This is a genomic window from uncultured Bacillus sp. (assembly GCF_958411575.1).
Lineage (GTDB): Bacteria > Bacillota > Bacilli > Bacillales > Bacillaceae > Bacillus > Bacillus spizizenii.
The window spans coordinates 401,381-632,066 of sequence record NZ_CATYRA010000001.1; the positions used below are offsets into that span (position 1 = coordinate 401,381).

The following is a 230,686-nucleotide window of genomic DNA, read 5'->3' on the forward strand; positions in this document are numbered from 1 at the left end:
GCATCCGTTTCATCAGCTCAACCATCGCTTCATATCCTTTGTCTATATCGATGCCTTTCTTTTCGTCCTCGAATATGAGAGAAATATTTAAAACGCCTTCATCCAAAACGACGGCAAGACCGCCGGAATTGCGTACAATCACACGGTATCCTTCATTTTCCAGGAAGGTGATACCGTCCTGCAAAAACGGGAGGCGCGTATCCTGTATTCCAAGGACAATTGTATCGTGGTGAACCCATGAGCGCGCTGTCGCCGGCGACACGCCTTTTCCGACGGACATGCACAGCGTATCATCCATTGCGAAGGACTGCTTCGCATCAAATAAAGGGCCGAGACTGGATTGGTCAATGACTCTCCATGTCGGCTGCATCAGTAAATCAATCGGTTGGTTTGCCATCTATGTAAAACCCTTTCATGTTAGGCTTATGAACGAAAACTATTATATCATTTCAGCCGCTGTGATTGATAATTGCTTTTCAGCATCGTAATAAAAATTTCTTTGTTTTTTGTATTCTCCATGAGAGGAGAATGAATGTAAGACAGCTTGCGCTTTAACGAGAAATCTTTTATATGAAGAATAGAAATTTCACGGTGAATCAAATCCTTATGCAGCACGCTTCTGGATAGAACCGACAGCCCCATGCCGCTGATCACCGCTTCTTTTACTCCTTGATTGCTGCTGATGGTGAACATCGACTTCGGCCGCAGCCCGTTTGAGCTGAGCACATGATCGAGATATTCTCTCGTCCCGGAGCCTTTCTCTCTTGTTACCCATGCTTCGTTTTGCAAATCGCTGATCGAAATATCTCTTCGTCCTGCCAGCGGATGCTGATTCGGCGCGGCAATGCACATTTCATCTTCCATGAACGGCTCAATTTCCAGCTCGTTTTCGTTTGTATGTCCTTCAATCAGCCCGATATCAGCCTGAAGCATCCGCACACGCTCGCTGACCTCCTCCGTATTGCCAATCATGACATCGAGGTTCAGCTCTGGATACAGCTTTTGCAGCTGGGCTAAGAGCGGCGGAAGAATATACTCTCCGATCGTAAAGCTGGCAGCAATTTTCAATTCGCCCTTCACATAGTGATGATGGGCATAGATTTCAGCCTTTGCTTGCTCGTAGAGAAATACCATTTGCTTTGCTCTTTGATACAAAATGTCTCCTGTCGGCGTTGTCGTAAAGTGTTTTGGCGACCGGTTCAAGAGAGCCGTTTGAAATTCTTTCTCAAGATTTTTGATATGGAGACTGACGCTGGGCTGGGAGATCATCAGCTTTTCCGCCGCTTTTGTGAAGTTTTTTTCTTCTACTACCGCTATAAACGTTTTCAGCACGTCGTAATACAAAAACCCCACCCCTGTCATTAATAAAATATATGATTATGATCAGTTTTCTTTATTGTACTCATATCATCTGTCTTGGTAAAGAAGGCTATACGGAGACGCAAAAAAGGCAGCCCTCCGGAAGAGAGCTGCCATCGTCTTCATTTTTCTTACAGTGCTTGCACCGCTGTAATTAATGCGAGATTGTAAACATCTTCAGCGTTACATCCTCTTGAAAGGTCGTTTACAGGCATATTCAAACCTTGCAGGATTGGTCCTACCGCTTCAAAGTTGCCCAAACGCTGAGCGATTTTATAGCCGATGTTTCCTGCTTCAAGGCTTGGGAATACGAATACGTTAGCATCCCCTTTGATTTCGGAATCCGGCGCTTTTTTCTCAGCTACAGATGGAACAAATGCAGCATCGAATTGGAATTCGCCGTCAAGTGTCAGTTCAGGTGCTTTTTCTTTCGCAATTTTCACCGCATCCGCAACTTTTTCTGTTTCATCAGATTTTGCTGAGCCCTTTGTAGAGAAGCTGAGCATTGCCACGCGAGGCTCAATGTCGAACATTTTTGCCGTATTGGCACTTTCGATCGCAATCTCGGCAAGATCTTGGCTATCAGGCGCAATGTTGATCGCGCAATCCGCGAATACATATTGCTCTTCTCCACGAGCCATGATGAACACGCCGGAAGTCTTTTTCACGCCTTCTTTTGTTTTGATGATTTGAAGAGCCGGGCGGACTGTGTCGGCTGTTGAATGAGCCGCTCCGCTTACAAGTCCGTGTGCAAGGCCTTTGTACACCAGCATTGTACCGAAGTAGTTCTCATCTAATAACGCTTTTCGAGCCTGTTCTTCTGTTGCTTTGCCTTTACGGCGTTCTACGAATGCTTGTACAAGGTCTTCCATGCCTTCATATGTATGAGGATCATAAATCTCAACGCCGTCTAGCGTCAGGTTCAGTTCTTTTGCTTTTGTTTGGATCTCATTTTCATTGCCGATCACAATCGGATTCAGCACTTTGTTTCCTGCAAGCTTGCTGACCGCTTCTAAAATACGCTCGTCTAAGCCTTCAGGAAATACAATTTTAACGTCTTTTCCAGCTACTTTTTCTTGCACTGTTGAAAATAAATCTGCCACAATAAAACCTCCTCAAAATGTTACAAAAACGCTTTCTTTTACTAGCATACTCTTCTTCCAGTCAAATTCAAACAGCCAACTTTCATTATAGCGCTTTCATAAAAAAATCTTATTTTTCTAATTAATTTAAGTGACTCATTCTTTCCTTATAGCTTCTCTTATTTTTATGGAGTTATACGAAAGGGATGTTCAAGGTTTCTCCACAGTAGAATCGGATAAACTATGATATAGTGAAGGCAATCATGAAAAGATAATAGGAGTGAAGATAAATGAGTGAACAGCAAATGACGAATGAAGCGGCAAAAACGCTTGACGGCTGGTATGCGCTTCATGATTTCCGGACAATGGACTGGACTTCCTGGAAGCTGCTGTCCAGTGATGAGCGCCAATCTATCATACATGAATTCACAGGATTGCTTGAAAAGTGGGGTATAGCCCAAAAAGAAGGAAAAGGATCACAGACCCTTTACAGCATCGTCGGCCAAAAAGCTGACTTTATGCTGATGATTCTTCGCCCTACAATGGAAGAATTAAATCAACTTGAGCTCGAATTCAACAAATCAAGACTTGCTGAGTTCACCATTCCGGCATACTCCTACGTATCAGTGGTAGAGCTGAGCAACTACTTGGCAAGCGGCGACGGCGATCCTTACGAAAATCCGCACGTGCGTGCGCGCCTTTACCCTGAACTGCCTGAGTCAAAATATATATGCTTCTATCCAATGGATAAAAGAAGATCCGGCAATGACAACTGGTACATGCTTTCAATGGAAGAACGCAGAAACTTGATGAGAAGCCATGGCTTAATCGGCCGCAGCTATGCAGGCAAAGTCAAACAGATCATCACCGGCTCAGTCGGCTTTGACGATTACGAATGGGGCGTTACATTATTCAGTGATGATGTGCTTCAATTCAAAAAGCTTGTGTATGAAATGCGTTTCGACGAAGTCAGCGCCCGCTACGGCGAATTCGGTTCATTCTTTGTCGGCAACCGCCTTTCGCTTGATACACTTCCTCAATTCCTATATGTATAATATCTCCTCCCGCCCTAACCGGCGGGAGTTTTTCGGTCCCTTATTATCAGAATTTAAATAAAATTTGCTAATTTCTCCGTTTTTTCTTACGATATAGATAATAATCCAATTTTTTCAAAGGGGTGCTGTTATTTGTCAAAACGAACCGCATTTATTATGGGAGCCAGTCAAGGGATCGGAAAAGCAATTGCTCTAAAGCTAGCAGACCAGCATTTTTCTGTCGTCATTAATTCGCGAAACTTGGACAATATTGAACATGTCAAAAAAGACATTTTGGCCAAGCATCCTGAAGCGAGTGTCATTGTCCTTGCGGGTGATATGTCTGACCAGCATACGAGAGCCGACATTTTTCAAAAAATCGAATCTCAATGCGGACGGCTTGATGTTCTGATTAATAATATCCCGGGCGGCGCGCCTGACACATTTGATAATTGTAATATAGAGGATATGACGGCTACATTTACACAGAAAACCGTCGCCTATATTGACGCTATCAAGCGTGCCGCCTCACTGATGAAACAAAATGAGTTTGGCAGAATCATCAACATTGTCGGAAATCTGTGGAAAGAACCCGGCGCCAATATGTTTACAAACAGTATGATGAATGCCGCTTTAATTAACGCCAGTAAAAATATTTCCATCCAGCTTGCTCCTCACAACATTACTGTCAACTGCCTGAATCCTGGTTTTATCGCTACAGACCGTTACCATCAATTTGTGGAAAATGTGATGAAAAAAAACAGCATTTCCATACAAGAAGCAGAAGAACAGATTGCTTCCGGAATTCCGATGAAGCGTGTCGGATCAGCTGAAGAAACCGCAGCACTCGCCGCGTTTCTCGCCTCTGAGGAAGCCTCCTATATCACCGGACAGCAAATTTCCGCTGATGGCGGCAGCATGAAAAGCATATAAAAAAATCCCGCTTTTTAGCGGGATACTTCTTGTAATGATGAAAACGGCAGGTTCAGCTTTTGAATCCGCATGACAAATTCCCGCAAATCCTCCTGCTTCGACACCATCGATATTCTGACATGCCTTTTTCCGTTGCCTCCGAATATTTCGCCCGGCGTGACAACGACATGGGCATGCTCCAGCAAGTAATCTGAGAATTGGTGAGATGTCTCAAACGTTTTCGGAATTTCAGCCCATACGTAAAACGTTCCTTTTGGCTTTTCCATCTTCCAGCCCAGTTCCTTTTCACACAGCTCCGTAAAAAAGCCAATTCGTTCCTCGTAGATTCGTTTCAAGGATTCCGTTTGCTCCGGATCTCCTGAAAGAGCGGCACTCGCCGCCTGCTGCAATCCGCCGAACATGCCGACAAATACATGATCCTGAAATTCATTGACGGCCTGAATGATCTTTTCATTCCCGACGGCAAACGCCATTCTCCAGCCGGCCATGTTAAATGTTTTTGAAAACGAATAAAGCTCTGCCCCGACAACTTTGGCATCCTCTGCCCCAAGAAAGCTGGCCGGCTTTTTATCAAATTCAAACGCGCCGTACGCGAAATCATGAATCAAGTGGATGTTGTGCTCTTTCGCAAAAGCAGCCGCTTTTGCATAAAAAGCCGCATCGGCCACAGCTCCCGTCGGGTTATTCGGATAGTTCAAAAACATGAGCTTTGCTTTTTCCAGCACAGCGGGATCGATCTTTTCAAAATCCGGCAGATAGCCATTTTCTTCATACAGCGGCATTTCGTGCAGCTCAGCTCGCGCCATCGTAATTCCTGACAAGTATTCAGGGTAGCCTGGATTCGGGACCAAAGCGATGTCTCCCGGATTGAGCAGGCATTGTGTCAGCACATACAAGCCGGCTTTTCCGCCGCCAAAGAGCGCAACTTCCGTTTCAGGATTGATTGACACCCCGTATTCTCTTTTATAGAAAGCAGCGATCGCTTCCTTCAAAAAAGGATAGCCTCTGAATGGGCCGTATCCGTGAAATGAAGGATTCAGAGACGCCTCCCGCAAAGCCTCCACAATATGCGGCGGAGTCGGAAGGTCAGGGTTTCCCTGTCCGAGATTAATGATATGGGCCCCCGTTTTTTCCAATTCCTTCACCTTTTGAAAAACGAGTGAAAACTCTTGCTTTGGAAGTGTCTTGATGACGTCGGACGGTGTTATTTCCATCTAAAAGACTCCTTTTTGCTCCGTTTTGTTATCCCGTTCCAAAAATGATTTGTTGACGAGCTTCGTATGCAAAAACAATCCGCTTACGATCACAACAATCAGCCCCATAATGACCGGAGCGTTTAAGACGTTGATTAACATCGAACCAACAGAAATGCATAATCCGATCGACGCTTCCGCCACCGAAAAAATACGCCCTTGAATCTGGTTCGCCGCATTTTCCTGAACCTTCACCTTTGCAAGCACTTCTCCGTATTCCATCGCGATGAAAAAGAGGATTGCGGCGATGACAGAGACAGCGAAAATCGGAGTGAATAAAAACAGCGCCAGCGAGACAATGGATAAAACGGCAAAGTACGTCAGGCCTCTATTGTTGTTAAAGCCCCATTTGCTGACAAGCACCGCTCCGATGAAGCCGCCGAAGCCGATGCAGAACGTGAGAATAAAGTTGCCGATTTCCCCGTCACCCAAAAAGCGGCTGACAATTGGAAAATAGCTGTACACAATTCCCCACAGCAAAGCCATCGTAATCATCGTAAACATGGCGTTTAATACGAAAGCATTCGTTTTGATTTCCTTGAGTCCTTCTTTAAAAGACTGAAAGGCCTCTTTTATGTTTTCAGATTGAATCGGCACGAATTGCAGCTTAATGCGACTGATAAAAATGGCCGAAATCAAGTATGTCACACCGTTAAAGGCAACAGCCAGCTCTACAGAACCGCCTAACAGAAAAAGCCCTCCGGCAGCTGCCCCGACGATAATAGAGATGGTGGTCGCTTTTGCAAATAACGTATTGATGCTTTTAATATCTGATTCCAATGATGACATGACAGCGAGACGGGCCGGATTAAAAAACACGCCGCTTCCATAAGAAATAAACAGCAAGGCCAGAAAAATTAGCGGATACTCGCCTTTTGGAAGAAATGTGAGCCCTAAAAAGATGATGCCCCTGATGATATCCGTCCACAGCATGATCTTAATTCTGTCTAACCGGTCGACCAGAACCCCCAAAAATGGCTGGAACACCATCGGAATGCTTCTGACCACGATGACCCCCGACGTCACCCAATAATCGTGATAATATGTAGACAAAATGAGCAGGGCAGGGAGAACACAATAGTCTCCCATAAACGATAGCGCCTGCCCGTAAAGCAAGTATTTAGAGTTGGGTTTTAACTGTTTCATACTGGCAGCACATACTTTGCCGTCAGCTTCGCATGCTGCTGAATTTGTCTGATTGATTCAGCCACATCCTGTGAATTGCTGCCTTTCAGTTCAAATGCAGCAATGGAGTTGAAGGCTTCAAACAGTGTCAAATCAACTGATGTTCCTGGTGCCGCAGCCGAAAAAGTAACGATTTCTGTATCACCCTTCAAAAGCCCATCCGGAATATCGATCGCTTCGATTACCAAATCCTCGGCAGTTTCAGGGATCTGGCCATTTTGTTTGAAATGCTGAGGGTACAGATGGCAGTCAGCAACATAGTAAGGCTCTTGATCCAATAACCCGTCCGGCAGATCAGCATCTTTTCCGAAACAGAGAACATCTAATAATAATTGCGCCATATCAAGGCCGAAAACCTTTTTAATGTTAGGAATCATATTCCAGCCTGCGAATCTGGCAGCCGACTCTATTAAACCCGGTTCTCTGTTTTTCATTAGCTTGATTTCTGTATGTGTTGCGCAATTTTGCAGTCCAAGCCCTTCATTTGCCTTTTTAGCCGCTTCGACAATTTTCTTTTTCGCCTCTTCATCCAGAATGGATGGCGTAATATGTGATGTCTCTGTAAATCCAATTTGCGGCGTTTTGTCATGAATGGCGATCGGAAAATACTCACCATCTGCCATAATGCCTTCTATGCTGATATAGTCGGAGTACCCTTCTGTTTGATACCAGTCTCCGTACTCACCCTGTAAAAATTCCTCAGCAATAAACGGTGCTTCAAATGTGACCGCCTTCGGCACGTTAATCGATTTCAGGTAGTCATTGACTCTGTTAAATTCATCTTCTGCCGTCTCCGTGTCGGTAATCAGCGTTACGCCGATTGAACTCGCTAAGTATGTAGGCTTTAAGATTAGAGGTGTGCCGATCTCTTCAAGTGCAGCACGAAAATCCTCAAGAGTTGTGACTCGTTTGTTTTTGATCGATTTGACTCCCGCCTTATTAAAAGCGTCCCTCATTTTATTTTTATCTCTGGCATTTTCCGCTGCCTGCACTCCGGCGCCCCTCAGGCCAAGGCGTTCACAGGCTTTCGCCATCGGGGCAATGAATAATTCATTGTTTGTTGTGATGGCGTCCGCCTCAAACATTTGGGCAACCTTGACGATTTGCTCGACAACCTCTTCTTCAGGCTTGTCATGATCCTCATGCGCCCAATAAATTGAATCGGGATGCTCAAAATCAGCTAAGCTCTGAAAATAGTCTTTATCTTTTATGACCGCGACCGAGTATTTTTCAATCAGTGCTGCATGGGAGGCTGTTATTGCAAAAGGTCTCGGAATAAAGCTAACCAGGTTATATTTTTCAGCAGCGCTTTTATAAAACATGTGCGGCGGGCAGCCTCCAAGATCAGCGATGACCAATACTGTTTTTCTCTCCATATGTAAAACACTCCTTCTCTATTGTGCGGTGTATCCTCCGTCTGCGGTGATGGTGCTTCCGGTCATATAGCTTGATAAATCTGAGGCTAAAAACAGCATCACGTTTGCAATTTCTTCGGGTTTTCCGAGCCTCAGCAGCGGATTTACCTTTGCCTTTTCTTTTTTGATCTCTTCAAGTGTGCCTTCATTATTTTCAAGGAATGATTTTTCATTTAACGGTGTGTCGATAATTCCCGGGCATACGCAGTTGACGCGAATTTGATGTTTCGCATAATCAACGGCCATTGACCGCGTCAGCTGCAAAACGCCTCCTTTGCTGGCGTTATAAGCAGGGATATCAGGCCATGCCACGAGTCCGCCGACTGAGCACGTATTAATGATGTTGCCCTTGCCGGCAGCCAGCATATGCTTGAGTGCGTACTTGCTCATTAAAAACGTGCCGGTCAAATTGACTTGCAGCACCTTGTTCCAATCGCTGAGCTCCATCTCGTGAATGGGAGCCACGATTTCGATGCCCGCGTTATTAATTAATACATCTAACCCTCCAAATGTATCTACCGCCGATTGAACAGCGTACTGACAGGCACCTTCGTCTGTAATGTCCGTTTGCACAAAGTGCAGCCTGTCATTATTTTCTTTCCGGATCATTGCTTCTCCCTGCGCCTCATCAATATCCGCGACAACCACATTGGCCTGCTGGTTCAAAAAAGCCTGAACCGCCGCATAACCAATGCCTGATGCACCTCCTGTTATGAGGACAGTTTTATCGATAAGGTTCATGATCACTCATCCGCCTTTATTTTTTTTGCTTTTGCTCTGTTGTAGCGCGGCGGGAAGAAGATGTTAATTGATTTTGATTCTTTTTCGGAACGGTTGATGGCGCCGTGATCCTCCCGAGGCTCGCAGAAATAGGCTGTGCCGAATTTCATTTCCACCGTGCAGCCTTCGACCGTCATGTCGTAACCGCCGCCGATGCAGATGCCGATTTGTTCATTCCGATGTTTATGGAAAGGCATCTCCCCGCCGTTTCCAGGGATTTTGGCCAGCATGATTTCCACCCAGTCCTCAACAAAGAACGTGACTTCCATGCCAGGCAATAGGTCCCTTGTTTTAAAAATATTCAAAAAATAGTCCTCAGGACTTGTATATGTTTCATCCGCTTTCAGCCGCTTGATATCGATGGCAATGACTTCTTGGTCTGTATCGTTTCTTGCCCCGTGAGGCACATGAGGCGGCGCAATATAGGCAGATTCCAAGGCCGTCATTTTTCTCGTCACATCTCCGACAGTCATCATCAGTTCACCAGAAATCACCATGCCGATTTGGACTTCTTTATGCTGATGAGGTTCAACGTTGGTATGCGGCGGAACGTAAGACATTAATACCTCAGTGTCGCCGCGCACGGTTGAATACTGTCTCACCCCGTTTTCCCATTCTATTAATTTCGGTGTCGGGAAATAAAGCTCCTGCATATCTTCTTTAGTTTTCATAATCAACGTCTCCTTTTCCGAATAATGACCAGCTCATAGGAATGCTTTTAAATGTTTTCACAAATGTAAGCCCGTACTTTTGCCGTGCAAGCTCATTGGTTAAGGCAATGTCATATAAGCCTTCTTTTACTTTTCTTGCAGCTTGACTGGTCGAATTGACCAGTTTGAAACGTACATCTTTGCGGGTAAAATATTTGATTAAATTAATGGGTGAAGGATGTGAAACGATAACAGATGAATCAAGCATATCGTCGCTGAATTCAAAATCAGGACGAACAGCCAGGCCGTACATCGGTGTATCGCACCTGAAGATCTGCAATAGCTGCAAATCCGGCCTCATATAGAAATGCTTAATGCCGTCATAAGCGTGTGGGACGATAGTATATTCCAGCGGGCTTTGAAGGGTCCTTTCGATACATGATTCAAATGTATCATGCAAGGACAATTTACTGTTCAGCCCTTGTTGAAGAGTAAAATTGGAGATGAAATGTTTTGCTGCGTACTCACTGCTTGTCCCCTCAGGGCCGAGCGTGTTGACTGTAATGAGTTTGGATATTGAATCAGTTCTTTTTTTTGTCTGAATGCTATTATCCAATATAATCATGAGCACCAACCAATCTTTTAAAATTTTAAGTAAATTTTATCCAGCTCCGATTGAACTGTCAACATTTTTTGAAAATATTGATAATTATTCCCATACAAACACAAAAAACCCTTAAGAAAGGGTTTTTTATTATAGGAATTTAGAAACTTTGTTTATTGGGATAAGGAATGATCGGTTTTCTGCTCATACTTGCCGTACTTTTTATACGCGAATACACTAAGCACAAATCCGAGCACTGTGATGGCGGCGCAAATCAATCCGACGGCTGCATACCCGTATCCTACATATACAGGCCCCATCAAAGCAGATCCTAATGTCACAGCCAGATTCGAGGCGAGGCTGTAAAACACCATGATTTTTCCGCGATGATGCTCTGAGCAGTCACTCAAAATGGTGCTAAGCAGTGTCACCGTCAAGCTTTGCATTAATCCCCAAATAAACAGGCTGACAATTAACAGAATCATTGATGCCGGCGCATAGGCTAAACATGCCAGCAGCACGCTGATGACCCCCAGTGCAATAAAAAGGGAGCGCATTTTTCCGATGCGGTCGGCAACCTTTCCTGTAATGATACTCATGGAAAACCCGATGCCGTAAATCATGATAAATAAGCCCGCAGCTGTATTTCCTCCGGTAAAAACGTCCTGGAGATAGGAGCCTAAAAATGAATACATACCGTAAAAACCAATCATATTACAAAAGGTTATCGTGATATAAACGGGAACTCGCGGGACTTTCAGCGCATCCCGGAATGTTCCAGCCGGCTCTTCTTTTTCTTCCTTGCCGCTGTTTTTATGTTCGGCATGACGGCGCATTTCAAGCAGGATCAGCAGAACAACCAGAACGCCCATCAAGGCAAAGATCCAAAATGTCCATCTCCAATGCAGGGCGCCTCCGATAAATGATCCGATCGGCACACCGAAGATAAGTGCCAACGACCAGCTTGAAACAATCAGTCCCATCACCTTGCCCCGGTATGTATAAGGAACTCGATCTCCTACAACTGCATAAGCGGTCGGCACAAACGCTCCCGCAGCCAACCCCGACAGCGCACGGCCTAAAAAGAAGAAAAAGATATTTTGAGCCAAAGCGCATATCACTGTTCCTATAATAAAGATCATAAGCCCCGCCATTAAACTTAGTTCTCTGGAGTATTTATCACCTAAAGGAACCAGTAGCGGCGCACCGATAAAAATCATAACGCCGTAAATACTGATAGATAACGCAAGGACACTGACATCTGAATTGAAGGCTTTTGCCAAATCCGGCAGCAGCGGTGAGATCACAAGCTCTTCAGACCCGGCAGCAAATACCCCCATCGTTAAAGCCAGTGCTAACAATAGCGGAAAATGATGTTTTGTTTTGATGTCATTGTTTTGTTTGCTGTTCATTCTCCCTCAAACACCTCTTCCATAATCTTCTTATCATAAAAGTTAAATTATAGTTTAGCATTGTTTTTTTACAATTCACAATTTGAACGAAAACTTTATTCATTTTATTATTTTCATTTAAATATCAATAAGGATTTATATATTTCATTTAAAAAAATCTGTTTTTTTGTCAGACGCAATACGTAAAAAAGCTCTCCGGTTTTCCGGAGAGCTTTTCTATTGCACCTCTGCCTGTTCTTTTTCTATCGGTTCATGATTTATGCGTTTTTTGATGCTCAGATGGTAGTACGCATAGCAGAAAATAATGATCGGCACGCCACAGTACAAGCCGATTCTTTGATCCGGAATGAAAATAAGGCTGATCAATACACAGGCGTATAAACCAAATCCGAGAATTGGGACTAGCGGATAAAGAGGCGTTCTGAACTCCAGGTCATTCACGTTTCCGCCTTCAGCGAGGAAACGTCTGCGAAAGAAAAATTGCGACGCACAAATGGACATCCATGCGACAACTGTCACCATACCGGAGATTGAGATACACCATAAATACACCGTTTCTGCAGCCATGACACTTGTCAAAAGCGAACAGCCCGAAATGCCAAGTGTAATCAGCAAGGCATTCATCGGCACGCCTTTTTTTGTCAGCCTGGTGAGAAAGGAAGGGCCCATTTTATTTGATGAAAGTGACCACATCATGCGCGACGCCGCATACAATCCTGAATTGGCAACAGACAAAATCGCCGTTAAGATGACAAAGTTCATAATATCAGCTGCAAATGGGATGCCGATTTGATCGAGCACCGCCACAAACGGGCTTTCAATGACCCCCGCCGTTTTGTAAGGAAGAATGGCAACCAGGATGAACATCGCGAGCACAAAGAAAAACAGTGTGCGCCAAATGACATTTCGAATGGACTTTGGCAGTGTTTTTTCTGGGTTTTCACTTTCCCCTGCCGCAATGCCGACAAGCTCCGTCCCCTGAAAGGAGAAATTCACCATGACCAGCGTAAACATCACGGCCAGCACCCCATTAGGGAAAAGCCCTCTATCAGTCATAAAGTTAGAGAAAAATGGCGTTTCCTGTCCGCCTTTAAAGTCAATCAAGCCAAACACGGCGGCTCCGCCGATCACGATAAATAATACGATCGCTGCCACTTTGATGCTTGAAAACCAAAACTCCATTTCGGCAAAGCTTCTGACAGACAGCGCATTAATCAAAAAGATGACGATGCCAAACACGAGACACCATACCCAGATCGGAACGGAGGGCAGCCACCTTTGCATCAAAATGCCTGCTGACGTCAGCTCCAAGCCTACTGTATTCGCCCAGCTGAACCAATACAGCCAGCCGATCATAAAGCCTGTCGACGGTCCCAGAAATTTAGTGGCGTAGGCCTGAAACGATCCGGCCACCGGCATGGCAACTGCCAGTTCTCCTAAACAAAGCATGACAAGGTACATTAAAAATCCGCCGATGATATACGCGGCAATGGCACCAAGCGGTCCCGCCTGGCTGATGGTAAAGCCGGAGCCTAAAAACAGCCCGGTTCCAATCACCCCTCCCAAGGCAATCATAAACAAATGCCTGCTTTTCATGCTGCGCTGCAATTCATTATTACGATCCTGCATCATCCTTCCCCCTTCGGTTCTTTTGCCGTGATGGTCATCCGGTAGCTTTGCAAAAGGTGAACAGTGGTTTGCTGAATGAGGTGAGGCAATACGTGAAATGTGTACGGTTTATAGACTCGTTCTGTCCATTTATGTCCATCTTTTCCGTATACGCCCATGTTGATAGATGGAATATTCAGTTGGCGTATATCTTTGAACGGGATGGTTCCAATCATATTCCACCCAGGGAAGTTTCTGATAAAGGAATCAATTTCGCCATCGGTTTCGTGCAACGATAAGAAACTGCCGTCTGCCAAGAAGGGGAAAAACTTTTTGAAGACAAATATTTCGCCTGTCGATTCAGCGGTTTTGTCAGCCGCTTCTTTAATCACATGCTGCAAAAGCTGATCTCTTGCGCTGTCTTCTTTCAAATAGTTATGCGGCAGGTAAGGAGGTGCGTAAAATAGAATGACTTTTGCGCCTTGATCGGGGTCAAGCTTTTGAAGCTCTTCGATTGCCTGAAAGCATCTCATACGAAGTTCAAGGTGCTCATTGGCTTTGAATGCCTGCTCGATACATTGCTCGGGATCTACGCCGCGGCTTCTCAGCTTTTCTAAGTATTGCTCCAGACTGTACACTTGAATGTCCCATGTTAAATGTTTCTTCGGCAGATTGGTTCTCTTTGCATATTCTTCATAATAGTCTGATAATTTTTGTTCTATATCCCCGCATGCTTCCTCAGTAACTTCGATAAGCAGATCCATAATTTCCTTTGCTGTTCTTTCATAAATAAAATAATTGAAATACAAGCAGCTGCTGACAGCTGTTTGCACATTATAGGATTCCTTATTATCGCGCTGATACAAACAGGATGGGGGCAGTACCAACTCTCCTTCGATCCTTTCTGCCAGCTGAATGTTATTGTGAAGACGGCGTGTGATTTCTGATGAAATTAAATTTGGATCAATGCCTGCCAGCGTATCGCCAACATGTACTTCTCGCCCGTAGATGTAAAAGCAAGGCAGCAGTTTTCCCGCGGCTCCGGTGTAGATATACCTTGTCTTATCACCATCGTAAAGCGGCGTAATAAAATCCGTATTAATGGCAGCCAGATAATGAAGCTGTTTTTCTTTTTTTAGCCTGTTCAGCTCTGAAATGCTGGCGAGAACGCCGGAATGCTGACTCTCCTCATCCGGATTTGCCATAAACAATAGATTTCCCGGCAGTGTATCGAGGTTCTCTGAAAAGTGCAGTAGATTGGCTAAATGAACAGCGATGCCGCTTTGCATATCGACAGATCCTCTTCCGAACATCCACTCACCCGATTTGGCATCCCGCTGAACATCTTGATCGAATTCATAACGGCTGAAGTAATCGGCCAATTTCTCGCAATCAAAAGCAATATCCTTTAAAGGTCCGAAATCTTCTATTCCGACTGTATCCAGATGGGCATGGTAAATGACAGTAGTTCGGCTTTCACCATGTCCTTCAATAAATGCAAAAATATTTTTACGATTGTATGGGTCGTTCGGAATGACCTGTTCCCACACATGTCCAGGATTTTCCTGAAAATAAGGATAGCTCATGATTACTTCTTTGATAAAATTCGCTTTTGTCCCTTCTCCGACAGTGCCGTTTACACTGCTGAGACTGACCAGAGACGTTGTCAGCGCCTCCACTCTTTCAGCCGTCTTCATGTGACTGATTTTTGTATATAGCATAAATTGTCCTCCTGATCAAAAGTTGAAATCGTGCGATCCGCTCAAGAATCGCACGATTTTATTTCTCTCAAATCAAAAAGCTTCGGACGTTGTTTTGGCCTGCATGTGAAGAATTAAATAATCCGGGCCGCCTGCTTTTGAGTCTGTTCCGGACATATTAAAACCGCCGAACGGCTGATAGCCTACAATCGCCCCGGTACAGCCTCTGTTGAAGTATAGGTTCCCGACATGGAAATCCTCACGCGCCCGTTCAATGTGCGCACGATTTTTCGTCAGCAGAGCGCCTGTTAATCCGTATTCCGTGTTATTTGCAATCTCCAGCATATGATCGAAATCACGCGCTTTGCAGATCGCCACAACCGGGCCAAAAATTTCTTCTTGCATCAAGCGCGCGTTTTCATCAACATCTGCAAAAATCGTCGGCTGAATAAAGTAGCCTTTTGAATCATCGCCTTCACCGCCGGTCAACAGCTTGCCTTCAGATTTGCCGATTTCAATATATGACATGACTTTATTGTAGGACGCTTCATGGATCACGGGACCCATATACGTATTAGGATCTTCCGGATTGCCGACAGCCAGCGATTTCGTCAGCGCCACAGCTTTTTCCACCACTTCATCATAAACATCCTGATGGATGACTGCGCGGGAGCCTGCTGAACACTTCTGTCCTGAATATCCAAACGCTGAATACACGATAGAAGATGCAGCAAGGTCAAGATCAGCGTCCTTGTCGACAAGCACCGTGTCTTTTCCGCCCATCTCAGCAATCACCCGCTTCAGCCATTTTTGGCCAGGCTGCACTTTGGCGGCATGCTCATAAATCCGGCAGCCGACTGCACGGGAACCTGTAAATGAGACAAACCGTGTTTTCGGATGCTCCACTAAGAAATCACCGATCTCCGCTCCATCTCCAGGGATGTAATTGAGAACGCCGTTTGGCAAGCCCGCTTCCTCCATGACCTCGACAAATTTTGCAGCTACTACGGGCGCTGCGTCAGCCGGTTTTAAGAGAATCGTATTCCCTGTCACTATTGCAGCAGCCGCTGTACCTGCCATAATCGCAAGCGGGAAATTAAATGGAGAAATGACGATGCCGACGCCAAGCGCTTCGTAGTTGTATTGATTGAACTCGCCTGCACGGCTCTTCACCGGAGCCCCTTCCTTGAGGCTTAACATTTGCCGCGCGTAGAACTCTAAAAAGTCTATCGCTTCAGCCGTATCCGCATCAGCTTCCTTCCACGGTTTTCCTGCTTCCTTTACAAGATAGCTTGAAAATTCATGCTTTCTTTTCCGCAAAATAGCCGCTGCTTTAAAGAGGATATTCGCGCGATGCTCCGGTCTTTGTTTTTTCCAAGATTCAAATGCCTGCAATGCGGCTTGCATCGCTTTTTCAGCAAGCTCTTGATCCGCTGTAGACGCGTACCCAATGACCTCTTCTTTATTTGCCGGGTTAATGGAAACAATTTTGCGGTCCGTTTCTATTTGTTCTCCATTTATGATTAGCGGATAATGCTTGCCGAGCTGAGTGTTTACAAATGCCAATGACTCTTGAAATGCTGTTTTATTCTTTGCTTCCGTAAAATCAGTAAATGGTTCGTGCGCGTATGAAACTGTCATATGTAATCCCCCTCATGTCATGAAAAATGTTTTCTTATTATAAAAATGCAAGAACCATGCCGCTTTTTTGTCTTTTGCTGAAAAAACTTGTTGAATCGAACGGAAATTTGTCTAATAGCCGACACCTTTCTCTTTCTCCGATGTTGAAGCGCAAATTTTATTTGCAGGTCTCACTCTTCCTGCAAAGGATAAGCGCAAATTTTTTTTGCGTCAGAAGAGGATATCTCCCCTTCCGAATTTAAACCCACCCTCGGAATCGTGATGCTTCTGCCGATTTTCTGATGCCTGTCATGTAAGCCGCCAAGCGCATATCGACTTTATGTGTTGCTGCTGTCTGATAAATGGTTTCGAATGAATTGACCATGACGTTCCTCAGTTTTTCTGCGACCTCTTCTTCTGGCCAATAATATCCTTGGTTGTTTTGCACCCATTCAAAATAAGAAACCGTGACGCCGCCGGCACTCGCCAGGATATCAGGCACGAGGAGCACGCCTCTTTCATTCAGGATCTTAGTGGCATCAATGGTTGTCGGGCCATTCGCTGCTTCGACGACGATTGACGCTTGAATGTTATGTGCGTTTTTGGCTGTGATTTGATTGGCGATTGCCGCAGGCACTAAAATATCGCAATCCTTTTCAAGCAGCTCCTCATTCGTGATGACGTCTGTAAATAAGTTGGTAACCATGCCGAAGCTGTCCCGCTTATCGAGCAAATAAGGGATATCAAGACCGTCCGGGTTGTAGAGCCCGCCATGGGCATCCGAGATCCCGACCACCTTCGCGCCCGCATCGTGCATGAATTTGGCCAGAAAGCTTCCCGCGTTTCCAAAACCCTGTATGATGATCCGCGCGTTTTGCAGCTTGATCCCTTTTTTCTTAACCGCCTCTTCAATACAAATCGTGACGCCCTGTGCCGTTGCCGTTTCCCGGCCTTGCGATCCGCCTAAAACGAGCGGTTTTCCCGTGATAAAGCCCGGAGAATCGAATTCCCGCAGCCGGCTGTACTCATCCATCATCCACGCCATAATTTGCGAGTTGGTGTACACATCGGGAGCCGGAATATCCTTTGTCGGGCCGACGATCTGGCTGATGGCACGGACATATCCCCTGCTCAGCCTTTCCAGTTCTCCAAATGACATTGTGCGCGGATCACAAATAATACCGCCCTTTCCGCCGCCGTAAGGAAGATTGGCAATCCCGCACTTGAGCGTCATCCAAATGGATAATGCCTTGACTTCCTCTTCATTGACTTCAGGATGGAAACGCACGCCTCCCTTTGTCGGGCCGACCGCATCATTGTGCTGCGATCGGTAGCCTGTGAACACTTTGACGCTGCCGTTATCCATTTTTACCGGGATGCGGACAGTGAGCATTCTCTGCGGCTCTTTCATAAGTTCATACATATCGCCCGGATAGCCCAGCTTCCGAAGGGCTTCCTTAATGATCGTTTGGGTAGACAGAAATAAGTTAAGAGCCTCTTTTTCCTCATCTTTCTTGACTTGCTTTGCTGACATCTTTTTTCACCTCATTGTTTTTTTGACCAGCCATAAATGTAAGCGCTTTAAAAAATTGGCCGGCCAATTCCTTTCTGCATTGGATTCACCCTTATTATCATGCAAGATCCGTACCAGTTTTTTAATCAACAAAAAAAAGAGACTGAAAAGATCTCAGTCTCTGATCACATTTATTAACGAGGGTCAATCACCAGCTGCGTTTCAGCATAAAAACTGCCGATTCCTAAACCATTTACAACATCGCCTTTAATTGTATAAGTGCCTGCGCGCGGAAGGGTTTTACGCACCATGACGAGGTCAAATTCAGTTGCGCCTAACAAATCAAGCGTAAGCGGGAGTCTGACTGTTTTTCCATCGTTTAATATCTGTGTTTCTTTCAGTGTTCTTCCATTCACTGAATCTCTTGTCGTTGCATGAAACCCGTCAGGAAAACGAAATTCTACTGCTCCGAGAGAAAGCACCGCATTTGGTTTATATGTTACTTCGATATCAGAAGTGGTCCACTCTTTTGTGCTGTTGATCGTTTTAGCCTCAATTGATGCAGACTGCGCATGAGCTTGGCCTGAAGGAAGCAAGATTGATAGTAAGACAGCTGAACTGATGAATAATGAAGATACAAATGACGTTCTTTTTAACATGACTTTTCCCCCTCAATTAATTGTCGGAATTGGCCAGAGCGTCCTCTGCTGAAAAAGTGTTTTGCCGTAATTCGCGAATTATCTTACTTTTTCTTAAAAATTAATCTATCATCATTTTCCATGGAAGTAAATGCTTTTTCAGGAATATTAACACTTAGAGTTTTTTCAGAATTCCATCCTGTTTATACAAGGTTCAAAAGGATGGTTTTCTCTCTTTTTTCTAGTCACATCCACCTGTTGATTCCTGCCTTTTATCCTATTTTTGAAAAAAGGACAAAAAAAGGCGAAGATGCCTCCGCTCTTCGATTGATCGCGTTCCTATCTTTATCTAAATTCGGTATTCCAGTTAAAACCGATCGTCTCATCATTCCACGGAATTCTTTTTTCATCAGGCTGATCCGGATTATACGACATGGTGGTGAAGTAGATAATCGTCAGCGGTGTTTCTCCCAGCACTCTGTACCCGTGAGCGACCCCTTTTGGGATCAATAACAGCATCGGGTTGTCTTCGCCCATATAATAGACGTCAGTTTCTCCTTTTGTCTTTGAGTCCTCGCGCAGATCGTAAAGGACAACCTGAGCGTGGCCGGTTGGGAAAAACCAGAGATCATCCTGCTTCTCATGATAATGAAATGCTTTAATTACACCCGGATAGCTTTTCGACCAAGAGGCCTGCCCGAAATGCTCAAGAAGATTCTCATCATCCCGAACCAGCTCAGCAAAAAAGCCTCTGTCGTCACTATGCTTCGTCAATTTTTTCACCTTGACTCCATCAATCACGCGCACTGCTCCTCTCCTGCAAATACTCCCGTAGCGCTTCCCGCCAATGGCGAGGGCGAATGCCGGCTTCTTCAATGGCCCGATGGCTCAGCACAGAGTAAGCCGGACGGGGCGTTTTGTTTCCGTATTCTTCAGTCGTGACAGGCAAAATGACTGTGGCCAGTCCGCTATCTTCCATAATGGCCTTCGCGAATTCATACCAGCTGCATATGCCTGAATTGCTGACATGATAGATGCCCGGCGGATGGCTGAACAGCTTGATAACCGCTTCTGCTAAATCCTTCGTATAAGTCGGAGAACCAATTTGATCGCTTACAACCCTCAGCTCTTGTTTCGTTTCAGCAAGCCTCAGCATGGTCTGAACGAAATTGCTGCCGCCATGTCCGTACACCCACGACGTTCTGATAATCGTGCTGTCTTTTGTTGCTAATCGAATCAGTTCTTCTCCGAGCTTTTTGCTTTTGCCGTAGATGGTGTTCGGATCGAGGGGGTCATCTTCCCTGTATGGCTGGGTTCCTCTCCCGTCAAATACATAGTCCGTGCTGATATGAATATATTGAGCGCCGATACGGGTTGCCTCCATCGCTGTATAATAAGCGCCGATTCCATTAATCGAGTACGCTTTATCAAGTTCTGTCTCGCATTTATCAACTGACGTAAACGCGGCTGTGTTGACCACGATATCCGGCTGATAATGGCCAAACGAATACCGCACTGAGCGCTGATCGGCAATGTTCATCATCTTCTTTGTTAACGCAATGACCTCATACCCGGCTTGCTTCAGCTGGCGGCACAGTTCCAGGCCAAGCTGTCCTCCCGCACCAGTCACCAATACCTTTGTCAATCGGATCACCTTCTCATCGGTCATTGTCTGTATACCAGCGAATCGTACGCGCAATGCCTTCTTCAAATGGAACTTCCTGCCGCCAGCCCAGTTCGTTTTTCAGCTTCGATGCATTGATCGCATAGCGCCGGTCATGCCCTTTTCGGTCTTCCACGTGGGCGAACAATTCCTCACAGCCCAGATGCTTCATGATGATGCTCGCCAGCTCTTTATTTGTGCGTTCATTTCCGCCGCCGATGTTATACACCTCTCCGTCGGTTCCTTTTTCTAAAATCAGCTTGATGGCGCGGCAATGGTCCTCCGCAAACAGCCAGTCTCGGATCTGAAGCCCATCGCCGTACAGCGGAACCGGTAGACCTTGCTTCGCATGTCGGATAATCGTCGGAATCATTTTTTCGCTGTGCTGGTAGGGGCCGTAATTGTTGCTGCATCTTGTAATAATGGCCGGAAGCTTGTGGGTTTTTACATACGCTAACACGAGCAAATCAGAGCTTGCTTTGCTGGCTGAGTATGGGTTATTAGGAGAAAGCGGCGTTGTTTCAGTAAATGCGGGATCATCCGCTTCTAAATCTCCGTAAACCTCATCTGTTGAAATATGAATCAGCTTTTTGGCTTTTCCCTGCAAGACCGCTTCCGCCAATCGGTATGTCCCCATGACATTTGTGGTGATAAACGGCTCCGCTTGGGAAATGCTTCTGTCCACATGCGATTCCGCAGCAAAGTGAATCACGCCGTCATAGGTCTCATCAAATGCCCGATCGATATCCTCCTGAACGCTGATATCCCCTTTTACAAAGCGAAATCGGCTGTTTTCCTTTAGTTTTTCCATTTCCTCCGGGTGGCTGGCGTACGTTAGTTTATCTAAAACGGTAATGCGCGCATCCGTTTCCTTCAGCATGAGCTTTGTAAACGTGAGCCCGATGAAGCCGGCCCCGCCCGTAATTAAATATGATTTTGCCATCACTTATTGTCCTGTCCTTTCTGTAAAGCCTGATGTACAAGCTGAGAGGCGAGATGAAGCGATTCGTGAGTTCCGGCATCGACCCACCAGCCTGATAACACATCATACGTAAGCTGGCTGTTTTCGATGTATAGATTATTCACATCGGTAATTTCCAGCTCGCCGCGCTTCGACGGTGATATTTGTTCAATATACGAAAATACCTCCGCATCATACATATAAATACCGGTTACACAAAGGTTGGTCGGCGGATGTGCGGGCTTCTCGATAATAGAACGTATCCGCTTGTTTTTCTCATCAATCTCAGCAATCCCGAAGCGTTCCGGATCATCAACTTCTTTCAGCAGCACCTTTGCTCCTTTTCCCTGCTGTTCAAAACGCTCCGTAAAAGGCTTTAATGAATCTTCGAATATATTATCACCTAATAATAAAATGAAAGGCTCTTTTTTCGTAAAGCGTTTTGCATAAGACAGCCCATCTGAAATGCCTGATGCGGCTGGCTGAACCTGATAAGTGATTGTGACGCCAAGCTCTTCCCCGTTCCCAAGCAGTTTGAAAAATTGCGGCATATGCTCTTTTTGGCTGATGAGTAAAATGTCTTTTATTCCGGCTTCCTCCAGCTTCATAATCGACCAGTAAATCATCGGATACGGGCCTACAGGAAGCAAATGCTTGTTGACGGCTTTCGTTAAGGGCATAAGGCGTGAGCCGTTTCCTCCGGCTAAAATAACACCTTTCACATTAACACTTCCTTACATGCATATTTATATCTTTTGATCATACAAATCTTGAAGAATCGCTGATACCCGCTTGATGCCTTTGCCATCCACGAGCGGCCTTCCTCCCTTGTGCAAAGAAAGGCGAAGAGGATAGCTGCTGATGATTCGTGACATCTGATAGATAAGCGTTTCATCCGATACAAGCTCTCCCAAGCCAAGATCAAGAGCGGCGCCTAGCTCAGCGAATGTTTTGGCCGTTGCCGTTTGGTGTTCAACCTGAGAAAGAACAAGGCACGGCACGCCGATGCAAATGGCTTCGTACAGGGAGATGCCGCCGCCGACAATGGCTGTATCCGCTTGTTTCATCATACCCGCCATATCATTTGTTTGCCCGATCACCGTGTACTGCGGCTTCTTTTGAATCTGCCTTCGAAGCGCCTCTTGATGCGGTGAAGCGCTCCCCATCACAAACATCATGTTTTTGTCTTTCATGGCGGGGACTTGGTCGGCTGCAGCCAACACTTTAAAAACAAGCTGCTTCGGATCACTTCCTCCTAATGCAACAACGATATTGCGGCATTTTTTCTTAAGTGTGTAATCATTTCTTGCAGTTTGGAAGGCAGGGTGAAGAATAAGATAATCCGGCCCTTCATAGATGCGGGTGTTTCCCTGATCGTACACCTTGCTTCTGATATCGCCGTAAATTCCGTTGATGACTGCGTCGCTTTGATGAATCGCTTTGGCGTTTTTCTCTTCAAAAAGTACAATTTTCGCATCTGTCTCCGCCTTTATTTTCGTTAACAGCTCAACAGGTGCGCCGAGAATATCAAACAAAAGCAGATCAAGTTTCTTGCTTTTTATTTCCCGGAGAATAAATTCATGCTGCTGCAACTCCGGCTTTACGATGACATGCCAATGCTCTTCATGAAGAAATGGTTCAGACTCCTGATTTGTGTAAAACGTAATCAAGCAGCATTGTTTGAGTTCATCCGCAAGTCTCTTCATCCGGACAACATGGCCCATTCCCTTTTCATAACCCCCGTCTGCGACAATCCCAATATGCATGGCTATTCAGCCTCTCGTTCGTTTGCCGCATCAGGGTACCGGTTCAGGAGGCTGATGAGCTCTGAGGCGGATACATCAGGGCGCTCGCCTGCTTTTTGATAAAGGGCCTTTATCGATTCATAGTCTTCCTTTGTGTCAATGGTCAGCCGGTATTGAGGGCCGCGAAATTGTTCCGGCGCCTCTAAAAACTGAACGTGATAAAGATCTGGATGATCCCTTACATATAAGGTGACATGCTCCTGATATTGATCCTCCAACGCCTGAATGCGGCTGATGTCTGTTAACAGCTTGGCGCTGACCGCTTCGCCGCAAATCCCTAACGGGGTATTCAGGATATACGTATAATCCGCTCCTTGATCAAGATGCGCCTGAATCATCATATCGAGCAGCTCCGGATCAACAAACGGATTTTCACCTGTTAACCGGATGACAACTGTCGGTTTGACAGCCTCAATGACCTTCACAAACCTGTCGAGAACACGTTCCTCGCTGCCGCGAAAAACGCGAAAGCCATGTTTAACACAGTGCGCTTCTAATATGTCGTCAGTTTCTTTATCGGACGTGGCGATGACAAGATTATCCCGATCCTTTTGATAAAACGCGCTTTGCCGGACGCGGTGAACGATCATATCGAGTAAGCGATTGGATCCAAGCCGACGCAGCACTTTTCCCGGAAGCCGTGTTGAACCCATTCTGGCTTGAATGATAAAGAGGATATCATTCATGAAACGGGCTGTCCTTCATTAAAACGTCATCCCAGACAATGCCTGTGTCGGCCGGAATGTCTCTTACAGCCCGTACGCCGCCGGTCAGCAGCTCAAAAAATCTCGGGTGCAGCCCCTGCGGCTTTTGCCCGGGGCGAAGCACTGCGATATTGTCTTCACTAAATGCTTCACCTTTTTGAATCAGAGCCGTTGTAAAAATCCCTCTGTATGCAAAATTTCGGATTTCTCCTTCGATGGCGGTCGTTGTTTTGTATGAACTGCCAAGCAGTTTTTCAGAGACCGGCTTCCTGATTCCTTGTTTCATCTCGGCCTCGGTTTTCCTGATGCTTTCGACCATTTCTTTCAATTCGTCCGGATTTAACGCAAACGAGTGGTCGGCGCCCGGCAGGTTTTTATCGATCGTAAAATGTTTTTCTATCAGTCTTGCTCCGAGCCGAACCGCGGCACACGGCGCTTCTGTCGGATGCTCGCTATGATCAGAGAAGCCGATTACCGCCTCAGGATAAGCGGCGGCAAGCATCGGAATGACGCTGAGGTTGCTGTACTCCGGCGGCGCAGGGTATTTCGCCACACAATGCATAATGGCAATTTGATCGTTGCCCTCTGCCCTGATGGTGCTCCAAGCTTCGTGAATATCAGAAATTTCCGCTCCGGCTGTCGAGAATATCATCGGCCTGTTCATACGAGCGACATATTTGAGCAGCGGAAGATGGTTAATTTCATAGGATGCGATTTTAAAAGCGCTCGGCGAGGTGGACTGAAGCAGGTCGGCTGACCCTTCGTCACATACTGTGCTTAAAAAAATCACCTGCTTTTCACGGCAGTAATCCAATAGCGGAGAAATCCACTCAGCTGGCATTTCCATTGATTGAACTAAAGAAAAAATAGAGACGTCCTTACCCGCCGCTGTTTTGTACAAACCAGGATCTTTCTGATACATCTTATCAGCCTGGAACATTTGAAATTTCACGGCATCCGCTCCAGCTTCTGCAGCTGCATCAATCAGCGCAAAGGCCTGATCAAGCTTTCCGTCATGATTAATTCCTGCCTCGGCAATAATAAATACAGGCGCGTCTTTGCCTACAGTCTTATTTGCGATCTGAAACCCTGCCATTATTTCTCCCCCTTGCCCGGCCAAATATGATAATAATAATATGATTGTTCAGCGGTGAAGCCCATTCTTTCATAAAGGCGGATCGCCCTTACATTGTGAAGCTGTGTCCCCGCTGTTACCGTTTTATGCTTCTGGGTCTCTGGTTGTTCTATGAGATTCGCCAATAAATGAAACGCGATACGTTTTCCTTCAAATCCCGGCTTCACAGCCATCAAATCGAGAATACATTCATCGTCTCTTGATAAGCCCTGAAGATAGCCGATGACCTCGCCATTATGCTTAGCGGCAATGTTTATAGCCGCCCTTCCATTCAGATTGTTTCGTGTCCACTCCTGAAAAATTTTGTTTGCTGCTTCACGGCTGAGATGAGGATCTTGAAAATATCTGCTTTTTGTAAACGAGTCTCGGGCCAGCTCACATATCGCTTCTGTGTCTCCAGGCTCAGGGGGGACCAGTTCAAAAAACGGCGCTGTTTTGTCATAAAAAGACGGGGGCTTCGCCAGCTTCAGCAGACTGCCGACAAAGTAAGAGGATGGCTGCTGCTGTATCACATGCGCGGCTCCGATATCTTCAGCCGGAACACGAACAAAGATAAAATCCGTTTCATCCATTTGGCGTACAGAATAAAAAGCTTCAAACAGCCTCTTCAGCTGCCCGGCGCTGTTTGCCGCAAGAAGTTTGACGTTCATGACTTTCTTCTGAAGCATCTGGCTTTCCCACAGAGAATCTTCGTAAAGCAAGACGCCTTGGAGCCTGCTGTTTTCAAAAAGGCCGAGGGAAAATTGATACGGAACGTCCAGTGTAAGCTGCCTGCTTTGGAGAAAATTCTCAATCGCCTCTTTGGTGACATTTTCTTTTACCGTGTACACTTAACCAGCCCCTTTTACGATATCCCGCACAGCTTCAATGACATCATCTACATCCTCGTCGGACATTGATGGATAGAGCGGGAGCGACAGGGTTCGTTTATAGTAATTCATGGCAATCGGGAAGTCCGCTTCCTTAAATCCGAATTGCTTTTGATAATACGGATGAATGTGTACCGGAATAAAATGAACGCTTGTGCCGATATTGTATTCATCCTTTAATGCCGTAATCATTTCGTTGCGCGTGACACCGGCCTGTTTTTCATCAACTTGCAGAACATATAAATGCCATGCGTGCCTGCCGTCATCATGAACAAACGGCGTGATCAGCCCCGGAATCTGCTGAAAAGCGGCTTGGTAGCGGCCGGCAAGCTCTTCTCTCCGTTCCTGCATATCATCCAGCCGTTTTAGCTGATGAAGACCGAGAGCCGCCTGCAAATCAAACATGTTCATCTTATAGCCGGGCGATTCAACTTCATAATACCAGCTGCCATTTGAAGAATAACGGTTCCATGCGGCTTTGCTCATGCCGTGAAGGCTCAGCACCCGGATGTTATCGGCAAGCTCCTCATCGTCTGTCGTCAGCATGCCGCCTTCCCCTGTCGCCAGGTTTTTAGTGGCATAAAAGCTAAATGCCGTCGCGTCCCCGATAGAACCGATCATTCTTTGCTTATAAGTCGTATACACAGCATGTGCCGCATCCTCCAGCACGAATAAGCCATTCTTTTGGGCAATTGCCAATATTGCATCCATATCACAGGACTGCCCGCCGAAGTGGACGGGTACAACTGCTTTCGTACGCGGTGTGACGGCCGCCTCAAGCTTTACCGGGTCAATATTGAGCGTGTTTTCGTCAATGTCCGCAAATACAGGCGTCGCTCCTGTATGAATAATCGTATTGGCGGTCGAGCTGAACGTAAGCGGAGAGGTAATGACCTCGTCACCCGGCCCGATCCCTTTTGCTTTCAAAGTCAAAAATAGAGCAGCGGTACATGAATTCAGCGCCACGGCGTGCTTCGCCCCGACAAACGCGGCAAATTCTTTTTCAAACTGCTGAACCTTCGGGCCTTTGGAGAGCCATCCCGATTCAAGCGTTTCTGTGACCTCCTGAATTTCTTCCTTACCGATTAACGGCAATGAGTAAGGAAGAAAATGATTTCTCTTTTGCACCATTTCTTTGCGCTCCTATCATTTTATTCAGTGTCTTCCCGCCTGTAATCAACCCCTGTTTTGGCTTTCAGTACTGAAAATAAAGCGTTTGTTGATTCTGCTACCGGATAATTGGCTGCTGTGAATGCCATGCGCGCCTCTTCTGCTTTTTGATGCACGGCGGGACTTCGAAGAACCTCAATCAAGGTGCGCGCCAGTTCATCCGGCTGATCAAACATAAAATCGCCAAGTGACTCATAATACGGATACGAGCGGTTTCCGGATGATTTCCCGATCAGCACAGGCTTCTGAAACAGCATGGCTTCAAGTCCGACTGTTGAGGTTTGCGTCACTGCCGCGTCAGCATACGGCAGCAAATCATACAGATCTAGCTCCTTTTTGATGACTCTGCATGCGTTATGTTTTTTCGCCGCAGCGTGATACAGATCAAGCTTGTTTTTTCCGATTTCCCAAGGATGAGGTTTAATGATAATTTGCAGCTGTTTCTGATCAGAAAGCCCTTCAAGCACACCGGAATAAAAATCTTCCGAAAAGGGCTGGGTCGCAATGAGCACGATTTTTTTAGATGGATGAAAAGCAAGTTTTCGATAGAATGTGGACATGTCCATAGGGGTTCTGTTAAAAATCTGATCGAAGCGCGGATGTCCCGTTACGAGAATCTGCTCAGGTTTACAGCCTTTTCGTATGAACCACTCCGCTTCATACGCACCAAAAACAGCTTGATAGGTTGTAAAAACAGGAATGAAGGCTTCATCTCCCATCAATGCGCCATGCTGAAGACAGATGCTGATGGCCCCTCTCCTTTGACACATGAGAGCGAGCACCCTGCTGTAAATATCTTCTGCCGTTCCGACGACAACGGCAGAAATCTTCTCCTGCTCAAACAGCGTATCAACCGTATCAATGGCTTCCATAAATAAAGGAATATCTTTATAAAGCCGGTCGCGAAATGCTTGATCACCGAATGCTGGATGGTCATCAAAAGGGGTGAGAATCGAACAGGCTGTTTCGAGATACGGCTTCGGATCGCCTTTTTGGCATGATTCCGCAATCTCACGCTTGCTAATCACAGGCAGATCACAATAATGCGGTAAACTCCATCTGGCCAAAACAGCCGTTTTTTCAGGGTCAAATTGATAGTAATTTTCATTTGAAAAACGCAGGTAATCAAAGTGCAAAATGACTTTCCCCTTACCAGGTTTTTCATTTGATTTGACTATATTTTGTATCTTTTCTTCAAAAAACGGCTGAATCTGCCCTTCATCGATATGCTGATCCACCGATCCGAATAACTCCGGGTTTTCTTCCATCATTACTCTAAGCTCAGGACTGATGTATTGATAAAAATTACTGATAAGCCCAAGCGGAATCCCCTTATAGCGAAGTCTGTCAAAAAGCTCAACATACTTCCGGTACAACACCCAATAATTGCTTAAATAGGCCGACAAGCTCTCACCCCATTCCAAGCTTTTTTAATGATTCACGCAGCTCGCGGCAATTGCGCTGCGGAGGAAGGTTCCTGACGAATTCATTTTTTTCTGATTCAAACAGTTGAAAGTGAATCGATTGGTCGGTAATATAATTCAGATCCAGCTCCTCAGCCAGCGGGTAAAACGGATAAAAATGGTTGACTCTCCAAAAGAACCGGGCATCCCCGATTCGGTAAAACGCCGGGCTTTCATCCCAATAGGAGCCAAACTTCTCCTTTACCTTCTCAAGCACAGAAAACCTATGCATCACCGAGCAATGGTCGATGGCACACGGCGCGTTCCATGTCACTTGAGTGGCAGGCCTGGCAGTTTCTTTCACAATGTCGCCATTCTCGTTTAAATGATAGGTTTTGGAGGCTGAGTAAATCACAGCCTTTTCAGGATGGACATCGAGCTCCCGCACCATTTTCAGGAGCCGGTCCGGCATATAGATGTTGTCATCCGTTGCATAGGTGATATATTCACCTTCCGCCATCTCAATCGCCTGATTGATCAACGCCGCGTACCTCGTTTTTTCTGTTCTTTCCTTTACTCCAGATACATCACTTTGATAAAAATGCACTCGGTTATCATTCAAAAAAGGACGGATTACATTCAGCGTCTCTTCATTGGAGTTGTCATCCATAATAAACAATTCAAAATCTGAAAACGTTTGTGAGAGTATGCTAGAAATGGACTTTGCCACATAATCGCTTTTGTTATAGCTCGTCATAATGACTGATACTTTCGGCAAATCCTACACCTCCTTCTTGAAACTTCACACCTGAAACTAACGTTATCTTATGTTGCTTATGCGCAAATTGCGCTAGGGATACAAACCAATATGAGAAAAGTTTGTGTATGTCTATGAAAAACAGCGGCTGCCCAGATTGAAATCTATGCCGTCTGCTGCTCTTTTTCCGCATATTCCAAGCATCAGCCTCATAAGGTGAAAGAGATAAAAATCGCACCAGCGACTAAAATCGTTTTCCATCGGAGGTGAGTCATCGCGGAGCGTTCATCTATACATCCGGAACATGTTTTGATTGGTTTTCATAAAAAGGAGGAACGATATGAAACCGAAAAAAAATCAATATCAACAAATGCAGGGATTTGATAATATGCAGGGGTATCAGCCTCAGTACGGCGCCAATCCGTACCCGCAGCAAGGCCAAGGCGGACAAATGCAGATGATGGGGATGCAGCCAATGATGCCAATGCAGCAGGGGCAGCAAGGACAGCAAGGACAGCAGGGCTTCGGCTTCCCGGGCCAGCAGCAGGGCGGCGGGTTTCAAATCCCATCGGGCCCGACACCGTCAGCGCCGGGCCAAAACGTTCCCGGCATGCTGCCTGTTGAGGAATCTTACATTGAGAATATTTTACGCCTGAACCGGGGAAAAACAGCCACCATTTATATGACATTTGAAAACAGCAAAGAATGGGGCTCGAAGATCTTTCGCGGCGTCATCGAGGCTGCGGGCCGGGATCACATTATTCTCAGCGACCCGAAATCAGGAACACGCTACCTGCTCCTGACAATCTACCTCGATTACATTACATTTGATGAAGAAATTGCGTATACGTATCCATACTCCATGTCGTCCTATTCGCCAAGATAAAGAAAAAGCCAATCACTCATATCATGAGGATTGGCTTTTTTGTTTATAGATATTTGACGGCTGCGACAACGATCATAATCCAAGAAATAATAAACGCCACACCGCCGAGCGGGGTAATAGCCCCAAGAATGGAGACTTGCGTCACACTGAGAATATATAAGCTTCCGGAAAACAGCACAATTCCCGCGAACATCAGCCAGCCAGCTGTCGTGACACTGCCGATGCCGGATAATTTATCGGCGAGAAACGCGACAACAAAAAGCCCAAGGGCATGATACATATGATACTGCACGCCTGTGTGCCAAACCTGAAGATATTTATCAGGAATTTTCCCTTCTAATCCGTGAGCGCCAAATGCCCCGAGTCCCACAGCAAGCAGAGCGTTAATGGCCCCTAGTATGATAAAAACTTTCATCTATCTCTCCCGCCTTTTCGTTAAACTCATATCATTTATCTTATCGCACCTGTACCAAAATTCAACGTTTGTTCTCCGATGACACGAGATTGTCGGATTTTTTCCTGCGCCAAAGCTGAAACTGGTCTGCTGCTATTGCAGCAAGCGTCCCTAATACGAGCCCGTTGCTTAACAAAGAAATAAATACCGGATGCAATCCCTTTAATGCAGTTTCAGGAACAAACATGATACCGACCCCTGTCAGCAGCGAGATGCCGATGACAGACCGCACCCTTTTCAGTTCTGCTTTCTCATATGAATCAAATTCTGCGAAGGCCAGACCTCCCATTGCGGAGAACACAACAAAGTTTACCGCAAATCCAACGGGTGACGGGAGGCTCGCAAACGCATTCATAAAAAACGGGATCACACTGATCACGACAACCAAAATACTGCCGATCATAAACGGTTTTTTAGAAGACATTTTAGTCGTCTCAATAAAACCTGCGGCTCCCGAAATCGGAACCGGGGCAATGGCTCCTGTCAAACCGCTCAGCAGATGGCTGAATGAGGCGGCAAAACCGGCATGTCGTTCATGATGCTGTTCATCCGGCTGTTTGCCGAATTTCTTCACAGCGATGTCCACAACCTTCATGCTCGCCAGCATATTTACGATCAGCAAGATGGTAATAAAAATTGAGGTGATGATCAGGCCGCTGTTAAATAACGGGGCGCCAAAAGGAAACAAGGAAGGCAGCTGAAACAGCCGATCCGGCATTTCCATCGGCTTTGCCGCTCCGGCAGCCGCAAACAGCACCCACCCGCCGAACAGGGCCAATAAAATAGAATATTGCTTAAAAAACATGATGTTCGAATTTGTCATCATAAAGGCGGCAGCGATAACAACAAGCGCCAGGCCAAATACAAGACCGTCCACACCGTCCTTACGATAGCCGATTCCGAGAATTCCTTTTATGATGGGCTGACTCAGCTGCATCACAAGCAGCAATAAATAGACGCCCGTTACAACCGGGGTAAACAAGGCGGCAAGCCGGTCAATGACCTTGAAGACACTTAACAAAAAGAAACATACAGCGCTTACAAGAAGAGCTCCCTGCAAACCGCGCAGTGTGTCCCCATATGTAGCAAACACAGTTCCCGTCAGCCCGGCGTAGATCGTATACACTCCCCACCACAAGCCCGCGGGGCTTTCATTGATCGGCAGTCTGTGGCCTTTCAAACACTGAATGACGGCGGCAATTCCCAGCACAAAAAAGGTGCTTTGGATCAATCTCGCAGAATCTGAGTGATCCAAATGAAACGACTGGGCAATCGCCACCGGAACAACAATCGCCGCAGCAATAATAAACGCTGTCCATTGCAGCGCACCAAGAACCAATTTCACATAGCTCAACCTTTCTCATTAAAAATCAAATAAAGACTCTCCGTTTCCGTCCTCTTCCTGCTTCTCTTTCTCCTGCTTTCGATATTTGTTTAATCCCGCGCTTCCCATCATTTTTTCCATCATCAGCTGGTCTGTCGATGGCGGTGCGGCAGGACTCGGCGTGCTGCTCGGCTGTATGCGGGGCGCGCTCGCGGTCTCCGGCTGATCCAGCACGACGTCACACAAAGAACGGACAACCGCTACGCAACGCTTCAGTTCCTCATCCCGTTCAGCTGTCTTTGCTTTTTTCAGCTCCTCTTCCATCTTTTGAATCAAAGCAGATATATGAATGTTCATCAAGAACCCTCCAAAAAATAAATGTCGTCTTCCTGCATTTTATCAAATTCCTGCCCCAAACGCAGATAAGAGTTTGTTATTTTTTCTGACAAACCTTGCGCATTTGACAAGCAGAAGAGATTTTTCACATAATAAATCACCATACTTTACAAAAAAGGAGCGACGGAATGAATAGCATCCCCTCTATCGTCAGCAAGCAAAAAGCCTATTTTGCCGCAGGACATACGAGACCGCTTGAATCGAGACTGGATATTTTGCAGAAGCTGAAACAAGCGATTAAAACACATGAAGCCGATTTAACAGCCGCTCTCTATCAGGATCTCCACAAATCTGAACAGGAGGCGTATACGACAGAAATCGGAATTGTGTTGGAGGAAATCAGCTTTGTGATGAAACGGCTGGGGAAATGGATCAAGCCGAAACGAGTCAAAACGCCACTGACTCATCTAGGCTCCAAGAGCATCATCATCCCTGAGCCGTATGGAACCGTTTTGGTGATTGCGCCTTGGAACTATCCCCTGCAGCTGGCGCTTTCTCCCTTGATTGGAGCTATTGCCGCGGGGAACACGGTCGTTCTCAAACCGTCAGAGTATACGCCGGCTGTTTCCGCTGTTCTTTCCAAACTCATCAGCAGCGTTTTTCCGAATGATTATGTCGCTATGGCGGAAGGTGGGCCCGACGTCAGCACAGCATTATTACAGCAGCCCTTTGACTATATTTTCTTTACCGGCAGCGTTGCCGTGGGAAAAATCGTCATGGAGGCTGCCGCCAAACAATTAATCCCCGTTACCTTGGAGCTCGGCGGCAAAAGCCCCTGCATTGTCCATAAGGATGCTGACATACAGCTTGCCGCCAAACGCATTATCTTCGGGAAATTCACGAATGCGGGACAAACCTGCATCGCACCGGATTATTTATTTATCCACGAAGACGTCAAAATGAAGCTCATAGAAGAAATGGAGCGTGCGATTAGTGATTTTTACGGCCCTCAGCCCGAACGTAATCCGCAGTACGGCAAAATCGTCAGTGAGCGCCACTATCAGCGGCTGCTCAGCTTTCTGAATGATGGTGTTCCGCTCACAGGCGGACAGTCTGATCCTGATCACCACAAAATAGCCCCGACGATTCTTGAGCAAGTGAAGGATGACTCTCCAGTGATGCAGGAGGAGATTTTCGGGCCGATTCTTCCGCTCTTTACATACAGCGATATCGGCGAAGTCATTGAGAAAGTCCAATCGCGTCCAAAGCCGCTCGCTCTGTATGTCTTCACCACAAATAAAGAAGTCGAGCGGGCATTTTTAGAGAACCTGTCGTTTGGCGGGGGCTGTGTCAATGATACATTAATGCACGTCGCGACACCGTATTTGCCATTCGGCGGGGTCGGAGAAAGCGGCATCGGCAGCTATCACGGATTTGACAGTTTCAATACATTTACGCACAAAAAAAGCGTCGTCAAACAAACGAACCGCTTCGACTTCGCATTTCGTTATCCTTCCTCCAAAAACGGGCTGCGAATGATTCGGAAAATACTTAAATAAAAAGCGCAGAATATCTGCGCTTTTTTTACAAATCCGGTATACACCAGTCAATCGGGGCCTCTCCCATTTTCTCCAAGCACGCATTCGCCCGGGAAAACGGCCTGCTCCCGAAAAATCCGTTTCTTGCAGAGAACGGGCTGGGATGCGTGGATTCAATGATAAAATGTTTGGAGGTGTCGATCCGTTCTTTTTTCATTTGAGCATGCCGCCCCCACAAAATAAAGACAACCGGCCGTTCTCTTTCATTCAGAACGTCAATAACCCTGTCCGTCAGATGCTCCCAGCCTTTTCCCTTATGGGAATTCGCCTGTCCGCGCCTTACTGTCAGCACAGTGTTCAGCAATAGAACCCCTTGCTTTGCCCAGCTGACAAGCGATCCGTGATTCGGGATGCTGCACCCGATGTCCTGCTGCAGCTCAAGAAAGATATTTTTTAATGAAGGCGGCTGCTTCACACCCGGCTTTACGGAGAAGCTTAAACCTTGAGCCTGTCCTGGCCCGTGATACGGATCCTGCCCCAGAATAACGACCTTGACATCATCGTACGGGGTATAATGCAGCGCATTAAAAATATCCCGGCTGTCCGGATAAATCGTTTGCTCCGCGTATTCCCTCTTCAGCATTTCTCTAAGCTCTTGATAATATGGTTTTTCAAACTCTTCCTTCAGCTGATTCCACCAGCTGTCCTGTAAAAGCTGTTTCAAGATTCAGGCCTCCTTACGAACGATGAAGCCTGGAATAGACAGGTTTGCCATCCCAAACGATCTCACTTTGTGCTTCCCGTCTTTTCATCTCAGGCTCTTCAAGCAGGACGGCAAAGTTTTTCGTCGGCAGTTCCCCGAGTCCGTGCTTTTCACTTAAACGATCCAAATATTGTTTCCGCTTGGCGCCAAGGTCCGCGGACTGATTGTCTCCCGCGTCACTGAAGGCATAAATCACACTCGCGCAAGGGACACGCTTCACCCGGTACTCCTTCGCCGCGCGCAAATAAAAATCCCAATCCCAATAATTGTGCACATCAGCATCGAAATACCCGATTTCATCATGCAGAAAACGTCTGTACATACTGCCCGACGGAACGTATGTAGAGAACACTCTCATATCCTCGTAGTCAGCGGTATAAGCAAACAGCTTCCGCGAAACTGGATATCTTGTTCCGTTTTTCTCGTCAAACGAGACGATTTCCGCATCAGAATGAACAAAATCTGCCGTTTCTATTTCCTTCGCCATTCTCTCCACATGCCCCGGTGTAAAGAAATCATCGTCATCACAAAGCATAATGCAATCGCCAGACGCCTCTTTTACACCGGCATTTCTCGCAGCCACATGCCCCGAGTTCTTTTCTAAATTGATGACGGCAATGGGCAGCTCCGGATACAGTGCTTTGACTGGCACGACCGATTCCCCGGCATCATTCACAATAATAATTTCATACGGCTTCAAGGTCTGCTGCGAAATCGACTCCAGAAGCTCACACAAAGCCGGAATCCGATTATAGGTCACAATTACAATAGAAATCTTCATGATGCTCTCCTTCTCATTTTCATAGTCATGTACTATTAAAACATATATTGGACAGGAGATCAGTGGGAATATCCTACCGAAACGGCAAACTAAAATGATCGAAACAGTAAAGTGGCTCCGATCAGAAGCATCAAGATCAGTACCAGATCTCCCAATACATGAAAGAGATCTTTCAGGCGGACGCCATTCGGGAGGATCAGATGCCACAGCTTAGATTGATAGACCGGCAGCAGCACCAGCGCATAAGTAAAGCATAAGAATGAAAAAGCCGGCGGAACAAAAGCACAGCCTGCATCGTCCCAATTCCTGACTATGTCTGTCATACTTGATCCATCTAGTAAATACAAAGATACCATGAAAGCCAGCAACACAAAGGACCCTAATTGAACATCAAACAGGCGCATTTTCTGATTATATGCAAACCGGACCGCTAAAAACCAGACGTAAGCATAGGAACCTAACAGAAAAAGAATAGCACCGGCTGTAAATACGACATCAGGCAGCCGATCAAACAGAAAAACAATAGGCAAGCTGGCTGCCATAGCCAAGAGCATACAGCCGCCAGTAAGTAAAAATACTGCTCCATGAGCTACAAAACCATACAAACAAGAGCTAAGCTTCACGACATACACCTTCCTTACATAGTAATTCTATGTATATACCTAAAAAATTAGGCAAGCTGACGCCTGCCAATATAACAGCCCATTCGGCCGAATAACGGAAATAATAGCGTTGCACAAGCACAAGTTCCGACAAATCCAGGTGTCAGCAAGGATTGAAACAGTGCAGCAGGAATTACATTGAACAGAAAAAAAAGCATAAAAATGACGTTTGGCACCATTGAAATCAGAATCGTATGTAACACAAGCTGTTCTCCGCGTTTTCCAAACTCCCTCACTCCTTGATACCCAATCAGCACCCAGTAGATGATATATATAGCTAAGATCAGCCACACAGAAACAGAAATGCCTTTCCATACCGCATGCACAATCGGTGATTCAAGCCAGACATACATCATTGTAATGATGATACCGACAGCGAATAGTGCGCTGTTACAGAAAAGATGGAACATCAAAAACGAACGGAACGTTACAGGCTGTTCTTTTTTAAACGAAGAAACAATGTCAGCAGGCGTTCCGAATACCTGTAATAAAATCTGCATAGCTTCCGCCTCACTCTTCCCTTCCTGAAAAGAGTGGAACAAATGATGTTCAATATGGCTCTCAATCTCTTCTATCACTGCCTCGCCTTCAGGGAGCTCCTTAAGCCCGTTTTTGATTTCAGATAAATACGTTTCTTTATCCATTCTGCCCGCCCCGTTTCAGCATTCGGTCCATCATAGCCGAAAATACGCTCCATTCCTTCGTACGTTCCACCAGTACCTCTTGGCCTTCATCTGTAATCCGGTAATATTTGCGGTCCGGCCCTTTCTCCTGCTTCTCCCAATATGAAGAAATAAACCCTTGGCGTTCAAGCTTGTGGAGAGAAGGATACAAGGTCCCTTCTTTCATCTGCAGCTCATTTCCGCTGCGGCTTCCCATTTCTTTTACAAGCTCATAGCCGTACATCGGCCGCTCGTTCAGAAGCGACAATACCAATATAACAGTGCTGCCCTTCACCAGCTCACGATTTAACATCACAAAACTCCTACCTAGTAATCTTATGTAGCATTTTATGAAAGCCTCTTGCTATTGTCAAATGATTCCTATCGTTCTTCTATATTGTGATACAGAGAAAATCTAACTATAATGAAAGACAAAACATGATGGAGGTTCAAGACATGTCTATGCATAAAGCACTCACCATTGCCGGCTCGGATTCCAGCGGCGGTGCTGGGATTCAAGCTGATTTAAAAACATTTCAAGAAAAAAACGTATACGGGATGACCGCCTTAACGGTGATCGTTGCGATGGACCCGAACAACAGCTGGGACCATCAAGTGTTCCCGATTGATACTGATACAATCCGCGCCCAGCTTGCAACGATTACGGACGGCATCGGCGTGGACGCCATGAAAACAGGAATGCTGCCAACCGTTGATATTATCGAGCTTGCGGCAAAAACGATCAAAGAAAAACAATTAAAAAATGTGGTCATTGACCCGGTCATGGTTTGCAAAGGAGCTAATGAAGTCCTTTATCCGGAGCACGCCCAAGCCCTGCGTGAACAACTAGCGCCGCTAGCCACTGTCATTACGCCGAATCTGTTTGAAGCCAGCCAGCTCAGCGGCATGGATGAATTAAAAACAGTTGATGATATGATCGAAGCCGCGAAAAAAATTCACGCACTCGGCGCTCAATATGTTGTCATTACAGGCGGGGGCAAACTCAAGCACGAAAAAGCCGTTGATGTCCTCTATGACGGAGAAACAGCGGAAGTCCTTGAAAGCGAAATGATCGATACACCTTATACACATGGCGCAGGCTGTACCTTCTCAGCAGCCGTGACAGCGGAGCTCGCCAAAGGCGCAGAAGTCAAAGAAGCCATTTACGCAGCGAAAGAATTCATTACCGCTGCCATTAAAGAATCCTTCCCGCTAAACCAGTATGTCGGACCTACGAAGCATTCTGCGCTGCGCCTGAATAAACAATCATAAACACAAAAGGCTGCCTTACAGAGAGGCAGCCTTTTTATATGACCGAAGACTTTTCACTGAAAAACTGCCGATCCCATCGGCAGCCTGTTTATTTGACTTTTAAATTGTTCGCAGATTGCCTCAAAAATGCTTCGATCGACTGAACAAAAAGAGCATATTCCTTCATTTGCTCATATGCTCGCGTTAGAATTTCCGCCGTTTCACTATGCGGTGTTGTTCCGCCAAGCATTTTTTTCAGCTGAAGCAACACATCCTTATATTCTTCCCGCTTATCTTCAACTTGGTCCGCAGCCTTTTCCAAACATTCCGGTGTTATCTTCTGTTCATGTATATTCAAGAAAACAACTCCTTTTACAGAAAAAAATAGAGGTTATCGTTGAAGAATAGCACAGATGGCACAGATTTCACATAAGAAAATAGAAGGATTTTCTACATAAGGGTCCAAATTCCGACGTTCATTTTAGATTTTCCGGTCGAGCTGGCTGTTACTTCATGATTTCCCGGGAAAGGAAAATATCTTGCACTAAAGACCTCTTCTCCATTATTGATAAAGATTTCTATAGATGACGCGTCAATAAACATATGCACAGTATGCAAATCCTTGATGCGGCAATGTCTCGCTTCTGTTCGTTTTCCGTCGAAGCTCGTTCGCTCCAGCGTAACAATCCCCTCCTCCTTATCAAAAGAGAACGCAGCCGTTCCGCGGATACTGATTGAAAAACCGGACTGTGTATCAATGTCTTCGATCAAGATCTCAGCTCTTTCAGGGTTTTCAACTGGAAGCGTACCAGATGATCCATGCATGTTGATTTGTATTTTCTTCTCATTCCTGCGCATGGCTTTCAGCTCAGGCAGCGGCTGCTGAATCAGCTTTTGCCCTGATAGCGTCAGCTGTCTCGGCAGCGTCATACAGTGGATCCAGTGATAGTCAATCGTCGGATGAGACCCTTCATCCTGATCAGGCACAGCCATCCATGCAAACAAAATCCGCCTCCCCTGATCATCTTCAAGTGTTTGCGGCGCGTAAAAATCAAAGCCTTGATCAAGCTCCGTAAAATCGCCATGCTTCAGTTCAGGCTTGTTATAATCGAGACGTCCGACAAAATAACCTGATTGGTATACGTTCTGATAACGAAAACCATCGGCCTCAAGCCCTTGAGGCGAGACGATCAGCACGTCGGACCCTTGAAGGGAAAACAAATCAGGGCATTCCCACATGTACCCAAAATCGTCCAGCCCGTTGAAGCCCGCGCCGGTTATCGGGCCGAGAAATCTCCACTCTGTCAGGTTATCAGAAGCAAACAACACAGCGTGTCCTTGCATATTCTCCGTTTGCGCACCGATCACCATATACCATGTGCCTTCATGCTCCCATACCTTCGGATCGCGAAAATGTGCCGTGTATCCCTCTGGGAGGCGGGCGACAACACCTTTTTTCTCAAAGGACAATCCGTCGTCAGATACAGCAAGGCACTGATATGTTTCCCGATTCCCATCCTGATCCCTTACATTTCCTGTATAAAACAGATAGAGCCGACCGTCTTTCGTGACAGCGCTGCCTGAGTAGCAGCCGTTTTTATCGAACCAATCACTCGGAGCGAGCGCAATCTCTTCCCGCTTCCAATTTACCACATCCTGTGTCGTATAATGCCCCCAAAATTTCGCACCGTGCCCCGTCTGAAACGGCTGCCACTGGAAAAACACATGATAGCTGCCCTTCCAATATATCACGCCATTTGGGTCATTTAGCAGCCCAACCGGCGGCATGATGTGAAAATGCTGGCGGTGCGGATCGCTATTAGCAATAGGTTCATTTTTCTCCACTTCTTCATAAGCCCGGCGACGAAGCTCCTGATCATGTGCTGTCATTTTTTTCTCTCCTCATCCTCATTAATCTTCATGATAAACGCTGCAATGAATGCTGACACTGCCGCAATCGCCATTCCAATCAGATAGTTGACCAGGTTGCCAAAGCCAAACGGCGCCGCAATAGCGATCATCGGAATACCCGTTAACCCGTAAGCGTTTGCAGCAACATGTGTAAAGACGACATATGCACCGCCCAATGCGCCTCCGATCATCGCGGCGATAAACGGTTTTCGGTAGCGAAGATTGACTCCGAATATGACTGGCTCAGTAATGCCGAGAAAAGCGGAAAATGCAGCCGGAAGCGCGATTTCTTTTGTCTTTGCCTTCTTCGCCATAAAGAAGACGGCAAGGCCGGCACCGCCCTGTGCGACATTCGCCATTGACCAGATCGGCAGCAAGTAGTTTTTGCCTATATCTGCAATAAGCCCTGCCTCAATCGCATGGAAGCTGTGATGAACGCCTGTCAAAACGATAAGTGAATATGTGCCCCCGAAAATCAGACCCGCGACAAAACCGGCATGGTCATATACATAAGTTAAAGCAACCGTAATCCCGGAGCCAAGCGCTCTGCCCAAAGGACCAATCGCGATAAAAGCGACAAATCCAGTGACAATCACTGTAACAAAAGGTGTAACAAGCAAATCTACCGCATGCGGAACTACTTTTCTTGTCCATTTCTCTACCTTGCTCATCACATAAACCGCCAACAAGACAGGGATAACAGTTCCCTGGTAGCCGAGAAGCGCGATATCAAATCCGAACAGATGCATATAATCAGGGGTTGCTTCCGCCAAACCCCATGGATTCAAAAGCGTCGGATGAATCATGATACCTCCGATGACCGCTCCCAAGTAAGGGTTGCTTCCAAACTCTTTTGAAGCACTGACACCGATTAAAATCGGCAAGAAAATAAATGCCGCACTTGAGAACATGTCGAGCAGCTGCAGCAGCGCAGAATCCTTGCTCATCCAATGAAACGCATTGATCATACCCAATAATCCCATTAATAGGCCGCTGGCCACAATAGCCGGGATGATTGGAACAAAAATATTAGAAAGCGTTTTCGCAAATCTCGCAGCGGGATTCAGTTTTTCTTTTGCTGCATCCTGGTGATTTACGTGTTCTTCACGCTCAGTATCAGCTTCCTTAGAAAAAGCATCGTACACCTTATTGACAAGGCCTGTTCCGAAAATAATCTGGTACTGGCCAGAGCTGCTGAAAGCGCCTTTTACGCCATCAAGCTCTTCTACTTGTGCTTGATCTATCTTTGATTCATCTTTCATCACTAAACGCAGTCTTGTTGCACAATGAGCCGCGCTGATAATGTTTTCTTTTCCCCCGAGAAGTTCAATGAGGCGTTTTGCAGTCTCTTTGTAATCCATCTGTTTCTCCCCCTTTTATTTAAACAAAAAAGACCTAAAATTCGCCAACGAATAAAGGACACAGCGATCCTTTTTCATTTACGCAAATTTTAGGTCTTGCCTGCTTTACCAGTCACAATCCCGCTTATTCAGATTGAGAATACGCTTTCATCATAAATTATGATAGCGTTTTCGTCAACTGTTTTTTAGTTAAATAGTTTGATAAAACTTTTAGACAAAAATTCGTAAAAACTATTTGTGAAAAACTTCACAATATCGTGCTATACTATGCTCAACCATCAAAGAAAGCAGGAAAAAACAATGGAAACTCAAGCATTGCAAAAAGTTGAACAGTACGCTTTGAACAAACTAAACATATTTGTTTCTAGCAAAATCCGTTATGTGCTCAGATCCATTTTGGCCAGCATGTTTATCGGATTCGGCATTACAGCCGCAAGCAAAACAGGCAGTTATTTCTCTATGGCGGATTCTCCGTTTGCTTTTCCGGCAGCCGCTGTCACATTCGGGGCCGCTATTCTGCTGATTGCTTACGGAGGCGGAGATTTATTTACTGGCAACACTTTTTATTTCACTTATACCGCGCTCCGAAAAAAAATTCGCTGGCGAGACACCCTGTACCTGTGGATGTCAAGCTATGCCGGCAATTTGATCGGCGCCATTCTATTTGCCATTCTGATCAGCGCGACAGGGCTTTTTGAGGAGGCTTCTGTTCATTCCTTTTTGATTCATCTGGCAGAGCACAAAATGGAGCCGCCCGCTTCCGAACTGTTTTTCAGAGGGATGCTGTGCAATTGGCTTGTGTGCCTCGCCTTTTTCATTCCAATGTCTCTTAAAGGGGAAGGGGCAAAGCTCTTTACCATGATGCTTTTCGTTTTCTGCTTCTTCATTTCCGGCTTCGAACACAGCATTGCCAATATGTGCACATTCGCCATCTCACTTTTGATCGAGCACCCTGATACAGTGACAGTAATGGGAGCAGTCAGAAACTTAATTCCCGTTACACTCGGCAACCTGACCGCGGGAATGGTCATGATGGGCTGGATGTATTACACGCTCAATCCCGATAAATAAAAAAACTTCCAGAGATCACTCCCTGCAAGTCAAAGCGGTTATTCCGAGAGATCTTGAAGACGCTGGACATGCAGCGTGATATAGCCGGCCTCGGACTCCGGCAAATGTAATTGATATTCACTTTTCAAAAACTCTGCCAGCTCAAGCGCACATTGATAGGCAAATGAATACTTTTTTTGGATGAAATAAAGCATCTCCTCGTCCATACGATGGAGCGCTTCATTTGATTCCAACCGACTGACTGCGTATCTCAAATGCGTGACAAGGCGTTGATAGGAAATGCTGTTTTCATCCACCTTTCGATTAAAGTATTGTTCTATTTTCTCTATCATTTCTTTGATCATGGTCGTATGCTTCAGCGCTGAATACATGCTCTCCGCATCCATCTTCGCCGTATGGATGTGAAGGGCAATATAACCCGCTTCATCTTCAGGAAGAGACACGCCCAATGTCTCTTTTACATGTCCGATCGCCCACAGGCCGATCTCGTATTCTTTTTTATAGAGCGCTTTTATCTCATGCAGCAATTTATTCTGCACAAGCAGCCCATTTTGAATCCTTTCGATCGCAAAGGACAAATGGTCAGAAAGCGCGATATGAATGTGATCGCTCAGCGGCGCCGCGAGCTCCCCTTCCGCATAGCTGATGATATCCTCAGCTATTTCAATATGCTCCTCCGGCAGTGTTTGCAGGATTTGTTTAAACTTTTCATTCTCGTCGTGCACGACAAAGATCTTTTCCACTTTATTCATAGGGATGAGGTCATTTTTCTTTTTTTGAAAAGCGATTCCTGGTCCCATCACGATTTTTTCCTGATCATCCTCTTTTATTAAAGCCGCATTGTTGTTTAGTACTTTATAGATTTTCAAGAGGCTATCTCTCCCGCCAATTAGCTTTTGACTGGGATTTTACCTCCTTTTGACCGCCATGTAAAGATGCGGGCCAGCTCTCTCCTGCTTTGGCGATTCCTTGAAGGCTTGCAAACATCTTCTTTTATAAAGCGCGGCGGCTTTCGCTTTTTGTTTTTCTTCCTCATTCACAGCCATCCGCCACTCATAAAACGAAACAAGTCCCGCGGCCTGCACCGCCGCTTTTCTTTGGTATGTACGCTGAGCCGAATAGACAGCGGCAGCCGCAGTTTTTCTGTCCGGCGTCACCCAGTTCATCAAAAAGACCATCCACACCCGTAAAGATACAAGCAAACGTTTCATAGAAAAACATCCCTCCGCTTCTTTTTGGCAGGCAGCCTTTTAGCAGCCCGTTTTCTCAGCCGCAGCCCACGGGAAAAGACGGCCGATTTCTTTTCTCGCAAACTAGCGGCTCTAGCAAAACTCATGACTCTATAATAGACTGCGGAAAGAGAATTCTTTGTCACAATATGAGTGAAAAAACCAACTAGTTTTTAGAAGTTTTGTTGAAAGCTGAAAGAAATGAAATGAAAATTGGAGAACTGCTTTAAAAACTTTATACACAAGTTATCCCAAAGATAAGAACAACTTAATCACAATAGATATCCACATGTCCACAAACCCCATCTATATTTTGTATAAGAACATATATTCCCAACTATATATATACACAGGTTTATTCACTTATACACAGGGTTCTGTGTATAACTCCTTCCTTATACACAAACAAAAACCAATAAATGGTCCAAATGACACAAGGATTTTTTTGAATTTTCAAGAAATATATACTAGGTCTTTAACATTTTTTCTAAACACAAAGGGGGAAACACATTGAATAAGGGGATCATTCGCTCTCTACTTCTAAGTTTTGTTGTATTTTTTACGTTATCCACAGGTATGACAGGAGTACAGGCAGCTCCGGCTTCTTCAAAAACGTCGACTGACCTGGAAAAAGCCGAGGTATTCGGTGATATTGACATGACAACAAGCAAAAAAACAACCGTTATCGTGGAATTAAAAGAAAAATCCTTGGCAGAGGCGAAGGAAGCGGGAGAAAGCCAAACGAAAAACAAGCTGAAAAACGCTCGCACTACAGCCAAAAACAAAGCCCTCAAAGCGGTGAAAAACGGGAAAGTACACCGGGAATATGAGCAGGTATTCTCAGGCTTTTCTATGAAGCTCCCAGCTAATGAAATTCCAAAACTTCTCGCGGTAAAAGACGTTAAGGCAGTATACCCGAACGTCACGTATAAAACAGACAATATGAAGGATAAAGACGTCACGATTTCCGAGGACGCCGTATCTCCGCAAATGGATGACAGCGCGCCGTATATCGGAGCAAACGATGCTTGGGATTTAGGCTACACAGGAAAAGGCGTCAAGGTGGCCATTATTGATACTGGGGTTGAATACACTCACCCTGATCTGAAGAAAAACTTCGGACAATATAAAGGATACGATTTTGTAGACAATGATTACGATCCAAAAGAAACACCAACAGGTGATCCGAGGGGCGGAGCAACTGACCACGGCACACACGTAGCCGGAACTGTGGCCGCAAACGGAACGATTAAAGGGGTTGCGCCTGATGCCACACTTCTCGCTTACCGCGTGTTAGGTCCTGGCGGAAGCGGTACAACGGAAAACGTCATTGCCGGCGTGGAACGTGCTGTACAGGACGGCGCAGATGTGATGAACCTGTCTCTCGGAAACTCTTTAAACAACCCGGACTGGGCGACAAGCACAGCGCTTGACTGGGCCATGTCAGAAGGCGTTGTCGCGGTTACGTCAAACGGCAACAGCGGCCCGAACGGCTGGACAGTCGGATCGCCTGGCACATCAAGAGAAGCGATTTCCGTCGGTGCGACCCAGCTGCCACTCAACGAATATGCCGTCACTTTCGGCTCCTATTCTTCAGCAAAAGTGATGGGCTATAACAAAGAGGACGACGTCAAAGCGCTTAATAGCAAAGAAGTTGAACTTGTGGAAGCGGGAATCGGCGAAGCAAAGGATTTTGAAGGAAAAGATCTGACAGGCAAAGTCGCTGTTGTCAAACGGGGCAGCATTGCGTTTGTGGATAAAGCCGATAATGCTAAAAAAGCCGGTGCCATCGGCATGGTTGTGTATAACAACCTCTCTGGAGAAATTGAATCCAATGTGCCAGGCATGTCTGTGCCAACGATTAAGCTTTCATTAGAAGACGGTGAAAAACTCGTCAGCGCTATGAAAGCCGGTGAAACGAAAGCAACATTCGGGCTAAGTGTATCAAAATCGCTCGGTGAGCAAGTGGCTGATTTCTCATCACGCGGCCCTGTTATGGATACGTGGATGATTAAGCCGGATATTTCCGCACCAGGCGTCAATATCGTCAGCACCATTCCGACACACGATCCTAACAACCCATACGGGTACGGATCAAAACAAGGAACAAGCATGGCATCTCCTCATATTGCCGGAGCGGTTGCCGTTATCAAACAAGCCAAACCAAAATGGAGCGTTGAACAGATCAAAGCTGCCATCATGAATACCGCTGTCACCTTAAAGGATGGCGACGGAGAAGTGTATCCGCATAACGCCCAAGGTGCAGGCAGCGCGAGAATCATGAACGCGCTCAAAGCCGACTCGCTCGTCTCACCTGGAAGCTATTCATACGGTACATTCTTGAAGGAAAACGGAAACGAAACGAAAAAAGAAACGTTTACGATTGAAAACCAATCTTCCATTAGAAAGTCATACACACTTGAATACTCATTTAACGACAGCGGCATCTCCACATCCGGCACAAGCCGAGTTGTGATTCCGGCACATAAAACCGGAAAAGCCACTGCAAAAGTAAAGGTCAATACAAAGAAAACAAAAGCTGGCACCTATGAAGGAACGGTTATCGTCAGAGAAGGCGGAAAAACCGTCGCCAAGGTGCCTACATTGCTGATCGTTAAAGAGCCGGATTATCCGAGAGTAACATCTGTCTCCGTCAGCGAAGGGTCTGTGCAAGGCACCTATCAAATTGAGACCTACCTTCCTGCAGGAGCAGAAGAGCTGGCATTCCTCGTCTATGACAGCAACCTTGATTTTGCAGGCCAAGCCGGCATTTATAAAAATCAAGATAAGGGCTATCAGTACTTTGACTGGGACGGCACGATCAATGGCGGAACCAAGCTTCCTGCCGGAGAATATTACTTGCTCGCCTATGCCGCAAACAAAGGCAAATCAAGCCAGGTTCTGACTGAAGAGCCTTTTACCGTTGAATAATAAGAAGCCCTGCCGAATCGGCGGGGCTTTTTTCAGATTAATTCGCAAATGCCTCCTGCAACAAGCGGTAAGAACGGAGCTTATCTTCAAAATGATGCGTAATGGTCACCGCCATGATTTCCTCAATTCCATACGCCTTACTCAAAGCTACCAGCTGCTCCTTCACCTGTTCTTTCGTGCCGACAATCATTCGATTTCGGTTATCCGCAATTCGTCTCTGTTCATAAGGGGAGTACGTATTTTGCCGAACAGCTTCATACGAAGGAACACCTTCTAAAGGAATGCCCTGCTCCCCTGCCAAAAGCGTAAAATCAAGCACGGCTGCAAGCTCCTCTGCCTTCTCCTCCGTGTCAGCACAAAGAACGAAAACAGCGACTGCCGCTCGGGGCGTGTCTCCTAATACAGATGGCTTGAATCGTCTCTTATACTGCCTGACCGTATCCTCTCCGCCCTCACCATTGATAAAGTGGGCAAACATATAGCCAGCACCTGAATCAGCGGCAAGCAGCGCGCTTTCTCCAGATGAGCCGAGCAGCCACACATCAGGTGCAGTTGAAATATGCGGCGCGGCCGTCAGATTCGGAAAACGGTGTTTGTCATCCGCCAAATCATGCAAATACATGGTCAGCTCCTCGATTTGCTGCGGATACTGATCGGCATTGCGCTTCCCGCCGTCATTCAGCGCCCATGATGCAATCGGCATTCCACCTGGTGCTCTGCCAAGCCCCAGATCAATTCTTCCCGGTGTCAGCCCCTCCAGCACACGGAAATTCTCTGCTACTTTATAAGCGCTGTAATGCGGCAGCATAACTCCGCCTGATCCAACACGGATTCGCTCCGTTTTCGCCGCTATATGACTAATCAGCACCTCAGGGCTTGATCCTGCCAGCCGCTTTGAAAAGTGATGCTCAGAAACCCAAAATCTCTTATATCCAAGGTCCTCAGCAGCTTGCGCAAGCGCAACGGTTTGCTGTAATGCTGTTGCTGCAGAACTGCCCTCAGATACAGGAGATTGATCTAATATACTTAATGAAATCATCCCTACCACCTCATCCTCATCGTATCACTGATCCCTTATTTTTTCTCCAAAGCCGCTCACACTGCTTATCAGTGTTTCCCGATCATTCGCCATTTATTTGTGATAGCATGTCTCTATTTGTCGGAATATGTTACACGTGAAACATAAAAACCCCTCCGAAGCGGAGAGGTTTGCTTTAGTTTTTATTAAAGCCTTTTTCCTTCACATAGTCATTTAAATAGGTACGCGGCTTCTGCTTCATAAAGTTCAGAATCTGATCAGACCACGTTTCTTCCCGCTGTCCGTTTGTTCTTTCTCTATAATAATCAGAAATGGTTTGATCATACGCATTCATGGTGTCGCGGAAATCGTCTGCGTTTACATTATACGTATTCTCATGATAGACAGCCTGCTTTGGCAATCTTGGTTTTTTGCCGGATAGGTTCGCAGGATGGCCTACTGCCAGACCGAAAAGCGGAAGCACATGGTCAGGCGTTTGCAACACCTCTGTCACCTTGTCCAGTTCATTCCGAATGCCGCCGATATAACAAATGCCAAGCCCCATAGATTCAGCGGCAACGCTCATATTTTGCGCTGCCAGCGCTGCATCAATTAAGCTAACCATAAACATTTCCGTATTTTCGAGCAGCTCAGAAATATTTTCGCCTTTTTCCTCAGCCAGTTTTTGGTGGCGGTGCAAGTCCGCGCAAAATACAAAAAAGTGCCCGTTGTTCTCAACGTAAGGCTGATTTCCGGCAAGCACAGACAGCTCACGTTTTTTCTCAGGATCGGAAACCCCGATAATCGAATACGCCTGTACATAGCTGGACGTAGACGCAGCCTGCGCACTCTTCACTAATATATCAATTTCTTCAGCTGTCAGAAGCTGATCAGTAAAAGACCGGATCGACCGATGATTTAAAATGGTTTCGATTGTGTTATTCATCACAAGAACCTCCTTATCTCTTTTTATCATATCCGAAAAATAGTGAACTCAAAAGTGAAATGCTCTTTAATAAAAAAGACAGCCTTTTTCAAGGCTGTCTGCATATTAAGAATTAAAGAGATAACTTCTGTATTTCGTCAACTGCACACTAGCATTATACACAATCCCGAAGCCGATTAGCGTGGAAAGCGTCGAGCTTCCCCCGTAGCTGACAAACAGCAACGGAATCCCGGTAACAGGCATAATGCCGATGTTCATCCCGATATTCTGGAATGTGTGGATCACTATTAACGCCGTAAATCCAACGCAAAAGAAAGATGCGAAACGGTTATACGGATGTATCTTGTCAATCAGAACGACAAGCCTGTAGATTAAGAAGAAGAACATAATGACGACAATCGCACAGCCTATAAATCCGAAGCTTTCACCCAAAATGGCAAAGATAAAATCGGTCTGTCCTTCTGGTACATATACCTTCAAATTGTGAACGCCATTTCCGAGAATGCCGCCTGAGCCGATAGCCATGACGGCCTGATCAACCTGCCAGCTGCTATTTGCATCTTCCTGAGTTGTTCCATTTGAATCAGAAACCCAAGATGTTACCCTCTTTATTTGATACTCTTGAATCCCCACTGATTTAGCAGCGTCAGGAAAATTAATCATAACTAACAAGATAAGAGAAATAAATAAGATACCTGAACCGCCAATGATTGCGATCAGCTTCCAGTTTACTCCTGACATAAAGATCATGACAATCACAATAAACATACATATCCCAGCTGTACCAGCATCTTGAAGAAGGATAAGTCCGATTGGTACTACCGATACACCTGCAATCTTCAGTAAAAGATGCACATCATCTCTGAGCGTTCGGACTTTTTTGGGGCTGGCCTTTGAAATCACTGAGGCAACCATCATCATGAGTCCGATTTTCATAAATTCAGAGGGCTGTAACGTTACAGAACCAAACTGAAACCAGCTTTTTGCACCGTTTTTCACTGGTGCAATAGACTCAGGACTGACTCTCAATATCAAGAGAAGCAAAATCCCGAACAAAAATACATATAAACTAAGCTTTTCAAGCTGCTCCAAATCGAAATACAGCAACACCGAAATGGCGATAGCCCCCAAAACATAATAAACAATTTGTTTCATCCAAGCATTATCCCCATACTGCCCAAATTGACCGGCAGCATAAATCGCCAGAACGCTTATAATAAAAAACACACCAAATATAAAAATCAAATCCCCCTGGTAAAAGGGACTTTGCTGCTTCTTATATCGACTCATTCTATCCCGCCTTACATTTTCATCGGAAAATCACTAATGTTTATTATACATGAACCACGTTCAAGATGACACGTGAAGCTCGCTTCCTTTTCTGTTTTTGCGCATTTGCGGCGCTTTTTCAGCTACACGAAATATGACGTATCATAAACCGAAATGTTTCGATTGACACAAAACTTTTCAAATGAAAATAACCCCTTTTAAATCAGGGGTTAAAAGAAATCCATAAGAAATGGAGGTTTTGACTGAAAAACATCATCAAGCCGTTTGATTTCCGATACCGGCCTATTTATCATGCCTGTTTCATAAAGGAAACGGGCATTTCTGGCGCCTAGAAAGCGGTTAAAGAAGATATGCTGCATTCTATTAGATGGTCTGATGACTCTTCTGGAATGATCTGCACTTGCTCCGAGTCGACGCGGAAAGTCTGTTGATTCCATGGGGCCCATTGATCCGTAACCTTAAAGTCAAAGGGTGCTGTCATGCGAGATTTTGGATATTCCCGAAAAAAACCTTCAACGTCAACGATGCGTGCCATACTATAAGGATATATGTCTTGTTTGACTCGGGGTTCGACAGTTAAAAAATCAAGATCTTCCTCCATCCGTACAGTCAGTTCCACTTCATTCAGCATCGAATCATGCTGGCAAATAAAATTCCACAAGCCTCTCTGTGCCTCTCTGTTCACAATAAACAAATTCCTTAACTCGCATCGTTTTATTTTTGATGTCATACACAAGATATCCACAGGGCACCCCATCTTCAGAGATATACATCGCTTTCATCCCATGGACCTTCTCTGTCCAATGCTCCTTTGAACGTTTCATCAGCCCATTATGCTTCGTTCTGTACTGATTATAGATAGCATTCACTGCATCTGTTTCATCTTTTTAAAGCCTCTTCACGTACCCAGAGACATCGCCTAGCTTTTGAAACTGTTCTTTAAGGTAGATCAGGCGTTTTTGATAGAAACAGAGCTCCCAGCCAAATTTATGGTAAAAGGAGATCAGGAACGGATGCAAAAAGCTGATGATTTGGTTTTCTTTCTTCATGACCGTTAAAGCGTTTAGAATAAGCTCCTTTACTGTACCTTTTCTTCTGTATTCAGGCCAGGTTGCCACCCCGGCAATACCGCCCATCTTCATCTCCTGTTCCTCCAACATCACAGAAAAGGGAATGATGTGAAGCTTAAAGAGGAGTTTCTCTTGTTCTTTGATTCCGATGATGTAATGGTTCTCTAAAGCTTTTACTTTATCTTCTCGTTCCTCATCACTAAGTTCTTTCTGAAAAGCATATTCAGACATGCGGATCACTTCTCGCCAGTCTCTTTTTCAAGCTTGACTACCTGATACATCTGCATCCCCCCTGTTTTTTTAAAAAAGCTCCGTACATTCTCCTAGCGAAATGAACTTAAAAATAAGACGATAGGTCCAGACCAATTCCACAAAAACCTGTATCAATTTCTGGAAAACATGGTATAATAATTGTAACAGAATGTTCAAAAAACAATCACAAAACAGACACAACTCAGTTCCTCTATTTCATTTTTGTAAACGTTATCACAAAATGAAAGGAGACGGGTATGATGGACATGTTTTTTGCTTACTTACTGGTTGCCAGCGCAACACCTCTCTTTATATGGCTTGATAACAAAAAAGTCGCACTCTCAGCTATTCCGCCAATCATCTTAATGTGGGTATTCTTCTTCTTTTACGCAACAGAAAGCCTTTCTCCACTCGGACACACTCTCATGATTATCTTGTTTGCCGTCAACGTCATTGTCGCTCATATCGCCGCGTTTATCATTTACGGTCTTCCATATCTTCGCAGAAAGCGAAGCAGCTGAGGACAGCAAAAAACCCTCTTCTAATGAAGAGGGTTTCAGCTTGTCGACAAATCCTCGCATTCGTTGTCAGTCCTGCGCGTTGGTGCTCACGAATTGCTACATTCGCTGTGCTCCAATGCTCGTCAGTCCTAGACTTCATGTTTTCAATCACGCTGAACAAATGATAAAATCCCAAAACAAATTTCGTTTTGGGATTTTGCTAATAATAAAAACCCTCTTCTAACGAAGAGGGTTTTTGTATTATTCGTTGTGACCTGAATGCTCTGAGTGTTCAGCGCCTCCAGGAGGATTTCCGTCCATATGGTCACCATGGTGATAGTGAGCTGCGAAAATCCAGATGGATCCAAGTACGATAACGATCGCGCCGAAGAATCCGAACAGCGTGTTTCCGACTTGGATACCGCCGTTTTCGCTCTCTGTCATGTGCATGAACATGAGAAGCTGCAGCGCCGCCTGGATGAAGGCGAAGCCGAAAATGATCCAAAGTTTTGCTGATGAGCTCAGGTCAGTATACACTGCAACCCATAGAGCCAGCAGGGTCAAAACGATAGACAGTGCAAAACCTACAATGTGCTTCCATGGAAAGTGACTGTGTTCAGCAGATTTGTTTGCCATTTTACAGACCCCCCAATCCCATGAGATAGACACCTGTAAAGATGAAAATCCATACAACATCTAAGAAGTGCCAGTACAAGCTTGAGATAAAGATTTTAGATGAAGTTTGCGGAGTTAAGCCGCGTTTCTTCAACTGAATCAGAATTCCTATGATCCAGAAAATACCGATCGTTACGTGAGTTCCGTGAGTTCCAAGTAAAACAAAGAATCCAGACCAGAACGCACTTGTACCGAGAGATGCTCCTTCATGTACATAGTGGACAAACTCGTTGATCTCGCATCCGACGAAGCCGGCACCGAGAAGAAGAGTGATAATTGTCCAAATGACTACGCCTTTTAAACTTCCGCGGCGCATTTCATGAACAGCGATCCCGCAGGTAAAGCTGCTGATAAGCAGCAAGAACGTCATAATCATTACCAGATTCACTTCAAACAGTTCGTCCGGTAAGACACCTCCTGCTGTTCTGTTTTGAAGAACGAAGAAGGTTGCAAATAGTGTTGAGAACAACACAATTTCTGCCCCTAAAAAGATCCAAAACCCGAGAATATTAAGTCTTCCGGTTTCAGATTGATATTCCATAGGCGCGTTAGAATTGCCGTGTTCTGCATGTTCCATAACTCACGCCTCCTTATTCGGAAATCTTTCTTTCCGTCTCTTTTATTTCATCAACACTAATGTAGTAGCCATTGTCGTATTCGAATGAACGCAGAACCATGCAGAGCAGGACTCCGATCAATCCGACTACGCCCATCCAGTACCATTCAAAGACAAGTCCAAAGCCGGCGATACCGAAGGCAACAGACATAAAGAACGGTCTGCCAGAGTTGCTTGGCATATGGATTTTCTTGAATTTGCTTTCAGGGTATAACTCGGTTTTTTCTTCTTTCATATGATGGAATGCATCTTTAGATTTGACTTCAGGAAGCACCGCAAAGTTGTAGTGCGGCGGAATCGCAGAAGAAGTCGCCCAATCAAGACTGCGTCCCACACCCCATGAATCTCCGCTGATTTCACGAGTTGAGTAGCGGAAGCTGTAGTAGATGTTATAGCAAAGGATTAAGAATCCTACACCCATCATGAAAGCTCCGACAGTTGAAATAAAGTTCAATGTTGTCCAGCCGTCATTCGGTCCGTATGTGTAAATACGGCGAGGCATGCCTTGAAGCCCCAAGAAATATTGCGGGAAGAAACAAATATTGAACCCGATCATAAAGATCCAGAAGAACCATTTTCCGATTCTTTCGTTCAGCTTGTGGCCGAACATTTTTGGATACCAGAAAATAAATCCGGCGAAACAAGCAAATACAGTACCTGCGATCAGCACATAGTGGAAGTGAGATACAAGGAAGTACGTATTATGGTATTGATAATCCGCTGCTGCCATCGCAAGCATAACCCCTGTAACTCCGCCGATTACGAAGTTAGGAATGAACGCAAGCGCCCACAGCATAGGCGTTGTAAAGCTAATTCGGCCTTTATACATGGTAAAGAGCCAGTTAAAGATTTTAACCCCGGTCGGAATCGAGATCGCCATTGTCGTAATTGAGAAGAAAGAGTTAACGGACGCACTGTTCCCCATTGTGAAGAAGTGGTGAGTCCAAACTAGGAAACTCAATACGGAGATGGCGATAATAGAACCAACCATCGCTGTGTAACCAAACAATTGTTTTCTTGCAAAGCTTGAGATAATCTCAGAGAAAATACCGAATGCCGGAAGAATAACGATATATACTTCAGGATGTCCCCAAATCCAGAACAAGTTTGCCCAAAGCATCGGCATACCGCCTGCTTCCAATGTGAAAAAGTGAGCACCGAACAAACGATCAAATGATAAAAGTGCTAAAGCTACTGTTAGTACAGGGAACGCAAACACGATAATAACCATTGTGATCAGTGTTGTCCATGTAAACATCGGCATACGCATCAGTGTCATGCCTTTTGTTCTCATTTTTAAGATTGTTACCATAAAGTTGATCCCTGTCATCAGCGTACCGATACCGGCAATCTGAAGTCCGAGGAGATAGTAGTTCTCACCCGGTCCAGGGCTCATGTCGTTACTTGCAAGCGGCATGTAACTTGTCCAGCCTGCGTTCGGAGAACCTCCGATTACGAAAGAAATATTGAAAAGCATCGCCCCTACGAAGAACGTCCAGAAGCTCAGGTTGTTCAAGTAAGGAAATGCAACGTCGCGAGCACCGATTTGAAGAGGTACAACAACGTTAATAAGACCGATTAAAAACGGCATCGCCATGAAGATGATCATGATCGTACCGTGCGTCGTAAAAATTTCATTATAGTGGTTTGAGTCTAAAAAACTGTTATTCGGAAGCGCTAGCTGGGCACGCATCATCAGACCGTCGACACCGCCGCGGAATAGCATAATTACAGCAGATATAATATACATGATTCCGAGTTTTTTATGGTCAACAGTTGTTATCCATTCAGACCAGAGCCATTTCCATTTCTTGAAGTAGGTCAGTACAAAAATGATGGCAATGGTAGATAGTGCGATGGAAACTTGTGCGCCCAGAATTAATGGGTCACCTGTTACGAAAAATTCATCCCATTTGAATTTCATGCGGGCTTCCTCCTTTCCTGATCAATATCATTCTTCTGTATCATCAGACTTCTTAAATTCATTTTCTTTTACGTTTTCAAATGGATCTGTTTTAGAGTGCGGTGAAACGGCTTGATAGCCAAGGCGTTTACGGGCCTCCATCGCGTATTCTGCGTCTTGTCCGTGATCAACGTATTTTAAGTGCGTAGAAGAGAACGTTAATTCATCCACATTTTCAGGAAGCATCAATTGATCATACTTCTCTTTTGTCAGCTTAGGAGCCTCGTTTTGAGTCTTTTTCACCCAGCTGTTAAAGTCTTTTTCTGTTACTGCATTTACATCAAACTCTTGGTCGGCAAAATGTTCGCCTGTGAAGTTCGCGTTACGGCCTTGATAAGTTCCCACTTCATCAGCCTGTAAGTATTGATCCATCAGCATTCCTGCCATCGCGTATTTTTGTCCTCCAAGCTGAGGAATCCAAAGCGAAGCCATTGAATCTGCAGATGAAATTTTGAACAAGATTGGGCGGTCGACAGGAATGTTTAAGTAGTTGACCGTTTCAATATCCTGTTCAGGGTAGCTGAATACCCATTTCCAGTCTACCGAAGTAGCATGAACAACAAGAGGTTCTTTGTCCTTTGTTGCTTCAGGAGCTTTTTCTAACGAATATATCGTCTGTACGGTTGGCACAGAAAGTGCAATGACGATTAAAATTGGGATCACTGTCCAGACTACTTCTAAGAACGTGTTACCGTGAATTTTTGGGTTATAAGATCCATTATCTTTGCCTTTACGGTCGCGGTATTTTACTAAAATAATGGTAAATAGAACAAAGACAACCCCGACGATAAACAGCATAAATCCGATAGATAACAGGATTAAATCACTTTGCTGTTCAGCCACAGGCCCTTTCGGATCTAGTACTGAAGCATTGCTGCATCCCCCAAGGACGAAAACCACAGTTAACAGCGCTAATACAAGTAATGGTTTTAATGCTCTGAACAAGAAGATCACCATCCTTCCTATTGATGTAATAAATCTGAAGTGCATACTTCCTCAAAATCTTTTCTCTACTTTGTTATGCTATCAAAAAGTTCACTTATTAGCTTTATTTTTTTATAAACTTCATCCCATTTTCGCTTAAATGTCATAAAATCGACAAAAATTGCTCCAACTTTATTCACATCTATCGCTTAAGATGAAAAGTTTCTAGTTATTTCCGCATATAAGTAAAGAAAGATGATGAAGAACTAATTCTGACAAATAAAGGTTTACCACAATAAAAAACTTAGGTCAATCAAAAGTTTCATTTTGTTAAACTTTCTAGAAAGGAATTATTTTTTCCTTGTCTAGCATCTTTTCACACGGCTACCATTTTAACGCAACCAATTTTTTAAGAAAAGGCTTAATAGAGCGGCGATATGCTCTGAACTGTTCCCATTTTTTATGAGAGCATCCAATTGTTTATCTTATACAAAAAAGAGGAATGATATAAGCAAATAAATATAAAATAGGATGTGTTGTATGATGAGTTTTATTATTTCCCTTATCGTCGCTATTATTATCGGATGGCTTGGCAGCCTGTTTGTTAAAGGAGATATGCCTGGCGGAATTATCGGGTCTATGATCGCGGGTCTTATCGGTGCGTGGATCGGACACGGGCTGCTGGGTACATGGGGTCCGAATCTAGCCGGATTTGCTATTATTCCAGCGGTGATCGGCGCAGCCATTGTTGTATTTCTAGTAAGCCTGTTAGCCAGAAAAAGAGGATAAAAGTAACAGTGCCCAAAGCATCAGCGCTTTGGGCATTTGTTTTGCGAAAAAATTGGAAAAGCCTCAACCCTAGCGGTTGAGGCTTTTGACTGGTTTGACGCCTAAATGGTCGATAAATCTTCTGAAGGCCTGTTTTCCTTCCGTTGTCTGTTTAAATACACCGGCGTGTTCAAGAATGCGCGCAAATACATGTCCAAGCTCTTCCTTTATGACTAGATCCACATTCTCTTTTGTTATGGTTCTTTTTTCCATCATCCGAAGAGCCCACTCCTTATGCTTTGCTGTGAGCGGATTTTGTTCTAAAGCTGATTTCGGATCAGCTGAGCATAGCGCCGCTGCCGTTTCTTTCATCTCTTTCTGTAAACGGCCCGGCAATATCGCCAATCCCATGACCTCAATCAGGCCGATATTTTCTTTTTTAATATGGTGAACTTCCTGATGAGGATGAAATATTCCTAATGGATGCTCCTCATCCGTCCGATTGTTTCTCAGCACGATATCGAGTTCATACAAGTCTCCCCTGCGCCGCGCAATCGGCGTGACCGTATTATGGGGCGTATCGCCTGTATAGGCGGCTATGCCGGATTTTTCATCGGAATAGGTTTGCCACGTGCGGAATAGATGATCAGCAGCTTCGGCGACATGATCCGGTTTGTCTCCTTGGAGCCTGAGCACGGACATCGGCCACTTCACTAAGCCCAGCGACACGCCTGGATAATCATTTAATTCATAAACGTCTTCCGCTTCTGCACGCGCCATCGGAAAATCGTGTGCCCCGCCTTGGAAATGATCATGGCTTAGGATGCTGCCGCCGACAATTGGCAGATCTGCGTTTGAACCAATAAAGTAATGCGGATATTGCCCAAGAAATGACAGCAGTCTTTCAAATGTTTTTCTGCTGATTTCCATCGGTTCATGCTCACCCTTTAAGACAATGCAATGCTCCGGATAATAGACGTAGGGCGAAAACTGCAAGTACCATTGTTCGTCTTTAAGGATGACCGGAATGATTCTGTGATTTTGGCGGGCTGGATGGTTCACGCTTCCCTCAAACCCGACATTTTCTTTACACAGCAAACACATCGGGTAATTTGTCTGCACCTGCTCTTTTGCAGCCGCAATCGCTTTCGGGTCCTTTTCGGGCTTTGATAGATTAATAGTCATTTCCAACTCGCCATATTCGGTCGGCACCGTCCAATGAACATTTTTGGCGATCCTGTCAGACCGGATATAATAGACATCCTCTGAATATTGATAGAATTCCTTTGTTGCCTGTTTTGGACCGTATAATGCTTTTGTCTCTTCAAACTTGCGTATGACCTCAGACGGAGCAGGTACGAAACATCCCATCAGCTTTGCGCTGAGCAAGTCACGGTATGTGTCTGTATCCGCTTCCATCCGGCCGGTTTCCGCAGCCCATTTGTAAATAGGAGCAAGCAAGTCCGGCAGGCTTTGTGCCTGCTTGATGCAAGTGTGAGAGACCGGCTCGGGATGTTTGATATCCAACGCTTCATAAAGGCGGTTTCTCGTATATTCCCGATCCCAGATCGAAATGAGTTTTCGTTCCAGTCCATACTCCAGCAGCTGTTCCAGATGTTCAATGATACTCATGTGTCACTCCCCCTTTAGCTCTCTCGCTCCCTCTCCGATATCAGCGACATAAAAATCCGCTTTGAGCCCTGTTTTTTCTTGATATCTGTCTCCGACCTTTTGGATAAAATCATCAACAAACGCATCTTTTACAATGCTGATGGTGCAGCCGCCGAAGCCTGCTCCCGTCATTCTTGAGCCAATCACACCTTCGTGGTCCCACGCCGCAAACACAAGCTCATCAAGTTCAGGGCATGTCACTTCATAATCATCCTTCAGTGAAAGGTGGGATTCCTTCATTAATCGCCCGATTTCATCTATATTATTTTCCTTGAACATATGAGCCGTCTTGATAGCACGGTGATTTTCGTATACGGCGTGCTTTGCCCGGCGTCTGTTCGTTTCATTTTGGATCAAGCTGGAATGCGCGTCGAAATCAGAGGGCTTGATGTCGCCCAGCGAGGCAATATCAAGTGCTTTTTGCAGGTCAAGCAAGGCGTCATGGCACTCTTGGCGTCTCGTATTATAGCTTGAGTCTGCCAATGTCCTTTTTTTGTTCGTGTTCGCGATGACCAGCGCGAGGCCTGAGACATCGAGTTTGCTATATTCATAGTCCAGCGTGTCACAGTTCAGCAGCATCGCATGGTGTTTTTTCCCCATTCCGATTGCAAATTGGTCCATAATCCCGCAATTGACACCGATAAATGTGTTTTCCGCATGCTGAGCCATTTTCACAAGCTCAAGGGGATCCACTTCAGGATGAAAATAGCTTTGGAGCACGACTCCCATCAGCAATTCAATAGAAGCGGAAGACGACAGTCCCGCTCCGTTTGGAATATTCCCTGAAAACACAATGTCAAAGCCATGGGGAACTGAATAGCCCCTTTGCTGAAATTCATAAATGACGCCTTTCGGATAGTTCGCCCAGTCGTCTTCTTTTTGATAGCGGATGTCGTCTAGGCTGCATTCCTTGATCCCTACGTCTTTAAAGTTGTCTGAATACATCCGGACAACCCCGTCGTTTCTTTCTGCAACAGCAGCATATGTACCCATTGTCAGCGCGCACGGAAACACATGCCCGCCGTTATAATCTGTATGTTCTCCAATCAGATTCACTCTTCCAGGTGCGAAAAAAAACCGTAACCCCTCTTTTTCTCCGAATACACTTGCAAATATCCCCTTTAGCTCTTCCCGCATGTGCAATCACCTTTCATTGTTTTATTTTTTTATTTCCCCTTATGTCTTCAGTGAAAACTGTAGATCATAGGCTGCTGTCCCCTGTCATACCCCTTCTTCTTTTGTCTTTTTAAAGACGAGCCATTTGCTTGCGGCATAGTTAACGACAACAATCACCGCGTTGTCAAGTATTTTGGCCAGGGTTTCATTTGTATTGAACTGGCCGACAAGAATGATCATCATGCCTAAATCTATGCCGAGAGACAGGACCCGAACGCTGAAAAAGGCAGTGATCTCTTTTATCAGGCTCTGCAAGTCATGTGTTTTTTGCTGAAATACATATAATTTATTTGTTATGTAAGCAAACAGCACGGACAAAATCCAAGCGGCGACAGTAGCGGCTTTGTAATCCATATTCATGATCTCTACCAATATATAAAAGCTGGCGATGTTCACAATGGTTGTGAAAACCCCCATAATGATGTACATAATCATTTCTCTATACTTCACAGATGTTCCTCGCTTTCTGAAAAACTTTTCAAAATTCTTGGGCTCACGTGCTCTCTATCCAGAGTAAAAAAAACAGAGAGAGCGTCTAAAAAACTGCGGAATGTGGCAGGCTGGCCGAATACATACGATTGTTTGATGACCCCGTCGAGCACTGCACATATTATTTTAGCCGTATATTCCGGATCAATACAGGCGTCAATCAGCTTTCTCTCCTTCAGCCACTTAATATATAACGCATTTTCTTCCACCCACAATTCGTACAGCCGGACATAGGCCTTGCATTTCTGAAGGACTTTGTATGTCGGCATATTCATGGCAAATGAGGTAATCTCCCACGACGGCTTATTTATGTAATAGGAATAAAGCAGCTCTGCGGCATGTTTTGCAGCCTCGTCCAATGTCAGCGGTTTCACTGAGACCTGCTCCATTTGATCGAGATACCCTATGATGATCTCTTTTTTCATCTGGCGTTTTTCGAGGAGATGCTGCAGAAAATCCTCCTTGCTGACAAAATGAACATAAAATGCTCCTTTGCTGTACCCGGCTGCTCTGCTGATATCCTCTACAGAAACCGGATCATACGCTCGGTCAATCAACAAATTCAAGCCAGCGTCTATAAAACTTTCAAATGTTGCTTCTCTTTTAATTTGAAATTTGTTTTTTTTCATATTTTTCTCCAGGCGGTATGATTACCCTTATCTTACAACGGATCAATCTTTAGCGGTATTTATTTCTTTGAAAGCTTGTGCTATTCGGTTCCCCCGGGGTCATTTTTAATAGGCTGAATGATTTATTTTCATTTACATACTATCCAGTCAGTATTTAATTGTTTATTATTATAAATAAGATTCATTGGTTATATTAGTCATTTTTTTAGGGAATAGGTAGGTGGTTTTTCCTTCAGTTTGTGAACACCGAGCAACTATGTGTGAAATTTGTTGTACTCGCCTCATCATCGCGCCGGCTCATCCTTATTGCCCGCATGTTGCAGGAAAACATTTTATACAATTGGAGGTTACTATGAAAACTCATGTTAAAAAAGATTTGGACAAAGATTGGCATATGTTAATGCAAGAAGCTAGATCCATTGGGTTAGGCATTCGTGATGTGAGGCAGTTTTTAGAATCTGAGACAGCATTGAGAAAGAATAATCACAAACAAACCGTCCGCCAAGACTAATCCGAACAGGCGGATCTATTACCTCTGGCTTTTCTATCATCTGATCTGAGTTTTCACCATATCCTCTATTCGAAAGCGATTGCTGCGCCGAGCTTGAGGACAAACGGTGTGTCAGCTAACATAAGACAGACAGCCGGTGATGCGATCACCTCTTGGCACATGCATTGTCATAAAGAGGTGATGCGAACATCTATTAACCGGGCTCTGGTAAACAGCAGCTTTGCTGAGAACAAGCTGCATTCGGTGAGGTTTTGAAAGCAAACTCGCGTAACGCGGCCGAGCTGGAAAACCTTCGCCTGTCTTATACCACTATGTTCACCTTTTCACGACCTCCTTCTTTTTTCACCCTCCAGATGTTATTCAGCATAAATCAGACTTTCAGTACATACCTATTGGTGTACCTTTTTGCTTACGTTCAGCGAATAAAAGGAGGAAAGCCATGTACAAAGCTGATTACAAACAGATTGCTGCAACGCCGTCTTTTCAAGCTTTCTTAAAGCAGAAACGCGCTTTTATAGTTCCTTCTGCGATTTTCTTTTTTGTCTTTTATTTTTCACTTCCTGTTTTGACGTCTTATTTCACCTTTTTGAATGCGCCGGCCATTGGAGCTGTTTCATGGGCTTGGCTGTTTGCCATCGCCCAATTCGCCATGACCTGGATCCTGAGTACGGTGTATTCCCGAAGGGCGGCTCATTTCGATCGTTATGTAAGCGCTTTAAAGGAAGATCTGAAGGGTGAACAGACATGAATATGACTGCTTTTCTATTATTTTTAGCGATTGTCGGCCTGACGCTTATTATCACGTATTTTGCCGCGAAGAAGACGAAAACGACGAGTGAGTTTTATACGGCGGGCGGCGGGCTCACCGGTGTTCAGAATGGACTGGCAATTGCCGGCGACTACATGTCCGCGGCCTCGTTTCTCGGGATTGCCGGAATGATTGCTTTATATGGATTTGATGGATTCTTTTACAGCATCGGGTTTCTGGTGGCTTATCTCGTTGTCTTGTACATCGTGGCAGAACCGCTTCGGAATCTTGGGAAGTACACGATGGCAGACATGATTGCGGCTCGATTTAAAGAAAAGAAAATCCGCGGCGTCGCGGCTCTCAATACCATTGCCATCTCTACTTTTTATATGATCGCCCAGCTCGTGGGAGCGGGCGCGCTGATCAAACTGCTGCTTGGGCTGGATTATACCGTGGCCGTCCTTATTGTCGGAGTGCTGATGACCATTTATGTCGTGTTTGGCGGCATGATCGCGACAAGCTGGGTTCAAATTATTAAAGCCGTTTTGCTGATGGCCGGAACACTCGTCATTTCAATCATCGTGTTTTCGAAATTCGGCTTTAACCTTAATACCATGTTTGAGCAGATGAAAACAGCAACTCCGCTTGGCGCTGATTTCTTAAACCCCGGAAATAAATACAAGGTGCCGCTTGAGACCTTGTCGTTAAACTTGGCCCTCGTGCTGGGAACTGCCGGGCTTCCGCATATTTTGATCCGGTTTTATACCGTTAAGGATGCCAAGACAGCCCGGACATCCGTTGTGTCAGCGACATGGATTATCGGTGTGTTTTATATTATGACAGTGTTTCTCGGCTTTGGCGCCGCTGCGTTTGTCGGTTTTGAGGCGATTACGGCGGCTGATCAAGCGGGAAATATGGCGGCTCCGCTTTTAGCGAAAGCACTCGGGGGAGATTTCCTGTTCGCGTTTGTATCAGCCATCGCCTTTGCTACCATTTTAGCAGTGGTGACAGGCTTGGTGCTGTCTGCCGCTTCAGCATTTGCCCATGATATTTACAGCCAGATTATCAGAAAAGGAGAAGCAACTGAGAAAGAACAAATGAAAGCGGCCAGATGGGCATCTGTCGCCGTGTCAGTTCTCTCGATTCTCCTCGCAATTTTTGCACAGTCCTTAAATGTGGCGTTCCTTGTCGCACTTGCGTTTGCGGTGGCGGCCAGCGCAAACCTCCCGCTGATTGTGTTTACGGTCTTCTGGAAGAGATTCAATGCTACAGGCGCTTTGTGGGGCAGCCTGACAGGCCTGATCAGCGCGCTTGTGCTTGTATCGATGAGCCCTAGTGTGTGGGACCCGTCCGGAGGAGCTATATTTACCGGCAATCCGTTCATCCCGCTTTCTAATCCGGGCATCATTTCCATCCCGCTCGGCTTCCTCGGTGCATGGCTCGGAACGGTGCTTTCGTCAAATAAAACAGTTGATGAAGAGACGTTTGCGGAAATACAGGTGAAGGCACATACTGGCATTCATATGGAACAGGAGTAAAAAAGCTCTCTTTATAGAGAGCTTTTTCCTTCCTATTTCTGCTGTTCGTCAGAAATTGCTTTTTCAAATACGTCCTTGCCGGCAGCACCCGGTATCACAGTGTCGCCAATGATAAAGGTAGGAACGGCAGTGATATCCGCCTCTTCGTAGGCGTGCTTCAAGGCTTGCCGCTGCACGTCCTGATATGTCCTTGTTTCAAGTGCGGATTTGAATGAGGCTCTGTCTAATCCCACTTCCTCGGCAAGCTTCGTCAAGATGTCAATGTCGCCGATATTTTGGCCCTCTTGGAAAAATGCCTGAAAGATACGGGTGTTGTATTCATGTCCTTTATTGTATTCCTTTGCAAAGTGGAAGCCTTCAAACGCCAGATCTGTATATGGATGAGGCGAAACGTTTGGAAAATTGATCTCGACTCCTAATTTGTCCGCCATTGGCTGAATCGCTGTCTGCCACATGTACTGTTTGGAAGGATCATTGACCGGGTCAAGCTGTGGAGATGGGCTTGGGCGCAGTTCAAACGGCATCCACTCGACTTCAACATCCTTTTCTTTTATCGCTTCTTCAAAAGCGGCTTTTCCAATGAAACAAAATGGGCAGACGTAATCTGAATAAACCTTGATGTGTACTGTCATGATAATCTCCTTTCGTATAAGTTGATTTTAAACTGTAACAATTAAAGTTACAAATGTTTTTTTAAAAAGAAGCCGATAAAGGCTTCTTCTATGATTCCAGCAAACGCTGGGCAATATATTCTCCTTTTTTGCAGCCGCCTGGGCATGCATATAAAGCAGAACCGATTGTTTGCGTATATTCGTTTAATGCATCCTTGGCCGAAAGGGCCTTAAGCATGGGGATGAACTGATTGTCGGGATTTTTTTGAAAGCTGATAAACAGGAGACCCGCATCCATATAGCCGGTTTTCGGATCAAGTCCTTCTGTGTAAGAGAAAGCTCTTCGCAAAATTTGTTTTCCCGTAGATTTCGCAAGGCTGACGTGTGAATTTGACGGGATTTGATTCAGCTTCACGGGGTCTGTTTCCTTTTTCTGGCCGAAAGGCGCCCCCGAGCTTTTTCTGCGGCCGAAGGTATCCTCTTGGTCCTTGAGGGAAGAACGGTCCCATATCTCAAGGAACATTTTGATTTTCCGAAAAGCCATATAGGTGCCGCCCGTCATCCAGTCAGGCTCACCGGACTGAATCCACACGATCGAGTTCATCAAGGTGTCATCCTCCGTGCTCTGGTTGCCTGTTCCATCTTTAAACCCGAAGAGGTTGCGCGGCGTTTCTCCATTTTTTCCTCCGCTTAAAAACCCTTTGTTCACAAAGCGGACCTCACAGGTGCCGATCGCTTGATTCAGCAGATTTCTCAGCGCGTGAAACGCCACTTGTTCATCGTCTGCGCATACTTGAATGCAGATGTCTCCGCCTCCCTGTTTTTCATCCAGGTTGTCATTTGGCATTGCTGGAAGAGCGGCAAGGTGCTTCGGTTTTTTGTTTTTCAGCCCGAAACGGTCCTTTCCGTCTTTTTCAAAAAAGTCAGACCCGAATCCGAATGTAACCGTTAAGTTGGAAGGGGATAAATCAGCAGATTCACCTGTATCCTGCGGCGGCAAATATTGATTTTTCTGTTCAGCCGGCATTTTCTTTCCAGACGTCAGCATCTGTGTCAGAACTGTCCAGTTTCTGAATAATGTAATGATGTCGCTTTTCTCTTTTGCAGTTACATCCAGCGCGGCAAAATAGACATACGTTTGATGGGCAGTTGTAATTCCGGCCTGATGCTTTCCGTAAAACGGAACGACCTGCTCATCCTCTTTTTCATCCTTATTTGATGACTTAGCCGCAGTCTGAACAAGCGGAGCGAGGCCGCCGAGTCCGCTGGCACCGATCGCAACGGCCGCACCTGCCACCGCTCCCCATTTTAGGATGTCCCGTCTATGAATTTGTTCTGGCTTTTTCTGTTCATCGCTCATGCTGTTACAAAACTCCTTTTATAGCACATTCGCAATCTTCGACATGGTTTCAGAAAGAGTCGTCAGCTTTGTGCTCAGCTCTCTGATTTGATCTTCACTTAATTTATCATAAGACGTATAGGACTGATCATTTGTTTTGTATTTTGCCATTAAAACTTCAAAATCGCTGAACTCCGTATCCAGTTTTTCCGTCAGGTCAGGGTGATCTTTAACAAGCGCGCTTTTTACTGTGTGATAAACAGCTTCGGAGCCTTCCACATTCGCCATGAGGGAAGCAATCGGATCATTAGCCGCATGCATAGCGGAACCGGAAACCATCAACAAGCTGAATAAAATAAGCGCCAGCCCCCGAGTCATCACGGTTCTCCTATAATTGAAAATGATTATCATTTCATACCATAATCATAGTCAGCCCCTGGTATTAGTAAATTAAAATTTAAAGGTCTGAAAACCTGATATAAAGCAAAAAGGCTGTCCTTTATAGAACAGCCTTTTGAAGGAATGAAGAATGTTTATCTTCTTGGCGTTTGAACTTCTTCATGAAACTTTCGCGCGGCACCCTCTGGATCCTCCGCCTGACTAATGGCGCTGATCATACTGACACCGTCGGCCCCCGCTTGGATAACAGGTGCGGCATTTTCGATTGTGATGCCGCCGATGCCTACAATTGGAATGTCGATGCCTTGGCGGCGGACCGCTTCGATGAGAGATACACCTTGTACAGCCCTCGTATCCTTTTTTGTTTCTGTCGGGTAGATTGGCCCGAGTCCGACATAATCCGCGCCATCTTCTTCGGCTTGCTTTACCTCAGACATTGTATGGGTGGAAACGCCAAGAATCATATCACCTATAGCGTCTCTTACTTCTTTTGCGTTGGCGTCTTCCTGGCCGATATGGATACCGTCAGCCTTCAGTTTCAGAGCCAACTCCACATCATCATTGACAATGAAAGGAATACCGGCTTCACGGCAGGCTTCTTGCACTTTTTTAGCAAATTCAATCCGCGCCTCTCCTGTCAACGCATCCCCGCCCTTTTCACGAAACTGGTACAGAGTGGCGCCGCCTTTTAACGCTTTTTGTACAACTGTGACAGGGTCGGCTTTCGTATTGTTTGACCCCATAATGAAGTAAACAGATAATAACTCTTTCATCATTTCCCGAGAAATACGTGTCATGAGACAGTCACCCTTTCTATTGTCGCCAGTTCTTGGACGTCTTGTTCAGTAACAGATGAAAGCTTGTTCAGCAATTCAATCTGAAAGCTTCCCGGACCTTTGTCAGCTGTCTGCTGTGCGGCAAGCTGAGCTGCGACCCCATACGAAGAAATGGCAGCGATAGCAGCAAACAATGGATTTTCTTCTATGGCGCAAAACGCACCGACAACAGACGTCAGCAGGCATCCGGCGCCTGTCACTTTCGTCAGCAGCTTGTGGCCGTTATGAAGGGTATATACGTTTGACGTGTCGGCAATCACATCCACTTCGCCGGTAATTACAATGACTGTGTTTAGCTTTTGTGCCGCCTGCTGGACCAGCCGGATGATGTCTCCTCCGTCTTCTCCCGCATCAACACCTTTGATCAGCCAATCGGTCACACCGACGGTATGGGCAATTTCCGCAGCATTTCCTCTGATCGCAGAGAGGCGCACCTCACGAATAATGTCACGCGCCGATTGAGTACGGAACGGTGTTGCTCCGGCGCCGACAGGATCAAGAATGACAGGAACACCATGTTCATTGGCTGACTTCCCCGCAATGATCATCGCTTCAACTGTTTCCTTGCTCAGCGTTCCGATATTTAAAACAAGTGCACCCGCAATCTTCGCCATGTCGGCAACCTCTTCTTTCGCGTACGCCATAACAGGTGATGCGCCGAGGGCAAGCAAGCCGTTTGCTGTAAAATTCGTTACGACGTTATTGGTTATGCTGTGCACCAGAGGGCTATGTTGGCGGACAGCAGTGAGACGTTTTGCTGCTGATTGTGCATCCATGTTTGCATCATCCTTTACTCTCTTTTTTTGGGTCCCATAAATACGATTTCGTATGTTCGAGCCAGGCTCTGGCCGCAAAGGACAAGTAGCGGTCCTTTCTCCAAATAATGGCGAGGTGCCAAGGGATGACCGGATCGACAAGCGGAATGACTTTCACTTTTTCCGGGTCAAGTCCCCGGCAGATTCGTTCCGGCAAAAGCCCGATTCCAAGGTTGGCGGATACCATCTCACTGATAAAATCCCATTGTGAGGTTTCATAAATGATATGAGGCCGGAATCCAGCTTTGATACATTCCGTCATAATTCGATTGTGCAGGACAAAATCCTCCCTGAAGAAAATAAAAGGCTCGTCCTTCAACTCACGCAGCCTGCACTCTTTTTCGTCTGCCAGCCGGTGGGAAGGATGAACGACAAGCATTAAGGTTTCTTTCACGATTGTAAACGAATGAAAGATGTCTTCGTTTGCAGGAAGAACGACAACGCCGATATCAAGTGAACCGTCCCCAACACCTTCTTGGACTTTTATAGAACCGTCTTCGACTAGCTGAAAGGTGATGTTCGGATAGTTTTCACGGAAATCGCCGAGCACTCTCGGGAAAAACCCCGATCCGATCATCGGCGGCAGTCCAATCCGTACGTGCCCTTTCTTGACCTCCATAATATCATTTAATTCTGACGTCAGGTTTTGAAATGATTTAATAATTTCTTGCGCCTGCACATACATGCTCTGGCCGGCGTCAGTCAGATCCACCTGCCTGCCGTTTCGGTAAAACAGTTCAATCCCGAGTTCTTCTTCTAAATTTTTGATCATTTTTGATATCGTCGGCTGAGAAACATAAAGGGATTGGGAAGCCTTCGTAAAGCTTTTTAAACGGGCGACTTCCAAGAAATATGTTAAATGGCGGATATCCATGTGTTTCACCCTCTCTATAGACAAAAGGAATACTTATTATTCTTTATATATATTTTACCTATAGAGAGACCTTATGTACAATATGAATATAAGGGAGGCATCAATATGAAAAAACTGTTGCTAACCGTTATTCAAATCGCTCTGTTATTTATATTTGCTCGGCTGATTAATTGGGTGACAGCCCTTCTTCATATAAATATTCCCGGCAGTATAATTGGGATTGTGATACTCTTCACATTATTACACTTTAAAATCATCAAGCTTGAATGGATAGAGCTTGGCGCGGCGTGGCTTCTCGGGGAGCTGCTTTTATTTTTTATCCCGTCTGCCGTCGGAGTGATTGAATACGGAGACATTATGTCGAAATTTGGTGTCAGCATTCTGCTTGTTGTCATCATCAGCACATTTGTCGTGATGGTGTCTACAGGAACGCTTACACAAATCATTGCAAAAAGAAAGGAGAAAAAACATACGTGTTCATCGGAATTGTAAGTTTGTTTTTAACAGTTTTGGTGTATATAGGAGCAAAAAAGGTATATCAACGCTTTCCGCGTGTCTATACGTCGCCGCTATTGGTGACGCCCGCTGTGTTAGTCGGTCTGCTGCTGCTGGTGAATGTCCCGTACGAGTCATATAATCTCGGCGGCGGATTGCTGACCGATATGCTTCAGCCGGCCACCGTGGCATTCGCGATCCCGCTTTATAAATATTTCCCTGTTTTAAAGAAATACGCAGTGGAAATTATTTTGAATGTGGCCGTCGGTTCATGTATCGCGATTATTTCAACCGCTCTTATTGCGAAATGGCTTAACCTCGGCACCGGCTTAATTGACAGCCTCGTCCCGAGATCAGTCACAACGCCGATCGCCATGAACGTATCTGAAATGATCGGCGGAATGCCTGCAGTTACAGCCGTGTTTGTGATTCTGACCGCTTTGTTAGGCACAGTGATCGGCCCGATGGTCATCCGCTATTTCCGCATTGATAATGAAATTGCGCGGGGCGTGCTGCTCGGCACAAGCGCACACGGAGCGGGAACGTCAAAGGCATTTGAACTCAGCTCTGTGTCCGGTACGATTTCCAGCGTGTCAATGATCTTAGCTGCGATTATGACGCTTTGCGCAGCGCCGTTTTTACTTTCATTTATGTAAGAAAAAACACCATTTCTTAGTTAATAAGAAATGGTGTTTTTATATTTTTTATAATTAATCAACATTACTAGGAGCAGTTACGCGTCCCTCTTTTACTTCATATATTTCATCACTAATTAACTCTAGAAAATATTTATCGTGACTTGAAATAAGAATTAACTTGTTTCTTTTTTTATATTCATTCAAAAATGTCTTAATTCGTTCAATCGTTGCTTCATCCAGTGCATTTGTTGGTTCATCAAGAATCAGGAGATCCGGACTTTCCATTATAGCTTGGCCTATAGCTAATCGTTGTTTCATTCCCAATGAAAACTTCTTATATTTTCTTGAGTCATTCTTGTCCAAACCAACAACTTCTAAGGCATGGTCTATATCTGCATCTGTAGCCTTCTTTTTTATAGATGCAAGTACTTTTAAATTTTGTTTACCAGTTAAATGAGGAACAAATTCTGGATTTTCAATAACAATTCCCATGCTCTCCGGAAACGAAATATCCTTATGTAAAATTTCCCCATTCACAGTTATAACACCATTGTCCGGCACTAGGAGTCCAGAAATAACTCTGAATAGCATTGATTTTCCTGAACCGTTAGAACCTCTAAATCCATATATTTTTCCTGATGCTAAACGTAGTGAAACATTGTTTACTACCTTGTTGGAATTCAACGTTTTTGTTACATTCTCTAAACTTAATGAAAAAGACATATTGTTCTCCTTTAGAAAAAGTTTTGGCGACCAATTCTCCTTATCGCTAAAAATACCCAAACTATGATTGTAAAAAAAAAGAAAAGCAAATAACTATGCTGAACATATTGCCCAAACGCGTAACTGACAAAAGAGTATTTACCTGGAAAAGGAATGTTTACCCAAACTGGCAGTATCAACAAGCCGTAAACTATAATGAAGGACAGTATAGGTTTTACCCTTAAGGTCAATACAGACTGACATATACCACAAATTACAAATGTTAAGAACACTGTAAAAAAGGTGCAGATTGTAGCATTGTTATAGTTAAAACTTCCGTGTTTTAAAAAAACCGCTATATGCACTAATAAAATCAGTAACAGACAATAAATAAAACATAATAATATAGTGTAAAGCAATTTACCGAATAACCAACGTTCTCTTGATGTAAATCTAGTAAGGGTGAGAGAAACCATGTTGCTTCGTTGATAATATAAATAATTGCCGTTTAATAACAAATAAAAGCCGCAAATAAAGAAATAAGGGAAAGGTAAAGAAAAAACTCTATTTCCCATTATTGACTCCCAAACTAAATTAATATTAATCATTTGAAGGCTGCTGACAATCAGAAACAGCAAAAAAATATTAACAACAAGCCAAAAAATCCATGGCCATTTATTTTGTCTCCAAACATTTTTCATGTCATATAAATACATTCTTTGTTATCTCCTCAATGTTTGAAAAGATTTTGTTAATTTCAAGCAAATTAAGGTCAGAAAAACAATCACAATTAAAAGATACAACCTATCATAAAACAACGTATAAAGTGAATAATCAAAGGTTGAAGCTATTGCTTGAATGAATAAAATAGAAAAAGAGTCGTATATATCATTAAATAAAATCAAAAGTACAACAGCTGAACCAATTAAAGTTCCATAAGTAGGCGAGATCAATTCAAACATTAAAATAATCAGTTGCACAATAAATAAAATCATTAACCATCCTACTAACAAAAATATGATTTGCATGATTTCATTTTTATTAACCATCTGGAGGCTATTCATAAACATATTAGGTTTTAAAATCAATGCAGTAAGGATCGTTGTTATTATTGACAATACTAAAAATACAGTAGCTCTTAACAGAACAAGCAATAATAGAAATCGAAAAAAAATCTTTCTGTTATTGAAGCGCGAAACAACGTAATTCGAAAAATGCCAGCTATTCATATTTAATAAAAAAATGCACACTGTTATAAAACTTGTAGGTGAGCCTAATATATTAGAAAGCACTCTAATTATGCTAATATTTGTTACTTCGTTAATTGTATTATTATAAAACACGCTCATATTCAACAACATTAAAGATATAAGACTTAATACTATCTTTTTGCGATTTATTTTTAGAATGTAATACAAAAAATTATTTCTGGACATATTTTTTCATTCCAATAAAACAGCCTATTAAAGATACTATTAAAACGAAAGATGGCACTGCTAAAACATAAAATATCGAAATACCCGTAATTGATTGAATAGGATTCATTAATAATATTGGTGATAACTGTGGATAAAAAATTTCAAATACAGGTTCTAGAACTAAAACAATAAGAAATGGAGACAAATATGCTAAATACCTATTCTTTAAAAAAGTGGATAGACATACGCCTAGAATTGCAAAAGATCCTGCATAATAAAACAAAATGGATATGTATATTAACATGTATATATTTGGATGATACCTCGCAATTTGATGAAACAGATGATAGTTTTCAACAAATTGTCCGCTTGTTAAGTTATCCCCAAACATTATTGCCATAAGTATGAATGATAATAAAAATGGAAAAATAAACAAGAAACCACCGCTAATAAATGATGTTATCAATTTTGCTCCAAAATATTTGATTGCAGAACTGCGAGTTATAACAAACTGAAAATAACCGCTTTTCTTTTCTTCTAATACACTTGTGCTATAAGGTAAACAAGTAATTAAAGCAAATAATAATATTAACATCCCGCTAATAACCGAATCATTCGTACCAAGCCAGAAATATAGAGAAAAGCTCAAATGAGACTTATCAAAATAAGGCATATTGAATTTTTGATAGACAGATACAAAAATATCTATCCCAAAAAGGAAAATCATGATTAATAAGGAGAATTTATATTTATTTGATCCAAAAATATCTTTAAAATTATTTTTTAACAGTTGATAAAACAAAAAAAAACCTCCAATTCAAATAACTAGAAAGATTAAAACTCTTTCTAGTTATTTGTGAAATTATCCTATCGTCGACTATCGGGACTCCATACTCCTTTTGCCGAAATAACAACAGCGTTTGGAGTGCCTCTGACTTCCCCAGCAATTCTAACAGAAGTCTTACCTCTCTTCTCATATGCAACACTTGGAATGTTCTTATGCTGACCACTAGTAATATCTACGTAGTGACCGCCTGATATAGTATCTTTTTTATCTTTATCAACAATCCATAAACGTAATGTGCGATCTTTACCTATCCAAGAGTTTTTTTGATATACAGAAGAATCATTATACTTGGTCCTTGCTGACGTATATGCATTAACATGGTACCCTTTTGGCATTTCGAGATAATAATTAGAGTCTTTTGTATCCCCTTTAGCTAGTGCATTAGTCGCGATAAAACCAGATAAAAGAACCATTGCCCCGAGAGAATATGTAAATATACTTTTCATTTTCACTGTTAAATTACTCCTTTTTATTTGATATATAAGGATTATATACATATAGTTTCCATAAGTCAAATATTAGTTAGTATTTTTTGTTTTTAATCAAACAACTCCTTCCGCAGATAATAGATCGGCTCAATGGTCGTCCTCTATTTCCACGCGGGGCGTGCTGCTCGGCACAAGCGCACACGGCGCGGGAACGTCAAAAGCATTTGAACTCAGCTCTGTGTCCGGTACGATTTCCAGCGTGTCAATGATCTTAGCTGCGATTATGACGCTTTGCGCAGCGCCTTTTTTACTTTCATTTATGTAAGAAAAAACTGTCCTCTCAAGGGCAGTTTTTTTTATGTGCTTCCCCTTATTGAAAAGCTGGTGGATTCCAATATAATGTAATTTGTGGATACCGAAGGAGGCACCCCATGCACAACTTGCAGGTGAAAAGGCATTACGCCGCGTTAAAAGGATTTTATTTGTTTGCTTTTCTTGGCACGGGCAGCATTATTCCCTTACTCAGTATGTATTTAACGAAAGAACAGCATGTAAGCGGATCACAGGTCGGCTTGATCATGTCACTCGGCCCAATTGTAATGATTTTCTTTCAGCCGTTTTGGGGCATGCTGAGCGACTATACGCAAAAAACGAAAAGCCTGCTGGCGGTTTGCACATCAATCACAGGTATCATGGGATTAGGCTATATTGTATTTGATGGCTTTCCTATGTTTATTCTGATTGCAGCATGTTTTGCAGCCTTTCAAAGCACGATTATTCCATTATCGGACAGCATTTCACTAAGGTACACACAAGAAACAAACGGCAACTACGGCGGAATCCGCCTGTTTGGTTCTCTCGGCTTCGGCGTTGCGGTGTTTGTCATGGGACAGGTGACGAATCAGCTGTATCCCATTCACGTGATCTTTATCTTTGGCTGTGCCTTTCTGTGCATGGCCTCCATACTGGCCTCACTAATGCCGGGCCAGCAGAAAACAAAAACAAAGGTCAATATCCGCAAAGGATTCCGGGAGCTTATCAGCAACAAAACGTTCCTCATCTTTATGATCATCACTTTTACGACATTTGCTCCAAACTTAGCGAACAATACGTATTTCAGTCTTTTTCTGGACAAAAGCGGCGCGTCACTTTCCGCTATCGGCATTTTATTTTTCATCGGCGTAATTTCGGAAATTCCATTTATGCGGTTCGCCCAAACATTTATAGATAAAATGGGACTGCTCAACGTCATTATGCTGTCAGGCGGGGTCTCATTATTCAGGTGGGCGCTCTATTTCACAGCGCCTTCATTATGGCTCATTTATGCGACAGTCTTTCTTCAGGGAGTGGCCATCGGTTTATTTATCCCCGCGGCGCTTCAATACGTAAAAAAGATTACTCCTAGCCACGTTGAAGCGACGGCGCTGACCATGTACGCGGCCATCGGCAATGGATTCGGCAACTGGTTCTGTACATTTGCAGGCGGCTACATTTTTGACTACGTGTCCATCTTCGCAGTCTACTTGCTTTTTGGCATGCTGAGCATAGCAGGCTTTGGACTGACATTATATTTAATGAAGGCTGAAAAAAACAAAAATACGCTTCAGCAGCCGGCTGTTACTTTTAAACCATAATGACTATAATGAAAAAAAGAAAGGATGAGCGCTATGAACGGGCAAGAGCGAAGCAGCATTTCGAAAGGATTACAGGTGGATATTGTATTGAAAGCAGATCAAAAAACAGGGAAACTGACGAGAGGGACAGTGAAGGATATTTTGACGAAATCAAGCTTTCATCCGCACGGCATTAAAGTCCGGCTTGAAGATGGCCGCATCGGCCGCGTCCAGAAAATCATTTCTACATAGAAAAAGCTGCTCCTGAACAGGGCAGCTTTTTGCTTTATTTTTTCTGCAGAAAGACTACTTTTAGGTAGTTGCCTTCAGGAAACGATGAAATCGTTTTGAAATCCTCCGGCAGCGTAAATTCCTCAATGATCGTGTAACGTTCATTTGTTTCTTTAAAGGCGGCATCGATAAAGCCTTTGAATTTCTTCATGCCGAAGGCGCTGCTGTTTGTGGAAGCAACGATGATGCCCTTGTCAGCTGTGATAGCGATCGTTTCCTTCAGCAGGTTTTTATAATCCTTGGCCGCGCTGAAGGTGCGTTTTTTTGTGCGTGCAAAGGAAGGCGGATCGAGAATAATTAGATCAAAACGCAGACCCTTTTTCGCCGCATATGAAAAATAGTTAAACACGTCCATCACTTTAATGTCGTGTGCCTCGTAATCAAGTTTGTTTACGCTGAATTGCTCGATCGTTTTGGCCATGCTCCGGTTTGCCACGTCCACGCTTGTTGTTTTCTCCGCTCCGCCAAGCGCTGCTGCCACGGAGAATGCACCCGTATAAGAAAACGTATTTAACACTGTTTTTCCTTTTGCATAGCGGTCTCTGATCGCCTTGCGCACATGTCTTTGATCCAAAAAGATGCCCGTCATGGCGCCTTCATTCAGATCCACCGCGTATTGAATGCCATTTTCCTGAATGATGATCGGGAACTCGCCTCTTTTCCCTTTCACGAAGTCATCATCTTCAACGTATTGTCCAGCCGTGTCGAAGCGTTTTTTCTCGTAAATCGCTTTATAATCAAGATCCAGCTCATCCAAAGCGGAAATCAGCATGTCTTTAAAGGTGTAAATGCCTTTGCTGTACCATTGAACCAGCAGGTAGCCGCCATAATAGTCGATCGTGACGCCGCCGACGCCGTCTCCCTCACCATTGAACAGGCGGAATGCTGTTGTATCTTGGGCAGCGAATAGTTTGGTGCGTGCTTGGACCGCTTTTGATAATTTGCTGAGAAAAAATGCTTGGTCAATCTGTTCTTGTTTATTGCGGGTAAGCGTCCAGCCGACCCCTTTGTTTTGCAGGCCATAGTAACCTCGCGCGAGAAACTCGCCGCTCTCTGACATGATATCAACGAGGTCTCCTTCTTTCACGTGCCCCGCACTCCCTGCGAGAGCTTCCTTATCGATGAGCGGATAGCCTTTTTTGATTTTTGCAGCATGTGCTTGTTTTAGAGTGAGTAGCTTCATATCTGTTCGTCCTCTTTCTGTTTGCTTTCTCTTATCGTACCACAAAACGCCAAGATGTCTGCATTGACAGAAAGCAAAGGTTTTTCTACGATAGACAAAAAGAGTTACGAGGAGGAGCAGCATGGCAAAACGAATTGATCATACAGGCATTATGGTAAGGGATATCAACGCGTCCATCACTTTTTATGAAGAGGTTCTCGGCATGAAATTGAAGGATCGCATCACACACACGAACGGTGTAATCGAGCTTGCTTTTCTTGGATTTGAAGACGGACCGGAAACAGAAATCGAACTGATTCAAGGCTACAGCAGCGAGCTTCCCACTGAAGGAAAAGTGCACCACATAGCCCTGCTGACGGATGACATCGCGGCTGAATATACAAAAGCGGAAAGAATGAACGCGAGATTTATCGACGAAGAGATCACAACACTTCCTAACGGGTACCGTTACTTTTATATCGAAGGCCCTGACGGCGAGTGGATTGAGTTCTTTCAGCGGTAAAAATAAAGAACGTACATTTTGTGATGTACGTTCTTTTTTATCTATACCAACTGATATACGTTGACTCATCGCAAATCATGGCTTCCCAGCCCATACGCTGAACCAGGTCATTGATGTTTTCATCTTTCGCTAACAAAACATTAATGAATGAGTCATATACACTCATAAACACAAAATCCATTTTCTTATCAGTCAAAATGAGCTCTGCGGCGGCTTCATCTAGAACCGTTCGCAAGTTAGCCTCAGTGATGTCCAGAAAACCGCTGTTTTCCCAAATCGGTTCTGAGTAATAAAACTGATTGGCCCCGTTGTAACTAAGCACTTTCATCAAACTGGGAATATGAAAATTTGAAATATGGTCCTCGCTAGGATAAAAGAGATCTCCTTTTACGTTTGCATGTAAAAGTTCAGCCAAATCTCCTCTCGCGCACTCATCCCTTAAGGCGCCTATCGATGTCATTAACGCAAGCGCCAGCTCAGCATGCGTTTGAAAGCCGCAAGAGGACATCACCTTCTTCCATGAAACGGCTTTGCCTTTTTCCCTTATTTCCTCATCATTTGGATAAATATGCTCATCATTATTTTTTCTCTTTGCTTTTTCCCATCCTTCAGGCATTTGAATAAAAGGAGAAAATAAAATAACAGCTGATGTATATTCAATTGGTATTTGTTTCAAGATTGGTGATTCGTCATCTAACCATAAATATTCTAGCATGTGCACCCCCTTTACATATTCTAACATTTACTTACCTTTAACAGCTGATGATTTATAACAGCTTACATCACGACACATTTTCATCCCCCGGATTCAACCGCACTCTCTTCCTTCCATTTCTGATGATCCCATATTCTGAAAAACGGATAGTAGATGGCGCAGGTGATCAGCAGATTCACCAGTTGCATAACGGCGCCCGATACCTTTCCGCCTGTCGCCAGGTAGCCTGATATGAGAGGCGGCATCGTCCATGGCACGGCGATTCCAGCCGGCCTTGCTACCAGTCCAGTGCTCATGCCGATATAAGTTGCTGTTATTGTGAGGAGTGGCGCGATGATGAATGGAACAATGAGGAGCGGGTTCATGACAATCGGCATGCCGAAAATGATCGGCTCGTTGATATTAAATAGCGCAGGCCCAATCCCTAATCGGCCAAGTTGCTTCATTTGCTTGCTCCGGGAACGCACAAGCATCGTCAGGACAAGCGCCAACGTCGCTCCGCTTCCGCCGACATTAATCCAAATTTGAAAAAACTGGGTTGTGAAAACACTTGGCAGCGCCTCTCCCGCTTGGAACGCGAGACGGTTGGCATCCATCGCGCCATACCATATCGGCGCCATGATTCCGCCAATAATTGAAGCTCCGTGAATCCCGCACGACCAAAGCAGCATCTGCACAAATTCAGCAATCAGGCTCCCGCTGAGACTGCCGCCAAGAATGGAAAGCGGTGTGCCAAGCAGATCTCCTACGACATTGTGCAGGCTCTGAAAAGGCGTCATTTCAATCAGAAGACGTGCCAGCCACACGAGAAACACAATGATAAAGCCGGGAATCAGCGCGACAAATGATTTGCTTACCGCCGGCGGCACGCCGTCTGGCATTTTGAAGACGATATTTTTTTGAATAATGTACCGATACATTTCAGTTGAAAACAAAGCGATCAGCATGGCGACAAATAAACCTTTGCTGCCAAGCAGTGTGATTGGGATTCCGCCACCGACCAAGATGGATTCCGTTGAGCCATCCGGCGTAAACGGCACCTCAAACGGCGTTGCCAATAGAAATGCAGCAATTGATATCGCTCCGGCAGATAGGGCATCGACACCATAGCTTTCCGCAAGACGATAGGCGATTCCAAAAGCGGCGATCATCGCCATAATATCAAATGAAGCATTAACGGGATAACCGAGCTTATCCGCCCACTCTTTTCCAAACACACTCGTCATGAAATCAGCATAACCGGGAATCGGCAGGCTCGTTAAAATCAAAAAGACAGACCCGATAATAATCAGCGGCATGGTCAAGATAATTCCGTCACGCAAAGCGCTGAGATGCCGCTGCCCGGCAATTTTCCCAGCGACAGGCATTATTTTTTCTTCCATCACCCGAGTGAATGCGCTCATCTGAAAAGCCCCCTTTTCATTGCTTTGTGAACAACCTTTGCAATGTTTTCTTTATCTTATTTTGAAAACGCTTACAAATTCATTTGGAAAATTTCCTCTTCCTGCGGAAAAAATCTGCATGCTGCTGAACAATCCAGTCCATGAAAATATTTTTCCTCCTACTTTCAAACTCTCTTTTTTCTCCGATATATATATCAAACATCATAGAAAAAGGAGATAAATCATGAAAAACATGTCTTGCAAGCTTGTTGTATCAGTCGCTCTGTTTTTCAGTTTTTTCGCCACAGGCCCTCTCGCGCATGCGCAAAACAGCAGCGAGAAAGAGGTTATTGTGGTTTATAAAAACAAGGCCGGAAAGGAAACCGTCCTGGACAGCGATGCTGAGGTTGAACAGCAGTATACACATCTTCCGGCGGTAGCGGTCACAGCAGATCAGGAGACAGTGAAAGAATTAAAACAGGATCCTGATATTTTGTATGTAGAAAACAACGTATCATTTACCGCAGCAGACAGCACGGATTTCAAAGTGCTGTCAGACGGCACTGACACCTCTGACAACTTTGAGCAATGGAACCTTGAGCCCATTCAGGTGAAACAGGCTTGGAAGGCAGGACTGACAGGCAAAAATGTCAAAATTGCAGTCATTGACAGCGGGATCTCCCCCCACGATGACCTGTCGATTGCCGGCGGGTATTCAGCTGTCAGTTATACCTCTTCTTACAAGGATGATAACGGCCACGGAACACATGTCGCAGGGATTATCGGAGCCAAGCATAACGGCTATGGAATTGACGGTATCGCACCGGAAGCACAAGTATACGCGGTTAAAGCGCTTGATCAGAACGGCTCGGGGGATCTTCAAGGCCTTCTCCAAGGAATTGACTGGTCAATCACCCACGGGATGGACATCGTCAATATGAGCCTTGGCACGACGTCAGACAGCAAAATCCTCCATGACGCCGTGGACAAAGCATATGAACAAGGCATTCTGCTCGTTGCCGCAAGCGGTAACGACGGGAATGGCAAGCCTGTGAACTATCCGGCGGCATACAGCAGTGTCGTTGCAGTTTCGGCGACAAACGAAAAGAATCAGCTTGCCTCCTTCTCAACAACTGGAGATGAAGTTGAATTTTCAGCGCCGGGAACAAACATCACGAGTACATATTTAAACCAATATTATGCAACTGGAAGCGGAACATCCCAAGCGACACCACACGCCGCTGCCATGTTTGCTTTGTTAAAACAGCGGAATCCTGCTGAGACAAACGTACAGCTTCGCGCAGATATGCAGAAACATATCGTTGATCTTGGAACCGCAGGCCGCGATCAGCAATTTGGCTACGGCTTAATCCAGTATAAAGCGCGGGCAACAGATTCAGCGTACGTGACAGCAGAGCAAGCAGTGAAAAAAGCAGAACAAACAAAAACACAAACCGATATCGACAAAGCGAGAGAACTCGTTAGCCAGCTGCCGGATTCTGACGCCAAAACAGCCCTGAAAAAAAGACTGGATAAAGTACAGTCATACAGAAATGTAAAAGATGCGAAAGACAAAGTCGCAAAGGCAGAAAAGTATAAAACACAGCAAACTGTTGATATAGCACAAGCTGCCATTAACAAGCTGCCGAACGGAACAGACAAAAAGAACCTGCAAAAACGCTTAGACCAAGTAAAACGCTACATCGCATCAAAGCAGGCGAAAGAGAAAGTAGCGAAAGCGGAAAAAAGCAAAAAGAAAACAGATGTGGACAGCGCACAATCAGCAGTCAGCAAGCTGCCGGCAGGTTCAGAAAAAACGTCCCTGCAGAAACGCCTTAACAAAGTGAAAAGCACCAATTTGAGAACGGCTCAGCAATCCGTATCTGCAGCTGAAAAGAAATCAACTGATGCAAATGCGGCAAAAGCACAATCAGCAATCAATCATCTTCAAACAGGCAAGGACAAAACGGCATTGCAAAAACGGTTAGATAAAGTAAAGAAAAAAGTGGCGGCAGCCGAAGCAAAAAAAGTCGAAACTGCCAAAGCAAAAGTGAAAAAAGCGGAAAAAGACAAAACAAAAAAATCAAAGTCATCCGCTCAGTCTGCAGTGAATCAATTAAAAGCATCCAATGAAAAAACAAAGCTGCAAAAACGGCTGAATGCCGTCAAACCGAAAAAGTAACCAAAAACCTGTAAGACTTGTATTCTGGGCCTTATAGGCTTTTTCCATTCCAAAAAACACCACGCACAACCTTTTTCCCATTCAGCGCACAGGCTTTTCCTACTATTGCTATCATGCCATGAACAGCATAAAATGAACGTTATTACAGTTATCACCACATATGGAGGGATTGTGACTGGCAGGCAGGCAAGACCCATGATGCAAAGGGAGTATTAGTGCCTAAAAAACAGGGCATTTTAACTCTTCTTTTCGTGTTGGGCTCATAACGGCGCCATGGACAATCCCTATTCTGATGCTCCGTCACCGACGCGGGCATTTTTTGTTGTCCCTGCACGTTTTTGTCATTTTCAGACGGTTTCTCACTTTTTTCATTTTGATTGTCAACTTTTCATTTGATACGATGAACAAGCCGACTTTTCTTCAGCAAAGGAGGTTTTGATTGCTTGCAAAAAGAGATTGCAAAAGAATTATTGCTCCTCGCAGGAGGTAAAAGCAATATTATCAGCATCAGCCATTGTACGACCCGTCTTCGTTTTGAGGTAAAGGACGAGACGAAAATCGATATACATGCCATTGAAAATCTGCAAGGTGTACAGGGTACCTTTTTCCGATATGGATTATTCCAGATTATCTTCGGAGCAGGCGTCGTCAACAAAATATATAAAGAAGTCGTTCACGTGTGGGAGGCCGCGCCTTCTGAAAAGCCTGTTCAGCAGAAAAAGGCCAGCCGGAAGCTGAGCCCTGTCGCAGTATTTGCGAAAACACTGTCCGATATTTTTGTGCCGATTATCCCGGCAATCACAGCAAGCGGCCTGCTTATGGGACTGATCGGAATGATTAAGGTGTTTCACTGGTTCGCAGCCGACAGCCCATGGATCAAAGTGCTCGATCTCGTGTCCAGCACAGCCTTTATTTTGCTGCCGATTTTGGTCGGTTTCAGTGCCGCACGGCAATTTGGCAGCAACCCGTATTTAGGGGCAGTCATAGCAGGACTCCTGACGCATCCTGATCTGCTGGACCCGTCTATGCTCGGCAGCAAAACCCCTGCTTCCTTAGACATCTGGGGGCTGCATATTCCAATGATGGGCTATCAGGGCTCCATTATACCAATTCTTCTCTCCGTTTATGCCATGAGCCAAATCGAGAAGCTATTAAAATCAATTGTGCCGAAGTCGCTTGATGTCGTCATCATTCCTTTTATTACGGTCATGGTGACAGGGTGCCTCGCGCTGATTGTGATGAATCCCGCCGCATCTATCATCGGCCAAATTATGACACAGTCGATTGTCTATATTTATGATCACGCCGGCATTGTTGCCGGAGCCCTGTTCGGCGGCATCTACTCCACCATCGTTCTATCCGGCTTGCATCATAGCTTTTATGCGATTGAAGCAACGCTGCTTGCTGATCCGCGTGTCGGCGTGAACTTTTTAGTGCCGATATGGTCGATGGCGAATGTGGCCCAAGGCGGAGCGGGGCTTGCGGTTTTCTTCAAAACAAAACAATCAAGCCTGAAGAAAATTGCGCTCCCCGCTTCCCTGACCGCGTTTTTAGGCATTGTAGAGCCGATTGTATTCGGGGTTAATGTCAAACTGATCCGTCCCTTTATCGGAGCTGCCATCGGCGGCGCTATTGGCGGAGCATACGTGGTTGCGGTACATGTCGTGTCGAATTCCTACGGGCTGACAGGCATTCCGATGATTTCAATCGTGCTGCCGTTCGGCGCCGCTAATTTTGTTCATTATATGATCGGTTTTTTGATCGCGGCCGTCTCTGCTTTTATAGCTACATTGTTTCTCGGGTTTAAAGAAGAGACAGAATAAATGGATTTATTCGTTTTCATTCATAAAACGGGGGATGAAAGGACAAAAAAGCTATGAAAATTAAAAGAATCTTAAATCATAATGCTATCGTCGTAAAGGATCAAAATGAAGAGAAGATTCTCTTAGGTGCAGGAATTGCGTTCGACAAAAAGAAGAATGATATTGTCGATCCATCAAAAATAGAAAAAACCTTTGTCAGAAAAGATACAGCTGACTATAAGCAGTTCGAAGAGATTTTAGAAACATTGCCGGAAGACCATATTCAGATTTCTGAGCAAATTATCTCTCATGCCGAAAAAGAGCTGAACATTAAAATCAACGAGCGCATTCACGTCGCTTTTTCAGACCATCTTTCTTTTGCGATTGAACGCCTGAGCAATGGGATGGTCATCAAAAATCCGCTGCTGAATGAGATCAAAGTCCTTTATCCGAAGGAATTCCAAATCGGCTTGTGGGCCAGAGCGCTGATTAAAGAGAAACTGGGGATTCACATTCCTGATGATGAAATCGGCAATATCGCCATGCACATCCACACAGCAAGAAACAATGCCGGTGATATGACACAGACACTTGATATTACAACAATGATCCGTGATATTATCGAGATTATTGAAATTCAGCTGGCGATCAATATTGTTGAAGATACCATCTCTTATGAACGGCTTGTGACCCATCTCCGCTTTGCCATTCAGCATATCAAAGCGGGCGAATCCATTTACGAGCTGGATGCAGAAATGATCGACATTATTAAAGAGAAGTTTAAGGATGCCTTCCTGTGTGCCCTAAGCATCGGCACATTTGTGAAGAAGGAATACGGTTTTGAGTTTCCTGAAAAAGAATTGTGCTATATTGCCATGCATATTCAGCGGTTTTACCAGCGGTCAGTCGCACGCTGAAGCAAACAAAAAAACGCTTTTGAGACGATCAAAAGCGTTTTTTATATTCAATTTATTGGTTGATGGCCGGGTTCCCGATCGTATTCCACTTCGTATAGGACATGTAATGGAAATACTCATCGCGATACGGATGTTTTGTATTGGAGTTCCAAGGCTTTTCTCCGCCGCAGAAGTGCACGATTGCCGGGTTTTCTCTCGTTTCATTATATTGCTTCCGTCCTAACAGTGTTGGAGGTGTTTTCAGTTTTAACATGATGTATGTTTGAGCGTTCCAGCGCGGGTGAAGCTCATACCACTGATCATACAAAATCGCATTCAGTGCATCTTGGTCGTGCAGCACAAGAAAGTCTTCAGACGGGTTTTCATTGATAAAGTTGATGACTTTTTCTGTGATGTTTTGCTTTCTCCAAGGTTCCATATCAATAATCATAATACCTGAGTTAAAATATTTTCCCGTATCAGTGATATTCATTTCTTTCAAACGTTCATGCTGTCCCGCATCTTCCACGGCAGCAACGGTGTATGGAGAGATGTCTAAGTCCCACAGTTTCGAAATATCCTCAAGGACTAGTGCATCACAGTCGACATAAATCATCCGCTTGATGCTCTCATCCTTAATTAAGTCAGGAATCGAAATGCGGTAATACGCCGCTTTTGTAATATGGCTGCTCTCTACCGCATGTTCATACATATTAGTATCTACTTCTAAAAACTCAATCGGCACACCGAACTTCAATGTCGTTTCTTCCAGCCTTTTTTTGTTATCAGGCTCGATTCCCCCATCAATTACATATAGCTTTACTTCTCTATTCTGGTCCATATTTGTCAATAAAGAAACGAACATTCCACCTAAATGACGAGCATAATTATCATCTGCACATGACACGATATGCATAATTTCATCTTTCTTCAATGGTATTCATCTCCCTTTGTGTTGTACAAGTTACATTCCCGATTTCAGAAAATTAAACACTATTCTTCAATATTTTTTTAGACAGAATGTGCTATACAACAAAAAAGGTGTCATTTTTTGAACATGCGATACAGCCAATAAAGGATGTAAAAGCTGGCGATCGTTATGGCTTCAGCCGAAGCGATGTACCACGGCCAAGGCCCGAGAACATCCAAAAGAGAAGAGCCGCCCGGTTTTTTCGTCAAATACATATAATTCGCGCCAAGCCACCGATCAAGCAGATAAATGCAGACTCCGTACACATTGACAATCAGGACAGTCCCCCATAAAGAACGCTGTCTGAGTCTGTACGTCCCAATTACCGCCATCAGCAGACAGGACAGAAGCACGGATCCGTGAGAAATAAAAAAGAGGATATATCGGATATGCGGAAATGAAAACATACCGAGATCAGGAGTGGCAAGCGCCTGAATCGAACTGCCAATGCCGACAAAATATAAAAATACAAACAGCTTCCTGCTTTTGGTCACCAGCATGATGGCCGACAAATACACCGACAGATCACTAAGCTGGAGAGGCAACGAAGTGCGCACCGACCACCTTCCCGTGGCGATCATCCATATTTGATAACCGATTTGCGAACCAAGCAACAGAAACACAAACAAATAACGCAAAAACTGGCTGGCCTTAGGCCGCTTGACCGCCTTACGAAACAAAAACAACAGAATGGCCAAAAGAGCGATGATTGCTAACGTCACCACATGCTCTGCAGAAAAAAGGTGAAACGGATCATGTTTATAGACGGATTGAACATATTTTTGCAAGATGGCACCCCCGTTTGCGGGTTTTTGTTTATTTTGGCGTAGTTTGGGCCTTTTTTATTCAACCGATATATAGGCTTGAAGTTTATATCAGACTTTGTTAGAATTCATTTCATAGCTAATGATTCTGATAATTTAAGGCAGGCCTAAAAAATGGAACGTTCCTATCAACATCAGCAGCTTCGGAAAGAAGAATACGACACACTTTCTAAGCTTAAACAAATGCCCGTCGAATCACTCAACCTGGAAGCCATATCGATTGCGACGAATCTGTATCGGTCAGCGCAAAAGCTCCGTGTCAAAATGGAGACTGAGGTGCTTTCTTCCTATAACCTTTCTTGGACGGCTTTCTCCATCCTTTATGATTTATGGGTATGGGGAGCGCTCGAAACGAGAAAAATCGCTGAACTGTCAGGCATTTCAACAGCCACAGCAAGCAACGTGATCAAAACGCTCGAAAAAAAGAGTTTTTGCCGTAAAAGCATCGACACAAGAGATCGACGACTCGTGTTTGTCTCCATCACCGATTCCGGCAAACAGGCGATAGAAGAGCTTTATCCGGAGTTTCACAAAGGGGAAACAGCACTCATTGCAGGTTTGACGAAAGACGAACAGAAAACATTAACAGAGCTGCTTAGAAAGGTAGCTGACAATCTTCATACAACATAAGCTTTGACGGGAATCCAGTAGCGATTTGTCTCCCTGTTTCAGAGAGCCGGCGGAAGGTGCGAGCCGGCACACAGGCAAACGTGAATTACCTCCCCGAGCTTTCTTTGTGAACCTTAGTAGCAGAGAACGGGAAACCGTTATTCGAACGAGCGGAAGACAAAGTCTTCAACCAGGGTGGTACCGCGTGCATTGAGCCACGTCCCTTATCGGGATTGGCTCTTTTTTGTGTTTTTAAAAAAGGAGGAAGAATGATGAAAACATTTGAACAGCTCACAGCAGCACAGCAAAAAGAAGTAGAAAGACAGCTTCAGTTGTACATGACAGGCGCCCATGAGGTCATACCGCCGGAGGAATTAAGGGCGAAGCTCGTTAAATCAATTTCCACAGGCACACCGCTAAAAATTAAGCTCGGATTAGATCCGTCTGCACCGGATGTACATTTGGGCCATACGGTTGTGTTAAACAAGCTTCGCCAATTTCAGGAAAATGGACACATTGTCCAACTGTTAATTGGGGATTTCACAGGAAAAATCGGTGATCCGACCGGAAAGTCAGCAGCCAGAAAGCAGCTGACTGATGAAGAAGTTCAGCACAACGCCAAAACATACTTTCAACAATTCGGAAAAGTGCTTGATCAAGAAAAAGTCGAGCTTCACTACAACTCGAAATGGCTGAAGACATTGAATCTAGAGGATGTCATTGACTTGGCAGGCAAAATAACTGTAGCCCGCCTCATGGAACGCGACGATTTTGAAGAACGCATCGCCATGCAAAAGCCGATTTCGCTCCATGAATTCTTTTACCCGCTGATGCAGGGATACGACTCCGTCGTTCTTGAAAGCGATATTGAATTAGGCGGAACAGACCAGCATTTCAATGTACTGATGGGCCGGCATTTCCAAGAACGATACAACAAAGAAAAACAAGTCGTCATCCTTATGCCGCTCTTGGAGGGCTTAGACGGTGTTGAGAAAATGTCGAAATCGAAACACAACTACATCGGCATTGACGAACATCCAAACGACATGTACGGGAAAACGATGTCACTGCCCGACAGCTTGATGAAAAAATATATCCATTTGGCAACTGACTTAGAGCTTGAAGAGAAAAAACAGCTCGTGAAAGACTTAGAAACCGGCGCCGTTCATCCAAGGGATGCCAAAATGCTTTTAGCCAAAACGATCGTCCGAATGTATCACGGAGCGGAAGCCGCTGAAACTGCTGAACACTCCTTTAAAACAGTTTTTCAGGAAAACAGCCTGCCAGAGGATATTCCGGCTGTAAACTGGAAAGGCGAGAAAAAGATGGCGATTATTGATATGCTCGTCAAGCTAGAGCTCCTCTCTTCGAAGAGCGAGGCGCGCCGCATGATTCAAAACGGAGGTGTCCGAATTAACGGAGAGAAAATAACAGATATCCACGCTGATGCAGTGATAAAGGAGAATATGATCATCCAAGTCGGCAAACGCAAGTTTTTAAAACTCCAATAATTGATTTCCTTACGCTTATGAAAACCCTCTTTCATAAGCGTTTTTTTTGCAGGTATAAAGCACTGTCTTTTCAAAAATGCTCTTCATTTTGCAGGAAATTCCCTTAGCATCCCGAAATATTCCCCATCCATACATTAGGGGAGGTTTATTTCTGATGAAAAAGCTTTTGACTGTAATGACGATGGCCGTTTTAACTGCTGGCACAATTCTCATGCCGGCACAGAGTGTTACCCCTGCCGCCCGTGCTGTTCAAATATCAGATAGCGAGCGAGAGCTCCCGTTCAAAGCAAAGCGTGCATACTCTACCATTTCTGAGCTTAGTGAAACAATCGGCCCCAGAATAGCCGGAACTGCCGCTGAAAAAAAGAGTGCCCTGTTCATCGCTTCATCCTTGAGAAAATTAAAGCTTGATGTGAAGGTTCAACGTTTCGGAATCCCTGACCGGCTTGAGGGAACGCTGTCTTCAGCAGGACGCGATATTCTTCTCCGGGCGGCATCCGGCTCTGCCCCGACCGAAGAACAAGGGCTGACAGCTCCGCTTTACAATGCCGGATTGGGCTATCCAGAGGACTTCACCACTGACGTTAAGGGCAAAATTGCTTTGATTTCCAGAGGAGATCTTACATTTTACGAGAAAGCCAAAAATGCCGAAACGGCCGGTGCCAAGGCTGTGATCATTTATAACAACAAAGAAAGCCTCGTGCCTGTGACGCCAAACCTGTCGGGAAATAAAGTCGGCATTCCTGTCGTCGGAATTAAGAAAGAAGACGGTGAAACCCTTAATCAGCAAAAAGAAGCAACTTTAAAACTAAACGCAATCACTAACCAAACCTCTCAGAACATCATCGGAATCAAAAAACCAAAGAACATCAAACATCCAGACATTGTGTACGTGACGGCCCATTACGACAGTGTTCCTTTTTCGCCCGGAGCAAATGACAACGGCTCAGGAACCTCTGTTATGCTGGAGATGGCACGTGTCTTAAAAAACATTCCTTCTGACAAAGAAATCCGCTTTATCGCTTTCGGCGCTGAAGAGCTCGGCCTGCTCGGCTCCTCTCATTATGTAGATCACCTATCGGAAAAAGAGCTGAAACGAAGTGAAGTGAACTTTAACTTAGACATGGTCGGCACAAGCTGGGAGAATGCGTCTGAGTTGTATGTCAACACATTGGACGGCCAATCGAACGGTGTTTGGGAATCCAGCCATACGGCCGCTGAAAAAATTGGGTTTGACAGCCTGTCTCTCACACAGGGAGGATCATCTGATCATGTCCCGTTCCACGAAGCCGGCATTGATTCCGCCAACTTTATTTGGGGAGACCCAGAAACCGAAGAAGTTGAGCCGTGGTACCACACCCCTGAAGACTCGATCGAACATATCAGCAAAGAACGCCTTCAGCAAGCCGGTGATCTTGTGACAGCCGCTGTCTATCAGGCTGTGAAAAAAGAGAAGAAACCGAAAACCCTTAAGAAACAAATGAAGGCCAAAGCCTCCGACATTTATGAAGATATCAAATAAAGACGGCGCATTGCTGCCGTCTTTTTTTAATCCACTTCTTTCTTAATCCCGAGCATTTTCTCATCTAGATAATGGGCAATCTCCGCCGCTTCCTTCAGCTCATCTGTTAATTGCTTAGGAACGTCATTGTTCAATTTATAATAAATTTTATGTTCAAGGCTCGCCCAGAAATCCATCGCGATCGTCCGGATTTGAATTTCTGCTTTGACGTATTCCACACGGTTCGTTAAATTCACAGGCATCTCAATAATTAAATGCAGGCTTCGGTAGCCGTTCGGTTTTGGCGTCTGGATATAATCCTTCACCTTTACAATTCTCAAATCTTCATGCTGCTTTAACACGTTAACGACATTATAAATATCAGAAATAAAGGAACAAATGATACGCACACCGGCAATGTCGTTAATGTGCTCCTTCATTTCCTTCGTCGTAATCTCGCAGCCCTTTCTCATTAACTTATTCACGATGCTTTCAAAGCTTTTAACACGGGATTTCGTATGTTCAATCGGGTTGTGTCCGTGAATGAGGTTATATTCCTGGCTGATAATTGAGAACTTTGTATCCAAGGCATCGAGCGCAAATTTATAAACTAATAATTCATTTTTCCAATCTTCCATTACTGTTTTTAAATCGTCCATATGTGTTACAGATAAATCCATGTTCGTCATCTCCTTTAACGGATCTTTATCCGCTGTCCATGTACTAGACGTGCCTGCCTGCAGCATGGTTTTATGAACTTTTTTACAAAATGCGGTCGAATGTAACAAAAAGAAAGCCAATAATACGCTAACAGACTCTCTTTTCGATGAGGAAAAAGTTATTCAGTATAGACTTAATAAAATATAAATAGCACACAACAATGAAAAAGAGCATTGAACCAACTTCAATGCTCTTTTTCTTAATCATTATTGCCACCACAGAGCTTTTCAGCTATCTCTTGCACCTGTTCTATTGTTACTCCATTTCTGAATTCAACTGCTAATGGATGATCAGTTGGTTCTAATTCGATAAAAGGTCGAATGCCGCCTGGTCTAAAGTGCACCATTGTTTTTAAGTTTACGGTATCAAGGTAACAAGGCAAATCAGTAGATAGCCAACCAAACATTGGGTCCAATAATTCTTGTTCATTCCAGTGTTCTTTTAGTTTGTCATAATTAGCTTCACTTAATGAAACCCATACTCCCCATATCAGGTATTCATCTGTTCCAATTATAGGAATTTCAATACATCCTCGAATAAAGAAATGCTCGTTATCCATGACACATAAATCATCATCTATTTCAAATCTATCCTCTCGCTCTTGAGGTTCCGCCTCATAATAATAGACAGGAGCTGGGCTTCCATAACTTGTAGGAAGCTTTTCGTGATATTTACCGCAACAACTGCAAGTGTATCCCCCAATTGTAGTCATTCTATTCCTCCACTGTTTTACGTTCTTATCTTAGAAAGATTATATCATTTATTATGAAAAACTTGTCAATTTTTCATTGTTGGACTGGAATATGTTCGTATAGTAATATCTTCATCGATAACAACTATCATGCAGAATCAATTTCATAAGAGTGCACAAATTAACAAGGGCAAGAGTATTGTTCAAGGTTATTTTATTTGTTAGTTTTTAGTTTTCGGCTATTTTAATTATCTTTCACTAAAAACATTGTTGTAACAACAAAAAACAAAAGACAGACCAAAATTTTTATTATTTGGTCTGCCAATCGATGTATAACTTGGTTAGATTTCTCCGTAAAGAAAACCTGATATTTTTTATCGGAAATAGCTGATCAATAATCCGATTGAGAGCAGGAATCCGAAAAATGTATTTGTTTGGGCTGTTGATTTCATTGCGACAATCATATTCATCGGCATTTCTTTTTGGACGAAGCCCTTCACTGCCTGAACCGGCTTAGGCACGCTCAAAAAGACGACAAACAGCCATGGGCTTGCTGCACCGGTAATAACCAAGCCGACAACCCAGATATAAGCGACGGCAAACGACGCAGCTAACAGAGTAACAGCTCCCTTATGCCCCATCAAAATCGCCAATGTTTTGCGGCCGCCTTTTTTGTCCTCCTCAATATCGCGAATGTTGTTCGACAGGTTAATCGCGCCGACAAGAATCGCAATCGGGATCGAAATCAAAATGCTTTGCAGGTTGATCTTGTCTGTCTGAATGAAAAACGAAATCAGCACAAACACCGAACCCATGCAAATGCCTGAGAATAACTCACCGAACGGCGTGTACGCAATCGGCAGCGGCCCGCCAGTATACAGGTAACCGATCGCCATGCCGACAAGGCCGATCAGAGCGAGCCACCAGCTGCTGCTTGCGCAAATATAGACGCCGAGCAAAATGGCAATCCCGTATGATGCGAGAGCTAATTGCAAAATCGTCTTAGGCTTCATTCCGTGGCGTACAATCGCACCTCCGATTCCGACAGATTCTGCTGTATCTAACCCGCGTTTAAAATCATAGTATTCATTAAATAAGTTCGTCGCGATCTGGATCCATAGGCAAGAAAACAGCATAGCCAGAAACAGCAGCAGATCAACCTTCACATAAAACATCGCCAAAACCGTTCCGAGCAGCACAGGCACAAACGATGCGGTTAACGTATGAGGACGGGTTAACTGCCAAAGGATCTGCCCCATGCTTTCTTTTTCCGGCGCTGTCTGACCCTCACCCTTATTTGTTTGGTTCATCTTCCCTCTTCCTTTCTATTAAAAGGCTTACTTTTTTTCAGCCGGCAGCTTGATAAAAACTCCTTTTGCTTCCTTATCTATCATAATGACTTCTCCCTCATTTCACAAGATACCGCAAGAAGGCGTTTTCTTTCTTATTATACGCTTTCTGCCCCGATTTCATGAGGTTTCTGCTTTTACCTGAACAAACAGGTACAGAAAAATTTTTTTAAGTGCAATACGCTTTTTAAAAGTTAAGAAAGATCTTTTGTCTCCATTGATCTTTTCCTTTTATGAATCAGCCCAAGCTCTTGCAGGTATAAAGATTCATTTTCAAAAGAAGACGCCGATATATTAATCTGAGGGAGATTAGGGAAAAAATGAAACTTTTTGAGCATCTAATCGTCAAATACTCATGTGATTGTCGAAAAAACGGGAAGGGAATTTTTGATATGCTGCAATTGATGAAACAGCTGTATGAAAAGCCCGCTGTCAAGTGGACATGTCATACAGGATTTTATTTGATGATACTGCTTGTTTTGTTTTTTATGTATGGTTTTCACACCGCGAATACCGGTTCATATATTTATAACGATTTCTAATTGGAGAGAGAATAATGATGAAACTTTTACATGCTATTCAAACACATGCGGAATCTTATCCGCAATCCGATGCCTTCCGCTCTCAAGGCCAGTCGCTCACGTATCAGGAATTATGGGAGCAGTCTGACCGCGCGGCTGCCGCGATTCAAAAACGCATTTCCGGAGAAAAGAAATCTCCTATCCTTGTGTACGGCCATATGGAGCCGCACATGATCGTTTCCTTCTTAGGGAGCGTCAAAGCGGGTCATCCTTATATTCCGGTTGATCTGTCCATTCCGTCCGAGCGGATTGCGAAAATTATCGAAAGCTCTGGAGCAGAATTGCTGATCCATACAGCCGGACATCCAATTGACGCAGTCAGCCAGCAGATTCAGACGGTATCAGCAGAAGAACTGCTGGAAAACGCAGACGGCTCTGTCAGCCAAGATCAATGGGTCAAGGAACACGAGACGTTTTATATCATTTACACTTCCGGAAGCACAGGAAATCCGAAAGGCGTGCAGATTTCCGCTGCGAATCTTCAAAGCTTCACAGACTGGATTTGTGCAGACTTTCCAGTCAACGGAGGAAAAACATTTTTAAATCAAGCGCCGTTTTCATTTGATTTATCAGTCATGGATCTTTATCCGTGCCTTCAATCAGGCGGGACTTTACACTGCGTGACAAAGGATGCGGTGAATAAGCCGAAAATCTTATTCGAAGAGCTGAAAAAGTCCGGGCTGAATGTGTGGACATCAACACCTTCCTTTGTGCAGATGTGCCTGATGGACCCGGGTTTTTCACAGGACCTGCTGCCTGAAGCGGACACATTTATGTTTTGCGGAGAGGTTCTTCCGGTTTCTGTTGCAAAAGCACTGCTTGAGCGTTTTCCGAAAGCAAAAATCTTTAATACGTACGGTCCGACTGAAGCGACAGTGGCTGTCACATCCGTTGAAATTACGGATGACGTCATCAGCCGCAGCGAATCGCTCCCAGTGGGCTTCGCCAAGCCTGATATGAACATTTTCATTATGGATGAACAGGGACAGCCGCTTCCTGATGGAGAAAAAGGAGAAATCGTCATTGCAGGGCCGAGCGTAAGCCGAGGCTACCTTGGTGAGCCTGAGCTGACGGAAAAAGCGTTTTTCTCTTATGAAGGCCAGTGGGCATACCGAACTGGTGATGCTGGCTATATCCAAAATGGTCAGATTTTCTGCCAAGGACGTTTGGATTTTCAGATTAAGCTTCACGGCTACCGAATGGAGCTGGAGGAAATTGAGTTCCATGTCAGACAGTCTCAGTACGTTCGCTCTGCTGTCGTGATTCCGTATCAGCCAAACGGAACAGTTGAATACCTGATCGCTGCTATTGTGCCTGAGGAGCATGAGTTCCAGAAGGAATTCCAGCTGACAAGCGCCATTAAAAAAGAGCTTGCGGCTTCCCTTCCGGCGTATATGATCCCAAGAAAATTCATTTATCAGGATCACATTCAAATGACGGCTAACGGCAAAATCGACCGGAAACGCATCGGCGAAGAGGTTCTTGTATGACGCCTTACAGCTCGTTTTTATTCTTTATACTGCTTGGCATTCTTCTTCTGCCGACGATCATTCTCGGCCTGAATGGAAAAAGATTTCAAGCATACAACATGTTCATATCTATCATTATATTGGCTTTAATATTTTCGCACGACTTACACGGGGTCATCGCACTGTGTCTGTTTACGATATGGCAGGTGCTTTTGATCAGCGGCTATCTGGCGTACCGGCAGAAAGCGAACAGCGGCTTTGTCTTTTGCGGAGCTGTTATCGCTTCGATTCTGCCTTTATTTCTGTCAAAAATATGGCCGTTCCTTTCACACCCGCAGCCGCATCATCCGCCAGAAAACCTGATCAGCTTTTTAGGGATTTCGTATCTAACCTTTAAAGGCGTTCAGCTGATTATGGAAGCAAGAGACGGCCTGCTGAAAGAACAGCTGCCGCTGCACCGCCTGCTGTATTTCATCCTGTTTTTCCCGACGATTTCCTCCGGTCCGATCGACAGATACCGCCGATTCGTCAAGGATGAACAGAAGGCTTGGACGAAAGAAGAATACGCCGACCTATTGTATACAGGGATTCATAAGATCTTTATCGGTTTCCTGTACAAGTTTATTATCGGCTATGCAATCAATACGTACTTCATCATGAATCTTCCCGCGATCACGCACAATAAGATTCTTGGGAACCTGCTGTACATGTACGGCTACAGCATGTATTTATTCTTTGATTTCGCCGGCTACACGATGTTTGCCGTCGGGGTCAGCTATATTATGGGCATTAAATCACCGGAAAACTTTAATAAACCATTTATCAGTAAAAATATTAAAGATTTCTGGAATCGCTGGCATATGTCTCTGTCATTCTGGTTCAGAGATTATGTGTTCATGAGATTCGTATTTTGGATGACAAAGAAAAAGTGGATCAAAAACCGTATGGCCGTTTCAAACATCGGGTATTTCCTGCTGTTTATGCTGATGGGGGTTTGGCACGGGCTCGCGCCGCAATATATCATCTACGGCCTCTATCACGCCGTGCTGATGACGTGTTACAACTTTTTCGAGAAGTGGAATAAGAAATACAAATGGCTTCCGTCCAATCGCTGGACAACCATTCTTGCGATTGTGATCACGTTCCACTTCGTTTGCTTCGGGTTTTATATTTTCTCAGGAAAACCATTTCATCACCACCATTAAAGGAGATTAGAAAGCTATGGAATTTAAACAAGAGGTATTAGACGTTTTAGCAGAGGTTTGCCAGGATGACATCGTAAAGGAAAATCCTGATATTGAAATTTTTGAAGAAGGTTTGCTTGATTCTTTTGGAACAGTAGAATTGCTGCTTGCGATTGAAAACCGTTTTGATATTTTAGTGCCGATCACTGAGTTTGATCGGGATGTTTGGAATACGCCTAACAACATTGTAAATCAGCTGTCTGAGTTGAAATAATGAAAAAGCGTTTTTTCGGTCCAATTATTTTGGCGTTTATTCTATTCGCAGGCGCCATCGCAATTCCATCTTCATGGCTGACAGGCTTCATCACTGATAAGCAGGTGAAAGAGTCAGCAACCGCCTTGAACCCGAGTATGTTTCAAGGGCTATATTTACAAGATCAAATGCTCAAAGATCCGGCATATCTTCCGATTTACGGGTCTTCTGAGCTTTCCCGGCTGGACGAGTTCCACCCATCTAATTATTTTCAGGTAAACAATGAGGGGTTCACGCCATACCTTGTCGGCAAAGGCGGGTCCCAGTCATTGATTCATTCCTTAAACTTCGCCGCCCATATGGATCAGCTGAAGGGCAAAAAAATCGTATTCATCGTGTCTCCGCAATGGTTTATTAAGCGCGGGTCTGATGAACAGCATTTCGCGCCGAACTATTCTGCGCTGCAAGGGCTTGATTTAGCATTTAACGAACAGATCAACCCTGACGTGAAAAAGAAAATGATGAAACGCATGCTGCGCTTTAAAGCTGTACAAAATGATGCGATTCTTTGCGAGCTGTACAAAGCCATCGTAAACGGCCAGACGTGGAAAGTGAACGCGCTGAAGCCGGCCGCAAAAGTATATTACAGCATGCTCGAAAAGAAAGACCTGTATTATTCAACGACGGAATCATCCGGGCCAAAGCGTTATATCTCTCAGTCTGTAAAAGATAAGTCATGGTCTGAATTGAATAAACTCGCAGATCAATCAGGCAAACGCCACTCTGGGTCTAACGATTTTCACATTGACAATCCTGTTTATAAAAAGCTAAAGCCGAAAGTGCCTAAGCTGAAAGGGAAAAACAAAGGAAAATCGTATGCGGTGTCACCGGAATACGGCGATTTTGAAATGATGCTTGATATCCTGAAGGATGCGGGTGCAGAGCCTATGTTTGTCACCATCCCTGTTAACGGAAAGTGGTACGACTACACTGGCTTCCCGAAAAAAGGCCGCACTGATTATTACAAAAAAGTAAATAAGCAGATTAGAGCGAAGGGCTTCCAGGTTGCTGATTTTTCAGGACATGAATATGACCCGTATTTCATGAAAGATACCATCCACATCGGCTGGAAAGGCTGGGTGTATGTCGATAAAGCAATTAACGAGTTTTATAAAACCGGAAAAGTCACTTCATCCTGAGCATCTCATAGGACGCAGCTGCATATTTCCTGCTAAGATTTGAAATAGTAAAGGAATCACAGCCAACTAGTAAGAGGTGTTCCAACAATGAAATTGACAGGCAATACGGTTTTAATTACAGGGGGTTCCGCTGGCATCGGTCTTGAACTGGCCAAGCGCCTGCTGGAACTTGGCAATGAAGTTATCATTTGCGGACGCAGCGAAGCGCGGCTTACAGAAGCGAAGCAGCAGCTTACAAACATCCATACAAAGCAATGTGATGTTGCAGACCGTTCGCAGCGGGAAGCATTGTATGAATGGGCTTTAAAGGAATTTCCGGACCTGAATGTTCTCGTCAACAACGCCGGCATTCAAAAGGAAATTGACTTCAAAAAAGGGACGGAAGAGCTTTTTGTGGACGGAGATGAAATTGAACTTAATTTCCAAGCGCCTGTCCATTTATCAGCCCTTTTCACGCCTCATTTGATGAAGCAGCCTGAGGCAGCAATCATTCAGGTCACATCCGGGCTTGCATTTAACCCGTTAGCCGTTTATCCGGTGTACTGCGCAACGAAAGCGGCGCTTCACTCGTTCTCGCTTACACTGAGACACCAGCTCCGCGACACGAGCGTGGAAGTGATTGAAATGGCACCGCCTATGGTTGACACGGGCTTAAACCAAAAATCACGCGATAAACAAGGCCTGACGTACCGCGGCATTTCAGCTGAAGAATATGTTCAGTATTTCTTGGACGGCTTGAAGGAAGGCAAACAAGAGATAACGAATGAACGTGTTGAAGGCCTTCGAAATGCCACTCGGGCCGATTATGACAGGGTGTTCGAACAAATGAACACGCAGGAGAATTAATTTCTCCTGCTTTTTTCTTATGAATTTCTTACAAATTTGAGCAAACCTATTGCGAATATTTGTTGAAGGTATACAATAGAATATAAATTATTTTCAAATAAGTTTGATAATATAAACAATTTAACAGCAGGGAGATTGACCATGACTAAACAAACGATTCGCGTTGAATTGACATCAACAAAAAAACCGAAACCAGATCCAAATCAGCTTTCGTTCGGAAGAGTGTTTACTGACCACATGTTTGTAATGGACTATGCGGCGGATAAAGGATGGTACGATCCAAGAATCATTCCTTACCAACCCATTCCAATGGACCCGGCCGCAATGGTCTATCACTACGGCCAAACCGTGTTTGAAGGGTTAAAGGCCTACGTGTCAGAGGATGACCATGTCCTGCTTTTCAGACCGGAAAAAAATATGGAGCGTCTGAATCAATCAAACGACCGCCTCTGCATCCCGCAAATTGATGAAGAACAGGTTCTGGAAGGCTTAAAACAACTTGTCGCGATCGATAAAGACTGGATTCCGAATGCGGAGGGCACGTCCCTTTATATCCGTCCGTTCATCATCGCAACCGAGCCTTTCCTCGGTGTTGCGGCATCTCATACGTATAAGCTCTTTATCATTCTTTCTCCGGTCGGCTCTTATTACAAAGAAGGCATCAAGCCGGTCAAAATCGCTGTTGAAAGTGAATTTGTCCGTGCGGTAAAAGGCGGAACGGGAAATGCCAAAACCGCAGGGAACTATGCTTCAAGCTTAAAAGCGCAGCAGGTAGCCGAAGAGAAAGGATTTTCTCAAGTACTCTGGCTGGACGGCATTGAGAAGAAATACATCGAAGAAGTCGGAAGCATGAACATCTTCTTCAAAATCAACGGTGAAATCGTAACGCCGCTGCTGAACGGAAGCATCCTGGAAGGCATTACGCGCAATTCAGTCATCACCTTGCTTAAGCATTGGGGCCTTCAAGTTTCAGAACGAAAAATTGCGATCGATGAGGTCATCCAAGCCCATAAAGACGGCATCCTTGAAGAAGCCTTCGGAACTGGTACAGCCGCTGTTATTTCCCCAGTCGGCGAGCTGATCTGGCAGGATGAAACACTTTCGATCAACAACGGTGAAACAGGTGAAATCGCCAAAAAACTATATGACACGATTACAGGCATTCAAAAAGGCGCTGTCGCAGACGAATTCGGATGGACGACCGAGGTTGCAGCGCTGACTGAAAGCAAGTAAAAAAAAGCCGGCCCACTGAAGGCCGGCTTTTTTTTACGCTTCTATTTTGTTAAAGAACTGCGGCAGATGTGCTTTGTGCGCCTCCAGCATTTCGTCTAAGATCTGTTTGGCCACTGTGTCGGACGGAACGAGCGGGTTAATCGTCATGGCGAGGAGCGCTGTTTGGTAGTCGCCTGTAACAGCCGCTTCTGCCGCGACACGTTCAAAGGATTTGATTTGCTGGACGAGGCCCCGGACAGACACCGGTAAGTCGCCGACAGCAATTGGCTGAGGGCCGTTTTTCGTCATCACGCAGTTCACTTCAACCGCGGAATCGTCTGGGATGCTGGCTATTGCCCCGTTATTCATCGTGTTCACCGGCTGAATGTCGTGTTTATCATTGTAAATGGAGCTAATTAAATTACACGCTGCATCGCTGTAGTAAGCGCCGCCCCGTTTTTCCAGCTGCGGCGGCTTGATCGCCAAATTTGGATCTTTATAAAGCTCGAACAGCTCTTGCTCTACCTTTTGCACCACTTCAGCACGGGTGCCTTCCGTTTGTGATGCTTCAAGCTCTTGTTCGAACATTTCTTTTGTTTTGAAATAGTAACGGTGGTAGCCGCAAGGGATGATATCGAGCGCTTTTAAAAATTTCGGCTCCCACTCTGCACCTGATATGTTTTTCATCGTCATCGCGTTTTTCGGATCACCCATCGCTTCGATGACTTGATCCTTCACACTTACGCCGTCCAGGAAAACATCCAGCCCGAACACCATATGATTCAGTCCGGCGAATTGGACTTCTACGCGGTCCACATCTACATCAAGCGCTTTGGCTACGCCCATTTTGATGCCGATTGGAACGTTACAGAGACCGACGACTTTCTTCAGGTTGGAGTAGCGAAGCAAGGCTTCTGTCACCATGCCGGCAGGGTTTGTGAAGTTAACGAGCCATGCGTTCGGGCAGAGCTCTTCTATGTCCTTTGCGATCTCAAGGATGACCGGAATCGTGCGCAATCCTTTAAAGAGTCCTCCCGGGCCGTTTGTTTCCTGGCCGATGACGCCATATTTTAATGGAATGCGCTCATCCTTGGCTCTTGCCTGCAGCAGTCCGACCCGGAATTGAGTCGTCACAAAGTCTGCATCTTTCAGCGCTTCCCTCCTGTCCAAAGTGAGGTGAATGTCGATCGGGACACCGGCTTTTTCAACCATCCGCTTGGCGAGTGTGCCGACAATGTTCAATTTTTCCTCGCCTTCAGGAATATCAACGAGCCATAATTCACGTACAGGCAGCTCTTCGTACCGTTTGATTAAACCTTCCACAAGCTCTGGTGTGTAGCTTGAACCTCCGCCAATCGTTACAATCTTCAATCCTTTTGTCATATGCTTGCTCCCCTTTGCTCGGTGATTTTTTCATATAACTCAATGATCTCCGCCGCCAGATCCTTCACTGTCATTGCATTCATTAAATGATCCTGTGCATGCACCATCAGAAGCGTCATTTCTGTTTTTTCTCCTCCCGCTTCATTTTGGATCAGCTCTGTCTGATAATGATGGGCTTTCGATAATTCTTCCGCGGCGTCTTGAAGCTTTTTCCGCGCTTCTTCTGCATCACCGCTTTTGGCTGCGGCAATGGCCTCCATTGCGGAGCTCCTTCCGTTTCCTCCGTGAAGGATAATTTGAAAAATGATTTGCTCCATTTTTTCATTCACGCGATTCACTTCCTTTCACTATAGAGCCGCTTCCTTGTCATTTGATGCTGCAGGCGTTTGGACCAGCTCCAAATCGTTTTCTTCTTTCAGCTTCTGCTTATCCCACATTCTGAAGAACGGATAGTAGACAACAAAGGATACGGCGATATTAATGGCTTGCATGACCGCGCCTGAAACTTTCCCTCCTGTCGCCAAGTAGCCTGAAAAGATCGGCGGCATGGTCCACGGCACTGCGATCCCCGCCGGTTTGGCGACAAGTCCGGTGCTCATTCCGATGTAAGTGATTGTCAGTGTGATAAGCGGCGTGATGATAAACGGAAGTAAAAGCATCGGATTCATAACAATCGGCATTCCGAAAATAATCGGTTCGTTAATATTGAAGATGGCCGGGCCGATCGCAAGCTTTCCGAGCTGCTTCATTTGTTTGCTTCGGGCACGCAGGAACATCGTGACAACCAGCGCCAAAGTCGCGCCGCTTCCGCCGATATTGATCCAGATTTCGAAAAATTGCTGGGTGAAAATGTTTGGCAATGCCTCACCAGCTTGGAAGGCGATCCGATTGGCATCCATGGCGCCAAACCAAATCGGTGCCATGACGCCGCCGACAATGTTGGCGCCGTGAAGACCGCAGGCCCATAAAAGCATTTTCACAGCTTCTGCGACAAGGCTCCCCCCGAGGCTTCCGCCCAGAATGGAAAGCGGCGTACCCAGTAAAACGCTTACAATATTATGAAGGCTTTCAAATGGCGTCGCTTCAACAATCAGCCGGGCAGCCCAAATCAGAAAGATGACAGCAAAGCCGGGGATTAATGCGACAAATGACTTGCTGACTGCCGGGGGAACGCCGTCCGGCATTTTGAAGACCAAATTGCGCTGGATAATGAGACGGTAAATCTCTGTTGACACCATCGCGATAATCATGGCGACAAACAGGCCTTTGCTTCCCATCAGTGAAAGCGGAATTCCGCCGCCGACCATCACCTCTTTCACCGAACCATCAGGCGTGAACGGCACTTGATACGGTGTTGCTAACAAAAATGCCGCAAGTGAAATGGCTCCGGCCGACAGGGCATCAACGCCATATTTCTCGGCGAGCCGGTAGGCGATGCCGAACGCGGCGACAAGACCCATAATTTCAAAGGTGGCGTCAACTGGGTAGGCCAGTTTTTCAGACCAGGAGCTGCCAAACGTTTTTGCCATAAACTCAGCGTATCCCGGGATCGGGAGGTTGCCGATGATGAGAAAAAAGGAACCGATGATAATCAGCGGCATCGTGAGGATGATACCGTCACGCAGCGCCTGCAAATGACGCTGTCCCGCAATTCTTCCCGCTATAGGCATGACCTTTTCTTCTAAGATCTGATTGACTTTATTCACATAGCCCGCCCCTCTCTATGACACATGTCCAAGCTGTTCAGCTGATTTCAGCACTTCCGCCCCATTGCACGTGCCATAATGGACGGTATTAATGACATCGACCGGAACCCCCTTTGACTCTCCTAACTTTTTCAGCTGAGGAAGCATATAACGGACTTGCGGGCCGAGAAGCAATACATCCGCTTTATCAATATGATTTTGTACAGAATCGCCTGAAACTGCCCAAATGGTATAGTCTTTTCCTTGTTCTTGCGCACTTTTCTCCATCTTGCTCACCAATAAGCTAGTAGACATGCCTGCTGCACAAACGAGTAATATATTCATGTAAAAGACCCCCTAGATTTTGATCAATTTTGTCCTGCTGTTGATATCATCATATTATGAAATCGCTTTCATAAACACTCAAGGTTTTTCCGCATGAAACGGAAAAAAGGTATATACAGGCTGTCAGCTCAGCATTTTTTGGTCAAACACATCCGAAAGCTCTTGATACGAACGGCATTTGATCAGCTGGTTCACCACTGCCGGGTCATCCAAAATACTGCCAAGCAGTTTATACATGCTTTGCAAATCCGCTTTGTTCTCCTTTTCAACACAAAGCAAACAGACAAATTGAACACGCTGATTCTCCCAATCTATCGGTTTTTTGAGCGTACAGACGGCCCAAAACGTTGTTTTTGTCTGCGGAACGAGCGGGTGCGGGATGGCAACAAGATTGCCAAAACACGTTGGCGACATGTCTTCTCTTTCAAAAATGGAATCTATGATTTCTTCATCGGCATAGCCGCATTCGACCGCTTTTTGCCCTAAAAATTGAATCACTTCTTCTTTTGAGTGCAGATCCTTATGGAAAAAAACGAGTTCTTTTTTAAGATAGCGGGCCGCTTTTTCTTTTTCATTACTCAGAATGGATTCAATTTTTGTAAAGTCAGTTCCGCCCAAGAGTGTATTGACCTTCAGCACTGGTACAGGGAGCTCTTTTTTGATCGGGATGGTGCTGATGACAAAATCAATGGATTCATAGGACATCTGGTCAAGACTGTAATACTCAGCCGTTCCAAGAATATCGAGCCGTTTGCCGAAATGGGAGCGGAGTTTTTCACGCAGAAGCTGAGCGCTTCCGGCACCCGATGCGCACACAATGATACATCGTTTCGGCGGGCTTTCTGTTTTTTTTCGTTCAATCGCGGCGCCAAAGTGGAGAGCCAGATACCCAATTTCATTTTCATGAATGTCGATGTCTGTTTGTTCCTTTATGACCATCCCCGCAATAATCCCGGCTTCAAAAGCGAGAGGATAATGTTCCTTGATCGCTGCCAGCATCGGATTTCGCAGGTTCATGCCGTATCGGTTGCGGCTGATCGCCGGCTTCACATGCAGCGCCAAGCCGATTTTCAGCTCTTTGTCATGCAGGATGCCGAGCTTCAGTTCGCGATCAACGGCTTCAATCATCGCAAATGTCAGCTGACCGGTTTCTTCGTCTATTGAAAATGTGTCCTCCCCGCAGTGTGGCTGTGTCATTCGTTTTGAGCCGAGGAGGTGCATGGCGATATAGGCCGTCTCGTCTTTCGGAAATGTAACGGCAAGCGCTGATTCCAGCTCTTTTACGATGGCTTCGGCAGCCTGATATTCTTTTTGATGCAGGATATGATCCATATCTTCCGGGAAAAGAGATACATAGTTTTGCGTTCTGATCCGTTTACAGGCGATAGCGATATGGATGATGAGGTTATTCAGTCCCAAGTTGGACAGAGGGATGCGGTCGTTTTTCATTTTTTTCAGGATGGCGGAACGGATGATCTCGATTTCTTCATTTGGCAAAATATCAGCCTTTTCATTCAGAACATCAATCTCCGTTTCTCTTTCATCGACAATGTACTCCGCCATACAGTACCTCATCTGCACCTCGTCCCCGCGCAGCTTGAAGCCGTAATTTGGGCGTGTTTCCATGACGATGCGGTAAGGCAGCAGCCGTTTCTTTACTTCTTTTAAATCCGTTTGGAGTGTAGATTTTGAGATAAATAGTTCTTCAGCCAGTTCATCGAGCTTGAGGTAATGCTCTGTCAGCAGCAGCCGTTTCATGAGATAGGCCATTCTCTCCTCCGGCAATACCGGCAGGCTCTTTTTTTGCTGAAACATATCTTGCAGCAGCGTTCTGAATGTCTGCTCGTCATGAATGCGGAGTTTGTAACCTGAGCCTCTTACCGATTGGACATAGGCGCCGTAGCCGCTTAGCACACTTTGCAGTTCCTTTATATCATTGCGGACTGTCCGCGTCGTCACATTTAATTGCGCGGCAAAAAACGAGCTTGTCACCGGGGTTTCAGCCGCCATCAGCAAGCGCAGAATATCACGAAGTCGCCCATGAAGCATGAGAAAAACCTCCTATCAAGTAGATGCAGGGATAAAGTGAATAGGCAGAAAGGATGATGAAGGAATGCGAAATGTATATAAATTCTATAATGGCAAGTCAATGAACATCGGGAGGACTAGAGGGAAAACTGACCCATAAAAAACAGCCGGGTTCAGCCGGCTGTTCGGGAAGCGGACATATTCTTTTGTTTAGACGCCTTGCGATCCTTCATGATTTTTCGAACAATCGGGTAAATGACCGGCGCCCATTTGATAACGGTTTTAATCATCTTTTTCAAAGCTCAATTCTCCCTTCTTTTTTCTCAACCATTCCCCTGATTGTCTTTTGCTTAAACATGCTACCGCGACACGTACCTGTTTCCCGTCACCCAGAAACGCCACGGATAATCGCGCGCCTCTCCGCTGTTGTCGATGCCGATGCGCGGGCCGGTTGAAATGTCTTCCGGTGTATACCCGCTTTCGATGTAAAGCGGCTGTTCCGTGATCCAGCGTCCGTAGTCATTCATCGTGACGCCAAGCGCTTTCGTCAGCTTTCCGGGCCCGTTTGTCCATTCCCTCGGATGCCGGCCCGGCCTTCTCTCCTCCATTAACAGCTGGCCTTCATGAGGCTCAATCGCCCTGATTAATACCGCTTGCGGGACACCTGCTTCTGCGGCAACGACATTCAGCAATGTGTGGGTGTGCATCACGTATGTATACACCCGCCCAGCTTCTGCAAACATAATCTCAGTCCGCTTCGTCCGGCGGTTATTAAAGCTGTGGGCCGCTCTGTCTCCGGCGCCCATATAGGCTTCTGTTTCCACAATATAGCCTGACGCTGTGCCTTCATCTGTTTCTTTTACAAGAAGGCAGCCGAGAAGCGCCGGGGCAAGCTCAAGAGCGGTTCTTTGGTAAAACGTGATGGGCAGCGGATTTTTTTCTCTCGTCACGAATTGACCCCTCCTTTTACCGATTTTTGTACATTGTACCATTCCCGAACCCGATGAAAAAAAACAGCTGTTTTAAAATCTTTCCATTAAGGGAATATTGTTACCGTTCAAAAAAGGAGGGTCAAACAATGAAAGATGATCATCAAAATAAACATCATGGAACAAATGCCCAACGCAGCGAGGATACCCTTTCTCATAAGACATCCGGGGAAAACGAGTCAGAGGATACCTTAACGAATAGACAAGGGCACCCTGTCACTGACAACCAAAATGTGAGAACGGTTGGGAACAGAGGGCCTACAACGCTTGAGAACTATGATTTTCTCGAAAAAATCAGCCACTTTGACCGTGAACGCATCCCGGAGCGGGTTGTTCATGCCAGAGGAGCGGGTGCACACGGGTATTTTGAAGCGTATGGAAGCTTTGGAGACGAACCGATTTCAAAATACACCCGGGCCAAGCTCTTTCAGGAAAAAGGCAAGAAAACGCCGGCATTTGTCCGTTTTTCGACGGTGAATCATGGAAAACACTCACCTGAAACATTGAGAGACCCGCGCGGTTTTGCCGTTAAGCTTTATACCGAAGACGGAAACTGGGACTTGGTCGGGAACAACCTGAAAATCTTTTTTATCCGCGACCCACTGAAATTTCCGGATCTTGTGCATGCATTTCAGCCTGATCCAGTGACCAACATCCAAGATGGTGAACGTATTTTCGACTTCATTTCTCAATCTCCTGAAGCGACACATATGATCACATTCTTGTTTTCGCCTTGGGGCATCCCAGCCAACTACCGGCAAATGCAGGGTTCGGGCGTACACGCCTATAAATGGGTGAATGAGGAAGGCAAGGCCGTCCTCGTGAAATATCATTTCGAACCGAAGCAGGGCATCCGCAACCTGACACAGAAGGAAGCGGAAGAGATTCAAGGGAAAAACTTTAACCATGCCACACAGGATTTGTATGAAGCGATTGAAAAAGGCGATTATCCTGAATGGGAAGTGTATGCCCAAATCATGAGCGATGATGAGCATCCTGAACTGGACTTTGATCCGCTTGATCCGACAAAGCTGTGGTATAAAGACGATTTCCCATGGAAGCCGATCGGCAGATTAGTACTTAACAAAAACCCGGAAAACTACCATGCGGAAGTGGAACAAGCTTCATTCGGAACGGGAGTGCTTGTTGACGGACTTGATTTCTCAGATGACAAGCTGCTTCAGGGGCGGACGTTTGCGTACTCAGATACGCAGCGCTACCGTGTAGGTGCAAATTACCTGCAGCTTCCGATCAACTCGCCGAAAAAACATGTTGCCACCAACCAGGAAGGCGGGCAAATGCAATATCGGGTCGATAGAGCAGAAGGCCAAAACCCGCACGTCAACTATGAGCCGTCGATTATGGGCGGGCTGAAGGAAGCGAAGCAGGATGGAAAAGATCATACGCCACATGTCGAAGGTGATGTAAAGCGTGAAGCGATCGACAGAACGAACAACTTCGGACAGGCCGGAGAAACGTACCGGAGATTTACTGAATTTGAACGGAACGAATTGATCACGAACCTAGTTAATACACTTTCTACATGCCGAAAAGAAATCCAGGATCAGATGATTGAAAATTTCACAAAAGCTGATCCAGACTACGGAAAACGTGTGGCGGAAGGACTGAAAAAAGTCTCAGAAAACAATAGCAACGGACCGATCGGCACAACAGAAACAGAACAGGCAGCAAAGCAGGCTGAACAGGAAAGCCATCCGTCTGATCCGTATTAAAAACAACGAACAGGGCTTTTTAGAAGTCCTGTTTTTTATTTTACTATTGAAACGCTTTCAACAATTGTGTTGTACTGGAAGGAAAGGGGTGGAGAAAAACGATGGAATTACAGCAGGACATGATTCCTCAGAAAAAAACAATCGGCGCTTTAGATCACGCCGTTTTTTTATGCATGGTATTTTGTTTTTGGTTTTCAGGCTATATTTATGTGCCTGTATTCAGTCTTTATTTGGAGGATCTGCACTTTTCATACGGCGCAATCGGCATCATTCTCGGCAGCTACGGAGTTACGCAAATCCTTCTGCGATTCCCACTGGGCCTTCTATCAGATATCCTGTTTTCTCTGCGTAAGCAATTGTTAATTGCCGGGTTTGGGTTTTCCATCCTCAGCAGCCTGCTTTTTCTGATGTTTGATTCTTTCTTCTTCGTGCTGGCTGCACGGCTGTTTGCCGGTATAACCGCCTCTATGTGGGTGATGGCGACCATTTTATACGCGCATTATTTCAACAATGACAATGCATCAAAAGCAATGGGCATCATGCAGTTTTTCACCGTCATGCCTCAGTTTGTCAGCATTGTGTTCTGCGGGCTTGCGGCAGCCCACTTAGGCAGGCAGGTTCCGTTTTGGATGGCGCTCGCAGCATCTGTCGCCGGTCTGGTGATCTGCTGTTTTATTAAAGACCCGTCGGCTCTGCCTGCGAAACGTGACACAATCCGTGTGCCGCAATACATCAAAGACACATTGCAGCTGCCGAAGCTGAAGCTTTACACCATTCTATCCATGACGGCCCATGCGGTATTATTTATGACAGTGTTTGGATTTACCCCACTTTTCATTAATCAGCTCGGAATGGGCGACGCGGAGCTGCTTTGGGTGATGAGCGCCTTTTTCCTCCCTCACGCAGCCGCCACATTAAGCGTTGTATTTCTGCGCATGACAAGCCGAATCACTTACTTCGTGATGCTCTCCAGTTTTGCTGTCACCGGAGCCTGTTTGCTATTCGTTCCGTTTTCAGCTACATTGTTCACAGTTTGCATCACACACGCCTGCATCGGGCTGGCGCTCGGTTTCGTATTTCCTCTGCTGCTAAGCCGGGTCGTCGATATCAGTTCAGCCCGTTTAAAAATGTCGGCCATGGGGTTTTATCAATCATTTTATGCGCTGGGTATCTTCCTCGGGCCCCTTCTTGCAGGAAAAACCGCACAGCTTTTCGGGCTTGCGGCGGTTTTTTATGGAGCCGGGTCGCTGGCATTTGCCGCCTTTCTTGTGATGCTCGCGCAAACGCGTAACATGATCAATTAATAGCTTTCATACCGCCGGAAACGCCACACTGAAAACATGGCCAGAAGCACAATACACAAAATAGAAAATGTGAGCGACCATCCGAAAAAATCCGCCCGCTCTCCATGAAGAAGGATATGCTCCGCCTGCTTGCAAAGCTCAGCCGGAAGCCATTTCGCACCATCAGGAAATAGCGAAACAGCAAAGGAAACTGCAGCTGTCAGCCCGATTCCGGCAGCCGCGGCTGCTCCGAGGGACCGAAACATCGTGCTTCCGGCAAGGCCGGCAGTCACCATAAACATGATCCAAAGAGCGTAGAGGCCAAGGCTTACGGCAAAACGGCTGAATGATGTGTCCTCAAACAGCAGCCGGATGTAATAATAAGCAAGCCCATATCCAGCTGCAAACGACGCAATGCCGATCACGCTTTGGGTGAGCCATTTGCTCACGATAAAATGGGCTGCCGTCACAGGCCGCGACATGATCAGCGACGTTACGCCTTGATTTCTTTCATTCGCCACGCTGCCCATGACGCTGAAGATGACCAGAGCCATGCCAAGCGTATTGAATTGAGAAAGCGTACTGACCATCACTTCAGACCCGGAAGGCATCGCAAAACTGATTTTCATGCCGTCAGGAAGGTTTCCTCCGTGTTCAATGATTTCCGGCATAAAATAAATGGTCAGCGGCTGTGTCAATCCCACGATCATCATCGCGATCGGCAGCCAGATGAGCTTACCGCTTTTCCACCCATCGAGCCATTCTTTCTGCAATAGCGTTATCATCACCTTCATGCGTGCACCACCTTTAGATAGACGTCTTCAAGCGACTCCGTTTTCTGTTCAAAATGGGTGACAGTCAATCCCATTTGGATACAATCACTCAGCAATGTCCGGCCAGTCTGTATATCTGGCAGCTCGAAAACAGCTTGAGACGGATTCACATAGACAATAGCTGAGACGTAAGGCTTCTCTTCAAGCCAGCCCTTCAGCTTCTCATTCACTGTAAGGGTGAAAACGTTCATTTGATGCTGTTTCTTAAGCTGCTGTAATTCGCCTTTCCATGAAATCTCCCCGTTTTTCATGATCACCACCTGATCACACACCTGCTCTGCATCGTGCAAAACGTGTGTAGAAAACAGAACAGCCATATGCTTCTTCAGCTCTCGCATCATGTCCAGCACCTCGAACCGCCCTGACGGATCAAGAGCGGACACCGGTTCATCCAAGATCAACAGCTTCGGTTTATGAAGCAGCGCCTGTGCCAGACCGAGTCTTTGCTTCATGCCGCCTGAATAGCCGCCGATTCTTTTGTGCGCGGATTCCTGCAAGCCAACAAATTGCAGCATCTCGCCAATTTCCTCTTGGCATTTTTTCTTCGAAAGACCGGACAGTCTTCCGGCAAATGTTAAAAATTCGTTTGCGGTCATCCACGAATAAAAAGCAGGATACTGCGGGAGGTACCCAATCAAACGCCTATCGGGCTTTTTCTCCCCTAACAGCTTGATGGTTCCAGAGGTTGGCGAAAGCAGTCCGGCCAGCATTTGCAGTGTTGTGGTTTTACCGGCTCCATTAGGGCCTAATAATGCGACACACTCGTTTTCATTCACGTGAAAACTGACATTCTTTACAGCTTCATGATGCCGGTACGATTTGCATAATGATTCAATAGACAGCATATCCGCTTACCTTTGCTTTCTGCCGACGGTAAAAAACAAAATCGGCCCGATAATATTGATACATACGATGATTGCGGCCCACATCCACTTTGGCCCGTTCGTCCGTTCTTCTTTTATACAGCTGATAAGGGCAAACACCGCTAAAACCAGCTGCAATACAATCAGCGGCAAAATCATTTCCCAAGAAATATTCATTGCTTGATCCCCTTTTTCTCCCGGTCTGGCTTAATAACAAAAAAGTAATAGCAAATCAGAGGCATCGGTGCTTGAATCAATCCGACAATCCCCCAAACCCATGCCATGCGATTTCGTTTTTTCGCATCAATAAATAAAAAGATTCCCTGCGCCAATACGATGAGATAAGCCGCAGCCGTTATGATCATTTCTGTTTGTGTCATCGGCGCTCCACCTCGCATTCCCCGAGCTGTCTTTTTTTCTCGGCCACAATCAAAATCGGCAGGGTAGCAAGCACACAAACCTGAAGTACAATAAACACAGCGGGAGCTTGAGTGAATGCCAGGATCGCCGCACTCACAACCATCAGGGCGCAGAATACAAATAAGATGATCTCTTTCAGCAGTTTTCTTCTGCGTTCAGCTTTCATTTGTGACAGCTGGTGAAGCAGCTCTTTTTGATCCGGTATAGAGGGATCGGCTGTTTGATCAATTTTCTGCCATTCTGATTTTAAATGAATAGAAAGCTTTTCTTTATTCATCGTCCCACTCCTTTCTGATTTGCTGGAGCCCTTTATGAACTCTGGACTTAACCGTGCCTTCTCTGATCTGCAGCATCAGCCCGATTTCGGCGTAGGTATAGCCGTAGTAATGCCTTAATAAAACTGGCGTGCGCAGTTTAGGGTCCAGCTTTGAAAACAGATCAAGCGTTTCGCTCCATTCTGCCCCTTTCACTGACACGTCCCACTTGATCTTGCGGATTGCTTCCTCCGTAACCTCCTGATTCCGTTTCCATTCTCTCTTTCTCTTTTTCTGGTGATCGAGATAGAGCCTCGAAGCAATAGAGATCAGCCACGTGGAGAATTTGGATCGGCCTTGGAAGCTTCTTAAATGAATGTATCCTTTCAGAAAGGTTTCCTGAACGAGTTCCTCGCTGAGATCAGGGTGAAGGGAGAGCTTCAACAGATATTTATATAAAAAAGAATAATGATAGTGGAATAGGGCTGTAAACGCCTCGTCGTCTCCCCCTTTCGCCTGTTGGATCAGCTGGTGTTCTTCATGTGTATCCAATGGCCGTGATCCCCCCTTTTTTGTTTTTCTGCCTTATGAGACGACACCGGATTCAAAAGCGTTCATCTTTTTTTACAATTCTTTTCAGCCATTGACAAATCAGGCTTCCCGGCCGTTTGGCTGCACATCCGCATTTGTAAACCCCCTCATAGTCTGTTAAGCTATGACTTTATGTCGATTTTAAATAACATCCAATATGGAGGACGATGCATTGAAAGTAGAAAGGCGAACGATTGAATATATTCCGAATGAAGAAAGACATGGTAAAGCGAAAGATTTATTTCCCGTATGGTTCGGGGCTAATATGCATATCACCACGTTAGTGACTGGCACGATTCCCGTTGCAATGGGACTTAACCTGTTTTGGAGTGTTGCCGCTATTATTTGCGGAACCTTAATCGGTGCCATATTTATGGCGTCTCATTCCGCGCAAGGCCCTCAGCTTGGCATCCCGCAAATGATTCAAAGCCGTGCCCAATTCGGCGTAATCGGAGCGATTCTTCCCCTCTTCTTAGTTATGTTTATCTACCTTGGTTTCTTCGCAAGCAGCACGATTCTGGCGGCCGGAACCTTAAGCAGCTTTGTTCCCATCCCGGGATCATGGAGCATTATAGTCTTAAGCGCCGTATGTTTTTTACTCACCATTTTCGGCCATGATTTGATTCACAAAATGCAAAAAATCCTTTCTTGGACCTCTTTTGCTGTATTTTTTGCTGCAACAATACTCATTTTCCAATTGCCGATTCCGGCAGGCAGCTGGATTCCCGGAGCGGTTGATCTGCCAATTTTCTTGGTAGCGGTCAGCGCAGTCGCGACGTGGCAGCTTGCTTACGCACCGTATGTTGCCGATTATTCACGATATCTGCCAGTTAAAACACCGGCTTCTCAAACATTTTGGTACAGCTATGCAGGTACATCTGTCAGCTCCATCTGGATGATGCTGCTCGGCGCTTTGCTGACGACAGCACTTCCTGACTTTACGGCAAACTCAGGCAGCCAGATTGTCCAATTGTTCGGCCCCTTCTCGTTTATTATGCTGATCATTGTGTTATTTGGGCAAATGGCGATCAATGTCTTTAACCTGTATGGAGCTTTCATGTCTACGACAACAACGCTTGAGCCGTTTCTGAAGTTAAAAGTTACGCCTAAAGTCAGAATCATCATGATCCTCGGCGTCACGCTTGTCGGCACCGTCTTAAGCCTTCTCGGGCAAAGCAATTTTATGGAGCTGTTTTTGAATTTTATCTTTTTCATCAGTTATTTCTTAATACCTTGGACGGCAATCAATTTAGTCGATTACTACTTTGTCCGCCACGGAAACTATCAAGTCAAAGCCATGTTCGATGTGAACGGGCCGTATGGAAAAGTCAATTGGATTACCACGATTGCGTTTGTCCTGTCCATCTTGCTGGAAATTCCGTTTATCAATACGTCCTTTTACATTGGACCGCTGGCCAAAATGTTTGGAGGCGGAGATATCGCATGGATTATCGGCTTGGCCGTGCCTTCTGTTCTTTATTATGTATTGATGAAACCGCGTCTGAAAAAACAGACTTATCAAGAAAAGCTGTCTTCTCTATGAAGACAGCTTTTTATCATTCAAATCGCTTCCACACACGAGGCAGCACATCAGAAAGCTCGTGAGCAAGCAGCGTATGAGCGGAGTGCTTGTCCGTCCAGAGCTCGGCGCATGCACCATGCAGATAGACTGCGTTTAATATGGCATGCTTCGGATTTTTATGGCAGCAGAGCATGCCTAATATCATGCCGGTCAGTGTGTCACCGGTTCCGCCTTTGGCGAGTGCTCCGTTTCCGGTTGGGTTGCGCCAGCAGTCACCATCGGGAAATGCGATAACGGTTTGATTCCCTTTTAACACAATGACAGCCTGCAGCTGAGCCGCCCATTCCTTTGCATATTCCGCTCTTTTGTTTTGCAATTCGTTCACCGGCACCCCTGTCATGCGGGAAAACTCGCCCGGGTGCGGCGTGAGGATGACGGGCGCCTCCCGTTTCGGATACGTGCGCTTCGCCAGCGCTCCGGCATCCAAAATAACGGGGCAATCCGCCGCAAGCACATGATCAACTGCCTGCTGTACGCTTTCGGTTTGCGGAAGCCCCGGTCCGATGGCAATGGCCCGGTACGTCTCTTCAAGCTGAGCGTCCGCCGCTTTTTGCCAGCCGTCACGCCAATAGGTCGCCTCAGGCAGAACAGGAACAATCAGCGGGATCACGCTTTCAGACGTACCGATGACAAGCTTTCCGAGCCCGCTCCGCATGGCCCCAAGGCCCGCAAGAAGCGCTGCGCCAGGCATGTCGCCGCTTCCCGCCAGCAGCAAAGCCGTACCGTACGTGCCTTTATGGCTTTCCGCCTCTCGTTCAGAGAGCGAGGTCCTCACATGCTCCTCCGTCCAAATTGGAATATTCATCTCTATCCCTCCTCTGCTTTCTCTTCCTATTTTTCCTGTCCCTTTTCTATTTCAAACAAAAAAAAGACAGCCTTAAGGGCTGTCTTCTATTTTACAGGAACGTCAAGATGATACAGTCGGCGATATCGTTCGTTTGACGCCAGCAGTTCCTCATGCGTTCCTTCCATTTCTGTTTTTCCGTTTTCGAGAAACACGATTTTGTCGGCCGCTTCCACTCCCGCGAGATGGTGCGTAATCCATAGAATCGTTTTTCCTTTCAACACCTCAAACACCGTTTCCATCAATTCACGCTCAGTGATGGGGTCGAGGCCGACTGTCGGCTCATCAAGGATGATGATCGGCGTATCTTGCAGCAAAATCCGCGCAAGTGCGATCCGCTGGCGCTCTCCTCCGGAAAACCTAACTCCCGTTTCCTGAACAGAAGTATGATATCCGTCAGGCAGTGACTCAATGTAGTCATGCAGCTTCACCTGTTTTGCGGCGCGGCGCACATCCTCGTCGCTTGCCTCTCCGTTTCCAAGCCTGATGTTGTTCAAAATGCTTGTATCGAACAGGTGCGGTTTTTGGTTTAACACGGCCACCGCATCAGCAATCTGATCCTTTAACAGCGCTGTCTCCACCCCATTTAACGTCACAGATCCTGAGCCCGGTTTCAAAGCACCCTCGATTAATGCGAGCGATGTAGATTTCCCGGACCCGCTCCGGCCGAGCAGCGCCATTTTTTCTCCTTGGCGCAGCGTAAAGGAAAAGTTGTGCAGCACTTGGCTGCTGTTGTCATAAGAAAACGTCACATCACGAAATGACAGTGTGACATTTTGGAGATCGAGCGTTTCAGCCGCTGATTTGATTTGTGACACCTCCGGCTGAGGAGCCACCTTGTTCATGCGTCTGATGGAATCCTGATAGCCGGGCACTTCGCCCAAAGCATCTGAAAGCGGCAGAAAGGCTTCTGTTAGCGGGAACACCACAAGCACAAAAGCAGCAATCATCGTTTTGGCGAGTTCGCCGTCTGTATGCTGCCCCGCCGTCCAAAACAACATCAGTAAAATAAGGCCGGCGACAAAGCATTGCGCAGCAAAATCCCGCCATCTTGTAAAGCGATGTTTTTTCCGTTCAAGCTCAAACCAATCATGTTCCTCTTTTTCATAGGAATCAATAAACGCATGCCGGCGTCCGCTGAACATCCAGTCGCTGACACCCATCACAGCGTCTGTCAGACGGCTGTAGAGCACATTCCGGCCGCTTTTCAGCTTTGCATTCCTCGCTCTCGTCACGAGCAAAGATACAACCGGAAACAGCACAACAAGAACAAACAAATAAAACGCAAGCAATAGGGCAAACGGCCAAGAAAAGAAGCCGAGTGCAATCACTGAAACAGCATACAAAAGCAAGGCAGAGATCGCAGGAAAAATCGTTTTTAAGAAGGCATCCTGCAAATGCTCAATATCCTCAGACAAAATGCCGAGCATATCTCCCGTGCGAAAACGGGACCGCAGCATCAAAGCGCCCGGCTCAAGCATACTGTAAAGGCGGACGCGCATGTCGGAGACGATTTTTAAAATGATGTGATGGCCGACGAGGCGTTCCACATATCGTGACACAGATCGTGCAATTCCAAAGGTACGCACAGCGACAATCGGCACATAAATGAGCAAGATGTTTTCCGGCCTTGTCGCCGCCTTAGAAATCAAAAAACCAGAGGTGAACATGAGAAAAGCAGCAGAAAAAATTGTCACCGCACCCAAAAAGATAACCAGAACGAACAGGCGGGCATTTTGTTTGATATACGGCAGAATCCATTCTTCTTTCTTCATGCTCTTTCCCCCAGTTGTGCCTCCACGAGTTTGGTGTACACACCGTTTTTCTCCAGCAATTCATTGTGAGTCCCGATTTCCGCAACCCTGCCCCCGTCCAGCACGATAATTTCATCCATATCGAGCATCCAGTGAAGGCGGTGAGTCGCGAGAAAGACGAGCTTATCCTCAAATAAATCCAGCATCGTTTCTTTTATTTCATATTCTGTTTCGATATCCAGATGGGCGGTCGGCTCATCCAGCAGCAAAATCGGCCGGTTTCCCAAAAAGGCACGGGCTAGCGCGACACGCTGAGCTTGCCCGCCGCTGAGCGCCCGGCCGCCTTCCCCGATCCGTCCCTCTAATCCGTCAGGAAGGTTGTCCACCAGCTCCGCCAGTCCCGCCGCGGCAGCTGAGCGGGCTGTATCCTCAGCCGAAGCGCTTGGATGATAGAAGCGAATGTTGTTTGCCAACGTATCATCAAAAATGTACGGATGCTGCGGGATATAGAGGAGGTTTTTCTGCCAGCTGCCGTCCTGCAAGTGGGACCGTTCTGAACCGTTGACTTCTATCGTACCGCTATTCGGCTCCAAAAACCCGCCAAGGATATCAATTAATGTTGATTTTCCGGCACCGCTTGCACCGATAATGCCGATTTTTTTCTTGCCTTTGAATGACAGATCAATATCGGACACCGACCGGCCGACTGACACGCCTGACAGCTTCAGCTCATCCTGATCGGACCAAGCCTCAAGCTGAAGCGGCGCTTCATCTTTAAAACCAGGCTGCGACAAAATTTCTTGTATGGTTTTGCCTGCTTCCTGTCCGTTCAGCGTCGCGTGATAATCATTCCCCACTTCCCGCACCGGCAGAAAATACTCAGGTGCGAGAATAAGCGCCGTTAAAGCCGGGCCAAGCAAAATATCACCGTCAATAAGGCGCAGGCCCAGAAACACTGCGACTGTCGCCACCGACAGCATCGTGAAAAAATCGAGGGCAAATGAAGATAAAAACGCCACCCGAAGCGTGCTCATTGTTGCCTTGCGATACCGCTCACTCACGTAGAAAATATTTTTGCTGTGCGACTTGCTCAACCCTAAGAAACGCAATGTCTCCAGCCCGCGAAGAGAATCAACGAAATGATTGGAAAGTCTCTGATAGGATTTCCACTGACGATCTGCTTTTCTCTGCGCGACAAGGCCGAGAAGAATCATAAAGATGATCAGAATCGGCATAGCAGCGACTAAAATGACGGCTGATGTGCGATCCTGAAAAAACACATAAATGACAACAGCCGCAGGCACAATCGCCATACTGACCATTTTCGGCAGAAACAGCTCCAGGTAACGGCGGAACTGGCTGATGCCTTCCATTGCCAGCGTCACCATTTGCCCCGTCCCCTCTTTCTTTGCAAAACGGGGACCTAACCGGAACAGCTGATCAAGAAAGCTTTTTCTCAAATCGGCTCCTGTCCGGGCGGCATATTGATAAACGATTTTCTGGCGCGCCACCGTCACCCCGTGCCGGGCGACAAAAGCGATGAGGAAAAAACCGATCACCGGAAATAGGGAGGTCATGCTCTCCCCGTTGAACAGCCCGGTGACGGCTTCACTCAGCCACTCTGCCTGCATGATAATAGCTGCTGTCTGAATCAGCGTTAAACAAGTAATCACGGTGAGAATCCGCTTCATTCCTTTATATCGAAACAGGTCTTTTCCCATTAATAAGTCATAGGCTCCTTATGGCTGACGCGCTTCCGGAAGACATAATAGCTCCAGATCTGGCTGCCGATGACAAACGGCAATAGCGTTAATGCTGCAATTGACATGACTTTAAGCGAATAATCACCGGAAGAAGCGTTAGCTACTGTTAAATCGTACGCGCTTTGAAGCGAACTGACCATCACCCGAGGGAATAATGAAATAAAGATCATTCCTACAGTCAGCGCCAGTCCCGCGCCTGTCATCCCAAATGTCCAGCCGTCTTTTTTCTTACGTATAAAGACAGCCGCGAGCATAAAGCAGATGACAATCAAAACAACAAGCGGAATGGTAATCTCGCCGCGGCGTGTAAACATGTCTGTCTGATAGGCAGAAAGGGCCGCGAAGGCAAGAACCGCTACAAAAACAACACCCATTATCTTCTGCGCCATTTTGCGGGCGCGGTTTTGCAAATCACCAATCGTACGCAGCGTGATAAACATTAATCCATGCTGGAAGCAAAGGAGTGTTACAGTCACACCGCCAAGTACAGAGTATACATTGATATAATCGGATAGATGTGCGTGAATGTTCATATCGGCATCAATCGGCATCCCGCGGAATAATGTCGTGAACAGCACACCAAGCACAAATGGAGGAATCAGACTGCCGAAGAAAACGACCCAGTCCCAAACCTTGACCCATTTTACATGATCAACCTTGCCGCGGAACTCAAACGCGACCCCGCGGCCCATTAACGCAAGCAGCACAATGACAAACGGAATGTAGTAACCGCTCAGCATCGTTGCATACCAGTTCGGAAACGCCGCGAAAATGGCGCCTGCACCAGTCAAAAGCCATACTTCATTGGCGTCCCAAAACGGCCCGATCGTGTTGATCAGCACTCTGCGTTCTAACTCATTATGGCCAAGAAAACGGGTCGCCATGCCGACCCCGAAATCAAAGCCTTCCAAAAAGAAAAATCCTACAAACAATACAGCAACGAGTATAAACCAAAGATCATGAAGAGATGCCATGGTATACCTCCTGACTAAATGGATCTGTTGTTACAGGAACATCATGATGATCACCATGCTCCGCACCTTTTTTAATCTCACGGATGAACAAGAAGACAAGCAGTGCACCCAGAATCAAGTACATCACACCAAATGCGATGATTGAGAATAGCAGGGAGCCTGCTGTTACGTTAGGCGACACGGATTGAGCTGTAGTCATCAATCCCATGACCGTCCAAGGCTGGCGCCCGATTTCTGTCATAATCCAGCCCGCGGAGTTCGCAATAAACGGGAAGGAAATCAATGCGATCATCATGCGCAAATACCATTTGCTGTTTTCCAGCTTTTTGCGCCGGTTTAACCAAAGGCCGCCTAACGCAGCAACAATCATGACAACACCTGCGCCAACCATGATGCGGAAGCTCCAGAACGTCGTTTTGACAGGCGGAATGTAGTCGCCTTTTCCGTATATTTTTTCGTACTCAGCCTGAAGTGTTTTCATCCCTTTGACACTTCCGCTGAATTTCTGATAAGCCAAGTAGCTCAAAGCATAAGGAACTTTGATTTCGTTTGAGCTTTTTTCATTTTTTGTATCAATTTTAGCAAAAGCCGTCCAAGCAGCAGGGTCGCCGCTGTCTTCCCAAAGTCCTTCACTGGCAGCCATTTTCATCGGCTGTGATTCCATCAAGTGCTCAGCCTGCATGTGTCCGCTAAGGCCAACGCCAAGACCGGCACAAAGGCCGACGATCATTGCGAGTTTAAAGGATTGTTTAAAGAATGGCACTTCTTTTTTCTTCAATAGTTTAAAAGCACTCACACCGGCGATAAAGAAAGCCCCAGTGGCAAGCGCACCAAAAATGACGTGCGGGAATTCAACCCAAAGCTGAGGGTTTGTAATCAGCGCGACAAAGTCATTCATCTCCGCGCGGCCGTTTTTGATCGTAAAGCCGACCGGCTCCTGCATAAAGGAGTTCGCTGTTAAAATCCAGAAAGATGACATAATCGTTCCGAATGACACGAGCCAAATGCAGAGAGCGTGAATTTTTTTCGGCAGGCGGTCCCAGCCGAAAATCCATAATCCGATAAAGATAGATTCCATGAAAAACGCCAATAATGCTTCAATCGCAAGCGGAGCGCCAAATACATCTCCGACAAAACGGGAGTAATCAGACCAGTTCAATCCAAACTGGAATTCTTGCAAGATCCCTGTTACAACACCAACTGCGAAATTTATTAAGAATAAGTGCCCCCAAAACTTTGCCATTTTGAGGTACAGCTCATTTTTCTTCACAAGATAAAGAGTCTCCATCAACGCAACCATAAACACAAGCCCGATAGACATCGGCACAAACAAGAAGTGAAACAACGTTGTTGATGCAAATTGAATGCGGGCTAATACCAATTCACTCATGCTTTCTCCTCCATTTCCGGTTGACACTGTTAATTTTGCTCACTACTTCACAAATAGAACCAAAACTTTGATCAGTAATTCACAAAATAGACGAAAAAAATATTGTTCAATATTTCACAAATGTGTCAATAAGTCGTTCAATATGATGCTAGATTGCCAGACTGACCAAATGACACATCCTCTGACTGGTTCATATTAAGTACTTTACAACGATTCACTTCAAAAATAAAGCCTAAAATACCTAAAAAGTCCCGCACTATGTGACGGATTATTGTCTATTTTGTTGCTGATTTATGACGGTCTTCTAGGATAAATGACCCTTTATTATCGTACATCAACACATCGTTCCTTGCGAATAAAATGCTTGTCCGGCACCAACACTCGTTTCTCAGCACTCCGTCATAGACCGTTTTTAGTCAGAATGCCTCTTTCCATTTAAACCGGAAAGATTTGAAAAGCTGAATAGTAAATTTTTAATATATTAATAATTTCAATTTTTTAGTATAATTAACATAGTGAACAATTTCACTGCATCAAGAATAGGGGAGGTTTTTCAATGGGAGAGCTTCAAACACAAATGCAATTGCAAACGGATACAATTCACGAAGGGGTTCGAAAAGAGAATTGGTTTGCGAAAGCCATGAATATAAAAGTAGGCATCATACCGCTTCCTGTGTATGTCTTGCTATTTATATTAATCACTGTTTTTGTAATGCATCACGATGTAAAAAGTGACATCTTGACATCCATTGCCGTCATGGCGTTTTTCGGGTTCACCTTTGCCCAAATCGGCAAATCGATACCGATTGTTCGTTCTATCGGCGGCCCGGCCATCCTAGCTACTTTTATTCCGTCCGCTGTCGTCTACTATCATCTGCTGCCTAATGATATCGTCAAATCCACCACAGAATTTACAGAAAACTCAAACTTTCTATACTTATTTATCGCTGGGATTGTCGTCGGAAGCATCCTCGGCATGAAAAGAGAAACACTCATAAAAGCATTCATGAAAATCTTTATTCCGCTTATTGCCGGTTCTGTCGCAGCCGCTATTGTGGGACTGGCTGTCGGCACATTGCTCGGGCTCGGATTTCAGCATACATTGCTGTACATTGTCATCCCTATCATGGCAGGGGGAGTCGGAGAAGGTGCTATTCCGCTGTCCATTGGTTATTCTGACATTATGCCCATGTCTCAAGGGGAAGCGTTTGCACTTGTTCTGCCGTCTATCATGCTGGGCAGCCTGTGCGCGATCATCCTAGCGGGATTGCTGAACAGAATCGGAAAGAAAAAACCGGAATGGACAGGCAACGGCAAAGTGGATCGCTCTGAAGAAGAGTCCCCTGCGCTGGAGGAATCGCAAAGCGGACAGCAAATGTTCAACCTTTCCTTATTTGCATCAGGCGGTATCCTTGCTGTTTCTTTATACTTAGTCGGCATGCTCGCTCACGACTTTTTTGGATTTCCGGCACCTGTTGCCATGCTGTTACTGGCTGTTCTAATTAAGCTGTTCAGATTGGCGCCTGCCTCAATTGAAAATGGCGCGTTTGGGGTGTCCCGCTTCTTTTCAACCGCTGTGACTTACCCGCTGCTCTTTGCGATCGGGGTGTCCATGACGCCGTGGGACAAGCTTATCGCTGCCTTTAACCTCAGCAATATCATTACGATTCTGTCTGTCGTTGTGACCATGATGGCCGTCGGCTTCTTCACTGGAAAGTGGCTGAACATGTATCCGATTGAGACCGCCATTATCAATGCGTGCCACTCAGGACAAGGCGGCACCGGAGACGTCGCCATTTTAAGCGCCGCAGAAAGGCTTGAGCTAATGCCATTTGCCCAGGTGTCTACCCGAATCGGGGGAGCGATCACAGTGTCCTTAACCTTATTGCTGCTTCACCAGTTTTATTGATACACCGCAAGCAAGTTCTTCGTAAAACGAAAGAGCTTGCTTTTTTGCATGTTCCTGTTTTATGCAAGTTCCCGCAACATGCTATAGTAATAGTTGGAAATACCAGTATAGAAAGGACTCTAGCATGCCTATGGGAACAGATCTATTTCTCTTTATGATTCTCGGGCTGGGACTTTATTTGATATCAGCCCTGGCAGCAAAACTCATTCCGGCCATAGATTTCTGGATTGATATCGTTCTTTGGGTCGGCGCAGCTGTTTACATCTTCTCTCATCAAACATTCATGGACGGCATTGTCTCGATCGCGACAATGTTCTACTGCTATTGGACCGCAATGGATCTCATTGTCTCCAAACGTGCGGAAATACCTTCGGGAGACTGGCAGGAAATCGAGCTTGCCAGAAACAAAACACGCCTCCTGTCAGACATCACGCTGACTGCCATTGTGTTTGCGGGCGCCGTCATTTTTTTCATCTATGGACCTGACCCAAGCCCCCTCAAATATGTGATCCTTTTCGGTATCATCTCCGGCGGAGGGGCACTGGTGAAGAGAATACTGAATGTTTTTACTGTGAACGTTTTGTATTCAGCATCCTTGGAAAAATTGCACATCAGCTCACGATATGAAACCCGTACATACCCGCTTTCCGATTTGAAAGACATTCAGCTTGAATCAACAGCTGATCTCTTGAAGCTTCATCCGCTGCTGACGATGTATTCATCCCGTTTAGATCTGACAACAAGCTTTCAGCAAGTTATCAAACTGTCTCTTCCCGGTGAAACGCTGTTTCTGACGGTGAAGGAACCGCAAAAATGGAAAGCGATCTTCCGTCAAAACACAGAATCGGAAAACAACGAGGATACTGTGATTTCTGTTTTACCGTTTTATCATAGAAAAAATGTGAAGCGGCTGCTTGGGAAGCTATATTTTGCCGCCAGTGTAAAAGGCGTATCAGCTTACGCCTTATTGGTGCTCGTGTTATACGCATTACATGCTTCTCCATGGATCATGGCCGTTGCCGTGATGCTGTACTGGATACTCAACATGTATCTGTCAGACCGTGTTTTGCGGGCGGCAATGGATGCCAAGCCTTGTCATCACCCGCATGTACAGGCAGCGGCCGACAGGATTTTCCACAAGGCGGGCATTTCCCATGTCCGCATATACGAAACGGAAAGTGATGATTACAACGGAATGGCAGTCGGCATGAATGTCGGAAGGTCAATGGTCATTCTGACAAGTGCCACACTAACACTTCCGTTGCGTGTCATCGAAGGCATTCTGGCTCATGAGGCGATACATATTAAAAAACGTGACGTACTGTCATCACAGCTTTTGCGTTTTCTATATCTTGGAGCCGTCGTTGGGATCATCCTCTTATTTGAACAGCATATCGTCCATCCCGAGGCCCACAAAATTGCGCTTTGGGTTTTCATCATGGCCATCATCATCCTGTTTCAGCTCTATCAATCCTTTTGTTCACAATGGATGGAGGTGCGCGCTGACAACCTTGGTGGATCACTGCTGGAAGGCGGACACAAACAAATGGCCGAAGCTTTGAGGATCTTGGCGGTTCGGCAGGATGGGGATATACAGAAACAAAGCGCCTAAAGCTCTGAAGCAGATGAGGACGCGTTTCAGATCGACTCTCTTACCCGCGATAAAAGCTGGCTTTTCAGATTCATTGATTTTCAGTTCGCTCCTCATCCCCCTATGTATTGGCGTGTCAGCACTTTATTGTCAAACAAAGGACACGGGGTGCTGAAGCGCTGGCTCAGAGACCGTCTGAAAGAATCGATCTCTTTGAAGTGAAACCGATCTGCGTTTCACCCGTATAACAGATATGGTGAAAAAAGGGAGTGATCAGAAGTGATTGTGATCATCTTATTGATTATAGCTATTATTGTTTTTCTTTCAGTCATTCAGCCGCAGCCCTCGGAAAACAAAAGCCGCCAGCAGGCGGACAGCGGGTTTTCCGGTTATTCTGACCATAGCTCGCACCATGATGGATGCGGCAGTGACGGAGGTTTCAGCGATTCCGGCTGTGGTGGCGGAGGGGGCGGCGATTGAGCGCCGCCTTTTTTTATTTCATGGATTCGATGTACGCACCAAAAGCCGCGCCTGACATGCCTGGGGACACACGCACGCGATGGAGGGCGTACATTCCCTGGTCTCTAGATGCCGCGCCCGGTTCTGTCGTCACGCCCATTTGATAGCCCGTTTCTTTCGCAGCCTTCAGCGTCTCCTCATTGTAGCGCCCTACCGGATAGCTGATGATAGAGGTTTGCTGATGAAACATGCCGTCAAACAGCTTTTTCGAATCAGCCATCTCACTGTGCTGCTGTTCTGGCGTTAACCCGTTCAGCTCAAGGTGGTCAATCGTATGGCTTTCAATGGATATGCCACGCTTCGCCATTTCTTTCATTTGGTCCTCTGTCAGATGGTGTTTATGTGCGATCGATTTGCCGATCATAAAAATCGTCGCCTTCATCCCGTACTTTTTTAGCACCGGATACGCGTCTTGATAATTGTCGGTGTATCCGTCATCAAACGTAATCAGCACGCATTTCTCACTCGGCTTTTTATCCTGCGTCAGCATGAGATACGCCTCTTTCGGCGTTAATGTCTGATAACCGTTTTCATGCAGCCACTTCATATGCGCTTCGAATTCTTCCTTCGGAACACGGAGCCTGTTTCCAGAGGAAATGCTGTGGTACATCAAAATCGGCAGCTTTGCCGGTTTCTCTGTTTTGATCCATGCGGATGTATCGTCTTCTTTTTTCTGAACATGTACTGTCTTTTCTTCCGGTTTCTTTTGTTCGGCTTTCTGCATCTGCTGCTCCGCGTTCGCCTCTTTATCAGCGCAAGCCGCGAGAGCCAAGCAGCTTCCCGAAAGAAAAATGCTTAGGATAAAACGTTTCATCGGTTCCCTGCTTTCTGTCTATTTCTTCCTCCTTTTTCATCGGTTGATTTGTGGGATTTTCAAGTGTAAAAGATAGGAATGTTATTCAATAAAGTTTACTAATATTTCAAATTAGTATCTATCAGCAAAGAGTATGAATAATCGGAGATAGTAAATGTTCTATCGAGGCACTGTTAGCGGGGATAGCGCTTACAATTAAAGAGCGGCTAAAGGCCACTCCGCTTTTAAAAATTAGAAATAATAAAAAGGGAGCAGATGCTCCCTTTAAGTTTACCAAACTGTAACATGTACAACACCGAGTACACTAGTCCCTTTGTATAAAGTAATATTCGCTTTTCCTACTGCATTAGCTTTAACAATACCATTTGAATCTACAGATGCAACAGATGAGTTGTCTGACCAATATCGAGTCGCTGCTGAATTTTTAACAGAGTATGTTTCGCCTACTTTTAACGGCAAATTGTAATCTTGAATCTTTATAATGTGTGACGGAGAAACAGTAATATTCTTAGCGTCTGTCACAGGAGAAGCGTTTATTTCTTGTGCCGATGCCACCCCACTAACCGATAAGGCTAATGCAGAAATCGATATTGCAGAAACAACAGTTTTTTTGACATTCATTTGAAACACTCCCTTTTTCATTTTTTATATTACACAATACAAATTCAACTAAAAGGAATTAATTCCTTGTAAACAATTGTTAAATAAATATGAACAAATTTAATTTTTTGGTAATTGGAAATAATTGAATTTATAACTGATTGAATATATGAAGTAATCGCAAGTATTTTAAATATTGAGTAGCTAGAAAAACATTCTTTTATCCACAACTAGATTAAGAAAACTGATTCAAAACCAAAGAGGTTAACAAGCCAAGTGCAGCGATTAAACCTGTCATCGGACCGCTGTCTTCGTACGCCTCAGGCATCATCGTCGAAGCAATCATCGCAATGATCCCCCCGCCTGCAAATGCTGCAATTACTGACATCACTTCTTCAGAAGCACCGTCGAGAAAGAAGTATCCTGACCATGATGCAAAAATTGATATCACGAGTACCGCAGCCCAAAGCAGTATCATTTTCGTTTTCGAATACCCGCTGTTTTTCATTCCTGCTGTACTGGACAGCCCTTCAGGTATGTTGCTGATAAAAATGGCGACCACCAAAAGGAAGCTGACTGATTGTTCTTCGAGAAGGCTTGCACCAATCATAATCGATTCCGGAACAGCATCCATAATAGTGCCGATAAAAATGGCTATTCCTCCGCCGCTGGCAGCTGCTTGTCCCGATCTTTTTCTTTGTGACGCGCCTCTTTTGGAAACCGCGTAATCAAAAACCGTAAACACGACAGCTCCCGCAATAAATCCGGCGCCTGTCGCTACAATTCCGCCTTCTGCTACTGCATCTCCGAGAAGTTCGTAAGCGGCCGCGCCAATTAATACGCCTGTGCCAAAAGCCATAATATAGCCGATGATCTGTTTGTGAATCGAAAAAAACATGGACGCCAGCGCGCCCAGCAATACAGCAGAGCCTGAGATCCCGCCCCACATTGCCGCATGCCACATCTCTATCTCCCCTTTCTTACCAACCACTACCCGCTGCGTTTTTTTCCGTAAACCTTAAAAAGAACACAAAAAAGCCGGACATGTCTCCATGTCCGGCTTTTGAGCTTATCGAATTCTCACTTCAGTCTCACTGTCAAAGAAATGGCCTTTATTCATATCAAACGCAACTGTCAGCTCATCACCTGATTGAATATCGAGGCGGGCGTCAATCCGCGCAATAAAATCTTGATTATCAATCTGCGAATAAATCATGATTTCAGAACCGAGCAGCTCTGCGACATTGATTTTCGCTTTAATCGAAGAATTCTTATACGACTCCACGACAACCAATTCATCATGAATATCCTCAGGACGGATGCCGAAGATGACTTCTTTGCCGATGTAGCCCTTTTCACGCAGCACCTTCATTTTTCCTTCCGGCACGGTTAATGCCGCAGAACCGATTTTGATGAGACCATCCGTCAGCTTTCCTTTGAAAAAATTCATCGCCGGTGAGCCGATAAAACCGCCGACAAAGACGTTTTCAGGGAATTCGTATACATCCTTCGGCGTCCCGATCTGCTGGATTTTTCCGTCTTTCATGACCACGATCCGTGTCGCCATTGTCAGCGCTTCTGTCTGGTCATGCGTTACGTAAATCGTTGTGGTTTGCAGTCTCTGGTGGAGCTTAATGATTTCCGCCCTCATTTGCACCCTCAGCTTCGCGTCCAGGTTTGACAAAGGCTCATCCATCAGGAACACCTTTGCATCCCGCACGATTGCCCGTCCAAGCGCGACCCGCTGTCTCTGCCCGCCTGACAGCGCTTTCGGTTTGCGGTGCAAATATTCCTCCAGCCCGAGAATTTTAGCGGCTTCCTCTACCCTTTTTTTGATTTCAGGCTTCGGCATTTTCCGAAGCTTCAGCCCGAATGCAATATTATCGTAGACGGTCATATGCGGATAGAGCGCGTAGTTTTGAAATACCATCGCGATATCCCTGTCCTTTGGCGCTACATCATTTACACGTTTTCCTTCAATATAAAAATCGCCTTTCGAGATTTCCTCAAGCCCTGCGACCATCCGAAGCGTCGTTGATTTGCCGCAGCCGGACGGGCCGACGAATACGATAAACTCCTTATCGGCAATGTGAAGGTTAAAGTCATCAACAGCCGCTTCCTTCTGATCATAATATTTATAAATGTGCTCCATCCGCAATTCAGCCATCTAACATCCTCCTTTGTTATTGTAAACGCTTTCTTAAATTGAGTGTAACAGCATTTCCCTATTGCTGAAATGGGCAGCGTTCATAAAATCAGCAACCATTTTTCGTGCATATTTCCAATTTATTCTGAAACTTCACTTTGCAGGCAGATAAAATAGGCGAGCAGTGCGCCTTTATACGTTTTAATGTCTATCCCTGACCGCTCAATAAATTTATCAATTCGATATTGCAGGCTGTTGCGGTGCAGATGCAGCTTTTTCGCCGTTAACGTCACGTTTGAGTTGTTTTCAATAAAGAGCTTGATTGTCTTCCTCAGCTCAGATTCATCTCCGAATAAAAGCTCAGCTTCTTCAGAGAGCAGCGTTTCAAGCTTTTCATTTTCTGCTTCTAATAATAAAAAAGGAAAGATCATCTCAAAGGTCACACTCTGCACCTGAGGCAGCCGTTTTTCAGCAAACAGAAAATACGTCTGTTCACGGGCGTAATGTGTTCGCAGACTCTCATCTGGCTCATAAAACCTTCCGGCGTAAAAACGGACACTGAAGTAGAAATCACTTTCAAGAACCTTAGCGAGTGATTCCAGTTCGTCCTTCCCCGCCGCCGCTTCACTTTCCTGCTCGACAATCACGCCTCTGTCCTCATGCATCCACACAATCACAAAAGGCACCGGCCAGAAATGGCGAACCGCTTCCGCAAAAGACGCCCGCTCTATTTTACCGAGCAAATGAAAATGAACAAATCTCGTTCGCTTCTTTATGTTCGCCGGTACTTCCCCTCTGGAAAAAAGAAACGCAAACCACTTGTTTTCCTCCGGCGACTTCAAAGACATTTGATTGGCCTCATCCGCAGGCGTCAAAAAAGACTGCAGCAGCAACGTCTCTTTTTCGCTAATCTCCGTTTTCGGTATGGTGATATATCTCTGACTGTTCTCATCAAAAAAGCATAGACAGTCTTCCTTTACGCAAAGCTCCTCAGACACAATCGAACCGGGGTAAATAGCCAGCAGCGATTTCATATGATCTCCTCTCTCATGTAAATATCTGTACATTCAGTATAAGGCGAAATGCACATGTTCTCCAATAAAAAAGAGTATATCCGGCATAGATAGACGAGAAACTGAAAGGGAAACCTCATTCGTTTACATATTGGCTTCAACGGAAATAGAAGAGGATATGCACGGCCAAAGGAGGATGATCATTAATGGGTTTAGAAGCGTTAAACAAAAGTTTTATCAACGGAAAATGGACAGAAGGGGAAAGCGGGCGTACGGAGGACATTTTGAATCCGTATGACCAGTCTGTGATTACAACAGCATCGTTGGCAACAAACAAACAGCTGGAGGATGCGTTTGACATTGCACAACGGGCACAAAAAGAGTGGGCCAAGAGCACAGCAGAAGACCGAAAAGCAGTCCTGCAAAAAGCGCGCGCCTACTTACAGGAAAACCGTGATGACATCATCATGATGATCTCCCGCGAAACCGGCGGAACCATCATTAAAGCAACGATCGAGCTTGAACAAACAATTGCGATTTTAGATGAAGCCATGACATATACCGGCGAATTAGGCGGCGTCAAAGAGGTTCCATCCGACATTGAAGGGAAAATCAATAAGATTTACCGCCTTCCGCTCGGTGTCATTTCATCGATTTCTCCATTTAATTTTCCGATGAATTTATCAATGAGAACGATTGCGCCTTCGATTGCGCTGGGAAACAGTGTTGTTCACAAGCCTGATATTCAAACCGCTCTTTCCGGCGGAACCATCATTGCAAAAGCATTTGAACACGCCGGTCTTCCTGCGGGTGTCCTCAACGTCATGTTGACGGACCTAAATGAAATCGGGGACGGCATGCTGACCAATGCAATCCCGAAATTAATCAGCTTTACGGGATCAACCGCAGTCGGGCGCCATATCGGTGAAATCGCCGGGCGTGACTTTAAACGAATGGCCCTTGAGCTCGGCGGCAACAACCCATTTGCCATCCTTTCAGACGCGGATGTCGATCGTGCTGTAGACGCCGCGATTTTCGGGAAATTTATTCATCAGGGACAAATCTGCATGATTATCAACAGAATCATCGTTCATCAAGATGTATACGATGAGTTTGTTGAAAAATTCACCGCCCGTGTCAAACAGCTTCCGTACGGCGATCAAACCGATCCGAAAACCGTTGTCGGCCCGCTGATCAACGAACGCCAAATCGAAAAAGCGCTGGAGATCATTGAGCAGGCAAAGGCAGACGGCATTGAGCTTGCGGTTGAAGGAAAACGCGTCGGAAACGTGCTCACACCGTATGTCTTTGTCGGTGCTGACAACAACAGCAAAATTGCCCAAACGGAGCTGTTTGCCCCGATTGCCACCATTATAAAAGCCTCCAGCGATCAGGAAGCGATTGAGATGGCAAATGACACCGAATACGGCCTCAGCTCGGCGGTTTTCACTTCTGATTTAGAAAAAGGTGAAACATTTGCCCTGCAAATTGACAGCGGCATGACCCATGTCAACGACCAGTCCGTCAATGATTCGCCGAACATCGCCTTCGGCGGAAACAAAGCAAGCGGTGTCGGCCGCTTTGGAAATCCGTGGGTAGTCGAGGAATTTACCGTGACGAAATGGATTTCGATACAGAAGCAATACCGCAAATATCCGTTCTAAACGAACAAATCCCTCTGCTTCAAGTGCAGAGGGATTTTCTTATTTAGATATATCAACAAACCCTTCGCCAAACACATCGCGTACGTCATGAACGATCACAAACGCTTTTTTATCACAGCTTCTAATGATTTTCTTCAGCATAGAAAGCTCCTGTTTGTTAATGACGATGTACAAAATCTCTTTTGACTCGCCCGTATAGTTTCCCTTTCCTGATAAAATGGTGACGCCCCTGTCCATCAAGGTGTTTACCTGCTCTGCAATCTCACCCTTATTTTCCGAAATGACTGTAATCGCTTTTTTCGTATTCAAGCCTTCAATAATGAAGTCCATCACTTTCGTTCCGATATACAGCATCACAATCGTAAACATCATTTTTTCCGCACCAATAATAAAATAAGAGCTGAAAACGACAATTAAATCAAAAAAGAGCAGCGCGTAACTGATATTCCAATCTAAATATTTATTGGCAATTCTGGCCAGAATGGCGGAACCGGCTGTTGTGCCGCCGACCCGAATGATCATGCCGATCCCGACACCCGCAAACACCCCTGCGAAAATCGTGTTAATGATCAGCTCATCAGACGGTGTGCTCCACCCGTGTGTCAAATGCAGAAAAAGCGAGTTTGCTGCCACGGCGATAATCGTATAAACCGTGGTTTTCCCGTCGAGAAATTTATAGCCGATCAAAAGCAGAAAAGCGTTTAATATAAAGTTTGTCACCCCGGGAGACCATTGAAACACATAATACAAAATCAGCGTAATCCCAGTAACGCCGCCTTCCCCAAGGTCATTGGGAATCGCGAATAAATTCACAGCAAGCGCGAAGAAAAAAGCGCCAATCACAAGCATTAGCACATCAAGCATTTTCTTTTTCATCACAAAACACTCCTTCTCCAGATAGTATCAACAAAAAAACCCAGGAGTACGCTCTCGCAAAAGAGCAGAAACTCCTGGGCTTTTATCCCACCGTGTCATAACAGCCGGGCTGCTATGTGTTTTCTCTCGGTCACAGTCCAATTTGCATTGCGGAACCCTAGAAAACCACTGTTTTTATCATATCATTTTTACTTTCCAATATTAGCATTATAAGGGACGGTTTGAATTGGTTCAAGGGTATTTGCGGAGATTATTCAGATGAGCTACAAGAAAAAACGATTTATCTATTAAAAAATAACAAATATGGACGATAAGAAAAAAAGCATATATTTTACAAGAAAAATTAACTATAAATGATAACAATTATAAAAAATTCATAATTTTATATTGACTAAGTGAAATAATATAGGCATTATAGTACATATGTTTTGTACATTTAATTACATAGGAGGAAATAGAATGGCAGGAAAACTAGTACCCTGTAAAGCTTGCGGTCAAGAAATTGCAAAGGGTGTAAAAAAATGTCCTAACTGTGGTAAGGATCAACGTAACTTTTTTATGCGACATAAAATCATTACGTTTATTCTCGCAGTTGTTGTCATCATTATTATTGCTAACATTGGCGGTGGAGGCGGTTCAGAAGCCACTTCCAAAACATCAAGCAGCAGCAAAGCAGAAACTGAAAAAACATACAATATCGGTGATACTGTAAAAACTGAAAAAACTGAAGTAACAGTTACAAAGGTAGAGGACAGAGATACTGTCGGTACTCAATATGTTGAAAAGAAAGCCTCTGATGGAGGTACGATTGTAGCTGTTCAATATACAATTAAAAACGTATCTAAAAAGCCAATAAGTTCTTTTTCAATTCCAACTGTTAAATTAGTTGATGCTGATGGCACTTCTTATGATTCTGATATTGATGCTTCTGTAAACTATGCAACTGAGACAAAAGTTGATAACTCTAAAATTTTGAGTGATCTAAATCCTAATATTAAAGTAACAGGTGTTAAAGCATTTGAAGTTGACAAAGAAGCTTATGCAAAAGGAACTTGGAAACTCAAATTCAGCAATGATGTTATTGTAAAAATCAAATAATAGCAGACAAGGGTGCCTTAACAGGCACCCTTTTTCTCTAAAAAAAAGCCTTCTCCGTTGAGAAGGCCTCCATTCTTATTCCGCACTCTTATATCCATTCACATTAGAAGACTGCCATCTCCAGGAATCGGCACACATTTCCTCTAGGCCTCGTTTTGCTTCCCAGCCCAGTTCCCGCTTGGCTTTTGCTGGATCTGCAAAGCAGGTGGCGATGTCTCCCGGGCGGCGGTCCGCAAAACGGTACGGAACCTCTTTCCCTGACACTTTTTCAAAGGCTTTAACCATTTCAAGCACGCTATAGCCTGTGCCTGTTCCGAGGTTGTATGCATCTGCTCCAGTGGAGTTCAATACTTTTTCAAGCGCTTTGACGTGGCCTTCTGCGAGATCAACGACGTGAATATAATCGCGTACGCCTGTCCCGTCTTTTGTCGGATAGTCATTGCCGAATACGCTTAATTGCTCAAGTTTGCCGACGGCTACCTGCGCCACATACGGCATGAGGTTATTCGGAATGCCGTTCGGGTCTTCACCGATCCGTCCGCTTGGATGCGCGCCGAACGGATTAAAGTAACGAAGCAGCGCAACGCTCCACTCATTGTCGGCTGTATACAAATCACGCAATATTTGTTCTAGCATGAGCTTCGTCTGCCCATAAGGATTTGTCGCTCCTAATGGAAAGTCCTCCGTAATCGGTGACGTTTCCGGAACGCCATACACCGTCGCAGACGAACTGAATACGATTTTCTTTACGCCGTATTTCTCCATGACCTCACATAAAATAAACGTTCCCGTTAGGTTGTTATGATAATATTTGAGCGGAATCGCAACAGATTCACCGACTGCTTTTAACCCTGCAAAATGAATCACAGCTTCAATTTCATTTTCCGCAAAAACCGAATCTACCGCTTCCCGATCCAATAGATCCGCTTCATAGAACGTTAAATCTTTTCCCGTAATCTCTTTTACACGGTTCAGTGCCTCAGCTGAACTGTTGGACAAATTATCAAGAACGACAATCTCATAGCCGCTGTTCAATAACTCCACACATGTGTGGCTTCCGATGTACCCGGCACCGCCAGTAACAAGTATTGCCATGATGTAAACCCTCCTAAAAAATGACCTGATTTTATTATATAGTGTTTAGAACCGGGCTACATCCATTTTTAAGAAGTTTAATCGTTTATTAATAGTTTTTTCATATTTTTGCGGGCTATCCGATACAGGTTTTCAGCATTTTCAGGCCATATTATATGACTTTATGCAGCACGAACAAGATTTTGAATTGCATACAATTTTTATCTCACCCAGCCAAAGCTGACCCCATTTTGTTAGCGTTTGTGTTTGCGGCGTATCTAGCATTCATTTGGATCACTCCCTTTGTACATCCGCCGCTGTCAATTTGGGCATATTCATCGGGCTTTGGCTCCTGACCGTTTGGCTGTTTCCGGCCAAGAGCAGGGAGCCGCCTTTTTCTTAATCGTATTTTTAATGGTTTTATGCGGCCATAAAGCTTCCTGCACGGCTGTCCTTGATCTTTGCAATTCGAAACGGTATTGTGCAATAGAAAACTCTCATCCCGTCATGATAAAATAAGACAAAGGAGATGATTGGAAATGAAAGAAGAAATCATTGAACGGTTTACTACATATGTAAGAGTCGACACACAGTCCGACGAATCCGTCGACACCTGCCCTTCCACCCCCGGCCAATTGACGTTAGGAAACATGCTCGTTGATGAATTGAAATCCATTGGCATGCAGGATGTAACCATTGATGAAAACGGCTATGTCATGGCGACTCTTCCCTCCAATACTGAAAAAGACGTGCCGACTATCGGCTTTCTCGCTCACGTCGATACTGCCACAGACTTTACCGGCAAAAACGTGAATCCGCAAATCATTGAAAACTACGATGGAAAAGACATTGTGCTTAATGAACAGCTGCAGGTCATCCTGTCGCCTGATCAATTCCCTGAACTGCCCGGCTATAAGGGCCATACTCTCATCACCACAGACGGCACAACCCTTCTCGGCGCAGACAATAAGGCCGGTATCGCCGAAATCATGACAGCCATGGATTACCTTATCAAACACCCTGAAATCAAGCACGGCACAATCAGAGTGGCCTTTACGCCTGATGAAGAAATCGGAAGAGGACCGCACCAATTTGATGTAAAACGGTTTAATGCGTCCTTTGCCTACACAGTTGACGGCGGCCCGCTCGGCGAGCTTGAATACGAAAGCTTCAATGCCGCTGCCGCAAAAATCACAATCAAAGGCAACAACGTACATCCCGGAACGGCAAAAGGGAAAATGATCAGCTCTGCGAAAATCGCAATGAAGCTGAACAGCCTGCTGCCGGCAGACGAAGCGCCTGAATATACAGAAGGATACGAAGGATTCTACCACCTGCTGTCAATTCAAGGAGATGTAGAGGAAACAAAACTCCACTACATTATCAGAGACTTCGACAAAGGTAACTTCCAAAGCAGAAAAGAAACAATGAAGCGTGTCGTTGAAGAACTTCAAAACGAATACGGGAAAGACCGGATTCAGCTTAATATGAACGATCAATACTACAACATGAGAGAGAAAATTGAACCTGTCATCGAAATTGTCAACATTGCCAAGCAAGCGATGAAAAACCTCGGCATCGAACCGAAGATTTCTCCAATTCGCGGCGGCACGGACGGATCCCAGCTGTCCTACATGGGACTCCCGACGCCAAACATCTTTACCGGCGGGGAAAACTTCCACGGCAAATTTGAATACATCTCAGCTGATAACATGGTAAAAGCCGTAAATGTCATCGTTGAGATTGCAAAACTGTTTGAAGAACAGGCATAATACCAAAAGCCAGTCCTAAAAAAGGACTGGTTTTTTGTGTAAAAATGAAACATTTTGAATACTTCCTCCGTAAAACAAGTATCAACAGTTGAGGAGGAAAAACAATGACAAAACATGCAATAGCTGCAAAAAGTCTATTGAAAAAATGGATGATGACCAGGCCGCTTAACATGCAAAAGAAATCGAGCCCATTTCAAAAAATCAGAAAAATGTTCAAACGCTTCTTCTGATCAGTCTTTCAAATCCACAAAACCACAATCTGCATACCCTCGTACCGCCCAAATGCTCCGTAATTTGGGTTTTTTGTGTTTGATTCCGCAAAATAGGGTATAAACCAAACAAGCAAGAAAACAGCACCCGAAAACAGGTAATTCGAATTATGAAATTTTAGGTTAAAAGTTATATAAAGGAATTTATTTTATCGTCGATAGTAACTATAGAACCAATCATCAACCAGAACAATCACCATGTTGTAAGACTATTTTCAGGTCAACAGGTTAGACTGTTTTTGAGGGGCAGTTATTTATTTTTGATCGATTTTGAATTTTTTGAATACTTTTTGACATTTTATCCGTACAATAGAGAATACCAAAACTTTTTTTGGGAGGTATGTAAAATGATCCTATTTATTATCATCGCATTATGCGGCTATCTTCTTTTTTCTTTCAGCAAGGACAATCGCCGCAAACCGCAAAAGACAAGCCCTCTGCCAGCAGCCGCACCTCATCACAACAACCTAATCGACCTTGACGCGATCCGCCAAAAACGCCGGATGCATCTTTCCTAATCCTATATTTCAAACGAAAAGGCTGCTGAATCATGCAGCCTTTTTCAATTTTAGAAACATTTATTACTCGGGAAAACAATCAGCAGGGTTTCTGATCACTAGATTTGGAACTTGAAACCTTTTTGCCGCCTGTCCGTAATCTCTTACAAGGCAAATCCAAAAGGAGATTTCAGCAATGATCGAACTATTTATGAAACAAAAAATGTTCTCGTTTAAAGATGCATTTCACATTTATGACCGAGATGAACAAGAGGCTTTCAAGGTCGAGGGCCGATTCTTTTCGTTAGGAGACTCGCTACAAATGACAGATTCATCCGGAAAAACACTCGTTTCTATCGAACAAAAAGTAATGTCTGTATTGCCGCGATACGAGATTTCAATTGGCGGGGAAACAGTTTGTGAAGTGGCGAAGAAATTAACGTTTTTCAAACCGAAATTTGAAATTTCCAAGCTTAACTGGGAAATTGACGGTGACTTGTGGAAGGATGAATTTCAACTGACGGACGGGGAGAATGTCCGTATGTCAGTGAGCAAAAAGTGGCTCAGCTGGGGTGATTCCTATCATTTGCAGATTGCAAACGAGGAAGATGTGCTGATCTGTACAGCCATTGCTATCGTGCTTGATATGGTATTATATAACGACGAAGATGAAAGTATTTTCTAAAAAATTGTTGACAATTGAGTCAAAAGTAATAATATTAAGATAATTGAAATCTGAATATGAAGATGTACCTTATCAAGAGAGGTGGAGGGACTGGCCCTATGATACCCGGCAACCGCTGTTTCATACAGAATGGTGCTAAATCCTTTAGAACATTGCGTTCTTGCAGATGAGGCGGAGATTTGATCATTCAAGCTCTTCCTTACTCAAAGGGAGAGCTTTTTTATGCTCAACACATTTCAGAAAAGAGGCGAATGACATGGCTCAACAAACAAATGTTGCAGGACAAAAAACAGAAAAACAACGCAAAGCTCCTTTCCGTGCCGATCATGTCGGCAGTTTACTGAGATCTGCTCCGGTGAAAGAAGCCCGGCAAAAAAAAGCAGCCGGCGAGATCACTGCGGATCAGCTTCGTGATATCGAAAATCAAGAAATCACTCGCATTGTAGAAAAACAAAAAGAAATCGGCCTCGATGTGGTAACAGATGGGGAATTCCGCCGATCTTGGTGGCATTACGATTTCCTGGAAGGGCTTGACGGTGTAGAAGCGTTCATCCCGGCTGAAGGGATTCAGTTCCATCATGCGAAAACAAAAGCACGCAGCATCAAAGTGACGGGAAAACTCGATTTTACGAGCCACCCAGCGCTTGCCGATTATCAATTTTTACATGAGATCGCCGGCGACGCGACACCAAAATTGACGATTCCGAGCCCGAATATGCTGTTTTTCGGTGAAAAGGCGGATAAAGGGATTTATGACGACCAAGAGGAATATTTTCATGATCTGGCCCAAACGTACAAAAAAGCAATTAAAGCCTTCTATGATGCTGGATGCCGCTATCTTCAGCTTGATGATACGTCATGGTCTCTCTTCTTTGAGGAAAAAGGCAGAGAGGTCGTCCGGGCGCTTGGCGGTGATCCAGAAACATTGCCTGCCTTATTCGCCAAAACGATTAACGATGCAGTAGCAGACCGTCCTGATGATTTAGCAATCACGATGCACATTTGCCGCGGCAACTTCCGTTCAACTTGGGCGGCATCAGGAGGCTACGATGCTGTAGCGGAAATAATTTTGGACGGCTTAAATCTGGATGGGCTGTTCTTAGAATACGATGATGACCGCTCCGGAAATTTTGATCCGCTCCGTTTCGTGAAACGCAAAAATCTGCAAATTGTGCTTGGCTTGATTACATCCAAATACGGTGAGCTTGAAAATCCTGAGGATGTGAAACGCCGAATCAATGAAGCGGCACGCTTTGTCAGCCTGGATCAGCTGTGCCTCAGCCCGCAGTGCGGTTTCGCCTCTACTGAAGAAGGAAATCTTTTGACAGAGGAGCAGCAATGGGCGAAGCTGCGCCATGTCATCGACATCGCCAACGATGTGTGGAGATAATCTATCATTGACAGAAACGAAAAAAGTGTGAATAATATATGCTATCAGAAAATTTCATAAAAAGGTTTTCCTTATCAAGAGAGGTGGAGGGACTGGCCCTGCGATACCCGGCAACCGCTGTTTAACAGAATGGTGCTAAATCCTTTAGAGCAATGATTGCTCTTGAAGATAAGGTTGAGATTGTCACACAAGCTCTTCCTTATCCAAAGGAAGAGCTTTTTTATATTCGAATGGAAAGAAGGAATGGACAACATGCCACAACAAACAACACCCGCAGAACAAAAATCACTTCAAAGAAAAAAACCGCCGTTTCACGCGGATCAAGTTGGAAGCCTGCTGAGATCTGAGCCTGTTAAAAAAGCGCGGCTGCAAAAAGCGGCCGGCGAGATTACGGCTGAGCAGCTTCGCCAAATCGAAAACGATGAAATCATCCGCATTGTGGAAAAACAGAAGGAAACCGGCCTGAACGTCGTGACAGACGGTGAATTCCGCAGAGCATGGTGGCATTTTGATTTCCTGGAAAACCTGGATGGCGTTGAGCCGTTTACTCCTGAGCAGGGCATTCAATTCCATAATGTACAGACAAAAGCACGAGGCATAAAAGTCACCGGTGATATCGACTTTTCAACTCACCCAATGCTTGAAGATTACTCATTTCTCCATAGCATTGCCGGTGACGCTACGCCAAAGATGACGATCCCAAGCCCGAATATGCTGTTTTTCCGCGGAAAGCTGGAAAAGGACGCATACAAAAACGACTATCACCTTTTCCAGCACGATGTATCCAAAGCATATAAAAAAGCGATTCAAGCGTTTTATGACAGAGGCTGCCGCTACCTCCAGCTTGATGATACAGCATGGGCTGTTTTCTTATCTGAAAAAGGCTTAAAACAAATCGAAGCGTTCGGAACAACGCCTGACGAGCTTCGCCAGCTGTTTGCGAAATCCATTAACGACGCGATTGCAGACCGTCCGGATGACTTGACCGTAACAATGCATATTTGCCGCGGCAACTTCCAGTCCACTTGGACAGCGGAAGGCGGCTATGACGCAGCAGCCGAAACCATTTTTGACGGCTTGAACCTGGACGGGCTTTTCCTAGAGTATGATGATTCACGCTCAGGCGGATTTGAACCACTCCGTTATGTGAAGCGCTCTGATCTTCAGCTTGTCCTTGGCTTAGTGACATCTAAATTCGGTGAGCTTGAACATCCAGACGATGTAAAACGCCGTATCGAAGAAGCGTCCCGCTATGTGAGCTTAGACCAGCTTTGCCTCAGCCCTCAATGCGGATTCGCTTCAACTGAGGAAGGCAACAAGCTGACTGAAGAACAGCAATGGGCGAAGCTTCGCCATGTGGTTGAGATCGCTAACGATGTTTGGAAATAAGCAAAGAAAAAACACACTTGATTCCCTGGCGGAGCAAGTGTGTTTTTTATGTTATTGAGCGGTGTAGCCCCCATCAAGGACGACAGCCTGCCCGGTGATACCCTTTGCTTTCTCGCTTGCCAAAAACACCGCATAATCCGCGATTTCCTTGACGGAAAGCAATCGTTTTTGCGGCACAAGCGGGAAAATGACCTGTTCAAGCACGGAGTCGTAAGGGACATTTCTCGTTTTTGAAAGATCGCTCAGCTGATTGCGGACAAGCTTTGTATCGACATATCCCGGACAGAGCGCGTTGACTGTAATGCCGTGGGGCGCGCCTTCCAGCGCCCCGACCTTTGTCAGTCCAATGACACCGTGCTTAGCGCTATTATAAGCGGATTTTCCCGCAAAGCCGACTAAACCATTAACAGACGAGATATTAATGATTCTGCCAAACTTCTGTTTTTTCATGATCGGAAAAACATGCTTCATCGCGATGAAGGGCGCCGTCAGCATGACTTTGATCAGCTGTTCAAAGGTTTCTGTTGGAAACTCTTCAATCGGGGCGATGTGCTGAATACCGGCATTGTTCACCAAAATATCCAAGCGGCTGTATCGTTTTTGGATGGCGTTTACCGTATCAGCGACTTGCGCTTCCTTTGTCACATCACACGGAATGGCTGCTGCGTCAAAACCTTCTTCTGCAAGCTTGGAAGCGGCCTTTTCGCATGCTTCCTGATGAAGGTCCGAAACGATGACGCTAGCTCCTTCACGGGCGAACTCCCTCGCGATTTCGAATCCGATTCCGCCGGCTGCCCCAGTCACCAAGGCGACTTGTTTTTTCATGTCAAACACCTTCCCATTAAGAATTTTGTTTGATCACAGACTGGCTTACAGCGAAATCAGCTTCTGTTTTTTCATAAACCTCTTCAATTGTGACACCTTCCTGAAGTTCAGACAGTGTCATGGGGCCGTTATCAAAATCAAAAACAGCCAAATCCGTAATCAGCCTGTGTACGACTTTCTGGCCTGTCAGCGGAAGCGAGCATGTTTTTTTCACCTTTGACTCACCATGTTTATTGACATGTTCCATGATGACAACGATCCGTTTCGCCCCGTTGACGAGATCCATAGCGCCGCCCATCCCTTTTACCATTTTCCCTGGGATCATCCAATTGGCCAAATCGCCCTGCTCAGAAACTTCCATGCCGCCAAGGATAGCCAAATCGATATGCCCGCCTCTTATCATTGCGAATGACTCAGCGCTGTCAAAATAGGAAGCGCCCGTCACTTCAGTGATTGTTTCCTTTCCTGCATTGATCAAATCCGCGTCTTCCGTTCCTTCCACAGGATACGGACCGATCCCGAGCAAGCCGTTTTCTGACTGAAGCATGACGTGAACGCCATCGGGTATCTCATTTGCGACAAGCGTTGGCATTCCAATCCCAAGATTGACGTTCATGCCATCCTTGATTTCTTGTACAGCGCGTTTGACCATTCGTTTTCTCGCTTCCTTCATTTCGCCTCACCCTTTCCCGCCGCTTGTCGGACTGTTCGCTTTTCAATCCGTTTTTCATGGCTCGCGCCAAGCACCACATGTTGTACGTAAATTCCCGGTGTATGGATGTGATCTGGGTCTAGCTCTCCCGCTTCCACGATTTCTTCCGCCTCGGCAATCGTAATATTGCCTGCCATGGCGGCAACGGGATTGAAATTTCTCGCCGTTTTCCGAAAAACCAAATTCCCCATGGTGTCCGCTTTCCACGCTTTAACGATCGCCACGTCGCCGGTGATGCCTCGCTCCAGCACATAAGTCCGGCCGTCGAACGTTTTATGTTCTTTTCCCTCTGCTATTGAAGTACCAACGCCTGTTGCCGTGTAAAATCCCGGTATGCCTGCGCCGCCTGCACGAATTCTCTCAGCGAGCGTTCCTTGGGGAACAAGTTCAACCTCAAGCTCTCCGCTTAAAAACTGCCGCTCAAAAATTTTATTTTCACCGACATAGGATGCGATCATTTTTTTGATTTGTCTATTAGCCAAAAGCAAACCGAGCCCCCAGTCATCAACTCCGCAATTGTTGCTGACAACGGTTAAATCCTTTACTCCCTGATTTCTTATCGCCAAAATGAGCTGTTCAGGAATGCCGCACAGCCCGAACCCTCCTGCGATCAGTGTATCTCCATCATGAATCAGTTCCGCAGCTTCCTTACTTGATGACAGTACTTTTCCCATATTGATGCCCCTTTCGTTTTCTCTTACACTAGACCAGTCAGGCTGTAAATCGCAATCACAGCAAATACGGCAGCCGTTTTGATGAGGGTGATCGCAAAAATATCCCGATACGATTGCCGGTGAGTCAGTCCTGTCACGGCCAGAAGCGTGATGACAGCGCCATTATGCGGCAGTGTATCCATGCCGCCTGATGCCATCGATATGATCCGATGCATCACTTCTGGCGGAATGTTGTAAGCATGAATCGCCTGCAAGTATTGATCCGACATCGCGCTTAGTGCAATGCCCATACCTCCTGAAGCCGACCCGGTGATCCCCGCCAGCGCAGTTGTCGTGACGGCCCCGTTCACAAGCGGATCGGTAAAGGTGTGCGAGATTCCGCTGCTCAGCTTGTGAAATCCCGGCAGCGCGGCGATAACGCCGCCGAAACCATACTCGACACCCGTATTCATAGATGCCAGCAAGGCGCCGCCGATCCCTTCATTCAGCCCATCTTTCATTTGGGCAAGCACTCTTCTCCAATCAAATAAAATCGTTGTGATGATGCCAATTACCAGAGCGAGCTCCACCGACCAAATGGCAGCCGCTGAAGAAATATCAAGCTTGCCGAACTCCTTTAATCCGATCGATGAAAAATCAAATCCATTCGGATACCACTTTGGAAGGTATATGGTGAAACATTTATTCACTGCACCGACGAGTATAAGCGGGACAAAGGCAAGTGCATGCTGTACCGGGCTTTTGTCTGGTTCGGCCGTGAACTCAGACGATTCAAGAGCAGCAGTATTCTCCGAATCAAAACCGCCGTAGCCTTCGCCGGATGTCTGCGCTTTTTTCCGCCTCGATTCCAAATACATCATGCCCGCTGTCAGCACAATCGCTGCGCCGATCAAGCCAAGCCAAGGTGCGGCATAAATGTCTGTTTTGAAAAACGTCGTCGGGATGACATTTTGAATTTGCGGCGTCCCCGGAAGTGCGTCCATCGTAAACGTAAAAGCACCTAAAGCAATCGTTCCCGGGATGAGGCGTTTCGGTATGTTTGCTTCTCGGAACAGATTTTTCGCAAACGGATATACGGCAAACACGACAACAAACAGGCTGACGCCGCTGTACGTCAAGATAGCGCCCATCAGCACAATTGCAAGTATCGCTCTTTTTGCCCCGACAAGCCTGACAATCGTTTTCGCAATTGATGCCGCAAGCCCGGACATTTCAACAACTTTTCCAAAAATCGCACCAAGCAAAAATACCGGGAAATACAGCTTAATAAAACCCGCCATCTTCTCCATAAAAATCGATGAGAAAAAAGGAAGCACATGGCTTGGATCTGTCAGCAGCACCGCAAATAACGCGCAAATCGGCGCAAACAAAATGACAGAAAATCCCCGATACGCCGTAAACATCAGCAAGCCTAACGCCAATAGAATGATGATCAGTTCCACACACATCCCTCATTTCCACGGATCAGAAAGCGTTTACAAAGACTCTCCGCATCGGCCGTTTCCGTCCCCTTTCCATATGTACGGGAAGCGGGGGCCAACTATTCCGATTAAAAAAGGAAAGCTCCTTTTTTCGGAGCTTTCCTCTGCCATTCATTTCATTCCTATTAAGATATCGACATCAACCGTAATATCGGCTGATGTCATCTCTTTCAGCAGCCGGACTCTGTCTTCCGGCGCAGACCAGGCGAGCGGCGTCATCTGAAGCAGCCAATGTATCGCTTGGCGGTCAAGCGTTTTGACATAATGCAGCCTCACATGATGGCTGTGTTCAACATTCGCTGTAAAACGCTCAACAGCTGCCGTATTGGAATACGTGCGCCTTGGTGACTCAGTATATAAAAATTGTCTTAATTCTATTAAATAATCTTTTCGCGGCACTACTTTTATGAGCATGCCATCATCCTTCAGCAGCCTATGAAACTCTGCATAATTGGACGGTGAAAAAATCGACAGGACAACATCGAATTGGCGATCATGAAAGGGAGCACGCGCCACATCGGCAACCGCCCACATCTGATCTTTGAATGTCCTAGAAGCTTTTACAATCCCATCCTTCGAAAGATCGATGCCGGCTCCCGTCGCGGTTCTCCCCGCATAATCAAACCCGCAAAGCACATTCAAATGAGATCCCTCACCGCACCCGCTGTCCAAGATGGTGAATGCCCCTTGACCAGATTTGGGATGAATGATGAGATCTGCAATGGCATGGTGGAGCGGCTCAAAAAACCGGCATTCCCCAATCAGCCTGCTCCTCGCTTCAAAAAGCCCGGCATCGTAACCGGTTTTGACCGGCTTCGTCAGGAAGTTCACGTATCCGTGCCGAGATCTATCAAACGTGTGGCCTCGATCTATACAAATCAAGCTTTTTCCTGAATTCGCATCCATGGGCGAACCGCAAAGCGGACATCGAAACATGGGTACGAATTGGCTGAAATCAACTGTTCGTTTCATGATAAAAACACCTCATTCATTCATTTTTAGATAAATGAAAAAGGCATAGACAAATAAACCTGGGCCTATCTCAAAAATTGGCCAGGTCTGGCAGTTTGTCTATACCTGTCATTATCTATAACGAATGAATTGGATAATCATGAAAAAACTCCCTTTTTGCTGTATGGGTTTCCCCATTTACATCATACAACAAACCTTCGGGAGCTGAAACCATATGTTGAAGGAAAACCAATGCCGTACCACTGTTGTCCCCATCAACATCATATCAGCATAGCAATCTAACATGTTTTTTCTTTTTTTCTCAAATTCAAAATATAAATTTCATTATTGTGAAAATAGTTAAAAAGGTTGATTTTCAAAAAGTGAAAGGATAAAATACTGCTATCATCTTAGAAAAAGACATTCTTGTATATGATCAGTAATATGGTCTGATTGTTTCTACCTAGTAACCGTAAAAAACTAGACTACAAGAAAGTTTGAATAAATTTGAACGAGTTGAAAAGGACAAGTTCTTTTCTGTTTGCTCTTATTTTTCACACTTTCTGCACTTCCAGAATTTGTGAAGGATAGGAGCTTTTTTTGTTTCCAAAATAAACCTCATAGGAGTTGCTATCATGTACTTTTTATTAAACCTTGTCGGTCTCATTGTGATTATGGCAGTTGTGTTCCTATGCTCCCCGCAGAAAAAGAAAATCCAGTGGCGTCCGATCATTACGTTAATTGTTCTGGAATTGCTGATTACTTGGTTTATGCTGGGAACAAAGGTCGGGAGCTGGGCCATCGGTAAAATTGGTGATTTCTTCACTTGGCTGATTGCTTGCGCCAGTGACGGTATCGCGTTTGCCTTCCCGTCAGTCATGGCGAATGAAACAGTAGACTTTTTCTTTAGTGCACTTCTTCCAATTATCTTTATCGTCACATTCTTTGATATTTTAACATATTTCGGCATTTTGCCTTGGCTGATTGATAAAATCGGATGGGTGATTTCAAAGGCTTCCCGCTTGCCGAAATTAGAAAGCTTTTTCTCTATTCAAATGATGTTCTTGGGAAATACTGAAGCACTTGCGGTCATCCGCCAGCAGCTTACGGTATTAAATAACAACCGCTTGCTTACATTTGGCTTAATGAGCATGAGCAGCATCAGCGGCTCCATTATTGGATCTTACCTGTCAATGGTGCCGGCGACATACGTGTTTACAGCGATTCCATTGAACTGCTTAAACGCGCTGATTATTGCAAACCTGCTGAACCCTGTTCATGTGCCGGAGGATGAAGATATCATCTATACACCGCCTAAAGAAGAGAAGAAAGACTTTTTCTCTACGATTTCTAACAGTATGCTTGTCGGCATGAACATGGTTATCGTTATTTTGGCAATGGTGATCGGATATGTAGCATTAACGTCTGCAGTCAATGGCATTCTTGGTGTTTTCGTACACGGCCTGACCATCCAGACAATTTTTGCTTATCTCTTCAGTCCGTTCGCATTCCTGCTTGGTCTGCCAGTACATGATGCAATGTATGTCGCTCAGCTAATGGGAATGAAATTGGCAACGAACGAGTTTGTTGCGATGCTTGACTTGAAAAACAATCTTACAACACTTCCGCCTCACACAGTTGCGGTGGCGACGACATTCCTGACGTCATTTGCCAACTTCAGTACTGTCGGCATGATTTACGGAACGTACAACTCGATCCTTGACGGCGAAAAGTCAACGGTCATCGGGAAAAACGTGTGGAAATTGCTCGTCAGCGGCATTGCGGTATCTTTACTAAGTGCTGCGATTGTCGGCCTGTTTGTGTGGTAGAAAAAACATTGAGCCATATCCCTTTGCGGATATGGCTCTTTTGATTATTGATAAATAGAGGAAGGCACCTGCACATCCCGGATTCCAGCTGCATACGGTCCTAAGTCATACTGGCCGAAGACGATGGCGATGCCGTTTTTCGTAAAGTAAAACGTTGTATCTTGGTTAAGGGTAATATCCTCTTTCTTTACATCAGGGAAAAACAGTGTGTCATGTTTTTTGATATAGCTGTATAGGTAATCTTTCGTTTTGCTGACCTTTGTTTTGGTATTCAGAATTTGATTCAGTGTTACCCGCTTTTGTGTTTTCAAATCATAGTTGAAGGACTGAACAGACGTTAAACCATGGGCGCCGCCTGAATAGATATAATTGAGTGTTTGAATGCTGAGCTTGCCCGCCGCATTGTATTTGACGCTGAAGGATGTTTGATATTCTGCTTTGAATCCCTGCTGCTCGCCTGCTTTTTTGTTTTTCAAGTATTCCTGATACGATTGTTCAATGTAAGCTTTCAGTTCTTGATTAATTTTCTTTTCAAATGCGGCATTCCCGATGTGATGTACCTGAGGATACTTTAGCTCCTTGATCTTTTTGTACGTGTGGCTGCTGACAGTCGGTGATTTCGCTTGAACCGCTTTTAAAGATGGGGCTGTATATGCCAATACAGAAAAAAGCAAAACAGCAATCCCCGCGGCCTTCAGCATGTGATTCCATTTCATACGATCTCCTCCTTTGATGTCGTTGTTTATCATTCCCTCTTTTAAGCAATACACACTTTTATAGACTGATAAAACCAAAAGAAGTTTCTAGGTCTAACAGCTCCATTTCCCAATTAAAAAAGAGACAACACATGTCTCCTTTTTATTGTTTGCGCTCAGCAATGGCTTCGTGAACCACTTGGGCCAAATCTATATTTCCAAACATCTCTAATACCGCAATGACGGTCTGATCCGGAATGTGCTCTGATTCGTGTTTCGGCACGACCAGTTCGTCCATGGTTTTTTTCAAGCTTTCATTGAGCTTTTGCTGCGGATACGCTTTGGCGTACAGTTCAAGCGGATCAAGGTCATGGTTCACGCACCATTGGGCAAACACCAAAATCATCATATTTTCATCTCGTTCGTAAGCTTCAACTAGCTGTTTTTCGTTCATCTGTCATGCTCCTTATGAAAAGTATCTTCCTTTAAGATACAGGAGCGGGTCAAATCCGTCTATCCCAATGGCGGTGAGCGGCGACCGCCTCGATAAACGCCTTGCTGAAGGCGGTGTAGTCAGCTTCATCTTTCGCAGTCACGATTCCCGGCCCCCCTGTTGTGCCGACAGCTGCTTGAAGAAGATCAATTCCTTCATTGGCCGCACCGATCGCCTTAAAGTGATTGTAGGCTTCTTTGATAAATGCCATCGCTTGTTTGTTGTCTTTTAACTCTGGTCCTCCTGCGGCATAGACAGCATCATACAGAACAGAATCAGCTGTCAGGAACGTGCCGCCGGCCTCAAGCTGCTGTCCGGTGCCGCTTGTGATGTACCCCAGCGTTTGGCTGATGATATCCGCTGTGATCCCTTCTTGTTTTAAGGCGTCCAGGACTGTTTGCAGTTCTTTTTCATCAAAACCATTGCCGGCGAGAACGGCGACTTTTCTCGTTGACGCTGTTTTCACTGTACGGGCCTGGCTTAACGCAGGTGAGGTAAGAATTTCGTTTGATGCTTTTCGTTTCGCCGGCGGCGCCACACCTACTCCTTTGGCGATTTCTTCCGCTAAGCTTGTATCCACATTGCTGAAGACGTCAACGACCTGCCGCTGCACGTCCTTGCTTTTGACCTTTCCGACCTCGAAACAGAAAGCAGAGATGATATGCTGTTTTTCGACAGGAGACATGCTGTTCCAGAAAAGCTTCGCCTGTGAGTAATAATCGTTGAAGCTGTCGCTCCGCTGGCGGATTTTTTTGCCCTCGACTTTTTCCTGATAGTGGACGTAGCCGCCTTCTTCGGCTGTCGCTGGCGACGGGTCATTGTTTTGCAGAGAGTTCTTATGATAAGCTACCGGCCCCTTATTGATCGTCATCCGGTGATAGCCGTCGTATTGATTGTTATGGAACGGACATACCGGCCGGTTAATCGGAATCTCATGGAAGTTCGGGCCGCCAAGACGGATGAGCTGTGTGTCGGTATAAGAGAAAAGCCGTCCCTGCAATAGCGGATCATTTGTAAAATCAATGCCCGGTACGACATTTCCCGGGTGGAATGCAACTTGTTCTGTTTCCGCAAACACATTGTCCTGGTTGCGGTCCAGCGTCATTTTCCCAATGATTTTCACCGGTACAAGCTCTTCCGGCCACAGCTTGGTTGGGTCAAGAATATCAAAATCAAATTTAAATTCATCTTCTTCATCAATCATCTGTACGCCGAGCTCATATTCAACCGTGCCGCCGTTTTCAATCGTTTCCCACAAGTCGCGGCGGTGAAAATCAGGATCTTTCCCGGCAATTTTCTGCGCTTCATCCCATACAAGAGAATGCACGCCGAGCACAGGCTTCCAGTGGAATTTCACGAAACGCGCCTTTCCTTGTTCATTGACAAAACGGAACGTGTGCACGCCGAAGCCTTCCATCATTCTGTAGCTGCGAGGGATGCCCCTGTCAGACATCGTCCACATCACCATGTGAGCAGACTCAGGGTTATTGGCGACAAAATCCCAAAACGTATCATGAGCAGTCGCGGCCTGAGGCATTTCATTGTGAGGTTCAGGCTTAAACGCGTGAACCAGATCCGGAAATTTGATCGCGTCCTGAATGAAAAATACTGGGATGTTATTTCCCACAAGGTCATAGTTTCCTTCTTCAGTATAAAATTTCGTCGCAAAGCCTCTGGCATCCCGCACCGTGTCTGCGGAGCCTTTGGAACCCGCAACTGTAGAAAACCGGACAAATACCGGCGTCTTCACCGAAGGGTCCTGAAGAAATTTCGCCCGGGTGAATTCTGTCATCGGCTCATAAACCTGAAAAAAGCCATGCACCCCATACCCGCGCGCATGCACGATCCGTTCAGGGATTCTCTCATGGTCAAAATGCGTCATTTTCTCCCGAAAGTGAAAATCCTCCATCAGCGTCGGGCCGCGAACTCCGGCTTTTAACGAATGTTCGTCCTCAGACACCCGCACGCCTTGGTTTGTCGTCATTTTCTTTCCGCTGTTATCAACCCTATACTGTTCGAGCTGCTCGTCTTTTGAGTGTTCATTGACTCGTTTGTTTTGATCATCACTCATGTCTGCTCCCCCTTTTCAAACGAAACATTCTACAGCACATTTACCCGTGGCGTTCTTCATATAAACTGCTAATCCGCTCAATAGGATTTTGGGTCTACATATCAGGATGAGGTCATACATATTTGAAATAAGCCTTCTTCTGAAAATGTGGAAGCGCTTACCAAAATTGTGCTGTTGAATGGGGGAGGTCATTTCGTGCTTGCCATACTCGGTTTTGTGATGATTATTGTCTTCATGTACCTTATTATGTCTAACCGGCTTTCCGCTCTTATTGCTTTAATTGTCGTTCCTGTTGTGTTTGCCCTGATCAGCGGATTTGGCAAAGATCTCGGCGAGATGATGATTCAGGGCGTGACAGACCTCGCTCCTACCGGTATCATGCTGTTATTCGCCATCCTGTATTTCGGCATTATGATTGACTCAGGATTGTTTGATCCTCTCATTGCAAAAATGTTATCACTTGTCAAAGGAGATCCGTTAAAAATCGCCGTCGGCACAGCGATTCTGACGATGACCATTTCGCTGGACGGAGATGGGACAACGACCTATATGATTACCATTGCGGCGATGCTGCCTCTGTACAAACGGCTCGGCATGAACCGTTTGGTGTTAGCGGGAATTGCGATGCTCGGTTCTGGGGTCATGAATATTATTCCGTGGGGCGGACCGACGGCAAGGGTTTTGGCTTCCTTAAAATTGGACACGTCGGAGGTCTTCACGCCGCTGATTCCCGCTATGATCGCCGGCATTCTCTGGGTGATCGCCGTTGCTTATATCCTTGGAAAAAAAGAGCGGAAGCGTCTCGGCGTCATTTCGATTGAACACACGCCGTCCTCTGATCCGGAGGCAGCACCGCTCAAGCGCCCTGCCCTCCAATGGTTTAATCTGCTGCTGACTGTTGCTCTGATGGCCGCTCTGATCACCAGCCTGCTGCCGCTCCCTGTTCTTTTTATGACCGCATTCGCCATCGCCTTGATGGTCAACTATCCAAGTGTCAAAGAGCAGCAGAAACGGATCTCGTCACATGCAGGAAATGCATTAAACGTTGTCTCGATGGTGTTTGCGGCAGGCATTTTCACAGGCATTCTCTCTGGCACAAAAATGGTGGATGCGATGGCACATTCTCTCGTTTCGCTCATCCCTGATGCCATGGGCCCGCACCTGCCGTTGATCACTGCTATCGTCAGCATGCCATTCACCTTTTTCATGTCAAATGACGCCTTTTACTTCGGTGTCCTTCCCATCATCGCAGAAGCCGCATCCGCTTACGGAATAGATGCCGCTGAAATCGGTAGGGCCTCCCTGCTGGGACAGCCGGTGCATCTCCTAAGTCCGCTTGTGCCTTCCACCTATCTATTGGTCGGAATGGCAGGTGTCAGCTTTGGCGATCATCAAAAATTCACTATCAAATGGGCCGTGGGGACAACAATTGTGATGACGATTGCGGCGCTTTTGATTGGGATTATTTCGTTTTAATGAGTTGAGGATTTCCGCTTAGCGGAAATCCTCTTGTTCTGTATAATCGGAATACCCAAGATCATACTATGGAAAAACCAACACAAAAAGGTGATTGCATGAATTTTGCTTGGGAAGCACTCATTTTAATTATATCCGGCATTATATTGCTTAGAATTTCTGGCAGAAAGTCAATCTCTCAAATGACGTTAGCACAAACTGTGGTTATGATTTCGATTGGAACAATTATTGTCCAGCCGATTATAGAGACAAGTTTATGGAAAACCCTTGTGGCAGCCAGTATTTTTACTGTGGCTCTCATACTCATGGAATGGTTCCAGATCAAAGCCAATTGGGTGGAAAAGTTCATAACCGGCAAAGCGAAATTAGTCATTGAAGATGGCAAACTCAATATAGAAAATATGAAAAAATTGAGGCTGACAGTTGACCAGCTTGAAATGCGAATGAGGCTTCACGGAATATCCAGCATAAAGGACGTGAAGAATGCAACGATTGAAGCAAACGGCCAATTAGGATATGAATGGCATGATGACAAGAAGCCGCTAACCATGGGTGATTTTAAGAAATTGATGAATATTCCTGCTGCAAATACAATGAATCAGTCTGAACCAGATAAACAAGATAACATTTTTGAAGAGTTAAAAAACACTAGTCATGGTCATTCTTCTGGCAAATTAAAATAAGGCAATTTCATTGTAATGAAATAGCCCAAGTGAATTCTTATTGAATATACGAAATGACTGGCAAGCTTTCAACGCCTGATGCGTAGTAGTAATTTAAAACACTGAAAAAGTCGATTGCTTTGCCGGTTTTTACATCAACGATTAAAATATGATCACCATAGTTTTGATCATCTGCATCAAGTCTTCTAGGTGTTTTTTTGCCTAACGTATCAAGAAAAGAGTCATCGTATCCTACCCCTGACTGATACGCTGATACATGATGCATAAACAGAGTTCCTGTATCTAAGTAAACCATCACTGCCGCATTTGAGCTCGCATAACTTGAACGATAAGTAACAGGGTCAGAAACATTTTTCACCTTCACATCGGAAATAGAATGGGTGCGCTGATTATACCCGCCGCCATACGAAAAATAATATTCTCTTTCCCAGCTTAACGAAGATGTTTTTGTGCTGGTATTGTACAATAATGTTCCGTTTGCATAGACAGAACCGTCTGCGTACTCAGCAACAAAGGCTTGCAGATTAGAGGTGATCGACTTCACACTTGTGTAATTTGAAGGGTTTTTTGCATTTAACTGAATGTTGTATGAATCTCCCAGCGTTCCTTCAGAATAAACCCGAATCATATAATCGCCGGCCGGAAGCTCTTTTAAAAGAACTAAGTTCCCCGCATCCATTGCGATATTAGTCGGCTGTGCTTCACCCGTATCCCAATTGACCACATACAATTTTAAATAATACTGACTGTTAGCAGACAAAATCCGTGTAATCAAAGTTCGATCTGACGAAGTGCTGAAAAAATACATATCGTCCGGGTTATTTTCGTTAAGTACAGATGAAGTATCAAATACTTGGTCTTCGGAGTTGTACATGGAAGTTGTTTTAAAAACATTCTCATTGGCAGGCTTCTTTACCTTAATGGCTTCTGCATTTTGATCCGTTTTAAGGCTTCCTGCATCTGCTTGCTTTAAAGAAACATCCTCCATTTCCTTATGGTTTTTCAATGTTTCCTGCTGTTTCGTGATTGCTTTCTCTTTTGGCACGTTTTGCGCTGCAGCAGCATTTGAATTCAGACAAAAGCTAAAGGCCACAATCAAGACAGCACACAATAGGGGTAATGAAAATATTTTTTTGTTCTTCATATACAAACTCCTTTCAGATTTTATACTGTACATATCGGCAGGAAACTTTAACTATTTACATTTATTACTCAATGTTCATAATTTGTATATTTTTAACTACCCCTTCAACACTTCACCATTTGAAGCAATCAGCTCTTTATACCAATAAAAGCTTTTCTTGCGGATACGGCGCAGATCCTTCAGGTCAAATTCATCACGATTGACGTAAATGAAGCCGTAGCGTTTCGAGCAACCTTGGTGCGTAGAAATCAAGTCAATGGCTGACCATGGGGAGTAGCCGAACACATCGACGCCGTCTGTGATGGCCCACTGAATTTGTTCAATGTGCTGTTTTACATAATCAATGCGGTAATCGTCATTGACCGTATCGTTTTCTTCTAGTTGATCGAAGGCGCCAAGCCCGTTTTCTGTGATGATCAATGGCAGCTGGTAACGGTCATAGATTTCTCTTAGCGTGGAGCGGAAACCGACCGGATCAATCTCCCAGCCGAAGTCATTTTTCTTCAAATGCGGGTTGCTGCTTCCGCGGTAGACGCCTGCTTCTCCCGTTTTCAAATGCTGGTCACCTCCGCGCGCCACTTCGTCCGAGCCGTCGCCTTTGCTCGCTGCCGCTGTTTGAGAGGTATAGTAGTTAAAGGCGATAAAATCAGGTTTCGCGGATTGCAGAATCTCCATGTCACCATCTTCAATAAATGGCGTATAGCCTTTTTCTTTCATATAAGCCCACGCCGTCGTATTGTAGCGCCCATGAACTGCCATGTCTAAATAGAGCCAATTCCGAATCGCATTATAGTTAAAAGCCGCCACAATATCCTCCGGTTTAGAAGACGCCGGGTAGATGAGCGCAATATTCGGAGCAGGGCCGATTTTTGCGCCCGGCAGCATGTCATGGCAAAGGTTCATGGCTTTTGCCTGCGCCACCAGCATGTGGTGGTTTTGCTGATACAGCTCTTTTTTCGGATTTTTAAGATTCGGATCAAGTGTACCTAAAGCGCTGCCATGAAGGATCATCATGTTTTGTTCGTTGATGGTCAGCCAGTACTTGACGCGGTCTCCGAAATGCTCAAACAACACTTTGGAATACCGTTCAAACGCATCTATTGTCGCTCTTTGCGACCAGCCGCCTTTTTTCTGCAAGGCATTCGGCAAATCAAAATGATACATCGTGACGATCGGCTCAATCTTATATTTGAGCAACTCATCAATCAGATTGCTGTAAAATTCAATTCCCTTGTGGTTGATGTCTCCGTCGCCGTCAGGAATAATCCGCGTCCATGCGATGGAAAACCGGTACGCTTTAAAGCCCATTTCAGCAAACAAGGCAACGTCTTCTTTATAGCGATGGTAATGGTCGCTGGCGACTTTAAAATCAGTCGTTCCCTCAGGATAGCTGTCGCGGGCGTCAATCACTGAAGGTCCCTTTCCGTCTTCGTTCCACGCGCCTTCAACTTGATAGGCAGAAGTAGATGCGCCCCACAAAAAATTCTCCGGAAATGCTGCAAGTGTTTTATAGTTCATCGTCTGTTCCTCCAATGGTTTTAGATTAAAGAAAAAATTCTTTCTTCTATTTTGATTTGCTTTTGATCTGTTTGAATGACGTCAGTATATTGATCTGCGTTTGTGATGACGATCGGCGTGTTCATATCAAACCCCGCCTTTAGCAAGTCATCAAGGTCAAACTCAGCAAGCAAATCACCTTGTTTGACTGCTTGTCCCTGCACGACCTTAGGATAAAAGTGCTTACCCTCCAGCTTCACCGTATCAAAACCGAGGTGAATGAGGATTTCCGTTTCCTGATCGGTGACCATGCCGAATGCATGGCCCGTCGGAAAAACGGTTGATATCACGCCATCCGCTGGCGCGACGAGTCTGCCTTTCTCCGGCAAAATCGCTATCCCCTTTCCAAGTGTCTCAGATGCAAACACTTTATCCTTCACTTCTGTTAGCGGAACCACTTTTCCTTCTAACGGACTGCTGATCTCTTCACGGCGGACTGAGGGTGCAGAGGATTCTGCTTTGATGTCTGTTTGTTCCGCGGGATCTTCAAACCCGACGATGTACGTTAAGATGATTGATAGAATAAAAGATACCGAGATTCCCAAGATAAAACCGGCAAAGCCCTGCCCGTAGAAAATCGGGATCGTCAATAGACCGGGTGCGCCAGAAGCGATGGCCACGCTGTGAGCCTGTCCGATAATCGCCCCGCCAACAGCAGCACTAATGACACCGCATACAAAAGGTTTTTTCAGCCTGAGCGTCACGCCGTAAACGGCTGGTTCTGTAATGCCAAAAATCCCTGTGACAGCGGCGGAACCGGCAAGCGCCTTTAATTTTTTGTTTTTCGTTTTCAGCATGACACCCACAGCAGCTCCCGTTTGTGCAAACACGGCTGCCGCTGTAGCCGGCTTGATCGAATCCTGCCCATTGACCGCAATGTTATTTAAAATGACCGGCACAATCCCCCAGTGGATGCCGAAGATGACAAGAACTTGCCAGAGTGCCGCGATCACGGCGCCGGCCAGCATCGGGTTAAAGCTGAAGATGGCCAGAATCGCAGACGCGATGGCATTTCCCGCGTTTACTCCAATCGGGCCGAATACAATTAATGTGAGCGGCACAATGGTTACAAGACAAATCAGCGGGGTGATGAAGGTCTTCACACTGTCATGAATCACCCTGTTCAAGTACTTCTCAACATAGCTCATTACAAATATCGCCAGAATGATCGGGATCACAGTTGACGTATAGTTCATTAACACGACTGGAATCCCGAAAAAGTCCGTTTCCGCATTGCCATTCTTCAACTCAATGATCGTTGGATAGATAAGCGCACCCGCAACTGTGACAGAAACAAATAGATTCGCGCCAAATTTCCGGGCAGCGGTAATGGCCAGCAAGAGCGGAAGAAAGTAAAACAGGCTGTCCGCAGCGGCATACAGTATCGTATAAGTGGTTTCCTCTGTTTTGAGCCAGCCGGCATTGGTACATATCATCAGCAGGCCCTTTAAAATGCCCGCTCCCGCCATCACGCCAAGTAAAGGTGTAAAAATGCTCGATACGATATCGACAAGCCGTCCGAACAGATTCCCTTTTTGGGCAGAACGTTCAGCTTGGTCATCATTCAGCAGATTAGACATTCTTCCAATCTCTTGATACACCTCTGAAACGTGATTGCCGATCACGACTTGAAACTGCCCGCCGCTTTCCACTACAGTTACGACATCATCCAAAGCTTCGATTTTATCTTTATCCGCTTTCGACCGATCATTCAGCGTAAAACGCAGGCGTGTCGCACAATGTACAAGAGAACGCACATTTTCCTCCCCGCCGACCAGCTGTAAAATGTCTTTTGCCACTGCTTGAACCCCCATTTTCCTCTCATCCCTTCTGCTAAAAAATAAAAAACCTAAACTACCCCTATCGCAATAGGAACAAGTAGTTTAGGTTTTGCCTGCCTGACCAGTAACAATCCTATGAAACGCCCTGTTTCGTTTTTTTCTGTAAAACGCCCTCATCACCATCCCTCTGAAAAAAATAAAAACCTAAATTACCATCAGCACAGACAGAGATCATCCGCACTCATTGCAATTTAGGTTTTGCCTGCTTATCAGTAACAATCCTAACATTATCATATATGAATGTAAGAAAAAATTAACACAAGGAAATAAAAATGTCAACGCTTTCATTATGTTTGTTTGACTACCCTTTCTATATGAATCGTTACATACAGCAGCTCATCACTGGTGAGCTTGTGTTCATACTCCTGCTCAATATAGGTTTGGATTTTCTTCGTGCATTCATACGCGCGATGATACTTTTCTTTCACCGTCTCGAGTAAAAAATCGTCCTGGCTTTCCATGTGTATGCCGTTAAATAGACGCTGCGCGAAAAACTTCAAGTGGGTGACGAACCGGTAATAGTGAAGCGATTCTTCGTTGAATTCAATCTTAAAATGGTATTTTACGATACTCAAAATCTCTTGCATGACTTTTGTAATGTTGATGATATTAGGCATCTCTTCGTTCAGCTCGGCATTTACGATATGCAGGGCAATAAAGCCTGCTTCATCCTCCGGCAGAGACACGCCAGTCTTGTTTTTCACCATCTGCAGCGCTTCTTTGCCAATCGCAAATTCATCTTTGTACAGCCGCTTTGTTTCCCACAGCAAGGCGTTTTTGATATCAAGCCCCTTCTGATTGCGCTGGATGGCAAAGTTAATATGATCGGTCAGCGACACATAGATGCTGTCGTTGAGCTTTTTGCCGAGCTGTAATTTCGCATAGCTGATAATCTCTTCAGATACTTCCATACACTCGATCGGTATATCATACAAAAGGGTTTTGAATTTTTCTGATACATCCTTGTTATCGAGCGTGAACACCTTCTCAATACGGTCTTCATCGACATCATCGCCGGTCTTTTTCTGGAACGCGAGCCCCCTGCCCATGATGACCAATTCTTTTCCCTGTTCATTGACCACGCTGATCACATTATTGTTGATCACCTTCGCAATTTTCATGACATGCCCCTCCAATCAACTAAGAACAGACTACACCTTGATTGTACATTCTTTTTGTACTAGGTCAATATCATCAGGGAAAGACGGGAACTGTTTAATACAATTTACTCAGCATCGGCTGCCTGGGCTGTTTTTGAAGCATTGTCTCAAGATGGCGTTCAAATGATGCCTTGTCAGCCCCCTGCTTCTTGACAATGCTGTTCATGATTTTGACGCTTTCAGCGCTGTATTGCGTATATTGTTTTTTCAGTTGATCAAGCTGCTGTCTTGTCTTCTTCGCGTTTTTCGGTGTAACTTGGCTGATGAGTTTGATCATGCTTTCTGTGACCTCAAAAAAAGCGGCTCTATTTTCTTTCAGCTGTTGCATTTCGTTGCGGCTCATTTCTTGATTACGGGTTTTTTGGAGTAAAGCAACTGCCTCGCTGTTTTGCTTTTTGAGCTGTTTATTATCAAATTGAATTGATTCAAGGTTCTCCTTCGCAATGCCTGCTTCTTCTTCAGTCATGCTGCTCCGGACGAAGTATTCAGGATTGCCGATTCCATAATCAAATGCTTCGCTTACACGTATCATGGAACTGAAGACAATGGCCAGCTGCATATCGCTTGGGAGTGTCTGGAAGTCCTGCTTATTCTTATTGCTCATCGGTTTGGTTGTGGTTTGTTTTACTGTCTCTTGATCACAATCTGCAAACGTCTGAGCCTCATCTTCACTTTCGCATGCGCTCATCACAAGAACTGTGATCAGCAGGCTTATGCATAAGCCTATTCGCCTCATGCCCTGTCTCCTCTCTGCTGCACCTCTTCTGGAAAATACGGAAAATATAGATAAATGGTACCAGATGCACCTATGCCCAGCAATAAATCAAAAGTATGATTTAAAGCCCAAAAATATAAATATTTTGTAAAAGTTGACTTCCATTCCACTCTTTTCATACCTATTTCTCGTACAATAGAAGTATCGTTACCGGAGGAGGGCGCTGATGATGAAACGTTTTACGAAACAAGAAAACAGCTGGATGTTATATGACTGGGCAAATTCTGCTTACTCGATTGTCGTAACCACCGCGGTGTTTCCGCTATTTTATAAATCAGCGGTTGCAGAAAGCGGTATCGGCGCCGCTCAATCGACTGCCTATTTAGGCTATACCATTGCGATTTCAACGTTTATTCTTGCCATGCTCGGGCCGATTTTAGGCACGATCGCTGACTATGAAGGGTGCAAAAAACGGTTCTTTGGCTTCTTTGTGTCAGCCGGTGTCGCCAGTACCGCGATGCTTGCCTTTATCCCGAGTGAACATTGGCTGCTATTATTGCTGTTTTATACCATATCGGCTATCGGTTTTTCCGGCGCCAACGTGTTTTATGATGCCTTTCTCGTTGACGTCACTTCAGAAAAACGGATGAATATCGTCTCAGCACGGGGTTTTGGCCTAGGATACATCGGAAGCACGATTCCATTTATCATCAGCATTGCTGTCATCCTGCTTGCACAAGCAGAAACGATTCCGATGTCTGTATCGGCCGCAAGCCAGCTGTCCTTTTTCATAACGGCTGCCTGGTGGGGGCTGTTTACCATCCCGATGCTGAAACATGTCCATCAGCGCTATTACATCAAAAGAGAACCTCAAATCGTCATCAACAGCTTCAAACGGCTCGGCCAAACGGTGAAACGGATTAAGCAGTACCGGGCGCTGTTCCTCTTTTTGCTTGCTTATTTCTTTTATATCGACGGAGTCGGTACGATTATTACGATGTCGACATCCTATGGATCTGATTTAGGGATCAGCCCCACAAGCCTCCTGATCATCCTGTTTGTCACCCAGGTCGTCGCCGCACCGTTTTCCATTGTATACGGAAAACTGGCAGAACGCTTTACGGGAAAAACAATGCTCTACGTTGGGATCGTTATTTATATGATTGTCTGTGTATACGCCTATTTTCTGGAGACAACGCTTGATTTCTGGATACTGGCTATGCTTGTCGCTACCTCGCAGGGCGGCATTCAAGCCTTGAGCCGTTCTTATTTCGCCAAGTTGGTGCCAAAGCGCCACGCCAATGAATTCTTCGGTTTCTACAACATTTTCGGGAAATTCGCTTCGATTATGGGACCGCTGCTCATTGCCGTTACTGCCCAGCTGACCGGGAAATCCTCGACTGCGGTGTTCAGCCTGATCATTTTGTTTGTGATCGGAATCGTCATCCTCGCCTTTGTGCCGGAAGAGAACAGTGTCGATGTCAGCCAGCAGCAAAATGACCTGCCCCTTTAACCGGGAGCAGGTCATTCATCATTTATTCGCTTTATTCACCTTGAGCTTTTTCCCTTTGACGGTTGTATCCTTCATCACTTTGAGAACATGAGGGCCTTTTCCGTTTAAAATCTCCACGTAAGAGGCGTTATCCATGATCGTGATAATGCCGATGTCATCAGCTGACACACCGTCAATTTTGGCAATCGTTCCTACAAAATCAACGGCTCTGATTTTCTTTTTCTTTCCGCCGTTAAAATACAGCTTCATAATGTCTTTATTCAGTTCTTCGCTTTTGTCCTTTTTGCTTTCCGGACGGTCATTCATTTTAGCTAGAAATTCAGGTTTCTTCCTTGCCACTTCCTCTTGAGAAGGAGCTTCTATTTTTTGGATTTCAAATCCGATATATTCTTCAATGTCGGCTAAAAACCGTTTTTCGAAGGCCGTGACAAACGAAATGGCTTTTCCTTTGTTTCCTGCACGCCCCGTCCGGCCCGTGCGGTGGACGTAGCTTTCCTTTTCAAGCGGCAGATCGTAGTTGATGACAAGGGAGATATTTTCAATATCAATCCCGCGCGCGGCGACATCTGTTGCAACTAGGTACCGATACTCGCCCCGTTTAAATTCATTCATGACGTCGAACCGGTCTTCCTGAATCATTCCGCCGTGAATTTTATCGCATGGATATCCTAAGTCATCCAATTCATCGGTCAGCTGATTGACATGCTCTTTCGTCCGGCAGAAAATGATGGAGCTGTCGGGATTCTCCGTCATCAGCACATCTTTCAGCAAAGAAAACTTATTCTCTTCTCTTACTTGAATCACCGCATGTTCAATATTCTTTGTGGTTAGGCCGGCCGCTTTGATTTCAATATGCTGCGGGTTTTGCATATATTGACGGCTCAATTTCTCAATATCCTCCGGCAGCGTTGCCGAAAACAACATCGTCGTGCGCTCTGTCGGCAGATGCTTGATAATCGCCTCTACTTGCTCGATGAAGCCCATATTCAGCATCTCATCGGCTTCATCAATGACCAAATAGGAGAGACGGTCTAACGGCAGCGTGCCCTTTTCGATATGATCCAGTACACGTCCCGGCGTGCCGACAACCATGTGGCTTTTTTGTTTAAGCTCAGCTTTTTGTTTGTCAAAGGATGATTTTCCAAACACGGATGTCGCTTTGATTCGTTTAAATCGTCCGATGTTCGTGATATCCTCTTTTACTTGTACGGCAAGCTCACGGGTCGGTGTTAAAATAAGCGCCTGTGGCTTGTTTTCATCCCAATCCGCCAGCTCACAGAGAGGAATCCCGAACGAAGCCGTTTTCCCGCTTCCAGTCTGTGATTTGACGACAAGATCTTTTCGTTCAAGGGCAGCGGGGATCACGCTTTGCTGCACCTTGGTCGGTTCTGTATATCCCAGTCCTTCTAATGCTCGTAAAATGTCATGACTGATTTGATAGTTTTTAAAATGACTCATGTATAAACTCCTGTCTCTTGCAGATGTTCTCATTATACTCTAATTGACGAAGGCATATGTGTTTTGTCGAAAAATGACGTATTAAAAGCCATCGATTCCCTGGCGTTTTAACTCCTGAACGGCTAGTCGCGCCAGTGCGTCGGCTCCCGCGCGGTTTGGATGCAGCGTATCTCCGTCCATGTATAATGCGAGTGTTTTTTCCAGGCCGATTGATGTAAAGTAAGCCGAGCTGAGGACATTTAAGTCAATGAGGTGTGTTTTTTCCTCTTCGGCCAAAGCCAAAATAGAAGCCCTGTACCATCGGTTGACAGACGAATGGATGCCTTCAGAAGTAAAATCTGTCGCCCGTCCCTGTGGTGTTGAAAGGATGACCTCCGCACCCTTTGCTTTCACCTGACGGATCATATCACGCATAATCTCCTTAAACTCCGCTTCAGATTCATTATGCTTCGGATTTGTGTCATTAATGCCAAGCTGCAACATAAAATAATCACCCGGCTTGATGTACTTCAAGATCGCCTCCAGCTGTCCGTCATTTCGAAACCCTCTCGCGATCTGCCCGCCGGACGCCATATTTCTTACTTGAAAAGTGTGTTTGTCGATATAGTGAGGCAGCATCTGCCCCCAGCCCGCCTGCTTGCTGCTGTTGAGCGGATAATAATTGCACACCGTCGAGTCGCCGCCGACATAAATGGTTCGGTTCGTCACCGGCTGATCAGACAATTTCTTTATTTTCAAGGCGCTAAGCGTAAAAGCGGTGCCAGCTTTCCCCTCTGTCACCAGCAGATTCAGCTGCCCGTCGGTGACAGGAATTTGGAACGTATCCTCCGCGCCATCCCCTGTCATATTAATGACCTGAAACACGCCCTCCGCCGCCACACTGGCCCTTGCCGTATTGCCAAGCGTCGCCTTCACCTCATAAAGGCCATTCGGGAGATCCACATTAAACGTGTTATTGCTTTTCGTCCCATACGCTAAAAACTGAACCGCATCCCTCTTCACACCAGCCCCGGATGCCGCCACATCCCTCATATTCTCCGGTGTTTGAAAACCGTAGCCCTTTGACCGGTCATACCGATCAGACGCCCTGACGCCAATGTAATCAGGCTCTACCGAACCGCTTCCAAAGTCAAACTGATACACCTTCGGCTCCGCCGCCTTCACATTCTCAATCCCGCCAAAACACAACATCAACATCATCACAAAAACCGCTGCCATCCATTTTTTCATCAAGAAACCCCCTATATGAAAACGCATACATTAATGCATACTCGGTGATTGTTTCTTTATGATGACTGAATGCAGAAAAAAATTGCGTTGACAAACAGAAAGGAAGATTTTATTATATCAATAGTTGATATATCATTTATTGATATAGGAAATGAGGTGACCACTTGCCAAAGCAACGTCCGCAGGAAATGGATCAGCTCACCGATCCAGCCTATTATATTGTCTTAACATTGCTGGAGCCAAAACACGGATATTCGATCATGCAGGAGATTGAGGAAATGACCGATGACTCCTTTACGATCGGCCCAGCTACTTTATATACATTGTTAAAGAAACTGCTGCAGGAAGAGATCATTGAACTTGTCAACAACGACAACCCACGCCGCAAAGTGTACCAAACCACCTTGCACGGCCAAGAACTACTCAAAAAAGAAATTCAGCGCAGAAAAGTGATGGCTGAACACGGAGAACGCGCTTTTCAACAATTGAAAGGGGACTAGTCATGAAACGGAAAAAATATATGATGTCTGAAGGATTGGCGTTTTCAGAAGAAAAGGATATGAAGAGACTCAGCGATATGGCCTGCAAAGGCTGGGTGCTCGATTCATTTGCGTTTATGGGGTATAAGCTTAGAAAAGCTGAACCGCAGAATTTGATTTACAGCTTAGACTATCGTGCCGTCAATGATGACAGCATGGATGAATACCTTGACATATTCGAAAATGCTGGATGGGAGCATGTTTGTTCTGAATACACCACACATATCTTTGCCGCTGCACCCGGAACGAAGCCGATTTACTCCGACCGTTCAACCTTGATTGATAAATACAAACAAAGTGAATATACCCTTCGCTATATCACATTGTTTATGCTCTGTCTTACCGCGGCTTTCACTGTCATCAGGAGTATGCTTTTTTCTGCTGAAGCTACCGTACTTCATAACACCATACACATCCTTTTTATCTTTCTCATCGCCATCACTATTCCGGCTACCCTTACTTACGCAGCCGCTGTCTTCAGAATTTGGCGAGTCAAACGCAGAAACCCCAACCTTGAGTGAAGGCTGGGGTTTTGTTTTTTAATAAAGAGAAGCGAATGTATAATTAATCGTTTTTTTAGTTCCTGTATTACTGAATTTAAATCTGTATTTTGTTTTATAGCTCTTAGATGCTTTACTGTAGCTCAAGTTGGTATAACCCTTTTTCTTTGCATAAAACGTTTTAATGGTTTTCCACCCTTTACTTGTCTTCTGTTGCATCTCGGCTTTTATGTTCCCGCTCCCAGATCCGTTTGCATTTATGCTTGCATTCGTTCCTTGACCTGAATAAAAAATCTGAAATGCAGGTGAGTACGTATAGTTTTTGAATGAGCCTGAATGGTAATGGGTAGTCCAAATACTGCCTCTTTTCACCCAATCTTTTGCTTGAGCTTTGTTACCGGCAAGATCTATAGCTGTAAAGCTTGTCAATGCGATAACAAAAGCAACGAAGGTCATGATCAATTTCTTCTTTTTCATTATGTAATTCCTCCCGCTCTCATATAGTTCTTTTATCATCTTTAAATATGATAATCATGATTAGAAGATGATGCATCCTCCTAAAATACTAAATTATGGAGATTTATCATGCATCTCGCATACATAATGACTATAGACTCATTTCTTTAGATTCATTTCCTGTTCTGCTTGAGAACGTTTGGAAATAAAACAAAAGCAACTGCCTTCGACAGCTGCTTTTATCATTCGATATTCTTTACATTTGAGAATTCTCAGCAACCACATCCGCCTCCCCTGCCTCCTGACAAGCGTCAAAGCCATGCCCGCAAAGATCATTACGATGCCTAGTGTTTGATAGAGGTCTGGGCGGAAACCCGTAAAGACGGTATCGAGTACGATTGCGACAGCCGGGTCGAGGAAGGCAATAATTGAAATAAACTTTGTTGATAAGAATCGCAAACTATAAAAAACAGCAAATAGACAATACCAGTATGGATGATACCGGTAGACACCACCATGATCCAGTTCCTCGGTGATTGTTTCTTTATGATGGATGAAGGCAGAAAAAAATTGCGTTGAAGAATAAAAATGAGGTGGGGGGTCTCAAGCAAAAAGGGGAAAATCAGTGTGACTTCTTGTCACACTTGATCACATCCCAACCTCCGCAATAGAAACTCATTTGGTTTTCTTGATCATACACATAATAACGGAGTCTTTCCCATTGATAATCAGTCGGTTCAATCTCCAACTCAACCGCATTGATGGATTCAAGGTCATCCAGCTTTGATGCACTAATGTTTTCAAACCGCAATTGAATGTCACAGGTTTGAGCAGATAGTTTTAATTCAAACACAGGAATATGAATATAACGATCATCTTCTTTCATATAGAAAGAAAACTCGTTTAATGTAAATGGACCTGTATCCGCATCAGAAAGATGTTTTTTCATTTTCTCGTATTGTGTGATATTCAAATGAATCTCTCCTATTTTTAGTTACCGCCAACCATATAGATCTCCGCAGCATCGTATTCAAACCACATGATCCGTTCACCTGAGTCCGTCAGGCACTGGAGTTTGCCTTCGGAAAAATAGCTTTTATCCGGTTGAGGATCAGTAATCAGAAAAACATCATCATTGATGGAAGCTAACAGAAAGAGAAGTCCTGCAATGTCCCAATCTGCTCTCTGTAATATGGATTGGAAATGGAATTCTCTTTTCGCTAGTTTTATCACCTTGTAAGCATAACCTTCAAAGTACTCGGACAGGTCTTCTATAAATGAACCAGTCGTTATTACCTGTATCATGATTCGATCGTATGCAAGCCCTTCCCAAAAACGATAAAACGACTCTGCTTCTTCAAGTTCGCAAGACATAACAACTTGATGAGGCTTAAGAGCGATCATGTCTAAATTGCCGATACTGCTTATAGCGGTTATTTCCATAAAATCTTCCCCTTATCAGTTGGATAGCGCAGCGCAAATCTCTTGTCTGACTTGCTCATACAAAAGAATGTGATGATACAAATCAGTATCGTTTTTGATCATATCCAGCGGGATGTCAGGATACAGCTCAAAAAAGCTTTTCTCCAACGAACGCCGCTGATGCCGGGGCATCCTTTTATTTGCCAGCACATAATCCAAACTGCCGTCAACAAGCATAAAAAATTCAATCATTTCCGCTTCAAAGCCGTACAATTCATCAGGATACGGCGATTCTTCAAGCTCTTTCTGTCTTTTTCTCAGTTTTTCAAACACGTGATCCTCTCTCTTCTGTCATCTCATATTTCCGGCAATAAAAGCGAAACGTCTCCTCCTCCCATTCTTCCACAAGGTACCTCCCTTGCGGCTGCAATTCAATGCGGAGAAGGCAATCAGACATATCCGAAAGGGTTTCCAAATCTCGTATCGTAACGGCTGAAACGTCTTTGAATGTAAAAATAATTGGACGGAAATGATAAACAGCTGCTAACTCAATCGTATAAATGGCATCTCTATCTGTTTCTCGATAAAGACGCCATTTCTTGATATGCTGTAACAAAATTGGAGAAACTCCAGAAATATTCAATTCATTTGCCAATTTTGATTCCTCCGTTTGACGCTTCCCTATACTCCATACTCACAGTAAGGCTTCAAATCAGGGAATGCAGCCTTTAACATCCTTTCTATTCCTTCTTCATTAACGGTAAAAATAAGATCTGACGAATCACAAAAACCGACTTCAAAAACACATTCTTTCACAGGGGAGGTATAGTCATCTTCATAAAAGTCAGCATTCCCATCAACAAACGGAACTTGTGTTAAATCGTACGGTATCGTCTCTTTAGGCACAGCAGTTAAAACAGAAAATATCACATAAATCTCAAATTCATTTAATATACAATGAAATTCCTCACCTGTGATAAAAAGATAGTCTTCACGCTCGCCAATGATATCGTTCCAATGATTCTTATCCTCGGATAAATCCATCATATTCAAAATATCGCCAATGACCCAATTATACTCAGTGATAGGGAGAGGGAATTGTTTGAAAAAATCATTTAAAAGAAAAAGATCAGAATCAGCATATTCCAGACAATATCTGCTCATATGTACCTCCCCCCCAATAAAAGTCCCCTTTTACAACTCATACTTGATCAATTCCTCCATCGAGGTTCCCTTGAAATATTGATTAAGTACATCCTCAATACTCAAATGACCAAATAGCCCAATCGGATTGCTAAAGGTCTTCCCGTGTCTTTCGTCAACTTCTATTAAATCACTCTCTGCCGCTAGTGAATCGTTATGGCTAATGAGGTATTTTCCATCTTCATACATAACAAATGTTATAGCAGATTGATCAAATTTCTTCATCAGATCTATCGGCACCTTGGAAACAACCTTCCAGTTCCCCTGAAGAAAGCCTGTATATCCTGTATTCGCAATAAAAAGGGCTCTTTGCTTTTCTGCCATCATGAGAAAAATGTCATCTTTACTCAAGTGTTCCTCTGTAAAAATATCAAAATACTGAATGAGAACATCATCATTTTTATCTGCTGCCAAATCTCCTTTTACCACTAATGCATATGTAAACTGATTGATTTGCTGTAAAGGGATTTCAATGACAGCACCAGGCCTAACTTCACTTAAAGTAGTTCTTTTTTTCATCTTTAGGTTGATATCGGTGACTTGTTTTCCTTCTAATTCTTTAAAAAATGAATCGCCGTCTGAGTTTAATACCTGTAAGAGAGTATAAACAAATTCATTTAGAGTAGGCTTGCGATCCAATTGTTCAAGGAACACAGCGTGAAAATCTTCGATGGCGTCGTGACAAATATCCAAACCATCATCACTTACGAATATCTTTTTATTCTTATATTTCTCTTCCCAAAAGCCCATGTTTCACCTCCGTTTTTCAGAACACTCATCTATCTTGAAACAGGATAGGCGGATATTTATCGATTACCTTCAATAATTCTTCACCAAACACAGTGATGGTACATTTCCACGGATCACCCAAAAGCCCCCAAGAAAAATCCTGGTGAAGAAAGAAATAATAATCTCCATTTGGAAATACGGGAACAGGCCATTCGCCAAATTCATCCTTAGGCATTGCCTGATGAGGGCTAAAGGTATATCCGTCATGCTGCCAATCTAATGCGTACATCACATCGTGCTCTCCAGTACATGATTGAAATGCTTTTAAAATAGAAGTCTCTAAATCACTCAGCACTCTGCTCACATCATCATAACCAGCTTTACTGCTCATCCCGCTTGAGATATCAAACACTCGATATGGATCAGGCGGGATGATATGATGAAATCTGTTTCCGGGCCTCCACTTTATGATCTTGTTCACTTCTGACCAGATGCGGTCTTGTTTTGTCTGACTTAAGGCTTGCCAATTCATCATCATCTCATCCCTACACCTATTGGATATCCTGTTTATAAACACCAGAAGAGGCCACTGCGTAAACAGCGTTGCTTGTCAGTTTCAGCTGTTGAACGTCTAGGGCTTCACCGTTCGAGTCATAGCATGTTATCTCTTCCATCTCTTGACTCACATCGGCAGAAATCAAATAAAGAGACGACTCAAGCTCTTCACTGTAACAATTGAACGTCCCAACCAAAAAACCTTCTTCAGATATCGCAAGCTGATAAAATGCTTCTGAGTTCGGCTCTTTATCCGACAGAATCCATACTCGTCTCACGACCGTTTCATCAAATGCGGCAATGACTGCATCTCCGTAATACAGCATATAAATCAAGCCGTTTTTTTCTGCAAGTCCATAACAATCATCTACAGCCGGCGCATCCATTTCTTCGAGCTTTCTATCAATGTGTATTTCCTTCTGCTGACCATCTAACGTAAAACACCACACACTATGGCCGTTGGGATTCTCATCATGATAAATCCCTTCATCACATAAACCGACCCAAAGCTGTTGTTTTTCATCCAAAAGACAGCAGGAAACCCCTGAAGGCAAGTGAAAAGCACTTTCCACCCTTCCCTCTTCTGAAAAAACCTTTACCTTCGGCTCATACGATTCGTAATAAACGAAGACATAGCCATCTGCTCTTTCACTTTAAAATCCCGAACATCACCGGAAGGATCATAAATTGTAATGGTGATATCACCTTTCAACCCTTTTCCAATGTAGACACGCCCCTGTGCATCGGCATGGAAAAAACAATCTTGGGTGTCCGTGTTGATGATTTTATTCATTTTTAATTTTTTCATTGGTTATGCTCCTAGGTTTTCAAAAATCTGAATATCGAATGAATAGAAATTTAAAGGGTCACATTTATAAGCTGTTTGTATTTAACAGAAAAAGATTATGATGATGATCAATTCCTACACACTTATCTTTATATACAGCTACTTGGGCAAAACATAGATCTTCACCAGTATTCTCATTCAACATCTTATGTTCTACAAAGCTTTGCATATCAGTTGTCTTGGCTGCTTTTTTTATATGATATGAGTCATCCAAAATGAATAAGTAAAGATACGAGCCGTTTTGGATACAGGAATGAAGCTCTATTTCAGCCTTATATTGTCCAAATGTTTCTCCCGATAATTTGAGTTTTTGTATATAGTCTTCTCCCATCGATCTGTAATGCAAATAGATGGCATCTTCACTTACAAAAGTAGAATAATATTGGTCAATCACGTATGAACTACCATCATCGGAGTCCAATTCATATTCTTCATTTTTCAAAATGAATTTATTAATTCCTCTTGCGCTTATATCCTGATCAACGCCTGAAAATATGCCCATTTCATCATATCCAACCCATAGATTTTTATTTTGATCTATCATCATTGAATTAATGTATCGTCCCGCATAAAAAGATTGATAGAATCCTTTGAGCGGACTCCACACGTATATGTTGGGTTCTACGTTACTTATTCCATCCTCGTACTCTTTATCAATTAAAAACAAAAATGAATCATCAACTTTTTGAACATTTATGACTTGGTTGTCGCTATGTACGTTATAGCTGTTTATGAATTGTGCATCGATGTTAGAATAAAGAGAAATATGATTGACGTACTCATGATCATTTCTCTTCTGCTGAGTCAACACGATGAATTCTGAATCATTTATAGATAATAAAATTTTGCCTTTCTCAGTTACTCTATGTAATCCTTTAAAGATTAAATCAGACATATATGCCACCTTTCAAAATAACTATCTACAAAATATCACCAAGTATATCGCTTTTGATTGCACTTGTATCTACACGGAATTTAGTTTACTTTTTCAGCTGTACATTCAACATTTACCCAAAAGGAAACTCCTTTCCGAGTGCCTCTAAATTTGGAGAAAGAAGATTATCTCTTTAATAGTTTTCTAATTCATCCTTAATGTCAGAGAGAACTTGAGAAATTGGTATCGAAACTGAATCTATATTGTTGAAAAAAATGGATATACCAACTTTATCTTCAAGCATACCAGGAAGCCAGTTCTCTACAAAATCCTCTAAACTTATTGACTCTGGATATGTACCCTTCCATTTCTCAATTGAACATTGTTTTGCATGCTCTTCAGTTGGCCAAAAATGAAGTTGTATTGTTCCATTATCGTCTTCAGATATAGCCCATCCTTTATCATTACTTAATGACCAGACTTCTTCATAGTCAACAACTTTCTTAATAAAATAACGATATCTTTTTTCAGGATCTAACTTTAGTGTCATCTCAAGTTCTTTTTCATTCATTTTTCACTCTTCCTTATAAGCAGTGTAAGAGGGACATCAGCATCAATCCCTAACCATATTCAGTCATCCCAATCCTATTCAATATCTTTTCTTTTTTGCCATCAAAGAAAACCCACTTTAAACCAATGCAGAAATTACTATTTATATTACAGAAGTTTAGAAGGATTTTTTATATTTTCAAGATTTAATTTTAAAGTGGTCACAAAAGACTCTAGCTTTTCTTCACTACAATTAATTTCGAACAAGTTGGAGTTCGACTTACTTTCTTTATATTCATCATCACATATAATTTTAATCTTAATTCTGTAATTTCCGTTTTCTTTATCAATACTAAGAAGTAAGAACGGTTCAATAGTTTCTAAACTTATGTTGGAATGTTTTCCCATTATTATAGCTTCGATTCCAGATATCAGCAATGTATATTCACTTTCTAATAAAACAGCGGAAAAATCGCGAACGATCGCTTTGTTATTTTCCAACAACTCAAATATGGATAAAATAAATGGATCATCGTCCATTTCTTGATACCTTCTCGGTGTTAGTTCAAGTTCAAGACAATCGTCTCTAATTCTGGCCATACTACCTCCTAGTTTTATATGAGGTTTATTATAATAAACCTTTATTTCCTTTCCATGCTGTTTGAAATGGTGATACCATCGCCGTTTACATATTGTCTGGCTCCTGTTAAGTCGTAAAAGGCTGACAACCTTTCTTATGTAATGTATTTATTTATGATTTGAATGGTATGCATAAAACGATTGGTCATCAAAGTAAACCATTTCAGCCTCTATCGCAATTAACATGCTGTTCATATTAATAAGAAAATTAGCGTTTGAATGATAGTGTTCAATTTTACAATTTAAAAAATTACCGATTCCTTCTGGATGATAACTGAATTCAAATACTTGCCAATTGTATTCTTCAGGAACAATTTTTTCTAATCTCATGTCACCAACATCTGCACTAAAATAAACAGAAGCAACATTTTGAAATAAAATTTTATGCGTATATTCTCCTTCACCTTCAAAAACCTTAATATCGAGTGAGAGTTCTTTTTTAAACACATTAAAATCTAAATGAAGGACACTGCACCCCTCATCTATGTAATCAACCCATTCATTAATTGTTTTGTACATTGTCATCGCCTCTTTTTGATAATCTGCCTTACCACCAAGCAGAATAAACAAATTACTCCATATATTGTTTTATCCAATCATTTAAATCATCTGTTGAATGCAAATAGGTTTCAGGTGAATCTTTTAAATCAATCCCGCTTAGAAGGATTAACATATCCCAGACCCTATCGTCTGCTGCTTCGGGGTCATCCGCATAAACATAAGTGCCCGCCCAATCTGACACTTCTTCTCTTGTTGTTTGTCCATTTAAGACACTTTTGATTTTATTTATGCATTCTATTAGCTTTGGTACGCTCAATTTGATCACCACGTATACAAGTACTTAATATTTGTTATAAGTATACAAGAGATATTTTCCGTTAGAGATATATTACAAAACGTTTCCTCCTAAGAAAGCAATCTACCAATAAACAAGCTCGCAGCCGTATTCCGTGTGCAATATACATAAACCAAACTAACACTCAGGCTCAACCACAATAAAACTATGATTGAGAAGCTCTTTGTCGAACTCAATACATTCCAATAAGCCATCAAGGTGCTCGAGACATTTTCCAAAAGCACAAACTAACGCACCAATTTCGTTGCTGTATTGATGAAACAGCAGAACGTCCCTGTCATCATAGGCAACATAGGACTGAGTGTTTTCAAGATCAGCTGTTTCGCCTCCGTTTTTCCGAGAGCATCAACCTCACGGGTGTTGGCTGGTATTGAATTTGATAAAACCAGCTCAAGCAATTGCCTGCTTTGCGCCGGATCAGCAAAACGATAAGTGAAGCCTCTTTCTGCACAAGGGACTAGTTTTTCTTTGATTTCACTCTTCAACAAACGTCTTTTATTCTCGGCGAGTTTTTCGATTAATCTTTTTTGCACGGGCCGCAATCCCTCCGCCGTCAATTTCTCAAGTTCTTTTCATTTGATTAATCTTTCTCTTGTTTTCTTTGTCATTTATCATTCAGATTTGTTCTAAAAAAAGCTTGTATCGCTTATTGATACAAGCTTCATTTCTATTATTTAAAAAAGCGGATTTTCCCCAAAACGCTCCCACAGTTTTGGAAACCTTTGAGGCAAATCTTCCTCTTCCCAATCCAATTCAATACCGTCCGATTCGGCAAGTCCCTTTTGTTCAAGCGCATCTAAAAGCTCGTCGTGTACTTCATCATCCCATTCATCGTTGCCAGTCTTCATATATGTCAACGCCTCGATTGCCACTGACAGCAAGTCTTCATTTTGTGGATAGCCTTCCTCGTCAAGCGTTTCCTCCGTGATGTATGCTGCCGCCCATAGTGAGGACAGATAGCTTTTTTGCATGAATGTCTGAAGCATAAATTCAAAATCAATGATCTCATTGACTTCTTTTTTCAATAATGCATCACGCAGCACTCATTAGGTTCTTCCTGACTCCCAGCTTGGTCAATAAGCTGCCAAAACGATGTTTCATTCATTTGTCTTTCCCCCTCTGATGTCCCTCTTATAGATCCCTGAGTCTGATAGTGCATAAATAGTATTACTTGTCAGTTTCAGCTGTTGTATCGAGAGCTCCCGCCCGTCTTGATCACAGCATTTCACCTCTTGTATCGGTAGACTGACATCAGCCGGAATGAGGGAAAGTGAATGTTCATCTTTGCATATCCAAAACCCGTCATCCGAAATCGCAAGCTGGTCATATACTCCAGAATAGTCTTTATCAGAAACAATCCACACTCGTTTCACGTCCGTCTCATCAAAGGCAGCAATGACTGTATAAGAGTAATACAGCATGTATATCAATCCATCTTTTTCTGCAAGTGCATAGCAGTCATCTACCACGGGCGCATATATTTCTGAAAGCTGATGATCAATATGAGTTTCCTTTAGTTGTCCGTCTAAAGTGAAGCACAGCAAACTTTGTCCACTGGGGTTTTCGTCATCATAAATACCTTCATCACTTAAGCCGACCCATAGGTTTTGTTTCTCATCCAGAAGGCTGCATGAAGTCCCCGAAGGCAGAGAAAATGTACTTTGTTCTTTTCCGTTTGCTGAAAACACCTTAACTTTATACTCATGCAGCTTGAAGTAAACAAATACATAACTGTCATCCGAACTCTGTTGAAACAATATAATATCCTCGCACGGGATTTGTTCATTGATTTCAAATCTCCGGATATCGCCGGACAAATCAAAGATTGAAATTAAAATTCCTGTTTCACCCTTTTTCCCGATGTAAATGCGTTCATGATTATCCACATGAAAAAAACAACCTTCATTTACATCTTTTTGTATTTTGTTCATTATTAATTTTTTCATTATATCCCCCTAGTACGGTAAGTACTGCCTTTAAAAGCAGTTCTATTATAAGTTAATATGGAAAACTCGTTACTACTCTTCCATTTTTTTCTCTTATAACTCGAACACGTTTTGTTTTTCTTTTATTACCATTCACTCCAACATATCTTTTAAAAGTCTTTTCGTAAACTGTACGTCCATATTGTCCTTTACGTGCTTTCCCTGACCTTAATGTACTTCTTGTTGTTCGTTTTAAAGCTCTGTTACTCTTGAATTTCCCTTTTTTTCCATATTTTTTATCGCGCTTTGGACCGTGTCTATCTTTTATATGATGCCAAGACTCTTTATTAAACCAACCTCTTTTTGCCTTATTAGCAAAACTATAAGCCCTCTTAGCACCCTTAAATATCTTCCCAGGCCCAAAGTTAGAAGCAGCTGCCCAAGCAGCACCTTTCCACCCTTTACCTGATTTATATGCCTTGTACCCATCATAGGCTGCAAATCCGGCATTTACCACAAGCCATACCCAATGCCCATCCGGATCAACATTCATCACCGGGTTATTATTTCCATAAGCATACCCATTCTGATCCAGTGAATCTCCGTCACTGCCCGGGTCTGGGTCAAGTGAGAGGAACACGCCGTTTCTTGGCTCGTAGTAGCGGGCCATGAGATAGTACAGGCCGGTTTCTTCGTCGTATTGGTAGCCTGCGTAGCGGTAGCGGTTGTCTTTTACTTCATCACTTGCTTCGGTTTTTGTTGGATTTCCCCATGCGTCATATTGATACTTGGCAACGGTTTTTCCCGTGCTGTCTGAGATCGCGATGACGTCGCCGTGTGCGTTGTAGTGATAGAAATATTTCTTGCCATTTTCCGTGTAGGATAACAGCTGGCCGCTGTCTCCGTACGTGTATGATTTTGTGACGTTGTTGTCCGCGTCTGTTTCATACAAGACGTTCAAGCTGTCTCCGTCGTAGAAGTAGTTCGTGACGTTTCCGTTGACGGTTTTTTGGATTCTGTTTCCTTTTTCGTCATATTTGTATGTTGCGAACGGCTTGTCTTCGCCTTTTTTTGTAACGGCAGTCAGGTTATCCTCTGCATCCCACGTATATGTGAATTTGCCGTCGGATGTGCGGTTGCCGTTTTTATCGTAAGAGATGCTTTCATCATTGACTTTTGTCAGCTGGTTCATGATGTTGAAGGAAGCGTTCACCGTTTTGCTTGACCCATCTTTTACAGTTGTAACGGTTTTCCGGTTGCCGAATCCGTCATATGTGTATTCAATGACAGTACCGTCTTCATGGGTTTCTTTGACAAGCTGATTCAGCTTTCCATACTCATATTTCACCTTGCCGCTTGCTGAGCTGTTTATCGTTGTGCGGTTGCCGTTTGCATCGTATTCATAGCTTTCCGTCAGAAGGCTTCCGCCATTTTTGTCGCCGATATGCAGCGAGCTTACAAGGTTTCTTTCGTCATATGAAAAACTTGTTCCGCCGCCGTTGCCTGTAATAAAGGTTTGGACATTGCCATTTTCATCATAATCAAATGAATATGAAGAGGTGCTGTCTTTCATCTCAATCATTTGATCCAGTTTGTTATACGTAAATTGATTCGTTCCTTTTTGGTCCCCATGGCTCCACGAGAAGGTTTTCAGCTTATCGGAGTCACTAGGATATGTCCAAGTTTGGCTGCCGCCGCGGTCAGTCAATTCGGTTAAACGGTTTTTGTTGTCAAATGTCCGTTTCTTTGTGGTGTTCTGCTCTTTATTGACGACCGATGTTTCATTTCCATTTTTGTCATACGTGAAATTGTACTTTTCTGTACCGTTATACGACTTTGATTTCACCCGGTCTGTTCCATCATAGGAAAGAGACACTTCGTTGCCATTTGGTGAAATGGTTTTGGTCAGGTTGCTGTTGGCATCATAGTCGCTTGCTAACACATTGCCGAGAGGGTCAGTTGTTTTGACAAGCTTGCCCATGACATCATATTCGTATTTATAGGTTTGATCTGCTCCCGCCCGGATGGTTTTGCTTACCTCATTGCCTTCCTTATCATAGCTGTGAAGGATAGACGTGCCGTTGGAGAGCGTCATGTTTGTCAATTGGTCTGCCTGATCATACGTATAGGTTGTTTTTTCACCTTTTGCATCCGTTTCAGCTGTTTTCTTACCCGTTTCATCGTAATCAGTTGAAGTGGCGTAACCTAGTTCGTCCTCTTCCTTGGTCACATAGTTACCATTGCTGTCATACGTGCTTTTTGTCAGAAGGCTTCCTTCAATCAGACGGATATCATCAAACCAGACTGTTCCTGTCGCACTCTTTTGGAACAGAATGCTGATATCGACTTTATTGATCGGCTTTGTTTTTGGTATAACAACAGCAGCCCGGTTCCATTCCTGTGTTCCAGAAGGGAATTTCGCATTGTAGACGCCTGTGCTGCCGTCCGCGTAAGTGACATTAGCCTGCAGAGAATAGTCTTTTTCATCTGTAAATTTGACGCTGCTGGCTTTCGACATTCCTGTCAGTGTGAGATAAACCGGTTTGTCGTTTGCGCTTTGCCCTAAGACAACGGTTTGTTTTGTTACTGATCCAGCTTGGGACGTACTGGTCCGGGCAGCTTTTAATGATACATTATCATTAAAGCCTTCTTCAGAATCAACGGATGCCCCGCTTACGCTCCAGTTTTCCGTTGCTGCTGTGAAACTGCTGTTTTGTACTGGGTTATAGCTTGATGATACTTCGCCTTTTTCCAGCTGAACTTCATCAAACCATGCTTTCCCTTTGCCATCTTTATCTTTATGGTCCACTTCCATATACACAACAGCTTTTCCTGCATTCGCAGGAGTCGTAAAAGTAATTTGTCGTTTTGTCCAGTCATTTTTTCCGGCTAATGCGCTGTATTCATTGTGAATCCATTGAATTCGTTTTTGATCTTTGTCTCGCAAATCAATGTTAAAGTAGGCTCTTGATTTCGTAAGATCTGTTTTGATTTTCCCGCTTAATGTATAGGTTGTATTCGGCTCCAGCTCAACTGTTTGAGTCGCTGACGAATACCCGTGATCTGTTCCGGCAGACGTTGATTGACTCAAGACTTCCAATGCCTTTGATCCGGAAAGAACCCCGCTTTTATCGGCAATCACTGAGATTTTGCCGCTGTCTTTAGATGCAGTCAGATTCCAGCCGGATTTTTGCGCTTCAAAGCTTCCATCTTTCAAAATATTAGTTGAAGCTGATAAATCTTTGCTGGATTGAATCTGGTTTCCATATTTATCATAAACAGCTGCTGACGATGACTTTCCACTCTGATCGGTTTCGGATACAGCATCCAGTCCGTCATAGGCAATATCCGTGACATTCCCCTCGGTATCCTTCATCTTTGTGACATCGTTGTTTTTGTTGTATTCGTACGTCTCAGTTCCATATGCGTCTTTAACCGACGTAACGTTGCCATCTTTGTCATATTGATAGCTTTCCGTTGCTTTTCCGGTTCCGACATCGTTTGGATCTACATCTTCTACGACATTATTGCCTTCATATTTTGTATTCGTTGTAATTTTTAGCCCTTCCGCATCATCAATAACCTGAATCGGATTTCCCGCTTCATTATAGCCATACTGTACTTTCCGGCCATTTGGCTGTGTCATAAGAAGCGTCTTTTTATCAGCATCATAGCTATAGACATATGTTTCTTTTTTAGCGTTGATCGCTTTTTCGAGACGGTGTCCGCTATACTGATATTCGGTAAAGACAGGCTTTGCTTCGGTGCTGTTGGCTGAATATTGTTTGACAAGACGCCCTTCCGCATCATAGTCAAAGCTTGTGACAGTCCCGTCTGTATCCGTGACTTTCTTCAGCAAATCACTCTCATATGAGTAGGTTACTTTCTTATTCTTAGGTCCGGTGATGGAGGTCACATGGCCATTTTCGTCATATGTGAATGTGAGCTTGCGCCCTGATGCGTCTGTAATGGCTGTCAGTTGATTTTTGTCATTGTAAGTGTAGACAGTTGCATTGTTATGGCCATCCACTACCTTTTGGAGTTTGCCGCCTTTTTTATTGAAATAAGCGTTGGTTTGATCCTTTGTTTTTAATATGAACTGATCAGCTGTTTCTGTTAATTCAAGATATACACCGGTCGGCGGCTGATACGTGCCATCGGCTTTTTTCGTAAATCGATGAGTCGTAGCGTCTTCATCGATGTACATTGCCCCGCCATCCGTCGAGATGACAGATGTTTCTGCATCAGCATACCAACCTTGCCCAAATAAATGATCAGAGGTGTCAAGACTGTTGTAGGTTCTCGATAAGCCAAGTCCCGGTCCGCGTCCGTCAATTGACAGGTCTTCTTCATTCACAATGACATTGCCTGTCGCACCATTTAACTGGCCGCTTGGGATATCAATGATAGACCAGTATTCTTCTGTTCCAAGGAATTCTGCGCCTTCATGGAACGTTGGGTTAAAGGGTGCCGTCGGAATCGTTTCACCATTTGCATTATAGGCGGAAAGCGTGAAAGAATAATTCTTCTTCCCTTTGTAATTCCCATTTGCATTGTTATAGACAGGTGATGGATCGAGTGCCAATTCACGGCCCTTTCCGTCTGTATGCAGCTTATAGCTTCCGGCTTTGATTTCCTCAGACGTCGGCCAGATGTTTTTATTTTGGGTTGTCCAATGATCCACGTCACCCACATCATAGGACTGATATTCTTTCCCGTTATAGATGTTAATTTTATAGCCTTTCGCATTTTGAACCTTTTCCCATATCAAATTCACATAGCCCGTTTGACTCGATTTTGTGTTTGTATACAAATAGCCAGTTAAATTCTTTGGCTTAGCGATATCAGGAAGTGTCGGATTAGCAGCCGGTGATGCAATGGCTTCGCCGTCTTTGTTATAGGCGATTATTTTAAATGAGTAATTTTTTTTGGCTCCGTCTCCTCCGGCGTTTTTATAAGTTGGGCCAGGATTGATCGGCAGCTCTGCTCCGTTTCCGTCCTTTAGATGAAGAGCATATTTTCCCGCTTTGATTTCTGTACTTGTCGGCCAGATCTTTTTCCCCTTGGTGGTCCAAGACGTCTGATTTCCCAGATCAAGTGTCTCAAAGCCTTTCCCATTGAACACCTGAACTTTATAGCCGGTGGCACCAGATACAGCTTTCCAAGAAAGATCGAAGTACCCTGTGGCATTCCCATTATTAAAGCCCTTTGTTGACGGCGCTTGTGCTTTCCCTACATTAGGGATAACGGGCTTTGCCGGTGCAGACATTGCTCCTTCTCCCTGGTCAAATATTGCACTGACGCCAATCCAATAGTTTTTGCTTGTGGCATAGCTTCCGCCGGAATTCTTATAGACCGGGGATGGGTCTAGTGCCAATTCAGCTCCGTCCTTGCCGTCCAGATGCAGTTTATATCTCTTGGAGGCAATTTCTGCACTCGTAGGCCAGATTTTTTTTCCTTTTGTGCTCCACGACGTGACGTTGCCTGCAGAGATCGCTTGATACTCTTTACCATTGTAAATCCATACTTTATATCCTTTCGCACCTTCAACCTTTTTCCAGCTGATATCAAAATAACCAGTGGAGTCTCCGTTGTGATACGCTTTAATGGAAGGGGTGTTTCCCTTTGGTATGGTATACGTCACTTCAATATACGGTTTATTCGCGGAGTTCGCTGAGGAAATTAGTTTTTTCCAATATTCCTTGCCGTTTCCGTTTGTATGAAGCTTAAATCCATAGTTGGCTCCACCGGAATTCCATGACTTTACAGCCGCAGTCACATCGTAACTCGCCCACTGTCCTTTATGGACGTCTGCTTTTCCGATATTTTTCGATGCTGGTTTGGTGTTCCATGTCACTTTTCCATTATCGTAATTGCTGTTGACTGTATCCAGCCAAAGACCGGTTGCCTTTGTTCCATAATAGGAATGGGCTACGTATGTTTTTAATGTAGCTTTGGTGACAGCCATATTTTGAATCGGTTTTAGGTTGTTAAATTTCATGAACGCATAGTTTGTGCCTGTCGTTTTGTCATAGTAGCCCGTTTTCAGCACATAAGACTTTAAGTTAGCATCCCACTTTTGCGAGGACGCCGAATAGTTCGTCGTCGGATAGGCACTCATGACGAACGTATCTGATGAAACAGATAAAGATGTTGACGGGTCGATAGATACTGGATATACGCGTTCTGGGTCTTTCAGCCAGTTCTCGTCTGCTGTGAGGTGAAGCAAATACCCTTCTTCATTCTTTTCCAGCTTATAGCTGACTTTGTCTGACCGTTCAACCTCGCCAGAAAGCTCATCTAACTTTGAATCCGTCATAAAAGGTTTAGGCACAGAAAAAACAACTTTTCCTTTTTCATCAGAAAAATCAATGGATCCATCCTCTTGTTCTTTAGCCTGCAAATCGGTTTTTACCTGAAATGTAAATGTGTTGTATCCATCATACTGATGAAGGACTAAATCTTCTTTGATGTTTTCGTTGAATGTGAAAGTCTGAAGATCAATATTCGGAAACACATCCAGATAAACAATCTCATTACTGTCAGTCTTATAATCTGCTGAGGTATCTTTCGGAGTAAGTGAAGTTTTATTTGGGCCTTTCGCTTCTACAAGTGAATATGTAACCTTATGGTCATTGTGCTCAAAAGTCGCATAAAGCCCGTTCTTCATTTGCTTTTGAAAATCTGAATTCAAAATGGCATTCTCTGTCTCGACTTGTTTGCTTGTCGACTCTTTTAACTCAGGAGAAATGTCTTCCCAGTCAGCATTCGGTGTTTCCTTTGTATGAATAGGATCAAGGTATACTTCCTGTTTATAGACACCGTCTCCTTCATAATAAAGCTTTGTATTTTCTGTTCTTTCTGAGGTGATCTCTCCCTCTTTGTTTATGTCTTTCGGATCAAAAGGTACGGCTTCCTCAGTTTGTTCATTCCGAAGAGTTTCTTCTGGATCATCGGCAACAATACGATTTCCAGTCTCTTCTTCTGTGGTTTTTGCCAGTACATCTGCCGGCAATAATGAAATCATTAAAGACAACACTAAAAATGCTGCAATGAACCTTTTAAAGGTCCGCCTCTTTCTTTTTTTCATTTCCTCTCTCCTTTTGTAATAAAAGTAATATTCACTCAATAATCTTAACTAGACTGAAATATTATTACAATATTTTTCTAGAAAGTTTATCTTATTTTAAGGATTAGCGAGAGTAAATTGACCTAAAACAAAAAAAGGCCGATTAGGCCTTTTTACATTCTTTCTATCATTATTGAATTTGTTCCATATCCTTACCCTCAGCAACCACATCCGCTTTTCCCTGCCTCCTGACAAGCGTCAAAGCCATGCCCGCAAAGATCATCACGATACCTAGTGTTTGATAGAGATCTGGGCGGAAACCTGTGAAGACGGTATCGAGCACGATCGCAACAGCCGGGTCGAGGAAGACAATGATTGAAATAAATTTCGTTGATAAAAATCGCAAACTGTCAAAAAACAGTAAATACACAATACCCGTATGGATGATACCGGTAGATACCACCATAATCCAGTTTCCTTGAGACAGGTCAGCAAAAGCGCCGAAGTGAATAAATGGAATCAGGATGATAACCCCTAAACCCGTTTGCAAAAAGGTTGTCGTGTAAGGACTGAGGTTTTGAATGCCTTTTCCCAATAAAGTGGTGAACGCATAAAACAGTGCGGCGAAAACGGCCCATATGATCCCTGATCCCATCAGCTGTGTCAATGAAGTGCTGCCGTTAATTCCGGAAATCAGCGCAGTTCCCAGAAAGCAGATGATAATGGAGCTGACGGAGATCACATTTAATTTCTCTCTGTAGATGATGCTCCCCAGAAGAAGAACAAGCACCGGTGCAAGGTGATAAACGGAGATGGCGATCGTGACAGATGTTTCTTCAAAAGACTTAAATAAAAACACCCAGTTGAATACAAGAAAGAAACCGCACGCTAATGTTTGCAGCACTTCTCTCTTGCTCCACTTTTCGGTTTTATACTGGCCTGACACAAGCCAGCAAAAGCTTAAAAATAGCGTCGCGCAAAGGCAGCGGACAAAGACCAATTCAAATGACGGCAGATTGGTATGCTCTGAGAAAAAGCCGATGGAGCCGAAAATCACCATGGAGATGACCATTTTCAGCACGGCTGTTGATTTTTGTTTTGGTGCGATTGAGAGATCTTGCTGCATCAAGTGTATTCTACCTCCAGTTATGTATATGGAAAAGCATACCAACTGCAAGGTGCTTTTCCCTTTTTTATAGTTTCTTGCCGCCGTCCAGCCGCCGTCTATGACAAAGTTTGAGCCTGTGATAAAGTGCGCATCCTCCGAAGCTAAATACTTCATACAGGAAACGATATCACTGCCCCCACGTATGGAGGGCATGGTTATCTTTGATCAGCTGAACCATTTCATCGTCTTGAAAATACTCTTCCGTTAATTCTGTTTGGATTACGCCCGGTGAAATGCTATTCACCCTGATTTCCTTTGACCCGAATTCCATAGCGAACTGCTTTGTCAGTCCGATAACCGCATGCTTGGAAGACACATAGGCAGCCCGCGCAGGCTCTCCCATCAGTCCAGACACAGAGGCGATATTGATCATACAGCCTCGTTTTCCCAGCTTAGACCACAGCCTTGCCGCGTCCCGGGAAAGAATAAAGGCTGCTGTGAGATTAATGTCTTTGATCTTTTTGAATGATTTTGCTGATCATTCAAGAGCAGGGGTAATTTCCCTTATCCCTGTTGCATTGATTAAGAAGTCTGGAATCAATTGGCTTTGTTCAAGCTTTGGCATTAAAGATTCTGCCTGCTGGACATCAGACAAGTCTGCTTCTTCCATGTGAAAGTCACTGTTTACTATAAATTCCGACATTTTATTCGTTTGAATATCTACTCCAACGACCCGAAAGCCGTCTTCTAGAAATTGCTTTACTCTCGCAAAGCCGATTCCGCTACTTGCCCCAGTAATCATTATATTTTTTTTGCCATTTTACATTTCTGGTTTTTTTAATTTTGGTAATTTTACATAGTCTTGCATACTATAGTTTGTTCATATAATTTAGCATTACGTTCTATCCTCCATTTTCCATATTTTTATCATACAGGAAATGACCAAAAAACTCATTTGCTTTTTAAGGAGAGAGATCATTATGGTTCAAGCTGCAGGTGTACGATGAAATGATCAGAAGATTTTTACATCTGTATCTGTTTCAAAAATGCCTCATCTTCCTTTTTGTGCCAGTACGTTTTTTTGCTAGCAAGAAAAAGCAACCCAAGAAATACCAGCCTACTCAATAGAGTTAACTATAAATGAGAAGGGTAATACTGTTGATATCGAAACTTTTACGGCACACTTTACGTTTTAGAAAGGAAAGATGTTGATGGAGTCTATCTGGCTGGAATATGCCTGGACATTATTAATTTTAATCGGATTAGAAGGACTGCTATCGGCTGACAATGCCCTTGTACTGGCAGTTATCGCCAAGCATTTACCCAATGATCAGAAAAAAAAAGCGATAAATTATGGAATCATAATGGCATTTGCCTTCCGGTTTGCGGCGCTTTTTGCCATTTCGTTTATCGCAAATGTCTGGCAGATTCAGGCGATAGGAGCAGCGTATCTTCTTTACCTGGGCTTAAAGCATGTAATTAAGGCCCGTTTCGGGAAAAAAAGTGAGAATATTCATGAGGAGGCCAAAGAGGAGGCTGCCGGGAAAAGTTTCTGGCCCACAGTCGGGAAAATTGCTTTAGCGGACCTCGCTTTTGCCATTGATTCGATTCTGGCTGCGGTTGCTTTAGCTCTCGGGCTTCCGGATTCACCACTTGATGATTTCGGCGGCATGGATGGAGGACAATTTATTGTTGTTGTCCTAGGTGGGATTGCCGGCCTTATCCTGATTAAGTTTGCAGCTACTTGGTTTGTAAAACTTCTTAATCAGCGCCCTGCACTGGAAACAACCGCATATGCCATTGTGGCCTGGGTTGGTGTCAAACTGGTGGTCATTACCCTTGCCCATGAGGATATTGGAATCCTGGACCATCACTTTCCACACAGCACCACCTGGACGATAATCTTCTATGGCGTATTAGTGGCTATTGCTTTATTCAGTTGGTTTGCGCCGGCCAATAAATCATCAAAGAAATAAAAATATAAAAAGCAACAATGAATAGAAAACTGGAAAGTATATTTGAAACCAAACAAGAGGCGTCACCCCTTACTGATCAAGGGAGCGCCTCTTTTGGGTATTGTTGTTTTAATAAAAACAAATTTTTAAAAAGCTGTGTTTAATGAACAGTTTACGAAATTGTGTAAAGCAAACTCTCTTCTAGCTATTTAAATACAGTAAGTCTCGGGTGCTGGCCATTCGCTATATCAGATATTTGAATTTTTATCGAACAATTAAAACCGGGCAAGTTGATAATTGAGACACTTTATGGCTGACGCTTCCCAGCATCATTTCTTTCAGGCCGCTGATGCCCCGGCTGCCGACTACGATCAGGCCGACGCCTTTCTCTTTTGCGGTATTTAGTATCTCATGAGCCGGCTCGCCATTCGCGTAAATGATTTCAGCTTGAACACCGTTCTCGGCTGCTTTTTCTCTTGCATTTTCAAGGATTTTCAGGCCCTCTTTTTTAACCTCGTTCCTGATTTCATCAATAAAATGTTCAGGCACATAGACAATTCCCGTCAGAGAAGAAGTCGTGACGACGGCTTCTCTCCCCACATGAAGGATGCTTAGTTCCGCCTGCTGTTCTTTGGCCAAATGCACTGCGGCATCAAGCGCTTTTTCACTCATGTCTGATCCGTCAATCGCAACTAACATTTTGTTAAACATTGCTCTTCCCGCCTTTCGGACTGTGGGTGGTTCATCTTTCTCTTTTATTGTCCGCCTGCTTCCGGTTATTGTCAATTGAAGCGCATGCGTTTTCAAAAATTTGTCAGAGACTCTCTCCGTTAGTGGCGATGACCTCTTGATACCAGCTGAAGCTTTTTTTCTTGATGCGGTTTAATGTTCCGTTTCCATCATTGTCCCGATCAACATAAATGTAGCCGTAACGTTTTTTCATTTCCGCAGTGGAGGCACTGACAAGGTCAATTGGCCCCCATGATGTGTATCCGATTAATTCAACGCCATCCGCAATGGCTTCACGCGCTTCAATTAAATGGTCACGCAGATAATTGATTCTGTAATCGTCCTGAATCGTGCCATCTTCCTCAACTTTGTCTACAGCGCCCAGGCCGTTTTCAACGATGAACAGCGGCTTCTGATAACGGTCATATAAGGTGTTAAGCGTGATGCGCAAGCCTTTCGGATCAATCTGCCAGCCCCATTCTGATGATGTCAGGTAAGGGTTTTTAACTCCGCCCAGCAGGTTGCCCCCTGATTTTGCAAGCTCTTCCGGATCAGTGCTCGCCGCCATCGACATGTAGTAGCTGAATCCGATGTAATCTACCGTATGTTCTTTCAAAATCTCTTCATCGCCTTCAGCCATTTCAATTGTAATATTGTTTTCTGCCAGATAGCGTTTCATATATCCCGGGTATGCGCCTCTTGCCTGCACATCTGAGAAGAAAAGTGTTTTGCGCTCATTCTCCAGTGCTGCGAAAACATCCTCCGGCTTTGATGTCATCGGATATGTTGTGGTTGCCGCTATCATACAGCCGATTTTCGAATCAGGGATGATCTCGTGACCCGCTTTGACGGCAAGAGCACTGGCCACAAACTGGTGGTGTGCCGCCTGGTACATTGCGTTTAATTTGTTTTCTCCTTCTCCAAAGACAAGACCGCCGCCTGTAAACGGCGCATGGAGGACCACGTTAATTTCATTGAACGTCATCCAATACTTCACTTTGCGTTGATAGCGTTTAAAAACGGTTTTGGCATAGCGTTCATAGAACTCTATGACTTTGCGATTCTTCCAGCCGCCATAATGTTTCACTAAACCGAGCGGCATTTCATAATGTGAGATGGTTACGACAGGCTCAATCTGATGCTTTAACAGTTCATCAAACAGATTATCATAAAATTTGAGGCCTTCTTCATTTGGTTCCTCTTCATCACCATTTGGAAAAATTCTTGTCCACGCAATAGATGTACGGAACGCCTTGAAACCCATTTCCGCAAACAAGGCGATGTCCTCTTTATAACGATGGTAAAAATCAATTCCGGTATGATACAGATTTATAGAAGTCATCGATTCATCAAATGGAGACATGATGCCGTTCGGTGATACGTCAGCTGTCGAAAGTCCCTTACCGCCCTCGTTATAAGCACCCTCAACTTGGTTGGCAGCAACCGCGCCGCCCCATAAAAATCCTTCTGGAAATCGTTTTGTATTTGAACTCATATTGATCACCCCATCAGTTTTTTAGGATAAAGCAAGCAGCGCTTCTTTTGTCTGCACTTTGCCGATTTCTTTCACCGGCGAAAACGAATATTGGTCTGTGTTAGTCACGATCACCGGGGTAATGACGTCATATCCCGCGGCTTTGATTTGTTCCAGATCAAAGGACACGAGCGGATCTCCCGGTGTGACCTTGTCGCCTTCTTTGACGTGAGCCGTGAACCATTGTCCCTCGAGTTTCACCGTGTCCAATCCAATGTGTATGAGGATTTCAGCTCCCTGATCACTCGTAATGCCAATGGCGTGTTTTGTTTTAAAAATGGTGGTAACGCTTCCATGAACAGGTGAAACGACTTCTCCTTCTTCAGGCTCAATGGCAAATCCTTTTCCCATGATCCCGGCAGAAAATACTCCGTCATTGACTTCGCTTAATGCTTTCACTTCCCCTTTAATCGGGCTGTGAATGATTTCTCCGCTGCTCTCATAGCTTTTTCCTGCAGCCGGCTGCTGACTGCCATCAGACGGTACATCCTCAAATCCAAGCAAATACGCAGCTGCTGTTCCTGCCGCAAACGCAATCACAAGACCGATTATCGCGTAAATAAACGTTGGACCGATAAACACAGGGATACTTGGCAGACCTGCATTCCCCCCGACGATATAGGAAGCAACACCCATCATTCCGTAAAATGCGCCACCGGCTGCACCGCCAATCAAAGCGGCCGCAAACGGTTTTTTCAATCGCATGTTCACGCCGTACATCGCGGGTTCTGTAATTCCCATCAGCGCAGTAATACTCGTGGTAAGCGCAAGTGATTTAAACTTTTTGTTTCTGGAGCGAAGGAAGACGGCAAATGATGCCCCGGCCTGTCCCATATTCGCCAAAAACATAGCCGGCAGTAAATAATCATGGCCGTTTTGAGCGATGTTGTTGATCATGATCGGTACAAAGGCATAGTGCATGCCTGTCATAATGATTAAAGAGAACGTTCCCGCCAGCAAAATCATCGCTACCAGTCCTGCATGATCAAATAAATAATTAACCCCAGCAGACAAGTATTCTCCTAAGATAGCGCCAAGCGGACCGACTGTAATCAATGTTAGCGGCACGACAATCAATAATGTGAATGTCGGAACCACAATCAATTTGAGAGACGAATGTGTAAAACGGTCAATCCACTTTTCTACGTATGAAGCAATCCAAATCGCCAGCAAAATCGGAATGACTGTTGAAGAGTAAGTGGCAACGGTTACAGGAAGTCCGATAAAGGAAATCGGTTTCCCCGCACCAAGCAGTGCCGTCAAATCCGGGTGCAAAATCGCTGCCGCAATGGCTGCCGCTACGTAAGGATTGCTTCCGAATTTTCTCGCCGCACTCATCGCAAGCAGAAGCGGCAGGAAGTAGAACGCGCCGTCACCGACAGCCGACAAAATGACATGAACCTGACTATTCTCGGCCATCCAGCCAAACGTGACCGCTAGCGCAACAAGCCCTTTGATCATCCCCGCTCCCGCAATCGCAGGAAGAATCGGGGTAAACACACCAGAAATCACATCAAAAATCGCACTCAGCACATTCTTTTTCTGAGAAGATGAACTGGCGCTTTTCTCATCACTGAGATTGCTGTGACGCACAATCGCCTGATACACCTTCGGCACATCGTTTCCGATAATGATTTGAAACTGCTCGCCACTGATATTGGTGCCCATCACACCCGGCAGCTGCTCCAATTGGCTTCGATCCGCCTTCGCGTTGTCATGAAGATTAAAACGCAGCCTCGTCATGCAGTGAATCACGCGCTGAACGTTTTCTTCACCGCCTACGAGTTGTAATATGTCTTTCGATAATTTATCATAATCCATGTGTATACCTCCTTTTTATGGGGGAACCCGCTGGATGAAAGGTGGCCGCCTTTCTCCAGCTTTTTTTGTATCAAATGCCGCATCACCTCCAAAATGAGAATAAAAAAACCTAAATGACGCAGATTGCCAGAGTCTCCTCTTACACCTGCACCATTTAGGTTTTGCCTGCTTTCGCAGTAACAATCCTGACGGGTCGCTGTATTTGTTTTGTAGGTATACTTTAGCACTAGATTTGTTGGATGTCAACGCTTTCATCCTTGAGTGTTGACTATCGTTTCTAGAACAAAAGTAATCATAAAGGTTTGAACATAGTATTAACTTCAATAAAAAATTATTGTGATTAAAAACCTTGAAAGGCATTTTTTCCAATCAAGGTTATGAATCGTGACCGTTTAAATTTTATTTAAAGACTTCTTTATCTGTACTATTACATTCTTTAGCCAATCTATTGGTTCTAAATTAAACGCAGGAAAATACACCCCATCCGCGCGTTGAATGTATTCATTTTTCTCATTGTCTGAATGCTCACTTTCAATAAAATCCGTTAAAAAAACAATAGCATACTCCAAATATTCTTTACTTTCCTCTGTTAATAACTCTTGTAAAACGTCATCAGGAGATTCAATATCCTGATGAAATGTTCCAGCCAAAAATTGAAAAACAGGGTCCTTCTGTTTATTGATCAATAACATGTCGTCTTGCCCCTTTAAGGAAGAGATAACGGGATAATAATCCTGATAGGTATTTCATTTTGGGGATTGTTTAAATCATTCATCATCTAAAAAATCATAGAAGATCATTTGTTCTTCAAGTATATGCTCACTCTTTAAGCTCTATTGATATCCGTCTATATCATTTAATTTTTTTATAAGTACTCTTTTCCTGAATATATTAATACCTAAAGGGAACACAAAGAAAAATACGCCATATGAAAAACCAGCAATCACATATAACTCTATATCATGAACTTGATTGGCATTTGCTAACCAGATTGTCATGATAGTTAGAACTATTCCTGCTAGGGGGAAAACAATCTGGATGATTAATAATGATTCATTTATTTTTCTCAATAAAAATTTCTCATCTATCTTCTTCACTCTCTATAATCACCTTACGTATTTCTTCAGCTATTATTTATTTGCATTGTCAACCAAGATTTCCTTCATTGATTATGTCCAAAAACAAAACCTTCTCATAAAAGAATTTAAGTTTCCATTTTGTATAAACATTTTACTTTTTATATTTAAACAGACTCTCTTAAAAATTCTATGCTTATCCTGTCAACCTTCATCTCAACGTTTTTCCCAATTAAATGAGGATATTCAGAAAAATACTCATCTTCATCAGTTAGAACGATTCCTGCATCAATTGAATCCTCTTGCAAAATTCCCCTAATATAATATTGATATCCTAAACCAATCCGATCTAATTCTTTTGTTTTTTCTTTATTTTCACGAATAACTAACTCATCCAAAATCGTAAAACCAACTAACACAGGATATTTTTTCCCCACTTCAATTTCATAAGGACAGACAGAAGAAAAACCTGTAAATTCTATCCCTTCTATTTCGAGAATCACTTCCTCTTCTATATGTGGATCAAGTCCTTTAACAAATGCTTTATATATCATAGGGGAACCTCTTTGTTTTTTATTATAAGCTAAGACTCAAAAACTGTTTTTTCTAGAAATATCCTCTTTCTCTTACTAAACAAACTGCTAATCTTTGTGCAGCTCGATCAAAACAAAATGTTGACGGGAGATTTTTATCAGGAATTTCTTCTAACTTTGTAAGCTTTCTAGTTATTTTATTTAATTGCATTTTGCCCATAGTATTTTCATGAGGCCCGAATTTGTAAACCACAGTTTCATCATCTTCATATTCTTTTAGTAATAAAATGTATACCGCCACTGTTTATTCCTCAATTAGTAAAATTCAATTCACTCCACTTTTCTTTTATCCATCCCATTCTTTCATCAGCTTCTTCTGTTGCTAAAACACCTCTTTTGTTTTTGTACTTAATACTTTCTTTTGCCCAGATTAAAATGATCTTGGTATATTCCACCGTCTCTATTGTGCATATACAATCTCCTTCATCTTCATCTGCGAAAATATCTTCAATCAGTGTTTTATGTTTATCAGAACTAATTAAATTTAAATTCCCGCCACTTTCGAATATTGGTAATTCCCCAGACAATACTTTTAATAATTGTTCAATTTCTTCCTTTATGCTATCGAAATCACTAAATATATCAGATCCTAACGAATTACTAATAAGGTAACCATTTTTAAGTATTTTCTCTTTTTCCAAATCCAAAATGACTTCATCATAATCATCTATATATTCAATTGCATATTTATATTTGAGCAATATACTATCTCCGTTATTTCTTATTCACCGGTAGATGGTGTGAGTTAACACAAGCAATATAATGAGTATTTCCCAAACATAATAGGTGGTGTGTTTCCAACCTAAAAGAACCTTGAAAGGTTTTAACCAATTTCAAGGTCCCAATTTAAAATTTGTTAATTTAATTATCGCTTTTCCACACTCTTTGACCATCAGTTAATAAAACTGTACTTGGTGGATCATCATAGAGAGAGATTTCAACCAATGAACTTTTTTCTTGTCTCAACCAATTATATACGTTGCCTTCATTCTGAATCGGTTTGGATAATATTTTATTTACTTTAAATGCAGCTGCATCATATTCTGTATAATTATTATCATCTTCGTCCAATCCATTGTCTGTTTCAAAAACAGTATCTAGTTCTCCAATAATCCTTAACCCACTTGTCCATTCTAGTATCAAGTCATTATTTTCATATTTTATTAAAGTTTCAATTAAAGAATCATAGCCCATACGATCCCTCTTTTCTTATTTTTATGGCCTAGATGGTACTATATGCGCCCCGTCTTTTCCATAATGTATTAATCCTTTAGTAGTCTCAACATATTCACCAGTATTACGATCATAATATTTTCCTATTGGTTTTCCAAAGTCTACTCTTTCCCTGCCATTTTTTAAGAAATCGCCTTTCCCTGCATACTTATCAAGCAATTCCTGTGCTGTTTTATTATCACCATAGAAAATACTCTTGTTTTTACCATTTGCTATTTCTTGTTTGTAATTTGGCGTATTAGGAATATGTTTCTCTTGAGCACCTGGCTTTACTTTAACTGGGAATCCATGTACTTCTCTGTAAGGTCCTTTAGGTAGTGACTTCTTTCCATAAGAAGGTACACCATTACCCGTATCCTTAGCAACGTTTTTAACTTCCGAAGCCTTCTTAGCCTTTTTCCCATCATTAATAAGTTTATTAATATCTATTAACTTTTCTAACTTAGCTATTTTGGCAAATGGTACTGAGTTTATGGAGGCAACAACACGGTCTTTCCCTGTGACTTTTTCGCCTGATACCGGATCTCTGCCCGTGGCTGCTTTAAATAGATCATACACGCCGGTAAGTTCTACAGCTGTCTCTAAAATTTTCACATTTCCATTCTCATCCACTTTAATGTCCGAAAGCGAGACGACAGGTTCAAGCTTCATGTCATTACCAGATATGTATACATTGTAAAGTGTATCATTATAAACAACTTGCTTAACCTCTGCATTTGAGAAATCAGTTTTTATATGTTCTCTATGTTCACTCGTATTATACACTTTACCATTGATAACGATGATATTTTTACTTACCTTTTTAGAATGACCCGTTTTGACAACTGAATCCACTTTAGACTTTTCATTCTCGGCTAATTTCTTCAACATCATCTCCATCGGAGAATCATCCGCCTCCTTCATTTGCGGGTTAATCGTGCCGAAGGTTTGATTGATGTTTTCTTCTTCCTGTGATTTCAGGATGGAGCCGCTTTTGTAGCCTGTGATTTCAATTTTCGGACCGGTGTACATGGTTTCGAGCTGGTCTATATATTTTTTCATCGTTTGAAAATCTGATTTTGCGGTTTCTAGTGCTTGGGTTTGCTGGCCGTCAAATTGAAAGAGCTTATTCAGGGTGTCTGAAATCAGTCGCTCAGCCTGTTCTGTTTCCATTCGGAAAAAGGTATCATTGACTGCCGGCAAGCTGACGATGTGGCCGATGGCTGATGTCTGGCGATTGACTGCGTCAGTGAGCTGTTCTGTCACTTCCCGAGCATGCTTGACCCCGTGTCTTGCGTCGTGTGAGAGAAAAGCCTCTGCGATCATGCCGTGGGAGTCAGATTCTACAGAGGAAATCGCATGCTGTGTTTGTTTCAGCACTTTTTTGTATTCGTCGATAAACATGCCAAAGAAAAGGAGAAAAGGCTTGTGACACTCCTCGTAAAAAGTCCGGATGGCATCTCCGCCTTTTCCTTTTAGCGCATCCTTCATGCCTGCCAGGTGCTCAACGCTTTTTTCCAGCTTCTCCAGCTGTTGTTTTTGCTTGTCCAGTTTCTCAATCGTATGCTGAATGCCCTCGTGAAGAGCGTGGACATCTAATGTTTTCAATCCCTTGTCCTCCCGCGCTTTATTTCATGGAAGATGATATGTTTTCGTCCGTTTCCTTCATGGCGTTTACCGCGCTTTCCGTTTGTGCGATATGCTTGGCCAGAACAGACGCATATGCTTCAGTGAGCTCTTTGATGTCCTTATTTAATTGCTCGATGGACTTCACAACATTCAAATGGTTTCTGCCTGAGAGATGGCCGGGCAAGGAGGACTTGAGTTCAGCTGAATTCTTGAGCTGAGAAAGCCCTTGCTTCACTGTGCCATACACCATTTTAATTTCCTGTGCCATTTGTGCTCACCTCACTTTTTATGTTTTTCCTTCTCTATTTCATGCTCTATCCTCGTAATTTGGCGTCTTATGGAATAGACATCGCCCTCTAATGAGTGGATTTTTCCTTCTATGCTTTCGATGATTCCGCTGACTTGATCGCTTTTGATTTGCTGATATGCTTTGTTCATTCCTTCACGAATATCTTCAAACCGCTGAGCATGTGTCCCTCTCCATGCCTCCCGGTTAAGATGAGGCCGGTGAATGAGATGCTGGGCCTCGGAGAATTCGTGTTTGATTTGCCTGATTTCGTGCAGCACTCGTTTTAATTGATGGATCTGTTCCTGCTTTTCATGTAAGTCGGCTTTTACCGAATGTAACAACATTTCACTATGCATGCCGCAACACCTCGTGTTTCTATCAAACTGTGTCAATTCTTGACAATACAGACTATTTTCATATTACATGATGGGTCATATTGGATAAATAGGTAAAAAAGGTTTGTCTTAAGGGGGATTTATTCGGTTCTAAACTGCTATAAACTCGCTTTCGATGATTTTATAAGAAGGATAATAAGAATAGAGAGAACTTTATATTTAGGTCTTTATCCTTATCAATACCTTGAATTTTTTCTTCCGTTGAACTATTACTTATAGTCAATAAAACTGATAAAAAAACGCCTTCCTACGAAGGCGTTTTTCCCATCTTATTTAGATCCCCAAACAGCCTCACCGCTGCCATTCAACACACTAAATGTCATGACGTTCTTCTCTCTCACTGAATCCCACTGGCGTAAAAATACCCCGTTATACGTCTTGCCCGCTAACGTGATGGCGGCTGTATTCTTACCGGTTTTCTTCCATGTTCCGCTCATTTCCCCGGAAATGGTGTGGTTTTTGTTGAGCTGGATGTTGATGGTTTTTTTGATGTCTGCTGAGATGTCTTTTCCGTGCTGGATGAGTTTGTATGTTCCTGTGACGTCTTCTTGTTTTACTTTTTTCAGCGTTTCACCTGCATATCGATATGGCGTCACTACCGGCCAGCCGTCTTTGTTCATGAACATTTGATGGACTCTGACTTCGTGTTCTTCACCTCTGCCCGGAAAGCGGGTGTGGAAGATTAAATAGGAGCGTCCGGTTTTTTCGTCATAATATGCGGAGTTGTGGCCTGGTGAGACGTAGCCGGTTCCTTTTTCTTTTTCTGTTTCAAAAGAATAGCTGCCCATGAGTTTGACGCCGTAAGGTTCGATTGAGCGGTCGTCGAAGACTGTGCCTTCTTTGCCGCGGACGTCAAGCATCGAGTTGCCTTCTGCGTCATAGTAAGGGCCGTCAGGTTTTTTGGAGCGGGCCACACGGATGTTGTAGCCGCCTGTTGCATCAAGACCGCCATATGATAGGTATAAGTAGTAGTATTTGGTGTCTGGATTGTAGAGAACATACGGGCCTTCGATTCTGCTGTGGTTGCCGCCGAGCAGTTTTTTTCCGTATCCCTGTCCAGGAAGCGGGAAGCCCGTTTTCGGATTCATTTCAAGAATGAAAATGCCGCCTGAGTATGAGCCGTACACCATCCACAGCTTGCCGTTTTTATCAAAGAAGGTATGCGGGTCTACAACATTCGGGTGTTTGGTTGCGTCATACGGTGTTCCATCGTCACTTGTCCCTTCCATGCCTGATTTCAAAAAGATGCCTTTGTTTTTATACGGGCCTTCGATGTTATCAGCGACGGCGACGCCCAAGGCTGATCTTGGCGAATCGCCGCGGCAGGCGTTGTAGTACATGTAGTACTTGCCGTCCGCCAACTGCGTGACGTCAGCCGCCCACAGGGTATCGGATTGCGCCCATTCGAAGGTATCTTTTAATTCTTCGTAGACATTCGGAATCAGAGGATTGTTGTTGCTTACGTTAGTGGTCAGCTGCTGCCATTGCATGAGGTCATTTGTTTTCGCTGAAGCTAAGTGAGATCCGAAAACGTAAAAGGTGCCGTTCGTCTCAATGACGGAAGGGTCATGGACGCTGACTTCTTTAAATACGGGTTTTTCTGCCTTTTGTGCATAGACGGAGTTTGGCAAGGTGAAGGCCATGATAAGGGCTGCAAGAAAACATACACGGAACAATCGATTTAACATCTACACAATTCGCCTCTCTTTTTCACTAAATTTTTAAGCGCTTACATTTTTTCTATGAAGGAACACCGGCCCTTTAGGAAGGCCTGATGTTTTCATATTCAAACGGATAGGTGATTCCCCACTGTTCTCTTACATTGTCCATGATGCTCATGACATCAAGAGAGAGACTGATGGTCTGGCTGCCTGTTTGGTGCAGGACTGCTGCTTGCATATCCTCTACTTCATAGTTCAACCCTTTTGCCGTTTCTCCTTCTTCAATCACCTCTGTTTTTCCATTTGTGTACGTAATTACTGCTTTGTCCGGTCGTGTAAAGTCGTCGACTGTAATAAAGCCATTTTCGCCGGCAACTACGCCTCTTTTTGGCATTTTTGCCCTCATTGTCAGCGATATGACAGCCATTTCGTTGTCAGCGTTTTTTAGGAGCATGCCTGACTGCTCGTCTACACCTGTGTCAGTCGGCTTGGCCGTGCTGAGGATCTCATTTGGCTGGCTCGTGAGAAAATACCTTGCGAAAGCGAGCGCATAGGCTCCCGTGTCTAAGAGTGCGCCGCCAGCCAGTTCTTTATTAAAGAACCGATTTGTGACTTCGTATGGCTTGCGCGTTCCAAAGGAGACTTGAACCATTTTAAGAGGTCCGATGCGACCCGCCTTCACGATCTCACGGAGTTTTTTGTATAGCGGCATATGGTAGATAGTCATCGCTTCAGATACAATAAGTTGTTTTTCTTGGGCCATGCTGATGATCCTCTTTAGCTGTCTCGCATTGACGGTAATGGCCTTCTCACAAAGAACATGCTTGCGATGCTGAAGGCATTTCATCATATATTCATAGTGATTGGAATGCGGAGTGGCAATGTAGACAATATCGACATTCTCATCTTGCAGCAGTTCTTCATAGCTGCCGTATGCTTTTTCGACATGATGCTCCTTAGCGAACTTTTTCGCTTTGTCCAAGCTTCGTGACCCTGCGGCATAGACCGTTCCGTTTACTTCTCTCAGCGCTTTGGCGAAATCTGAAGCGATTGCGCCAAGTCCGATGATTCCCCAATGTAAGCTCTTCACTGCACCTTCGCTCCTCTCCTCTATCTTTATATCTAGAGTACGACAGCAGCCGCCCGCACTCCTGTCTGGCTACTGTTTGCAATGTGCTAAAAGAAAACCCGTCCTGCTTTCTGTGTCACGCTATTACAATAGCAATCTAACTTGTTAAAGACTGTAAAAAACCTTTTGACTTCTTCTGCTGAACCAATTAATATAATACTCAGTTAATAGTTATCAGAATTTTTAGGAATTGAGTGATTCATATGACACTGCACAAAGATCGCCGGATCGGCAGGCTGTCTGTTCTTCTTCTGCTTAATGAAGCTGAGGAAAGTACACAGGTCGAGGAGCTGGAGCGAGATGGATGGAAGGTCTGTCTCGGCAAGGTAGGATCAATGGACGCGCATAAAGTAGTAGCCGCAATTGAAACCGCTTCCAAAAAGAGCGGTGTCATTCAATCTGAGGGTTATCGTGAGTCACACGCGCTTTATCATGCGACGATGGAGGCTTTACATGGCGTGACCAGAGGTGAAATGCTACTTGGATCGCTGCTTCGGACGGTGGGCTTGAGGTTTGCCGTTTTGAGGGGAAATCCTTATGAAAGTGAAGCGGAAGGCGATTGGATCGCTGTCTCGCTTTACGGAACGATCGGGGCGCCGATCAAAGGACTTGAGCATGAGACATTCGGCGTTGGAATTAATCACATATGAAACAGCCCATAGATCTTAGACGATAGGGGGCTATGCGTGAAAACAGACTTTCACAGCATAGCCCCTTTTTGTATGGGCGCTTTATCAAAGTAAAGACAAAGGAGTTGGGCTTATGGTGATTTTAGACGGTTCTTCATTGACAACAGCCGACGTCGCACGTGTGCTGTTTGATTTTGAAGAAGCAGCGGCTTCCGAAGAAAGTATGGAGCGCGTGAAAAAAAGCAGAGCGGCAGTGGAGCGGATTGTCCACGAAGAAAAGACGATATACGGCATTACCACCGGATTTGGCAAGTTCAGTGATGTCCTGATTCAGAAAGAGGACTCGGCGGCGCTGCAATTAAATTTAATCCTTTCTCATGCCTGCGGAGTCGGTGATCCTTTTCCTGAGTGTGTTTCCAGGGCAATGTTGCTTTTGCGCGCCAATGCGCTGTTAAAAGGGTTTTCCGGTGTACGTGCTGAGCTGATTGAACAATTGCTTGCGTTTTTAAATAAACGCATCCATCCTGTCATCCCCCAGCAGGGATCACTTGGCGCAAGCGGTGATCTGGCGCCGCTTTCCCATTTGGCACTTGCACTGATCGGCCAAGGAGAAGTCTTTTTTGAGGGAGAAAGAATGCCGGCAATGACGGGCTTGAAAAAAGCCGGTATTCAGCCGGTATCGCTGACATCCAAGGAAGGGCTTGCTTTAATTAACGGGACTCAGGCCATGACCGCTATGGGTGTGGTCTCATACATTGAAGCTGAGAAACTAGCCTATCAAACCGAGCGCATTGCCAGTTTAACGATTGAGGGGCTCCGCGGAATTATCGATGCATTTGACGAGGATATTCACTTAGCCCGCGGCTATCAGGAGCAGATTGATGTCGCAGAACGAATTCGTTTCTATCTATCTGACAGCAGCCTGACAACCTCCCAAGGAGAACTGCGGGTACAAGATGCATATTCATTGCGCTGTATTCCGCAAGTACACGGTGCGACTTGGCAGACATTAGGCTATGTCAAAGAAAAATTAGAGATTGAAATGAATGCAGCTACAGACAATCCTCTCATTTTCAATGACGGTGACAAAGTCATCTCTGGCGGAAACTTTCACGGACAGCCGATTGCCTTTGCCATGGATTTTCTGAAAATCGCAATTTCAGAGCTTGCGAATATCGCAGAGCGACGGATCGAACGCCTTGTAAATCCGCAGCTGAATGACCTGCCGCCGTTCCTAAGCCCTCATCCCGGTCTGCAATCCGGCGCGATGATCATGCAGTATGCTGCGGCCTCACTTGTTTCTGAAAATAAAACACTGGCCCATCCTGCAAGTGTGGATTCTATTCCGTCATCCGCCAACCAAGAAGACCATGTCAGCATGGGAACCATCGCCGCTCGGCATGCTTATCAGGTGATTGCGAATACAAGAAGAGTCATTGCGATCGAAGCGATTTGCGCATTACAGGCGGTTGAATACAGAGGCATAGAACATGCAGCGTCCTATACCAAACAGCTCTTTCAAGAAATGAGAAAAGTCGTGCCTTCCATTCAGCAGGACCGTGTTTTTTCCTATGACATTGAACGCTTGACTGACTGGCTGAAGAAGGAATCTTTATTACCTGATCATCAAAATGAAGAACTGAGGGGGATGAACATATGACTGATGTAAAAAAATCAATCCGCGCCAACAGGGGAACAGAGCTCGAATGCTTAGGGTGGGAGCAAGAGGCGGTGCTTCGGATGCTTCGAAACAACCTTGATCCGGAAGTCGCCGAGAAGCCGGAGGACCTCATCGTATACGGCGGGATTGGCAAAGCCGCACGGAATTGGGACGCTTTTCACGCCATTGAACATTCTTTGAAAACACTAAAACATGATGAGACATTGCTCGTACAATCCGGGAAGCCTGTTGGCATGTTCCGCACTCACCCGCAGGCACCGCGCGTACTACTAGCAAATTCTGTTCTTGTTCCGAAGTGGGCGGACTGGGAGCATTTCCACGAGCTTGAGAAAAAAGGGTTAATGATGTACGGACAAATGACGGCAGGCAGCTGGATTTACATTGGCTCACAGGGCATATTGCAAGGAACCTACGAAACCTTTGCTGAGCTGGCGAGACAGCACTTTGGAGGAAGCCTAAAGGGAACATTGACGCTGACAGCCGGTCTCGGAGGAATGGGAGGCGCCCAGCCGCTGTCTGTCACGATGAATGAAGGAGTTGTCATTGCCGTCGAGGTAGACGAGAAACGCATCGACAAGCGCATCGAAACAAAATACTGCGACCGTAAAACAGCCTCGATTGAGGAAGCATTAGCGTGGGCTGAAGAGGCAAAGCTGGCCGGAAAACCTTTATCCATTGCTCTTCTCGGAAACGCGGCTGAGGTTCACCACACCCTTTTGAACCGGGGCGTCAAAATTGATATCGTGACTGACCAGACATCTGCCCATGACCCATTAATTGGTTATGTTCCCGAGGGCTATTCACTTGATGAAGCAGATCGTTTGCGCCAAGACAATCCAGACCTTTACGTGCGCCTCTCGAAACAAAGCATGAAAAAACATGTGGAAGCCATGCTGGCCTTTCAACAAAAGGGCTCTGTTGTATTTGACTACGGCAACAATATTCGGCAAGTCGCAAAGGATGAAGGGCTGGAGAATGCCTTCGATTTTCCGGGGTTTGTCCCTGCTTACATTCGCCCCTTATTCTGTGAAGGAAAAGGACCGTTCCGCTGGGCGGCGCTGTCCGGTGATCCGGCAGATATTTACCGTACGGATGCGTTATTAAAAGAACTGTTCCCGGAAAATAAAGCCCTTCACCGCTGGATCGATATGGCACAGGAAAAAGTCACGTTCCAAGGCTTGCCGTCCCGTATTTGCTGGCTTGGTTATGGAGAACGAAAAAAGATGGGCCTTGCCATTAACGAGCTGGTCAGAAACGGGGAGCTAAAAGCGCCAGTCGTCATTGGACGAGATCATTTGGACTGCGGGTCTGTCGCCTCACCAAACCGGGAGACAGAAGCGATGAAGGACGGAAGTGACGCTGTCGGCGATTGGGCTGTGCTAAATGCGCTTGTCAACACGGCGGCGGGTGCAAGCTGGGTTTCCTTCCACCATGGCGGCGGCGTTGGAATGGGCTATTCCCTGCATGCCGGCATGGTCGCGGTTGCCGATGGAAGTGAGCTGGCTGACGAGCGGCTCGCCCGAGTCTTAACGAGCGACCCGGGAATGGGCATTATCCGTCATGCGGATGCGGGTTATGAACGTGCCGTTGAAGTAGCGAAAAAACAAGACATTATCGTGCCGATGCAAAAATAAAGGAGTGATGACATGCCGAAACAAATTGATACGATACTCATCAACATCGGTCAGCTTTTAACGATGGAAAGCAGCGGCCCCCGTGCGGGCAAAAGCATGCAGGATCTTCATGTGATCGAAGACGCTGTTGTCGGCATCCATGAACAGAAGATTGTGTTCGCCGGAAAAAAAGGAGCTGAAGCCGATTATAAAGCAGACGAAATCATAGATTGTTCGGGACGGCTTGTAACGCCGGGTCTCGTCGATCCGCACACCCATCTTGTATTTGGGGGATCTCGGGAAAAGGAGATGAATCTTAAGCTTCAGGGCATCTCCTATTTAGATATTCTGGCTCAGGGCGGCGGGATTCTGTCTACTGTCAAAGACACCAGGGCAGCTTCAGAGGAAGAGCTGCTGCAAAAAGGCCATTTTCATCTGCAAAGAATGCTGTCCTACGGTACGACCACGGCTGAAGTGAAAAGCGGCTATGGCTTGGAAAAAGAAACAGAGCTGAAGCAATTGCGTGTTGCAAAAAAACTGCATGAGTACCAGCCTGTTGACCTTGTCTCCACGTTTATGGGAGCCCATGCGATTCCTCCAGAATATCAACACAATCCGGATGAATTTCTGGATCAAATGCTTTGCCTTTTGCCGGAAATCAAAGAGCAAGAGCTCGCCAGCTTTGCAGATATTTTTACAGAAACAGGCGTTTTTACCGTCAGCCAATCCCGCAGATATTTAAGAAAAGCGGCCGAGGCGGGCTTCGGATTAAAAATACACGCAGATGAAATCGATCCGCTTGGAGGTGCTGAATTAGCGGGGGAGCTAAGGGCTGTCTCCGCCGACCATTTAGTAGGTGCCTCAGACGAAGGCATAAAGAAATTGGCTGAGGCAGGAACGATCGCCGTCCTCTTGCCGGGCACGACATTTTATCTAGGTAAGAGTACATTTGCCAAGGCAAGAGACATGATTGATGAGGGTGTATGTGTCAGTTTGGCAACGGACTTTAATCCTGGCAGCTCGCCTACTGAAAATATCCAGCTGATCATGTCAATTGCCGCGCTTCATCTGAAAATGACAGCGGAAGAAATATGGCATGCGGTCACAGTCAATGCCGCACACGCCATAGGAAAAGGGGAAGAAGCCGGTCAGCTCAAAGCCGGCCGATCAGCTGATCTAGTCATTTGGCAAGCCTCGAACTATATGTATATTCCGTATCACTACGGCGTCAATCATGTACACCAAGTCATGAAAAACGGAACAATTGTAGTCAACAGGGAGGGAGCCATTCTTGGATAAATACCCTTTTCTCAGAGAGGCAGGTTCTTCGTTTAAAGACCGGGATGTCACAAAAATGAGCGACCTGATATCAAAATGGGACGGCCAAAGTATTAAAGGGCCAGCATTGATAGGTGTCCCTCTATCAAAATCCTCTATCAGTCATTCAGGCGCTTCCTTTGCTCCCGGAACAATCCGCCAGGCACTAAAACATTCATCGGCCTATTCTGCGGAGCTTGGAGGACATGTCGTATCAGATCTTCTTTACGATCTGGGGGATATCGATATTCACGTAACTGATATTGTAAAGTCACATCAGCAAATTTTCCATACCATGCACGCTCTGCTTTCGGACCATCCAGATTGGGTGCCGCTCATACTCGGGGGAGATAACTCGATCAGCTACTCCACCATAAAAGCGATAGCACAAACAAAAGGAACGACAGCAGTTATTCAATTTGATGCCCATCACGATGTTCGCAATACGGAGGACGGGGGGCCGACCAACGGCACTCCCTTCCGCCGCCTTTTGGATGAAGAGATCATTGAAGGCCAGCATTTGATCCAGCTGGGTATCAGAGAATTCAGCAACAGTCAGGCATATGAAGCATATGCAAAAACACACAACGTGAACATCCACACGATGGGCATGATTCGTGAAAAAGGACTAATCCCGACGATAAAAGAGATTTTGCCTGCCATTCAAACAAGAACAGACTCCATTTTTATATCCGTTGATATGGATGTCTTAGACCAGTCCCATGCACCCGGCTGTCCAGCGATTGGCCCAGGCGGCCTCTATACAGACGAATTGCTTGAAGCAGTCAAGTACATCGCACAACAGCCTAATGTTGCCGGGATTGAAATCGTTGAAGTTGATCCTACCCTCGATTTTCGGGATATGACAAGCAGAGCCGCAGCTCATGTTCTGTTACACACATTAAAAGGAATGAAACTCTCCCCAGTTTAATGACCTTCTGGCAGGTTGTACTTTGCGCACGAGAAACTCATCTGCCTAATGAATGGCAGCTAAAAGGAGGGCGAAACGGTGAATCTTCAGGAGAACAGCGGCCAACAGTTAAAACGCACAATGAAAAGCAGGCACTTATTTATGATCTCATTGGGAGGCGTCATAGGGACAGGGCTTTTCCTCAGCACGGGTTATACGCTAAACCAAGCCGGACCCGGCGGTACGATACTCGCTTATTTAATCGGCGGGTTGATGATGTACCTCGTCATGCAATGTCTCGGTGAATTGTCGGTCGCCATGCCGGTGACCGGTTCTTTTCAAAAATACGCTACCACATTCATCGGGCCGTCTACCGGTTTTATGGTCGGCATCATGTACTGGGTGAATTGGGTGGTGACGGTAGGTTCTGAGTTTACCGCATCAGGCATTCTCATGCAGCGCTGGTTTCCGGACAGCAGCGTATGGATGTGGAGTGCGGTTTTTGCAGCTCTCCTTTTCGTATGCAACGCATTTTCAGTCAAGCTATTTGCGGAAACCGAATTCTGGTTTTCCAGCGTGAAGATTGTCACCATTATTTTATTTATCATTTTAGGAGGAGCCGCCATGTTTGGCTTGATCTCTTTAAACGGGACGGCAGATGCTCCTATGTTGTCAAATTTCACAGATCATGGAGGGTTGTTTCCGAATGGCTTTCTCGCCGTTTTTATCGCCATGATATCTGTGAGCTTTGCCTTTTCCGGTACAGAATTAATCGGAGTCACAGCCGGGGAATCAGCAAATCCTCAAAAGGATATACCGCGATCCATCCGTAATGTTGCGTGGAGAACAGTCATTTTTTTCATTGGTGCCGTCTTCGTATTATCCGGGCTGATATCGTGGAAAGAAGCAGGCGTGATTGAAAGTCCATTTGTAGCTGTATTTGCGGAGATCGGAATCCCTTACGCCGCAGATATTATGAATTTTGTGATATTAACAGCCTTGCTGTCCGTCGCCAACTCGGGCCTATATGCTTCAACCCGTATGATGTGGTCGTTAGCAAATGAAAACATGATCAGCTCCCGTTTTAAGAAAGTCACATCTAAAGGCATTCCCTTAAATGCCTTAATGATCAGTATGGCCGTATCTTGTTTATCTCTCGTTTCCAGTATCGTGGCGCCCGGAACTGTATATGTGGTGATGGTAGCGATTGCTGGATTTGCAGGAGTCGTGGTCTGGATGAGTATTGCGTTGTCTCAACTCTTGTTTCGAAAGAGATTTCTTAAAAAAGGGGGGAATGTAAAAGATCTGACATTTCGCACGCCGCTTTATCCTCTGATGCCTATAGCCGCTCTTTTATTATGTTCAGCTTCTTGTATCGGTCTTGCTTTTGATCCCAATCAAAGAATCGCACTCTTCTGCGGAGTTCCTTGTATCATCCTATGCTATCTCATCTTCTATTTCAAAAGAAAGTTTGAGAAAGCAAAAAAAATCAGCCAAGAAGAATATCAGATCGATCATATCCTTTAATCAAAACAGCACACCCCACTCAGGATGGGATGTGCTTTATTTTTATTCCGTAATTAACGTATGAATCAGCTTCGGCGCCTTCGTTTCCGCTGCGATACGGATGTTGTCATAGACTTTTACGACGACTTCATCGACGTTTTCGCGGTTGGCGTAAAGCGTAACAAGAGGCTCGCCTTTTTCTACCTTGTCGCCGACCTTTTTGCGGAGCATGATGCCGACAGCTAAATCGATTTCGTCTTCTTTTGTGGCGCGTCCGGCACCTAACAGCATCGCTGCAACGCCGATTTCGTCCGCGACAATTTCGGAGACAACACCGGCTTCTTTGGCAGGCACATCAATTTGATATGCAGCTTGCGGAAGCTTAGATGGATCGTCAACAATCGAGCTGTCGCCGCCTTGGTTTTTGAGGAAGTCCTTGAATTTTTCAAGCGCTTTGCCGTTTTTCATGACTTCTTCCAGCTTCGTTCTCGCTTCGTCCAATGTATCAGCTTTTTTCGCAAGCACAACCATTTGGCTTCCGAGCGTTAAGACAAGCTCATGAAGATCCTCAGGGCCCTCGCCTTTGAGCGTGTCGATCGCTTCTTTAACTTCAAGGGCATTTCCGATCGCAAAGCCGAGCGGCTGGGACATGTCAGAAATGACAGCCATTGTTTGGCGGCCGACGTTATTTCCGATACGAACCATCGCTTTGGCGAGTTCAGCCGCGTCTTCTTCCGTTTTCATGAAAGCGCCTGCTCCCGTTTTTACGTCGAGCACGATGGCGTCCGCCCCGGCAGCGATTTTTTTGCTCATAATCGAGCTTGCGATCAGCGGAATGGAATTGACCGTTCCCGTTACATCACGAAGCGCGTACAGTTTTTTATCAGCTGGCGTTAAATTGCCGCTTTGGCCGATGACGGCGACCTTGTCGCGGTTCACAAGCTTAATAAATTCGTCCTTTGACAGTTCCACGTGAAAGCCGTCGATTGCCTCTAATTTATCAATCGTACCGCCCGTATGGCCGAGGCCGCGGCCGGACATTTTGGCAACCGGCACATCAAGAGCCGCAACAAGCGGGGCGAGAACGAGCGTTGTCGTGTCGCCGACGCCGCCGGTGGAGTGTTTATCCACTTTAATCCCTTCAATGGCAGAAAGATCAATCGTTTCACCGGAGTTCACCATCGCCATCGTCAAGTCCGCGCGTTCACGGTCACTCATATCTTGGAAGAAAATCGCCATGGCAAGCGCGCTTGCTTGATAATCAGGAATGCTTCCGTCCGTATAGCCTTTCACGAAAAATTGAATTTCTTCAGTGGTGAGTTCTTTTCCGTTTTGTTTTTTGATGATGATATCTACCATTCTCATGTTTGGTCACCGATCCTTTTCGATTAAGTTCAGTAAATCAAGCCCACAATTGCTGCTGATAAAAAGCTGACAAGCGTAGCGCCGTATAATAATTTCAGGCCGAAACGAGCGACAACATTTCCTTGCTTTTCATTCAGTCCTTTTACCGCACCGGCAATGATGCCGATTGAGGAGAAGTTCGCAAATGACACAAGGAATACCGATACGATCGCTGTTGTACGGCCGCTGAAATGGAAGCCGTTTTGCGTTAGCGACGTCATGGCGACAAATTCATTTGATACCATTTTTGTTGCCATAATGCTTCCCGCATTAACAGCCTCATTCCATGGGATACCCACAAGAAAAGCGAATGGAGCAAACACATATCCAAGAATGCCTTGGAAGGAAATACCGAATACTGCATTAAAAATGCCGTTAACTAAAGCAATAATCGCAACAAATCCGATCAGCATCGCAGCGACGACAACTGCTACTTTGAAGCCGTCAAGGATGTATTCACCGAGCACTTCGAAGAAGGATTGTTTTTCTTCTTCTTCGACACGGAGCATATCCTCTTCTTTTTTTACATCATAAGGATTAATAATTGAAGCGATGATGAAACCGCCAAATAAGTTCAAGACCAGTGCCGTTACGACATATTCCGGTTTCAGCATCGTCATATACGCGCCGACGATTGACATTGATACGGTTGACATCGCAGAAGCGCAAAGCGTGTACAAGCGCTGCTGATTTAAAAGACCTAGTTCTTTCTTCAAGGAGATAAATACTTCTGACTGACCTAAAATGGCTGAAGCGACTGCGTTATACGATTCTAGTCTTCCCATACCGTTTACCTTGCTGAGGGCAAGGCCGATATATTTAATAATAAACGGGAGAATCTTCCATTTTTGCAGAATCCCGATCAAGGCGGAAATAAACACGATTGGCAAGAGAACGTTCATAAAGAAAGTCGTTTGATCCGCATTCACCAAGCCGCCAAACACAAAGTTGATTCCTTCTGCCGCGTATTCAAGCAGGTAACCGAATCCTTTTGCAAAACCTCCTACGAGGAAATTCCCTACCCCGGTATTGAGGAGAATGTAGCCGAGAATAAATTGCAAAATGAGCATAACAACAATTGGGCGGATCTTAATTCTTTTTTTCCCGCTGCTTGCGATCCATGCAAGGCCTAAAAACACGATCAAACCGATGATCCCAATCAAATACTTCATATGTGTTTCTCCTTTATTTGTATTCGCTTACAATAACTGCTTCCCCAGAAAAGAAAGATGAGTAACGGAAAGCAATGTGCTTCCCGTCAGCTTCTTAATAGTTGTCTCCGCCTGATGTGTTTTCGCCTTTTACAATGGAAACGCCTGCGCTTGCACCGATTCGGCTCGCTCCCGCCTCGACCATTGTGTCTACATCTTCTTTCGTTCTGACGCCGCCGGATGCTTTCACGCCGATTTCAGGGCCTACTGTTTTGCGCATTAAGGCGATATCTTCCTTCGTTGCGCCGCCTGTAGAGAATCCTGTTGATGTTTTCACGAAATCAGCTCCCGCAGAAACCGCTAAACGGCACGCGCGTTCTTTTTCTTCATCAGTCAGAAGGCATGTTTCGATAATGACTTTGACAAGCGCTTTTCCGGCTGCAGCTTCCACTACACCGCGGATATCCGCTTCAACCACATCGTCTTCTTTGTCTTTCAACGCGGCAATGTTAATGACCATGTCCACTTCTGTGGCGCCTTTTGAAATCGCATCTTTTGTTTCGAACGCTTTTGTTTCAGTTGTGTTGGCACCGAGCGGGAAGCCGATGACCGTACAGACGTCAACTCCAGTTCCCTCAAGCTCTTTTGCAGCAAGCTCAACCCATGTCGGATTGACACATACTGAAGCAAATTTGTATGTTTTCGCTTCTTGAATTAATGTTAGAATCTCCGCTTTTTGTGTATGCGGTTTCAAAGCTGTATGATCAATTATGTTAGCTAATGACATCCTTCGCACACTTCCTTTTTTGTTAAGATATTTTTTAGCATAACCGACTTTTGAACATATGTAAATTGGTAATTGAAATTTTGTTCAACGAACGGTTTGCACGTGTCACAAATCATTAACAAGCGCCCTTGCAGTATGCTGGTCAATAATTAAAACATTGGCATATTTTCCGGTTAATGCGCCGTGTATGGAAGACACTTTTCTGCTCCCGCCGGCCACTAAAATTGAGCGTTCTTTCAACCTAAGGTCTTCAAGCTCAACACCGATGGTTCGATCATTGATGGCGCTGCTGCAAATATTCCCTTTCGCATCAAAAAAGCGTGAACAGATATCCCCGACGGCCTGTTTTTTCAACAGGGCTTTCTCTTCTTCGTTAAAATATCCGAGCCGGAACAACAGCGCTTCGTCACGGACTGTTCCCACCGTGAAGAGAGCGATATTCGCCTGCTTGCCCATCTCGATGATCCGCTCAATATGACGGTCTTTCTCCACCATTTTCTTCACATCCGCATTATCAAACACGACGGGAAGCGGGAGATAGCGCGGCATCGTTTGAAATGCCTCTGCAAACAGCTGAATCGTTTCAGCGGAATACGTGTTTACCCGGGAATGGCTGATGCCGCCTTTCAGCTGGACGACCTCGACGCCTTTTACCTGCTTTGGCTGCATGTTTTGCGCAATTTGGTACATGGTGGTTCCCCAGCTGACACCGACAATGTCGCCGTCTTTCACCGTTTCATACATATATTCTGCACCATAGCGGCTTAGGTCATGTGTAATTCCTGCATAATCAGGTGTCGGGGAAAATACAACATGCGCCTCGAGAAGCCCGTATTTCTCTTCAAGCATGGAACCGAGCGCATCCAGATCCTCAAAAGGATCCATGACGCGAATCTGGACAAACCCTTTTGCTTTTGCATATTGCAGTAGCCGGGAAACGGTCGGCCTTGAAATGTTGAGCTGCTCAGCAATTTGCTGCTGACTGTAGTCAGACTGATAGTAAAGCCTTGCCGCTTCTATGCTTAATTGTTGTTTTTCCCGATCCATTCCGCACCTCCCTTTGGATCAGTTCATGATAAAACTGCTTTCGATTTGTTTTTATTATACAGGCTGGCCCCAGCTTTCATCCACCTGATTTCTGAGAAACTGAAAAACGCTCTGGGCGCAGGACCTGTCCAGAGCTTACTTCTCCCATGTCATATGCTGATAAATCCCTTTCATAATAGCGTACAGTCCATATAGGATCAGCCCGAACGCCAAAATAGATAGAATCATTTTTCCATGCGGCTGCCGCGCGAGTTCAGCAAGCGCACCGTCAAAGCCTCTTGTGTCGTCAGGATCAGCGGTCATGGCTGTCTTGATGAGGAAATAGCCGATAGCCGAGAAAATAATGGCCCGGGCGATATTGCCTGCGCGCCCGGTGTTTTTCGCGATGCATATCATTTGTTTATTCATTTTTGACGTATCGAATTCTTTCATAAAAGCAGCCCGTACACCCTTCACAAATTGAACGATCGCAAATACAATAAAACCCGCACCCGTAAACCCTGTGAGCCATCGGCCGAACGGCTGCGCCAATACATAAGCGGACCACGTCTGTTCTGAAGTGCTGCCGCTCCCTTGATCAAAGACAAACCGAAGGGCATTCCATGCAATCGATGCGTATACGGCGGCGCTGAATAAATTTCCCGTTCTTCGCGACAGGCCCCGTCTTCCCGTGCCATGGCCCTCTGTATCCTTAATCGCACTCAGCACCATCCATATGACATACCCGATGAGGCCGACCCCTATGAAGAAAAGCAGAATCGATCCGTATGGCATGCGTGATAATGTTTGGAGCGCTCCGCTTGAATCCTTTGCCCCGCTTCCAGCCCCGGCAGCCGTCATCAATGCCAGAATGCCGAGCAAGATAAAAACACCGCCGAATGTAAAATAACCAAGCCTTCCGAACCGCTGTATCCAAGGCTTGGTTTCCTGTTTTATTTTAGAGATGCACTGGTCCTTCGCATCCATGTGCCCAACCCTCTTTCCGGAAATGTTACTGTATCATTTCCCGTATGAGGAGAGTTGAAACAGACTATCCTTCAAGAGAATTGTGTCTTTGCTTTTTGGCCGTATAGGCGGGGGTCGTCCAGGCAGCCGCTGCGGCAGCAGTGATTCCACCCGCTAATTTTCCAATCATCATAGCAACCGCCATTTCTTTTTTCATTCCGGCCACAAAACCGAGATGGCTGCCAAGCACAAAGGCTGCGCTAACCGCAAACGCGACATTGATGACCTTTCCTCTCGGCGTCATATCTTTTAATGAAGCCAGCATTGGAATATGATGAGCCAAAGAAGTCACCAAACCTGCTGTTGCTGTCTGATCTAAATGAAAGCACCTCCCCATTGCCTGAAGGGGCTTTTTAAAGACTCTTGCGATAAAGGCCGTCATCGGAAACGCCCCTGCCAACGCAATGGCGATGGTCCCTGTCGTTTGTATCCCTGTTTCGACGTTTTCCATCCCTGGAATCAGCACAATGCCAGTCATCGTTTCAACGGAGACAGCTGCAAGCCCGATAATCGCAACCATACTGACAGCCTTCCCGAAGAGATGAAATAACCGAATGATGGAATCGGTATACCGCCATAATCCAAAAGCGATCACAGCAGACAAAAGACTTGGAATCAGGAGGTTTTGACCTATCATGATGATGTTAAGGCCTGCGCATAATCCGCCGGTTAAGCACCCGATCGGCACTGTACACAGCCCGATTAAAATGCCTTTTGCAAAGTACGGGTGATCCTCTTTTTCGATGATGCTTAGAGCGACGGGAATCGTGAAGACAATAGCCGGTCCCATCATCGTTCCTAAAAACACCCATGAAAACAGTCCGGCCTGTGGATCTTTCGCCATTTCTCCAGCGAGCGCATATCCTCCCATATCAATGGCCAAGATGGTATTCGCAAAGGATGAGGGATCGGCGCCAATCGCTGTATAAACCGGAGAGACGATGGGAATCAGGGTAGCTGCCAGCACGGGTGCCAGCGACACAATTCCGATCATGGACAGCGCCAGCGGCCCCATGGCCTTGAAGCCATCGGCAAACCGCTCGCCTAGCCCCCATCTGTTTCCTAAACAATAATCCGCCGCTCCCAATAGTAAAAAGGCAGCCAAAATGAATACAACCGCGTCATTCACCGTCATGGTTTCTCCTTTTTCAAACGTATGATTGGTTTTATCATATCATCTGAAATCGGTTAATAGAGCTGAATCTTATCCAATATGCGCTAAAAATTCTTTTATATCGGCTTTCACAACTGCTGTTATGATGTGCCGCGCTTTTTCATGCGGAACCGTTAATGTCAGTTTTTCTTTTATGTCTTCTTCAGACAGTTCATTTCCTGGAGCTCCTTTTGGACAGTCCACACGTGCTTCGCAAATCCGGCCGTCTGATAAATAGGCCCGGACAATCGTGAAACGGCCTTTTGGAACGGCATGAGGAGCCGGCTGAATAGCATTGTCATATACTCGCTGAATATGCCTGATTGTCGTTTGAATGACGCTTGGGATCGGCTGGCTGTTGAAATGTTCAACGGTCAGCTCATGTCCGTGCAAAGCAAGGGCAATCACATATTCAACGCTGAAACGGCCTTCCTCTCCAGTCTTCGGTGATCTTTCCGTCAATGCAGCATCTCCGCCTGGCGGAAAAATCACTTCAATCCGCTCGGTATTGGCGGCAGAAATGGCTTCTTCAGAGACAAGCTTTCGTATCGCATCTGCCGCATGGTGAGCCGCGGAGCAAAATGGATAGATTTTAAACCATAGGCCCGGCTTCACGATTCTCCATGGTGCGCCCCAATGGTTTAGCAAAGTGTTTTGCGCTTTTTCTAAATCGCCGTATAGACCGAAGAAACCCGTATCTCCATCAAGTGCCGTATGGGACCCGCCGAATTCTGATTGGGCCATTTTAACGGCAAATAAGCCAGCCTGAGCCGCCAGACCGGCGTGCAGCGGCTTCATTTCTGTTCCGAATTGCACCCTCATCCCGGCAGATTGCGTAGCCGCAAAACCAATCGCTTTTTCCATCTCTTCTTGAGTCAGTTCCTCCGCGTAACCTGCGGCGCAGGCAGCAGCGATCGTGCCAAGCGTTCCTGTATTATGCCAGCCCTTTTCATAGTGGCGGCTGCCAATCGATTCTCCCAGCCTTGCCATCACTTCAACACCAACAATATAAGCGCCAAGAAGCCGCTCGTCATGTCCGCGAGCGGCAGAAGCCATAAGAGCCGGCACGATGACAGCACTGGGATGTCCTCTTACATCGGAGTGGACATCATCAAAATCCAATGCATGGGCGATAAATCCATTGAGCATCGCGGATTGTAATGGCGCGGCTTTTTTTCCTTGCCCAATAATAGGAACAAGGGGCGTGCCTCCTTCACCCTCTATCAGGCGGAGGAGCTTTTGAATTCCTTTATCTTCTCTTCCTGCGAATGAAGCGGCTGTAAAATCGAGTAACCCTTTTTTTGCTTCACGCATCGCAGCAATTGAATGTTCAGGCTGTGACGTTCTTACAGCCTCTGCAAGACCAGCTGTCAGCCCTTGTCTGCTCATTTGATGGTCTCCAGTACAATAACCGCCAGCTCTGCAAAGTATTGAGAGGCAACAGTCAGAGCTTCTTCATCCAATGTAAAGGCCGGATGATGCCACTCCTCTGTCCCGTTCGTTCCCATCCACACAAAAAATCCCGGGATCTTCTCTTGATACAAAGCGAAGTCTTCTCCGCCCGGAGACTGCTCAGCGTGAACGGTTTGAAAGCCAAGCCGTACCGCAGCTTCGGATGCTGCGTTCAAAAATGTGCCGTCATTCTGAACGGAAGGCAAATAAGGAAACCACTTGAATTCTGCTTGTGCCCCATAGCCCGCGGCAATTCCTTCAGCTACTCGTTTCATATGTTCCGGAACAGCCTGTCTCGCTTCTTTTTGAAAGGTTCGAACCGTCCCCTCCATTTCAGCCTGATCTGGAATCACGTTCCACGACGTGCCCGCCTGTACTTTTGTAATACTGACGACCGCGTTTTGCAATGAGCTGATGTTGCGGCTTACCACAGATTGCAGGCCGCTGACGATTTGTCCGGCTGCAGCGATTGGATCAATACTGTTATTCGGGATGCCGGCGTGCCCGCCTTTCCCTTTGACGACGATCTCAAATCGGTCAACACTTGCCATGAGCGGACCTTCTTTTACACCTATGGTCCCGACAGGCAGATCCGGCTTATTGTGCATGCCGAAAATCGCGGAAACGCCATCAAGTACGCCAGCTTCTATTACCTTTCTTGCTCCTGCGGCAATTTCTTCCGCTGGCTGAAAGATAAAGCGGACAGTACCTTTAAGCTCGGCTCTTCTTTGATTCAGCAAAATGGCCGTGCCGATAATGGAAGCTGTATGAAAATCGTGTCCGCACGCATGCATCGTGCCGTCAACCTTAGATGCAAACGGCAGATTCGTCTGTTCTTGGATCGGGAGCGCATCAATGTCCGCTCGTATCGCTATCACGGGTCCGTCTTCGTGTCCTTTGATTTCCGCAATCACGCCTGTCTCCAATAGAGGAACGTCGAGAATCTCAATATGTTCTTCTTCAAGCCAGCGGCGGATTTTTTTCGTCGTTTCAACCTCTTGAAATGACAGTTCAGGATGTTCATGAAGATCACGCCGCATATTGATTAAACGGGTATGAAACGTTTTGTCGGCCATTGTTCTTCTCCCTTTCTTATATAAGCTCTGCAGGCTCTCCCACCTGCTTGATAAATCTTTTCGTCCGTTCGTTTTTCGGATGGTCAAACAGTTCTTCTGGCGTTCCCTGCTCGATAATATGGCCGTCTGCCATAAAAATCACTTTATCAGCGACCTCTTTTGCAAATGCCATTTCGTGCGTAACAATGATCATCGTTGTTTGTTTTTCCGCAATGGACTTGATGACCTGAAGCACCCCTGCGACGAGCTCAGGGTCAAGCGCTGAGGTTGGTTCATCCAGCAAAATCGCATGCGGATTGACCGCAAGTGCCCGCGCGATGCCGATTCGCTGCTGCTGGCCGCCGGACATTGTGATCGGATAGCTGTCAGCTTTATGCTCTAGACCGACTTGTTTCAGAATATCCATTCCAATGCGTTTTGCTTCATCACGTGATTTGTGTTGAGCCACGATTAAAGCCTCTGTAATGTTTTGCAGAGCGGTTTTATTTTTAAACAGATTGTAGTTTTGAAAGACCATGGCCGTTTGCTGGCGAAGCCGGTGCGCCTCCTTGCGTGTAAACCTTTCCGCGTTCAGCTTGGCTTCTCCGATTTCAATGAGGCCTTGATCCGGACGCTCTAATAGATTCAAGCACCGGAGAAGCGTTGATTTTCCGGAACCGGACGGACCGATGATCGCCACTACTTCTCCGCGTTTCACTTCTAGATCGATTCCGTCGAGCACGACGAGATCTTTAAACGCTTTGCGAATATTTTTTACTGTTATCAACTGATTTCACCTCTAAGTCCGGTATGGCTTGCTCATGGCGCGTTCAAACATGTCCTGCAAAATGCTGTAGATAATGGTAAGAACCCAATAGACAATCGCAACCGCCAAGTACGTCTCAAAATATTTGAGGTTTCCTGATGCGTACATCTTCCCTTGGGCGAACATCTCCATGACCCCTAATGTAAAGGCCAGTGAAGTTTCTTTGAGTAGTCCGATAAATGTATTGCCCGTTGCCGGAATCGCATTTCGGATCGCTTGCGGCAGAATAATCCGTCTGTATGCCTGAAGTTTTGTCATGCCGACAGACAGGCACGCCTCAAGCTGCCCGTCATCAACAGAATTGAGGGCGGCACGGAAAATTTCTGCCAAATAAGCGGCGTTTTTTAAGCTTAGCCCGATGATGGCAGCTGTGAGAGCTGTCATTTTGCTCATCTCCGGAAACAGCTGCGGCAGCCCGTAGTAGATTAAGAACAGCTGCACAAGTGTCGGCACGCCTCTGAAAAAGGATATATACAGCTTTGACAGCTGATGAAGCACTGGAATTTTGTTCTTTGTGATAAGTGCGAGAATAAGTCCTCCGATAATGGCAAAAACCATAGCCGCTATGGCCATAAACAAGGTGATCGGAAGAGCCTGAATTAAAGTCGGGAACGCTGATATCATGAATTCCCAATCAATTGTGTTCATTCTGGTGATTCACCGCCGTTTCTTAATGCTTCTGTTCTACTGTGATATCTTCATTAAAATATTTTTCGGAGAGCTTTTTCAGTGTTCCGTCTTTACGTAATTCATCAAGCGCTTTATTAACTTTTTTGCGGAGCTTATCGTGTGCGTCGTCCTTGGCAAATGGGAATGCAACTTGTTCGTAAACAATCGGATCTCCTGCAAGCTTTAACGGCAAGCCGGTTTTCTTCATTTGCGCGATCAGCACGGTTCGGCTGTTGACATAAGCGTCTACGCGGCCGTAAGCGACATCCTTCAGCGTGCCTTCTTGTGTTTCGTATGTTTTGATATTGATTTTTTTATCAGGATCTTTGCTTTCAAGGTTTTTTGCATGATTTGAACCGAGAACGGCAGCGACCGTCTTCCCTTTTAAATCATCAACTGATTTGATGTCATGATTGTCTTTTTTGACGACAATCTGTGTTCCCGCATAAGCGTATGGTTCAGTAAAGTGATACATTTCCTTGCGTTCATCTGTCACCGCTACCTGGTTGGAAATGGTGTCAAGCTTTCCTGTTTGAAGCTCCCCCATCAGCCCGCTGAATTCAAGCAGCTTCCAGTCCAGTTTCATGTCAATTTTCTTAGCGACCGCTTCCATTACTTCCACATCAAACCCTGTCAGTTTTCCGTTTTCTTTATAAGCAAACGGGTAGCTCTGCCCGGTTGCACCGACATGAAGTACGTTGTCATCCTCTTTACTGCTGCTGTTTCCATTGCCGCAAGCTGAGAGCACCGCTAATAATGCGGCAACGAACAGCACAGTCCACTTTTTCTTTTTCATTTTGATTTCCCCGCCTTTTCTCTTTTATAGGTCATTTCGCAATTGTTTTTTCATATAGACTGTCATATGCCCTTTGCCAAGGTCTTGTTCACCTGCGCGGACATAGCCTTTTCGTTCGTACATCTCAATCAGCCACGGATGCTTATCCGCTGTTCCGAGTGAGACAAACGGAACCTTTAACGTATCGCGGAGGATTGATTCCTCAAGCCATTGAAGCAGTTTTGTTCCGATTCCTTTTTGACCGGTGTCAGGGTCCACGGCGAACCACCAGATATGCGGAACGCCATAAGGTCCCGGCTGCTGTCCCCACGGCATCCTTAAGGAGATGGTCGCAATGATCCGCCCGTCTTCTTCCATGACGTAACAGGCGTTTTTTCGGATATTGTTTAAGACCAGATCTAGATCCGCTTGGGCCGCGGCAAAACGAATGCCGAGCTTTCGAATCGGTTCATAGGCGCGCCATGTCAGCTCGAGAAGCTGTTCAGCATCACGTTCAACTGCAAGGCGATATTGTGCCTTCATAGAGCGTTCCTCCTTACTTTGCATAACGGTTTACCGGCTTTTCCAAACCAAAATGCTCTCTCAATGTTGTGCCTTCATATTCTTTTCTGAACACGCCGCGCTTCTGTAAAATCGGAACCACTTGATCAACAAACACTTCAATTCCTTCCGGAAGAAGCGGAGGCATGATGTTAAACCCGTCACACGCTTTCTTATCCACCCATTCCTGTATCTTGTCAGCGAGCTGCTCCGGCGTACCGACGAAGATATGATGGCCTCTGGAGCCTGCAACATATTTGTAAAGCTCGCGTATCGTCATATTGTCTCGTTCAGCCATTTCTTGAACAAGCTTGAATCGGCTCTTTACCGCGTTGGATGCATCCGCGTCAAGCTTCGGCAGCGGCCCGTCAAGCGGATATGCTGACAAATCAATTCCGCCTAGATAATTTTGGAGAATGTGCAGACCGACGGATGGAATGATCAGATCTTGAAGCTCCTTGTATTTGGCTTGTGCTGCTTCTTCGGTATCAGCAATGATCGGGAAAATACCCGGCATGATTGCAATTTTTTCTGGATCACGTCCGAATTCCGCAGCCTGCTCTTTAATCGATTGATAAAATTCCTGTGCCGATTCCAAATGGTTTTGCGCTGTGAAAATCACTTCAGCCGTTTTGGCAGCCAGCGCTTTCCCGTCCCCTGATGAGCCCGCCTGAATAATAACCGGCTGGCCCTGCGGCGTTCTTGAAACGTTCAGAGGCCCGCGAACCGAAAAATAGTCTCCTTTGTGGTTCAGCTCGTGCATTTTTTCCTTCTCAAAGAATTCACCTGTTTCTTTATTGCGGACAAAGGCGTCCTCTTCCCAAGAATCCCAAAGCCCCTTTACAACCTCAACAAATTCCTCTGCCCGCTGATAGCGCAAATGGTGTTCAAGGTGCTGTTCACCGCTGAAATTCAGCGCTGTTGATTCAATAGATGAAGTGACCACATTCCATCCGGCACGGCCGTTAGACAGATGATCCAATGACGCAAACTGTCTGGCAATGTGAAACGGCTCGCTGTATGTTGTGGAAGCTGTTGCTGTCAGGCCGATTCTTGATGTCACCTGCGCCAAAGCTGAGAGCAAAGTAAATGGCTCAAACCTTGTTAACACATTTGGATGAGACTTGCTGTCGATTGACAGGCTGTCTGCTAAAAACAGCATATCCAGCTTGCCCCGCTCCGCTGTTCTCGCAAGCTCTTTAAAATAATCCAAATTCATGCTTGCATCCGCAGGCGCGTCCGGATGCCGCCAAGACGCCACATGATGTCCTGTACCCGCAAGAAAAACCCCTAATTTGATTTGTTTCTTTTTGCTTGTCATGACGTTACTCCTTTTATCATGTTTTAGGCTGAAAAATCCGAAAAATAAACCCCTATATTCCTAGTTGTTTAATATGAATAAATCAAAATGTACATTTGTATTGCGAGTTTGTCAATGAGTTGAGATTAAATTCTTCTATTCAAGCTGAAAAGACCTTTGCGTGACCATGATGGAACGGCATTGATTCATTCAACTAGTGCAACCTCTATCCTCGGTAAAAAAAACTGAGTCTGATGAAGCAGAGACTCTGTTTTTATTCAAAAATTTCCGCTTTTAATCGCTTTTGGCAAACCGCCTATCCATTCATACGCCGTAACTATCGTATAAAAAAATAAGCTGACTCCGGATTCAAACCGGAATCAGCTTATTGATGTGAATTAATTAAGCTCATGAATGCTCTCTTCTGCTTTAGCGGAAAACACTTTAGGCTCCAAACGGTCAAGGTCTTCATGAAATAAATTTACTTTTTGGATTTGCCGATTGTCATAGAGGTGAAAATAGTAGTTTCCCGTGTCGTTGCACATCACGGAAGTATATTGCGTATAATGGATTTCGTCTTTTTCCGTTATCACCGCGCCCTTGGGTACCGTCATGTTTGCCAAAAGCTGAAAAGCGGCTGTTACACCTTTCGTTTCATCGGCCGCCGGCTCTAGGTGTTCTTTCAAATAAACAGCTCTGACAAACCGGGAAGGCGGTGTATAATCCCCCGGCAAGCCTATAGTTCCTAAGCCTTGGCCAAAAGCGGAAAGTGCTAATCCGCCCATCTCTTTGCTCTCTAATTGTTTCGGTCTTATTCCTGTATATTGCTGCAGATTGGTTACATGCCATATAAAGTCGGGGCTATTCGTCATGACACCTGGTTGATTGTCATAGACTTTTAGGCCCTCTGCTCTCGGTTCTATCGTCAGGCTGCGTCCCGTCCGGTCTGACAATATCCAGTGAAGCGGTAAAACTGTATCCAATAGATCTAATTTTTTCTCTACAATCGTTAAAGATCGCATCTTTTCTTTCACGTCTTCCAAAGACTTACAGGATGACAGCGCCCATGTCACAAACTCATGCGGGGCAATGTGAACAGTGGCTTCCTGTATCGTTTTTTCGTACTCCGCATAGCCCGGAAAATAAAGCGCAGCACACGATAAACCGTTTTCATTAATGCCGTCTGCAAATAAAATATTTCCAAGTTTTCTCCCCATACCGATAAACGCGTACTGTGTCTGATGGGCCTTTCCGTCAGCTTCACTCATCCAATTGTAACGGCGCGGATAGAGAATAACCTCTGTCCCCAACTGAAATGCAAAATCCATTGTTCTCGCTAATAAATGATTCCGGTCAGCAGTTTCCAATGTAAGACTTGTGCACATCTGATTCAGTCCCCTTTCAATTCAGGCTAATATCATACATTTTGTGAACAACTTGTTTTATCAGCATAACGAAAGGCAAATAGATTCGTCAAAAGATTAACATTACATCAAAACGAGGAATCCATCCCAAAACAAAGAATGAACAAGAAGATTCGTTCATGAGAAAAAAAGATACGATGCTGATGTATATAGGGATTTCTTCCTTTTTATTTCTACAGGCCTCTGCAGCAGCAGAGCCAATCAGAAATTATGCAGGTTCATGACCAATCGCTGACGTTCTAAAGAGGCAGCAGGAAAAGAAATCTTAGCGTTCATTCCGCAAAAGGGCTGATGATGTTTACAGACCCGACAGGCACAATAAAACCGCCATAATAAAAAAACCCAGCCTTCTAAAAGGCTGGATATCATTATTTCGCCAAAACAAGCTCGTGAATCGCATGCGCCACGCCATGTTCATTGTTGGAGCGTGTTTGAAAGTTTGCCGCTTCCAATACTTCTGGGATGGCGTTTGCCATGGCAACGCCGCAGCCCGCCCATTCAATCATTGTCAGGTCGTTCCCGTTGTCCCCTATGCACATGACTTCCGCCTGTTCAATTCCAAGCAGCTGTGCCAACTGGCGAACGGCATTTCCTTTACTGGCTTCCGGATGCAGAATTTCATAAAAGAAAGGCGCGCTTCTGACCATTGTATATTTTTCTCTCACGTCTTTTGGAATCGATGTAATGACGTGGCTTAAGTTCTCCGGTTTATCAATAAACATCACTTTCGGGATGAGGATATCTTTTGGCACCTCGTCAATCTTGCGGAAATGAAGCGGCACTTGTGTCACATAGGATTCGTATACGGTAAATTCGCTAATATCCCGGTTAGGCGTATACAAATTAGATGAGTCAAAGAAATGCATCGGTGTCTTCAGCTCTAAGCTCAGGTCATATAATGAAGTCAAATCATCATAACCGAGAGACAGCTCCGTGACCACTTCGTTTGTATGGGTGTTTTGAACAAGCGCTCCATTATACGCGATGACATAGTCGCCTTCTTCAATTAAATTCAGTTCATCTAAATATCTCCGCACACCCCCGATCGGCCGTCCGGTGCAAAGCACAATTTTGACGCCTTCCGCTTTAGCCGCGTGAAGTGCGTTGCGGACCTCCTCTGTTACGTCATGATGATCATTTAAAAGTGTTCCATCCATATCAATTGCAATTAGTTTGTACATCCTGCATCTCCTTCGTGTCGTTTTCAGGCTATAGTCCCATCATATCGTTTTTTCTTTTTGATATTCAACCGGAAGAGATGATTTTCTCCGGATTCTGTTTAGACGCCGGCCTTGTCTTCGGGTACGCGTACGCGGTTTCCGCTTTCTTTTTGTCTCCACGCCGCCGTTTTCTGCTTTTTCCTGTTTCATCAGCAGGAAGCCGGCCGCTAAAAAAGGAATGCTGGTGATATTCAAGATAGCAAGCTTCACACCCGCCGCCGTCAAAAAGAATGCCCATGAAGAGGCAGGATTCCGCCTGATCATGACGTAAGCAGCCATTTCCAGAACAATCAAGATGGCATGAAGCACTACACAATAAATAAGCCATACAAGCGCAAAAAACAACACATAATTCACGATTGCCCCTGAGTACATCATAGCGCGCATCATTTTTATAAACGATAAGGACTGCATCGATCCGCTGATCACATGAGGATTATAGATGGAATAGTCACTCAATAAGTGTTTGATCTTGAGAAAAGCCCATAATATAAATATCCACTGAATGATATGTAAAATAAGTCCTGTTAACACCAGTCTTTCAGCTTTTTTATTTCTCATCTTTCTCCTCCTTGCCGGTCTATGATTTGATTCTTGTCATCGTTTTTGTCTGGCCATTTTGCTCCCATATCAGCGTCCCGTTTTCTCCTCTTTTCAGCGTGCTTTTGAGCGGATAATAAGGTCCGAGATACTGAATCTCGATGGACCCGTCAGTACTTTGGGAAACCACCTTGTATGCCATAAAAGGCAGTTGCACCTCTCCTCTTCCTTCAATCACTTCCGTCTCCACCACCTCGTCTTTGGTAAAGGTGACTGTTGCTGATTTCACGCCGTCCATGGGTCCCGGGGTAATTCCCTCATCCCACGTTCCGAAATAAAAAGGCATTTCCTCTTTTTGTTGTTGACAGCCCGATAACGTGATGCACACAGCAGTTAAAAGCAAAATGCCACATTTGTTTCTCAAGGTGATCACCATCCTTTCCTCCTCTTTTTGGGCAAATGCCGTGGCACTGTGCCAATGACTACATAAGTTATAAGGAATTCACCCACATTTTATTTTTAAGGAGATTGATGACATGAATCCATATCAGTATTACAGCCCGCAGCTTCCTCAGCAGGAACCTTACTATAGCCACTATGAATACAATCCTTATCCGCAGCAGGATGTATACGAGCCCTACCAAATGGATAGACAGCCGGCTTTGGAAAGAAGAATCGCAGCACTTGAACGGCAAAATCAACAGCAGTCGAGAGAATTAACCCGTCTGACAAACGAAGACCGCCGTCAAAATCGGGAAATTGCACGGATTGCTGAACAGGTTAATCAGTTAAGCCAGGCTGTTGAACGCCATACACGCCGCTTAAATCGGCTCAATCAGCGTCTCCGCACAGTAGAAAACAGGCTGAATATCCCATTTACTGCAGGGGAAGGCGGTTTCTGAAGCAGGCAAAGAAAAAATGCGGAATACGATTCTCCCGATTTTCAGGGTTTCGTTTTCCGCAATCCTTATGGTTTTAAAACGGAGCATTTACATAAAAAGGGTTTGTACCAGTATACAATCTTTACCGTTTTCATTCAAAGATAGAGGGGCCGAGGAAAATAATTGTAGTTCCTTATTTACAGAATTTCTTTTTATTGAGGTTGCATGATAATACCGACTCACGTCAATCGATCATATGGAGGAATGATTCATGCATCATACACAACACAGCCTGCAGCAGCTGAACCAATGCCGCCAGACTGCTCAGCAGCTCATTCAGCAAACACAACAAAGCAGTCAGCAATATCGCCAAATGCTTCATCAGGAGCAGCAAAACATCCAAATGCTGCAGCAGATTCTAAACCACGAACAACAAGCGGCACATACCATTCAGCAAGCGCTGCACGGACATGACATGGCCATTCAAAAATGCCAGCAGGTTGTCAACATGTGCAACCAAATGCAGCAGGAACTCACTGGACAATCCAGCGTGATGAATACGAATGTGTCTACACTTCCATTCGGCCAAAACACGCCATTCCAGCAGCAATCCTACCAGCAGTAACATATAAAAAGCTCAACACAATGCTAGTGTTGAGCTTTTTTCTTACTGTTCTTTGCGAATATGTATATCTTGAATTGACTGTTTTGGTGCATGAAATCTGCTCTCGGCTTCACTTCTTGCCTCGGCAAAAGCCCGCGCCTCTACATGATCTTTGTAGACATCCAGCTGAATCAAATACAGCGGACGCACTTTAAAGCCGTGAATAATGGTCACAGCCCACAACGGGAGCACAATAAAAACGCCAGGCAGATCGGGCAAAATAAAACCAAACGCAAAAATGAAAAAATAAATGATTCCGTACATGATCCACTTTCTATTTCTAACCTTGATGCCAATAAATAAAAAGGCAAAAAAACTGGTAATGGCAAAAGGCATGAAAATAAACAGCATCCACCAGCTATGCAGCCATTCCCAAGCGGCACCTCTTTTTGTAATTCCCATATTTTTCTCCTCCTATTTACCTATAATAATCGATTAGGCATACCGCGTCACCCATAAACGGGAAAAACTTTCTCCCTTTAAAATAGTGATAGACGGCGAACAGGTTTCTTGCTATATTATTAATTGATAATGATAATCATTACTAATCAATTAATATACATATTGGGGGGTTCTTGATGAAAAAGAACACATTGCTCGTGGGCATGCTGGTGCTGCTTCTCATGTTTGCCAGCGCTTGCAGCGGCACAGCTTCGAAAGGGAGCTCAGGCGATTCTGCTTCCGAAAAGACAGAAATGAGAACATATAAATCACCAAAAGGGAACGTCACAATTCCTGCACATCCGAAACGCATCGTCACTGATTTTTATGCTGGCGAATTGCTTTCTGTCGGGGCCAATGTCGTCGGCTCAGGCTCATGGTCATTTGATAATCCGTTTTTAAAATCAAAGCTGAAAAATGTGAAGGATGTCGGTGATCCAATCAGCGTTGAAAAAGTGATGGAGCTTCAACCTGACCTAATTGTTGTCATGAATGAAGAGAATGTCGATAAATTAAAGAAAATCGCTCCGACGGTTGTTATACCTTATAACACAGCGAAAAATGTAGAAGGCACAGTCAACATGTTCGGGGATATCGCCGGAGCAAAAGACAAAGCAAAATCATTTATGGCTGACTTTAACAAAAAAGCGGAAGCAGCTAAAAAGAAAATTGCCGATGTCATCGACAAGGATGCAACTTTCGGTATTTATGAAAACACGGACAAGGGTGAATTCTGGGTGTTCAATGACAATGGCGGACGCGGCGGCCAAGCTGTATACAATGCGCTCGGGTTAAAAGCGCCTGAAAAGATTGAACAAGATGTCATCAAAAAAGGAGAGATGAAACAGCTCTCTCAAGAGGTCATTCCTGATTATGCCGCAGATTATATGTTCATTACGGACTACAATCCGAAAGGCGAAAGCAAAACACTCGACAAGCTGAAGGAATCCTCTATTTGGAAAAACCTGGACGCTGTCAAACATAATCGCGTGTTTATCAATGACTTTGACACGTTCTACCCGTACGATCCGATTTCCGTCAGCAAACAGGTGGATATCATCACCGACATGCTGATCAAACGGGCCGAAGAAAATAAAAAATAAAAAAACGGCACAGTCATGACGCTGTGCCGTTTTTTATGATTCACTTTAATTTTGGCTGTACGGAGTCCGGCATATCTTCAAACTTGACTTCTTCCCAAGTCTCGACATACTTTCCTTTCGCCTTCACCTTCAAATACGCGTTCTTCCGAAGCTCTTTGCCGGCGAAAAAGGTCACTTCTTCTTTTTTCCCGGATGCATTATATCCGTCTAATGTATATTCAGTACCGCCCGGGCTAAGATGTCTGCCATCTCGATCAATCTGCACATAGACATCTTGCTGGTGAATAAACGGATTAAATCTGTCTGTAACATCGTTATGAAAAAAGAGAAGCCCGCATATTACGGCAGCAGCCGCCAAGACGGCCAGGATTGCCATTGCTTTTTTCATCTTTGCACTCCCTTACTTGTTCATTTTTTTCAAATAGCTTGACCGCACCGCGAGGAAGAATAGAAGCTGAAAAATGAAAAACCCTCCGATGGTGAGACTGAGCGGCCCCGCTACATCGGAATAGCCTTCCACAGCCAATGTTCTCAAGGCAAACAGCGTATGCATGACGGCAATGACAAATGGAAAGAAGAAAAGAATGGCCAATTGTATTGTCACGCTTTGTGCCATTTCACGCTCACTCAGGCCGATTTTGGCCAGTGAACGGTAGCGCTCCCGGTCTTCATCTAAATCAGTGAACAGCCTGAAATATAAGAAACTTGCTGCCGCGACAAAGAATACAATTGCGATAAACAGGCCGATAAATAAACTCAGGCTCGGCAGCTGCACCGTATCATAGTAAGTCCCGGCTTTTGAAGCAAAATCAGAATGCACGTCGATATAATTGCCGTAAATCTCATTTTGCAAGGATTGGCTGATCTCAAGACTGTCTTTCCAATGATCATAGCTGTAGCCGTATAATGACGCTTTATCACCGAGTGATTTCAGCTGTTCAAAGGTTTGATCATTCACCGCGATGATGGCATTCAATGAAATCAGCGGTTTTTTGACTTCTTTTACCGACAGTTTTTGGCCAGACGGCTTGCCTTTCTGGTTCAGCAGCTTCAGCTGATCCGGCGCTTCGTTTTTGAAATTGCGGTCATACGTGCCCGGGAAGTAGACAGCCTCATCATGTTTCAGGCCGTTCAGCTTGACATGGAAGTATTTTGCCGCATCCGATTCGCTGATCATATACACAGGTGGAACAGTATCTCCTTCCTGATAGCGAATATAGGAAACATCTATTTTGTCTTTCTTATACGTAAAGCCGTGTGTTTTCAGTTCATGGTCAATATCTTTCAAATGAGTCTGTTCTTTTGGATTGTTGCTGAAAGATATATACTCCATCTCATAGGCGGACTCTTCCGCCCCGACTGTCGCTTTGTACATCGCGAGCACGCCTGTCGCCGTAAACGCAACTGCCGAAATAATGCTGACAATAAAGAACAGGCGGGCGTTGTCTTTTAAACGATAGACAAGATCAGAAACCCAAATGACATTTTTCCCGCGCAGATAAAAGGTTTTCCACTTCTTCAGCGCGCGCAGAATCCAGATGCTGCTTTGGCTGAAAAAGAAATACGTTCCGATGACGGTGAGCAGTAAAATGATAAACGGTTCGGTTCCGTGGACATTGCCTTTAAGGACCATGCCGTACCCGCCGCACAGACAGGCGATGCCGAATAAGGACAGTAGCACGGACGGCTTTGGCTCCGGCTTAATCTTGTCAGTGCCCTTTATTAATTTAATAACCGTATTTGATCTGACAAAAAGGATCGTGAACTGCGATAAAAGGAAAAATAAGAGCAGAAATCCGCCAGCCGTAATACCGAGCGCTTTCCAAGGCATATACAAAGGCAGCGCGTCCATTTCTAAAATATAAGCGCCGACCGTAAAGAACGTTTTCGAAAAAATGAAGCCGCCGATAATTCCGGCTGCAATCGACATGACGCCGATGATCATATTTTCCGCAGTAATGAGCTTTCTCAGCTGTCCCGGCGTAATGCCCTGCATAAGCAGGATGCCGAATTCTTTATTTCTCGATTTCAAAAATGCATTAACCGAATACAGAACAAACAAGAAAGAAAAAACAAAGATCATCCATTCCGCGGCGGTTAATCCTTTTTTAGCGATGTTATTCAGGTAGCCTTCCTTTAATGCCGGATGAAACAGGAACATCGCAAAGGTAAAGAAAATCAAAACGGAAAAGGCGCTGCTTAAAAAGAATGCAAGATAGGCCCTTTTGTTTCTCGTGACGTTTTTATAAGCGAACTGAAGAAAGGTCATTCGCGTTCCCCCCCAGCATAGACAGCACATCAAGAATTTGTTCATAAAATACTTGGCGATTTTCCCCGCGGTAAATCTCATTAAACAGTTCGCCGTCTTTTATAAAGATGACGCGGCGGCAGTAGCTTGCCGCAACCGGATCGTGGGTCACCATCAAAGCCGTGACATGATCATTCTGATTCAGGCTCTGCATCGTTTCCATGACGTCTTTTGACGCTTTGGAATCAAGGTTTCCCGTCGGTTCATCGGCCAGAATGAGTGACGGCTTATGAATGACCGCTCTTGCGATGGCGGCCCGCTGGCGCTGGCCTCCGGATACTTCAAACGTCCGTTTGTTGAGTAGGTCTTCGATTCCGAGCTTTGCCGCGATGCCGTGCAGTTTTTCCTCCATGACAGACGGCGCTTCTTTTTCTAGCGTTAACGGCAGCATGATATTTTCACCGATCGTCAGCGTGTCCAGAAGGTTGAAATCCTGAAACACAAATCCAAGCTGCTTTCTGCGGAAATGAGCGAGCTTTGTCCGCTTCAGCCGGTGCGGGTTTTCTCCGTGAATCAGGATATCGCCTGAATCCGGCCGGTCGATCGTTGAAATGATATTCAATAGTGTTGTTTTTCCTGAGCCGGACGGTCCCATCACCGCCGTGAACCCACCTTCTTCTATTGAAAATGAAATTTGCTTTAAGGCTTGATAGGACACTTGTCCTTTATAGGTTTTGTTTATATGTTTGACCTCGAGCATATTCGCCATGAGAATCCTCCTTATCGTTATTGTTCATCAGAAACTGGCTTATCATGTGTCTGCGGAAAGCTCATAAAAAACCCTCCTGATAAGCTGGTACACAAATCTTATCAAGAGGGATGACAGTGTGCTATGCGGTTTTCTTAATGCCTCCTTACACTTTTGTAAGAAATAAAAACTGTACCGCTGTGCCCTTTCCAGGAGCAGAGCTAATCTCTACTTCATGATTCAGTTTTTCCGTGATTTCTTTTACCAGATGAAGGCCTATCCCGGTTGACTCTTGGAAACGCCGCCCGTTTTCGCCTGTGTAATAGGGATCAAACACACGCTTGATATCCTGCGAGGGAATACCAACGCCATAATCTCTTACTTCTAAGACAGTTTTATCCTCCTGCTGATAAATCGTCAGCTCAATCCGGTCACTCATGCCCGCAGAATATTTCACCGCGTTTGTCACGACCTGCCCAATCGCAAATTTCAGCCATTTAGGGTCTGTATAAATCGTATCGTCAGTAAGAATGTTTGTTTTCGGATATACACGGTGCTCAATAAAATACCGTTTATAGCTTTGAATAACGGTTTGAAGAATGTCGGATAAAGAGACCGCTTCTATTTTGAAATCTCGCTCAAACAGGTCGAGCCTTGAGGAATACAGCAATGTTTCCAATCCGTATTCAATCTGCCGGATTTCTCTTTTGATTTGCCCAAAAATGGGCTCGTCCTCTTCCTGAATGATTAAATTAATAACAGAAAGCGGCGTTTTCACTTGGTGCACCCACTGGTTCATATAGGTCACCCTGGCTTCCAGCTTCGCTTCTGTTTCATGAAGCTTCTGATTGTGGAGGCGGTTCAGTTCCATTTGTTTTTCATAAAGCTCAAAACAAAACAGAGAAGAACCCAAATCAGGCACTTCCGCATCCTCCTGATGGGAGCTGAGCCACTGATAAACGCCGCGGTGTTGATACCAGCGATAGATCAAATACGCAGCTAACAACAGCAGCTGTACGCCGAGTATATAGAATAAATGGGCAAGAGAACGCTGGCCCGCAAACCAATAGTACGTAAAAACAAAAATGCCTTGAATCAGGAAAAGCCATATCAAGAGTACATGAGTCCGTAAAAACAGTTTCATGACAGCGGCCTCAACTGATATCCTTCACCGCGGACAGATTCAATCGAAAAAGGCACCCCTAAGTCACGAAGCTTTTTGCGCAAACGGGTGATATATACATTCAGCGTATTGTCATCGATGAACAGATCAGTGTCCCACGTTTTTTCCATTAGCCGGTCTCTTCCTGTTACCTTTTCTCCTCGTTCCAGCAGCACTTCTAAAAGCTTGCTTTCTTTCTTTGACAGCTCGCACTTTTCTTCTTGATAACGCAGTTCAAATCGCTCCACATACAGCTGTGCGCCCTCGAATTCCACGATTCTTTCGCCCTGCTTCACCGCATACTCTCCGTATGCCCTGCGAATCTGGCTTTTGATTTTCGCAAGCACAATATCATAAGAAAACGGCTTTTCAATATAATCATCGCCGCCGTTTTCAATCGCCATCACCTGATCCATTTCCCCGCTTCTGGCTGAAATGAAAATGATCGGGCTTGTGGAGTGCTGGCGGATCTGGCGGCACCAATAATAGCCGTCATAGGACGGCAGGTTGATATCAAGCAGCACCACATCAGGCTTTTCTCGCAAAAAGACATCAAGAACAGCCGTGAAATCCGCGGCGACCACTGTTTGGTATCCGTATTTTTCAAGATAATTCTGCAATAGTCCGCGAATGTCTTCACTGTCTTCCACAATCATGATTTTATTCAAACTGAACCACTCCCGTTTTTTTACGCTGTTGCCATCATCATAATCGTTTCGGGGGTACGGACGCAATACCGCACAAAAAAACCGCCATTCCGGCGGTTTCTGGTCTTTTCAGCCGACCTGCTGCCTAGCAGCTTTACCGGCTGATCCGAACTCCCTCATTTTGTTTCGCACTGTCTCTTCCACGGCTTCAATGCCGGGTGTTATATAGCCGCGCGGTTCGTACAGATCGCTGTTTTCCTGAAACATGCGGCGTGTTTCGTTTGTCCAGGCTACCATACATTCCGTATTGATATTGATCTTCGCGTGGCCGAGCGTGATGGCTTTTTTGATCTGATCCTGCGGAATCCCGGATGCCCCGTGAAGAACGAGGGGAATATCAGTCATGCGGGAGATAGCCTCCATTTCCTTAAATCCGAGATTCGGCTCACCCTGATATTTGCCGTGTACAGAGCCGAGGGCAGCGGCTAGCGCGTCGATATTGGTTTCTTTGACGATCCGCTCACATTCCGTGATATCGGCATAGCGGACCCCGCCGACCAGCCCGTCTTCCATTCCGCCGACCGTGCCGACTTCGGCTTCTACTGACACGTCGTGCTTTGCGGCATAATCGGTGACTTCTTTTGTCATCGCGATATTCTCGTCAATCGGCTGATGAGAGCCGTCAATCATCACTGAGCTGAATCCGGCATCAATGGCCTGTCTGCAGCGTTCCGCACTGCTTCCGTGATCAAGATGAAGCACCACGGGAACGGTAATCGCCATTTCCTCCATTAACGCGCCGACCATGGCGGCAATCGTTTTAAATCCGCCTAAATAGTCGACCAGGCGATCGGAAGCCGCGATGATGACTGGTGATTGCTCCTTTTGCGCCGCTTGCAAAATTGCCTTCGTCCACTGCAAACCGTTGATATTAAACTGGCCGACTGCATATTGCTCCCGCTTTGCATCTTCAAGAAGCTCTTTCATCGATACAAAAGCCATGTCCACCCCTCCTTTATCCATTACATGTTGAAATATTTTGATACGACATCAACCGTTGTTTTTTTCGCTGTTTGAATGGCTTCCTCAGCACTCAGCTTATAGTATTCAGGCCGGAAGAGCTCAACCGATACAACATCAGAGAAGCCGATTTCCTTCAGGGCTGATAAGTGGGCATCTAAGTCAATCGCACCTTGGCCCGGCCATACACGATCCTCATCCGTTAAAAAGCCGATAGGGAAATCTTCGGTATCGTCGATATGATAGATGAAAATTTTCTTTCCGTCCGCCTGCTTTAAGCTTTCAATATTTGAACCCATTGCATGGAAGTGGAAACTGTCAAGGACAAGCCCGACATTGTCACGGTTAACTGTGTTTACGATCTCATACGCCTGTTCAAACGTATTGACCGTACATTGCGGATGGCCGACAAATTCAAGCGCGATTTTTACGCCGTACGGCTCCGCGATATCTGAAAGCTCAGTCAGCACCTCTACACTGCTCTTTTTGATCTCTTCTTTTACAATCTTCTGCTCAGTCACAAGCGGAACGGCCACCACATATTTCACACCGAGGGTTTTGCATGTTTCCATCATGCCTTTAAATTCAGCGATGATCTCATTGTGGCCCTTTTCATCACGATTATTGAAGAAAACGAGTGCGTTTAAGGCAAGCGGTTTGATGTGATGGGTTTGAAAATACTCCGCAAGATCATCCAATGAATGGTCTTTTAAGTACTCCGGCAGCTTATCCATTGTTCGGATTTCAATATAATCATAGCCATGCTTTTCGCATAGTTCTAAATCCTGTTTAAGATTTGAGTTTTCCAATGTTGTTGCTTCATTAAAACAAAGTTTCATGTCAGACTCCCCCATCTGCGTTTTAGATATGAAGGGAGTTCGGCAGGAAGGCTGTTCGCCATATCCCGCCGAACTCCATGCTCAGCTTATGCCAGACCTAATTCTTCTTTCATTTTTTTGAGCATAAATCGGCTTGATTCATCCGCTCTTTCGTCGACCCAAGCAAATACTGCATTCGTCGCAATTCCGTCGAACTTCATTTCTCTCAGTTTTCTGAAAATCGTATCAAAATCAACCTCACCTTGCCCAATGTCCAAATGCTGGTGAACCGTTACTTTTGCGTCAGGCGGATTGACGATGTAGCGCAGGCCATGAGCCGCTTTATGATTAAAGGTATCTGCAAATAAAACATGTGTGAGGCGGTCGCCGGCTTCGTCAAACATGGTCTCAATGTCGCCTTTGCCGTCATCATAGAAGAACGTATGCGCAGTCGAGTAGACAAGATTGATCCAATCCTTGTCAAGCGCGCGGATCATATCCATCGCACCTTTGTGCGTTTCGATAAAATCGTATGGATGGGCTTGAAGATTAAGTTTAATGCCTTCCTTTTCAAAGACTGGCAGAAGCTCATCCATGGATTTGATAAATTTCTCTTCACTTGTTAAAGGATCATATTTTGAACCGCTAAACTCACTGTTCATCAGATCCACTTCAAGTTCAACCGCAATTTCGATCGCCCTTTTCCAATTGCGCACTGCAGCCTGGCGGCGGTCTTCATCAGGACCCGCCCAGTGATAAAGAGGAAGCAGCGATGAAAGCTTAACACCAGTATCCCGTAAAAGCCGCTTTAATTGTTTGATTTTTGCTGAGTCGACTTTCGGATATTTATAAAATGGACAAAAATCCTCGCGCGGCGATAGCTCAATATATTCATAGCCAAGCTCTGCCGTTTTATAGACCATTTCCTCTAACGTTAAATCATCACGATACATCGATGGATCCAATGCTAATTTCATATTTTTCACTCCTCTATTTTTTTAGTTTTCAACTGTTGTAAACGATTGATAGAATTCCGGTTTTTCCTTCAATTCAACCTTTTCTTTTTGTCCAGATTCCTGGGCTTTTACACACGCGTCAGTCGTAACAGCAGCAATATAGCCGTCCCATGCCGTCGGTCCGCTGACTTCACCTTTCCTTTGGATCGAATCAATGAAGTCTTGGATTTCCACATCGTACGCAGCAACAAAGCGTCTCTGCCAATCCATCAGAATATCTGTGCTGAATTTGCCTTCTTTTCTCATGCTGATGCTTGATGGTTCAGGAAGCTTGATGACGCCGTCTTCTCCTACAATTTCACATTGAATGTCATAGCCGTATTTACAGTTCACATAGATTTCAGCATTTATGACGATGCCGCCTTTCGTTTCAATCAATACGATTTGCGGATCTTTCAAATGCGGAAGTGCATTTTTCGATTTTTTTGGATAGATGACTTGAACGGACTCGTAGTCATCATTGACGAGCCAGTGCAGTACATCAATTTCATGAACAAGCGTGTCGACTACGGCCATATCCGTTGTGTAGTTATCTCCCACAGTCGGGTTGCGGTGCGCGCAGTGAATCATAAGCGGCTCGCCAATAACATGATTATCGAGTGCTTCCTTCAGCTGTACGTAACCGCTGTCATAACGGCGCATGAAGCCGACTTGAACTAGGCGTTTGCCCACTTTGATTTCCTCTTCGACGATGCGCATGCATCCTTCAGCCGTTGTCGCGAGCGGTTTTTCACAGAACACATATTTCTGGGCTTTAATCGCTTTCAGCACGCTCGATTCATGGGCAGGTCCCCAGCTTGTCACTAAGACAGCGTCTACATTTTTGTCTGCAAGCAGGCTGTCATCATTCGGATAAACCGTCGCGTTTAATTGGTATTGCTCAACGACCTTTTGTGCAGCTTCTTGATTAACATCCGTTACAGCGACAATTTCTGCGCCGGACAACTTGTTCGTGATGCGGTTAATATGTTCTTTTCCGATTGCTCCAGTTCCAATTACGCCAATACGTAAACTCATTGACAGCCACTCCTTCTGTTGGTTACATCATTTTGCTTTTTGTTTCTTGCTTTACTTGGCTCCGAGGAGATTCGTAGAGTTCCTCTTGGATTTGTTCAAGCGACTTGCCAGACGTATTCGGCGCGAAGAGAAGCCCGATAATCATACTGGCCGTCACACATCCGAGGAGAATTGCAGCCATCGTTCCAATGCCGAAATTGGTCATAATCATTGGGACAAACAGACTCCAAATCCCTATTGAAATACGGACTAAGAAAAACATCAGTCCCTGTGCAGAAGCACGATATTGCGTAGGAAAGATTTCACTGGCCCATAACTGATAGTTGGCTTGCTGCCCGGCTCCGTTGTTGATCCCGATCATGACAATAAACAGGAGCAGAACCGGCAGGCCTTCAACCGGCAGCAGAAACAGCGTCCATCCGATCACTGCCATAAAAGCAGCGATTCCAAACACGGTTTTTCTATATTTGTCGGCAAAGGGCATGAAGATCAAAGCGACCCCCAATCCCGTAAAGATAAAGAGTCCCATTTGCAAAAGGTTTGCCATGTTGGCAGATACACCGCCGACCTGCTGATAAATGTATGGCATAAAGAAGCCCATCACCCCGGCGGCTAAGTTCCAAACCAGGTACACACCCATCAAAAACAGTATGTTTTTTACATACATTGGCTTGAGCAAATCAAAATACGATGTTTTATTCAGTACGGCCGGCTTCTCTGACTGAGCATCTTCCGGCTGATTTTTTGACTGCCAGGCGTCTGACTCCGGAAGCCTGATTCTCAGGATGTACGTAATCAGCGCAATGACAAGCAGGTGGGCAAATACAATTTTATTCCCCAAGAGGCCTAAATCACCGACCAGTACGGAGAGAAGCAGCACAACGACTGCCCCCGCGGCCCAGGCGACTTGTGCCACGCCGCAATGGCGGGCCCGATTTTTCTTTGGCGCATTTTCTGCAATAATGGTCCATGAGGCGGTAATGTCAGCTC

At 44.8% G+C, this 230,686-nt stretch carries 227 protein-coding genes, 13 pseudogenes, 4 riboswitches and 1 other annotated feature (2 of these 245 cut by a window edge); of the genes and pseudogenes, 62 read left to right on the top strand and 178 right to left on the bottom strand.

Annotation, left to right across the window (positions count from 1 at the left end; genetic code table 11):
• From ywfL to pta, 3 genes are all read right to left on the bottom strand, one after another.
• Nucleotides 1-397, bottom strand: the 5' end (the start) of a protein-coding gene (gene ywfL, locus Q5C82_RS01965; RefSeq protein ID WP_003222057.1) for an octanoyl-[GcvH]:protein N-octanoyltransferase. 449 nt of this gene lie to the left of the window's left edge; only the first 397 of its 846 coding nucleotides appear in the window; it begins with the start codon at nucleotides 395-397; its stop codon lies off the left edge, out of view.
• Nucleotides 398-444: 47 nt separating this feature from the next.
• The gene (gene cysL, locus Q5C82_RS01970) at nucleotides 445-1,344 is read right to left on the bottom strand and encodes a cysJI operon transcriptional regulator CysL (protein WP_003222059.1); all 900 of its coding nucleotides are present in this window, start codon (nucleotides 1,342-1,344) and stop codon (nucleotides 445-447) included.
• A 146-nt stretch (nucleotides 1,345-1,490) separates the two neighbouring features.
• The gene (pta, locus tag Q5C82_RS01975) at nucleotides 1,491-2,462 is read right to left on the bottom strand and encodes a phosphate acetyltransferase (RefSeq protein WP_003222061.1); all 972 of its coding nucleotides are present in this window, start codon (nucleotides 2,460-2,462) and stop codon (nucleotides 1,491-1,493) included.
• 269 nt (nucleotides 2,463-2,731) lie between these two features.
• Here pta and hemQ point away from each other — a divergent pair, with 269 nt between their 5' ends.
• Nucleotides 2,732-3,496 (top strand): hydrogen peroxide-dependent heme synthase, encoded by a 765-nt coding sequence (hemQ, locus tag Q5C82_RS01980; protein ID WP_003222063.1) that lies wholly within the window; start codon nucleotides 2,732-2,734, stop codon nucleotides 3,494-3,496.
• 132 nt (nucleotides 3,497-3,628) lie between these two features.
• Entirely contained in the window at nucleotides 3,629-4,408 is a 780-nt protein-coding gene (gene bacG, locus Q5C82_RS01985) for an NADPH-dependent reductase BacG (RefSeq protein ID WP_003222065.1), read from the top strand.
• 14 nt (nucleotides 4,409-4,422) lie between these two features.
• Here the strand turns inward: bacG and bacF are convergent, their stop codons facing one another.
• The 23 genes from bacF to spsA form a co-directional block, all read right to left on the bottom strand.
• On the bottom strand, nucleotides 4,423-5,622 hold the full coding sequence (bacF, locus tag Q5C82_RS01990; RefSeq protein ID WP_003222068.1) for a transaminase BacF: 1,200 nt from the start codon (nucleotides 5,620-5,622) through the stop codon (nucleotides 4,423-4,425).
• Nucleotides 5,623-6,807 carry a bacilysin exporter BacE gene (bacE, locus tag Q5C82_RS01995; RefSeq protein ID WP_032727276.1) on the bottom strand — a complete coding sequence of 395 codons (1,185 nt, stop codon included), beginning with the start codon at nucleotides 6,805-6,807 and terminating at the stop codon, nucleotides 5,623-5,625.
• Nucleotides 6,804-8,222: an alanine--anticapsin ligase gene (bacD, locus tag Q5C82_RS02000; protein WP_003222079.1), complete on the bottom strand. Its 1,419-nt coding sequence runs from the start codon at nucleotides 8,220-8,222 to the stop codon at nucleotides 6,804-6,806. Before bacD ends, bacE begins: the two co-directional genes overlap by 4 nt.
• Before the next feature lie 18 nt (nucleotides 8,223-8,240).
• Entirely contained in the window at nucleotides 8,241-9,002 is a 762-nt protein-coding gene (gene bacC, locus Q5C82_RS02005) for a dihydroanticapsin 7-dehydrogenase (RefSeq protein ID WP_003222081.1), read from the bottom strand.
• A 2-nt stretch (nucleotides 9,003-9,004) separates the two neighbouring features.
• On the bottom strand, nucleotides 9,005-9,712 hold the full coding sequence (gene bacB / locus Q5C82_RS02010) for a 3-((4R)-4-hydroxycyclohexa-1,5-dien-1-yl)-2-oxopropanoate isomerase (RefSeq protein ID WP_003222084.1): 708 nt from the start codon (nucleotides 9,710-9,712) through the stop codon (nucleotides 9,005-9,007).
• Nucleotides 9,702-10,316 carry a prephenate decarboxylase gene (bacA, locus tag Q5C82_RS02015; RefSeq protein ID WP_003222086.1) on the bottom strand — a complete coding sequence of 205 codons (615 nt, stop codon included), beginning with the start codon at nucleotides 10,314-10,316 and terminating at the stop codon, nucleotides 9,702-9,704. The genes bacB and bacA overlap by 11 nt, the downstream gene beginning before the upstream one ends.
• Before the next feature lie 152 nt (nucleotides 10,317-10,468).
• Nucleotides 10,469-11,707, bottom strand: coding sequence for an MFS transporter (locus Q5C82_RS02020; RefSeq protein ID WP_003222088.1), 1,239 nt, complete (start codon nucleotides 11,705-11,707; stop codon nucleotides 10,469-10,471).
• A 216-nt stretch (nucleotides 11,708-11,923) separates the two neighbouring features.
• Nucleotides 11,924-13,336: an amino acid permease gene (locus tag Q5C82_RS02025; protein WP_003222090.1), complete on the bottom strand. Its 1,413-nt coding sequence runs from the start codon at nucleotides 13,334-13,336 to the stop codon at nucleotides 11,924-11,926.
• The gene (locus Q5C82_RS02030) at nucleotides 13,336-15,036 is read right to left on the bottom strand and encodes a M20 family metallopeptidase (RefSeq protein WP_003222092.1); all 1,701 of its coding nucleotides are present in this window, start codon (nucleotides 15,034-15,036) and stop codon (nucleotides 13,336-13,338) included. The genes Q5C82_RS02025 and Q5C82_RS02030 overlap by 1 nt, the downstream gene beginning before the upstream one ends.
• Nucleotides 15,037-15,108: 72 nt before the next feature.
• Complete coding sequence (gene pruA, locus Q5C82_RS02035; protein ID WP_003222094.1) at nucleotides 15,109-16,656, bottom strand: L-glutamate gamma-semialdehyde dehydrogenase; 1,548 nt, start codon at nucleotides 16,654-16,656, stop codon at nucleotides 15,109-15,111.
• Between the two features lie 238 nt (nucleotides 16,657-16,894).
• Nucleotides 16,895-18,169, bottom strand: a complete 1,275-nt coding sequence (gene rocG, locus Q5C82_RS02040; protein ID WP_003222096.1) for a glutamate dehydrogenase — start codon at nucleotides 18,167-18,169, stop codon at nucleotides 16,895-16,897.
• Between the two features lie 173 nt (nucleotides 18,170-18,342).
• Nucleotides 18,343-18,807, bottom strand: a complete 465-nt coding sequence (bslB, locus tag Q5C82_RS02045; RefSeq protein ID WP_003222098.1) for a biofilm surface layer hydrophobin BslB — start codon at nucleotides 18,805-18,807, stop codon at nucleotides 18,343-18,345.
• A 324-nt stretch (nucleotides 18,808-19,131) separates the two neighbouring features.
• Nucleotides 19,132-19,587, bottom strand: coding sequence for a dTDP-4-dehydrorhamnose 3,5-epimerase family protein (locus Q5C82_RS02050; protein WP_003222100.1), 456 nt, complete (start codon nucleotides 19,585-19,587; stop codon nucleotides 19,132-19,134).
• Nucleotides 19,580-20,431, bottom strand: coding sequence for a dTDP-4-dehydrorhamnose reductase (gene rfbD, locus Q5C82_RS02055; RefSeq protein ID WP_003222102.1), 852 nt, complete (start codon nucleotides 20,429-20,431; stop codon nucleotides 19,580-19,582). Before rfbD ends, Q5C82_RS02050 begins: the two co-directional genes overlap by 8 nt.
• A gap of 13 nt (nucleotides 20,432-20,444) precedes the next feature.
• Nucleotides 20,445-21,392 (bottom strand): dTDP-glucose 4,6-dehydratase, encoded by a 948-nt coding sequence (rfbB, locus tag Q5C82_RS02060; RefSeq protein ID WP_003222104.1) that lies wholly within the window; start codon nucleotides 21,390-21,392, stop codon nucleotides 20,445-20,447.
• Nucleotides 21,392-22,132, bottom strand: a complete 741-nt coding sequence (locus Q5C82_RS02065; RefSeq protein ID WP_003222106.1) for a sugar phosphate nucleotidyltransferase — start codon at nucleotides 22,130-22,132, stop codon at nucleotides 21,392-21,394. The genes rfbB and Q5C82_RS02065 overlap by 1 nt, the downstream gene beginning before the upstream one ends.
• A 24-nt stretch (nucleotides 22,133-22,156) precedes the next feature.
• Nucleotides 22,157-23,176, bottom strand: coding sequence for a PseG/SpsG family protein (locus Q5C82_RS02070; protein ID WP_003222108.1), 1,020 nt, complete (start codon nucleotides 23,174-23,176; stop codon nucleotides 22,157-22,159).
• 2 nt (nucleotides 23,177-23,178) lie between these two features.
• Complete coding sequence (locus Q5C82_RS02075) at nucleotides 23,179-23,901, bottom strand: glycosyltransferase family protein (protein ID WP_003222110.1); 723 nt, start codon at nucleotides 23,899-23,901, stop codon at nucleotides 23,179-23,181.
• A complete protein-coding gene (locus Q5C82_RS02080) occupies nucleotides 23,894-25,015 on the bottom strand; it encodes an N-acetylneuraminate synthase family protein (RefSeq protein WP_003222112.1) in 1,122 nt (373 codons plus the stop codon). Before Q5C82_RS02080 ends, Q5C82_RS02075 begins: the two co-directional genes overlap by 8 nt.
• Nucleotides 25,015-25,884, bottom strand: a complete 870-nt coding sequence (locus Q5C82_RS02085; protein WP_003222114.1) for a GNAT family N-acetyltransferase — start codon at nucleotides 25,882-25,884, stop codon at nucleotides 25,015-25,017. The genes Q5C82_RS02080 and Q5C82_RS02085 overlap by 1 nt, the downstream gene beginning before the upstream one ends.
• Nucleotides 25,885-27,054: a DegT/DnrJ/EryC1/StrS aminotransferase family protein gene (locus Q5C82_RS02090; RefSeq protein WP_003222116.1), complete on the bottom strand. Its 1,170-nt coding sequence runs from the start codon at nucleotides 27,052-27,054 to the stop codon at nucleotides 25,885-25,887.
• Between the two features lie 20 nt (nucleotides 27,055-27,074).
• Nucleotides 27,075-28,499, bottom strand: a complete 1,425-nt coding sequence (locus Q5C82_RS02095) for a CDP-glycerol glycerophosphotransferase family protein (protein ID WP_003222118.1) — start codon at nucleotides 28,497-28,499, stop codon at nucleotides 27,075-27,077.
• A gap of 4 nt (nucleotides 28,500-28,503) precedes the next feature.
• Nucleotides 28,504-29,274 carry a spore coat dTDP-glycosyltransferase SpsA gene (gene spsA / locus Q5C82_RS02100; RefSeq protein ID WP_003222120.1) on the bottom strand — a complete coding sequence of 257 codons (771 nt, stop codon included), beginning with the start codon at nucleotides 29,272-29,274 and terminating at the stop codon, nucleotides 28,504-28,506.
• A gap of 319 nt (nucleotides 29,275-29,593) precedes the next feature.
• Here spsA and gerQ point away from each other — a divergent pair, with 319 nt between their 5' ends.
• The gene (gene gerQ / locus Q5C82_RS02105; protein WP_003222122.1) at nucleotides 29,594-30,139 is read left to right on the top strand and encodes a spore coat protein GerQ; all 546 of its coding nucleotides are present in this window, start codon (nucleotides 29,594-29,596) and stop codon (nucleotides 30,137-30,139) included.
• Nucleotides 30,140-30,182: 43 nt separating this feature from the next.
• Here the strand turns inward: gerQ and Q5C82_RS02110 are convergent, their stop codons facing one another.
• From Q5C82_RS02110 to Q5C82_RS02120, 3 genes are all read right to left on the bottom strand, one after another.
• The gene (locus tag Q5C82_RS02110; protein ID WP_003222123.1) at nucleotides 30,183-30,554 is read right to left on the bottom strand and encodes a DUF423 domain-containing protein; all 372 of its coding nucleotides are present in this window, start codon (nucleotides 30,552-30,554) and stop codon (nucleotides 30,183-30,185) included.
• A 61-nt stretch (nucleotides 30,555-30,615) separates the two neighbouring features.
• Nucleotides 30,616-31,938 (bottom strand): purine/pyrimidine permease, encoded by a 1,323-nt coding sequence (locus Q5C82_RS02115; protein WP_003222125.1) that lies wholly within the window; start codon nucleotides 31,936-31,938, stop codon nucleotides 30,616-30,618.
• Between the two features lie 18 nt (nucleotides 31,939-31,956).
• Nucleotides 31,957-32,274, bottom strand: coding sequence for a YwdI family protein (locus Q5C82_RS02120; RefSeq protein WP_003222126.1), 318 nt, complete (start codon nucleotides 32,272-32,274; stop codon nucleotides 31,957-31,959).
• Between the two features lie 167 nt (nucleotides 32,275-32,441).
• Here Q5C82_RS02120 and Q5C82_RS02125 point away from each other — a divergent pair, with 167 nt between their 5' ends.
• Complete coding sequence (locus Q5C82_RS02125) at nucleotides 32,442-33,812, top strand: aldehyde dehydrogenase (RefSeq protein WP_003222131.1); 1,371 nt, start codon at nucleotides 32,442-32,444, stop codon at nucleotides 33,810-33,812.
• 25 nt (nucleotides 33,813-33,837) lie between these two features.
• On the opposite strand, the gene Q5C82_RS02130 is transcribed toward Q5C82_RS02125, so the two are convergent.
• The 5 genes from Q5C82_RS02130 to Q5C82_RS02150 all read right to left on the bottom strand — a co-directional run bounded on the left by Q5C82_RS02130 (nucleotide 33,838) and on the right by Q5C82_RS02150 (nucleotide 36,972).
• The gene (locus Q5C82_RS02130) at nucleotides 33,838-34,515 is read right to left on the bottom strand and encodes a uracil-DNA glycosylase (protein ID WP_003222133.1); all 678 of its coding nucleotides are present in this window, start codon (nucleotides 34,513-34,515) and stop codon (nucleotides 33,838-33,840) included.
• 13 nt (nucleotides 34,516-34,528) lie between these two features.
• Entirely contained in the window at nucleotides 34,529-35,335 is an 807-nt protein-coding gene (locus Q5C82_RS02135; protein WP_003222135.1) for a glycosyltransferase family 2 protein, read from the bottom strand.
• Nucleotides 35,336-35,424: 89 nt separating this feature from the next.
• On the bottom strand, nucleotides 35,425-35,958 hold the full coding sequence (locus Q5C82_RS02140) for a hypothetical protein (protein WP_003222137.1): 534 nt from the start codon (nucleotides 35,956-35,958) through the stop codon (nucleotides 35,425-35,427).
• A gap of 47 nt (nucleotides 35,959-36,005) precedes the next feature.
• A complete protein-coding gene (locus tag Q5C82_RS02145; protein ID WP_003222138.1) occupies nucleotides 36,006-36,641 on the bottom strand; it encodes a permease prefix domain 1-containing protein in 636 nt (211 codons plus the stop codon).
• Nucleotides 36,634-36,972 carry a PadR family transcriptional regulator gene (locus tag Q5C82_RS02150; RefSeq protein WP_003222139.1) on the bottom strand — a complete coding sequence of 113 codons (339 nt, stop codon included), beginning with the start codon at nucleotides 36,970-36,972 and terminating at the stop codon, nucleotides 36,634-36,636. Before Q5C82_RS02150 ends, Q5C82_RS02145 begins: the two co-directional genes overlap by 8 nt.
• Before the next feature lie 143 nt (nucleotides 36,973-37,115).
• Here Q5C82_RS02150 and Q5C82_RS02155 point away from each other — a divergent pair, with 143 nt between their 5' ends.
• Complete coding sequence (locus Q5C82_RS02155) at nucleotides 37,116-37,931, top strand: bifunctional hydroxymethylpyrimidine kinase/phosphomethylpyrimidine kinase (RefSeq protein ID WP_003222141.1); 816 nt, start codon at nucleotides 37,116-37,118, stop codon at nucleotides 37,929-37,931.
• Between the two features lie 88 nt (nucleotides 37,932-38,019).
• On the opposite strand, the gene Q5C82_RS02160 is transcribed toward Q5C82_RS02155, so the two are convergent.
• The 3 genes from Q5C82_RS02160 to scrA all read right to left on the bottom strand — a co-directional run bounded on the left by Q5C82_RS02160 (nucleotide 38,020) and on the right by scrA (nucleotide 41,182).
• Nucleotides 38,020-38,268 carry a hypothetical protein gene (locus tag Q5C82_RS02160; RefSeq protein ID WP_003222143.1) on the bottom strand — a complete coding sequence of 83 codons (249 nt, stop codon included), beginning with the start codon at nucleotides 38,266-38,268 and terminating at the stop codon, nucleotides 38,020-38,022.
• Between the two features lie 92 nt (nucleotides 38,269-38,360).
• Complete coding sequence (gene sacA, locus Q5C82_RS02165) at nucleotides 38,361-39,800, bottom strand: sucrose-6-phosphate hydrolase (protein ID WP_003222146.1); 1,440 nt, start codon at nucleotides 39,798-39,800, stop codon at nucleotides 38,361-38,363.
• Nucleotides 39,797-41,182, bottom strand: a complete 1,386-nt coding sequence (gene scrA, locus Q5C82_RS02170; RefSeq protein ID WP_003222147.1) for a PTS system sucrose transporter subunit IIBC — start codon at nucleotides 41,180-41,182, stop codon at nucleotides 39,797-39,799. Before scrA ends, sacA begins: the two co-directional genes overlap by 4 nt.
• A 300-nt stretch (nucleotides 41,183-41,482) precedes the next feature.
• Between scrA and Q5C82_RS02175 the strand changes: the two genes are divergently transcribed.
• The gene (locus tag Q5C82_RS02175) at nucleotides 41,483-42,253 is read left to right on the top strand and encodes a formate/nitrite transporter family protein (protein WP_003222150.1); all 771 of its coding nucleotides are present in this window, start codon (nucleotides 41,483-41,485) and stop codon (nucleotides 42,251-42,253) included.
• A gap of 38 nt (nucleotides 42,254-42,291) precedes the next feature.
• On the opposite strand, the gene sacT is transcribed toward Q5C82_RS02175, so the two are convergent.
• Nucleotides 42,292-43,122, bottom strand: coding sequence for a sac operon transcriptional antiterminator SacT (gene sacT, locus Q5C82_RS02180; protein WP_003222152.1), 831 nt, complete (start codon nucleotides 43,120-43,122; stop codon nucleotides 42,292-42,294).
• Between the two features lie 39 nt (nucleotides 43,123-43,161).
• Nucleotides 43,162-43,464 (bottom strand): hypothetical protein, encoded by a 303-nt coding sequence (locus Q5C82_RS02185; protein ID WP_003222155.1) that lies wholly within the window; start codon nucleotides 43,462-43,464, stop codon nucleotides 43,162-43,164.
• A gap of 528 nt (nucleotides 43,465-43,992) precedes the next feature.
• Here Q5C82_RS02185 and vpr point away from each other — a divergent pair.
• Nucleotides 43,993-46,413, top strand: coding sequence for a serine protease Vpr (gene vpr, locus Q5C82_RS02190; RefSeq protein WP_003222157.1), 2,421 nt, complete (start codon nucleotides 43,993-43,995; stop codon nucleotides 46,411-46,413).
• A 37-nt stretch (nucleotides 46,414-46,450) separates the two neighbouring features.
• Here the strand turns inward: vpr and Q5C82_RS02195 are convergent, their stop codons facing one another.
• The 6 genes from Q5C82_RS02195 to Q5C82_RS02220 all read right to left on the bottom strand — a co-directional run bounded on the left by Q5C82_RS02195 (nucleotide 46,451) and on the right by Q5C82_RS02220 (nucleotide 50,968).
• On the bottom strand, nucleotides 46,451-47,452 hold the full coding sequence (locus Q5C82_RS02195) for an LLM class flavin-dependent oxidoreductase (protein WP_003222159.1): 1,002 nt from the start codon (nucleotides 47,450-47,452) through the stop codon (nucleotides 46,451-46,453).
• 175 nt (nucleotides 47,453-47,627) lie between these two features.
• Nucleotides 47,628-48,377, bottom strand: coding sequence for an oxygen-insensitive NADPH nitroreductase (gene nfsA, locus Q5C82_RS02200; RefSeq protein ID WP_003222161.1), 750 nt, complete (start codon nucleotides 48,375-48,377; stop codon nucleotides 47,628-47,630).
• 105 nt (nucleotides 48,378-48,482) lie between these two features.
• Nucleotides 48,483-49,667 (bottom strand): FtsW/RodA/SpoVE family cell cycle protein, encoded by a 1,185-nt coding sequence (locus Q5C82_RS02205; RefSeq protein WP_032727272.1) that lies wholly within the window; start codon nucleotides 49,665-49,667, stop codon nucleotides 48,483-48,485.
• Between the two features lie 328 nt (nucleotides 49,668-49,995).
• The gene (locus tag Q5C82_RS02210) at nucleotides 49,996-50,352 is read right to left on the bottom strand and encodes a sterol carrier protein domain-containing protein (RefSeq protein WP_232502616.1); all 357 of its coding nucleotides are present in this window, start codon (nucleotides 50,350-50,352) and stop codon (nucleotides 49,996-49,998) included.
• Entirely contained in the window at nucleotides 50,303-50,491 is a 189-nt protein-coding gene (locus Q5C82_RS02215; protein ID WP_268377981.1) for a hypothetical protein, read from the bottom strand. The genes Q5C82_RS02210 and Q5C82_RS02215 overlap by 50 nt, the downstream gene beginning before the upstream one ends.
• A 63-nt stretch (nucleotides 50,492-50,554) precedes the next feature.
• A complete protein-coding gene (locus Q5C82_RS02220) occupies nucleotides 50,555-50,968 on the bottom strand; it encodes a GNAT family N-acetyltransferase (RefSeq protein ID WP_032727270.1) in 414 nt (137 codons plus the stop codon).
• 278 nt (nucleotides 50,969-51,246) lie between these two features.
• Between Q5C82_RS02220 and ywcE the strand changes: the two genes are divergently transcribed.
• Nucleotides 51,247-51,510: a spore morphogenesis/germination protein YwcE gene (ywcE, locus tag Q5C82_RS02225; protein ID WP_003227411.1), complete on the top strand. Its 264-nt coding sequence runs from the start codon at nucleotides 51,247-51,249 to the stop codon at nucleotides 51,508-51,510.
• Between the two features lie 240 nt (nucleotides 51,511-51,750).
• Here ywcE and qoxD read toward each other — a convergent pair whose 3' ends face one another.
• The 4 genes from qoxD to qoxA are packed head-to-tail and all read right to left on the bottom strand — an operon-like array spanning nucleotide 51,751 to nucleotide 55,697.
• Nucleotides 51,751-52,125 carry a cytochrome aa3 quinol oxidase subunit IV gene (qoxD, locus tag Q5C82_RS02230; protein ID WP_003222169.1) on the bottom strand — a complete coding sequence of 125 codons (375 nt, stop codon included), beginning with the start codon at nucleotides 52,123-52,125 and terminating at the stop codon, nucleotides 51,751-51,753.
• 1 nt (nucleotide 52,126) lies between these two features.
• Nucleotides 52,127-52,741 (bottom strand): cytochrome aa3 quinol oxidase subunit III, encoded by a 615-nt coding sequence (gene qoxC, locus Q5C82_RS02235; RefSeq protein WP_003222171.1) that lies wholly within the window; start codon nucleotides 52,739-52,741, stop codon nucleotides 52,127-52,129.
• 13 nt (nucleotides 52,742-52,754) lie between these two features.
• Nucleotides 52,755-54,704: a cytochrome aa3 quinol oxidase subunit I gene (qoxB, locus tag Q5C82_RS02240; RefSeq protein ID WP_003222173.1), complete on the bottom strand. Its 1,950-nt coding sequence runs from the start codon at nucleotides 54,702-54,704 to the stop codon at nucleotides 52,755-52,757.
• A gap of 27 nt (nucleotides 54,705-54,731) precedes the next feature.
• Nucleotides 54,732-55,697 carry a cytochrome aa3 quinol oxidase subunit II gene (gene qoxA, locus Q5C82_RS02245; protein WP_079996670.1) on the bottom strand — a complete coding sequence of 322 codons (966 nt, stop codon included), beginning with the start codon at nucleotides 55,695-55,697 and terminating at the stop codon, nucleotides 54,732-54,734.
• A 513-nt stretch (nucleotides 55,698-56,210) separates the two neighbouring features.
• Here qoxA and Q5C82_RS02250 point away from each other — a divergent pair.
• Entirely contained in the window at nucleotides 56,211-56,456 is a 246-nt protein-coding gene (locus Q5C82_RS02250) for a GlsB/YeaQ/YmgE family stress response membrane protein (protein WP_003222176.1), read from the top strand.
• A 69-nt stretch (nucleotides 56,457-56,525) separates the two neighbouring features.
• Here the strand turns inward: Q5C82_RS02250 and galT are convergent, their stop codons facing one another.
• The 4 genes from galT to Q5C82_RS02270 form a co-directional block, all read right to left on the bottom strand.
• Complete coding sequence (galT, locus tag Q5C82_RS02255; RefSeq protein ID WP_003222177.1) at nucleotides 56,526-58,067, bottom strand: UDP-glucose--hexose-1-phosphate uridylyltransferase; 1,542 nt, start codon at nucleotides 58,065-58,067, stop codon at nucleotides 56,526-56,528.
• Between the two features lie 3 nt (nucleotides 58,068-58,070).
• On the bottom strand, nucleotides 58,071-59,243 hold the full coding sequence (locus Q5C82_RS02260) for a galactokinase (protein WP_003222180.1): 1,173 nt from the start codon (nucleotides 59,241-59,243) through the stop codon (nucleotides 58,071-58,073).
• 84 nt (nucleotides 59,244-59,327) lie between these two features.
• A complete protein-coding gene (locus tag Q5C82_RS02265) occupies nucleotides 59,328-59,711 on the bottom strand; it encodes a GtrA family protein (RefSeq protein ID WP_032727269.1) in 384 nt (127 codons plus the stop codon).
• A 17-nt stretch (nucleotides 59,712-59,728) separates the two neighbouring features.
• Nucleotides 59,729-60,400, bottom strand: a complete 672-nt coding sequence (locus Q5C82_RS02270) for a TetR/AcrR family transcriptional regulator (RefSeq protein ID WP_003222184.1) — start codon at nucleotides 60,398-60,400, stop codon at nucleotides 59,729-59,731.
• Between the two features lie 352 nt (nucleotides 60,401-60,752).
• Here Q5C82_RS02270 and slrA point away from each other — a divergent pair, with 352 nt between their 5' ends.
• From slrA to Q5C82_RS02285, 3 genes are all read left to right on the top strand, one after another.
• The gene (gene slrA / locus Q5C82_RS02275) at nucleotides 60,753-60,911 is read left to right on the top strand and encodes a transcriptional regulator SlrA (RefSeq protein ID WP_003222186.1); all 159 of its coding nucleotides are present in this window, start codon (nucleotides 60,753-60,755) and stop codon (nucleotides 60,909-60,911) included.
• A 439-nt stretch (nucleotides 60,912-61,350) separates the two neighbouring features.
• Complete coding sequence (locus Q5C82_RS02280) at nucleotides 61,351-61,659, top strand: DUF485 domain-containing protein (protein ID WP_003222190.1); 309 nt, start codon at nucleotides 61,351-61,353, stop codon at nucleotides 61,657-61,659.
• Nucleotides 61,656-63,197, top strand: coding sequence for a cation acetate symporter (locus tag Q5C82_RS02285; protein WP_003222192.1), 1,542 nt, complete (start codon nucleotides 61,656-61,658; stop codon nucleotides 63,195-63,197). The genes Q5C82_RS02280 and Q5C82_RS02285 overlap by 4 nt, the downstream gene beginning before the upstream one ends.
• 32 nt (nucleotides 63,198-63,229) lie before the next feature.
• Here the strand turns inward: Q5C82_RS02285 and Q5C82_RS02290 are convergent, their stop codons facing one another.
• The 6 genes and pseudogenes from Q5C82_RS02290 to Q5C82_RS02315 all read right to left on the bottom strand — a co-directional run bounded on the left by Q5C82_RS02290 (nucleotide 63,230) and on the right by Q5C82_RS02315 (nucleotide 68,071).
• Complete coding sequence (locus tag Q5C82_RS02290) at nucleotides 63,230-63,829, bottom strand: DsbA family oxidoreductase (protein ID WP_003222194.1); 600 nt, start codon at nucleotides 63,827-63,829, stop codon at nucleotides 63,230-63,232.
• Between the two features lie 88 nt (nucleotides 63,830-63,917).
• Nucleotides 63,918-65,168 (bottom strand): iron uptake transporter deferrochelatase/peroxidase subunit, encoded by a 1,251-nt coding sequence (gene efeB / locus Q5C82_RS02295; protein WP_003222196.1) that lies wholly within the window; start codon nucleotides 65,166-65,168, stop codon nucleotides 63,918-63,920.
• Between the two features lie 18 nt (nucleotides 65,169-65,186).
• Nucleotides 65,187-65,438 (bottom strand): annotated as a pseudogene (locus tag Q5C82_RS02300) (iron transporter); the annotation flags it as partial.
• Between the two features lie 242 nt (nucleotides 65,439-65,680).
• Nucleotides 65,681-66,343 (bottom strand): thiamine phosphate synthase, encoded by a 663-nt coding sequence (gene thiE / locus Q5C82_RS02305; RefSeq protein WP_003222200.1) that lies wholly within the window; start codon nucleotides 66,341-66,343, stop codon nucleotides 65,681-65,683.
• Nucleotides 66,340-67,158, bottom strand: a complete 819-nt coding sequence (gene thiM, locus Q5C82_RS02310; protein WP_003222202.1) for a hydroxyethylthiazole kinase — start codon at nucleotides 67,156-67,158, stop codon at nucleotides 66,340-66,342. The genes thiE and thiM overlap by 4 nt, the downstream gene beginning before the upstream one ends.
• A gap of 7 nt (nucleotides 67,159-67,165) precedes the next feature.
• The gene (locus tag Q5C82_RS02315) at nucleotides 67,166-68,071 is read right to left on the bottom strand and encodes a LysR family transcriptional regulator (RefSeq protein ID WP_003222204.1); all 906 of its coding nucleotides are present in this window, start codon (nucleotides 68,069-68,071) and stop codon (nucleotides 67,166-67,168) included.
• 105 nt (nucleotides 68,072-68,176) lie between these two features.
• Between Q5C82_RS02315 and Q5C82_RS02320 the strand changes: the two genes are divergently transcribed.
• Both Q5C82_RS02320 and Q5C82_RS02325 read left to right on the top strand, forming a co-directional pair.
• Nucleotides 68,177-68,563, top strand: a complete 387-nt coding sequence (locus tag Q5C82_RS02320) for a CidA/LrgA family holin-like protein (protein ID WP_003222205.1) — start codon at nucleotides 68,177-68,179, stop codon at nucleotides 68,561-68,563.
• A complete protein-coding gene (locus Q5C82_RS02325) occupies nucleotides 68,545-69,222 on the top strand; it encodes a CidB/LrgB family autolysis modulator (protein ID WP_003222208.1) in 678 nt (225 codons plus the stop codon). Before Q5C82_RS02320 ends, Q5C82_RS02325 begins: the two co-directional genes overlap by 19 nt.
• Before the next feature lie 54 nt (nucleotides 69,223-69,276).
• On the opposite strand, the gene Q5C82_RS02330 is transcribed toward Q5C82_RS02325, so the two are convergent.
• The 4 genes from Q5C82_RS02330 to Q5C82_RS02345 form a co-directional block, all read right to left on the bottom strand.
• A complete protein-coding gene (locus Q5C82_RS02330; protein WP_003222210.1) occupies nucleotides 69,277-69,927 on the bottom strand; it encodes an ATP-binding cassette domain-containing protein in 651 nt (216 codons plus the stop codon).
• Between the two features lie 11 nt (nucleotides 69,928-69,938).
• Nucleotides 69,939-70,622 carry a hypothetical protein gene (locus Q5C82_RS02335; protein WP_003222212.1) on the bottom strand — a complete coding sequence of 228 codons (684 nt, stop codon included), beginning with the start codon at nucleotides 70,620-70,622 and terminating at the stop codon, nucleotides 69,939-69,941.
• 706 nt (nucleotides 70,623-71,328) lie between these two features.
• Nucleotides 71,329-72,126, bottom strand: coding sequence for an ABC transporter permease (locus Q5C82_RS02340; RefSeq protein ID WP_003222215.1), 798 nt, complete (start codon nucleotides 72,124-72,126; stop codon nucleotides 71,329-71,331).
• Between the two features lie 65 nt (nucleotides 72,127-72,191).
• Nucleotides 72,192-72,617 carry a hypothetical protein gene (locus tag Q5C82_RS02345; protein ID WP_230939512.1) on the bottom strand — a complete coding sequence of 142 codons (426 nt, stop codon included), beginning with the start codon at nucleotides 72,615-72,617 and terminating at the stop codon, nucleotides 72,192-72,194.
• A gap of 154 nt (nucleotides 72,618-72,771) precedes the next feature.
• Between Q5C82_RS02345 and Q5C82_RS02350 the strand changes: the two are divergent.
• From Q5C82_RS02350 to Q5C82_RS02360, 3 genes and pseudogenes are all read left to right on the top strand, one after another.
• Nucleotides 72,772-72,924: pseudogene (locus Q5C82_RS02350) on the top strand (LrgB family protein); the annotation flags it as partial.
• 106 nt (nucleotides 72,925-73,030) lie between these two features.
• Nucleotides 73,031-74,233 carry a major facilitator superfamily domain-containing protein 6 gene (locus Q5C82_RS02355; protein WP_003222220.1) on the top strand — a complete coding sequence of 401 codons (1,203 nt, stop codon included), beginning with the start codon at nucleotides 73,031-73,033 and terminating at the stop codon, nucleotides 74,231-74,233.
• 33 nt (nucleotides 74,234-74,266) lie between these two features.
• Nucleotides 74,267-74,464 (top strand): YwbE family protein, encoded by a 198-nt coding sequence (locus tag Q5C82_RS02360; RefSeq protein ID WP_003222222.1) that lies wholly within the window; start codon nucleotides 74,267-74,269, stop codon nucleotides 74,462-74,464.
• A gap of 34 nt (nucleotides 74,465-74,498) precedes the next feature.
• Here Q5C82_RS02360 and Q5C82_RS02365 read toward each other — a convergent pair whose 3' ends face one another.
• Complete coding sequence (locus tag Q5C82_RS02365) at nucleotides 74,499-75,686, bottom strand: class I SAM-dependent rRNA methyltransferase (protein ID WP_003222223.1); 1,188 nt, start codon at nucleotides 75,684-75,686, stop codon at nucleotides 74,499-74,501.
• Between the two features lie 121 nt (nucleotides 75,687-75,807).
• Between Q5C82_RS02365 and glxA the strand changes: the two genes are divergently transcribed.
• Nucleotides 75,808-76,188 (top strand): glyoxalase GlxA, encoded by a 381-nt coding sequence (gene glxA, locus Q5C82_RS02370; protein ID WP_003222225.1) that lies wholly within the window; start codon nucleotides 75,808-75,810, stop codon nucleotides 76,186-76,188.
• A 37-nt stretch (nucleotides 76,189-76,225) separates the two neighbouring features.
• On the opposite strand, the gene Q5C82_RS02375 is transcribed toward glxA, so the two are convergent.
• Nucleotides 76,226-76,903, bottom strand: coding sequence for a DUF2711 family protein (locus tag Q5C82_RS02375; protein WP_003222227.1), 678 nt, complete (start codon nucleotides 76,901-76,903; stop codon nucleotides 76,226-76,228).
• An 80-nt stretch (nucleotides 76,904-76,983) separates the two neighbouring features.
• A complete protein-coding gene (gene celB / locus Q5C82_RS02380) occupies nucleotides 76,984-78,306 on the bottom strand; it encodes a PTS cellobiose transporter subunit IIC (RefSeq protein WP_003222230.1) in 1,323 nt (440 codons plus the stop codon).
• 223 nt (nucleotides 78,307-78,529) lie between these two features.
• Between celB and Q5C82_RS02385 the strand changes: the two genes are divergently transcribed.
• From Q5C82_RS02385 to sacY, 3 genes are all read left to right on the top strand, one after another.
• On the top strand, nucleotides 78,530-80,467 hold the full coding sequence (locus tag Q5C82_RS02385) for a S8 family peptidase (RefSeq protein ID WP_003222232.1): 1,938 nt from the start codon (nucleotides 78,530-78,532) through the stop codon (nucleotides 80,465-80,467).
• Nucleotides 80,468-80,910: 443 nt separating this feature from the next.
• Nucleotides 80,911-82,290, top strand: coding sequence for a SacY negative regulator SacX (sacX, locus tag Q5C82_RS02390; protein WP_003222235.1), 1,380 nt, complete (start codon nucleotides 80,911-80,913; stop codon nucleotides 82,288-82,290).
• Between the two features lie 53 nt (nucleotides 82,291-82,343).
• Nucleotides 82,344-83,186: a transcription antiterminator SacY gene (sacY, locus tag Q5C82_RS02395; protein WP_003222237.1), complete on the top strand. Its 843-nt coding sequence runs from the start codon at nucleotides 82,344-82,346 to the stop codon at nucleotides 83,184-83,186.
• Between the two features lie 52 nt (nucleotides 83,187-83,238).
• Here the strand turns inward: sacY and Q5C82_RS02400 are convergent, their stop codons facing one another.
• Complete coding sequence (locus Q5C82_RS02400) at nucleotides 83,239-84,099, bottom strand: glycosyltransferase family 8 protein (protein WP_003222240.1); 861 nt, start codon at nucleotides 84,097-84,099, stop codon at nucleotides 83,239-83,241.
• A gap of 110 nt (nucleotides 84,100-84,209) precedes the next feature.
• Entirely contained in the window at nucleotides 84,210-84,923 is a 714-nt protein-coding gene (locus tag Q5C82_RS02405; protein ID WP_003222241.1) for a TIGR02206 family membrane protein, read from the bottom strand.
• A 150-nt stretch (nucleotides 84,924-85,073) separates the two neighbouring features.
• Between Q5C82_RS02405 and ywaE the strand changes: the two genes are divergently transcribed.
• From ywaE to Q5C82_RS02420, 3 genes are all read left to right on the top strand, one after another.
• The gene (gene ywaE, locus Q5C82_RS02410; protein ID WP_003222244.1) at nucleotides 85,074-85,589 is read left to right on the top strand and encodes a tyrZ transcriptional regulator YwaE; all 516 of its coding nucleotides are present in this window, start codon (nucleotides 85,074-85,076) and stop codon (nucleotides 85,587-85,589) included.
• Nucleotides 85,584-85,796 (top strand) — a binding site (T-box leader). It overlaps the preceding gene by 6 nt.
• Before the next feature lie 41 nt (nucleotides 85,797-85,837).
• The gene (tyrS, locus tag Q5C82_RS02415; protein WP_079996477.1) at nucleotides 85,838-87,079 is read left to right on the top strand and encodes a tyrosine--tRNA ligase; all 1,242 of its coding nucleotides are present in this window, start codon (nucleotides 85,838-85,840) and stop codon (nucleotides 87,077-87,079) included.
• Nucleotides 87,080-87,233: 154 nt separating this feature from the next.
• Nucleotides 87,234-88,601, top strand: coding sequence for a M28 family metallopeptidase (locus Q5C82_RS02420; protein WP_003222248.1), 1,368 nt, complete (start codon nucleotides 87,234-87,236; stop codon nucleotides 88,599-88,601).
• Between the two features lie 26 nt (nucleotides 88,602-88,627).
• Here Q5C82_RS02420 and ywaC read toward each other — a convergent pair whose 3' ends face one another.
• The 4 genes and pseudogenes from ywaC to Q5C82_RS02440 form a co-directional block, all read right to left on the bottom strand.
• Complete coding sequence (gene ywaC / locus Q5C82_RS02425) at nucleotides 88,628-89,260, bottom strand: GTP pyrophosphokinase YwaC (protein WP_003222250.1); 633 nt, start codon at nucleotides 89,258-89,260, stop codon at nucleotides 88,628-88,630.
• A gap of 239 nt (nucleotides 89,261-89,499) precedes the next feature.
• Entirely contained in the window at nucleotides 89,500-90,012 is a 513-nt protein-coding gene (locus Q5C82_RS02430; RefSeq protein ID WP_003222253.1) for a DUF2199 domain-containing protein, read from the bottom strand.
• Between the two features lie 353 nt (nucleotides 90,013-90,365).
• Nucleotides 90,366-91,301, bottom strand: a complete 936-nt coding sequence (locus Q5C82_RS02435; RefSeq protein ID WP_003222255.1) for a 1,4-dihydroxy-2-naphthoate polyprenyltransferase — start codon at nucleotides 91,299-91,301, stop codon at nucleotides 90,366-90,368.
• A 159-nt stretch (nucleotides 91,302-91,460) separates the two neighbouring features.
• Nucleotides 91,461-91,575 (bottom strand): annotated as a pseudogene (locus Q5C82_RS02440) (hypothetical protein).
• A 157-nt stretch (nucleotides 91,576-91,732) separates the two neighbouring features.
• Between Q5C82_RS02440 and Q5C82_RS02445 the strand changes: the two are divergent.
• The 7 genes from Q5C82_RS02445 (at nucleotide 91,733) to Q5C82_RS02475 (ending at nucleotide 98,105) form a co-directional block, all read left to right on the top strand.
• Nucleotides 91,733-91,882: a teichoic acid D-Ala incorporation-associated protein DltX gene (locus tag Q5C82_RS02445; RefSeq protein WP_003227330.1), complete on the top strand. Its 150-nt coding sequence runs from the start codon at nucleotides 91,733-91,735 to the stop codon at nucleotides 91,880-91,882.
• 17 nt (nucleotides 91,883-91,899) lie between these two features.
• Nucleotides 91,900-93,411, top strand: a complete 1,512-nt coding sequence (gene dltA / locus Q5C82_RS02450) for a D-alanine--poly(phosphoribitol) ligase subunit DltA (RefSeq protein WP_003222259.1) — start codon at nucleotides 91,900-91,902, stop codon at nucleotides 93,409-93,411.
• The gene (gene dltB, locus Q5C82_RS02455) at nucleotides 93,408-94,595 is read left to right on the top strand and encodes a D-alanyl-lipoteichoic acid biosynthesis protein DltB (RefSeq protein ID WP_003222261.1); all 1,188 of its coding nucleotides are present in this window, start codon (nucleotides 93,408-93,410) and stop codon (nucleotides 94,593-94,595) included. Before dltA ends, dltB begins: the two co-directional genes overlap by 4 nt.
• A gap of 16 nt (nucleotides 94,596-94,611) precedes the next feature.
• Complete coding sequence (gene dltC, locus Q5C82_RS02460) at nucleotides 94,612-94,848, top strand: D-alanine--poly(phosphoribitol) ligase subunit DltC (RefSeq protein ID WP_003222263.1); 237 nt, start codon at nucleotides 94,612-94,614, stop codon at nucleotides 94,846-94,848.
• On the top strand, nucleotides 94,848-96,026 hold the full coding sequence (dltD, locus tag Q5C82_RS02465; protein WP_003222264.1) for a D-alanyl-lipoteichoic acid biosynthesis protein DltD: 1,179 nt from the start codon (nucleotides 94,848-94,850) through the stop codon (nucleotides 96,024-96,026). Before dltC ends, dltD begins: the two co-directional genes overlap by 1 nt.
• A gap of 87 nt (nucleotides 96,027-96,113) precedes the next feature.
• On the top strand, nucleotides 96,114-96,872 hold the full coding sequence (locus tag Q5C82_RS02470; protein ID WP_003222266.1) for an SDR family oxidoreductase: 759 nt from the start codon (nucleotides 96,114-96,116) through the stop codon (nucleotides 96,870-96,872).
• A gap of 141 nt (nucleotides 96,873-97,013) precedes the next feature.
• On the top strand, nucleotides 97,014-98,105 hold the full coding sequence (locus Q5C82_RS02475) for a branched-chain amino acid aminotransferase (protein ID WP_013308082.1): 1,092 nt from the start codon (nucleotides 97,014-97,016) through the stop codon (nucleotides 98,103-98,105).
• Nucleotides 98,106-98,138: 33 nt separating this feature from the next.
• Here the strand turns inward: Q5C82_RS02475 and licH are convergent, their stop codons facing one another.
• The 7 genes and pseudogenes from licH to Q5C82_RS02510 all read right to left on the bottom strand — a co-directional run bounded on the left by licH (nucleotide 98,139) and on the right by Q5C82_RS02510 (nucleotide 104,475).
• Entirely contained in the window at nucleotides 98,139-99,467 is a 1,329-nt protein-coding gene (gene licH / locus Q5C82_RS02480) for a 6-phospho-beta-glucosidase LicH (protein WP_003218745.1), read from the bottom strand.
• Nucleotides 99,464-99,796: a PTS lichenan transporter subunit IIA gene (gene licA / locus Q5C82_RS02485; protein ID WP_003218748.1), complete on the bottom strand. Its 333-nt coding sequence runs from the start codon at nucleotides 99,794-99,796 to the stop codon at nucleotides 99,464-99,466. The genes licH and licA overlap by 4 nt, the downstream gene beginning before the upstream one ends.
• Nucleotides 99,797-99,814: 18 nt before the next feature.
• Nucleotides 99,815-101,173, bottom strand: a complete 1,359-nt coding sequence (licC, locus tag Q5C82_RS02490; RefSeq protein WP_003218750.1) for a PTS lichenan transporter subunit IIC — start codon at nucleotides 101,171-101,173, stop codon at nucleotides 99,815-99,817.
• A gap of 15 nt (nucleotides 101,174-101,188) precedes the next feature.
• Nucleotides 101,189-101,497 carry a PTS lichenan transporter subunit IIB gene (gene licB, locus Q5C82_RS02495; RefSeq protein ID WP_003218755.1) on the bottom strand — a complete coding sequence of 103 codons (309 nt, stop codon included), beginning with the start codon at nucleotides 101,495-101,497 and terminating at the stop codon, nucleotides 101,189-101,191.
• Between the two features lie 123 nt (nucleotides 101,498-101,620).
• A complete protein-coding gene (licR, locus tag Q5C82_RS02500; protein ID WP_003218756.1) occupies nucleotides 101,621-103,546 on the bottom strand; it encodes a transcriptional regulator LicR in 1,926 nt (641 codons plus the stop codon).
• 152 nt (nucleotides 103,547-103,698) lie between these two features.
• A pseudogene (locus tag Q5C82_RS02505) lies at nucleotides 103,699-103,856 on the bottom strand (hypothetical protein).
• Nucleotides 103,857-103,884: 28 nt separating this feature from the next.
• Nucleotides 103,885-104,475, bottom strand: coding sequence for a DNA-3-methyladenine glycosylase (locus Q5C82_RS02510; RefSeq protein WP_003218761.1), 591 nt, complete (start codon nucleotides 104,473-104,475; stop codon nucleotides 103,885-103,887).
• A gap of 128 nt (nucleotides 104,476-104,603) precedes the next feature.
• Between Q5C82_RS02510 and katX the strand changes: the two genes are divergently transcribed.
• Together katX and Q5C82_RS02520 are read left to right on the top strand one after the other, a co-directional pair.
• Nucleotides 104,604-106,247, top strand: a complete 1,644-nt coding sequence (gene katX / locus Q5C82_RS02515; RefSeq protein WP_003218763.1) for a catalase KatX — start codon at nucleotides 104,604-104,606, stop codon at nucleotides 106,245-106,247.
• Between the two features lie 101 nt (nucleotides 106,248-106,348).
• On the top strand, nucleotides 106,349-107,551 hold the full coding sequence (locus Q5C82_RS02520) for an MFS transporter (protein ID WP_003218765.1): 1,203 nt from the start codon (nucleotides 106,349-106,351) through the stop codon (nucleotides 107,549-107,551).
• On the opposite strand, the gene Q5C82_RS02525 is transcribed toward Q5C82_RS02520, so the two are convergent.
• The 6 genes from Q5C82_RS02525 to sigY are packed head-to-tail and all read right to left on the bottom strand — an operon-like array spanning nucleotide 107,548 to nucleotide 110,452.
• Complete coding sequence (locus Q5C82_RS02525; protein WP_003218767.1) at nucleotides 107,548-108,324, bottom strand: ABC transporter permease; 777 nt, start codon at nucleotides 108,322-108,324, stop codon at nucleotides 107,548-107,550. The two genes, Q5C82_RS02520 and Q5C82_RS02525, sit on opposite strands and share 4 nt — an antisense overlap.
• Nucleotides 108,321-109,208: an ABC transporter ATP-binding protein gene (locus Q5C82_RS02530; RefSeq protein ID WP_003218768.1), complete on the bottom strand. Its 888-nt coding sequence runs from the start codon at nucleotides 109,206-109,208 to the stop codon at nucleotides 108,321-108,323. Before Q5C82_RS02530 ends, Q5C82_RS02525 begins: the two co-directional genes overlap by 4 nt.
• A 6-nt stretch (nucleotides 109,209-109,214) precedes the next feature.
• Complete coding sequence (gene yxlE / locus Q5C82_RS02535) at nucleotides 109,215-109,403, bottom strand: sigma Y negative regulator YxlE (RefSeq protein ID WP_003218770.1); 189 nt, start codon at nucleotides 109,401-109,403, stop codon at nucleotides 109,215-109,217.
• Complete coding sequence (gene yxlD, locus Q5C82_RS02540) at nucleotides 109,400-109,606, bottom strand: sigma Y negative regulator YxlD (protein WP_003218774.1); 207 nt, start codon at nucleotides 109,604-109,606, stop codon at nucleotides 109,400-109,402. Before yxlD ends, yxlE begins: the two co-directional genes overlap by 4 nt.
• Entirely contained in the window at nucleotides 109,603-109,923 is a 321-nt protein-coding gene (locus Q5C82_RS02545; RefSeq protein WP_003218775.1) for a YxlC family protein, read from the bottom strand. The genes yxlD and Q5C82_RS02545 overlap by 4 nt, the downstream gene beginning before the upstream one ends.
• Nucleotides 109,916-110,452, bottom strand: coding sequence for an RNA polymerase sigma factor SigY (sigY, locus tag Q5C82_RS02550; protein WP_003218777.1), 537 nt, complete (start codon nucleotides 110,450-110,452; stop codon nucleotides 109,916-109,918). Before sigY ends, Q5C82_RS02545 begins: the two co-directional genes overlap by 8 nt.
• A gap of 211 nt (nucleotides 110,453-110,663) precedes the next feature.
• On the opposite strand from sigY, the gene Q5C82_RS02555 reads away from it, so the two are divergent.
• The gene (locus tag Q5C82_RS02555) at nucleotides 110,664-112,034 is read left to right on the top strand and encodes a cytosine permease (RefSeq protein ID WP_003218779.1); all 1,371 of its coding nucleotides are present in this window, start codon (nucleotides 110,664-110,666) and stop codon (nucleotides 112,032-112,034) included.
• A 13-nt stretch (nucleotides 112,035-112,047) separates the two neighbouring features.
• On the opposite strand, the gene Q5C82_RS02560 is transcribed toward Q5C82_RS02555, so the two are convergent.
• From Q5C82_RS02560 to cydA, 5 genes are all read right to left on the bottom strand, one after another.
• Nucleotides 112,048-112,878: an NAD(P)H-hydrate dehydratase gene (locus Q5C82_RS02560; RefSeq protein ID WP_003218781.1), complete on the bottom strand. Its 831-nt coding sequence runs from the start codon at nucleotides 112,876-112,878 to the stop codon at nucleotides 112,048-112,050.
• Nucleotides 112,879-112,964: 86 nt separating this feature from the next.
• On the bottom strand, nucleotides 112,965-114,692 hold the full coding sequence (gene cydC / locus Q5C82_RS02565) for a thiol reductant ABC exporter subunit CydC (protein ID WP_003218782.1): 1,728 nt from the start codon (nucleotides 114,690-114,692) through the stop codon (nucleotides 112,965-112,967).
• Nucleotides 114,689-116,392 (bottom strand): thiol reductant ABC exporter subunit CydD, encoded by a 1,704-nt coding sequence (gene cydD / locus Q5C82_RS02570; RefSeq protein WP_003218784.1) that lies wholly within the window; start codon nucleotides 116,390-116,392, stop codon nucleotides 114,689-114,691. Before cydD ends, cydC begins: the two co-directional genes overlap by 4 nt.
• Nucleotides 116,392-117,408, bottom strand: a complete 1,017-nt coding sequence (gene cydB, locus Q5C82_RS02575) for a cytochrome d ubiquinol oxidase subunit II (RefSeq protein WP_003218786.1) — start codon at nucleotides 117,406-117,408, stop codon at nucleotides 116,392-116,394. Before cydB ends, cydD begins: the two co-directional genes overlap by 1 nt.
• A complete protein-coding gene (cydA, locus tag Q5C82_RS02580; RefSeq protein ID WP_003218788.1) occupies nucleotides 117,392-118,798 on the bottom strand; it encodes a cytochrome ubiquinol oxidase subunit I in 1,407 nt (468 codons plus the stop codon). The genes cydB and cydA overlap by 17 nt, the downstream gene beginning before the upstream one ends.
• A gap of 556 nt (nucleotides 118,799-119,354) precedes the next feature.
• Between cydA and cimH the strand changes: the two genes are divergently transcribed.
• The 3 genes and pseudogenes from cimH (at nucleotide 119,355) to Q5C82_RS02595 (ending at nucleotide 122,778) form a co-directional block, all read left to right on the top strand.
• Complete coding sequence (gene cimH / locus Q5C82_RS02585; protein ID WP_003218791.1) at nucleotides 119,355-120,707, top strand: citrate/malate transporter CimH; 1,353 nt, start codon at nucleotides 119,355-119,357, stop codon at nucleotides 120,705-120,707.
• A 124-nt stretch (nucleotides 120,708-120,831) separates the two neighbouring features.
• Nucleotides 120,832-122,520 (top strand): annotated as a pseudogene (locus tag Q5C82_RS02590) (M56 family metallopeptidase).
• A gap of 57 nt (nucleotides 122,521-122,577) precedes the next feature.
• Nucleotides 122,578-122,778 (top strand): hypothetical protein, encoded by a 201-nt coding sequence (locus Q5C82_RS02595; protein WP_003218795.1) that lies wholly within the window; start codon nucleotides 122,578-122,580, stop codon nucleotides 122,776-122,778.
• A gap of 13 nt (nucleotides 122,779-122,791) precedes the next feature.
• On the opposite strand, the gene Q5C82_RS02600 is transcribed toward Q5C82_RS02595, so the two are convergent.
• From Q5C82_RS02600 to Q5C82_RS02620, 5 genes are all read right to left on the bottom strand, one after another.
• Nucleotides 122,792-123,631: a polysaccharide deacetylase family protein gene (locus Q5C82_RS02600; RefSeq protein WP_003218799.1), complete on the bottom strand. Its 840-nt coding sequence runs from the start codon at nucleotides 123,629-123,631 to the stop codon at nucleotides 122,792-122,794.
• A 270-nt stretch (nucleotides 123,632-123,901) separates the two neighbouring features.
• Nucleotides 123,902-124,252: an Ig-like domain-containing protein gene (locus Q5C82_RS02605; RefSeq protein ID WP_003218801.1), complete on the bottom strand. Its 351-nt coding sequence runs from the start codon at nucleotides 124,250-124,252 to the stop codon at nucleotides 123,902-123,904.
• A 214-nt stretch (nucleotides 124,253-124,466) separates the two neighbouring features.
• Nucleotides 124,467-125,195 (bottom strand): ZIP family metal transporter, encoded by a 729-nt coding sequence (locus tag Q5C82_RS02610; RefSeq protein ID WP_003218803.1) that lies wholly within the window; start codon nucleotides 125,193-125,195, stop codon nucleotides 124,467-124,469.
• Nucleotides 125,196-125,300: 105 nt separating this feature from the next.
• Nucleotides 125,301-126,398: a maltodextrin ABC transporter ATP-binding protein MsmX gene (gene msmX, locus Q5C82_RS02615; RefSeq protein ID WP_003218805.1), complete on the bottom strand. Its 1,098-nt coding sequence runs from the start codon at nucleotides 126,396-126,398 to the stop codon at nucleotides 125,301-125,303.
• 119 nt (nucleotides 126,399-126,517) lie between these two features.
• Entirely contained in the window at nucleotides 126,518-127,411 is an 894-nt protein-coding gene (locus Q5C82_RS02620) for a CdaR family transcriptional regulator (protein ID WP_003218807.1), read from the bottom strand.
• A gap of 185 nt (nucleotides 127,412-127,596) precedes the next feature.
• Between Q5C82_RS02620 and Q5C82_RS02625 the strand changes: the two genes are divergently transcribed.
• Nucleotides 127,597-129,054, top strand: coding sequence for an aldehyde dehydrogenase family protein (locus tag Q5C82_RS02625; RefSeq protein ID WP_003218809.1), 1,458 nt, complete (start codon nucleotides 127,597-127,599; stop codon nucleotides 129,052-129,054).
• 39 nt (nucleotides 129,055-129,093) lie between these two features.
• Here the strand turns inward: Q5C82_RS02625 and Q5C82_RS02630 are convergent, their stop codons facing one another.
• Entirely contained in the window at nucleotides 129,094-129,930 is an 837-nt protein-coding gene (locus Q5C82_RS02630) for a YitT family protein (RefSeq protein WP_003218811.1), read from the bottom strand.
• Between the two features lie 69 nt (nucleotides 129,931-129,999).
• Nucleotides 130,000-130,102, bottom strand: a riboswitch (guanidine-I (ykkC/yxkD leader).
• Nucleotides 130,103-130,488: 386 nt separating this feature from the next.
• On the opposite strand from Q5C82_RS02630, the gene Q5C82_RS02635 reads away from it, so the two are divergent.
• Nucleotides 130,489-131,028 (top strand): DUF4352 domain-containing protein, encoded by a 540-nt coding sequence (locus Q5C82_RS02635; RefSeq protein WP_136975890.1) that lies wholly within the window; start codon nucleotides 130,489-130,491, stop codon nucleotides 131,026-131,028.
• Between the two features lie 75 nt (nucleotides 131,029-131,103).
• Here Q5C82_RS02635 and galE read toward each other — a convergent pair whose 3' ends face one another.
• Nucleotides 131,104-132,123, bottom strand: a complete 1,020-nt coding sequence (galE, locus tag Q5C82_RS02640) for a UDP-glucose 4-epimerase GalE (RefSeq protein WP_003218816.1) — start codon at nucleotides 132,121-132,123, stop codon at nucleotides 131,104-131,106.
• Between the two features lie 155 nt (nucleotides 132,124-132,278).
• Here galE and Q5C82_RS02645 point away from each other — a divergent pair.
• The 7 genes and pseudogenes from Q5C82_RS02645 to Q5C82_RS02675 all read left to right on the top strand — a co-directional run.
• Nucleotides 132,279-132,565 (top strand): annotated as a pseudogene (locus Q5C82_RS02645) (sensor histidine kinase); the annotation flags it as partial.
• Between the two features lie 76 nt (nucleotides 132,566-132,641).
• Complete coding sequence (gene pepT / locus Q5C82_RS02650; RefSeq protein WP_003218820.1) at nucleotides 132,642-133,874, top strand: peptidase T; 1,233 nt, start codon at nucleotides 132,642-132,644, stop codon at nucleotides 133,872-133,874.
• Nucleotides 133,875-133,978: 104 nt separating this feature from the next.
• Nucleotides 133,979-134,104 (top strand): hypothetical protein, encoded by a 126-nt coding sequence (locus tag Q5C82_RS02655; protein WP_003218822.1) that lies wholly within the window; start codon nucleotides 133,979-133,981, stop codon nucleotides 134,102-134,104.
• Between the two features lie 278 nt (nucleotides 134,105-134,382).
• Nucleotides 134,383-134,661: a hypothetical protein gene (locus tag Q5C82_RS02660; protein WP_088886080.1), complete on the top strand. Its 279-nt coding sequence runs from the start codon at nucleotides 134,383-134,385 to the stop codon at nucleotides 134,659-134,661.
• Nucleotides 134,662-134,836: 175 nt separating this feature from the next.
• A complete protein-coding gene (locus Q5C82_RS02665) occupies nucleotides 134,837-135,325 on the top strand; it encodes an LURP-one-related/scramblase family protein (RefSeq protein ID WP_003218826.1) in 489 nt (162 codons plus the stop codon).
• A gap of 66 nt (nucleotides 135,326-135,391) precedes the next feature.
• Nucleotides 135,392-135,498: riboswitch (SAM riboswitch) on the top strand.
• Nucleotides 135,499-135,581: 83 nt separating this feature from the next.
• Nucleotides 135,582-136,715 (top strand): 5-methyltetrahydropteroyltriglutamate--homocysteine S-methyltransferase, encoded by a 1,134-nt coding sequence (locus Q5C82_RS02670; protein ID WP_003218828.1) that lies wholly within the window; start codon nucleotides 135,582-135,584, stop codon nucleotides 136,713-136,715.
• Nucleotides 136,716-136,783: 68 nt separating this feature from the next.
• Nucleotides 136,784-136,890, top strand: a riboswitch (SAM riboswitch).
• 77 nt (nucleotides 136,891-136,967) lie between these two features.
• Nucleotides 136,968-138,104, top strand: a complete 1,137-nt coding sequence (locus tag Q5C82_RS02675; RefSeq protein WP_003218830.1) for a 5-methyltetrahydropteroyltriglutamate--homocysteine S-methyltransferase — start codon at nucleotides 136,968-136,970, stop codon at nucleotides 138,102-138,104.
• A gap of 51 nt (nucleotides 138,105-138,155) precedes the next feature.
• On the opposite strand, the gene Q5C82_RS02680 is transcribed toward Q5C82_RS02675, so the two are convergent.
• The 5 genes from Q5C82_RS02680 to Q5C82_RS02700 all read right to left on the bottom strand — a co-directional run bounded on the left by Q5C82_RS02680 (nucleotide 138,156) and on the right by Q5C82_RS02700 (nucleotide 142,768).
• The gene (locus tag Q5C82_RS02680) at nucleotides 138,156-138,929 is read right to left on the bottom strand and encodes a 3-hydroxybutyrate dehydrogenase (RefSeq protein WP_003218832.1); all 774 of its coding nucleotides are present in this window, start codon (nucleotides 138,927-138,929) and stop codon (nucleotides 138,156-138,158) included.
• 16 nt (nucleotides 138,930-138,945) lie between these two features.
• Nucleotides 138,946-139,602, bottom strand: coding sequence for a 3-oxoacid CoA-transferase subunit B (locus Q5C82_RS02685; RefSeq protein ID WP_003218834.1), 657 nt, complete (start codon nucleotides 139,600-139,602; stop codon nucleotides 138,946-138,948).
• Nucleotides 139,599-140,315 carry a CoA transferase subunit A gene (locus tag Q5C82_RS02690; protein ID WP_003218836.1) on the bottom strand — a complete coding sequence of 239 codons (717 nt, stop codon included), beginning with the start codon at nucleotides 140,313-140,315 and terminating at the stop codon, nucleotides 139,599-139,601. The genes Q5C82_RS02685 and Q5C82_RS02690 overlap by 4 nt, the downstream gene beginning before the upstream one ends.
• 23 nt (nucleotides 140,316-140,338) lie before the next feature.
• Nucleotides 140,339-141,757, bottom strand: a complete 1,419-nt coding sequence (locus Q5C82_RS02695; protein ID WP_003218839.1) for a GntP family permease — start codon at nucleotides 141,755-141,757, stop codon at nucleotides 140,339-140,341.
• Between the two features lie 150 nt (nucleotides 141,758-141,907).
• Nucleotides 141,908-142,768 (bottom strand): methyltransferase domain-containing protein, encoded by an 861-nt coding sequence (locus Q5C82_RS02700; protein ID WP_003218844.1) that lies wholly within the window; start codon nucleotides 142,766-142,768, stop codon nucleotides 141,908-141,910.
• A 385-nt stretch (nucleotides 142,769-143,153) separates the two neighbouring features.
• Nucleotides 143,154-143,255, top strand: a riboswitch (purine riboswitch).
• 127 nt (nucleotides 143,256-143,382) lie between these two features.
• Between Q5C82_RS02700 and Q5C82_RS02705 the strand changes: the two genes are divergently transcribed.
• On the top strand, nucleotides 143,383-144,576 hold the full coding sequence (locus Q5C82_RS02705) for a NupC/NupG family nucleoside CNT transporter (protein WP_003218846.1): 1,194 nt from the start codon (nucleotides 143,383-143,385) through the stop codon (nucleotides 144,574-144,576).
• Between the two features lie 44 nt (nucleotides 144,577-144,620).
• On the opposite strand, the gene Q5C82_RS02710 is transcribed toward Q5C82_RS02705, so the two are convergent.
• From Q5C82_RS02710 to Q5C82_RS02720, 3 genes are all read right to left on the bottom strand, one after another.
• Nucleotides 144,621-145,292 (bottom strand): DUF3298 and DUF4163 domain-containing protein, encoded by a 672-nt coding sequence (locus Q5C82_RS02710; protein WP_003218848.1) that lies wholly within the window; start codon nucleotides 145,290-145,292, stop codon nucleotides 144,621-144,623.
• Nucleotides 145,293-145,434: 142 nt separating this feature from the next.
• Nucleotides 145,435-145,725: a hypothetical protein gene (locus Q5C82_RS02715; protein ID WP_003218850.1), complete on the bottom strand. Its 291-nt coding sequence runs from the start codon at nucleotides 145,723-145,725 to the stop codon at nucleotides 145,435-145,437.
• Between the two features lie 49 nt (nucleotides 145,726-145,774).
• Nucleotides 145,775-147,835 carry a catalase gene (locus tag Q5C82_RS02720; protein WP_003218852.1) on the bottom strand — a complete coding sequence of 687 codons (2,061 nt, stop codon included), beginning with the start codon at nucleotides 147,833-147,835 and terminating at the stop codon, nucleotides 145,775-145,777.
• A gap of 195 nt (nucleotides 147,836-148,030) precedes the next feature.
• Between Q5C82_RS02720 and citH the strand changes: the two genes are divergently transcribed.
• Entirely contained in the window at nucleotides 148,031-149,311 is a 1,281-nt protein-coding gene (gene citH / locus Q5C82_RS02725; RefSeq protein ID WP_003218854.1) for a citrate transporter CitH, read from the top strand.
• A gap of 98 nt (nucleotides 149,312-149,409) precedes the next feature.
• Nucleotides 149,410-149,994, top strand: coding sequence for a DUF421 domain-containing protein (locus tag Q5C82_RS02730; protein ID WP_003218856.1), 585 nt, complete (start codon nucleotides 149,410-149,412; stop codon nucleotides 149,992-149,994).
• Between the two features lie 37 nt (nucleotides 149,995-150,031).
• On the opposite strand, the gene Q5C82_RS02735 is transcribed toward Q5C82_RS02730, so the two are convergent.
• The 6 genes from Q5C82_RS02735 to Q5C82_RS02760 all read right to left on the bottom strand — a co-directional run bounded on the left by Q5C82_RS02735 (nucleotide 150,032) and on the right by Q5C82_RS02760 (nucleotide 156,590).
• Nucleotides 150,032-151,138 (bottom strand): hypothetical protein, encoded by a 1,107-nt coding sequence (locus Q5C82_RS02735; protein WP_003218858.1) that lies wholly within the window; start codon nucleotides 151,136-151,138, stop codon nucleotides 150,032-150,034.
• A gap of 96 nt (nucleotides 151,139-151,234) precedes the next feature.
• Nucleotides 151,235-152,656, bottom strand: coding sequence for a glycoside hydrolase family 1 protein (locus Q5C82_RS02740; RefSeq protein ID WP_003218859.1), 1,422 nt, complete (start codon nucleotides 152,654-152,656; stop codon nucleotides 151,235-151,237).
• Between the two features lie 20 nt (nucleotides 152,657-152,676).
• Nucleotides 152,677-154,509 (bottom strand): PTS beta-glucoside transporter subunit IIBCA, encoded by a 1,833-nt coding sequence (locus Q5C82_RS02745; protein WP_003218861.1) that lies wholly within the window; start codon nucleotides 154,507-154,509, stop codon nucleotides 152,677-152,679.
• A 314-nt stretch (nucleotides 154,510-154,823) separates the two neighbouring features.
• Nucleotides 154,824-155,657, bottom strand: coding sequence for a transcriptional antiterminator LicT (gene licT / locus Q5C82_RS02750; RefSeq protein WP_003218864.1), 834 nt, complete (start codon nucleotides 155,655-155,657; stop codon nucleotides 154,824-154,826).
• Nucleotides 155,658-155,751: 94 nt separating this feature from the next.
• Entirely contained in the window at nucleotides 155,752-156,432 is a 681-nt protein-coding gene (locus tag Q5C82_RS02755; RefSeq protein ID WP_003218866.1) for a hypothetical protein, read from the bottom strand.
• Entirely contained in the window at nucleotides 156,429-156,590 is a 162-nt protein-coding gene (locus tag Q5C82_RS02760; RefSeq protein ID WP_003218867.1) for a hypothetical protein, read from the bottom strand. The genes Q5C82_RS02755 and Q5C82_RS02760 overlap by 4 nt, the downstream gene beginning before the upstream one ends.
• 47 nt (nucleotides 156,591-156,637) lie before the next feature.
• On the opposite strand from Q5C82_RS02760, the gene Q5C82_RS02765 reads away from it, so the two are divergent.
• On the top strand, nucleotides 156,638-157,924 hold the full coding sequence (locus Q5C82_RS02765) for an MFS transporter (protein WP_079996481.1): 1,287 nt from the start codon (nucleotides 156,638-156,640) through the stop codon (nucleotides 157,922-157,924).
• An 18-nt stretch (nucleotides 157,925-157,942) separates the two neighbouring features.
• On the opposite strand, the gene dbpA is transcribed toward Q5C82_RS02765, so the two are convergent.
• Both dbpA and Q5C82_RS02775 read right to left on the bottom strand, forming a co-directional pair.
• Nucleotides 157,943-159,382 (bottom strand): ATP-dependent RNA helicase DbpA, encoded by a 1,440-nt coding sequence (gene dbpA / locus Q5C82_RS02770; protein ID WP_003218871.1) that lies wholly within the window; start codon nucleotides 159,380-159,382, stop codon nucleotides 157,943-157,945.
• An 81-nt stretch (nucleotides 159,383-159,463) separates the two neighbouring features.
• On the bottom strand, nucleotides 159,464-160,612 hold the full coding sequence (locus tag Q5C82_RS02775) for a rhamnogalacturonan acetylesterase (protein ID WP_003218873.1): 1,149 nt from the start codon (nucleotides 160,610-160,612) through the stop codon (nucleotides 159,464-159,466).
• A 164-nt stretch (nucleotides 160,613-160,776) separates the two neighbouring features.
• Here Q5C82_RS02775 and Q5C82_RS02780 point away from each other — a divergent pair, with 164 nt between their 5' ends.
• Together Q5C82_RS02780 and Q5C82_RS02785 are read left to right on the top strand one after the other, a co-directional pair.
• A complete protein-coding gene (locus Q5C82_RS02780; RefSeq protein ID WP_003218875.1) occupies nucleotides 160,777-161,112 on the top strand; it encodes a PadR family transcriptional regulator in 336 nt (111 codons plus the stop codon).
• 2 nt (nucleotides 161,113-161,114) lie between these two features.
• Entirely contained in the window at nucleotides 161,115-161,672 is a 558-nt protein-coding gene (locus tag Q5C82_RS02785; protein WP_003218877.1) for a DUF2812 domain-containing protein, read from the top strand.
• Between the two features lie 18 nt (nucleotides 161,673-161,690).
• On the opposite strand, the gene Q5C82_RS02790 is transcribed toward Q5C82_RS02785, so the two are convergent.
• The 22 genes and pseudogenes from Q5C82_RS02790 to Q5C82_RS02895 form a co-directional block, all read right to left on the bottom strand.
• Nucleotides 161,691-162,128, bottom strand: a complete 438-nt coding sequence (locus tag Q5C82_RS02790) for a hypothetical protein (RefSeq protein WP_003218879.1) — start codon at nucleotides 162,126-162,128, stop codon at nucleotides 161,691-161,693.
• A gap of 235 nt (nucleotides 162,129-162,363) precedes the next feature.
• Nucleotides 162,364-162,634: pseudogene (locus Q5C82_RS02795) on the bottom strand (EamA family transporter); the annotation flags it as partial.
• Between the two features lie 317 nt (nucleotides 162,635-162,951).
• A pseudogene (locus Q5C82_RS02800) lies at nucleotides 162,952-163,080 on the bottom strand (hypothetical protein); the annotation flags it as partial.
• Between the two features lie 17 nt (nucleotides 163,081-163,097).
• Nucleotides 163,098-163,550: a hypothetical protein gene (locus tag Q5C82_RS02805; protein WP_003218885.1), complete on the bottom strand. Its 453-nt coding sequence runs from the start codon at nucleotides 163,548-163,550 to the stop codon at nucleotides 163,098-163,100.
• 15 nt (nucleotides 163,551-163,565) lie between these two features.
• Nucleotides 163,566-163,862 (bottom strand): YxiJ family protein, encoded by a 297-nt coding sequence (locus Q5C82_RS02810; protein ID WP_003218887.1) that lies wholly within the window; start codon nucleotides 163,860-163,862, stop codon nucleotides 163,566-163,568.
• Nucleotides 163,855-164,184 carry a hypothetical protein gene (locus tag Q5C82_RS02815; protein ID WP_003218889.1) on the bottom strand — a complete coding sequence of 110 codons (330 nt, stop codon included), beginning with the start codon at nucleotides 164,182-164,184 and terminating at the stop codon, nucleotides 163,855-163,857. Before Q5C82_RS02815 ends, Q5C82_RS02810 begins: the two co-directional genes overlap by 8 nt.
• A gap of 26 nt (nucleotides 164,185-164,210) precedes the next feature.
• Nucleotides 164,211-164,693 carry a hypothetical protein gene (locus tag Q5C82_RS02820; RefSeq protein WP_003218891.1) on the bottom strand — a complete coding sequence of 161 codons (483 nt, stop codon included), beginning with the start codon at nucleotides 164,691-164,693 and terminating at the stop codon, nucleotides 164,211-164,213.
• Nucleotides 164,694-164,723: 30 nt separating this feature from the next.
• Nucleotides 164,724-165,482, bottom strand: coding sequence for a hypothetical protein (locus tag Q5C82_RS02825; protein ID WP_003218893.1), 759 nt, complete (start codon nucleotides 165,480-165,482; stop codon nucleotides 164,724-164,726).
• A 25-nt stretch (nucleotides 165,483-165,507) separates the two neighbouring features.
• Nucleotides 165,508-165,996: a DUF2716 domain-containing protein gene (locus Q5C82_RS02830; protein WP_079996672.1), complete on the bottom strand. Its 489-nt coding sequence runs from the start codon at nucleotides 165,994-165,996 to the stop codon at nucleotides 165,508-165,510.
• 16 nt (nucleotides 165,997-166,012) lie between these two features.
• A complete protein-coding gene (locus Q5C82_RS02835) occupies nucleotides 166,013-166,465 on the bottom strand; it encodes a hypothetical protein (RefSeq protein ID WP_032727377.1) in 453 nt (150 codons plus the stop codon).
• Nucleotides 166,466-166,537: 72 nt separating this feature from the next.
• Nucleotides 166,538-166,824 (bottom strand): annotated as a pseudogene (locus Q5C82_RS02840) (DNA-binding protein); the annotation flags it as partial.
• A gap of 64 nt (nucleotides 166,825-166,888) precedes the next feature.
• A complete protein-coding gene (locus Q5C82_RS02845) occupies nucleotides 166,889-167,758 on the bottom strand; it encodes a hypothetical protein (RefSeq protein ID WP_003218901.1) in 870 nt (289 codons plus the stop codon).
• 172 nt (nucleotides 167,759-167,930) lie between these two features.
• A complete protein-coding gene (locus Q5C82_RS02850; RefSeq protein WP_003218903.1) occupies nucleotides 167,931-168,308 on the bottom strand; it encodes a DUF2750 domain-containing protein in 378 nt (125 codons plus the stop codon).
• Between the two features lie 146 nt (nucleotides 168,309-168,454).
• Nucleotides 168,455-168,886, bottom strand: a complete 432-nt coding sequence (locus Q5C82_RS02855; protein WP_003218905.1) for a hypothetical protein — start codon at nucleotides 168,884-168,886, stop codon at nucleotides 168,455-168,457.
• Nucleotides 168,887-169,033: 147 nt separating this feature from the next.
• Complete coding sequence (locus Q5C82_RS02860) at nucleotides 169,034-169,450, bottom strand: hypothetical protein (protein ID WP_032727376.1); 417 nt, start codon at nucleotides 169,448-169,450, stop codon at nucleotides 169,034-169,036.
• 46 nt (nucleotides 169,451-169,496) lie between these two features.
• Nucleotides 169,497-169,754: a DNA-binding protein gene (locus Q5C82_RS02865; RefSeq protein ID WP_230939499.1), complete on the bottom strand. Its 258-nt coding sequence runs from the start codon at nucleotides 169,752-169,754 to the stop codon at nucleotides 169,497-169,499.
• 144 nt (nucleotides 169,755-169,898) lie between these two features.
• Nucleotides 169,899-170,314 (bottom strand): annotated as a pseudogene (locus Q5C82_RS02870) (hypothetical protein).
• 141 nt (nucleotides 170,315-170,455) lie between these two features.
• Nucleotides 170,456-170,824, bottom strand: a complete 369-nt coding sequence (locus tag Q5C82_RS02875; protein ID WP_003218914.1) for a DUF4240 domain-containing protein — start codon at nucleotides 170,822-170,824, stop codon at nucleotides 170,456-170,458.
• Nucleotides 170,825-170,878: 54 nt separating this feature from the next.
• Entirely contained in the window at nucleotides 170,879-171,727 is an 849-nt protein-coding gene (locus tag Q5C82_RS02880) for a hypothetical protein (protein ID WP_003218916.1), read from the bottom strand.
• 52 nt (nucleotides 171,728-171,779) lie between these two features.
• Nucleotides 171,780-178,796 carry a tRNA nuclease WapA gene (wapA, locus tag Q5C82_RS02885; protein ID WP_003218918.1) on the bottom strand — a complete coding sequence of 2,339 codons (7,017 nt, stop codon included), beginning with the start codon at nucleotides 178,794-178,796 and terminating at the stop codon, nucleotides 171,780-171,782.
• Between the two features lie 169 nt (nucleotides 178,797-178,965).
• On the bottom strand, nucleotides 178,966-179,901 hold the full coding sequence (locus Q5C82_RS02890; RefSeq protein ID WP_032727375.1) for a DMT family transporter: 936 nt from the start codon (nucleotides 179,899-179,901) through the stop codon (nucleotides 178,966-178,968).
• Nucleotides 179,902-179,982: 81 nt separating this feature from the next.
• Nucleotides 179,983-180,685, bottom strand: a pseudogene (locus Q5C82_RS02895) (SDR family NAD(P)-dependent oxidoreductase); the annotation flags it as partial.
• Nucleotides 180,686-181,094: 409 nt separating this feature from the next.
• Between Q5C82_RS02895 and Q5C82_RS02900 the strand changes: the two are divergent.
• Nucleotides 181,095-181,859: a membrane protein gene (locus tag Q5C82_RS02900; RefSeq protein WP_003218922.1), complete on the top strand. Its 765-nt coding sequence runs from the start codon at nucleotides 181,095-181,097 to the stop codon at nucleotides 181,857-181,859.
• Nucleotides 181,860-182,102: 243 nt separating this feature from the next.
• On the opposite strand, the gene Q5C82_RS02905 is transcribed toward Q5C82_RS02900, so the two are convergent.
• The 14 genes and pseudogenes from Q5C82_RS02905 to Q5C82_RS02970 form a co-directional block, all read right to left on the bottom strand.
• Nucleotides 182,103-182,549 (bottom strand): universal stress protein, encoded by a 447-nt coding sequence (locus Q5C82_RS02905; RefSeq protein WP_013308087.1) that lies wholly within the window; start codon nucleotides 182,547-182,549, stop codon nucleotides 182,103-182,105.
• Nucleotides 182,550-182,652: 103 nt separating this feature from the next.
• Complete coding sequence (gene bglH, locus Q5C82_RS02910) at nucleotides 182,653-184,062, bottom strand: aryl-phospho-beta-d-glucosidase (RefSeq protein WP_003218924.1); 1,410 nt, start codon at nucleotides 184,060-184,062, stop codon at nucleotides 182,653-182,655.
• Nucleotides 184,063-184,083: 21 nt separating this feature from the next.
• Nucleotides 184,084-185,922 carry a PTS beta-glucoside transporter subunit IIABC gene (bglP, locus tag Q5C82_RS02915; protein WP_003218926.1) on the bottom strand — a complete coding sequence of 613 codons (1,839 nt, stop codon included), beginning with the start codon at nucleotides 185,920-185,922 and terminating at the stop codon, nucleotides 184,084-184,086.
• Nucleotides 185,923-186,314: 392 nt separating this feature from the next.
• Nucleotides 186,315-186,614: a contact-dependent growth inhibition system immunity protein gene (locus Q5C82_RS02920; protein WP_003218928.1), complete on the bottom strand. Its 300-nt coding sequence runs from the start codon at nucleotides 186,612-186,614 to the stop codon at nucleotides 186,315-186,317.
• A gap of 141 nt (nucleotides 186,615-186,755) precedes the next feature.
• Complete coding sequence (locus tag Q5C82_RS02925) at nucleotides 186,756-187,019, bottom strand: hypothetical protein (RefSeq protein ID WP_003218930.1); 264 nt, start codon at nucleotides 187,017-187,019, stop codon at nucleotides 186,756-186,758.
• 146 nt (nucleotides 187,020-187,165) lie between these two features.
• Complete coding sequence (locus Q5C82_RS02930; protein ID WP_003218931.1) at nucleotides 187,166-187,552, bottom strand: hypothetical protein; 387 nt, start codon at nucleotides 187,550-187,552, stop codon at nucleotides 187,166-187,168.
• Between the two features lie 29 nt (nucleotides 187,553-187,581).
• A pseudogene (locus tag Q5C82_RS02935) lies at nucleotides 187,582-187,832 on the bottom strand (hypothetical protein).
• Nucleotides 187,833-187,842: 10 nt separating this feature from the next.
• Nucleotides 187,843-188,292: a hypothetical protein gene (locus Q5C82_RS02940; RefSeq protein WP_003218935.1), complete on the bottom strand. Its 450-nt coding sequence runs from the start codon at nucleotides 188,290-188,292 to the stop codon at nucleotides 187,843-187,845.
• A 160-nt stretch (nucleotides 188,293-188,452) separates the two neighbouring features.
• Complete coding sequence (locus tag Q5C82_RS02945; protein WP_003218937.1) at nucleotides 188,453-188,785, bottom strand: hypothetical protein; 333 nt, start codon at nucleotides 188,783-188,785, stop codon at nucleotides 188,453-188,455.
• Nucleotides 188,786-188,806: 21 nt separating this feature from the next.
• The gene (locus Q5C82_RS02950) at nucleotides 188,807-190,411 is read right to left on the bottom strand and encodes a T7SS effector LXG polymorphic toxin (RefSeq protein ID WP_003218939.1); all 1,605 of its coding nucleotides are present in this window, start codon (nucleotides 190,409-190,411) and stop codon (nucleotides 188,807-188,809) included.
• A gap of 19 nt (nucleotides 190,412-190,430) precedes the next feature.
• The gene (locus tag Q5C82_RS02955) at nucleotides 190,431-190,700 is read right to left on the bottom strand and encodes a YwqI/YxiC family protein (RefSeq protein ID WP_003218942.1); all 270 of its coding nucleotides are present in this window, start codon (nucleotides 190,698-190,700) and stop codon (nucleotides 190,431-190,433) included.
• A gap of 11 nt (nucleotides 190,701-190,711) precedes the next feature.
• Nucleotides 190,712-191,077 (bottom strand): DUF5082 family protein, encoded by a 366-nt coding sequence (locus Q5C82_RS02960; protein WP_003218945.1) that lies wholly within the window; start codon nucleotides 191,075-191,077, stop codon nucleotides 190,712-190,714.
• A 308-nt stretch (nucleotides 191,078-191,385) separates the two neighbouring features.
• Complete coding sequence (locus Q5C82_RS02965) at nucleotides 191,386-192,804, bottom strand: glycoside hydrolase family 43 protein (RefSeq protein WP_003218948.1); 1,419 nt, start codon at nucleotides 192,802-192,804, stop codon at nucleotides 191,386-191,388.
• Between the two features lie 73 nt (nucleotides 192,805-192,877).
• Entirely contained in the window at nucleotides 192,878-193,867 is a 990-nt protein-coding gene (locus Q5C82_RS02970) for a Gfo/Idh/MocA family protein (RefSeq protein WP_003218950.1), read from the bottom strand.
• Nucleotides 193,868-194,109: 242 nt separating this feature from the next.
• Here Q5C82_RS02970 and hutP point away from each other — a divergent pair, with 242 nt between their 5' ends.
• From hutP to Q5C82_RS03000, 6 genes are all read left to right on the top strand, one after another.
• The gene (gene hutP / locus Q5C82_RS02975) at nucleotides 194,110-194,556 is read left to right on the top strand and encodes a hut operon transcriptional regulator HutP (protein WP_003218951.1); all 447 of its coding nucleotides are present in this window, start codon (nucleotides 194,110-194,112) and stop codon (nucleotides 194,554-194,556) included.
• Between the two features lie 112 nt (nucleotides 194,557-194,668).
• Nucleotides 194,669-196,195 (top strand): histidine ammonia-lyase, encoded by a 1,527-nt coding sequence (gene hutH / locus Q5C82_RS02980; RefSeq protein ID WP_003218953.1) that lies wholly within the window; start codon nucleotides 194,669-194,671, stop codon nucleotides 196,193-196,195.
• Nucleotides 196,192-197,850: a urocanate hydratase gene (gene hutU, locus Q5C82_RS02985; RefSeq protein ID WP_003218955.1), complete on the top strand. Its 1,659-nt coding sequence runs from the start codon at nucleotides 196,192-196,194 to the stop codon at nucleotides 197,848-197,850. Before hutH ends, hutU begins: the two co-directional genes overlap by 4 nt.
• 12 nt (nucleotides 197,851-197,862) lie before the next feature.
• Nucleotides 197,863-199,128, top strand: coding sequence for an imidazolonepropionase (hutI, locus tag Q5C82_RS02990; RefSeq protein ID WP_003218958.1), 1,266 nt, complete (start codon nucleotides 197,863-197,865; stop codon nucleotides 199,126-199,128).
• On the top strand, nucleotides 199,121-200,077 hold the full coding sequence (gene hutG, locus Q5C82_RS02995; RefSeq protein WP_003218959.1) for a formimidoylglutamase: 957 nt from the start codon (nucleotides 199,121-199,123) through the stop codon (nucleotides 200,075-200,077). The genes hutI and hutG overlap by 8 nt, the downstream gene beginning before the upstream one ends.
• Before the next feature lie 78 nt (nucleotides 200,078-200,155).
• The gene (locus tag Q5C82_RS03000) at nucleotides 200,156-201,583 is read left to right on the top strand and encodes an amino acid permease (RefSeq protein ID WP_003218961.1); all 1,428 of its coding nucleotides are present in this window, start codon (nucleotides 200,156-200,158) and stop codon (nucleotides 201,581-201,583) included.
• Nucleotides 201,584-201,625: 42 nt separating this feature from the next.
• Here the strand turns inward: Q5C82_RS03000 and Q5C82_RS03005 are convergent, their stop codons facing one another.
• The 18 genes and pseudogenes from Q5C82_RS03005 to Q5C82_RS03090 all read right to left on the bottom strand — a co-directional run bounded on the left by Q5C82_RS03005 (nucleotide 201,626) and on the right by Q5C82_RS03090 (nucleotide 218,367).
• Complete coding sequence (locus Q5C82_RS03005; RefSeq protein WP_003218963.1) at nucleotides 201,626-202,927, bottom strand: pyrimidine-nucleoside phosphorylase; 1,302 nt, start codon at nucleotides 202,925-202,927, stop codon at nucleotides 201,626-201,628.
• A gap of 29 nt (nucleotides 202,928-202,956) precedes the next feature.
• A complete protein-coding gene (gene nupC / locus Q5C82_RS03010) occupies nucleotides 202,957-204,138 on the bottom strand; it encodes a nucleoside permease NupC (protein WP_003218965.1) in 1,182 nt (393 codons plus the stop codon).
• Nucleotides 204,139-204,232: 94 nt separating this feature from the next.
• Nucleotides 204,233-204,904, bottom strand: a complete 672-nt coding sequence (gene deoC, locus Q5C82_RS03015; protein WP_003218966.1) for a deoxyribose-phosphate aldolase — start codon at nucleotides 204,902-204,904, stop codon at nucleotides 204,233-204,235.
• 105 nt (nucleotides 204,905-205,009) lie between these two features.
• On the bottom strand, nucleotides 205,010-205,951 hold the full coding sequence (gene deoR / locus Q5C82_RS03020) for a DNA-binding transcriptional repressor DeoR (protein WP_003218968.1): 942 nt from the start codon (nucleotides 205,949-205,951) through the stop codon (nucleotides 205,010-205,012).
• Between the two features lie 135 nt (nucleotides 205,952-206,086).
• A complete protein-coding gene (locus Q5C82_RS03025) occupies nucleotides 206,087-206,917 on the bottom strand; it encodes a DUF1206 domain-containing protein (RefSeq protein WP_003218970.1) in 831 nt (276 codons plus the stop codon).
• A 64-nt stretch (nucleotides 206,918-206,981) separates the two neighbouring features.
• Nucleotides 206,982-208,091: an ethanolamine utilization protein EutH gene (gene eutH, locus Q5C82_RS03030; RefSeq protein WP_003218972.1), complete on the bottom strand. Its 1,110-nt coding sequence runs from the start codon at nucleotides 208,089-208,091 to the stop codon at nucleotides 206,982-206,984.
• A gap of 69 nt (nucleotides 208,092-208,160) precedes the next feature.
• The gene (locus Q5C82_RS03035) at nucleotides 208,161-209,498 is read right to left on the bottom strand and encodes an MmgE/PrpD family protein (protein ID WP_003218974.1); all 1,338 of its coding nucleotides are present in this window, start codon (nucleotides 209,496-209,498) and stop codon (nucleotides 208,161-208,163) included.
• Nucleotides 209,495-210,637 carry an N-acetyl-sulfur-metabolite deacetylase SndB gene (gene sndB / locus Q5C82_RS03040; protein ID WP_003218975.1) on the bottom strand — a complete coding sequence of 381 codons (1,143 nt, stop codon included), beginning with the start codon at nucleotides 210,635-210,637 and terminating at the stop codon, nucleotides 209,495-209,497. The genes Q5C82_RS03035 and sndB overlap by 4 nt, the downstream gene beginning before the upstream one ends.
• Before the next feature lie 16 nt (nucleotides 210,638-210,653).
• Nucleotides 210,654-211,403 carry an amino acid ABC transporter ATP-binding protein gene (locus Q5C82_RS03045; RefSeq protein WP_003218977.1) on the bottom strand — a complete coding sequence of 250 codons (750 nt, stop codon included), beginning with the start codon at nucleotides 211,401-211,403 and terminating at the stop codon, nucleotides 210,654-210,656.
• A gap of 12 nt (nucleotides 211,404-211,415) precedes the next feature.
• A complete protein-coding gene (locus tag Q5C82_RS03050) occupies nucleotides 211,416-212,090 on the bottom strand; it encodes an amino acid ABC transporter permease (RefSeq protein WP_003218980.1) in 675 nt (224 codons plus the stop codon).
• 22 nt (nucleotides 212,091-212,112) lie between these two features.
• Nucleotides 212,113-212,907, bottom strand: coding sequence for an amino acid ABC transporter substrate-binding protein (locus Q5C82_RS03055; protein ID WP_003218982.1), 795 nt, complete (start codon nucleotides 212,905-212,907; stop codon nucleotides 212,113-212,115).
• Nucleotides 212,908-212,931: 24 nt separating this feature from the next.
• Entirely contained in the window at nucleotides 212,932-213,429 is a 498-nt protein-coding gene (locus Q5C82_RS03060) for a GNAT family N-acetyltransferase (protein WP_003218983.1), read from the bottom strand.
• A 13-nt stretch (nucleotides 213,430-213,442) separates the two neighbouring features.
• Nucleotides 213,443-214,768 (bottom strand): LLM class flavin-dependent oxidoreductase, encoded by a 1,326-nt coding sequence (locus Q5C82_RS03065; RefSeq protein WP_003218984.1) that lies wholly within the window; start codon nucleotides 214,766-214,768, stop codon nucleotides 213,443-213,445.
• A gap of 281 nt (nucleotides 214,769-215,049) precedes the next feature.
• A pseudogene (locus Q5C82_RS03070) lies at nucleotides 215,050-215,219 on the bottom strand (hypothetical protein); the annotation flags it as partial.
• Entirely contained in the window at nucleotides 215,146-216,132 is a 987-nt protein-coding gene (locus tag Q5C82_RS03075) for a linear amide C-N hydrolase (RefSeq protein ID WP_003218987.1), read from the bottom strand. The gene Q5C82_RS03075 and the pseudogene Q5C82_RS03070, both read right to left, overlap by 74 nt.
• 407 nt (nucleotides 216,133-216,539) lie before the next feature.
• Nucleotides 216,540-217,352, bottom strand: coding sequence for a sugar-phosphatase (gene yidA / locus Q5C82_RS03080; RefSeq protein WP_003218991.1), 813 nt, complete (start codon nucleotides 217,350-217,352; stop codon nucleotides 216,540-216,542).
• Nucleotides 217,353-217,391: 39 nt separating this feature from the next.
• Entirely contained in the window at nucleotides 217,392-217,952 is a 561-nt protein-coding gene (locus tag Q5C82_RS03085; protein WP_003218993.1) for a hypothetical protein, read from the bottom strand.
• A 19-nt stretch (nucleotides 217,953-217,971) separates the two neighbouring features.
• Nucleotides 217,972-218,367, bottom strand: coding sequence for a DUF3255 family protein (locus Q5C82_RS03090; RefSeq protein WP_003218995.1), 396 nt, complete (start codon nucleotides 218,365-218,367; stop codon nucleotides 217,972-217,974).
• Nucleotides 218,368-218,467: 100 nt separating this feature from the next.
• Here Q5C82_RS03090 and cotNE point away from each other — a divergent pair, with 100 nt between their 5' ends.
• Entirely contained in the window at nucleotides 218,468-218,833 is a 366-nt protein-coding gene (cotNE, locus tag Q5C82_RS03095) for an inner spore coat protein CotNE (protein WP_003218997.1), read from the top strand.
• 250 nt (nucleotides 218,834-219,083) lie between these two features.
• The gene (locus Q5C82_RS03100) at nucleotides 219,084-219,437 is read left to right on the top strand and encodes a hypothetical protein (protein ID WP_003218999.1); all 354 of its coding nucleotides are present in this window, start codon (nucleotides 219,084-219,086) and stop codon (nucleotides 219,435-219,437) included.
• Between the two features lie 42 nt (nucleotides 219,438-219,479).
• Here Q5C82_RS03100 and Q5C82_RS03105 read toward each other — a convergent pair whose 3' ends face one another.
• Nucleotides 219,480-219,878: a hypothetical protein gene (locus Q5C82_RS03105; protein WP_003219001.1), complete on the bottom strand. Its 399-nt coding sequence runs from the start codon at nucleotides 219,876-219,878 to the stop codon at nucleotides 219,480-219,482.
• A gap of 176 nt (nucleotides 219,879-220,054) precedes the next feature.
• Between Q5C82_RS03105 and Q5C82_RS03110 the strand changes: the two genes are divergently transcribed.
• Nucleotides 220,055-221,020: an iron-hydroxamate ABC transporter substrate-binding protein gene (locus Q5C82_RS03110; protein ID WP_003219004.1), complete on the top strand. Its 966-nt coding sequence runs from the start codon at nucleotides 220,055-220,057 to the stop codon at nucleotides 221,018-221,020.
• A 40-nt stretch (nucleotides 221,021-221,060) separates the two neighbouring features.
• Here Q5C82_RS03110 and Q5C82_RS03115 read toward each other — a convergent pair whose 3' ends face one another.
• From Q5C82_RS03115 to iolF, 10 genes are all read right to left on the bottom strand, one after another.
• Complete coding sequence (locus Q5C82_RS03115; RefSeq protein ID WP_003219006.1) at nucleotides 221,061-221,408, bottom strand: YxeA family protein; 348 nt, start codon at nucleotides 221,406-221,408, stop codon at nucleotides 221,061-221,063.
• A gap of 12 nt (nucleotides 221,409-221,420) precedes the next feature.
• Nucleotides 221,421-223,289, bottom strand: a complete 1,869-nt coding sequence (yxdM, locus tag Q5C82_RS03120; RefSeq protein WP_003219008.1) for an ABC transporter permease YxdM — start codon at nucleotides 223,287-223,289, stop codon at nucleotides 221,421-221,423.
• Nucleotides 223,264-224,037: an ABC transporter ATP-binding protein YxdL gene (gene yxdL / locus Q5C82_RS03125; RefSeq protein ID WP_003219011.1), complete on the bottom strand. Its 774-nt coding sequence runs from the start codon at nucleotides 224,035-224,037 to the stop codon at nucleotides 223,264-223,266. The genes yxdM and yxdL overlap by 26 nt, the downstream gene beginning before the upstream one ends.
• Before the next feature lie 145 nt (nucleotides 224,038-224,182).
• Nucleotides 224,183-225,160 carry a sensor histidine kinase gene (locus tag Q5C82_RS03130; RefSeq protein ID WP_003219013.1) on the bottom strand — a complete coding sequence of 326 codons (978 nt, stop codon included), beginning with the start codon at nucleotides 225,158-225,160 and terminating at the stop codon, nucleotides 224,183-224,185.
• Nucleotides 225,157-225,846, bottom strand: coding sequence for a response regulator transcription factor (locus Q5C82_RS03135; RefSeq protein ID WP_003219016.1), 690 nt, complete (start codon nucleotides 225,844-225,846; stop codon nucleotides 225,157-225,159). Before Q5C82_RS03135 ends, Q5C82_RS03130 begins: the two co-directional genes overlap by 4 nt.
• Nucleotides 225,847-225,954: 108 nt before the next feature.
• On the bottom strand, nucleotides 225,955-226,827 hold the full coding sequence (iolJ, locus tag Q5C82_RS03140; RefSeq protein WP_003219017.1) for a 6-phospho-5-dehydro-2-deoxy-D-gluconate aldolase: 873 nt from the start codon (nucleotides 226,825-226,827) through the stop codon (nucleotides 225,955-225,957).
• A gap of 20 nt (nucleotides 226,828-226,847) precedes the next feature.
• Entirely contained in the window at nucleotides 226,848-227,684 is an 837-nt protein-coding gene (gene iolI, locus Q5C82_RS03145; RefSeq protein WP_003219019.1) for a 2-keto-myo-inositol isomerase, read from the bottom strand.
• An 86-nt stretch (nucleotides 227,685-227,770) separates the two neighbouring features.
• On the bottom strand, nucleotides 227,771-228,640 hold the full coding sequence (locus Q5C82_RS03150) for a sugar phosphate isomerase/epimerase family protein (protein WP_003219021.1): 870 nt from the start codon (nucleotides 228,638-228,640) through the stop codon (nucleotides 227,771-227,773).
• Nucleotides 228,641-228,661: 21 nt separating this feature from the next.
• Nucleotides 228,662-229,696, bottom strand: a complete 1,035-nt coding sequence (gene iolG / locus Q5C82_RS03155; RefSeq protein ID WP_003219023.1) for a bifunctional inositol 2-dehydrogenase/D-chiro-inositol 1-dehydrogenase — start codon at nucleotides 229,694-229,696, stop codon at nucleotides 228,662-228,664.
• A gap of 22 nt (nucleotides 229,697-229,718) precedes the next feature.
• On the bottom strand, nucleotides 229,719-230,686 hold the 3' portion of the coding sequence (iolF, locus tag Q5C82_RS03160) for a myo-inositol transporter IolF (protein WP_003219025.1). Its footprint extends 349 nt past the window's final position; 968 of the gene's 1,317 nt are visible here — the last part of the coding sequence; its start codon lies beyond the right edge, outside the window; its stop codon occupies nucleotides 229,719-229,721.

Bases quoted from the DNA above. Each gene is read 5' to 3' on its own strand.
- hemQ (WP_003222063.1), top strand. From the start codon at position 2,732: ATGAGTGAACAGCAAATGACGAATGAAGCGGCAAAAACGCTTGACGGC.
- bacF (WP_003222068.1), bottom strand. From the start codon at position 5,622: ATGGAAATAACACCGTCCGACGTCATCAAGACACTTCCAAAGCAAGAG.
- bacE (WP_032727276.1), bottom strand. From the start codon at position 6,807: ATGAAACAGTTAAAACCCAACTCTAAATACTTGCTTTACGGGCAGGCG.
- bacD (WP_003222079.1), bottom strand. From the start codon at position 8,222: ATGGAGAGAAAAACAGTATTGGTCATCGCTGATCTTGGAGGCTGCCCG.
- bacC (WP_003222081.1), bottom strand. From the start codon at position 9,002: ATGAACCTTATCGATAAAACTGTCCTCATAACAGGAGGTGCATCAGGC.
- bacB (WP_003222084.1), bottom strand. From the start codon at position 9,712: ATGAAAACTAAAGAAGATATGCAGGAGCTTTATTTCCCGACACCGAAA.
- bacA (WP_003222086.1), bottom strand. From the start codon at position 10,316: ATGATTATATTGGATAATAGCATTCAGACAAAAAAAAGAACTGATTCA.
- Q5C82_RS02020 (WP_003222088.1), bottom strand. From the start codon at position 11,707: ATGAACAGCAAACAAAACAATGACATCAAAACAAAACATCATTTTCCG.
- Q5C82_RS02025 (WP_003222090.1), bottom strand. From the start codon at position 13,336: ATGCAGGATCGTAATAATGAATTGCAGCGCAGCATGAAAAGCAGGCAT.
- Q5C82_RS02030 (WP_003222092.1), bottom strand. From the start codon at position 15,036: ATGCTATATACAAAAATCAGTCACATGAAGACGGCTGAAAGAGTGGAG.
- pruA (WP_003222094.1), bottom strand. From the start codon at position 16,656: ATGACAGTTTCATACGCGCACGAACCATTTACTGATTTTACGGAAGCA.
- rocG (WP_003222096.1), bottom strand. From the start codon at position 18,169: ATGTCAGCAAAGCAAGTCAAGAAAGATGAGGAAAAAGAGGCTCTTAAC.
- bslB (WP_003222098.1), bottom strand. From the start codon at position 18,807: ATGTTAAAAAGAACGTCATTTGTATCTTCATTATTCATCAGTTCAGCT.
- rfbB (WP_003222104.1), bottom strand. From the start codon at position 21,392: ATGGCAAAATCATATTTAATTACGGGCGGGGCCGGCTTCATCGGGCTC.
- Q5C82_RS02070 (WP_003222108.1), bottom strand. From the start codon at position 23,176: ATGCATATTGGGATTGTCGCAGACGGGGGTTATGAAAAGGGAATGGGC.
- Q5C82_RS02075 (WP_003222110.1), bottom strand. From the start codon at position 23,901: ATGAATGATATCCTCTTTATCATTCAAGCCAGAATGGGTTCAACACGG.
- Q5C82_RS02080 (WP_003222112.1), bottom strand. From the start codon at position 25,015: ATGGCAGGGTTTCAGATCGCAAATAAGACTGTAGGCAAAGACGCGCCT.
- Q5C82_RS02090 (WP_003222116.1), bottom strand. From the start codon at position 27,054: ATGGTGCAAAAGAGAAATCATTTTCTTCCTTACTCATTGCCGTTAATC.
- gerQ (WP_003222122.1), top strand. From the start codon at position 29,594: ATGAAACCGAAAAAAAATCAATATCAACAAATGCAGGGATTTGATAAT.
- Q5C82_RS02110 (WP_003222123.1), bottom strand. From the start codon at position 30,554: ATGAAAGTTTTTATCATACTAGGGGCCATTAACGCTCTGCTTGCTGTG.
- Q5C82_RS02120 (WP_003222126.1), bottom strand. From the start codon at position 32,274: ATGAACATTCATATATCTGCTTTGATTCAAAAGATGGAAGAGGAGCTG.
- Q5C82_RS02125 (WP_003222131.1), top strand. From the start codon at position 32,442: ATGAATAGCATCCCCTCTATCGTCAGCAAGCAAAAAGCCTATTTTGCC.
- Q5C82_RS02135 (WP_003222135.1), bottom strand. From the start codon at position 35,335: ATGAAGATTTCTATTGTAATTGTGACCTATAATCGGATTCCGGCTTTG.
- Q5C82_RS02145 (WP_003222138.1), bottom strand. From the start codon at position 36,641: ATGGATAAAGAAACGTATTTATCTGAAATCAAAAACGGGCTTAAGGAG.
- Q5C82_RS02150 (WP_003222139.1), bottom strand. From the start codon at position 36,972: ATGTTAAATCGTGAGCTGGTGAAGGGCAGCACTGTTATATTGGTATTG.
- Q5C82_RS02155 (WP_003222141.1), top strand. From the start codon at position 37,116: ATGTCTATGCATAAAGCACTCACCATTGCCGGCTCGGATTCCAGCGGC.
- sacA (WP_003222146.1), bottom strand. From the start codon at position 39,800: ATGACAGCACATGATCAGGAGCTTCGTCGCCGGGCTTATGAAGAAGTG.
- scrA (WP_003222147.1), bottom strand. From the start codon at position 41,182: ATGGATTACAAAGAGACTGCAAAACGCCTCATTGAACTTCTCGGGGGA.
- Q5C82_RS02175 (WP_003222150.1), top strand. From the start codon at position 41,483: ATGGAAACTCAAGCATTGCAAAAAGTTGAACAGTACGCTTTGAACAAA.
- Q5C82_RS02185 (WP_003222155.1), bottom strand. From the start codon at position 43,464: ATGAAACGTTTGCTTGTATCTTTACGGGTGTGGATGGTCTTTTTGATG.
- Q5C82_RS02195 (WP_003222159.1), bottom strand. From the start codon at position 47,452: ATGATTTCATTAAGTATATTAGATCAATCTCCTGTATCTGAGGGCAGT.
- nfsA (WP_003222161.1), bottom strand. From the start codon at position 48,377: ATGAATAACACAATCGAAACCATTTTAAATCATCGGTCGATCCGGTCT.
- Q5C82_RS02205 (WP_032727272.1), bottom strand. From the start codon at position 49,667: ATGAGTCGATATAAGAAGCAGCAAAGTCCCTTTTACCAGGGGGATTTG.
- Q5C82_RS02215 (WP_268377981.1), bottom strand. From the start codon at position 50,491: ATGAAACGTTCAAAGGAGCATTGGACAGAGAAGGTCCATGGGATGAAA.
- Q5C82_RS02220 (WP_032727270.1), bottom strand. From the start codon at position 50,968: ATGTCTGAATATGCTTTTCAGAAAGAACTTAGTGATGAGGAACGAGAA.
- ywcE (WP_003227411.1), top strand. From the start codon at position 51,247: ATGATGGACATGTTTTTTGCTTACTTACTGGTTGCCAGCGCAACACCT.
- qoxD (WP_003222169.1), bottom strand. From the start codon at position 52,125: ATGGCAAACAAATCTGCTGAACACAGTCACTTTCCATGGAAGCACATT.
- qoxC (WP_003222171.1), bottom strand. From the start codon at position 52,741: ATGGAACATGCAGAACACGGCAATTCTAACGCGCCTATGGAATATCAA.
- qoxB (WP_003222173.1), bottom strand. From the start codon at position 54,704: ATGAAATTCAAATGGGATGAATTTTTCGTAACAGGTGACCCATTAATT.
- Q5C82_RS02250 (WP_003222176.1), top strand. From the start codon at position 56,211: ATGAGTTTTATTATTTCCCTTATCGTCGCTATTATTATCGGATGGCTT.
- galT (WP_003222177.1), bottom strand. From the start codon at position 58,067: ATGAGTATCATTGAACATCTGGAACAGCTGCTGGAGTATGGACTGGAA.
- Q5C82_RS02260 (WP_003222180.1), bottom strand. From the start codon at position 59,243: ATGCGGGAAGAGCTAAAGGGGATATTTGCAAGTGTATTCGGAGAAAAA.
- Q5C82_RS02265 (WP_032727269.1), bottom strand. From the start codon at position 59,711: ATGTACATCATTATGGGGGTTTTCACAACCATTGTGAACATCGCCAGC.
- Q5C82_RS02270 (WP_003222184.1), bottom strand. From the start codon at position 60,400: ATGAAAAAAAACAAATTTCAAATTAAAAGAGAAGCAACATTTGAAAGT.
- slrA (WP_003222186.1), top strand. From the start codon at position 60,753: ATGAAAACTCATGTTAAAAAAGATTTGGACAAAGATTGGCATATGTTA.
- Q5C82_RS02280 (WP_003222190.1), top strand. From the start codon at position 61,351: ATGTACAAAGCTGATTACAAACAGATTGCTGCAACGCCGTCTTTTCAA.
- Q5C82_RS02285 (WP_003222192.1), top strand. From the start codon at position 61,656: ATGAATATGACTGCTTTTCTATTATTTTTAGCGATTGTCGGCCTGACG.
- Q5C82_RS02290 (WP_003222194.1), bottom strand. From the start codon at position 63,829: ATGACAGTACACATCAAGGTTTATTCAGATTACGTCTGCCCATTTTGT.
- efeB (WP_003222196.1), bottom strand. From the start codon at position 65,168: ATGAGCGATGAACAGAAAAAGCCAGAACAAATTCATAGACGGGACATC.
- thiE (WP_003222200.1), bottom strand. From the start codon at position 66,343: ATGACACGTATTTCTCGGGAAATGATGAAAGAGTTATTATCTGTTTAC.
- thiM (WP_003222202.1), bottom strand. From the start codon at position 67,158: ATGGATGCACAATCAGCAGCAAAACGTCTCACTGCTGTCCGCCAACAT.
- Q5C82_RS02315 (WP_003222204.1), bottom strand. From the start codon at position 68,071: ATGGATATCCGCCATTTAACATATTTCTTGGAAGTCGCCCGTTTAAAA.
- Q5C82_RS02320 (WP_003222205.1), top strand. From the start codon at position 68,177: ATGAAAAAACTGTTGCTAACCGTTATTCAAATCGCTCTGTTATTTATA.
- Q5C82_RS02330 (WP_003222210.1), bottom strand. From the start codon at position 69,927: ATGTCTTTTTCATTAAGTTTAGAGAATGTAACAAAAACGTTGAATTCC.
- Q5C82_RS02335 (WP_003222212.1), bottom strand. From the start codon at position 70,622: ATGTATTTATATGACATGAAAAATGTTTGGAGACAAAATAAATGGCCA.
- Q5C82_RS02345 (WP_230939512.1), bottom strand. From the start codon at position 72,617: ATGAAAAGTATATTTACATATTCTCTCGGGGCAATGGTTCTTTTATCT.
- Q5C82_RS02355 (WP_003222220.1), top strand. From the start codon at position 73,031: ATGCACAACTTGCAGGTGAAAAGGCATTACGCCGCGTTAAAAGGATTT.
- Q5C82_RS02360 (WP_003222222.1), top strand. From the start codon at position 74,267: ATGAACGGGCAAGAGCGAAGCAGCATTTCGAAAGGATTACAGGTGGAT.
- Q5C82_RS02365 (WP_003222223.1), bottom strand. From the start codon at position 75,686: ATGAAGCTACTCACTCTAAAACAAGCACATGCTGCAAAAATCAAAAAA.
- glxA (WP_003222225.1), top strand. From the start codon at position 75,808: ATGGCAAAACGAATTGATCATACAGGCATTATGGTAAGGGATATCAAC.
- Q5C82_RS02375 (WP_003222227.1), bottom strand. From the start codon at position 76,903: ATGCTAGAATATTTATGGTTAGATGACGAATCACCAATCTTGAAACAA.
- celB (WP_003222230.1), bottom strand. From the start codon at position 78,306: ATGAGCGCATTCACTCGGGTGATGGAAGAAAAAATAATGCCTGTCGCT.
- Q5C82_RS02385 (WP_003222232.1), top strand. From the start codon at position 78,530: ATGAAAAACATGTCTTGCAAGCTTGTTGTATCAGTCGCTCTGTTTTTC.
- sacY (WP_003222237.1), top strand. From the start codon at position 82,344: ATGAAAATTAAAAGAATCTTAAATCATAATGCTATCGTCGTAAAGGAT.
- ywaE (WP_003222244.1), top strand. From the start codon at position 85,074: ATGGAACGTTCCTATCAACATCAGCAGCTTCGGAAAGAAGAATACGAC.
- tyrS (WP_079996477.1), top strand. From the start codon at position 85,838: ATGATGAAAACATTTGAACAGCTCACAGCAGCACAGCAAAAAGAAGTA.
- Q5C82_RS02420 (WP_003222248.1), top strand. From the start codon at position 87,234: ATGAAAAAGCTTTTGACTGTAATGACGATGGCCGTTTTAACTGCTGGC.
- ywaC (WP_003222250.1), bottom strand. From the start codon at position 89,260: ATGGATTTATCTGTAACACATATGGACGATTTAAAAACAGTAATGGAA.
- Q5C82_RS02430 (WP_003222253.1), bottom strand. From the start codon at position 90,012: ATGACTACAATTGGGGGATACACTTGCAGTTGTTGCGGTAAATATCAC.
- Q5C82_RS02435 (WP_003222255.1), bottom strand. From the start codon at position 91,301: ATGAACCAAACAAATAAGGGTGAGGGTCAGACAGCGCCGGAAAAAGAA.
- Q5C82_RS02445 (WP_003227330.1), top strand. From the start codon at position 91,733: ATGCTGCAATTGATGAAACAGCTGTATGAAAAGCCCGCTGTCAAGTGG.
- dltA (WP_003222259.1), top strand. From the start codon at position 91,900: ATGAAACTTTTACATGCTATTCAAACACATGCGGAATCTTATCCGCAA.
- dltB (WP_003222261.1), top strand. From the start codon at position 93,408: ATGACGCCTTACAGCTCGTTTTTATTCTTTATACTGCTTGGCATTCTT.
- dltC (WP_003222263.1), top strand. From the start codon at position 94,612: ATGGAATTTAAACAAGAGGTATTAGACGTTTTAGCAGAGGTTTGCCAG.
- dltD (WP_003222264.1), top strand. From the start codon at position 94,848: ATGAAAAAGCGTTTTTTCGGTCCAATTATTTTGGCGTTTATTCTATTC.
- Q5C82_RS02470 (WP_003222266.1), top strand. From the start codon at position 96,114: ATGAAATTGACAGGCAATACGGTTTTAATTACAGGGGGTTCCGCTGGC.
- Q5C82_RS02475 (WP_013308082.1), top strand. From the start codon at position 97,014: ATGACTAAACAAACGATTCGCGTTGAATTGACATCAACAAAAAAACCG.
- licH (WP_003218745.1), bottom strand. From the start codon at position 99,467: ATGACAAAAGGATTGAAGATTGTAACGATTGGCGGAGGTTCAAGCTAC.
- licB (WP_003218755.1), bottom strand. From the start codon at position 101,497: ATGAATATATTACTCGTTTGTGCAGCAGGCATGTCTACTAGCTTATTG.
- licR (WP_003218756.1), bottom strand. From the start codon at position 103,546: ATGCTTCATGGGCGACTTCGTGATATTCTGCGCTTGCTGATGGCGGCT.
- katX (WP_003218763.1), top strand. From the start codon at position 104,604: ATGAAAGATGATCATCAAAATAAACATCATGGAACAAATGCCCAACGC.
- Q5C82_RS02520 (WP_003218765.1), top strand. From the start codon at position 106,349: ATGGAATTACAGCAGGACATGATTCCTCAGAAAAAAACAATCGGCGCT.
- Q5C82_RS02525 (WP_003218767.1), bottom strand. From the start codon at position 108,324: ATGAAGGTGATGATAACGCTATTGCAGAAAGAATGGCTCGATGGGTGG.
- Q5C82_RS02530 (WP_003218768.1), bottom strand. From the start codon at position 109,208: ATGCTGTCTATTGAATCATTATGCAAATCGTACCGGCATCATGAAGCT.
- yxlE (WP_003218770.1), bottom strand. From the start codon at position 109,403: ATGAATATTTCTTGGGAAATGATTTTGCCGCTGATTGTATTGCAGCTG.
- yxlD (WP_003218774.1), bottom strand. From the start codon at position 109,606: ATGACACAAACAGAAATGATCATAACGGCTGCGGCTTATCTCATCGTA.
- Q5C82_RS02545 (WP_003218775.1), bottom strand. From the start codon at position 109,923: ATGAATAAAGAAAAGCTTTCTATTCATTTAAAATCAGAATGGCAGAAA.
- Q5C82_RS02560 (WP_003218781.1), bottom strand. From the start codon at position 112,878: ATGAATATTCCAATTTGGACGGAGGAGCATGTGAGGACCTCGCTCTCT.
- cydC (WP_003218782.1), bottom strand. From the start codon at position 114,692: ATGAAGAAAGAAGAATGGATTCTGCCGTATATCAAACAAAATGCCCGC.
- cydD (WP_003218784.1), bottom strand. From the start codon at position 116,392: ATGGGAAAAGACCTGTTTCGATATAAAGGAATGAAGCGGATTCTCACC.
- cydB (WP_003218786.1), bottom strand. From the start codon at position 117,408: ATGGCATCTCTTCATGATCTTTGGTTTATACTCGTTGCTGTATTGTTT.
- cydA (WP_003218788.1), bottom strand. From the start codon at position 118,798: ATGAGTGAATTGGTATTAGCCCGCATTCAATTTGCATCAACAACGTTG.
- cimH (WP_003218791.1), top strand. From the start codon at position 119,355: ATGGGAGAGCTTCAAACACAAATGCAATTGCAAACGGATACAATTCAC.
- Q5C82_RS02600 (WP_003218799.1), bottom strand. From the start codon at position 123,631: ATGAAACGTTTTATCCTAAGCATTTTTCTTTCGGGAAGCTGCTTGGCT.
- Q5C82_RS02605 (WP_003218801.1), bottom strand. From the start codon at position 124,252: ATGAATGTCAAAAAAACTGTTGTTTCTGCAATATCGATTTCTGCATTA.
- Q5C82_RS02610 (WP_003218803.1), bottom strand. From the start codon at position 125,195: ATGTGGCATGCGGCAATGTGGGGCGGGATCTCAGGCTCTGCTGTATTG.
- msmX (WP_003218805.1), bottom strand. From the start codon at position 126,398: ATGGCTGAATTGCGGATGGAGCACATTTATAAATATTATGATCAGAAG.
- Q5C82_RS02620 (WP_003218807.1), bottom strand. From the start codon at position 127,411: ATGAAATCGCTGCTGGCTATTTACCCCGGTTCGATTGTGTCTGAGGAG.
- Q5C82_RS02625 (WP_003218809.1), top strand. From the start codon at position 127,597: ATGGGTTTAGAAGCGTTAAACAAAAGTTTTATCAACGGAAAATGGACA.
- Q5C82_RS02630 (WP_003218811.1), bottom strand. From the start codon at position 129,930: ATGAAAAAGAAAATGCTTGATGTGCTAATGCTTGTGATTGGCGCTTTT.
- Q5C82_RS02635 (WP_136975890.1), top strand. From the start codon at position 130,489: ATGCGACATAAAATCATTACGTTTATTCTCGCAGTTGTTGTCATCATT.
- galE (WP_003218816.1), bottom strand. From the start codon at position 132,123: ATGGCAATACTTGTTACTGGCGGTGCCGGGTACATCGGAAGCCACACA.
- pepT (WP_003218820.1), top strand. From the start codon at position 132,642: ATGAAAGAAGAAATCATTGAACGGTTTACTACATATGTAAGAGTCGAC.
- Q5C82_RS02655 (WP_003218822.1), top strand. From the start codon at position 133,979: ATGACAAAACATGCAATAGCTGCAAAAAGTCTATTGAAAAAATGGATG.
- Q5C82_RS02665 (WP_003218826.1), top strand. From the start codon at position 134,837: ATGATCGAACTATTTATGAAACAAAAAATGTTCTCGTTTAAAGATGCA.
- Q5C82_RS02670 (WP_003218828.1), top strand. From the start codon at position 135,582: ATGGCTCAACAAACAAATGTTGCAGGACAAAAAACAGAAAAACAACGC.
- Q5C82_RS02675 (WP_003218830.1), top strand. From the start codon at position 136,968: ATGCCACAACAAACAACACCCGCAGAACAAAAATCACTTCAAAGAAAA.
- Q5C82_RS02680 (WP_003218832.1), bottom strand. From the start codon at position 138,929: ATGAAAAAACAAGTCGCCTTGGTGACTGGGGCAGCCGGCGGAATCGGA.
- Q5C82_RS02685 (WP_003218834.1), bottom strand. From the start codon at position 139,602: ATGAAGGAAGCGAGAAAACGAATGGTCAAACGCGCTGTACAAGAAATC.
- Q5C82_RS02690 (WP_003218836.1), bottom strand. From the start codon at position 140,315: ATGGGAAAAGTACTGTCATCAAGTAAGGAAGCTGCGGAACTGATTCAT.
- Q5C82_RS02700 (WP_003218844.1), bottom strand. From the start codon at position 142,768: ATGAAACGAACAGTTGATTTCAGCCAATTCGTACCCATGTTTCGATGT.
- Q5C82_RS02705 (WP_003218846.1), top strand. From the start codon at position 143,383: ATGTACTTTTTATTAAACCTTGTCGGTCTCATTGTGATTATGGCAGTT.
- Q5C82_RS02710 (WP_003218848.1), bottom strand. From the start codon at position 145,292: ATGAAATGGAATCACATGCTGAAGGCCGCGGGGATTGCTGTTTTGCTT.
- Q5C82_RS02715 (WP_003218850.1), bottom strand. From the start codon at position 145,725: ATGAACGAAAAACAGCTAGTTGAAGCTTACGAACGAGATGAAAATATG.
- Q5C82_RS02720 (WP_003218852.1), bottom strand. From the start codon at position 147,835: ATGAGTGATGATCAAAACAAACGAGTCAATGAACACTCAAAAGACGAG.
- Q5C82_RS02730 (WP_003218856.1), top strand. From the start codon at position 149,410: ATGAATTTTGCTTGGGAAGCACTCATTTTAATTATATCCGGCATTATA.
- Q5C82_RS02735 (WP_003218858.1), bottom strand. From the start codon at position 151,138: ATGAAGAACAAAAAAATATTTTCATTACCCCTATTGTGTGCTGTCTTG.
- Q5C82_RS02740 (WP_003218859.1), bottom strand. From the start codon at position 152,656: ATGAACTATAAAACACTTGCAGCATTTCCGGAGAATTTTTTGTGGGGC.
- Q5C82_RS02745 (WP_003218861.1), bottom strand. From the start codon at position 154,509: ATGGGGGTTCAAGCAGTGGCAAAAGACATTTTACAGCTGGTCGGCGGG.
- licT (WP_003218864.1), bottom strand. From the start codon at position 155,657: ATGAAAATTGCGAAGGTGATCAACAATAATGTGATCAGCGTGGTCAAT.
- Q5C82_RS02755 (WP_003218866.1), bottom strand. From the start codon at position 156,432: ATGAGGCGAATAGGCTTATGCATAAGCCTGCTGATCACAGTTCTTGTG.
- Q5C82_RS02760 (WP_003218867.1), bottom strand. From the start codon at position 156,590: ATGAAAAGAGTGGAATGGAAGTCAACTTTTACAAAATATTTATATTTT.
- Q5C82_RS02765 (WP_079996481.1), top strand. From the start codon at position 156,638: ATGATGAAACGTTTTACGAAACAAGAAAACAGCTGGATGTTATATGAC.
- dbpA (WP_003218871.1), bottom strand. From the start codon at position 159,382: ATGAGTCATTTTAAAAACTATCAAATCAGTCATGACATTTTACGAGCA.
- Q5C82_RS02775 (WP_003218873.1), bottom strand. From the start codon at position 160,612: ATGAAAAAATGGATGGCAGCGGTTTTTGTGATGATGTTGATGTTGTGT.
- Q5C82_RS02785 (WP_003218877.1), top strand. From the start codon at position 161,115: ATGAAACGGAAAAAATATATGATGTCTGAAGGATTGGCGTTTTCAGAA.
- Q5C82_RS02790 (WP_003218879.1), bottom strand. From the start codon at position 162,128: ATGAAAAAGAAGAAATTGATCATGACCTTCGTTGCTTTTGTTATCGCA.
- Q5C82_RS02805 (WP_003218885.1), bottom strand. From the start codon at position 163,550: ATGGAAATAACCGCTATAAGCAGTATCGGCAATTTAGACATGATCGCT.
- Q5C82_RS02820 (WP_003218891.1), bottom strand. From the start codon at position 164,693: ATGAGCAGATATTGTCTGGAATATGCTGATTCTGATCTTTTTCTTTTA.
- Q5C82_RS02825 (WP_003218893.1), bottom strand. From the start codon at position 165,482: ATGGGCTTTTGGGAAGAGAAATATAAGAATAAAAAGATATTCGTAAGT.
- Q5C82_RS02830 (WP_079996672.1), bottom strand. From the start codon at position 165,996: ATGATGAATTGGCAAGCCTTAAGTCAGACAAAACAAGACCGCATCTGG.
- Q5C82_RS02845 (WP_003218901.1), bottom strand. From the start codon at position 167,758: ATGTCTGATTTAATCTTTAAAGGATTACATAGAGTAACTGAGAAAGGC.
- Q5C82_RS02850 (WP_003218903.1), bottom strand. From the start codon at position 168,308: ATGAATGAAAAAGAACTTGAGATGACACTAAAGTTAGATCCTGAAAAA.
- Q5C82_RS02855 (WP_003218905.1), bottom strand. From the start codon at position 168,886: ATGGCCAGAATTAGAGACGATTGTCTTGAACTTGAACTAACACCGAGA.
- Q5C82_RS02860 (WP_032727376.1), bottom strand. From the start codon at position 169,450: ATGACAATGTACAAAACAATTAATGAATGGGTTGATTACATAGATGAG.
- Q5C82_RS02880 (WP_003218916.1), bottom strand. From the start codon at position 171,727: ATGAAAAAATTAATAATGAACAAAATACAAAAAGATGTAAATGAAGGT.
- wapA (WP_003218918.1), bottom strand. From the start codon at position 178,796: ATGAAAAAAAGAAAGAGGCGGACCTTTAAAAGGTTCATTGCAGCATTT.
- Q5C82_RS02890 (WP_032727375.1), bottom strand. From the start codon at position 179,901: ATGCAGCAAGATCTCTCAATCGCACCAAAACAAAAATCAACAGCCGTG.
- Q5C82_RS02900 (WP_003218922.1), top strand. From the start codon at position 181,095: ATGGAGTCTATCTGGCTGGAATATGCCTGGACATTATTAATTTTAATC.
- Q5C82_RS02905 (WP_013308087.1), bottom strand. From the start codon at position 182,549: ATGTTTAACAAAATGTTAGTTGCGATTGACGGATCAGACATGAGTGAA.
- bglH (WP_003218924.1), bottom strand. From the start codon at position 184,062: ATGAGTTCAAATACAAAACGATTTCCAGAAGGATTTTTATGGGGCGGC.
- bglP (WP_003218926.1), bottom strand. From the start codon at position 185,922: ATGGATTATGATAAATTATCGAAAGACATATTACAACTCGTAGGCGGT.
- Q5C82_RS02920 (WP_003218928.1), bottom strand. From the start codon at position 186,614: ATGTTATTGATCAATAAACAGAAGGACCCTGTTTTTCAATTTTTGGCT.
- Q5C82_RS02930 (WP_003218931.1), bottom strand. From the start codon at position 187,552: ATGATATATAAAGCATTTGTTAAAGGACTTGATCCACATATAGAAGAG.
- Q5C82_RS02945 (WP_003218937.1), bottom strand. From the start codon at position 188,785: ATGGGCTATGATTCTTTAATTGAAACTTTAATAAAATATGAAAATAAT.
- Q5C82_RS02955 (WP_003218942.1), bottom strand. From the start codon at position 190,700: ATGGCACAGGAAATTAAAATGGTGTATGGCACAGTGAAGCAAGGGCTT.
- Q5C82_RS02960 (WP_003218945.1), bottom strand. From the start codon at position 191,077: ATGCATAGTGAAATGTTGTTACATTCGGTAAAAGCCGACTTACATGAA.
- Q5C82_RS02965 (WP_003218948.1), bottom strand. From the start codon at position 192,804: ATGTTAAATCGATTGTTCCGTGTATGTTTTCTTGCAGCCCTTATCATG.
- hutP (WP_003218951.1), top strand. From the start codon at position 194,110: ATGACACTGCACAAAGATCGCCGGATCGGCAGGCTGTCTGTTCTTCTT.
- hutH (WP_003218953.1), top strand. From the start codon at position 194,669: ATGGTGATTTTAGACGGTTCTTCATTGACAACAGCCGACGTCGCACGT.
- hutU (WP_003218955.1), top strand. From the start codon at position 196,192: ATGACTGATGTAAAAAAATCAATCCGCGCCAACAGGGGAACAGAGCTC.
- hutI (WP_003218958.1), top strand. From the start codon at position 197,863: ATGCCGAAACAAATTGATACGATACTCATCAACATCGGTCAGCTTTTA.
- Q5C82_RS03005 (WP_003218963.1), bottom strand. From the start codon at position 202,927: ATGAGAATGGTAGATATCATCATCAAAAAACAAAACGGAAAAGAACTC.
- nupC (WP_003218965.1), bottom strand. From the start codon at position 204,138: ATGAAGTATTTGATTGGGATCATCGGTTTGATCGTGTTTTTAGGCCTT.
- deoC (WP_003218966.1), bottom strand. From the start codon at position 204,904: ATGTCATTAGCTAACATAATTGATCATACAGCTTTGAAACCGCATACA.
- deoR (WP_003218968.1), bottom strand. From the start codon at position 205,951: ATGGATCGGGAAAAACAACAATTAAGCATAGAAGCGGCAAGGCTTTAC.
- Q5C82_RS03025 (WP_003218970.1), bottom strand. From the start codon at position 206,917: ATGGATGCGAAGGACCAGTGCATCTCTAAAATAAAACAGGAAACCAAG.
- eutH (WP_003218972.1), bottom strand. From the start codon at position 208,091: ATGACGGTGAATGACGCGGTTGTATTCATTTTGGCTGCCTTTTTACTA.
- Q5C82_RS03035 (WP_003218974.1), bottom strand. From the start codon at position 209,498: ATGAGCAGACAAGGGCTGACAGCTGGTCTTGCAGAGGCTGTAAGAACG.
- sndB (WP_003218975.1), bottom strand. From the start codon at position 210,637: ATGGCCGACAAAACGTTTCATACCCGTTTAATCAATATGCGGCGTGAT.
- Q5C82_RS03050 (WP_003218980.1), bottom strand. From the start codon at position 212,090: ATGAACACAATTGATTGGGAATTCATGATATCAGCGTTCCCGACTTTA.
- Q5C82_RS03055 (WP_003218982.1), bottom strand. From the start codon at position 212,907: ATGAAAAAGAAAAAGTGGACTGTGCTGTTCGTTGCCGCATTATTAGCG.
- Q5C82_RS03060 (WP_003218983.1), bottom strand. From the start codon at position 213,429: ATGAAGGCACAATATCGCCTTGCAGTTGAACGTGATGCTGAACAGCTT.
- Q5C82_RS03065 (WP_003218984.1), bottom strand. From the start codon at position 214,768: ATGACAAGCAAAAAGAAACAAATCAAATTAGGGGTTTTTCTTGCGGGT.
- Q5C82_RS03075 (WP_003218987.1), bottom strand. From the start codon at position 216,132: ATGTGCACAAGTCTTACATTGGAAACTGCTGACCGGAATCATTTATTA.
- yidA (WP_003218991.1), bottom strand. From the start codon at position 217,352: ATGTACAAACTAATTGCAATTGATATGGATGGAACACTTTTAAATGAT.
- Q5C82_RS03085 (WP_003218993.1), bottom strand. From the start codon at position 217,952: ATGAGAAATAAAAAAGCTGAAAGACTGGTGTTAACAGGACTTATTTTA.
- Q5C82_RS03090 (WP_003218995.1), bottom strand. From the start codon at position 218,367: ATGGTGATCACCTTGAGAAACAAATGTGGCATTTTGCTTTTAACTGCT.
- cotNE (WP_003218997.1), top strand. From the start codon at position 218,468: ATGAATCCATATCAGTATTACAGCCCGCAGCTTCCTCAGCAGGAACCT.
- Q5C82_RS03100 (WP_003218999.1), top strand. From the start codon at position 219,084: ATGCATCATACACAACACAGCCTGCAGCAGCTGAACCAATGCCGCCAG.
- Q5C82_RS03105 (WP_003219001.1), bottom strand. From the start codon at position 219,878: ATGGGAATTACAAAAAGAGGTGCCGCTTGGGAATGGCTGCATAGCTGG.
- Q5C82_RS03110 (WP_003219004.1), top strand. From the start codon at position 220,055: ATGAAAAAGAACACATTGCTCGTGGGCATGCTGGTGCTGCTTCTCATG.
- Q5C82_RS03115 (WP_003219006.1), bottom strand. From the start codon at position 221,408: ATGAAAAAAGCAATGGCAATCCTGGCCGTCTTGGCGGCTGCTGCCGTA.
- yxdM (WP_003219008.1), bottom strand. From the start codon at position 223,289: ATGACCTTTCTTCAGTTCGCTTATAAAAACGTCACGAGAAACAAAAGG.
- yxdL (WP_003219011.1), bottom strand. From the start codon at position 224,037: ATGGCGAATATGCTCGAGGTCAAACATATAAACAAAACCTATAAAGGA.
- Q5C82_RS03130 (WP_003219013.1), bottom strand. From the start codon at position 225,160: ATGAAACTGTTTTTACGGACTCATGTACTCTTGATATGGCTTTTCCTG.
- iolJ (WP_003219017.1), bottom strand. From the start codon at position 226,827: ATGGCTTTTGTATCGATGAAAGAGCTTCTTGAAGATGCAAAGCGGGAG.
- iolI (WP_003219019.1), bottom strand. From the start codon at position 227,684: ATGAAACTTTGTTTTAATGAAGCAACAACATTGGAAAACTCAAATCTT.
- Q5C82_RS03150 (WP_003219021.1), bottom strand. From the start codon at position 228,640: ATGAAATTAGCATTGGATCCATCGATGTATCGTGATGATTTAACGTTA.
- iolG (WP_003219023.1), bottom strand. From the start codon at position 229,696: ATGAGTTTACGTATTGGCGTAATTGGAACTGGAGCAATCGGAAAAGAA.